Source organism: Geodermatophilus sp. SYSU D01176, assembly GCF_054050015.1.
The window spans coordinates 1-225847 of the sequence record NZ_JBJGYN010000001.1 but is presented as its reverse complement, the minus strand read 5'-3'; the positions used below and the strand labels follow the sequence as shown (position 1 = coordinate 225847).

At 75.5% G+C, this 225847-nt stretch carries 214 protein-coding genes, 2 pseudogenes and 2 riboswitches (1 of these 218 cut by a window edge); of the genes and pseudogenes, 93 read left to right on the top strand and 123 right to left on the bottom strand.

Translation table 11 applies throughout. The features are described 5' to 3' along the window. A protein-coding gene (locus tag ACI78Z_RS01080; protein ID WP_457034660.1) for a molybdopterin-dependent oxidoreductase crosses the window boundary here: on the top strand, window positions 1-242 show its final stretch. Its footprint begins 361 nt before the window's first position; only the last 242 of its 603 coding nucleotides appear in the window; its start codon lies beyond the left edge, outside the window; it ends in the stop codon at window positions 240-242. Between the two features lie 47 nt (window positions 243-289). Further along, on the top strand, window positions 290-955 hold the full coding sequence (locus tag ACI78Z_RS01075; protein ID WP_457034659.1) for an FAD-binding oxidoreductase: 666 nt from the start codon (window positions 290-292) through the stop codon (window positions 953-955). A gap of 70 nt (window positions 956-1025) precedes the next feature. On the opposite strand, the gene ACI78Z_RS01070 is transcribed toward ACI78Z_RS01075, so the two are convergent. The 3 genes from ACI78Z_RS01070 to ACI78Z_RS01060 all read right to left on the bottom strand — a co-directional run bounded on the left by ACI78Z_RS01070 (window position 1026) and on the right by ACI78Z_RS01060 (window position 4093). Continuing rightward, window positions 1026-1442: a hypothetical protein gene (locus tag ACI78Z_RS01070; protein WP_457034658.1), complete on the bottom strand. Its 417-nt coding sequence runs from the start codon at window positions 1440-1442 to the stop codon at window positions 1026-1028. Window positions 1443-1527: 85 nt separating this feature from the next. Further along, entirely contained in the window at window positions 1528-2577 is a 1050-nt protein-coding gene (locus tag ACI78Z_RS01065) for a PD-(D/E)XK nuclease family protein (protein WP_457034657.1), read from the bottom strand. A 64-nt stretch (window positions 2578-2641) separates the two neighbouring features. Next, on the bottom strand, window positions 2642-4093 hold the full coding sequence (locus ACI78Z_RS01060) for a hypothetical protein (RefSeq protein WP_457034656.1): 1452 nt from the start codon (window positions 4091-4093) through the stop codon (window positions 2642-2644). A gap of 393 nt (window positions 4094-4486) precedes the next feature. Here ACI78Z_RS01060 and ACI78Z_RS01055 point away from each other — a divergent pair, with 393 nt between their 5' ends. Beyond that, on the top strand, window positions 4487-5050 hold the full coding sequence (locus ACI78Z_RS01055) for a hypothetical protein (RefSeq protein WP_457034655.1): 564 nt from the start codon (window positions 4487-4489) through the stop codon (window positions 5048-5050). A 73-nt stretch (window positions 5051-5123) separates the two neighbouring features. On the opposite strand, the gene recD2 is transcribed toward ACI78Z_RS01055, so the two are convergent. After that, window positions 5124-7364: an SF1B family DNA helicase RecD2 gene (recD2, locus tag ACI78Z_RS01050; protein WP_457034654.1), complete on the bottom strand. Its 2241-nt coding sequence runs from the start codon at window positions 7362-7364 to the stop codon at window positions 5124-5126. A 180-nt stretch (window positions 7365-7544) separates the two neighbouring features. Between recD2 and ACI78Z_RS01045 the strand changes: the two genes are divergently transcribed. Together ACI78Z_RS01045 and ACI78Z_RS01040 are read left to right on the top strand one after the other, a co-directional pair. Then, entirely contained in the window at window positions 7545-8045 is a 501-nt protein-coding gene (locus ACI78Z_RS01045) for a single-stranded DNA-binding protein (protein ID WP_457034653.1), read from the top strand. Between the two features lie 119 nt (window positions 8046-8164). Next, window positions 8165-8425: a DUF1876 domain-containing protein gene (locus ACI78Z_RS01040; protein ID WP_457034652.1), complete on the top strand. Its 261-nt coding sequence runs from the start codon at window positions 8165-8167 to the stop codon at window positions 8423-8425. 72 nt (window positions 8426-8497) lie between these two features. Here the strand turns inward: ACI78Z_RS01040 and ACI78Z_RS01035 are convergent, their stop codons facing one another. The 3 genes from ACI78Z_RS01035 to ACI78Z_RS01025 form a co-directional block, all read right to left on the bottom strand. Further along, window positions 8498-9472 carry an anti-sigma factor RsbA family regulatory protein gene (locus ACI78Z_RS01035; RefSeq protein WP_457034651.1) on the bottom strand — a complete coding sequence of 325 codons (975 nt, stop codon included), beginning with the start codon at window positions 9470-9472 and terminating at the stop codon, window positions 8498-8500. Between the two features lie 121 nt (window positions 9473-9593). Further along, window positions 9594-10319: an ANTAR domain-containing protein gene (locus ACI78Z_RS01030; RefSeq protein ID WP_457034650.1), complete on the bottom strand. Its 726-nt coding sequence runs from the start codon at window positions 10317-10319 to the stop codon at window positions 9594-9596. A gap of 208 nt (window positions 10320-10527) precedes the next feature. Then, window positions 10528-10794 carry a hypothetical protein gene (locus tag ACI78Z_RS01025; RefSeq protein WP_457034649.1) on the bottom strand — a complete coding sequence of 89 codons (267 nt, stop codon included), beginning with the start codon at window positions 10792-10794 and terminating at the stop codon, window positions 10528-10530. 222 nt (window positions 10795-11016) lie between these two features. On the opposite strand from ACI78Z_RS01025, the gene ACI78Z_RS01020 reads away from it, so the two are divergent. Beyond that, a complete protein-coding gene (locus ACI78Z_RS01020) occupies window positions 11017-11961 on the top strand; it encodes a hypothetical protein (protein WP_457034648.1) in 945 nt (314 codons plus the stop codon). A gap of 49 nt (window positions 11962-12010) precedes the next feature. Here ACI78Z_RS01020 and serA read toward each other — a convergent pair whose 3' ends face one another. Next, window positions 12011-13219, bottom strand: a complete 1209-nt coding sequence (gene serA / locus ACI78Z_RS01015) for a phosphoglycerate dehydrogenase (RefSeq protein WP_457034647.1) — start codon at window positions 13217-13219, stop codon at window positions 12011-12013. A 207-nt stretch (window positions 13220-13426) separates the two neighbouring features. Beyond that, the gene (locus tag ACI78Z_RS01010) at window positions 13427-13765 is read right to left on the bottom strand and encodes a hypothetical protein (protein WP_457034646.1); all 339 of its coding nucleotides are present in this window, start codon (window positions 13763-13765) and stop codon (window positions 13427-13429) included. Window positions 13766-13950: 185 nt separating this feature from the next. On the opposite strand from ACI78Z_RS01010, the gene ACI78Z_RS01005 reads away from it, so the two are divergent. Beyond that, window positions 13951-14523, top strand: coding sequence for an RNA polymerase sigma factor (locus ACI78Z_RS01005; RefSeq protein WP_457034645.1), 573 nt, complete (start codon window positions 13951-13953; stop codon window positions 14521-14523). Window positions 14524-14533: 10 nt separating this feature from the next. On the opposite strand, the gene ACI78Z_RS01000 is transcribed toward ACI78Z_RS01005, so the two are convergent. Further along, the gene (locus tag ACI78Z_RS01000) at window positions 14534-14986 is read right to left on the bottom strand and encodes a hypothetical protein (protein WP_457034644.1); all 453 of its coding nucleotides are present in this window, start codon (window positions 14984-14986) and stop codon (window positions 14534-14536) included. Between the two features lie 167 nt (window positions 14987-15153). Next, a complete protein-coding gene (locus ACI78Z_RS00995; RefSeq protein WP_457034643.1) occupies window positions 15154-17781 on the bottom strand; it encodes a CHAT domain-containing protein in 2628 nt (875 codons plus the stop codon). Window positions 17782-17828: 47 nt separating this feature from the next. Between ACI78Z_RS00995 and ACI78Z_RS00990 the strand changes: the two genes are divergently transcribed. After that, the gene (locus ACI78Z_RS00990; protein ID WP_457034642.1) at window positions 17829-19244 is read left to right on the top strand and encodes a S8 family peptidase; all 1416 of its coding nucleotides are present in this window, start codon (window positions 17829-17831) and stop codon (window positions 19242-19244) included. A 161-nt stretch (window positions 19245-19405) separates the two neighbouring features. On the opposite strand, the gene ACI78Z_RS00985 is transcribed toward ACI78Z_RS00990, so the two are convergent. The 6 genes from ACI78Z_RS00985 to ACI78Z_RS00960 all read right to left on the bottom strand — a co-directional run bounded on the left by ACI78Z_RS00985 (window position 19406) and on the right by ACI78Z_RS00960 (window position 23979). After that, a complete protein-coding gene (locus tag ACI78Z_RS00985; protein WP_457034641.1) occupies window positions 19406-19852 on the bottom strand; it encodes a hypothetical protein in 447 nt (148 codons plus the stop codon). Between the two features lie 419 nt (window positions 19853-20271). Then, window positions 20272-20700, bottom strand: coding sequence for a hypothetical protein (locus ACI78Z_RS00980; RefSeq protein ID WP_457034640.1), 429 nt, complete (start codon window positions 20698-20700; stop codon window positions 20272-20274). A 273-nt stretch (window positions 20701-20973) separates the two neighbouring features. Beyond that, window positions 20974-21750 (bottom strand): AfsR/SARP family transcriptional regulator, encoded by a 777-nt coding sequence (locus ACI78Z_RS00975; protein ID WP_457034639.1) that lies wholly within the window; start codon window positions 21748-21750, stop codon window positions 20974-20976. A gap of 105 nt (window positions 21751-21855) precedes the next feature. Next, window positions 21856-22593 carry an AfsR/SARP family transcriptional regulator gene (locus ACI78Z_RS00970; protein WP_457034638.1) on the bottom strand — a complete coding sequence of 246 codons (738 nt, stop codon included), beginning with the start codon at window positions 22591-22593 and terminating at the stop codon, window positions 21856-21858. Between the two features lie 120 nt (window positions 22594-22713). Then, window positions 22714-22935, bottom strand: coding sequence for a hypothetical protein (locus tag ACI78Z_RS00965; RefSeq protein ID WP_457034637.1), 222 nt, complete (start codon window positions 22933-22935; stop codon window positions 22714-22716). A 216-nt stretch (window positions 22936-23151) separates the two neighbouring features. Further along, the gene (locus tag ACI78Z_RS00960; RefSeq protein WP_457034636.1) at window positions 23152-23979 is read right to left on the bottom strand and encodes an AfsR/SARP family transcriptional regulator; all 828 of its coding nucleotides are present in this window, start codon (window positions 23977-23979) and stop codon (window positions 23152-23154) included. A gap of 242 nt (window positions 23980-24221) precedes the next feature. On the opposite strand from ACI78Z_RS00960, the gene ACI78Z_RS00955 reads away from it, so the two are divergent. After that, window positions 24222-25103, top strand: coding sequence for a response regulator transcription factor (locus ACI78Z_RS00955; RefSeq protein WP_457034635.1), 882 nt, complete (start codon window positions 24222-24224; stop codon window positions 25101-25103). A gap of 172 nt (window positions 25104-25275) precedes the next feature. Here the strand turns inward: ACI78Z_RS00955 and ACI78Z_RS00950 are convergent, their stop codons facing one another. After that, a complete protein-coding gene (locus ACI78Z_RS00950) occupies window positions 25276-26097 on the bottom strand; it encodes an alpha/beta hydrolase (RefSeq protein WP_457034634.1) in 822 nt (273 codons plus the stop codon). A 61-nt stretch (window positions 26098-26158) separates the two neighbouring features. On the opposite strand from ACI78Z_RS00950, the gene ACI78Z_RS00945 reads away from it, so the two are divergent. The 3 genes from ACI78Z_RS00945 to ACI78Z_RS00935 are packed head-to-tail and all read left to right on the top strand — an operon-like array spanning window position 26159 to window position 28016. Continuing rightward, a complete protein-coding gene (locus tag ACI78Z_RS00945) occupies window positions 26159-27445 on the top strand; it encodes a glycerophosphodiester phosphodiesterase (protein ID WP_457034633.1) in 1287 nt (428 codons plus the stop codon). Continuing rightward, window positions 27442-27660, top strand: coding sequence for a hypothetical protein (locus ACI78Z_RS00940; protein WP_457034632.1), 219 nt, complete (start codon window positions 27442-27444; stop codon window positions 27658-27660). Before ACI78Z_RS00945 ends, ACI78Z_RS00940 begins: the two co-directional genes overlap by 4 nt. Beyond that, entirely contained in the window at window positions 27657-28016 is a 360-nt protein-coding gene (locus ACI78Z_RS00935; RefSeq protein ID WP_457034631.1) for a carboxymuconolactone decarboxylase family protein, read from the top strand. Before ACI78Z_RS00940 ends, ACI78Z_RS00935 begins: the two co-directional genes overlap by 4 nt. Window positions 28017-28026: 10 nt before the next feature. Here the strand turns inward: ACI78Z_RS00935 and ACI78Z_RS00930 are convergent, their stop codons facing one another. Then, window positions 28027-28269 (bottom strand): hypothetical protein, encoded by a 243-nt coding sequence (locus ACI78Z_RS00930; protein ID WP_457034630.1) that lies wholly within the window; start codon window positions 28267-28269, stop codon window positions 28027-28029. A gap of 86 nt (window positions 28270-28355) precedes the next feature. After that, window positions 28356-29090, bottom strand: a complete 735-nt coding sequence (locus tag ACI78Z_RS00925; protein ID WP_457034629.1) for an HpcH/HpaI aldolase family protein — start codon at window positions 29088-29090, stop codon at window positions 28356-28358. A gap of 390 nt (window positions 29091-29480) precedes the next feature. Here ACI78Z_RS00925 and ACI78Z_RS00920 point away from each other — a divergent pair, with 390 nt between their 5' ends. After that, window positions 29481-30101, top strand: a complete 621-nt coding sequence (locus ACI78Z_RS00920; protein WP_457034628.1) for an antibiotic biosynthesis monooxygenase — start codon at window positions 29481-29483, stop codon at window positions 30099-30101. A gap of 78 nt (window positions 30102-30179) precedes the next feature. Here the strand turns inward: ACI78Z_RS00920 and ACI78Z_RS00915 are convergent, their stop codons facing one another. From ACI78Z_RS00915 to ACI78Z_RS00905, 3 genes are all read right to left on the bottom strand, one after another. Continuing rightward, entirely contained in the window at window positions 30180-30998 is an 819-nt protein-coding gene (locus ACI78Z_RS00915) for a MetQ/NlpA family ABC transporter substrate-binding protein (RefSeq protein WP_457034627.1), read from the bottom strand. Between the two features lie 62 nt (window positions 30999-31060). Continuing rightward, complete coding sequence (locus ACI78Z_RS00910) at window positions 31061-31720, bottom strand: methionine ABC transporter permease (RefSeq protein ID WP_457034626.1); 660 nt, start codon at window positions 31718-31720, stop codon at window positions 31061-31063. Continuing rightward, window positions 31717-32745: a methionine ABC transporter ATP-binding protein gene (locus ACI78Z_RS00905; protein WP_457034625.1), complete on the bottom strand. Its 1029-nt coding sequence runs from the start codon at window positions 32743-32745 to the stop codon at window positions 31717-31719. The genes ACI78Z_RS00910 and ACI78Z_RS00905 overlap by 4 nt, the downstream gene beginning before the upstream one ends. Before the next feature lie 247 nt (window positions 32746-32992). Next, window positions 32993-33087: riboswitch (SAM riboswitch) on the bottom strand. Between the two features lie 152 nt (window positions 33088-33239). Here ACI78Z_RS00905 and ACI78Z_RS00900 point away from each other — a divergent pair. After that, entirely contained in the window at window positions 33240-33431 is a 192-nt protein-coding gene (locus ACI78Z_RS00900) for a hypothetical protein (RefSeq protein ID WP_457034624.1), read from the top strand. A 168-nt stretch (window positions 33432-33599) separates the two neighbouring features. Here ACI78Z_RS00900 and ACI78Z_RS00895 read toward each other — a convergent pair whose 3' ends face one another. Further along, a complete protein-coding gene (locus tag ACI78Z_RS00895) occupies window positions 33600-33851 on the bottom strand; it encodes a hypothetical protein (RefSeq protein ID WP_457034623.1) in 252 nt (83 codons plus the stop codon). Window positions 33852-34107: 256 nt separating this feature from the next. Here ACI78Z_RS00895 and ACI78Z_RS00890 point away from each other — a divergent pair, with 256 nt between their 5' ends. Together ACI78Z_RS00890 and ACI78Z_RS00885 are read left to right on the top strand one after the other, a co-directional pair. After that, the gene (locus ACI78Z_RS00890; protein WP_457034622.1) at window positions 34108-35379 is read left to right on the top strand and encodes a 3-deoxy-7-phosphoheptulonate synthase; all 1272 of its coding nucleotides are present in this window, start codon (window positions 34108-34110) and stop codon (window positions 35377-35379) included. Window positions 35380-35457: 78 nt separating this feature from the next. Continuing rightward, window positions 35458-36885, top strand: coding sequence for a DUF2252 domain-containing protein (locus tag ACI78Z_RS00885; protein ID WP_457034621.1), 1428 nt, complete (start codon window positions 35458-35460; stop codon window positions 36883-36885). 12 nt (window positions 36886-36897) lie between these two features. Here ACI78Z_RS00885 and ACI78Z_RS00880 read toward each other — a convergent pair whose 3' ends face one another. After that, window positions 36898-37896, bottom strand: coding sequence for a site-specific integrase (locus ACI78Z_RS00880; RefSeq protein ID WP_457034620.1), 999 nt, complete (start codon window positions 37894-37896; stop codon window positions 36898-36900). 142 nt (window positions 37897-38038) lie between these two features. Between ACI78Z_RS00880 and ACI78Z_RS00875 the strand changes: the two genes are divergently transcribed. The 6 genes from ACI78Z_RS00875 (at window position 38039) to ACI78Z_RS00850 (ending at window position 43578) form a co-directional block, all read left to right on the top strand. Then, complete coding sequence (locus tag ACI78Z_RS00875) at window positions 38039-39214, top strand: hypothetical protein (RefSeq protein WP_457034619.1); 1176 nt, start codon at window positions 38039-38041, stop codon at window positions 39212-39214. A 214-nt stretch (window positions 39215-39428) separates the two neighbouring features. Beyond that, window positions 39429-39554 (top strand): hypothetical protein, encoded by a 126-nt coding sequence (locus ACI78Z_RS00870; RefSeq protein ID WP_457034618.1) that lies wholly within the window; start codon window positions 39429-39431, stop codon window positions 39552-39554. A 132-nt stretch (window positions 39555-39686) separates the two neighbouring features. Then, window positions 39687-40772, top strand: coding sequence for a DUF222 domain-containing protein (locus ACI78Z_RS00865; protein ID WP_457034617.1), 1086 nt, complete (start codon window positions 39687-39689; stop codon window positions 40770-40772). 76 nt (window positions 40773-40848) lie between these two features. Further along, window positions 40849-42531: an AIPR family protein gene (locus ACI78Z_RS00860; protein WP_457034616.1), complete on the top strand. Its 1683-nt coding sequence runs from the start codon at window positions 40849-40851 to the stop codon at window positions 42529-42531. Between the two features lie 459 nt (window positions 42532-42990). Continuing rightward, window positions 42991-43161, top strand: coding sequence for a hypothetical protein (locus tag ACI78Z_RS00855; protein WP_448610868.1), 171 nt, complete (start codon window positions 42991-42993; stop codon window positions 43159-43161). A 255-nt stretch (window positions 43162-43416) separates the two neighbouring features. After that, window positions 43417-43578 (top strand): hypothetical protein, encoded by a 162-nt coding sequence (locus ACI78Z_RS00850; protein WP_457034615.1) that lies wholly within the window; start codon window positions 43417-43419, stop codon window positions 43576-43578. 20 nt (window positions 43579-43598) lie between these two features. On the opposite strand, the gene ACI78Z_RS00845 is transcribed toward ACI78Z_RS00850, so the two are convergent. Beyond that, window positions 43599-44996, bottom strand: coding sequence for a recombinase family protein (locus tag ACI78Z_RS00845; RefSeq protein WP_457034614.1), 1398 nt, complete (start codon window positions 44994-44996; stop codon window positions 43599-43601). A gap of 27 nt (window positions 44997-45023) precedes the next feature. Between ACI78Z_RS00845 and ACI78Z_RS00840 the strand changes: the two are divergent. Then, window positions 45024-45185 (top strand): annotated as a pseudogene (locus tag ACI78Z_RS00840) (endonuclease); the annotation flags it as partial. 278 nt (window positions 45186-45463) lie between these two features. Here the strand turns inward: ACI78Z_RS00840 and mscL are convergent. From mscL to ACI78Z_RS00825, 3 genes are read right to left on the bottom strand one after another with little or no spacing between them, the layout of a single operon-like run. Beyond that, window positions 45464-45874, bottom strand: a complete 411-nt coding sequence (gene mscL / locus ACI78Z_RS00835) for a large conductance mechanosensitive channel protein MscL (RefSeq protein WP_457034613.1) — start codon at window positions 45872-45874, stop codon at window positions 45464-45466. 30 nt (window positions 45875-45904) lie between these two features. Further along, the gene (locus ACI78Z_RS00830) at window positions 45905-46903 is read right to left on the bottom strand and encodes an NAD-dependent epimerase/dehydratase family protein (protein ID WP_457034612.1); all 999 of its coding nucleotides are present in this window, start codon (window positions 46901-46903) and stop codon (window positions 45905-45907) included. After that, window positions 46900-48288, bottom strand: coding sequence for a pyridoxal phosphate-dependent decarboxylase family protein (locus ACI78Z_RS00825; protein WP_457034611.1), 1389 nt, complete (start codon window positions 48286-48288; stop codon window positions 46900-46902). Before ACI78Z_RS00825 ends, ACI78Z_RS00830 begins: the two co-directional genes overlap by 4 nt. A 244-nt stretch (window positions 48289-48532) precedes the next feature. On the opposite strand from ACI78Z_RS00825, the gene ACI78Z_RS00820 reads away from it, so the two are divergent. Next, window positions 48533-48970 (top strand): CBS domain-containing protein, encoded by a 438-nt coding sequence (locus ACI78Z_RS00820; RefSeq protein WP_457034610.1) that lies wholly within the window; start codon window positions 48533-48535, stop codon window positions 48968-48970. A 177-nt stretch (window positions 48971-49147) separates the two neighbouring features. Then, window positions 49148-52402 (top strand): ATP-binding protein, encoded by a 3255-nt coding sequence (locus ACI78Z_RS00815; protein WP_457034609.1) that lies wholly within the window; start codon window positions 49148-49150, stop codon window positions 52400-52402. Window positions 52403-52409: 7 nt separating this feature from the next. Here ACI78Z_RS00815 and ACI78Z_RS00810 read toward each other — a convergent pair whose 3' ends face one another. Next, window positions 52410-53756, bottom strand: a complete 1347-nt coding sequence (locus ACI78Z_RS00810; protein ID WP_457034608.1) for a sensor histidine kinase — start codon at window positions 53754-53756, stop codon at window positions 52410-52412. Further along, entirely contained in the window at window positions 53753-55393 is a 1641-nt protein-coding gene (locus tag ACI78Z_RS00805) for an FAD-dependent oxidoreductase (protein WP_457034607.1), read from the bottom strand. The genes ACI78Z_RS00810 and ACI78Z_RS00805 overlap by 4 nt, the downstream gene beginning before the upstream one ends. Window positions 55394-55737: 344 nt before the next feature. Between ACI78Z_RS00805 and ACI78Z_RS00800 the strand changes: the two genes are divergently transcribed. Together ACI78Z_RS00800 and ACI78Z_RS00795 are read left to right on the top strand one after the other, a co-directional pair. After that, the gene (locus ACI78Z_RS00800; protein ID WP_457034606.1) at window positions 55738-56076 is read left to right on the top strand and encodes a GYD domain-containing protein; all 339 of its coding nucleotides are present in this window, start codon (window positions 55738-55740) and stop codon (window positions 56074-56076) included. Between the two features lie 181 nt (window positions 56077-56257). After that, on the top strand, window positions 56258-57085 hold the full coding sequence (locus ACI78Z_RS00795) for an NAD(P)H-binding protein (protein WP_457034605.1): 828 nt from the start codon (window positions 56258-56260) through the stop codon (window positions 57083-57085). A gap of 17 nt (window positions 57086-57102) precedes the next feature. Here the strand turns inward: ACI78Z_RS00795 and ACI78Z_RS00790 are convergent, their stop codons facing one another. Continuing rightward, window positions 57103-60009: an ATP-binding protein gene (locus tag ACI78Z_RS00790; protein ID WP_457034604.1), complete on the bottom strand. Its 2907-nt coding sequence runs from the start codon at window positions 60007-60009 to the stop codon at window positions 57103-57105. Window positions 60010-60229: 220 nt separating this feature from the next. On the opposite strand from ACI78Z_RS00790, the gene ACI78Z_RS00785 reads away from it, so the two are divergent. Together ACI78Z_RS00785 and ACI78Z_RS00780 are read left to right on the top strand one after the other, a co-directional pair. Then, complete coding sequence (locus ACI78Z_RS00785; protein ID WP_457034603.1) at window positions 60230-61411, top strand: PP2C family protein-serine/threonine phosphatase; 1182 nt, start codon at window positions 60230-60232, stop codon at window positions 61409-61411. Window positions 61412-61456: 45 nt separating this feature from the next. Further along, a complete protein-coding gene (locus ACI78Z_RS00780) occupies window positions 61457-61966 on the top strand; it encodes a phosphohydrolase (protein ID WP_457034602.1) in 510 nt (169 codons plus the stop codon). Between the two features lie 90 nt (window positions 61967-62056). On the opposite strand, the gene ACI78Z_RS00775 is transcribed toward ACI78Z_RS00780, so the two are convergent. Together ACI78Z_RS00775 and ACI78Z_RS00770 are read right to left on the bottom strand one after the other, a co-directional pair. Continuing rightward, a complete protein-coding gene (locus tag ACI78Z_RS00775) occupies window positions 62057-62995 on the bottom strand; it encodes an anti-sigma factor RsbA family regulatory protein (protein ID WP_457034601.1) in 939 nt (312 codons plus the stop codon). After that, on the bottom strand, window positions 62992-63837 hold the full coding sequence (locus ACI78Z_RS00770; RefSeq protein WP_457034600.1) for an MEDS domain-containing protein: 846 nt from the start codon (window positions 63835-63837) through the stop codon (window positions 62992-62994). Before ACI78Z_RS00770 ends, ACI78Z_RS00775 begins: the two co-directional genes overlap by 4 nt. Before the next feature lie 131 nt (window positions 63838-63968). Here ACI78Z_RS00770 and ACI78Z_RS00765 point away from each other — a divergent pair, with 131 nt between their 5' ends. Continuing rightward, window positions 63969-65711, top strand: coding sequence for a PHA/PHB synthase family protein (locus tag ACI78Z_RS00765; protein ID WP_457034599.1), 1743 nt, complete (start codon window positions 63969-63971; stop codon window positions 65709-65711). Window positions 65712-65736: 25 nt separating this feature from the next. Here ACI78Z_RS00765 and ACI78Z_RS00760 read toward each other — a convergent pair whose 3' ends face one another. The 4 genes from ACI78Z_RS00760 to ACI78Z_RS00745 all read right to left on the bottom strand — a co-directional run bounded on the left by ACI78Z_RS00760 (window position 65737) and on the right by ACI78Z_RS00745 (window position 74945). Further along, window positions 65737-66534, bottom strand: a complete 798-nt coding sequence (locus ACI78Z_RS00760) for an alpha/beta fold hydrolase (RefSeq protein WP_457034598.1) — start codon at window positions 66532-66534, stop codon at window positions 65737-65739. 71 nt (window positions 66535-66605) lie between these two features. Continuing rightward, window positions 66606-68564: a 3-oxoacyl-ACP synthase III family protein gene (locus ACI78Z_RS00755; protein ID WP_457034597.1), complete on the bottom strand. Its 1959-nt coding sequence runs from the start codon at window positions 68562-68564 to the stop codon at window positions 66606-66608. A gap of 23 nt (window positions 68565-68587) precedes the next feature. Continuing rightward, the gene (locus ACI78Z_RS00750; protein ID WP_457034596.1) at window positions 68588-74083 is read right to left on the bottom strand and encodes an ATP-binding protein; all 5496 of its coding nucleotides are present in this window, start codon (window positions 74081-74083) and stop codon (window positions 68588-68590) included. A gap of 46 nt (window positions 74084-74129) precedes the next feature. Then, window positions 74130-74945, bottom strand: coding sequence for a beta-ketoacyl-ACP reductase (locus ACI78Z_RS00745; protein ID WP_457034595.1), 816 nt, complete (start codon window positions 74943-74945; stop codon window positions 74130-74132). A 306-nt stretch (window positions 74946-75251) separates the two neighbouring features. On the opposite strand from ACI78Z_RS00745, the gene ACI78Z_RS00740 reads away from it, so the two are divergent. Together ACI78Z_RS00740 and ACI78Z_RS00735 are read left to right on the top strand one after the other, a co-directional pair. Next, entirely contained in the window at window positions 75252-76307 is a 1056-nt protein-coding gene (locus tag ACI78Z_RS00740) for an App1 family protein (protein ID WP_457034594.1), read from the top strand. A gap of 182 nt (window positions 76308-76489) precedes the next feature. Continuing rightward, a complete protein-coding gene (locus ACI78Z_RS00735; protein ID WP_457034593.1) occupies window positions 76490-77491 on the top strand; it encodes an endonuclease/exonuclease/phosphatase family protein in 1002 nt (333 codons plus the stop codon). Between the two features lie 50 nt (window positions 77492-77541). Here the strand turns inward: ACI78Z_RS00735 and ACI78Z_RS00730 are convergent, their stop codons facing one another. Both ACI78Z_RS00730 and ACI78Z_RS00725 read right to left on the bottom strand, forming a co-directional pair. Then, window positions 77542-78729, bottom strand: a complete 1188-nt coding sequence (locus ACI78Z_RS00730) for a cytochrome P450 (protein WP_457034592.1) — start codon at window positions 78727-78729, stop codon at window positions 77542-77544. After that, window positions 78701-79249, bottom strand: coding sequence for a hypothetical protein (locus tag ACI78Z_RS00725; RefSeq protein WP_457034591.1), 549 nt, complete (start codon window positions 79247-79249; stop codon window positions 78701-78703). The genes ACI78Z_RS00730 and ACI78Z_RS00725 overlap by 29 nt, the downstream gene beginning before the upstream one ends. A 310-nt stretch (window positions 79250-79559) precedes the next feature. Here ACI78Z_RS00725 and ACI78Z_RS00720 point away from each other — a divergent pair, with 310 nt between their 5' ends. Further along, entirely contained in the window at window positions 79560-79904 is a 345-nt protein-coding gene (locus ACI78Z_RS00720) for a WhiB family transcriptional regulator (RefSeq protein ID WP_457034590.1), read from the top strand. 531 nt (window positions 79905-80435) lie between these two features. Here the strand turns inward: ACI78Z_RS00720 and ACI78Z_RS00715 are convergent. Together ACI78Z_RS00715 and mqo are read right to left on the bottom strand one after the other, a co-directional pair. Next, window positions 80436-81842: an FAD-binding oxidoreductase gene (locus ACI78Z_RS00715; protein ID WP_457034589.1), complete on the bottom strand. Its 1407-nt coding sequence runs from the start codon at window positions 81840-81842 to the stop codon at window positions 80436-80438. Beyond that, window positions 81839-83290 (bottom strand): malate dehydrogenase (quinone), encoded by a 1452-nt coding sequence (gene mqo, locus ACI78Z_RS00710; protein WP_457034588.1) that lies wholly within the window; start codon window positions 83288-83290, stop codon window positions 81839-81841. The genes ACI78Z_RS00715 and mqo overlap by 4 nt, the downstream gene beginning before the upstream one ends. 162 nt (window positions 83291-83452) lie before the next feature. Between mqo and ACI78Z_RS00705 the strand changes: the two genes are divergently transcribed. Beyond that, window positions 83453-84100: a maleylpyruvate isomerase family mycothiol-dependent enzyme gene (locus ACI78Z_RS00705; RefSeq protein ID WP_457034587.1), complete on the top strand. Its 648-nt coding sequence runs from the start codon at window positions 83453-83455 to the stop codon at window positions 84098-84100. 4 nt (window positions 84101-84104) lie between these two features. Here the strand turns inward: ACI78Z_RS00705 and ACI78Z_RS00700 are convergent, their stop codons facing one another. The 7 genes from ACI78Z_RS00700 to ACI78Z_RS00670 form a co-directional block, all read right to left on the bottom strand. Next, complete coding sequence (locus ACI78Z_RS00700; RefSeq protein ID WP_457034586.1) at window positions 84105-85025, bottom strand: AEC family transporter; 921 nt, start codon at window positions 85023-85025, stop codon at window positions 84105-84107. Next, window positions 85022-85888, bottom strand: a complete 867-nt coding sequence (locus tag ACI78Z_RS00695; protein ID WP_457034585.1) for an ATP-grasp domain-containing protein — start codon at window positions 85886-85888, stop codon at window positions 85022-85024. Before ACI78Z_RS00695 ends, ACI78Z_RS00700 begins: the two co-directional genes overlap by 4 nt. Next, complete coding sequence (locus tag ACI78Z_RS00690; protein WP_457034584.1) at window positions 85885-87399, bottom strand: aldehyde dehydrogenase (NADP(+)); 1515 nt, start codon at window positions 87397-87399, stop codon at window positions 85885-85887. Before ACI78Z_RS00690 ends, ACI78Z_RS00695 begins: the two co-directional genes overlap by 4 nt. A gap of 29 nt (window positions 87400-87428) precedes the next feature. Continuing rightward, window positions 87429-88598, bottom strand: a complete 1170-nt coding sequence (locus ACI78Z_RS00685) for an L-talarate/galactarate dehydratase (protein ID WP_457034583.1) — start codon at window positions 88596-88598, stop codon at window positions 87429-87431. Between the two features lie 17 nt (window positions 88599-88615). Beyond that, window positions 88616-89947 (bottom strand): enolase C-terminal domain-like protein, encoded by a 1332-nt coding sequence (locus ACI78Z_RS00680; RefSeq protein WP_457034582.1) that lies wholly within the window; start codon window positions 89945-89947, stop codon window positions 88616-88618. A 28-nt stretch (window positions 89948-89975) separates the two neighbouring features. Beyond that, window positions 89976-90890 (bottom strand): 5-dehydro-4-deoxyglucarate dehydratase, encoded by a 915-nt coding sequence (kdgD, locus tag ACI78Z_RS00675; protein ID WP_457034581.1) that lies wholly within the window; start codon window positions 90888-90890, stop codon window positions 89976-89978. A gap of 135 nt (window positions 90891-91025) precedes the next feature. After that, on the bottom strand, window positions 91026-91919 hold the full coding sequence (locus tag ACI78Z_RS00670; RefSeq protein ID WP_457034580.1) for a LysR substrate-binding domain-containing protein: 894 nt from the start codon (window positions 91917-91919) through the stop codon (window positions 91026-91028). 141 nt (window positions 91920-92060) lie between these two features. Between ACI78Z_RS00670 and ACI78Z_RS00665 the strand changes: the two genes are divergently transcribed. Genes ACI78Z_RS00665 through ACI78Z_RS00650 form a run of 4 tightly spaced genes read left to right on the top strand, consistent with a single transcriptional unit; the run spans window position 92061 to window position 95591 of the window. After that, on the top strand, window positions 92061-93074 hold the full coding sequence (locus tag ACI78Z_RS00665; RefSeq protein WP_457034579.1) for a tripartite tricarboxylate transporter substrate binding protein: 1014 nt from the start codon (window positions 92061-92063) through the stop codon (window positions 93072-93074). Beyond that, window positions 93071-93682, top strand: coding sequence for a tripartite tricarboxylate transporter TctB family protein (locus tag ACI78Z_RS00660; protein ID WP_457034578.1), 612 nt, complete (start codon window positions 93071-93073; stop codon window positions 93680-93682). Before ACI78Z_RS00665 ends, ACI78Z_RS00660 begins: the two co-directional genes overlap by 4 nt. A gap of 8 nt (window positions 93683-93690) precedes the next feature. Next, the gene (locus ACI78Z_RS00655) at window positions 93691-95205 is read left to right on the top strand and encodes a tripartite tricarboxylate transporter permease (protein ID WP_457034577.1); all 1515 of its coding nucleotides are present in this window, start codon (window positions 93691-93693) and stop codon (window positions 95203-95205) included. Then, window positions 95202-95591: a universal stress protein gene (locus ACI78Z_RS00650; RefSeq protein WP_457034576.1), complete on the top strand. Its 390-nt coding sequence runs from the start codon at window positions 95202-95204 to the stop codon at window positions 95589-95591. The genes ACI78Z_RS00655 and ACI78Z_RS00650 overlap by 4 nt, the downstream gene beginning before the upstream one ends. A gap of 39 nt (window positions 95592-95630) precedes the next feature. On the opposite strand, the pseudogene ACI78Z_RS00645 reads toward ACI78Z_RS00650, so the two are convergent. Together ACI78Z_RS00645 and ACI78Z_RS00640 are read right to left on the bottom strand one after the other, a co-directional pair. Beyond that, a pseudogene (locus ACI78Z_RS00645) lies at window positions 95631-96158 on the bottom strand (UGSC family (seleno)protein). Next, window positions 96155-97546: a thioredoxin family protein gene (locus tag ACI78Z_RS00640; RefSeq protein ID WP_457034575.1), complete on the bottom strand. Its 1392-nt coding sequence runs from the start codon at window positions 97544-97546 to the stop codon at window positions 96155-96157. The pseudogene ACI78Z_RS00645 and the gene ACI78Z_RS00640 overlap by 4 nt, the downstream one beginning before the upstream one ends. 121 nt (window positions 97547-97667) lie before the next feature. Here ACI78Z_RS00640 and ACI78Z_RS00635 point away from each other — a divergent pair, with 121 nt between their 5' ends. Continuing rightward, the gene (locus tag ACI78Z_RS00635) at window positions 97668-98906 is read left to right on the top strand and encodes an FAD-dependent oxidoreductase (protein ID WP_457034574.1); all 1239 of its coding nucleotides are present in this window, start codon (window positions 97668-97670) and stop codon (window positions 98904-98906) included. Between the two features lie 55 nt (window positions 98907-98961). After that, window positions 98962-100176 (top strand): cytochrome P450 family protein, encoded by a 1215-nt coding sequence (locus ACI78Z_RS00630; RefSeq protein ID WP_457034573.1) that lies wholly within the window; start codon window positions 98962-98964, stop codon window positions 100174-100176. Window positions 100177-100212: 36 nt separating this feature from the next. On the opposite strand, the gene ACI78Z_RS00625 is transcribed toward ACI78Z_RS00630, so the two are convergent. Next, window positions 100213-100524 (bottom strand): hypothetical protein, encoded by a 312-nt coding sequence (locus tag ACI78Z_RS00625; protein ID WP_457034572.1) that lies wholly within the window; start codon window positions 100522-100524, stop codon window positions 100213-100215. A 394-nt stretch (window positions 100525-100918) separates the two neighbouring features. On the opposite strand from ACI78Z_RS00625, the gene ACI78Z_RS00620 reads away from it, so the two are divergent. Continuing rightward, entirely contained in the window at window positions 100919-101914 is a 996-nt protein-coding gene (locus tag ACI78Z_RS00620; RefSeq protein WP_457034571.1) for a GNAT family N-acetyltransferase, read from the top strand. On the opposite strand, the gene ACI78Z_RS00615 is transcribed toward ACI78Z_RS00620, so the two are convergent. The 19 genes from ACI78Z_RS00615 to ACI78Z_RS00525 form a co-directional block, all read right to left on the bottom strand. Beyond that, entirely contained in the window at window positions 101853-102695 is an 843-nt protein-coding gene (locus tag ACI78Z_RS00615; protein ID WP_457034570.1) for an alpha/beta fold hydrolase, read from the bottom strand. The genes ACI78Z_RS00620 and ACI78Z_RS00615 overlap by 62 nt on opposite strands. A gap of 35 nt (window positions 102696-102730) precedes the next feature. After that, the gene (locus tag ACI78Z_RS00610) at window positions 102731-103954 is read right to left on the bottom strand and encodes an acyl-CoA dehydrogenase family protein (RefSeq protein WP_457034569.1); all 1224 of its coding nucleotides are present in this window, start codon (window positions 103952-103954) and stop codon (window positions 102731-102733) included. Next, window positions 103951-105645, bottom strand: coding sequence for a PHA/PHB synthase family protein (locus ACI78Z_RS00605; protein ID WP_457034568.1), 1695 nt, complete (start codon window positions 105643-105645; stop codon window positions 103951-103953). The genes ACI78Z_RS00610 and ACI78Z_RS00605 overlap by 4 nt, the downstream gene beginning before the upstream one ends. 308 nt (window positions 105646-105953) lie before the next feature. Next, on the bottom strand, window positions 105954-106586 hold the full coding sequence (locus tag ACI78Z_RS00600; RefSeq protein WP_457034567.1) for a superoxide dismutase family protein: 633 nt from the start codon (window positions 106584-106586) through the stop codon (window positions 105954-105956). A gap of 15 nt (window positions 106587-106601) precedes the next feature. Further along, window positions 106602-107210 carry an ester cyclase gene (locus ACI78Z_RS00595; protein ID WP_457034566.1) on the bottom strand — a complete coding sequence of 203 codons (609 nt, stop codon included), beginning with the start codon at window positions 107208-107210 and terminating at the stop codon, window positions 106602-106604. After that, window positions 107198-108820, bottom strand: coding sequence for a phytoene desaturase family protein (locus tag ACI78Z_RS00590; protein ID WP_457034565.1), 1623 nt, complete (start codon window positions 108818-108820; stop codon window positions 107198-107200). Before ACI78Z_RS00590 ends, ACI78Z_RS00595 begins: the two co-directional genes overlap by 13 nt. A 36-nt stretch (window positions 108821-108856) precedes the next feature. Beyond that, on the bottom strand, window positions 108857-109522 hold the full coding sequence (locus ACI78Z_RS00585) for an RNA polymerase sigma factor (protein ID WP_457034564.1): 666 nt from the start codon (window positions 109520-109522) through the stop codon (window positions 108857-108859). 132 nt (window positions 109523-109654) lie between these two features. Then, window positions 109655-111997, bottom strand: coding sequence for an MMPL family transporter (locus ACI78Z_RS00580; protein ID WP_457034563.1), 2343 nt, complete (start codon window positions 111995-111997; stop codon window positions 109655-109657). Next, a complete protein-coding gene (locus ACI78Z_RS00575; protein ID WP_457034562.1) occupies window positions 111994-112884 on the bottom strand; it encodes a HesA/MoeB/ThiF family protein in 891 nt (296 codons plus the stop codon). Before ACI78Z_RS00575 ends, ACI78Z_RS00580 begins: the two co-directional genes overlap by 4 nt. A gap of 22 nt (window positions 112885-112906) precedes the next feature. Continuing rightward, window positions 112907-113524: a DivIVA domain-containing protein gene (locus ACI78Z_RS00570; RefSeq protein ID WP_457034561.1), complete on the bottom strand. Its 618-nt coding sequence runs from the start codon at window positions 113522-113524 to the stop codon at window positions 112907-112909. Window positions 113525-113589: 65 nt separating this feature from the next. Next, window positions 113590-114501 carry a hypothetical protein gene (locus ACI78Z_RS00565; protein ID WP_457034560.1) on the bottom strand — a complete coding sequence of 304 codons (912 nt, stop codon included), beginning with the start codon at window positions 114499-114501 and terminating at the stop codon, window positions 113590-113592. Between the two features lie 26 nt (window positions 114502-114527). Beyond that, on the bottom strand, window positions 114528-115751 hold the full coding sequence (locus ACI78Z_RS00560; protein WP_457034559.1) for an acyl-CoA dehydrogenase family protein: 1224 nt from the start codon (window positions 115749-115751) through the stop codon (window positions 114528-114530). A gap of 62 nt (window positions 115752-115813) precedes the next feature. Further along, window positions 115814-116209: a hypothetical protein gene (locus ACI78Z_RS00555; RefSeq protein ID WP_457034558.1), complete on the bottom strand. Its 396-nt coding sequence runs from the start codon at window positions 116207-116209 to the stop codon at window positions 115814-115816. A 43-nt stretch (window positions 116210-116252) separates the two neighbouring features. Further along, window positions 116253-117008 (bottom strand): esterase/lipase family protein, encoded by a 756-nt coding sequence (locus ACI78Z_RS00550; RefSeq protein WP_457034557.1) that lies wholly within the window; start codon window positions 117006-117008, stop codon window positions 116253-116255. 43 nt (window positions 117009-117051) lie between these two features. Beyond that, window positions 117052-117288: a hypothetical protein gene (locus ACI78Z_RS00545; protein WP_457034556.1), complete on the bottom strand. Its 237-nt coding sequence runs from the start codon at window positions 117286-117288 to the stop codon at window positions 117052-117054. Between the two features lie 180 nt (window positions 117289-117468). Continuing rightward, window positions 117469-119667, bottom strand: coding sequence for a sensor histidine kinase (locus ACI78Z_RS00540; protein ID WP_457034555.1), 2199 nt, complete (start codon window positions 119665-119667; stop codon window positions 117469-117471). Beyond that, a complete protein-coding gene (locus tag ACI78Z_RS00535; protein WP_457034554.1) occupies window positions 119664-121016 on the bottom strand; it encodes a hypothetical protein in 1353 nt (450 codons plus the stop codon). The genes ACI78Z_RS00540 and ACI78Z_RS00535 overlap by 4 nt, the downstream gene beginning before the upstream one ends. A gap of 64 nt (window positions 121017-121080) precedes the next feature. Next, the gene (locus tag ACI78Z_RS00530) at window positions 121081-121746 is read right to left on the bottom strand and encodes a response regulator transcription factor (protein WP_457034553.1); all 666 of its coding nucleotides are present in this window, start codon (window positions 121744-121746) and stop codon (window positions 121081-121083) included. Next, window positions 121737-122381 carry a sensor histidine kinase gene (locus ACI78Z_RS00525; RefSeq protein WP_457034552.1) on the bottom strand — a complete coding sequence of 215 codons (645 nt, stop codon included), beginning with the start codon at window positions 122379-122381 and terminating at the stop codon, window positions 121737-121739. The genes ACI78Z_RS00530 and ACI78Z_RS00525 overlap by 10 nt, the downstream gene beginning before the upstream one ends. A gap of 187 nt (window positions 122382-122568) precedes the next feature. Here ACI78Z_RS00525 and ACI78Z_RS00520 point away from each other — a divergent pair, with 187 nt between their 5' ends. After that, the gene (locus ACI78Z_RS00520) at window positions 122569-125097 is read left to right on the top strand and encodes an Hsp70 family protein (RefSeq protein WP_457034551.1); all 2529 of its coding nucleotides are present in this window, start codon (window positions 122569-122571) and stop codon (window positions 125095-125097) included. On the opposite strand, the gene ACI78Z_RS00515 is transcribed toward ACI78Z_RS00520, so the two are convergent. From ACI78Z_RS00515 to ACI78Z_RS00500, 4 genes are all read right to left on the bottom strand, one after another. Then, window positions 125087-125311, bottom strand: coding sequence for a hypothetical protein (locus tag ACI78Z_RS00515; protein ID WP_457034550.1), 225 nt, complete (start codon window positions 125309-125311; stop codon window positions 125087-125089). The genes ACI78Z_RS00520 and ACI78Z_RS00515 overlap by 11 nt on opposite strands. 173 nt (window positions 125312-125484) lie before the next feature. Beyond that, a complete protein-coding gene (gene gdhA, locus ACI78Z_RS00510; RefSeq protein ID WP_457034549.1) occupies window positions 125485-126834 on the bottom strand; it encodes an NADP-specific glutamate dehydrogenase in 1350 nt (449 codons plus the stop codon). A gap of 97 nt (window positions 126835-126931) precedes the next feature. Continuing rightward, window positions 126932-128071 carry an acyl-CoA dehydrogenase family protein gene (locus ACI78Z_RS00505; RefSeq protein ID WP_457034548.1) on the bottom strand — a complete coding sequence of 380 codons (1140 nt, stop codon included), beginning with the start codon at window positions 128069-128071 and terminating at the stop codon, window positions 126932-126934. 32 nt (window positions 128072-128103) lie between these two features. Further along, entirely contained in the window at window positions 128104-129807 is a 1704-nt protein-coding gene (locus ACI78Z_RS00500; protein ID WP_457034547.1) for an AMP-binding protein, read from the bottom strand. Between the two features lie 140 nt (window positions 129808-129947). Here ACI78Z_RS00500 and ACI78Z_RS00495 point away from each other — a divergent pair, with 140 nt between their 5' ends. Beyond that, window positions 129948-131552 carry an acyl-CoA synthetase gene (locus ACI78Z_RS00495; protein ID WP_457034546.1) on the top strand — a complete coding sequence of 535 codons (1605 nt, stop codon included), beginning with the start codon at window positions 129948-129950 and terminating at the stop codon, window positions 131550-131552. 100 nt (window positions 131553-131652) lie between these two features. Then, the gene (gene phaZ, locus ACI78Z_RS00490; protein ID WP_457034545.1) at window positions 131653-132897 is read left to right on the top strand and encodes a polyhydroxyalkanoate depolymerase; all 1245 of its coding nucleotides are present in this window, start codon (window positions 131653-131655) and stop codon (window positions 132895-132897) included. A 96-nt stretch (window positions 132898-132993) separates the two neighbouring features. Here phaZ and ACI78Z_RS00485 read toward each other — a convergent pair whose 3' ends face one another. The 7 genes from ACI78Z_RS00485 to ACI78Z_RS00455 all read right to left on the bottom strand — a co-directional run bounded on the left by ACI78Z_RS00485 (window position 132994) and on the right by ACI78Z_RS00455 (window position 139676). Then, the gene (locus ACI78Z_RS00485; RefSeq protein ID WP_457034544.1) at window positions 132994-133626 is read right to left on the bottom strand and encodes a class I SAM-dependent methyltransferase; all 633 of its coding nucleotides are present in this window, start codon (window positions 133624-133626) and stop codon (window positions 132994-132996) included. Window positions 133627-133670: 44 nt separating this feature from the next. After that, entirely contained in the window at window positions 133671-134519 is an 849-nt protein-coding gene (locus ACI78Z_RS00480) for a hypothetical protein (protein ID WP_457034543.1), read from the bottom strand. Between the two features lie 282 nt (window positions 134520-134801). After that, window positions 134802-134954: riboswitch (cyclic di-AMP (ydaO/yuaA leader) on the bottom strand. 142 nt (window positions 134955-135096) lie between these two features. After that, window positions 135097-136251, bottom strand: coding sequence for an MFS transporter (locus ACI78Z_RS00475; RefSeq protein ID WP_457034542.1), 1155 nt, complete (start codon window positions 136249-136251; stop codon window positions 135097-135099). A gap of 55 nt (window positions 136252-136306) precedes the next feature. Further along, entirely contained in the window at window positions 136307-137554 is a 1248-nt protein-coding gene (gene fmdA / locus ACI78Z_RS00470) for a formamidase (protein WP_457034541.1), read from the bottom strand. Between the two features lie 14 nt (window positions 137555-137568). Then, window positions 137569-138210 carry an AmiS/UreI family transporter gene (locus ACI78Z_RS00465; RefSeq protein WP_457034540.1) on the bottom strand — a complete coding sequence of 214 codons (642 nt, stop codon included), beginning with the start codon at window positions 138208-138210 and terminating at the stop codon, window positions 137569-137571. A gap of 3 nt (window positions 138211-138213) precedes the next feature. Beyond that, window positions 138214-138543, bottom strand: coding sequence for a zinc ribbon domain-containing protein (locus tag ACI78Z_RS00460; protein ID WP_457034539.1), 330 nt, complete (start codon window positions 138541-138543; stop codon window positions 138214-138216). A 74-nt stretch (window positions 138544-138617) separates the two neighbouring features. After that, the gene (locus ACI78Z_RS00455; RefSeq protein WP_457034538.1) at window positions 138618-139676 is read right to left on the bottom strand and encodes a substrate-binding domain-containing protein; all 1059 of its coding nucleotides are present in this window, start codon (window positions 139674-139676) and stop codon (window positions 138618-138620) included. A gap of 132 nt (window positions 139677-139808) precedes the next feature. On the opposite strand from ACI78Z_RS00455, the gene ACI78Z_RS00450 reads away from it, so the two are divergent. The 3 genes from ACI78Z_RS00450 (at window position 139809) to ACI78Z_RS00440 (ending at window position 141704) form a co-directional block, all read left to right on the top strand. Then, window positions 139809-140237 carry a MarR family winged helix-turn-helix transcriptional regulator gene (locus ACI78Z_RS00450; RefSeq protein ID WP_457034537.1) on the top strand — a complete coding sequence of 143 codons (429 nt, stop codon included), beginning with the start codon at window positions 139809-139811 and terminating at the stop codon, window positions 140235-140237. 77 nt (window positions 140238-140314) lie between these two features. Continuing rightward, window positions 140315-141352 (top strand): alpha/beta fold hydrolase, encoded by a 1038-nt coding sequence (locus ACI78Z_RS00445; protein WP_457034536.1) that lies wholly within the window; start codon window positions 140315-140317, stop codon window positions 141350-141352. Between the two features lie 199 nt (window positions 141353-141551). Continuing rightward, window positions 141552-141704, top strand: coding sequence for a hypothetical protein (locus tag ACI78Z_RS00440; protein ID WP_457034535.1), 153 nt, complete (start codon window positions 141552-141554; stop codon window positions 141702-141704). A gap of 64 nt (window positions 141705-141768) precedes the next feature. On the opposite strand, the gene ACI78Z_RS00435 is transcribed toward ACI78Z_RS00440, so the two are convergent. Together ACI78Z_RS00435 and ACI78Z_RS00430 are read right to left on the bottom strand one after the other, a co-directional pair. After that, a complete protein-coding gene (locus ACI78Z_RS00435) occupies window positions 141769-142608 on the bottom strand; it encodes a LysM peptidoglycan-binding domain-containing protein (RefSeq protein ID WP_457034534.1) in 840 nt (279 codons plus the stop codon). Between the two features lie 391 nt (window positions 142609-142999). Beyond that, window positions 143000-143842: an alpha/beta hydrolase gene (locus ACI78Z_RS00430; RefSeq protein WP_457034533.1), complete on the bottom strand. Its 843-nt coding sequence runs from the start codon at window positions 143840-143842 to the stop codon at window positions 143000-143002. Window positions 143843-143930: 88 nt separating this feature from the next. Between ACI78Z_RS00430 and ACI78Z_RS00425 the strand changes: the two genes are divergently transcribed. From ACI78Z_RS00425 to ACI78Z_RS00410, 4 genes are all read left to right on the top strand, one after another. After that, a complete protein-coding gene (locus tag ACI78Z_RS00425; RefSeq protein ID WP_457034532.1) occupies window positions 143931-144470 on the top strand; it encodes a DNA-directed RNA polymerase subunit alpha C-terminal domain-containing protein in 540 nt (179 codons plus the stop codon). A 31-nt stretch (window positions 144471-144501) separates the two neighbouring features. Beyond that, on the top strand, window positions 144502-144669 hold the full coding sequence (locus tag ACI78Z_RS00420) for a hypothetical protein (RefSeq protein ID WP_457034531.1): 168 nt from the start codon (window positions 144502-144504) through the stop codon (window positions 144667-144669). Between the two features lie 82 nt (window positions 144670-144751). Continuing rightward, window positions 144752-145717, top strand: a complete 966-nt coding sequence (locus ACI78Z_RS00415; protein WP_457034530.1) for an NADPH:quinone oxidoreductase family protein — start codon at window positions 144752-144754, stop codon at window positions 145715-145717. Between the two features lie 252 nt (window positions 145718-145969). Further along, window positions 145970-146395 carry a hypothetical protein gene (locus ACI78Z_RS00410; protein ID WP_457034529.1) on the top strand — a complete coding sequence of 142 codons (426 nt, stop codon included), beginning with the start codon at window positions 145970-145972 and terminating at the stop codon, window positions 146393-146395. 19 nt (window positions 146396-146414) lie between these two features. Here ACI78Z_RS00410 and ACI78Z_RS00405 read toward each other — a convergent pair whose 3' ends face one another. Next, the gene (locus ACI78Z_RS00405; RefSeq protein WP_457034528.1) at window positions 146415-147653 is read right to left on the bottom strand and encodes a PucR family transcriptional regulator; all 1239 of its coding nucleotides are present in this window, start codon (window positions 147651-147653) and stop codon (window positions 146415-146417) included. 64 nt (window positions 147654-147717) lie between these two features. Here ACI78Z_RS00405 and ACI78Z_RS00400 point away from each other — a divergent pair, with 64 nt between their 5' ends. Both ACI78Z_RS00400 and ACI78Z_RS00395 read left to right on the top strand, forming a co-directional pair. Continuing rightward, window positions 147718-149214, top strand: a complete 1497-nt coding sequence (locus ACI78Z_RS00400; RefSeq protein ID WP_457034527.1) for a flavin-containing monooxygenase — start codon at window positions 147718-147720, stop codon at window positions 149212-149214. A gap of 91 nt (window positions 149215-149305) precedes the next feature. After that, entirely contained in the window at window positions 149306-150148 is an 843-nt protein-coding gene (locus ACI78Z_RS00395; RefSeq protein ID WP_457034526.1) for an SDR family NAD(P)-dependent oxidoreductase, read from the top strand. A gap of 32 nt (window positions 150149-150180) precedes the next feature. Here ACI78Z_RS00395 and ACI78Z_RS00390 read toward each other — a convergent pair whose 3' ends face one another. Together ACI78Z_RS00390 and ACI78Z_RS00385 are read right to left on the bottom strand one after the other, a co-directional pair. Further along, a complete protein-coding gene (locus ACI78Z_RS00390) occupies window positions 150181-150492 on the bottom strand; it encodes a CBS domain-containing protein (RefSeq protein ID WP_457034525.1) in 312 nt (103 codons plus the stop codon). After that, on the bottom strand, window positions 150489-151370 hold the full coding sequence (locus ACI78Z_RS00385; protein WP_457034524.1) for a site-2 protease family protein: 882 nt from the start codon (window positions 151368-151370) through the stop codon (window positions 150489-150491). The genes ACI78Z_RS00390 and ACI78Z_RS00385 overlap by 4 nt, the downstream gene beginning before the upstream one ends. A 145-nt stretch (window positions 151371-151515) precedes the next feature. Here ACI78Z_RS00385 and ACI78Z_RS00380 point away from each other — a divergent pair, with 145 nt between their 5' ends. From ACI78Z_RS00380 to dhaM, 5 genes are all read left to right on the top strand, one after another. Next, the gene (locus ACI78Z_RS00380; RefSeq protein ID WP_457034523.1) at window positions 151516-152295 is read left to right on the top strand and encodes a sporulation protein; all 780 of its coding nucleotides are present in this window, start codon (window positions 151516-151518) and stop codon (window positions 152293-152295) included. Between the two features lie 246 nt (window positions 152296-152541). Further along, complete coding sequence (locus tag ACI78Z_RS00375; RefSeq protein ID WP_457034522.1) at window positions 152542-153120, top strand: hypothetical protein; 579 nt, start codon at window positions 152542-152544, stop codon at window positions 153118-153120. Between the two features lie 264 nt (window positions 153121-153384). Continuing rightward, entirely contained in the window at window positions 153385-154386 is a 1002-nt protein-coding gene (gene dhaK, locus ACI78Z_RS00370) for a dihydroxyacetone kinase subunit DhaK (RefSeq protein WP_457034521.1), read from the top strand. Further along, on the top strand, window positions 154383-155030 hold the full coding sequence (dhaL, locus tag ACI78Z_RS00365) for a dihydroxyacetone kinase subunit DhaL (protein WP_457034520.1): 648 nt from the start codon (window positions 154383-154385) through the stop codon (window positions 155028-155030). The genes dhaK and dhaL overlap by 4 nt, the downstream gene beginning before the upstream one ends. A gap of 3 nt (window positions 155031-155033) precedes the next feature. Next, entirely contained in the window at window positions 155034-155447 is a 414-nt protein-coding gene (gene dhaM / locus ACI78Z_RS00360) for a dihydroxyacetone kinase phosphoryl donor subunit DhaM (RefSeq protein ID WP_457034519.1), read from the top strand. Between the two features lie 27 nt (window positions 155448-155474). Here dhaM and ACI78Z_RS00355 read toward each other — a convergent pair whose 3' ends face one another. Then, entirely contained in the window at window positions 155475-156509 is a 1035-nt protein-coding gene (locus tag ACI78Z_RS00355) for a Kelch repeat-containing protein (protein WP_457034518.1), read from the bottom strand. 135 nt (window positions 156510-156644) lie between these two features. On the opposite strand from ACI78Z_RS00355, the gene ACI78Z_RS00350 reads away from it, so the two are divergent. Next, entirely contained in the window at window positions 156645-158177 is a 1533-nt protein-coding gene (locus ACI78Z_RS00350; protein WP_457034517.1) for an ATP-dependent DNA ligase, read from the top strand. 6 nt (window positions 158178-158183) lie between these two features. Here the strand turns inward: ACI78Z_RS00350 and ACI78Z_RS00345 are convergent, their stop codons facing one another. The 3 genes from ACI78Z_RS00345 to ACI78Z_RS00335 all read right to left on the bottom strand — a co-directional run bounded on the left by ACI78Z_RS00345 (window position 158184) and on the right by ACI78Z_RS00335 (window position 161033). Beyond that, entirely contained in the window at window positions 158184-159362 is a 1179-nt protein-coding gene (locus tag ACI78Z_RS00345; RefSeq protein WP_457034516.1) for an FAD-dependent oxidoreductase, read from the bottom strand. Between the two features lie 203 nt (window positions 159363-159565). Further along, window positions 159566-159886 (bottom strand): putative quinol monooxygenase, encoded by a 321-nt coding sequence (locus tag ACI78Z_RS00340; RefSeq protein ID WP_457034515.1) that lies wholly within the window; start codon window positions 159884-159886, stop codon window positions 159566-159568. A gap of 118 nt (window positions 159887-160004) precedes the next feature. Continuing rightward, the gene (locus ACI78Z_RS00335) at window positions 160005-161033 is read right to left on the bottom strand and encodes an Atu2307/SP_0267 family LLM class monooxygenase (RefSeq protein ID WP_457034514.1); all 1029 of its coding nucleotides are present in this window, start codon (window positions 161031-161033) and stop codon (window positions 160005-160007) included. A 383-nt stretch (window positions 161034-161416) separates the two neighbouring features. Here ACI78Z_RS00335 and ACI78Z_RS00330 point away from each other — a divergent pair, with 383 nt between their 5' ends. Both ACI78Z_RS00330 and ACI78Z_RS00325 read left to right on the top strand, forming a co-directional pair. Next, window positions 161417-164041 carry an MDR family MFS transporter gene (locus tag ACI78Z_RS00330; protein WP_457034513.1) on the top strand — a complete coding sequence of 875 codons (2625 nt, stop codon included), beginning with the start codon at window positions 161417-161419 and terminating at the stop codon, window positions 164039-164041. A 203-nt stretch (window positions 164042-164244) separates the two neighbouring features. Next, window positions 164245-164424 carry a hypothetical protein gene (locus ACI78Z_RS00325; RefSeq protein ID WP_457034512.1) on the top strand — a complete coding sequence of 60 codons (180 nt, stop codon included), beginning with the start codon at window positions 164245-164247 and terminating at the stop codon, window positions 164422-164424. 61 nt (window positions 164425-164485) lie between these two features. Here the strand turns inward: ACI78Z_RS00325 and ACI78Z_RS00320 are convergent, their stop codons facing one another. Together ACI78Z_RS00320 and ACI78Z_RS00315 are read right to left on the bottom strand one after the other, a co-directional pair. Continuing rightward, complete coding sequence (locus tag ACI78Z_RS00320) at window positions 164486-164911, bottom strand: dihydrofolate reductase family protein (RefSeq protein WP_457034511.1); 426 nt, start codon at window positions 164909-164911, stop codon at window positions 164486-164488. Window positions 164912-165081: 170 nt separating this feature from the next. Continuing rightward, window positions 165082-165477 carry a DUF6221 family protein gene (locus ACI78Z_RS00315; RefSeq protein WP_457034510.1) on the bottom strand — a complete coding sequence of 132 codons (396 nt, stop codon included), beginning with the start codon at window positions 165475-165477 and terminating at the stop codon, window positions 165082-165084. 262 nt (window positions 165478-165739) lie between these two features. Here ACI78Z_RS00315 and ACI78Z_RS00310 point away from each other — a divergent pair, with 262 nt between their 5' ends. Genes ACI78Z_RS00310 through nthA form a run of 3 tightly spaced genes read left to right on the top strand, consistent with a single transcriptional unit; the run spans window position 165740 to window position 166915 of the window. Further along, the gene (locus ACI78Z_RS00310) at window positions 165740-166042 is read left to right on the top strand and encodes a hypothetical protein (RefSeq protein WP_457034509.1); all 303 of its coding nucleotides are present in this window, start codon (window positions 165740-165742) and stop codon (window positions 166040-166042) included. Further along, window positions 166035-166325 carry an SH3-like domain-containing protein gene (locus ACI78Z_RS00305; protein ID WP_457034508.1) on the top strand — a complete coding sequence of 97 codons (291 nt, stop codon included), beginning with the start codon at window positions 166035-166037 and terminating at the stop codon, window positions 166323-166325. The genes ACI78Z_RS00310 and ACI78Z_RS00305 overlap by 8 nt, the downstream gene beginning before the upstream one ends. Further along, window positions 166322-166915 (top strand): nitrile hydratase subunit alpha, encoded by a 594-nt coding sequence (gene nthA, locus ACI78Z_RS00300; RefSeq protein ID WP_457034507.1) that lies wholly within the window; start codon window positions 166322-166324, stop codon window positions 166913-166915. Before ACI78Z_RS00305 ends, nthA begins: the two co-directional genes overlap by 4 nt. A gap of 12 nt (window positions 166916-166927) precedes the next feature. On the opposite strand, the gene ACI78Z_RS00295 is transcribed toward nthA, so the two are convergent. Continuing rightward, window positions 166928-168481 (bottom strand): acyl--CoA ligase family protein, encoded by a 1554-nt coding sequence (locus ACI78Z_RS00295; RefSeq protein ID WP_457034506.1) that lies wholly within the window; start codon window positions 168479-168481, stop codon window positions 166928-166930. A gap of 377 nt (window positions 168482-168858) precedes the next feature. On the opposite strand from ACI78Z_RS00295, the gene ACI78Z_RS00290 reads away from it, so the two are divergent. The 5 genes from ACI78Z_RS00290 (at window position 168859) to ACI78Z_RS00270 (ending at window position 173499) form a co-directional block, all read left to right on the top strand. Then, window positions 168859-169821 (top strand): asparaginase, encoded by a 963-nt coding sequence (locus ACI78Z_RS00290; protein ID WP_457034505.1) that lies wholly within the window; start codon window positions 168859-168861, stop codon window positions 169819-169821. Window positions 169822-169853: 32 nt separating this feature from the next. Next, window positions 169854-170735 carry a polysaccharide deacetylase family protein gene (locus ACI78Z_RS00285; RefSeq protein ID WP_457034504.1) on the top strand — a complete coding sequence of 294 codons (882 nt, stop codon included), beginning with the start codon at window positions 169854-169856 and terminating at the stop codon, window positions 170733-170735. 4 nt (window positions 170736-170739) lie between these two features. Beyond that, window positions 170740-171258, top strand: a complete 519-nt coding sequence (locus ACI78Z_RS00280) for a hypothetical protein (protein WP_457034503.1) — start codon at window positions 170740-170742, stop codon at window positions 171256-171258. Between the two features lie 423 nt (window positions 171259-171681). Then, complete coding sequence (locus ACI78Z_RS00275; RefSeq protein WP_457034502.1) at window positions 171682-172125, top strand: hypothetical protein; 444 nt, start codon at window positions 171682-171684, stop codon at window positions 172123-172125. A gap of 12 nt (window positions 172126-172137) precedes the next feature. Further along, complete coding sequence (locus ACI78Z_RS00270; RefSeq protein ID WP_457034501.1) at window positions 172138-173499, top strand: Dyp-type peroxidase; 1362 nt, start codon at window positions 172138-172140, stop codon at window positions 173497-173499. A 120-nt stretch (window positions 173500-173619) separates the two neighbouring features. Here ACI78Z_RS00270 and ACI78Z_RS00265 read toward each other — a convergent pair whose 3' ends face one another. Further along, window positions 173620-175107, bottom strand: coding sequence for a pentapeptide repeat-containing protein (locus tag ACI78Z_RS00265; RefSeq protein ID WP_457034500.1), 1488 nt, complete (start codon window positions 175105-175107; stop codon window positions 173620-173622). A 378-nt stretch (window positions 175108-175485) separates the two neighbouring features. On the opposite strand from ACI78Z_RS00265, the gene ACI78Z_RS00260 reads away from it, so the two are divergent. Then, a complete protein-coding gene (locus ACI78Z_RS00260; RefSeq protein ID WP_457034499.1) occupies window positions 175486-175611 on the top strand; it encodes a hypothetical protein in 126 nt (41 codons plus the stop codon). A 149-nt stretch (window positions 175612-175760) separates the two neighbouring features. Beyond that, window positions 175761-176132 carry a sigma factor gene (locus tag ACI78Z_RS00255; RefSeq protein WP_457034761.1) on the top strand — a complete coding sequence of 124 codons (372 nt, stop codon included), beginning with the start codon at window positions 175761-175763 and terminating at the stop codon, window positions 176130-176132. 34 nt (window positions 176133-176166) lie between these two features. Here ACI78Z_RS00255 and ACI78Z_RS00250 read toward each other — a convergent pair whose 3' ends face one another. Continuing rightward, complete coding sequence (locus tag ACI78Z_RS00250) at window positions 176167-176790, bottom strand: hypothetical protein (protein WP_457034498.1); 624 nt, start codon at window positions 176788-176790, stop codon at window positions 176167-176169. A gap of 171 nt (window positions 176791-176961) precedes the next feature. Further along, complete coding sequence (locus ACI78Z_RS00245) at window positions 176962-177426, bottom strand: copper chaperone PCu(A)C (protein WP_457034497.1); 465 nt, start codon at window positions 177424-177426, stop codon at window positions 176962-176964. 195 nt (window positions 177427-177621) lie between these two features. On the opposite strand from ACI78Z_RS00245, the gene lysS reads away from it, so the two are divergent. After that, a complete protein-coding gene (lysS, locus tag ACI78Z_RS00240) occupies window positions 177622-181020 on the top strand; it encodes a lysine--tRNA ligase (protein WP_457034496.1) in 3399 nt (1132 codons plus the stop codon). Window positions 181021-181182: 162 nt separating this feature from the next. Further along, on the top strand, window positions 181183-182079 hold the full coding sequence (locus ACI78Z_RS00235) for a DMT family transporter (protein ID WP_457034495.1): 897 nt from the start codon (window positions 181183-181185) through the stop codon (window positions 182077-182079). On the opposite strand, the gene ACI78Z_RS00230 is transcribed toward ACI78Z_RS00235, so the two are convergent. The 4 genes from ACI78Z_RS00230 to ACI78Z_RS00215 all read right to left on the bottom strand — a co-directional run bounded on the left by ACI78Z_RS00230 (window position 182030) and on the right by ACI78Z_RS00215 (window position 187363). Beyond that, complete coding sequence (locus tag ACI78Z_RS00230) at window positions 182030-183328, bottom strand: class I SAM-dependent methyltransferase (RefSeq protein ID WP_457034494.1); 1299 nt, start codon at window positions 183326-183328, stop codon at window positions 182030-182032. The two genes, ACI78Z_RS00235 and ACI78Z_RS00230, sit on opposite strands and share 50 nt — an antisense overlap. A gap of 507 nt (window positions 183329-183835) precedes the next feature. Further along, window positions 183836-184657: a DMT family transporter gene (locus tag ACI78Z_RS00225; RefSeq protein WP_457034493.1), complete on the bottom strand. Its 822-nt coding sequence runs from the start codon at window positions 184655-184657 to the stop codon at window positions 183836-183838. Between the two features lie 32 nt (window positions 184658-184689). Next, entirely contained in the window at window positions 184690-186549 is a 1860-nt protein-coding gene (locus tag ACI78Z_RS00220) for a hypothetical protein (protein ID WP_457034492.1), read from the bottom strand. 127 nt (window positions 186550-186676) lie between these two features. After that, entirely contained in the window at window positions 186677-187363 is a 687-nt protein-coding gene (locus tag ACI78Z_RS00215) for a CPBP family intramembrane glutamic endopeptidase (RefSeq protein ID WP_457034491.1), read from the bottom strand. A 32-nt stretch (window positions 187364-187395) separates the two neighbouring features. On the opposite strand from ACI78Z_RS00215, the gene ACI78Z_RS00210 reads away from it, so the two are divergent. Beyond that, on the top strand, window positions 187396-187782 hold the full coding sequence (locus tag ACI78Z_RS00210; RefSeq protein ID WP_457034490.1) for a hypothetical protein: 387 nt from the start codon (window positions 187396-187398) through the stop codon (window positions 187780-187782). Next, window positions 187779-187964: a DUF6186 family protein gene (locus tag ACI78Z_RS00205; RefSeq protein WP_457034489.1), complete on the top strand. Its 186-nt coding sequence runs from the start codon at window positions 187779-187781 to the stop codon at window positions 187962-187964. The genes ACI78Z_RS00210 and ACI78Z_RS00205 overlap by 4 nt, the downstream gene beginning before the upstream one ends. Before the next feature lie 4 nt (window positions 187965-187968). On the opposite strand, the gene ACI78Z_RS00200 is transcribed toward ACI78Z_RS00205, so the two are convergent. Both ACI78Z_RS00200 and ACI78Z_RS00195 read right to left on the bottom strand, forming a co-directional pair. Further along, window positions 187969-188823: a class I SAM-dependent methyltransferase gene (locus tag ACI78Z_RS00200; RefSeq protein WP_457034488.1), complete on the bottom strand. Its 855-nt coding sequence runs from the start codon at window positions 188821-188823 to the stop codon at window positions 187969-187971. 87 nt (window positions 188824-188910) lie between these two features. Beyond that, a complete protein-coding gene (locus ACI78Z_RS00195) occupies window positions 188911-189666 on the bottom strand; it encodes a response regulator transcription factor (protein WP_457034487.1) in 756 nt (251 codons plus the stop codon). A gap of 136 nt (window positions 189667-189802) precedes the next feature. Between ACI78Z_RS00195 and ACI78Z_RS00190 the strand changes: the two genes are divergently transcribed. After that, the gene (locus tag ACI78Z_RS00190; protein ID WP_457034486.1) at window positions 189803-190558 is read left to right on the top strand and encodes a hypothetical protein; all 756 of its coding nucleotides are present in this window, start codon (window positions 189803-189805) and stop codon (window positions 190556-190558) included. 1 nt (window position 190559) lies between these two features. On the opposite strand, the gene ACI78Z_RS00185 is transcribed toward ACI78Z_RS00190, so the two are convergent. After that, the gene (locus tag ACI78Z_RS00185) at window positions 190560-191000 is read right to left on the bottom strand and encodes a flavodoxin family protein (RefSeq protein WP_457034485.1); all 441 of its coding nucleotides are present in this window, start codon (window positions 190998-191000) and stop codon (window positions 190560-190562) included. Window positions 191001-191022: 22 nt separating this feature from the next. Beyond that, complete coding sequence (locus ACI78Z_RS00180) at window positions 191023-191913, bottom strand: alpha/beta fold hydrolase (protein WP_457034484.1); 891 nt, start codon at window positions 191911-191913, stop codon at window positions 191023-191025. Window positions 191914-192150: 237 nt separating this feature from the next. Between ACI78Z_RS00180 and ACI78Z_RS00175 the strand changes: the two genes are divergently transcribed. Continuing rightward, window positions 192151-192753: a TMEM175 family protein gene (locus ACI78Z_RS00175; RefSeq protein WP_457034483.1), complete on the top strand. Its 603-nt coding sequence runs from the start codon at window positions 192151-192153 to the stop codon at window positions 192751-192753. A gap of 72 nt (window positions 192754-192825) precedes the next feature. Here ACI78Z_RS00175 and ACI78Z_RS00170 read toward each other — a convergent pair whose 3' ends face one another. The 6 genes from ACI78Z_RS00170 to ACI78Z_RS00145 all read right to left on the bottom strand — a co-directional run bounded on the left by ACI78Z_RS00170 (window position 192826) and on the right by ACI78Z_RS00145 (window position 198340). Further along, window positions 192826-194037 (bottom strand): low temperature requirement protein A, encoded by a 1212-nt coding sequence (locus ACI78Z_RS00170; RefSeq protein ID WP_457034482.1) that lies wholly within the window; start codon window positions 194035-194037, stop codon window positions 192826-192828. A gap of 61 nt (window positions 194038-194098) precedes the next feature. Continuing rightward, complete coding sequence (locus tag ACI78Z_RS00165; RefSeq protein WP_457034481.1) at window positions 194099-194272, bottom strand: hypothetical protein; 174 nt, start codon at window positions 194270-194272, stop codon at window positions 194099-194101. A gap of 98 nt (window positions 194273-194370) precedes the next feature. Continuing rightward, window positions 194371-195270: a tryptophan 2,3-dioxygenase gene (locus tag ACI78Z_RS00160; protein WP_457034480.1), complete on the bottom strand. Its 900-nt coding sequence runs from the start codon at window positions 195268-195270 to the stop codon at window positions 194371-194373. A gap of 17 nt (window positions 195271-195287) precedes the next feature. Continuing rightward, window positions 195288-196121 carry an ABC transporter permease gene (locus ACI78Z_RS00155; RefSeq protein WP_457034479.1) on the bottom strand — a complete coding sequence of 278 codons (834 nt, stop codon included), beginning with the start codon at window positions 196119-196121 and terminating at the stop codon, window positions 195288-195290. Continuing rightward, window positions 196118-197101, bottom strand: a complete 984-nt coding sequence (locus ACI78Z_RS00150) for an ATP-binding cassette domain-containing protein (RefSeq protein ID WP_457034478.1) — start codon at window positions 197099-197101, stop codon at window positions 196118-196120. The genes ACI78Z_RS00155 and ACI78Z_RS00150 overlap by 4 nt, the downstream gene beginning before the upstream one ends. A gap of 252 nt (window positions 197102-197353) precedes the next feature. Continuing rightward, window positions 197354-198340, bottom strand: coding sequence for a YihY/virulence factor BrkB family protein (locus ACI78Z_RS00145; protein ID WP_457034477.1), 987 nt, complete (start codon window positions 198338-198340; stop codon window positions 197354-197356). Window positions 198341-198416: 76 nt separating this feature from the next. On the opposite strand from ACI78Z_RS00145, the gene ACI78Z_RS00140 reads away from it, so the two are divergent. Both ACI78Z_RS00140 and ACI78Z_RS00135 read left to right on the top strand, forming a co-directional pair. Beyond that, window positions 198417-198887, top strand: a complete 471-nt coding sequence (locus tag ACI78Z_RS00140) for a heme-degrading domain-containing protein (RefSeq protein WP_457034476.1) — start codon at window positions 198417-198419, stop codon at window positions 198885-198887. After that, window positions 198884-199987: an FUSC family protein gene (locus ACI78Z_RS00135; protein WP_457034475.1), complete on the top strand. Its 1104-nt coding sequence runs from the start codon at window positions 198884-198886 to the stop codon at window positions 199985-199987. Before ACI78Z_RS00140 ends, ACI78Z_RS00135 begins: the two co-directional genes overlap by 4 nt. Here ACI78Z_RS00135 and ACI78Z_RS00130 read toward each other — a convergent pair. From ACI78Z_RS00130 to ACI78Z_RS00120, 3 genes are all read right to left on the bottom strand, one after another. After that, window positions 199975-204531: an HAD-IC family P-type ATPase gene (locus ACI78Z_RS00130; protein ID WP_457034474.1), complete on the bottom strand. Its 4557-nt coding sequence runs from the start codon at window positions 204529-204531 to the stop codon at window positions 199975-199977. The two genes, ACI78Z_RS00135 and ACI78Z_RS00130, sit on opposite strands and share 13 nt — an antisense overlap. A gap of 88 nt (window positions 204532-204619) precedes the next feature. Then, window positions 204620-205408, bottom strand: a complete 789-nt coding sequence (locus tag ACI78Z_RS00125; protein WP_457034473.1) for an alpha/beta hydrolase — start codon at window positions 205406-205408, stop codon at window positions 204620-204622. Between the two features lie 2 nt (window positions 205409-205410). Continuing rightward, window positions 205411-206130, bottom strand: a complete 720-nt coding sequence (locus ACI78Z_RS00120) for a GDSL-type esterase/lipase family protein (RefSeq protein ID WP_457034472.1) — start codon at window positions 206128-206130, stop codon at window positions 205411-205413. Window positions 206131-206260: 130 nt separating this feature from the next. Between ACI78Z_RS00120 and ACI78Z_RS00115 the strand changes: the two genes are divergently transcribed. Both ACI78Z_RS00115 and ACI78Z_RS00110 read left to right on the top strand, forming a co-directional pair. Continuing rightward, the gene (locus ACI78Z_RS00115; protein ID WP_457034471.1) at window positions 206261-207235 is read left to right on the top strand and encodes an anti-sigma factor RsbA family regulatory protein; all 975 of its coding nucleotides are present in this window, start codon (window positions 206261-206263) and stop codon (window positions 207233-207235) included. A 23-nt stretch (window positions 207236-207258) separates the two neighbouring features. Then, on the top strand, window positions 207259-207528 hold the full coding sequence (locus ACI78Z_RS00110; RefSeq protein WP_457034470.1) for a YciI-like protein: 270 nt from the start codon (window positions 207259-207261) through the stop codon (window positions 207526-207528). A 3-nt stretch (window positions 207529-207531) separates the two neighbouring features. On the opposite strand, the gene ACI78Z_RS00105 is transcribed toward ACI78Z_RS00110, so the two are convergent. Both ACI78Z_RS00105 and ACI78Z_RS00100 read right to left on the bottom strand, forming a co-directional pair. Further along, the gene (locus ACI78Z_RS00105) at window positions 207532-208587 is read right to left on the bottom strand and encodes a 2,3-butanediol dehydrogenase (protein WP_457034469.1); all 1056 of its coding nucleotides are present in this window, start codon (window positions 208585-208587) and stop codon (window positions 207532-207534) included. Between the two features lie 104 nt (window positions 208588-208691). Further along, window positions 208692-209279: a hypothetical protein gene (locus ACI78Z_RS00100; protein WP_457034468.1), complete on the bottom strand. Its 588-nt coding sequence runs from the start codon at window positions 209277-209279 to the stop codon at window positions 208692-208694. A gap of 185 nt (window positions 209280-209464) precedes the next feature. Between ACI78Z_RS00100 and ACI78Z_RS00095 the strand changes: the two genes are divergently transcribed. Both ACI78Z_RS00095 and ACI78Z_RS00090 read left to right on the top strand, forming a co-directional pair. Further along, the gene (locus ACI78Z_RS00095; RefSeq protein ID WP_457034467.1) at window positions 209465-209680 is read left to right on the top strand and encodes a hypothetical protein; all 216 of its coding nucleotides are present in this window, start codon (window positions 209465-209467) and stop codon (window positions 209678-209680) included. Window positions 209681-209824: 144 nt separating this feature from the next. After that, window positions 209825-210742, top strand: a complete 918-nt coding sequence (locus ACI78Z_RS00090) for a cold-shock protein (protein ID WP_457034466.1) — start codon at window positions 209825-209827, stop codon at window positions 210740-210742. Window positions 210743-210872: 130 nt separating this feature from the next. On the opposite strand, the gene ACI78Z_RS00085 is transcribed toward ACI78Z_RS00090, so the two are convergent. Continuing rightward, window positions 210873-212249, bottom strand: coding sequence for an FAD-dependent oxidoreductase (locus tag ACI78Z_RS00085; protein WP_457034465.1), 1377 nt, complete (start codon window positions 212247-212249; stop codon window positions 210873-210875). 350 nt (window positions 212250-212599) lie between these two features. On the opposite strand from ACI78Z_RS00085, the gene ACI78Z_RS00080 reads away from it, so the two are divergent. The 3 genes from ACI78Z_RS00080 to ACI78Z_RS00070 all read left to right on the top strand — a co-directional run bounded on the left by ACI78Z_RS00080 (window position 212600) and on the right by ACI78Z_RS00070 (window position 215088). Beyond that, the gene (locus ACI78Z_RS00080; RefSeq protein ID WP_457034464.1) at window positions 212600-212878 is read left to right on the top strand and encodes a hypothetical protein; all 279 of its coding nucleotides are present in this window, start codon (window positions 212600-212602) and stop codon (window positions 212876-212878) included. A 16-nt stretch (window positions 212879-212894) separates the two neighbouring features. Next, on the top strand, window positions 212895-213476 hold the full coding sequence (locus tag ACI78Z_RS00075; protein ID WP_457034463.1) for a DUF222 domain-containing protein: 582 nt from the start codon (window positions 212895-212897) through the stop codon (window positions 213474-213476). 988 nt (window positions 213477-214464) lie between these two features. Continuing rightward, window positions 214465-215088, top strand: a complete 624-nt coding sequence (locus ACI78Z_RS00070; RefSeq protein ID WP_457034462.1) for an MBL fold metallo-hydrolase — start codon at window positions 214465-214467, stop codon at window positions 215086-215088. A 344-nt stretch (window positions 215089-215432) separates the two neighbouring features. Here ACI78Z_RS00070 and ACI78Z_RS00065 read toward each other — a convergent pair whose 3' ends face one another. Next, complete coding sequence (locus tag ACI78Z_RS00065) at window positions 215433-215594, bottom strand: hypothetical protein (RefSeq protein ID WP_457034461.1); 162 nt, start codon at window positions 215592-215594, stop codon at window positions 215433-215435. Between the two features lie 219 nt (window positions 215595-215813). Beyond that, window positions 215814-216266, bottom strand: coding sequence for an SRPBCC family protein (locus ACI78Z_RS00060; protein ID WP_457034460.1), 453 nt, complete (start codon window positions 216264-216266; stop codon window positions 215814-215816). Between the two features lie 529 nt (window positions 216267-216795). On the opposite strand from ACI78Z_RS00060, the gene ACI78Z_RS00055 reads away from it, so the two are divergent. Further along, a complete protein-coding gene (locus ACI78Z_RS00055) occupies window positions 216796-217476 on the top strand; it encodes a hypothetical protein (RefSeq protein WP_457034459.1) in 681 nt (226 codons plus the stop codon). A gap of 748 nt (window positions 217477-218224) precedes the next feature. Here the strand turns inward: ACI78Z_RS00055 and ACI78Z_RS00050 are convergent. Both ACI78Z_RS00050 and ACI78Z_RS00045 read right to left on the bottom strand, forming a co-directional pair. Further along, a complete protein-coding gene (locus ACI78Z_RS00050) occupies window positions 218225-218629 on the bottom strand; it encodes a hypothetical protein (RefSeq protein ID WP_457034458.1) in 405 nt (134 codons plus the stop codon). Window positions 218630-219500: 871 nt separating this feature from the next. Next, entirely contained in the window at window positions 219501-219959 is a 459-nt protein-coding gene (locus ACI78Z_RS00045) for a winged helix-turn-helix transcriptional regulator (protein WP_457034457.1), read from the bottom strand. Between the two features lie 83 nt (window positions 219960-220042). Here ACI78Z_RS00045 and ACI78Z_RS00040 point away from each other — a divergent pair, with 83 nt between their 5' ends. Both ACI78Z_RS00040 and ACI78Z_RS00035 read left to right on the top strand, forming a co-directional pair. Then, complete coding sequence (locus ACI78Z_RS00040) at window positions 220043-220537, top strand: N-acetyltransferase family protein (RefSeq protein WP_457034456.1); 495 nt, start codon at window positions 220043-220045, stop codon at window positions 220535-220537. A gap of 16 nt (window positions 220538-220553) precedes the next feature. Continuing rightward, entirely contained in the window at window positions 220554-220697 is a 144-nt protein-coding gene (locus ACI78Z_RS00035) for a hypothetical protein (protein ID WP_457034455.1), read from the top strand. 9 nt (window positions 220698-220706) lie between these two features. Here ACI78Z_RS00035 and mug read toward each other — a convergent pair whose 3' ends face one another. Further along, complete coding sequence (gene mug / locus ACI78Z_RS00030; RefSeq protein ID WP_457034454.1) at window positions 220707-221216, bottom strand: G/U mismatch-specific DNA glycosylase; 510 nt, start codon at window positions 221214-221216, stop codon at window positions 220707-220709. Window positions 221217-221254: 38 nt separating this feature from the next. Between mug and ACI78Z_RS00025 the strand changes: the two genes are divergently transcribed. Beyond that, window positions 221255-222859, top strand: coding sequence for a hypothetical protein (locus ACI78Z_RS00025; RefSeq protein ID WP_457034453.1), 1605 nt, complete (start codon window positions 221255-221257; stop codon window positions 222857-222859). Here ACI78Z_RS00025 and ACI78Z_RS00020 read toward each other — a convergent pair. Next, complete coding sequence (locus ACI78Z_RS00020; protein ID WP_457034452.1) at window positions 222856-223770, bottom strand: ribonuclease Z; 915 nt, start codon at window positions 223768-223770, stop codon at window positions 222856-222858. The genes ACI78Z_RS00025 and ACI78Z_RS00020 overlap by 4 nt on opposite strands. Before the next feature lie 93 nt (window positions 223771-223863). Here ACI78Z_RS00020 and ACI78Z_RS00015 point away from each other — a divergent pair, with 93 nt between their 5' ends. The 3 genes from ACI78Z_RS00015 (at window position 223864) to ACI78Z_RS00005 (ending at window position 225697) form a co-directional block, all read left to right on the top strand. Beyond that, the gene (locus ACI78Z_RS00015) at window positions 223864-225039 is read left to right on the top strand and encodes an LLM class flavin-dependent oxidoreductase (RefSeq protein WP_457034451.1); all 1176 of its coding nucleotides are present in this window, start codon (window positions 223864-223866) and stop codon (window positions 225037-225039) included. Between the two features lie 113 nt (window positions 225040-225152). Beyond that, window positions 225153-225536 (top strand): nuclear transport factor 2 family protein, encoded by a 384-nt coding sequence (locus ACI78Z_RS00010; protein ID WP_457034450.1) that lies wholly within the window; start codon window positions 225153-225155, stop codon window positions 225534-225536. A gap of 17 nt (window positions 225537-225553) precedes the next feature. Continuing rightward, window positions 225554-225697, top strand: a complete 144-nt coding sequence (locus tag ACI78Z_RS00005) for a hypothetical protein (protein ID WP_457034449.1) — start codon at window positions 225554-225556, stop codon at window positions 225695-225697. Window positions 225698-225847 lie beyond the last annotated feature (150 nt).

The following is a 225847-nucleotide window of genomic DNA, read 5'->3' as shown; positions in this document are numbered from 1 at the left end:
TGGCCCTCTCCGACGTCACCGGAGGCCGGGCCTGGGTGGTCGACACCTACGACGGGCAGCCACTGCCTCCCGAGCACGGTGGGCCGGCGCGGCTGCTGGTCCCGCACCTCTACTTCTGGAAGAGCGCCAAGTGGCTCCGCGGATTCGCACTGACCCGGTTCAACGAGCCGGGGTTCTGGGAGACGTTCGGCTACCACGACCGCGGGGACCCGTGGCAGGAACAGCGGTACAGCGGCGACTGACCTGGTTGCCCGCGACGCTCCGGGAGAACCGACCCGAGACCGCTCGCGTGCACCGGCTCCTCTTCGACGTCCCGGACTGGCCCGGTCACCTGCCGGGCCAGCACGTCGACGTGCGGCTGACCGCCGAGGACGGGTACACGGCCCAGCGCAGTTACTCGGTGGCCTCCGCCCCCGAGGAGCCCGGGCTGCACCTGCTGGTGGAGCGGGCCGAGGGTGGGGAGGTCTCGCCGTACCTCACCGACGACCTCCGCCCGGGTGACCTGCTGGAGCTGCGTGGCCCCATCGGGGGGTACTTCGTCTGGTCGTCCGCCGCGGACCGGGACCGAGGGCAGGCCGACGGGCTCCGCCCCGTCCAGCTCGTAGGGGGCGGCGCCGGGGTCGCCCCGTTCCTCGCCATGCTTGACCACCACCGCCGCGCGGGCGGTGCCACGCCGGTGCGGCTCCTGTACTCGGCACGCAGCCAGCACGACGTCCTCGCCCGCGACGTCCTGGGGCCGGAGACCACCGTCACCCTGACCCGGGAGGCTCCGCCCGGCTGGCGCGGTCCGACCGGCAGGATCGACCGCCGCATGCTGGAGGAGCACACCTTCGCGCCCGCCACGCGGCCGCGGGTCTTCGCGTGCGGGCCGACCGCCTTCGTGGAGGCCGTCGCCACGGCGCTCGTCGACCTCGACCACGACCCGTCGTCCATCCGACTCGAGCGCTTCGGCTGACCACCGCGGCGAGCTGGTGGGTGCCGTGCCCGCCGTCGTCCTCACGCACGGTCGCGCGCGGCAGCCCGGGTCACGCCGGCACGCGGTCGGGCCCGTGCGCCTCCCCGTCCGGCCCGGCGACGATCCACGCCGTCCGCCCGTGCAGCGGCGGGGTCTTGGTGCCGTCGGTGAACCACACGACGACTCCCCCGTGCGCCCTGCAGTGCGAGCGCACCACCCGGACCCGGCTGCCCTCCCTGGTGCGGGTGGGCCGGACCAGGGGGAGGCCGAAGTCGGTGCCGATGACGTCGGTGGTCAGGACCGGTTCGCCGTCGGGCAGGTGGGACGTCGGCACGGTCACCGTCGTCCCCGCGGCCGGCGCCGGAGGCCGGACCGGGTCCGCCCCGCCCCGGTGCACGGCGGCACTCCTGCTCCGACCGCACGCGCAGCGCCAGGCAGCGCCGGCGCCCCGGCGGAACGGGTGGGCGGACGTGGCGACGGTCGTCATGGGAGCCTCCTCGGCAAGTCAGGGCCACAGTCATTCGAACACGTGTTCGACGGTGCGGCAAGGTGCCGCCACCCACGGCCGGCGCTCAGTCCGGCCGGGTGCCGTTCCGGGTCACGCGGATCGTCTGCGGGCTGCGGGCCGTCCGGGTGGGCAGGACCTCGCCGAGCTCGACCAGCCGCTCGACCGCGGCCTCCTTGTCCACCTGCGTGCGCAGGCCCCCACCGGACCACTCGCAGTGCAGGTCACCCGCCGGCCCGGACCGGCCCCGCAGCCGTTCCCGCGCGTACTCCTTGTGCCGCTTGGCCTCGGTCTCGGCCGCCCGCCAGGCGTCGTAGTCGTGGACGGCCGCGACGTAGTCCTCGTCGGTGACCGTCAGGCGGGACTGGCGGGAGACCTCGCCCTCGGTCCCCGGGTCCACCGGCGGCCCCCAGCACAGGTCGAGGAACGGGCACCAGTCGCACATGGTGTCCACCCCGGGCCCGAACCCGTCGCGGGGGACGGCGTCGACGCCCTCGTCCTCGACCGTGGCGTAGACGTCGGTGAGCCACATGATCGCCTCGGCGGTCAGCGATGGGTCGTGGTCGGCCTCGAAGACGACGTCCTCACCCGAGTCGCGCGACAGGTACCGGATGCGCAGCCCGTCGACGTCCTCCCCCGTGCCGGCCGGCAGCCGGCGGTCGGCGGTCTGCCCGGTCCGCAGCAGCCAGGCGTAGACGGCGACCTGGAACCAGTGCCGGACCGGGACCCCGCGGGTCAGCACCCGCTCGAACCCGAACCGGGACGTCGTCTTGAGGTCCTCCACGACCGGGGCGTGCCACCAGTCGCAGCGCCCCTTGACCTGCTCGCCCTTGAGGCCGACCTCGGTCAGACCGCCGTACTGGCGGCGGAGCGCCCGCAGCACCCCGCGGTGCAGCTCGGTGCCCATGAAGGCCTGCAGTCCGGTGCGGGCGTTGGTCGGACGGCGGCGGGCGATCCGGTAGGCCGCCCGGCGGCGGCACTCGCCGAGTTCGGAGGCGCCGATCATCCGTTGGCGGGAGCGGGCCCGGCGGCTGTCGAGGTCCCGGACCGCGGCGGCCAGGCTCGGGGCGGCCCGTCGCTCGGCCGAGGTGGGCCGGGCGGGCAGGACGGCGGTCATCGCGTCTCCCTCGTCGGTCGGGTGGAGCGGGGCCGGGGGGCCGGCCCCGCTCCAGCGGCGGAGCTCAGGCGACGTCGGGGCGACCGTCGGCGGCGGCCCGCTGCGTGGCGATCACGTCGCGCACCAGTGCGGTGAGCCGCTTGGTCGCCACCTGCTCGGCGGGCCGGCCGAAGCGGGCGGCGATCTGCTCCTCGGTCACGCCCAGGGCCTCCAGGCTGGCGAGCACGCCCCGGCGGGCGGCGTTGAGCCGGCGCTCCCGCGGGTCGTCCGGGGTCGGCGAGGCCTCCAGCAGGGGGTTCACCGGCGGAGCCTCCGGGGCGGTGGACGGGCGGGCGGCCGCGGCCGCGGCCCGGGCGGCCTCGACCACCGCAGCCGGCGTCTGCGGAGCGGCCGGCACGGCCGGGGCGGCCTGGGACCGGCGCCGTCCGGCCGGGTGCCCCGCCATCGACGCCTCGACGAACTCCTCGTGCCGGGCCTGGATCAGCTCGCCGACGGTGTACGAGCCGCCGGGGGTCGGCACGTCGACCTGGAGCAGCCCGGCGCGGTTGGCGTCGGCCCAGACCTCGCGCAGGTCGTCGTCGTCCGCGGCGTCGCCGATCCGCGCGACCAGGTCGGCGACGTCGGGCTGGTCCTGCCGGCTCGGGCGACCGGTCCGGGTCTCCTCGGTCCGCTCGTGGTCGAGCAGCCCGCCGCCGTGGAAGGAGACGAGGTCCCGGACGTGCGCGGTGCCCGGGTCGCACTTGAGGGCGTCGAAGACCAGCCACTCCAGCAGGCGGCCGGCGGCGGCCGGGTCGGTGACCTCCTTGGCCGGGTCGTCGTTGGGCTTGATGCCCACGTGCACGCTGCGCGCGCCGACGATGAGCGGCCGCTGCCCGCGGCGCAGCCGCATCCACACGCTGGCCGCGTACGGGAACTCCCGGTGGGTCTGCACCGACCAGGTCTTGCGCCCCTCGATCGGCCGGCCGTTGGCGTCGACCTCGGTGACCTCCTTGCCGCGGGCGGTCACCACGACGATGCCGGGGAAGGTGAGCAGCTCGGTCTGCAGCTTGCGCCAGCGGGCGCCGGCGTCGTTCCACAGGTTCTGGCTGATCGTGATCTCGGCGTTGGGGTCGCGCTTCAGCAGCTCGCGGTTGCGGGCGGACTTCGCGGCGCGGTCGCTGGCCCAGTCCTTCAGGCCGTCCCAGATGGCCGAGCCGGTGTCGATGCCGAGCACCACGGGCGGCTCGCCGGCGTCGGCGGCGCGGCGGGCCAGGGCCTTGACCGCCTGGACCGCGGCCAGCACCGAGGCGTACGAGCCGTCGTGCTCGATGATCTGGTAGTTCGCGCCGGGGATGGCGCCGTACTCGTCGCCGGCGCCCTCGTTCAGGTCGATCCAGTAGAGCGCCCCGATCTTGTCGCTGCTGCTGAACTGGGCCAGTGACCACGACTTTCCCGACTTCTCCTCGCCCTCGAGGAGGATGCACGGCCACGGCACGCGGCCGGTGGGCTTGCGGGTCTTGAGGCCAGAGACGGCCATGGTGAACTCCTTGCCGACATGGGGAAGATGTCGACCCCGAAGCTAGGGACGGGGTCTGACACATCCGCCGGGGGCGCGCAAGCTCATCGCGAGGCCACCGACGAAACCGCAGGTCCCGACCCCGTCCGGCGTGTCGGCTGTTCGCTGTCGGCGTAACCGACCCGCCACGGCTGCATCGGACCCGTCCTCGCCGGGCGACCGGACCGACGAGGAGGGGTGGGGGTCGGCGACCCCCCCGGTTCCTCCGGCCGGCGCCCGTCGCTCGATCCGACGGGACGTCGCCGCGCCACCCGGGCGTGCGGCCCGACGGATGCCGCACCCGGGACCGGGGTCCTGTGGAGACGCGGCGCGGCTCGCGGAACCCGTGAGCAGGCGGTACTAGCGTGCGGCGGCGTGAGCGGCTCCTCCCACGACGGTCCGGGCGGCGACGCGGTGGACGCCGTCTCACTGCACGGGGCGACGCCCTACGAGCTGTGGCAGTGGAGCCAGGAGACGTCGCAGCGCCTCGGGGAGGTGTACGAGCGGATCCTCGACGCCGGCACCCCGGAGGCGTGCCGGGTCGACGCAGCCGAGTTCCTGCGGCTGACCCGCCGGTTCCTCGCGCTGCGGCTGACCGCGGTCGCCGCCGGCCGCCGGGTGGCGTTCGAGCAGCGGGTGCCGCCGGCCGGCGGGGTCGCGGTGGCCGCGCTGTGGGCGGAGGTGTTCTGGGCGGCGCGAGCCGACTCGCCGGACGACGACTCCGGTGTGCTGGAGGAGGCCGACGCGTCCATCCGTGGCCTGCTGGCCCTGTCCGCGGTCGACCTGGCCGAGCTCGACGCCGTGACGGCCTGGTGGGGACGGCTGCAGCAGGTGGAGCGGACCGTCGATGGCCTGGAGATGGCAGCTCAGGTGGCCCTCGAGGCTCGGCGGGAGAGGTACGAACACGCACTCGAGATGCGTCGGCCGGGCATGCCCTGACGCCCTCCCCCATCCGGCCGGCCGTGCGCGTCGACGGTCCCATCGGGACGGATGAGTGGCCGAGCGGACCTCGTCACGCCGTCGGTGCGGAGCCGGTGGCGGGCGGCCGACCGCGGAGGCGGGAGGCCAGGGCGGTGTGCCGGCGTCCGGAGCCGGTGGCGCGCACGGCCTGGCCGAGCGCGCGGGGTGAGCCGACGAGGACGACGAGCTGCTTGGCCCGCGTGACGGCGGTGTAGAGCAGGTTGCGCTGCAGCATCATCCAGGCGCTGGTGGTCAGCGGGACGACGACGCAGGGGTACTCGCTGCCCTGGGAGCGGTGGACGGTGACGGCGTAGGCGTGCACCAGCTCGTCGAGCTCGCCGAACTCGTACGCGATCGTCTCGCCCTCGTCGGTGACGACGGTGAGGGTCTGCTCGACGCCGTCGACGGCGGTGACGACGCCCTGGGTGCCGTTGAAGACCCCGTTCGCGCCCTTGTCGTAGTCGTTGCGGATCTGGCTGACCTTGTCCCCGACGCGGAACACCCGTCCGCCGAAGCGCTTCTCGGGCCGGTCGGAGCGAGCGGGCGTGAGCGCCTCCTGCAGCAGCTCGTTCAGCGCGGCGGCGCCGGCCGGCCCGCGGTGCACCGGCGTGAGCACCTGGACGTCGCGGCGCGGGTCGAGGCCGAACCGGGCCGGGATGCGGCGGGTGACCACGTCGACGGTGAGCCGCGCGGCCTCCTCGGCGTCGTCGGCGCTGAACAGGAAGAAGTCGTCGAGGCCCCGGACCTGCGGGGGGCGGCCGGCGTTGATCCGGTGGGCGTTGGTCACCACCCCCGACCGGCTGGCCTGCCGGAAGACCTGGGTCAGCCGCACGTGCGGGACCGGGGTGCCGTCGCGGAGCAGGTCGCGCAGCACCTCGCCGGCGCCGACCGAGGGCAGCTGGTCGACGTCGCCGACCAGGAGCAGGTGCGCACCCGGCGGGACGGCCCGCACCAGCTTGTTGGCCAGCAGCAGGTCCAGCATCGACGACTCGTCGACCACGACCAGGTCGGCCTGCAGCGGCCGCTCCCGGTCGTAGGCGGCGTCCCCGCCGGGGCGCAGCTCGAGCAGCCGGTGCACGGTGACCGCCTCCACGCCGGTCAGCTCGGTGAGCCGCTTGGCCGCCCGGCCGGTGGGCGCCGCGAGCACGATCCGCGCGCCCTTGGCCGCCGCGAGGGTCACGATCGAGCGCACGGTGAAGCTCTTGCCGCAGCCGGGGCCACCGGTGAGGACGGCGACCTTCTCGGTCAGCGCGAGGCGCACCGCCTCCTGCTGACCGGGCGCCAGGTCCACACCGGTCCGCCGGTGCAGCCAGGCGAGCGCGGCGTCCCAGTCCACGGTGGCGAAGGCCGGCATCCGGTCGTCGCCGGCGGCCGACAGCCGCTTCAGCCCCGCGGCCAGGGAGACCTCCGCCCGGTGGAAGGGGACGAGGTAGTAGGCCACCGTGTCCGGCTCGCCGTCGGCTCGGGGCAGCTCCTCACGGACCAGCCCCTGGTCGGCGACCAGCAGGACCAGGCAGTGGCGCACCAGGTCGGCGGGGACCTGCAGCACGTCGATCGCCCGGGCCGTCAGCTCGGGCTCGGGCAGGAAGCAGTGCCCCTGCCCGGTCGCCTCGGAGAGCACGAACTGCAGCCCCGCCTCGACCCGCTGCGTGCTGTCGTGCGGGATCCCCACCGCGGCGGCGATCGTGTCGGCCGTCTTGAACCCGATGCCCCACACCTCGGCGGCCAGCCGGTAGGGCTCGGCGCGGACCACGCCGATCGAGGCGCCGCCGTACTGCTTGTAGATCCGCACGGCCAGCGACGTGGACACGCCCACCCCCTGCAGGAAGACCATCACCTCCTTGATGGCCCGCTGCTCCTCCCAGGCCGCGGTGATCAGCCGGGTGCGCTTGGGGCCCAGGTTCGGCACCTCGGTCAACCGCGCCGGCTGCTCCTCGATCACCCGCAGCGCGTCGGTGCCGAAGTGGTCGACGATCTGCGCGGCCAGCCGCGGGCCGATCCCCTTGACCAGCCCCGAGCCCAGGTAGCGGCGGATGCCCTGCACGGTGGCCGGCAGGACCGTGGTGTAGTCCTCCACCTGGAACTGCCGGCCGTACTGGGGGTGCGCCCCCCAGCGGCCCCGCAGCCGCAGGGTCTCCCCCGGTTGCGCGCCCAGCAGCGACCCCACGACGGTGACCAGGTCACCGCCCCGCCCGGTGTCCACCCGGGCCACCGTGTAGCCGGTCTGGGCGTTGGCGAACGTGATCCGCTCCAGCGTCGCCTCCAGGACCGCCCCGCTCCGCGCCTCCCCCACCTGCCATCCCCTCGCTGCCCCGCACTCCGCCCGCTCGATCGTCACACCTCCTGGGGACATCCCGGCGGGCTCGCGGGCGCGGCCCGGTCCGCCGGGCGGCGAGCAGGGAACTGTCGGTGGGGGCTCGTAGCCTCCGGACGCTCACCTGAGCGATGCACTGACACCACGGAGGACCGGATCATGGCCGGCGACACTGTCATCACCATCATCGGCAACCTGACCAGCGACCCCGAGCTGCGCTTCACGCCCTCGGGAGCGGCGGTCGCCGACTTCACCATCGCGTCCACCCCGCGCACCCTGGACCGCCAGACCCAGGAGTGGAAGGACGGCGACGCGCTCTTCCTGCGCTGCAGCTGCTGGCGGCAGATGGCCGAGCACGTCGCGGGCTCGCTCACCCGCGGCTCGCGGGTCATGGCCCAGGGACGCCTCAAGCAGCGGTCCTTCGAGACCAAGGAGGGCGAGAAGCGCACCGTCGTCGAGCTGGAGGTCGACGAGATCGGCCCGTCCCTGCGCTACGCGACGGCGTCGGTCACCAAGGTCGCCCGGTCGGGGGCCGGTCCGGCCGGCGGCCCGGGCGGCGGGGCCGGGGCGGTCGACGGCCGTGCCGGGACGGGGCGGAGCGGCTCACCCGACCCGTGGGCGGCCCCGGTCGACGGCCTGACCGAGGAGCCGCCCTTCTGAGAGCGGTCCCCCTGCTGCCGCAGGGGGACGCCGCTCCCGCGGATGGAGACGTCCTCGGGACCCCCCTGCGGCAGCACAATGGAGGAGCACACCCGATCGATGGGAACGTCATGGCCGCCGTGAAGACATGGCATGTCGAGGTCGACATCGACGAACACGAGGGCCGCACCCGTGCGGTCGCCCGTCTGCGCACGGACGGGACCCAGTCCCTCGCCGGCACCGGGCTCGCGCGGCTCAACCCCGCCGACCGTGACGTCCCGGAGATCGGGGACGAGCTGGCGGTCGCCCGGGCGCTGTCGGAGCTGAGTCACCGCCTGCTCGACGTGGCCGCCGAGGACATCGAGCAGAGCAGCGGCGAGCCGGCCCACCCCGTGCTGTGAGGCCGGGTCCCCTGCGGGTGCACGGGACCCGCGGGGGATCCGGCGCCGGTCCGATGACGGCCGGTCGGTGTCTCAGCGCAGGTGCGTCGTCAGTCGCACGGTGACGCCGTCGGCGTGGTGGCTGATGTCGAGGTGGTCGCAGAGCTGGCGGGCGAGCCACAGGCCCATGCCGCCGCGGGACAGGTCGTCGCCGTGTGCCGGGCCGTAGCCGGCGAGCGGGTCGTCCCACCGGCGTCCCCGGTCGCTCACGGTGGCCACCAGCCGGTCGGCCGAGGTCCACAGCATGACGTCGACCGGCGGGGACCCGTGCCGGACGGCGTTGGCGGTCAGCTCGTGGACCGCGAGCAGGAAGTCCTCGCGGACCTCGCGGGGAGCGCCGACGGTGGCGAGTACGGCCGCGACCGCGTGCCGGAGGCCGACGGTGTCCGAGACGTCCCGTGCCGCCAGCCGCGGTGGCGTCTCCTCCAGCGGCTCGGCCGGCACCGGGAGCGAGCGCGCGTACCGCACCGGGTCGCCGAACAGCGGATTGGGTGCGCGGCCCTCCGGGGTGGCCAGGTTCGGGTGCGTGCGCAACGTGGAGGTGAGGACCTGCTCGGGCAGGCGCCGGGTGTCGAAGACGCACAGACCCCACAGGGGCCAGGGTGCGAGGGCGACGTTCACCGCGGCCTCGTAGCGCTGCCACTCCAGCCAGCTGCGCTCGGTGGGCCCGACGTCGAACTCCCCGATCACCCGGACCCGGCCGATCCCCTCCGCCGAGCAGCGCTCCACCAGCCGGCGGAAGGCCGTGACCACCGTGGGCGTCCGCGTGCGGTACACCTCGGAGCGGTCGAGTACGTGGACCCGCGGGTCCCCGTCGAGGGCCTCCGTCAGGACGCCGGCCGTACGGGGTCCGGCGGCGATGACGGCGGCCTCTCCGCCGGCGAGGCCCTCGAGGAGGAACGGCACGGCCGCGCCGGCCAGTTCGTCGGGCGAGTCGTAGAGCAGCGCGTCGTGGATGTAGCCACCGGCCGACCCGCGCGCCGGCTCGTCGGTCCTGCTTCCGCTCACCAGGCGCTCCCTGGGTCGAGGTCATGGGTTGCGGGGAGTCCCCGGTCCGCGACGGGGGTCGAGGCGATCCGGTCCTGCCGCGCCGGACCCGGGAGACGGGGCCCTCCGCCGGCGCGGATGTCTATCGGCAGCGGAGTTCTCCCGTGTGGACGAGGTGCTCGGCGAGGCGGCGCACGGTGATGTGGGTGTGCACCGACGCCCGGGCGAGGATGCGGAACGCGCCGTCGGCGGTCACGTCGTGGCGCTCCATGAGGATGCCCTTGGCCTGCTCGATGACCGCCCGCGACGCCACTGCCGCCTCCAGGGTCTCCATCCGCTTCAGGGCGCGTCGGTACAGGGACAGGTTCCCGGCGGCGACCGCGGCGTAGGGCGCGCACCGGCTGGCCACCGACCGGCTGTCCTCGTCGAAGGCGTTCGGTGGCCTGGCGTAGACGTTGAGCGCTCCGGACACCTGGGGGTCGTCGATGACCAACGGCACCGACAGGGAGCTGAGGGTGCCGCGCTCGGCGGCGCGCCGTGCGTGTTCCGGCCAGCGCGTGTCGCTGCGGGTGTCGGGGATCTCGGTGATCTGCCGCGTCGCGGCGGCGTGCAGGCAGGGGCCGTGACCGCGCTCGTACTGGCCCTCGTCCAGGTCCAGGGCGACCTGTCCGGTGGCCGCGACGGTGGACGGGGACTGCCCGACCAGCAGGGTGATCGACGCCTCGGGGCCGCCGGGCATCACGGTCTTGACCAGGTCGGTGACGCGCTGCAGCACACCCTCCATCGGTCGCTCGTCGGGCGAGGACCGGCCCAGGTACTCCAGGACCGCACCGACGCTGAACGGCTGTGGTCGCTGTTCGGAGGACATCGGCGTCCATCTCCGGCTCGCCGGACCACCGGGCTGGGCTCGGCCCCGGAGCCCGCACCCAGGGATCCGCCATCGATCGCTCCTGGCCGGCCGCGCCGGGCGTGGCGGGGACGTCCCGACGCGGGGCCCACGCTACTCGCCGCCGCCGCCCTCCGGGAGCGGACCAGCGAGGAGCCGGTGTCCCGTTCCGCAGCCCGTGGGGCCGCGGTCAGCCCGGCCCGGGCCCGACCGGCTCGACGGACCGGTGGTGCGCGTCCGGCGGGCCCGTCGCCGCGTCCCGGCGCCTGCTCGACCGGGCGTCCAGCTCCGCCTGCCACTCCGAGCGCCCCCTCACGTGCGCCGTCGACGCCGCGACCACGAGGGAGGCCACGGTCAGGGCGATCAGGAGCAGCAGCACGGTCAGGAGGTCCTCCCACCCGGACAGCGGCGGCACGGTCATGCTGCCCGGAGGCGGTGGTGTCGTGTCGGGCGTCATGGGAGGAGGGTGCGCGCCGTCACCGGCCCCGACACGCCGGGCGCCCGTTGCTCACCCGTCCCAGCGACGTCACGCACCGGCACGGCCGCCGCACCACGGCGCCCGGTCGCGCGAGCCGACGTCGCCCCTCCGGGTGGTCGGCGGACGACGACGGCCGCTCTGCCGGTCGGGGCGCCGTAGCGTCCCCCACTCGACCGGCGGCTGCGTGGGGAGGCAGGTGGGATGAGCGCCGAGCTGCATGCCGACGACAGGACCGCCCGCCCGGCGTGCGGGCCCGCGGACCGTCGGCGGCCGACGGTCTCCGGGGACCTGCCCTCCGTCCTCGAGGCCGCGCCGATGTTCCGTCGGGCCGTGGCCGGCTACGACCGCTTCCAGGTCGACACCTACGTCCGGTGGGCGGAGGACGAGCTCGCCACCGCCGACCGCGAACGCGAGCACCTGGTCGCCCGCCACCTCTCCACGCTGGCCGCCCTCGAGGAGGCCCGGGAGCTGCTGGCCCACTCGTCGGGCGGCGGGGAGTTCCTCCGGGTGTCCCGTCGCATCGGGGCGGTGCTCGCCGCCGCGGCCGACGAGGCCGACGCGATGAGGGCCGACGCCGAGGCCGACCGGACGGCCGCCTCCGCGCAGGCCGACCGGGTGGTCGCGCTGGCCGATCAGGTGCTCGCCGACGCGAGAGCCGAGGCGGAGCGGGTGGTCGCCGCGGCCGTCGCCGCGGCCGGGCAGATGAGGGCGGAGGCCGCCCGGCTCGTCGAGCGGGGGCGGCAGACGGACACCGCGGCCCGCGCGGACGCCGAGGCCCGGCTCGAGGAGTTGCGGGCGACCGAGCGGCGCGCCGTCCAGCACGCGGAGCGGATCCGGCAGGTGGCGCGCGACGAGGCCTCGGCCGCCCGGTTGCAGGCGCAGGGCGAGGTCGTCGGGATGCTGGTCACCGCACGCGAGGAGCGGCGCCGGGCGGACGCCGAGGCGGCCGCGAGCCGGGACCGCCTGGACGGGGACGCCCTCGCCCGCCGCGCATCCCTCCTGTCCGAGGTCGAGGACCTCGAACGCCGGCGGGCCCTCCTGCGCACCGGGGTCGAGCGGACGACCGGACCGGATCTCCCGGCCCTCCGGCGGCACCGCCGGGGACCGCTCCGGTGGGTCCGCGGGAGCGTCTCGAGCCGCGGCTGACGGCCCGGCACGGCCCCGGGGCCGCCGGACCGGTTGACCGGCGCGCCGGTCAGCCGGTCCGGCGCTCGAAGGTGGTCAGCCGGACGGTCTCCGGCAGCGCCCGGAGCGAGGCCAGCAGGTCCGGGGGCAGGTCCGCGCTGACGTCGGTGACCGCATAGCCCAGCTCCCCGCGGGTGGCCAGCACCTGGCCGTCCACGTTGATGCCGTGCTCCCCGACCAGCGCGTCGACGCGCGCCAGAACACCGGGCAGGTTGCGGTGCAGCAGCGCGAACCGGGCGGCGGCGGAGCCGTGCAGGGCCACGGCGGGCAGGTTGACGCTCAGCGTCGTCGTCCCGGAGCCGGTGTAGTCGACGAGCTTGCCGGCGACGAACCGCCCGATGTCGCGCTGCGCCTCCTGGGTCGACCCGCCGACGTGCGGGGTGAGGATGACGTTGGGCAGCCCGCGCAGCACGGAGGTGAACGCGTCGCCCTGCTCGCGCGGCTCGTCGGGGAACACGTCGACCGCGGCCCCGGCGATGTGGCCGCTGAGGATGTGCTCGCGCAGCGCCTCGTGGTCGACGACGAACCCGCGGGAGAGGTTGAGGAACAGGCTGCGCCGGCGCATCCGGGCGAACTGCTCGGCGCCGAACAGCCCCGCGTTGCCCGCCCGCCCGTCGACGTGCAGCGTCACGGTCTCGGCGCGCTCGAGCAGCTCCTCCAGGCTGCCGCAGGCCTGCGCGTTGCCCAGCGCGAGCTTGTCCTCCAGGTCGTAGAACAGCACCCGCATGCCCAGGGCCTCGGCCAGCACCGACAGCTGGCTGCCGATGTTGCCGTAGCCGACGATGCCCAGCGTCCGCCCGCGGATCTCGTGGCTGCCCGAGGCGGACTTGTCCCAGGTGCCGGCGTGCAGCGCGCGGTCCCGGTCGACCAGCCGCCGGGCCAGGCTGATGATCTCCGCGATCGCCAGTTCGACGACGCTGCGGGTGTTGGAGTACGGCGCGTTGAACACCGCCACCCCCGCGGCCGCCGCCGCGGCCAGGTCGATCTGGTTGGTGCCGATGCAGAACGCGCCCACCGCGGCCAGGCCGGGACGGCGGTGCAGGACCTCCGCGGTCACCTGGGTCTTCGACCGGATGCCGAGCACGTCGACGCCGTCGAGCGCGGCGACCAGGTCGGCCTCGTCCAGCGCTCCCCGCAGCGACTCGACCTCGTAGCCGGTCGAGTGGAGGAGGTCGACCGCCACCGGGTCGATGTTCTCCAGCAGCAGGGCTCTCGGCACGACCAGGGACCTCCTCGACCGCGGACCACCGCGGACCCCGGTGCGACGAGTATCCCGTCGCCGTGGACCGGCGGTGACCACCGGGTGGTCACCGCCGGTGGCCGCAGGCCCGCGGCGGATCGGACGGACCGGACGGACCGGACGGGGGCACGCCGGCGAGCGCGGGCCCCGGCACACCCCGCGGGGGGGCGCGGTCGGCGCCGCGGCTCACCAGCGCCAGCGCACCTCGACGTGGGTCCACGAGACCTGGAGCGTCGGAGGCGGCGCAGGCGCCGTCGGGGCACGGCCGATGACCTCCGGCCGGACCGGGGCCCGGCTCCACCCGGCCACGCGGGCGGCGATCTCCACCGCCTTGGCCGCCGCCACGGCCGTGACCGTGAGCGCCGAGGCCGACAGGAGCGGGCCGCTGGCGAGGGCCCGGATCCCCGAGGCGACGATGCCGCGGCCCCGCGTCGACCCGGCCACCGCCCGGCGGCCCGAGGGGACGACGGGACGCGCACCCCGGGCGAGGATGGCGTCGGGCTCGACGGGCTCGAGGTCGGTCACGCGTCCTCCCTGTGGCACCACCTGCCATGCCGTCCGTCCCATGATGGATCCCCCGGCGGAGCACGTCCATCGGCAGCCGGACGGCGCCGGGGCCCCGTCCGGGCGCTGCGACCGGGAAAGGCGGTCACGCCATCGTGGTCCCGTCGCTACGCTGACGCGGGTACCGGAACGAAGGGGGACGGTCCATGGACCCCGACGCGGACGAGGACGCGGTCTCCGAGCTGGTTGCCCGGGCTCTCGACGGCGACTCGGCCTCCTGGGACCGCCTCGTCGAGCGGTTCATGCCCCTCATGGTGTCGATCGTGCGCCGGCACCGCCTGCAGGACGCGGAGGCCGAGGACGTCGCCCAGACGGTGTGGCTCCGCCTCATCGAGCACCTCGGCGCCATCCGGGAACCGAGGGCACTGCCCGGCTGGATCGTCACCACCACCCGGAACGAGTGCCTGCACGTGATCCGGGGCCGCCGCGTCGTCTCTTCCGCCGACCTCGACACGCGGAGCCGACCGGACGACGACGCCCCCGGCCTGGACAGCGACCTGCTCGAGAGCGAGCGGCACGAGGCCCTGCTCAGCGCCCTCGCCGAGCTGCCCGAGCGCCAGCGCGCCCTCCTCCTGCTCCTCATCGAGGACCCACCCCTGCCCTACGAGGAGATAGCCCGGCGCCTCGCGATGCCGATCGGGAGCATCGGCCCGACGCGGGCCCGCGCGCTCACGCGGATCCGGGCCCACCAGGCGGTGCAGGCACTGCTGGAGGTGTGAGGCGCGCGCCTCAGAGGCGCACCCAGTCGGTGACCAGGACGCCCGACGGCGTGGCACAGCGCAGTCGCGTCGGGCCGGACACCGGCCGCTCGAACCGGAACCGGCCCCACTCGTCGACGTCGGTCCGGTCCACCTCGCCGTCGGGGCGGAGCAGGGTCACCTCCCCCGGGGTGGCCGGCACCAGCTGACCGACGAGACACTCCTCGTCCCGTTCCAGCTCCACGGACAGCTCCCGGCCCTCGAAGACCAGGTCACGGGGGCCGGAGGACGCACCGCGCACGCCCACCGGCTCGTCCACGAGCGAGTCGTGCGTCAGGGCGGCGAGCTCGGCGTCGACCGTCCGCCACGAGAAGGCGGCGCGGGCCGCGGCGGCCATCGCCGCGGTGGGCGTGCCGGCGGCGCGCACCGCCGCGCGCAGCTCGTCGAGCAGGTCGTCGTCCTCGTGCCGGCCCGGTCCCGTCATCTCCCGCCACCTCCCCTCGCAGCCCGCAGTGGCATGGTGCCCCGCGGCGCCGCGGGTTGCCAGGACGGGGGCGAGACCCGCTGCCGACGTCCCCCTCGGACCGGCCCCTGCTGCGCCTGTCCCCCATCAGAGTCCGTGGACGCGTTCCTGATACCCGCGCCGACGGTTCAGCCCGCCCCGTAGGCGCCGACGGCGCACCAGTGGACGAACTGACGCGGGTCCGCGGTGTCCAGCCGGGCGCGGGCGGCGTGCAGCGCGTCCGCCATGGTGCGGCCCGCCGCCAGCCCGCGGTGCAGCTGCGCCATGAGGTCCACGGACTCCGCGTCGGGGAGGGCGACCGTGCTCGCGACGACGCCCGTCGTCCCCCGGGCCAGCAGGGCGCTGACGAACCCGAGCAGCTCGTCGCCGGCGACGGTGACGTCGGCGGCGGAGTCACAGGCGGCCAGGACCACCCGCTGCGGGGCGATGCCCCGACGGTCCAGCTCGTGCACGGTCAGCTGGCCGTCGGCCAGCTCGAGCGCGGAGAAGGACGGGTTGTCCGACCGGAGCCGGCCGTGGCAGGCCAGGTGCGCCAGCCGGGCGCCGGCCAGTGCCTCCGTCGTCGCACCGACCGTCGCCGCGTCCGCGGTCAGGACGACGGGCTGCTCGTACGACCGGCGCACGGCCTGGACCTCGGCGGCGGCGCCGGGCAGCCGCGGACCAGCGACGAGCACCACCCGGCCCGCGGACGGGGGGCCGGCGGCGCGGGTGCGTGCCCACAGCGCGGCGGACGGCGTCGTGCACACGGGGGCGTCGTGCAGCGCCGGCCAGGGCACGCGGTGGGTCGACCGGTCGGGGACGACGACCAGCGGCACGTCCGCGGGCAGCTCGAGCGGGTGCAGCAGCAGGCTGGTGAGCCGCCGCAGCGCGTGGTCGGCGCTGCTCCGCGCGGCGGCGGTCGCGGCCGCCCGGCCGGGGCGGCCGAGACGCCGCAGCGCGAAGAGCAGGTTGTCGCACTCGAACCGCACGGGCTGCACGGGACCGAGCCGGACCAGGCGGCTCCTGCCGCCGTGCAGCACGACCGCGACGAGCTCTCCCCCGACCGTGGCGAACGACGCCAGGGCGCGGCCGTCGAGCCGGCTGCGGAGTCCACCGGGCGTGCAGACGGGCGCGGGGCCCGCCCCCGACCCGGACCGCCGCCAGGTGCTGCGCCGGATGCGGGCCTCCACGGCGGTCTGGCGGGCACGCAGCTCGGCCGGCTCCTCACCGGTCTCACGGAGCGCCTGCGCCAGCTCGGCGTGCACCAGGCGCAGTTCGGCCAGCTCGTCCTGGAGCTCGTCGGGAGCCGGTGGCTCCACGTTGAGCAGCGCCGCGGCGCGGGTCTGCTCCATCCACCCCAGCACCCGCAGCGGGGAACCGCCGTGCAGCAACGTCTCCAGCCCGAGGCGGCCGAGCTCCACGCCGTGGCCGGAGGCGAGCGCCCGCAGCTCGGTCGAGCCCAGCGCGGCGCGGTGCCGGGCCAGGTCGGCCAGCCCGGCGCGGCAGTGCCGCAGGACCGCGTCGTCCCGGCCGGCCAGCCGCTCGGCGTGGGCGGCGGCCAGGTGTCCGCGCAGGCGCAGCAGCACCGGACCCCGCCGGCTCCGGTCCCGCGCGACCTCCAGACAGCGCCGCGCGACGCGCGGGCGGCCCAGTCGCTCGGCCAGCCGGCCCGCGGCCAGGTGGGCGGCCGCGGCGGCCACCGGCATGCCCGACCGGTCGAGGAACCCGGCGGCCCTCGACGCGCGCCGGACCAGATCCCCGTCGGCGGTCCCGTCGAGGAGCGCGGCCTCGGCCGCGAGCACCGTCGCCCGGGCGGCCCAGGCCGTCCGGCGCTGCCGGCGGAACAGCTGCTCGGCCTCGCCGGCGACCGCCCTCGCCGCTGCGGCGTCCCCGGCCAGCAGCGCGGTCTGCGCCACGGTCAACCGGGCCTCCGCGGCGAGGAGCAGGACGCCCTGGCCGTCGAGGTCGGCAGCGGCCCGCCCGGCCAGGTCGCGTGCCTCCGGCAGCAGCCGCAGCTCCGCCAGGACGTCGGCGTGCTCCATGTAGTACTCGCCGAGCGGCACGCCGGTCGGCGCGAACAGCTCCGTCGCGCGGTCCAGCTGGGCCAGTCCATCGGCGAGCCGTCCGCTCTGGGCCAGGACCAGCCCGCGGTTGTGCGCCACGAACGCGTACATGGACGGTCCGATGCCGGCGGCGAGCTCCTCCGCGTGGTCGAGGTGGCGCAGGCTCTCGTCGAACCGTCCGCGGGCGGCGGCCACGAGGGCGAGGTTGTTGGCAGCGCTCCCCCGGTTGTCCAGGGTGGCCGCCGGGTGGGCGATCACCCGGCGGTAGGCGGCGGCCGCCGGCTCCAGCCGCCCGAGGTTGTGCAGCAGCACGGCGCGCATGAACTCGACCTCGGGGGGCGGTCCGCCGTTGCCGAGCACGGCCTGGTCGAGGTCGCGGGCGGCCGCGGCGACCTGGCCCAGCTCGAGGACGACCGCCGCCCGGGTGACGAGCAGCTCCGCGAGCCGCTGGGTCATCCCGGCACGTCGGGCGAGCCGGACCGCCTCGTCGAGCACCCGCAGGGCCCGGCGGTTCTCCCGCTGCGCGCGGGCCGCCCAGGCCACGGCCCGCAGGCCGACGACCAGCGCCTCGGTGTCGGTGGCGCGGCGGGCCTCCTCGACGACGTCGGCCGCGAGCTGGGCGAAGCGCCGCGGGTCCCCGACGACCCCGTCGTAGGCCTCCTGGGCGCGTATCAGGAGGGAACCGGTCGGCTCTTCCAGGGTGACGCCGGTCACCGGGAGGATTGTGCCCGGATCCCGGCGCATCGAGGAGGAGATGCGACATGGCAGACGTCTACCGGTTCCCCCAGGCCCCACCGGACCGGCGTTCCGACGAGCAGATCGACGCCCAGCGCGCTGCCGTCCGGGCGCAGATCGCCGCCTGGCTCGCCGAGACGGACACCCCGGACGCGCGCCGGGCCGACCGAGTGCGGGCGCTGACCGACCTGCAGGAACGGCGCAGCGGCCTCGGGCCGGCGCGCATCCAGCTCGACGACGACGACGGGATCGCCGTCACCCCGAACCGGCTGGTCGTGCGCCGGGCGGACGCCGAGGACGTCGTCGCGGAGCTGCAGTCGCGGTACTACGCGCCGCAGGTGGTGTCGATCCCCGGGCTGGACGGGCTCTGCGTGCTCGCGACCGTCGGTGCGGGTGCGCGCAGCCTGCGCGCGTCCGGGACCGTGGCCCGTGCGGTGGCCGGGGACCGGGCGGCGCCCAGTCACGTCTCCCTGCTGGGGGCGATCCGGAAGGCCGCGGGCGGTCCGGAGCCCTCCGGCCCGGGCGCGGGTGGGCTGTGGGAGTTCCCCGCGCCCGAGGCGGCACAGGCCGGCCCGTGCGTCGTGGTCATCGACAACGGCGTGAGCGCGGAGCAGCGCGCCGACGGCTGGCTGGCCGGTCTCGCGTGCACCGACAACCTGGACCTGCTCGACGTCGTCCCGGCGGACGACTTCCTCGACCGCGCGGCCGGGCACGGCACCTTCGCCACCGGCATCGTGCAGCAGGTCGCGCCCGGGGCCGAGGTGGTCGTGCGGCGTGCGCTGAACACCGAGGGGGACGGCGACGAGGTGGAGGTGGCGCGGGAGATCGTCCGCGCGGCGGAGCAGGGCGCGGAGGTGGTCAACCTGTCGCTCGGCTTCCTCACCGCGGGCGACCGGCCCCCGCTGGCGATGGAGGAGGCGCTCCGCACCGCCATCGGCACCGCTCGCGCGCAGGGCCGTCACCTGCTGGTCATCTGCGCCGCCGGGAACTACGGCGACGTCCGCCGGTGCTGGCCCGCGGCCTTCTCCGACGACCCGGAGTTCCGGGACCACGTCGTCTCCGTGGCCGCGCTGCGCCTGGACGACGACCACGAGGGGCAGGTCGTGGGCGCGGAGTGGTCCACGCACGGCGACTGGGTGACCTGCTCCACCCTCGGCCAGGGCGTGGTCTCCACCTACGTCGTCGGCAGGGAGGCGCCGGCATCGGACGAGCTCGACCCCGACACCTTCGGGCCGAACTCGTGGGCCACCTGGAGCGGGACCTCCTTCGCCGCGCCCCAGGTGGCGGGCGCGGTGGTCCGCATGGTGCGGGACGGCGAGCACGCGACGGCCAAGGAGGCGCTCGACGCGCTGCTCGCCGGGGCGAGGGAGTACTCCGAGAAGGCGAACGGGGCGGAGGAGCTCGACGGGTACGGCGTCCCCCTGCGGATCCTCCCGGTCTGACCACGCACGGGGCCGGCCTCCCGGGACGACCGTCCCGGGAGGCCGGCCCTCGGCATGCGCGCCGCGGGGTGCCCGCCCTCGTCGTCCCGGGGGAGCCGAGTCGCGCCCCAGCCCTCCGGGCACCGGTCGGTGCACGCCGGTGCCTCGCGCGGGGACGGCGGTCACGGCTGCCGCGGGGCCGGGATGCGGTCCCGGCGGTCCTGGCCCGCCTCCCCCTCCACCGTCGGGCGGTCCCCCGGTCGAGGTCGGTCGCCGCACGGCCGGGGTGGTCCCGCACGGCCGGGCTCGTCGGTGCCCGTTCCCACGCCCTCGCGCGGACGCGGCACGCCGGCCAGCTGGTCCCGGGCGCCGGCGAGGGCCTCGCGGAAGCCCTGCGCGTACCAGAGCGGGGCGTTGAGCACGACCCCGGCGGGTGCCGGCCCCGCTGCGGCGTCCCAGACGAGGTCGGCGAGCTCGTCGGGGGCGAGCCCGTGGCACCACGAGCCCATCGGGACCGGCTCCCCCACCGGCTCGATGCCGACGGCGAGGCGCCCGTCGGCACGGCCCAGGTCGGCCGCCCTCCCGAGGGCGCGCAGCAACGGCGACGACGGTTGCTCACTCGTGGGCACGACCCACCTCCAGCACCTCTCGCGGACTCCCCGGCGGACCGGGTGCTGCGAAGGAGAGGCACCGGCAGGGTCCGGTGATACCTGCCGGGGCGCGGCCGACGCCGCGTCGGTACCAGCGGCTCCCGCGCTCCGTCACCGTCCGCGGCGGCGAGTACTCCAGTCATCCCCCGCATCGCCGCGCCGCGCTTCCCGCGCGGCACGGACCCGCCCTGACAGCGGTTCTCGGGTCGGTCGGGGGCAGGTCGACGGGCGAGACCGCCGATCTCGCACGCGTCGAGGCCGGGAGCCGTGCGAGACCGCCGATCTCGCCGCTGCGGCGGCACGGAACTGGCCTGAGGCCGGCCGACCGTCCGACGAACGCGCAGCGTCCTCGACGACGTCCCGGCGGCCGGAGGGTGGGACCCCGCTCCCGCCAGGTCCTACCTGACCAGCGAGAGCCTGACGCCGGAACGGGACGCCGAGAGCGGCGTCGTCCGGCTCCGCCGGCCGACCGGGGTCGGCCGACCCGCGGGACCGGGCAGGCCGACGAGGGCCGGCTGCCGGCGGCGCTCGAGCACGTCGGTCGGCACCCGGATCCCCGCGATGGTGATCGCCTCCGGCACCGGGGTCGTCCCCAGCGCGGCGAGGGTCTCGGGCTCGGCCTCCTTCTCCTCGACGATGAACTGCACCGACAGCACCGGGGTGCGGCGGCCGTCGACCACCTTGTGACCGATGCCGACGGAGCAGACGTTCGGGTCGTCCAGGTGGCGCTGACCCTCGGTGCGGAGGTACCGGCGGAGGCCCGTGAGCAGGTCTCCGTACGGCACCTCGCCGGGCCGGGAGTCGACGCCAGGTGGCTGACCGGACATGGAGGGGCCTCCCCGGGTGCTCGGGCGCGGTCGGCGCGGCCACGGAGGCCGGCCACCCCCCCGATCGTGGCCGGACCCCGCGCCTGCTCCGGACAGAGGGAGCCGCCGGGTCGCCTGATACACCGCTGTCACAGCGGTGTGCCGGTTGGTTGACGGGTCGTGCTGGCGCGGCAGCGGGATCGCGTGATCTCGCACGGCTGAACGCCTCGAAGCGTGCGACATCACGCGATCTCGTCTGTCGACCACCTCTGTCAGCCAACCCGAGAACCGCTCTCAGGAGGCGGCCCGGTGCGCTCCGCCCAGGTGCTGGACCAGCCGGGTGAACCGGTCGGTCGGGTCGAGGCCGAGCTCGTCGCGCAGCATCGTCCGGAAGTGCTGGTAGGTGCGGACGGCGGCGGCCACGTCGCCCTCGGCCAGGTGCACCCGGACCAGGAGGCGGTGGGCGCTCTCCCGCAGTGGCTCGCTGCGGACGGCGAAGTGCGCGGCCTCGACCGCCTCCGCCGGCCGGCCCGCCGCGGCCAGCCGGGCGCCGAGGGTCTCCAGCGCGTACAGCCGCAGCTGCCGCAGCCGCTCCCGCTCGATGAGCACCCAGTCGTCGTGCCAGCGGGGCAGCAGGTCGCCCTGCAGGTCCGGGGGCAGGAGGGTCAGGTCGTCGAGGGGGGTCCGCGGGTCCCGGACGGCCGCCGCCCACGCGATCAGCTCCCGGACGTCGACGTGCACCCCGGGGGCGAGGGCCAGGGCGCCGCCCGCGGTGTCGAGGAGCCCCGGGGCCACGCGGCCCAGCCGCCACAGCGCCGAGCGCAGGCTCGCCTGCGCCTGGTCCTCGGGGACGTCGCCCCAGAGCTGGCCGGCGACCGCCGAGCGGCCCGGCCGCCCGGCGAAGCAGACGAAGGCGACCACCCGCTGCACGCCCGGGGGGACGTCGTCCCGACCGGCCCGCGACCCCCGGCCCGCCGACTCGAGGGAGAAACCGTCCAGCAGGCCGACCCGGGGCGCCGGACGTCGGTCCGGGGCCGGCCACGCCGCTGTCGTCCGCGTCCGCGCGTCCATGGAGATCCCCTCTGCAGCGGTGGACGACCGGCAGAGGCGGACGGCGGCCGACGTGATACACGCGACCCCGCTACCCGCGGGGACCGGAGCGCCCCCGCGCGGGCGTCAGCGCGCGACCGGCTGCAGCGGGCGGATCCCCCGCACCAGCTGCGTCATGTGCTCGCTGGGCCGAGCACCGATCTCGTCGGCCAGGAGCGCGCGGAACCGCTCGTAGACCCGCAACGCGTCGGCGACGTTGCCCTCCGTCAGGTGGACCCGGACCACCGTCCGGTGCGCGCTCTCCCGCAGCGGCTCGGCGCGCACCGCCGCGTAGGCGGCCTGGAGCGCGTCCCCGTACCGCCGGGCCGCCGCCAGCCGGGCCGCGACCTGCTCGAGGGCGTGCATGCGCACCTGCCGCACCCGCTCGCGCTCGAGCATGACCCAGTCGTCGTACCACCCGGGGAGCAGCTCACCGAGGAGGCCGGCGTCGGGCAGCTCGACGTCGTCGATCGAGGACCGTGGGTCCCGCACCCGCCGCACCCAGTCGTCGAGCTCCCGCACGTCCACCCCGACACCGTCGGCCAGCGAGAGGCGACCGGCGGACACGGCCACCAGGCCGGGCGCCGCCTTCTGCAGCCGCCACAGGGCCGAGCGGAGGCTGCCGTGGGCGTGGTCCTCGGGGACCTCCGGCCACAGCACACCGGCGACCGTCGACCGGGGTGGCCGCCCGGCCAGACAGAGGTGGGCGACGAGACGCTGCACGCCGTGCGGGAGCTCCCCCACCCCCGGCCGACCGTTCCCGGCGCCGAACTGGACCCCGAACCCGTCGAGGAGCGTCACCCGGGCACGCGCATCGACCCCCACGTCGACCATCCCCTCCCGTCGACGGTGCGACGACACGGAAGATAGGCAGGGCGCGGACGGATGGTCAGGGTCCAACTGCCCGCTGTCGCCCCTCGGTGGCGCGGAGACCCCGGGCGGAACTCAGCCGTTCGCGTCGTCCGGGTCGACGGCGTCCCGGACGAAGCCGTCGAGCCAGGCGCGGACGGCGGCGAGCACGTCGTCCGGGGACGACGCCACGGCGACCGTCGCGTCCTCCGCGGGCGTCTCGGCGGTGGCCTGCACGGTCAGGAGCCGCGCCCTGAGCTCGCCGGGGCCTTCGAGCCACACGCGGATGAGCAGTGCCGCACTCGGGTCGTCGACCACGTCTCTCTCCCACGGGGTACTACGCAGCGTTGCAGAGTCCGCTGTCCGATGCCCGCGTACCGCGGTCAACGTGCGAAGACCCATGCTGGGTGGTCACGCTGCGTGGCGCAGTCCCCCGTACGGATGATGCGCCGACACCACGGGCACCCCCGTGCCCGTGGTGCGCCGGCGCCCCGTCCCGCCCGGCCCTCCGGTGCGGCGGCGGGGCTCGTCCCCCTACGCCCGCGTCAGGCCGGTCGTCGCCCTCGACTGCGACGGGATGGCCGCCCCGGAGCGGACGTGGACTCCCCCGGCAGGGAGGTGCGGCGCGGCCGGCACCCGGCGCAGCCGCGGGATGTGCTGCACCAGCCGGGTCATCTGCTCGGTCGGGGACACGTCCAGTTCGTCCCGCAGCATGGTCCGGAAGAGCCCGTAGGCCCGGATCGCCTCCGCCACGTTGCCCTCGGCCAGGTGCACCCGGACCACCGTCCGGTGCGCGCTCTCCCGCAGCGGCTCGGCGCGGACCGCCGCGTACGCGACCTCCAGGGCCTCGCCGTGGCGACCGAGGAGGGCGAGCCTCGCGGCCACCGCCTCCAGGGCCTGCATGCGCAGTTGGCGCAGCCGCTCCCGTTCGAGGAGGACCCAGTCGTCGTACCACCCGGGCAGGAGGTCACCGAGCAGCGCCGCGTCGGGCACCGCGACGTCGTCGGCCCCTGCGGGCGGGGCGATCGCCCGCCGCGCCCAGTTCCCGAGGTCCCGCACGTCGACCCGGACGTCCGCCGCCAGACGGAGCGCGCTGCCCGACGCCTCGATCAGGCCGGGCGCCGCCTTGTTGAGCCGCCACAGCGCCGACCGCAGACTGCCGTGGGCGTGTGCCTCGCGGACGTCGGGCCACAGGTGTCCGGCCGTCGCCGTCCGGGTCGGCCGGCAGGACAGGCAGAGGTGGGCCACCAGCCGTTGCACGCCCCGGGGCAGGTCGTCGGTGGCCGCCCGGTGCTCCCGGCCGGGGACCTCGAGGTGGAATCCGTCGAGCAGGGTGACGCGGGTGGCTGGTGGGCGGTCCACGGAGGTCGTCCTTCCTGTGGGATCGAACAGCCGTCCAGGAGGAGCACCGGAGAGACGACGGTATCCCCCGGCCGCGTGCCCGTGAGCGGCGACGGGAACGCTATTCACGTCCGCGCGCCGGGACCGTACGCAGTTGTGCGTACGCACCGGCCGGTCACGGCGGGACCACACCCGCCTCCCGGACCGGCCACCGGGGCGCGACGACCTCCACGATCCGGTGCGGACGGATTACGCTCTGCTGCGTGCCGGGCACCACGACGTGTCACGCCGCGTGGCTGGAGCTGGTCGGCGACATCCTGCAGGGGCGGCCCGGGGCACGGGAGTTCCCCCACGCGCGGGTGGCGGACCTGCTCCTCACGTCCTTCGGTGCGGCCTGCTGCTCGCGCAACGTCGTGGACGGCGCGTGGGTGGACCACGTCGTCGGTGGCTGGCCCGACGGCTTCCTGCCGACGACGCCGCCGTCCGGTCTGCTCCCCGACGCCACCACCCAGCCGCTGATCCGCTGGTACGCCGTCACGCGCAGCTCCGCACCGCAGATCCTGGGCCGGGTGCCCCACGCGGTGGCCGGTCCGGGGATGCGCGCGGAGTGGTCGGCGTTCGCCCGCCCCCTCGGCATAACCCACCAGCTCGCCCTGCCGCTCCGCGTGGGCGAGGGGATCGAGGCCTACGTGGTGAGCCGCCCCGACGACGACTACGGCGACGCCGATGCCGCGCTGGCCGCCCTGGTGCTCCCGGTGCTGACCGCGATCGTCGGACAGCACCGGGTGCTGCGGGACGTGCCGGAGGAGCGGTACGACCGCGCCGTGGGCACCCGGCTGACCGACCGCGAGTTCGCCGTCCTCACCCTCCTCGGGGCGGGCCTCACCGCCCAGGCGATCGCCCGCCGCCTGGACACCTCGCCCCGGACGGTGCACAAGCACCTCGAGCACCTGTACCGCAAGCTCGGTGTGCGCGACCGGCTGATGGCGGTCCAGCGGGCTCGGGACGCCGGCCTGCTGCCCCCGCCTCCCGAGCCCGGGAGACGGCGCGGAGCCCCCCATGCCCCGGTGCGCATCCCCTCCCCCCGGAGCGGCGGGCAGCTCCTCGCCGGCGTGCCCGCCGGGCGGAGCACCCCCGGGCTCTGACGTCCCCTGCCGCTGCCGGCGGTCAGGTCGCCGGGTGCCCGACCCGCCAGACCTGCGCGACCTCCCGTGTCCGGGTGGTGTCGGCCTCCGGGTCGCCACGGACCAGCACGAGGTCGGCGCGCATCCCCGGGACGAGCGCTCCCCGGTCCGGCAGGTCGAGCGCGGCGGCCGGCTACCCCGTGGTCAGCGCGGCCAGCTCCGCGACGGCGTCCACGAGCAGCTCGCCGTCGAGCAGGACGCGGTCGTTGTGGTCGGCGCCGGGCACCTCCACGCGGCGGTGCAGCTGCGCGGCGGCGTCGGCGACCCGCCGGCTCTGGGCCGGGGGCACGATCGCGTCCCGGCCGCCGTAGACGACCGTCGTCGGCACCCGCAGCCCGGCGACCCGCTCGGCGACCGGGTACCGGTCGCGCAGCAGCAGCCGGACCGGGAGGAACGGGTAGTGCTCGCTCCCGACTGCGGCCAGGTCGACGAACGGCGACCGCAGCAGGAGCCCGGCCGGCGGGTGCTCGACGGCCAGCTCGGTCACCACGCCGCAGCCCAGGCTCTCGCCGTAGTAGAGGAGCCGGTCCCCGGGGACGCCGGCCTCCTCGACCAGGTAGCTGCGTGCGGCCCGCACGTCGAGGGCCAGCCCCTGCTCGCTGGGGCTGCCCGGGTTGCCCCCGTACCCGCGGTAGTCGAACAGCAGCACCGCCAGTCCGGCCGACGACAGTGCCCGTGCCAGCGGCGCCCGCAGACCCCGGTGCCCGCCGTTGCCGTTGGCCACGAGGACGGCGGGGGCGTCGGCGGTCGGGCCGGGGACGAACCAGGCACCCAGGCTCAGGCCGTCGGCGGTGGTCAGCCGGACGTCCCGGCCGCCCGGGACGACGTCGGCGGCCGCGGGCACGGGGCCGCCGTGCGGGAGGTACACCAGGCGCCGCTGCACCGCCCACAACAGACCCACCAGCACAGCCAACACGACCGCGACGACCAGCGCCGCCCGCAGCACGGAGCGCACGGCCCATGGTCGGGGGCCGGCGGCCGCACCGCACACCCCCGCCGCGCGTCAGGATCCCCCCGTGGAGTTCGCCGACCTGCGCCGGCCGTTCGTCATCGCCCACCGCGGTGGGGCCATGCAGGTCCCGGAGCACACGATGGAGGGGTACCGGGTGGCGGTCGGCCAGGGCCTGCCGGTCATCGAGCAGGACGTGTCGACGCTGGCCGACGGCGGCCTCGGTGTCATGCACGACGGCACCGTGGACCGCATGACCACCTCCAGCGGCAACGTCGCCGACCACACCGCGGTGTCCTGGAAACAGCTCGACATCGACGCCGCGGACATCCTCGGCGGGGGCTGGCCGAACGGGCTGCGCCCTCCGCTGTTCGAGGAGGTGCTCACCGAGTTCGGCAACCGCGTCCTGCTCTGCTGCGAGGCCAAGAGCCGCGACGCGATGCGGCCGATGATCGACGCGCTGGTCCGGCGCGGGATCAGCCCGGCGTCCGTCCTGCTCCAGTCCTTCGCGCTGGCCGACTGCCGGCTGGCGCGCTCGCGGGGGTGGGGGGTCATCTGGCTGGGGAGCACCGACGTCGACCGGGCCGCCGCGGAGGGCATCAACTGGATCGGACCGGAGGCGGGCTCGGTCACCCCGGGGCTGTGCGCCCGAGCGCACGCCGCGGGGATCGAGGTGGCCTGCCACACCGTGAACCGCCGGCACTCCCGCGACGTCCTCGTCGCCGACGGGGTGGACGCGCTCTTCTCCGACGACCCCGTCTACATCGCGGGGGACGCGGCGCGGCGCACCGCGGACCTGTTCGCCCGTCAGGTCTGGCTGCCCGGGATGCTGGCGGACACCGACCGGGGCCGGTTCCACGCGGACGACGGTTCCTGGGGCGTCGACGTCTCCGCCACCGCGAGCTCCACGCTCATGGGGTTCCTGGCGCCGCCGGACCCGGCCGCGTTCACGCTGCGCCTGGCCCTCCGAGTGGACGAGACCTGCGCCGACGGCCGCACGAGCGGCGGGTGGGTCCTCCTGAGCACCGACGACCACCCGTACCGGCCGTCGTCCGCCGCGTCGGCCGGCGTCAACGGCTACCGGTTCTGCCTGCGGGCGGACGGCGGCCTGGACGTCCACCGGGTCGTCGAGGGGGTCGCCACCGCGCTGGCGTCCTCGACGGGGGCGCCGCTGCGGATGGGCACCTACGTGCCGCTCCGGATCACCGTCACCGGCTCGGACCTCCTGTTCACCCGCGCCGGCGACGTCGCCGAGACCGTGACCGTCGCCGACGCCACCCACCGCCCCGTGCCCGTCGTCCACCTCGGCGGCGCGCTCGCCGGGGTGCGCTTCAAGGACGTGGAGTTCGCATGACCGACCCGTGGGAACGCCCGGGCCACGGCCCCTCCGACCCGGAGGGCTACCTCATCGAGCAGACGCGCGAGGGCTACCGGTGGACCTGCCGGGCCGACGGCCGCTCGGGAGGCCCGTTCGCCAGCCGGGAGGAGGCCGTCCTCGCCGCCGAGGCCGACCACCACACCGGGTGCACCGAGCCCGGCGGGACGACGGCTGACACCATGCCGCCATGAGCCACGGCCACGCCGTCCAGGACGAGCTCCGCGAACCGGCCCGCGCGCTGCGTCGCGCGATCCCCGAGGTCTACGCCGGCTACCGCCAGCTGCACGCCGCCGCGTACGCCGCGGGTGCACTGGACGAGAAGGCGAAGGAGCTCATCGCGCTCGCCATCGCGGTCAGCAAGGAGTGCGACGGGTGCATCGCCTCGCACGCCCGCGGCGCCGCCCGCACCGGCGCCACCGAGGAGGAGGTCGCCGAGGCCCTCGGCGTCGCGATCGCCATGAACGGCGGACCGGGCACCGTGTACGGCCCGCGCGCGTTCGCCGCCTTCCGGGAGTTCGCCGACGATACCGATCCCGAGCAGGGCTGACCGGCGGCCGTCACGCCGGTCGCTGCGGGGGCGGCGCGGACGGCGTCCGGGTGGGCCGGGTGCGGGTGAACCGCCACCCCGCCCGCTCCAGCAGGGCGATGCTCTGGTCGACCACGGCCTCGAGGTCGTACTCCTGCGGCACCTCCGGGGGCATGGCCAGATCGAGTGCATTGGCCAGCGCCACGTGGAAGTCGCTCCGTGCCATCGCCGCGCCTCCGTCCCCCGTTCCCGGGCTGCGAACGTCCTCGGCCACGCCGGTGGTGCTCCTCGGCGGCACCCTGATGATGTCCCCGGCTCCGCCTGCTCGTCGACGCCGTCCGGGGCCGACCGCGCGGACGGTCAGGCCGGGTGGCCGCGGGCGACGCCGAGGTGGTGCCGCCCCGCCTCGGTCAGGGAGACGGTGTCGACGGCGACCGTGACGATCGTGGCGCCCTCGGCGGCGTAGCCGGCGGCCTCCTCGCCGCTGGAGGCGTGGACCCCGACGGGCACGCCCGCGGCGGCGGACCGGGCGATGATCGAGGACAGCACGCCGCGCAGCTCCTCCCGGCGCTCGTCGCCGGTCAGCCCCAGGGACAGGGACAGGTCGCCCGGACCGACGTAGACGCCGTCCAGCCCCGCGACGGCGAGGACGGCGTCGAGGTCGTCGAGCGCGGTCGCGGTCTCGACCATCACGACGGCCAGGGGCCGGTCGGCCCCGCCGGAGAGGCGTCCGATCGACCGTCCCCCGGCCGGGGCGTACCGGCAGGCCGCGACGACCTCGCGGGCGTGGTCGGCGTCGCGCACGTTGGGCACGACGACGCCGCGGGCGCCCAGGTCGAGCGGGCGTCCGACGTCGGCGAAGCCGGGGCTGCGGGTCCGGACCAGCGGCACCGCGCCCGCCCCGGCGATCGCCGCGGCGACACCCGGCAGCTCGGCCTCGGCGGTGGCGCCGTGCTGCAGGTCGACCACGACGTAGTCCGCTCCGGTCCGCGCCAGCACCTCGCCGGTCACCACGCCGGGCAGCAGGCTCCACAGGCCGTGGCACGCCTGCCCGGCGGACCACCGCCGCCGCAGGTCGACCTCGCTGACCGCCATCCCGGGCCTCCCCCTCCCCGGCTCGGGACTCCGGCGGCGGCGCCGGACGGCGCACCCGGGACCGGGCCGGGGACGATCCTGCTCGGCGGCCCCGGCGCGCGCGACCGGGCCGACCGCCTACCTGGTCACCGCCCGCACCATGGACCGGACGAGCGAGCCGACGGCGGCGACCGCGGCGGCCGCGACCACGGAACGGAGCAGGGGGTGCCTGGGGGTCATCGTCGTCTCCCGGGGGTCTCGAGGAGCGCCCAGCGTCCACCCGGTGGGCGGCGCGCAGGAGTCGCCGCACCCGGTGCGGGATGCCCGTTGCCCGGACCCGGGCGGAGGAGCACAGTGTGTCGCGCGGCGGTGCCGCAGGGGCGTCGCCGCCACCAGGAAGGAGTGGTGGCCATGTACGCCCGATCCACCACCATCCGAGTCCGGCCGGAGGTCGTCGACGACCTCACCACCGCCATCCGCGACGACGTCATGCCGATGGTCACGCGGCTGGAGGGCTGCGTCGGTCTCTCGCTCCTGACCGACCGCGACACCGGTCGGTGCATCGCCACCAGCGCCTGGGAGACCGAGGACGCGATGCACGCCAGCGCCGAGCAGATCCGCGCGTCACGGGAGCGGGTGGCCGAGCGGTTCCGGGCCACGACCGAGGTGCAGGAGTGGGAGATCGCCGTCCTGCACCGGGCGCACCGGGCAGGGGACGGCGCCTGCGCGCGGGTCACGTGGGCCCGGACCGGCCCCGCGAACCTGGACCGGGTCACCACCGCCTACCGGGAGAGCCTGATGCCCTGGTGGGAGCAGACCCCCGGGTTCTGCAGCAACAGCCTCATGGTCGACCGCCGGGACGGCCGGTGCGTCTCGGCGGTCGTGTTCGACAGCCGCGAGGCGATGACGCACACCCGCGACCAGTTCACGACCCTGCGCGAGGAGTTCTCGAACCGGATGGGCATGGAGATCCTCGAGGTCACCGAGTTCGACCTCGCCCTGGCCCACCTGCGGGTGCCCGAGACCGTCTGACCGGCCGGCCGCGGCCGCGGGGTGCCCGTGGTGGCGCGCGGGGGCCGGACGTGCGGCCGGGCCCCCGCGCGTCGACCGTCAGAAGGCGGGGATGACCGCGCCCTCGTAGGTCTGCTCGATGAACCGGCGGACCTCGTCGGAGTGCAGCAGCTGCTCCAGCTGCTGGATCCGCTCGTCGTCCTCGTCACCGGTCCGCACGACCACCAGGTTGGCGTTGGGGTTGCCCTCGGCCTCCTCCAGCGCCAGGGCGTCCTCCGCCGGGACCAGGTCGGCCTCGATGGCGTAGTTGCCGTTGATCACCGCGATGTCGACGTCGGCCAGCGACCGGGGCACCTGGGCGGCCTCCACCTCGGAGATCTGCAGGTCCTTCGGGTTGTCCTGGACGTCCAGCGACGTCGGCGCGGCGTCGCCGGTGTCGGCCAGGGTGATCAGCCCGTTGGCCTCGAGCAGCCGCAGCGCGCGGGCGGCGTTGGTCGGGTCGTTCGGGATCGCCACGGTCGCGCCGTCGGGGAGTGCGGCGAGGTCGGTCAGCGACTCGGAGTAGATGCCCAGCGGCTCGATGTGCACCGGCTCCAGCGGGGTGAAGTCGTACCCGGCGCTGGCCTCCTGCTCCTCCAGGTACGGGATGGTCTGGAAGTAGTTGGCGTCCAGCGACCCGTCGTCCAGCGCCACGTTCGGCTGCACGTAGTCGGTGAACTCGACGACCTCCAGGTCCAGGCCGGCGCCGGCGGCGAGCTCCTCGTCGACGTACCGCAGGATCTCGGCGTGCGGCACCGGGGAGGCCCCGACCCGCAGCGGCTCGTCGGCCGCGGACAGCTCGGCCTCACCGCCGCCGCACGCGGCGAGCAGGGCGGTCGCCGCGGACGCGGCCAGGAGCGAGGTCAGACGGGAGCGCATGGTGGGGGTTCTCCTCAGGGGGTGATCGGTGGCCGGGCGGCCACCGGAGGTGGGGAGGGCGGTCAGGCGTGGGCCAGCCGGCGCGCCCAGTGGTCGCCGGCCCACTGCAGGGCCTGCACGATGAGCAGCAGCAGGACGACGGTCAGCAGGGTGATGTCGGTCCGGAACTGCTGGTAGCCGAAGCGGATGGCGAAGTCCCCGAGCCCGCCGCCGCCGACGGCCCCGGCCATCGCCGAGTAGCTGATCAGCGCGACGACGGTGACGGTGACCCCGGCGATCAGCGAGGGCCGCGCCTCGGGCAGCAGCACGGTGCGGACGACGTCCCGGCGGCGCGCGCCCATGGACATCGCCGCCTCGACCTTCCCGGGGGCGACCTCGCGGAGGCTGGTCTCCACGAGCCGGGCGAGGAAGGGGACGGCGCCGATCGTCAGCGGCACGATGGCTGCCGTCGAGCCGATCGTCGTCCCGACGAGACCGCGGGTGACGGGGGCGACGAGGAACAGCAGGATGATGAAGGGCAGCGACCGGCCGAGGTTGACCACCAGCCCCAGCAGCCGGTGCAGCAGCGGCCGCGGGGCGAGCGCCCCCGGGGCGGTGACCGTCAGCAGGATCCCGAGGGGGACGCCGAACACCACCGTGAGCAGCGCGGAGACCCCGACCATGTACAGCGTCTCGCCGGTCGCCTCGACCAGCTGCGGGTAGATGCGGGCCCAGTCGCTCACCGGTCCACCCCCGCCGCCGGAACCGTGTCCGCGTGCACCGGTTCGATCAGGACGCCGTCGTCGCGCAGCCGGCGGACGGCGCCGTCCAGCCGCCCCAGGTCGCCCGTGGCGCGCAGCAGCAGCCGGCCGTACCGCCCGCCGGCGACCGTCTCCACCGAGCCGCCGGCGACCTCGACCGCGAGCCCGAGCTCCCCGACCAGGGTCCGCAGGACGACGGTCTCGGGCGTGCGGTCGGTGACGGTCACCCGCAGCAGGACCCCGCTGTGGCCGGCGCCGGCGTCGGCGACCGGGGCGGGCAGCAGCGCGTCCCCGAGCGGCGAGTGCTCGCGGGTCAGGACCTCCGACAGCCGGCCGCTGTCCACGACCCGGCCCCGCTCCAGCAGGACGGCGCTGTCACACACGGCCTTGACCACCGCCATCTCGTGGGTGATGAGCAGGACGGTGAGCCCGAGCTCCGACCGCACCCGGCGCAGCAGGTCCAGCACGCCGGCCGTGCTGGCCTGGTCCAGGGCGGAGGTCGCCTCGTCGCAGAGCAGCACCGTGGGGCGGCCGGCCAGGGCCCGGGCGATGGCCACCCGCTGCTTCTGCCCGCCGGACAGCTGCCCCGGGTGCGCGTCGGCCCGCTCCCCCAGCCCGACGAGGTCCAGCAGGTCGGTGGCCCGGCGACGGCGCTCGGCCCGGCCGACCCCGGCCAGCTCGAGCGGGTGCTCGACGTTGCCTGCCGCGGTCCGCGAGTCGAGGAGCTCGAAGTGCTGGAACACCATCCCGATGGAGCGGCGCGCGCGCCGCACCTCGTCGTCCGGCAGCTCGGTGAGCACCCGGCCGTCCACGGTCACCGATCCCGACGTGGGCCGCTCCAGCAGGTTCACCAGGCGCACCAGCGTGCTCTTGCCCGACCCGCTGGGGCCCACCACGCCGGCGAACTCGCCGGCCGCCACCCGCAGGTTCACCCCGTCGACGGCGACGACCTCGCCGGAGCGCCTCCGGGCGGGGAAGACCTTGCGGACGTCCTTCAGTTCGATCACGGGCGGGCAGTCCTCGGGGTGAGCAGGCAGGGACGGGGGTCGAGCGGCGCCGGCGGCGGACGCACGCGGGGGTACCCCGCGGACGGCCGGAGGCGTCACGGGCGGGAGACGGCGACGGCTGATCTGCCCGGTGTGACCGGGCGGCTACCGCGACGGGGGTCGGGCGGTCAGCGACACAGGGCCGCGGCGGTGCGGCTCAGGTCGACGTGCCGGCGGGCCCACGTGGGCGCTGGGCCTGTCATCGAGTCCTCCATCGGTCCTGGCAGTAGCACCCTCGTCCGCGGAGGCGGGGGGTTGCTGCGGCGTCGTCGAGCCAGGTCTCTCAGCCGCTCCGGATGGTCTTCTGGATCGACTCTACCCAGTGGCGAGGAGGGACCGGCGCCCCTGGCCTGCGACGTCACCCACAGCCGACCGCGACGAGCGCGCCCGACGGACCGCCGAGCCGCGCTACTCGCCGCCTTCGAGCACGTCCGGCGCCGGGCGAGGAGGCGGGTGTGCAGCTCTGGGGCAACCCGGACGGCGTCCCCTTCGGCCGGCACCCCTTCGGTGTGCCCATCGAGGCCGAGGCGACCTCCGGCGGGGTGATCTTCGGCCCGGAGCTGCGCGCGGGCTGGTGGTGGGGCACCGACCGCCAGGCCGACGGCGAGCTCTTCCGGGCCCGGATCACCGACGTCACCTTCCGCTGACCCGGCGTTCCCACACCCTCCCGGCCGGAGGATGAGGTCGCCGCGACCCGGTCCTCGAACGCGTCACCCGACGGCACCGACGGGACCGCGCCCCGGCGCGCGGACCGACTCGCCGGCGCCGCGTCCCCGCCTCGACGTCGGGAGCCCGTGCCGCACGAGCGGTCGGGCCTAGTGTGCGGCACTCGAGTGGAGCGCCGCTCCGCCGACCTCCCGAAGCTCGGAGACCGCCAGCACCCGGCTCGTGGGGTACAGCTCGACGTCGGCGTCGTCGCTCAGCCGGTCCGTGACGGTGAGCCAACCGGGTGGGCCGAATCGCACGATCCGCCGGGGCAGCTCGACCGCATCCGCCGGGTTCGCCGGATCCCGGAGGACGACCCGGCCCTCGTACAGGTGGCGGTCGTTGACGGTGGTGACGTCCATGGGCACAGCTTCCTCGGTGCGACCCGCTCCGGAGGTCGGCGCGAGCCGGTGCCCGAGGCGGACGACGTCCGACCCCGTCGGACCGGGCACGGAGAGGGGCCACGTCGTCGGCGGTGGCCCCTTCCCCGGCCGGTGCACGGCCCGGGCCGAGCCCCCGCGACGCCTGCGACGATGGCGGCAGGTGCCGCTCGGCCGGTCGGCCCCGTCCGCGCGTGGGATCGCGGTTCCCCCGGCCCATCCAGGAGGCGTTCGCACGATGGCACAGCACGAGGACCTGCCGGCCGACCGGATGCTCGACGTCTCCGCGCGCATCGCCGATGCCCTGCTCGAGGTGCAGCGTGCGGTGAACCGGCAGATCGACGCCACGCAGGCCGACCTGCTGCCCGGCGTCCAGCAGCGACTCGGCCTCCAGGATGCGGCCGCGGCCGATCTCTCCGGCCTGGTGAACACCCGGATCGCGGCCCTGACCATCGTCGTGACCCCGGAGGCGGTGGCGAGCGTCCTGCCGCTGTCCGCTGCCTCCGTCGCCACCACGCGGGCCGGACGCCGCGCCGTGGCCGACATCGTCAGCGGCGCCGACAGCCGGCTGGTCGTCATCGCCGGCCCGTGCTCGATCCACGATCCGGCCGCCGCCCTGGAGTACGCCGGCTTCGTCCGTCGGATGCGCGCCAGGCACGGTGACGACCTGGAGATCGTGATGCGCACGTACACCGAGAAGCCGAGGACGGAGGTCGACTGGAAGGGGTTCGCCTACGACCCCTACCTCGACGGATCCAACCGCATCAGCGTCGGCCTGATCGCGACCCGGATGCTCATGTGCCGGATCACCGCGATGGGCGTCCCGGTCGCGGCCGAACCGCTGAACGCCCTGACACCGCAGTACGTGAACGGCCTGGTCACCTACAACGGCGTCGGCGCCCGCAACGTGACCGACCAGACCGCCCGCGAGCGGGTGTCCGGGTTCTCGTCGGTCATCGGCTTCAAGAACTCGCCGGAGGGGAGCATCGAGGCCGCCGTCCAGGCCGTCATCGCGGCCCGGGCGCCGCACGAGTTCCTGGGCGTCGACCGCCACGGGATGACCGCCCAGCTGGCCACGACCGGCAACGAGACGGGCCACGTGATCCTCCGTGGCGACAAGCACGGCCCCAACTACTCCGCGGCCCACATCGCTGCGACGAAGGCCGCGCTGCGGGAGCGCGGCCTGCCGGAGGTGGTGGTGGTCGACGCCTCCCACGGCAACAGCCAGAAGAACCACCTGCGCCAGATCGACGTCGTGCACGACCTGGCCGGCCAGATCGTCGCCGGCGAGGCGGCGATCCGCGGCGTGATGGTGGAGAGCAACCTGGTCGCCGGCCGGCAGGACCTGGACCAGCAGCGTCCTGGTGACCTGACGTACGGCGTGAGCGTCACGGACGCCTGCGTCGACCCGGACACCACCGCGGCCCTGCTGGACGAGCTGGCCGGCGCCGTGCGGGCACGGCGCGGCCGCGCCGCGGCGGACGGGAACGGCGTCCGGCAGGCGGGCTGAGACCGCCCTGGGGGATCGCCCGGGCCGGACGCCGACCGCTCACTGGCACCCGGACGGGACCGCTGCCAGGCTCCCACCGTGACCGGCATCGAGGCTGAGCCGCGGGCGCACACGGTCCTCGCGTCGGCCGACGCCCGCGGGTTCTCGTCGTTGCGGCACAGCGGCCCGCCGCGCGCGGAGCGGTACGCACTCGGCCGTCGGCTGCGCCGGAGCGCCCCGCGCTCGGCGCTCGGGGACTGGTCTCCGCCGCCCGACCGTGCCGACGTCGTCGAGCAGGTGGTCCGGTCGCACGAGGGCCGGCTGGACTGGCTGGTCCCCGTGCGCGTCGGGCGCATGATCGCCTCCCCCTACGCCTTCCTCCGGGGAGCGGCGAACGTGCACGCCGCGGACTTCGCCGGCCTGCCCGCCACCGGGATCACGCCGGTCGTGTGCGGTGACGCGCACCTCGGCAACTTCGGGTTCTACGCCTCCCCGGAGCGCGACCTCGTGTTCGACCTCAACGACTTCGACGAGGCCCACCCGGGTGCCTGGGAGTGGGACCTGCGCCGGCTCACCACGAGCGTCTGGGTGGCGGGCCGGGAGAACGGTGCGTCCGAGGCGGCCTGCGGCGACGCGGTCGCGCGGTGCGTGGAGGAGTACCGGCTGCAGATCGCGGCCCTCGCCGAGCAGCCGCTGCTCGCCCGCTCCTACGAGCACCTGGACGTCGACCGGCTGCTGCGGACGGCGCCCGGCACGGCCCTGCGGTCCGAGATCGAGACGTCGGCCCGCCGGGCCCGCAAGCGCACGAGTGACCGGGCGCTGCCCCGGATCACCGCGGAGCGCGACGGTGCGCGGCAGATCCTGGACGAACCCCCGCTGATCACCCACCCGCGGCCGGAGGAGGCGGACCGGCTGGCCGAGGCTCTGGACGCCTACCTGACCACGCTGCCGCCGCACTGGGCCCGGGTGGTGGGCGGCTACCGCCTGGTCGACGTCGCGCACAAGGTGGTCGGCGTCGGCTCGGTCGGGCTCCGCGCGTGGGTGGCCCTGTGCGAGGGCAGCAGCGCCGACGACGTGCTGTTCCTCCAGCTCAAGCAGGCCCGGCGCTCGGTGATCGCGCCGTTCGTGCACGGCGAGTCGGCGTGGCACGCCCACCAGGGACAGCGGGTGGTGGAGTACCAGCAGGCGGTGCAGACGGTGAGCGACCCCCTCCTCGGCTGGACGAGCGTGGGCGAGGTCCAGTACTACGTCCGCCAGTTCCGGGACATGAAGGGCGCGATCACCCTCGTCGGCATCGACGCCGCCGCCCTCACCTCCTACGCGGGCATCTGCGGGTACCTGCTGGCCAAGGGGCACGCGCGCACCAGCGGGGCGTCGATGATCGCCGGTTACCTCGGCAGCGGCGCCAAGGTGCGCACCGCCCTCTGCCGGTTCGCCCGGGCGTACGCCGACCAGACCGAGCGCGACCACGCCGATCTGGTGGGCGCCGTCCAGCGGGGTGTCCTGCCGGCCGAGACCGGCATCTGAGCGCGCCGGCGGTCAGAGCCCCAGGGAGCCCGAGGCGGGGTCGGCCCAGCGGCCGGATGCGTCGTAGGACCGGACGACCAGCGAGCGCCACCGGCCGGTGCGGCTGATCTCCTTCTCGCTCACGCCCTGGGCGTAGGCGGTGGTGGCGAAGCCGCGGCGCAGCGAGTGCGGGGACAGCCCCTCGGCGGAGACGCCGGCCCGCGCCGCGGCACGCTCCAGGACCAGGCCGACGCTGCGCGTGGTGAGCGGGGTCGTGCCCAGCCGCTGGCTCCGCCCCTTGCCGACGGACCGGAACAGGGGACCCGAGCGGACGTCCCGCGCGGCGAGGACGCCGACCCAGGCACGGACGGCCCGGACCGGGCAGGTGGCCGCGCGGACGCCCTCCGCCAGCGCGAGGGTCTCCCCCGCGCCGTCCTGATCGGTCTTGGAGAAGCGCAGCAGGACGTCGAGACCGCCGTGCCCCGCGGGCGTCAGGTCCTCGATCCGCAGCCACACCAGGTCCGACGCCCGCAGGCCGAGCGCGTAGCCCAGGAGGATCAGCGCCCGGTCGCGGAGCCCGGCCGGGGTGTCGGGCAGGTCCTCGACGAGGGCCCGGACCGTCGCGGTGTCCAGCGCGCGGGCCCGGCGGGGGCGGTAGCCGGTGCGGGCCGCCGTCCGGCGGATCCCGGCGAGGGTGCGGCGCACACCGGGGTGGTCCCCGGGCGGGACGTGGCCGCTCCCGCGGTGCGCGTCGTTGAGCGCGGACAACCGCCGGGCCACGTAGGGCGGGCTGTGCCCGGCGTCGGCCATCGCGGCCAGCCACGCGGCCACCTGCAGCGGGTCGGCGGGCAGCTGCGGCGGCAGGCCGCGCGCGGTGCACCAGGTGGTCCAGGCGGCCCGGTCCCGGCGGTAGGCCTCGCTCGTGGAACCGGCCCGGGCGGCGGCCACGTAGGCCCCGACCGACGCCAGGTCCCCGGGCAGCAGCGCAGCACCCGGGTCCGGGTCCGGGTCCCCCGGGGTGTCTCCGGCCATCCGGGGTCCTCCTCCGCGGTCGCAGATCGCTTCCGAGAAGAGGTGATTCCCGGAAGCAAGCGAGTCTCGCCGACCGCGTGACCGTTCGCCAAACGCGGATGGAATGGATGCGCGGAACCGGCCGTCCATCTATCGTCCGGCTATGGGCCCTGTAGCGACCTCGAGCGACGACCGGTGCGCCTATCCCGGCTGCACCGCCCAGCGCCGGCCGCGCGTGGCGGGGCGCAGCGGCCCCCCGCCGAAGTTCTGCGCCGATCCCCGGCACACCCCGGAGGCTGCGCGGCAGGCGCGCGCCCGGGCCGCCGGCGACCGGGCGGCACGGGCTGCGGCGAGCGCGGCCGCGCTGGCGGAGGGCCTGCCTCCCGAGGGCCGGGTCCGGCAGCTGGTGGGCCAGTGGGCCGCCGCGGCCCGCGACGCGGTCGTCGCGGCCGAGGCGCAGGCCGTCCTCCTCGCCGCCGCGGCCGACGCGCTCGACCGGTACCAGGACGAGGCCGCCGTGGAGGCCCGGCTCACCGAGGCGAGCGCGGCGATCGACGCCGCCCATGCCGCGCGGTTGCGCGCCGAGGAGCAGACCCGGCTCGCCGAGCAGCGGGCCACGGCCGCCGAGGACGCGGCCGGCCGCGCCGACCGCGCCGCGCACGAGGCACGGGCCGCGGCGGAGCAGCAGGTCACCGACGCGGAACGCGCCGTCGGGAACGCCACGGCGGCACAGCAGGCGGCCGAGGCGGCACGGGACCGGGCCGAGGAGGGGCGCCGCGCCGCCGCGCAGGCCGCCCAGGACGCGGAGCAGGAGCAGCGGGCCGCCCGGCGGACGGCGGACGAGGCCCGTGAGGCCCTGCAGCGCGCACGGGCCGAGGCCGCCCGCGACCACGACGCCCTCGTCCGGGCCCGCGCCGAGTGGAGCGTCACCGAGCGGACCCTGACGGGGACCCTGCAGACCCTGACGCGCGAACGCGACGAGGCCCGCAGGTCCGCGGACGAGGCACGGACGGCGGCGGCGACGGCCCGGCAGCAGGTCCGCGACGCCGAGCGGGAGCAGGCCGCCGCTCGGCTCGCCGAGCGCGAGGCCCGGGACGCGGCGCGGGAGGCGGCCGGCCGGGCGGCCGCGGCCGAGCAGGGCCGTCAGGACGCCGTCACGGATGCGGCGCGGTCCGCGCAACGGGCCGAGGACGCCGACCGGCGGGCCGCCGAGGCGGGGGCGGAGGCCCGGACCGCCGCCGAGCGGGTCGGCGCGCTGACCGCCGAGGTCGACGTCCTCCGCGCCCGGGTGGCGGAGCTGACCGCCGGGCCGGACCGACGTCGGGACGCCGACAGGTGAGCCGCGCCGGCGCGACGCGATGACCTCCGTCGCCGCGCACGGTCGGCCCCGGCGACCCACCCGCGCGGGAGGACGCCGATGCCACGCACAGGTCCTCGGGTGCCTCACCGACGACACCACCTGAACCGCGTCGTCGGCGTCCTCTCCCTGGAGGGCAAGGCGGCCTACGACGCCGCCGTCGAGGCCGGGGGTCGCCGGCGACCCGGACCTGGAGGTGGTGCGCACGGCCGAGGAGGGCGACACGGTCATGGCCGAGATCGTCGGCCGGGTGAGCCAGCGGGACGCGTCGGTCCGGCAGCTCTCCATGGCGGAGGTCCTCGTCAGCGGCAGTCACCACTGACGGCGTTTCCGTCGCCGGCTGTCAAGAGAGTCCGCACATCTGTGGACAAGCCTCTGACCTGGGGATTTGAGTGACTGCGCGCTCCCGGATCGGCTAGACTTCGAACGCCTGATCGAACCGGTGGGAGGTGTCGTGGACCAGCTGCTCGCCGCCCTGGACGCGCTCGCCGTCGAGGACCTGGCCCCGCTGTTCGGCCCCGCGCTGCTGGACCGGCTGCGCCCGCTGCTGGCCGCGCAGAACCGGCTGGCCGCCGAGATCGCCCGCACCGTGCGCGAGGCCGAGGTGCCCGGCGCCGCCGAGGGCGACGGGCTCAAGACGATGGGCTCCTGGCTGCGCGGGCACGGGCACCTGTCGGAGGCCGAGGCCGCCCGGGTGGTGCGCGCCGGCCGAGCCCTGGCGCACCTGCCGGCGATGGCCGCCGCCTTCGCCGCCGGCGACATCACCGGCGAGCAGGCCGCGGTGCTCGGCCGGATCGCCGACCCGCAGCGCGTGGCGGCCGCCGCGGAGCAGGACGTGGACCTGGCCGCGGTGGACGCGGTGCTCACCGGCGTCGCCCGGCAGCGGCCGCACGCCGACACCGCCAAGGCGGTGGCGCACTACCTGGACCGCCTCGACGACGACGGTCCCGAGCCCGACCCCACCGAGATCCGCCGGCTCGTGCTCGCCAAGCACGCCGACGGCAGCATCACCGGCCGGTTCGATCTGGACGCCGTGGGCGGGGAGAAGCTGCAGGCCGCGCTGGAGGCGCTGGTGCAGGCCGGCCGCGCCGCCGGCGACGAGCGCACCCGGGCGCAGCAACAGGCCGACGCGCTGGTCCAACTGTGCGACAACCAGCTGGCGGCGGGCTCGCTGCCGATCCTGCGCGGGCACAAGCCGCAGGTGATCGTCAAGATCGACCTGGAGGACCTGGCCGACCCCAGTGTGGGGGTCGGCGCCGGCGAGATGGGGTTCGGCGCCACGATCTCCGCCGCGCGGGCCCGCTGGCTGGCCTGCGACGGGCAGGTCACCCGCATCGTCATGGGCCCCGACGGGATGCCGCTGGACTATGGCCGCACACTCCGCCTCGTCCCACCCCACGTCCGCCGGGCCGCCGAGGTCCGCGACGGGGGATGCGTGTTCGCCGGCTGCGCCGCCCCGACCTGGTGGTGCGACGTGCACCACCTGATGGAGTGGATTAACGGCGGCCCCACCGACCTGGCCAACATCGCCCGTCCTTAAGCCCACCCCTCGGATCGTCGGTGGATGCGGCGAACCGCCTCGTAGGATTCGGGGCGACCCCGAGGGATTGTGATCAATGAGCCTCCTGCACGTCCGTCAGATCGAGACCTTCCTGCGCAGTGCTTACACAGCAGAGCTGTGGCAGGACACTCTTGACGACTCTCACAACCTCTCCCGCCTGCTTGCTCGCTACGCCATCGACCTGTCCATGGGCGAACGGGCCCGGGATGGCTCGGCACTGGTTGAGATCACGGACTCCGGGGGTGACCGTGGGATCGACGCGATCGCCGTCGACCCGACGACGTCTCTCGTGGTCGTGGTGCAGTCCAAGTGGCGCGGAGACGGCTCTGGCTCCGTGGACCTGGGCTCAGTGCTGAAGTTCCTCGACGGGGTCAGAGCTCTCTTGGACATCGGTGCCACGGGACCGTCGGGGTGTTCCGAGACAGCACGGGAAGCCGTGCGGCAGGCCATGCAGACTCCCGGTGGCCGTCTGCGCATGATTGTCGCCACTACTGCGAGCAATGACCTGTCGGATGAGGTTAAGCGCCCAGTTCTGGACCTGCTCGAAATCCTCAACGACGTGTCGGAGGATCACCCCATAGCGGACTTCTCCTGTCTGACACAGTCGGCCTTCTTTGAATCCCTTGCCCGACCAGCCAGGACAGCAATCGACCTTGACATTCCCGTACTGGACTGGGGGCGGACCACGGATCCCGCAGTCGCGTACTACGGGCGAGTCAGTGCCTTGACTGTAGCTGAATGGTTCCAGCGGCACGGATCCGACCTTTTTGCGGAGAACATCCGCGTCGTCCTGCCACGCTCGGAGATCAACGAGGGAATCCTGCGAACCGTACGCGAGGATCCTGAGCGCTTCTGGTACTACAACAACGGCATCACCATCCTGGCAACCAGGATCGAGAGAAGTCTTGCTGGTTCAGCCAATAGGGATGCCGGCTTCTTCAAAGCCGTTGACGCTAGCGTGGTCAACGGAGCGCAGACGGTAAGCACCCTAGGCAGGGCCCTCTCCGGAGGTGAGGACGAGGCCCTTGGGCGCGCCTATGTGTCGGTGCGCTGCATCGAGGTAGCCGAGGATAGCCCCGAGTTGGCCCGTCGGATCACGCGATTCGCCAACACGCAGAACGTCGTGTCCTCGCAAGACTTCGTCTTCCTGGACGAGGAACAGCATCGACTGGTCAAGGAGCTTCGACTGCTCGGTTTTGAATACCTGCTGAGGTCAGGCGAGGTTCCTACCCTGCGCGATCGCAGCAAGGTGATCGATGTACGCATGGCCGCCGTGGCTCTAGCGTGCGCGTCACCGTCTATGGGGCATGCCGTTACTGCGAAGCGGGAAGTTTCCCGCCTCTTCGACCGTGAATCGGGTCCTTATAGCGCGCTGTTCAATCCCAGCGTCAACGGATTGCTCGTCCATCGATCCGTTGAGGTCGTTCGGAGGGTTGACACAATTCTCGATCAAGAGAGTCGCGCTGGCGAGGGTGTCCGCAGCGGAGTGGCCGTGCACGGCAACCGTGTCATTGCGCACGTGTTGCTCAAGCGTCTGGGTCGCGCCAGGCTTCTTGATCCGAGCTTTGACTTCGCGACTGCCAGCGGAACCATCGAGGAAGGTGCCGTCGCCCTACTGGCGAAGCTGGCGGACGTGTTCCCTCCAAACAGCTATCCGGGAAACGTCTTCAAGAACCAGAGCCGCTCGGCCGAGCTTGTGGCCGCCGCAGAGTCGCAGCCGGAGAGCGCGGCGAGTTGACGAGGTAGTCCGGCATCGGAGTAAGGACCGCTTGGCTGATGGGGGTCCGGGGGCGTTTTTCCCCCCGGACCCGCAGCTGCCTGCTGCGGTCGTTCCACTTTGCTGACCGCAGCCCGGCGGCGGTCAAGGGTGCCGGAGGCACCGCGTAGCGGCGCGGAGCGCCCTTGACGGGCGCGTGCCTGAGTCGGGGACGGGGTAGGGCGCCGGAGGCGCCCCTTGGGAAGCCTGCGAATAGGTACCCCACCGCAGGTCAGAGCCACGTTGGACGACAATCCAGGTTCATGCCCGCAGCAAGGTACGTTCACGGCTGTGAACCGCTCTCAGAGGCGCGCCGCCGAGCGGCGCGCGGCCAAGCACCGCCCGAGGCCGAGCCTGCGGGTCGAATCGCCGCCACCGGCGGCGCAGCCGCCGAGTGGGGCGAGAGTTGAGCCTGCGCCGGTCGCTCCGGCAGTCAGCGAGGTGGACGTGCTGGTGCGGCTGCGTCGGGCGGCCCAGCGGCGCGCCGCCGCCGAGCGGGAACTGGTGGATGCGATGCGGCAGGCCCGAGAGGCGGGGCTGTCGTTCGCGCGGATCGGCGGCGCGGTGGAGGTGTCGGCGCAGGCGGTGCGCCAGCGGCTGCTGCGCGCCTGATCCGGGTTTGTCGGACCCCTCGGGCAGACTGGGCGGCGGCGCGGAACAGTCGTCGGGTCACCCACTCGGGCCCGGCGGCGGGTAGGACCCCAATCCCCGCGTGCTGGGCCTCTTCAGAGTCGAGTGGGCGGCACCCTGCTGATGCCGGAGCAGGAAACGAGCCGAGGGCGTAGGCGCCGGGGTCGATCCCTACTGGATCGACGCCCGGGAGTGCGCCGTGTACCGCTGTTGTGTCCCCTCGCCTGGTCGGTCGCCGTGGCGACGCTGAGCCGCGAACAGGTCGCCGCCTGGCTGGCCGCGTCCTGTGCCGAGCAGGGCGTGCCGGTACGGGTCACCGATCCGCAGGTGCTGGGCAAGGTGGCGGCGCTGCTGGCGCCCGGCGGTGGCGGACCCCGACCCCGCGCGAAGCGCGGGTAGGGGCCCGCCCCGGCGGCACCTCAGATCCGCCAGACCGCCCGCACCCGGCTCGGGTCCAGGCTGCGGGCGCCGGGCTGGCCGGGGGCGATGACGGCGTGGTCGAGCACCGCTGCGACGATCGCCGCCTGCCGGGTCAGGCTCAGCTCCGGCCACCGCTGCCGCAGCTCGCCGCCGTGGCCGGGCAACCCCGCGAGGGCATCGGTGCCGGTGGCGGCGGTGAGCTGCCGCTGGCGCTCACGCATCCGAGCCTCGATCGGCTGGCGGGCGGCGCGCCACTCCCGGGCGCTGATCTCCTGCTTGCCGAACATCACCGCCAGCTCGTCGAGCTGCTCGGAGTCGGCGGCCAGGCCCTCGCTGAGCTCGGCGGCCAGCGCGTCGCCGCCCCGGCCGGTGAGCACCTCGGCCAGCTCGGGGCTGTCCAGCCGTTGCATGACGGCCTCGGTTAGCAGCTGCTCGAGCGGCTCGGCGACCACGGTCAGCCGCCCGCAGCCGCCGTGGTCAGGTCCGGACAGGCACACGTAGCGGCGGCTGTTCTCGCGCGGGGAGGCGTAGAGCTTGCCGCCGCAGCGGCCGCAGCGCAGCAGCCCGGACAGCACGTAGCGGCGCGGCGTTCGGCGGCCGGTGAGGGTCTGCTCGGCCATTCGGGCCAGCACGCGGTCCCGCTCGGCCGGGGGTATGACCGGCTCCCAGGCGGCCGGGCCGATCACCTCGCCGCGGTGCTCGCGCAGCCCGGCGATCCGCCCGGAGCGCAGCAGGCCGCGCAGCGTGGGGCTGCGCCACTCGCCGCCGTTGACGGTGCGGATGCCCTCGGCGTCCAGCCAGGTGCACAGCGAGCGCAGGCTCTCCCCGGCCACGTACCGGGCGACCAGCTGGCGGATCACCGCCGCCTCGTCCGGGCGGACGGTCACCTTGTCCGGCTCGTAACCGAACGGGCGCTGCGCGCCGCCGTGCGGCCGGCCCTCGGCGGCCAGCTGGTCGAGCTTGCGGCGCACCCGCCGGCTCTTGGCCGCTGACTCGTTCGCCGCCACCGCCGCCATGATCCTCCCGATCAGCAGGCCGTCCCCGGTGCCCAGGTCCATGTCCCCGGCCACGAACCGCACCTGCCGCACCCCGGCGGCGTCCACCGTGGCCACGAAGGTCTCCAGCTCCACCGGGCGGCGGGTCAGCCGATCCACGTGATAGCAGATCACCGCGTCCCGCAGGCCGTCGACGACGTCGGCCAGCAGCTGCTCGTAGGCCGGACGGCGCTTGCCGGAGTAGGCCGACAGGTCGTTGTCCACGTACTCCTGCGCTACCGGCCAGCCCAGTTGGTCGGCCAGGCGGCGGCAGTCCTCTAGCTGGCGCGCCACGCCCAGCGCCCGGCCCTCGGTGTCGCTGCTGATCCGGGCGTACACCGCCGCTGCCCTCACCGTCGTCACAAGGGGGCAGACTAGCGATGCGTGGTGGACGCCGCGCTGCTGTGCGAGCGGCACCACACGAAGGTGCACCACGGCTTCCGGATCCAGCGGCAACCCGACGGCCGCTGGCGCACCTGGCGCCCCGACGGCACCGAGATCCTCACCGGACCCGGCCGCACCGGACCGCCACTAATCACCGCCGCGGCCTGATCCGACCGACGACGCATGCCGAGGCCGCACCACCTCAGGTCGTGCGGCTCGGCATGCGTGCACGCAGCGATGAGCGCCCGAGCGCTTCACTGCGTGGCCCACTCCTGGTGCGGTCCACGGTGGACGGCCGCGTGGATCTGGTCGCCCAGGTGGTTGGCGCACTGGTCGGTCGAGGTCCCCGAGAACGGACATCCTTCACGACACAGCAGCACGTCGTCCTGCAGGCCCGCGTCGTGCAGGGGTGGCGCCGTCCGCTGCCGCCGGCAGGGCGCGCAGGGTCAGGGGACGATCGGCTCGACGTCCCGCGTGCAGAACATGCAGACCGTGGCGTCCACCGGGATGAAGCTCTTGCAGTGGTCGCACTCCCGGCTGCCCTGGGCGCCGGCGGTCTCCCGGCCGGTCGCGCGGCGGACGGCCTGCACCAGGAACATGATCGTCAGCGCCAGCAGCAGGAAGGACACCAGCGCGGTGAGGAACGAGCCGTAGCGGATCTCCGCGCCGTTCACCGTCAGCACCAGGGCGTCGAAGTTCGGCTCCCCGAAGATCGCCGCGACCAGCGGCAGGATGACGTCGCCGACCAACGACTCGACGACGGTCGCGAAGGCCGCCCCGATCGCCAGGCCCACGGCCAGGTCGATGAGGCTGCCGGAGAAGGCGAAGTTGCGGAAGTTGGTGAGCAACGTGCGCACGGGTCCTCCTGGCGGGCCGACGGCCGCAGCCTAGGACCGGCGGACGACGGGTGCAGCCCGCGCAGGACCCCGCAGCGCGGCCAGGGTCCGGCGCACGCCCTCCTCGTACGGGGTCGGGGTCAGCCCGAATGCCCGGGCCGCCCGGCTGCCGTCGACCACGAACGGCTGCTGGAACTGGTACACCATCTCGGCGCCCTCGCGGGCCAGCGGGACGACGTGGCCGAGCGCGCGCACCCGGGCGCTCCCGTGCCGCACGAGCCGCAGCCGGGTGCCCGCCTGCCGGCACGCCTCGGCCGCCAGCGCCCGGCCGGTGGTCACCCCCGGGTGGGGCACGTGCCACACCGCCGCGTCGGAGGTGTCCTGCGTCCCGGCGGCGGCCAGGGTCGCGGCGAAGTCGTCGACGAACGTGGGCGTCAGCGGCAGGTCGGGGTCCCCCAGCCACTGGACCGGCCATCCCCGCAGAGCCGGGCGGAACACGTTGCCGGCGACCAGCGACCGGACGCCGGGCCCGTAGAGCTCGCCCGCGCGGACGACGCCGACCGGCAGCCGCCCGGCCGCGCCGGCGCGGAGGATGCGCTCGGCGATCCAGGCGCGCAGGACGCCCTTGCCGCTGACCGGCCGCCACGGGGTGTCCTCGGTCATCGGTCCGTCGACCCGCCCGTACATCCACGTGTCGTCGGCGTACACCAGGCGTGCCCCGACGCGGGACGCGGCCTCGAGCAGGGCGTCGGTGACCACGGGGAACCCGCTCGTCCACCGGGCGAGCACCGGCATGACGCAGTGGTAGACCGCGGCGGCGTCCCGGCAGGCCACCGTCAGGCCGCCGACGTCGGTCGCGTCCGCCGCCGCCGTCTCCACACCGGGCGTGCCGACGTCCCGGCCGTCGCGGGTGACCGCGCGGACGCGGTGCCCCGCCGCGTGCAGGTGGGCCACGAGCCGCCGGCCGGTCGCTCCCCCGGCTCCCACCACGGCGTGGACGTCCGCGGAACCAGCACCCCTGACCACCGCGGCCGGGGTGGGTCCGCTCACCGCGCGCCCCGCCAGGCGGCCGCGACCGCCCGCGCGGCCCGGTCGACGTCCGCCTCCGTCGTGGACCAGTTCGACACCGAGACGCGCATGAGCCGCATCCCGTGCCAGGTGGTGGCGCCCATCCAGCACTCACCGGAGCGCTGCACCGCGGCCACCACCGCGTCGGTCGTCGCGTCGTCGTCCCCGAACCGGACGAGCACCTGGTTGAGGACGACGTCGTTGACCACGGCCGCGCCCTCGACGGCCGCCAGGTGCGCGGCGAACCGGCGGGCCAGCGCGCAGCACCGCGCCACGAGATCGGCGACGCCGCTGCGCCCGAGCTGCCGGAGGGCGGCCCAGGTCGCGAAGCCGCGCGCCCGGCGGGAGGACTCCGGGACGTGGTCCCCGGGTGCGCGCAGGTCCTCCTGCCCCTGACCGGCCACGTACGCCGCCGTGTACGCCATCGCCGCCCGGTGCGCCTCCGGGTCGGCGCAGAACGCGTACCCGCTGTCGTACGGGACGTTCAGCCACTTGTGCCCGTCGGTGGTCCACGAGTCCGCGGCGGCCAGCCCCTCGACCAGGTGCCGGGTCGCCGGCGAGGCCGCCGCCCACAGCCCGAAGGCACCGTCCACGTGGGTCCAGGCCCCGTAGCGGTGCGCGAGGTCGACGGCACCGGCGAGGTCGTCGCAGGCGCCGGTGTTCACGTTGCCCGCCTGCAGGCAGACGATCGCCGGTCCCGGCGGGCCCTCCGCCAGCGCCCCGGCGAGCGCGGCGACGTCGATCCGCCCCTGCCCGTCGGTGGCGACGGGACGCAGGGCGCCCGCGCCGAGGCCGAGCAACCGCAGCGACCGGTCGATGGTCGCGTGCCGCTCCCCCGTCGCCACCACCCGGATCGCCGGCGCGCCGCCGAGTCCGTCGCGCTCCACGTCCCAGCCGGCCTCGGCGAGCACGCGGTGCCGTGCCGCCGCGAGCCCCACGGTGTTGGCGGCCTGCGCGCCGGTCACGAACCCGAACGACGCCGTCCCGGGCAACCCGAGCAGCTGTGCCAGCCACGCCCCGGTCACCTCCTCCACGACCGCTGCCGCCGGTGACATCACGGCGCTGAACGCCGGCTGGTCCCACGCCACGGCGAGCATGTCCGCCGCCGTGGCCGCGTCCAGGGCGCCGCCGACCACGAAGCCGAAGTACCGCGGCCCCGTCGTGGCCACCAGCCCCGGCTCCACGGCCGCGACCAGTTCCGCCACGGCCACGGCCGGGTCGGTGCCCTCGTCGCGCAGCGCGCCCAGCCCGGCGCGGACCGCGCCGGCCGGCTCGCCGGGTGGGAAGACCGCGACGTCCCCGACACCGGCGCGGTAGTCGGCGGCCCGCGCCGCCACGTCGCCGAGGAGGGTGCGCAGGTCGGTCACCGCCGGATCGTGTCCGGCCACCGACCCGGCGGGGACCCGTCGCGCTCCCCCGTCCTCCGTCGCCCCGGGCGCACGGGCTCGCCGTGACGCTGCGTGCGCGGTCGTCCCCGACGTCCGGTGTGGCCGGCCGCCGCGCCGACTGCCCCGGCCGGACGACCGGTGCCCGCGAGCGGCCGCTCACCCAGACTGGGCCGTGCGCGCCGGGCCGCGACGCGTCCCGCGCGGCGCGCGAGGAGGAGGGGACATGTCGACCAGCGGACCTCGCGGTGTGCTGCCCGACGCCGACACCGGCCACCGCACGAGGGTCGGGCAGCTCATGCGGCCCCCGGCCACGACCGTGGAACCCCGCGCGCACCTGGCCGCGGCCGCCTACCTCATGAAGCGGTCGGGCGACAGCGCCCTCGTCGTCACCACGGACGACGGCACGCGGACGCCGCTGGGGGTCATCACCGACGCGGACATCGCCCAGGCGGTCGCGGACGGGCGCGATCTCGAACAGGTGCGGATCAGCGACCTGCTCGCCCGCGGGACGGTCGGCGTCGCCCCCGGCACGCCGGTCGGGGACGCGACCCGGCTGATGCTCGAGAAGGGACTGCACCACCTGCCCGTGGTGGACGACGGAGGGCTGGTCGGCATCGTCGACATGGCGGACATGTGCCGGGCGCTGATGGCATCGGCGTAGCCCGGCGCCGGGTGCCCGGCCGCGGCTGGGGACCTTGGCCTCTACGTGGGACCGGCCCGTCATGGGGAATGCTCGACAGGCAGTGCTCCACCCGTTCCGGCGGCTCGGCCGGCGCTCGGACGAGGTCAGGAGGAGCTCCGTCGACCGGCCGGTGGACGTGCAGGGAAGCAGGATCCCATGACCGGGCTCACGCTCTCGGCGGAGACGAGGCTCGCCCGCCTGCTGGAACGGCTGCTGAACGCCGCCGAGGCGTCCCTGGCGGTGGGGGACCTCGAGCCGGCCCGGGCCACCGCCGAGGAGGTCCGCGCCGTCGATCCGGACAACCGGCGCGCCGCCCTCATCCTGCAGCGGGTGGCGGCCCGCCAGATCGGCCCGTCGGGGGAACGGGCCCTGATGACCCTGCTCTTCTCCGACCTGGTCGGCTCCACGCTGCTGTCCGAACAGCTGGAACCGGAGCAGATGCGGGACCTGTTCGCCGCCTACCGCGCGGCGGCCCGGGAGGCCGTCGGCCGGTACGGCGGCACCCTGTTGCACTACTCGGGGGACGGCATCCTCGCCGGCTTCGGGTACCCGGCCTCCCACGAGGACGATGCCCGGCGGGCGGTGCTCGCCGGCCTCGACCTCGTCGTGGCGCTGCACGACGCCCGGGGGCAGCTGGCAAACCGGTTCGGGGTGACACCCGAGGTCCGGATCGGGATCCACACCGGCCGCGTGGTGGTCACCGACCTGAGCGACGACGGCTCCGTCGCCGAGCGGGACTCGATCGTCGGCCTGGTGCCCAACCTCGCCGCCCGGATCCAGCAGGCGGCCGAGCCGGGCATGGTGGTGATCAGCGACGTCACCCAGCAGCTGGTCGACGCCGACTTCTTCCTGCGCTCCCTCGGCGAGCGCCGGCTGAAGGGGATCAGCCGCCCGGTCGAGGTCTTCGGCGTGGAGCGCCCCCGGTACGCCGCCGCCCGCTTCCAGGCCGAGCGGTACCGGAAGGCGGGGCTCGTCGGCCGGGACGAGCCCCGTGCCCGGCTGCTCGCCGCGTGGGACGCCGTCCGGCGGGGCGGGCCGGCCGCCTCCGCCGCCTTCCTGGTCGTCGGCGAGCCGGGCATCGGCAAGTCCCGGCTGGTGGCGGAGGTCCTCGACCGGGTGGAGGCCAGCGGCGGCGGGGTGCTCGGTGCGGCCTGCCTGCCCTACCACGCCAACGTCTCGCTGTGGCCGATCGCCCGGCTGTTCGAGCGGGCGTTGAGCAGTGTCGGCGAGGGCACCGACCGGCTCCCCGGGCTCGCCGACCACCTCGGCTCGCTCGGGCTGGACCCGGCGGGCGCGATCCCCCTGCTCGGCCCCCTGGCCGGGCTGGCCCCGACCCCCGAGTACCCGGTGCCCGACCTGGACCCGAGCGCCCTGCTCGACGAGACCCTCACCCTGCTCGCGGACTGGGTGACCGCCCTCGCCCGGCGTCGGCCGCATCTCGTCGTGGTCGAGGACGTGCACTGGGCCGACCCCTCCACCGTCGAGCTGCTGGGCCGGATCGCCGAGCGGCGGCCCGCCGGCGTCCTCCTGGTCGCCACCAGCCGCGACGACGCCCCCGTCCCCTGGCGGGACGCCGTCAGCACCGTGGCGCTCGGCCGGCTCGACGGCCCGGCCGCCGACCACCTGGTCGACAACCTCACGGCCGGCCGGCGGCTGGACGACGCGGCACGCGCCGCGATCATCGAGCACGGCGAGGGGATCCCGCTCTTCATCGAGGAGCTGACCCGCTCCGGCATCGACACGCAGCGGACCGAACCGATCCCGCTGCGGCTGCAGGAGCTGCTCACCTGGCGGCTCAAGGCGCCGGGGGTCGACCTGCGCGTGGTCCAGACCGCCGCGACCGTCGGGCCGACCTTCGACCCGGCCGTCGTCGCGACGGCGGTCGGCGACGCCGACGCCGTGGCCGACCAGCTGCGGGTGCTGGCCGGCGTGGGCGTCATCGAGCCGGTGGGGCTCACCGCGGGCACCTACCGCTTCCGCCACGCGCTGATGCGCGATGCCGCCTACGAGACGCAGGTGCTCGACGTGCGCCGCCGGACGCACGCCGCCGTGGCCGAGGCCCTGGCCGGGCGCGGCGCCGAACCGGCGCTCGTCGCCCAGCACCTGGACCTGGCCGGAGCGGCCCAGCCCGCCGCCGGTCGCTACCTGGAGGCGGCGCAGGCCGAGCAGGCACGCGGCGCGCACGCCGAGGCCACGCGGCTCCTCTCGCGGGCCCTCGAGTTGATGGGGACCCTGCCCCCGTCGGACGACCGCGACCTGGGGGAGCTCACCGCCCGCATGCTGCGCGGCCTGTCCGTCAGCGCGATGCGCGGCTACGCCTCCCCCGACGTCGAGGCGGACTACCGGCGGGCCCAGGAACTCGCCGCCCGGCTCGGGCGCCCGGAGGTCCTCCCCGCGCTGATCGCGATCTGGGCCTACTGGTACGCCTGCGCCCGGCTGACCACGGCCCGCGGCGTGCTCGACCAGCTGACCGCGATGGCCCGGGAGCCCGCCTTCGCCGCCTTCGGGCCGGAGGTGGCGGCGGTGACCGGCATCCACGAGATGGCCCGTGGCCACCTCCGGTCGGCACAGGAGCACCTGGCACGGGCGGAGGCCGGCTTCGCCGCCCGGCCCGCCGAGCAGCGGGTCACGCCGCTGTGGCCGCTGCCCGACGACCCGCTCGCGGGCGTGCTCGCCGCGCTCGCCCTCGTGTGCACCACCCGCGGCGAGCTCGACGAGGCCGGGCGGCGGGAACGGGAGGCCCTGCGCCGGGCCGAGGAGGTCGGCTCCCCCCGCGGCCCGGCCAGCCTCGCCTTCGCCGACGTCTACGTGGCCTGGATCCGGTACTTCCTGGGGGACGACGCCGCGGCTGCCCGCGCGGGAGCGGCGGCCGCCGCCATCGGCGAGGAGCACGGCCTCGACCTGTGGTCGGCCTACGGCGCCGCCTATGCCGCCACGGGCACGCCCGGGGGCGCGCCGGACCGGGAGTTCCTCGAGCGGGCCCTCGCGGCCCTGGAGCTCATGGGGTTCCAGTCCTTCCTCGCCTTCCACCTGGCCCACCTGGCCCGGCTGGACGCGGCGGCCGGTGACGTGGCCAGGGCCGACGAGCACCTGGCCGAGGCGTTCGCCGCCGTGCGGCGGAGCGGCGAGGAGATCCACCTGCCCGAGCTGCTGCGCCAGCGCGCCGGAGCCACGCTGGCCCGCGGCGGGGACGCCGACCGGGCGGCGGCCGACCTGACCGAGGCGGTGCGGATCGCGACCGGGCAGGGCGCCCGGCTGTCCCGGCTGCGCGCCGCCGTGGACCTCGCCCGCCTGCCCGCGGCCTCCCGGCCGGAGCACTGGCGGACCCTGCTCGCGGAGGCGCGGGCGGACCTGCCCGCCGCGACGGCGACCGCCGAGACGGCCGCGGCCGACGAGCTGCTGCGCGGGTGACCGCCGCTCAGCGGTGCCGGGGCAGGACGACCCGGGCCCGCGTGACGCCGTCCGTCGAGGTGAGCGTGAGCCGGCCGCGGTGCTTCTGGGCCACCACGGCCAGCGACGTCGCGAGCCCCAGCCCGGTGCCCTGACCGACCGGCTTGGTGGTGAAGAAGGGGTCGAAGGCCTTCGCGAGGACCTCCGGCGGCACGGGCGGTCCGGTGTTCTCGACGTCGACCACCACGGCCTCGTCCTCGCCCCGGGTGCGCACCGTGACGGTGCCCGGCCGGTCGACGGCGGCCAGCGCGTTGTCGAGGAGGTTGGTCCAGACCAGGGCGAGGTCGGCGGGCCAGCCCTGGACGACCTGGGGCTGCGGGTCGAGGTCGCGCTGCACCGTCACGTCGGTGGGCACCTTGTGGTTGAGCAGGACGAGTGCCTGCTCGAGGCCGGCGTGGACGTCCACGTCGGTCAGCGACTGGTCCGAGGAGTAGGCCAGCGGGCGCACCCCGGAGACGATCCGGGAGAGCGCTTCGGCGCCGACCGAGATCTCCTCGAGCAGCGCGGCGACCTCCGCCGAGCGCGCGAGGTCGTGCACCGCCCGGCCGCGCGCGTCCGCGGGCAGGTCGGCCAGCGCCTCCGCCAGGAGCGCCGGGTCGACGCCGAGCCGCACCAGCTCCGGAGCGGCCGCCCACCCCCGGTCGACGCCGGCCGCGGCGAGGACGTCGGCGAGCGCCCGCTCCGCGTCGCCCCGCTCCAGCGGGTCCTCCGGCACGGGCACGGCGCCGACGAGCCGCCGGAGCGGGTCCCCGGGCCCGGCGTTCCCCGCCAGCAGGGTCCGCAGCCTCGCGACCCCGCGCTGGACGGCGCTGGCCGGGTTGTTCAGCTCGTGCAGCAGCCCGGCCGACAGCGCGCCCAGCGCGGCCATCCGCTCGTGCTGGCGGACCAGCCCCTCCTCGCGGTCCAGGCGCCGGGTGGCCGCCAGCAGCATGGCCCGGGCCGACTGCGGGTGCGTGAACAGCCGGTCCAGCGCGTCGGCCCCGATCCGCTGGACGCGGCTGGCGGTCCGGGCCCGCACGGTCGCCGAGCGCGGCCGGCCGTGGGCGATGCCCATCTCCCCGACGAGGTCGCCGGCGGCGCAGACGTTGAGCAGCACCGGGGAGCCACCGACGTCCCGGCTGACCTCGAGCTCGCCGCAGAGGACGACGTACATGGCCTCCGGCGGCGCGCCCTCGGCCATGAGCACCTCGCCGGCGGCGAGCTCGACGGTGCGGCTGGTCACGGCCAGCTCCGCGAGGTCGGCCTCCGGCAGGTGCCCGAAGAGGCGGGAGCCGCGCAGCGCCGCCGCCACGTCCCGGTCCGCGACCCCGGTCACCGGGCGGCCAGCCGCTGGTGCACGAACCGGACCGCCATCGCGCCCTCCCCCACGGCGGCGGCGATCCGGTTGCCCGCCCCGTGCCGGACGTCGCCGGCGGCGAACACCCCGGGCACGGAGGTCTCCAGGGGCAGGGGCGGGGCCGACAGCGGCCACTCCGGCGGCCACGAGCCGACGTCCATGCCGGTGAGCACGAACCCCCGCTCGTCCCGGCGGACGACGCCGTCGAGCCAGCCGGTGCGCGGCTCCTGGCCGATGAACACGAACACGGCGTCCGCAGGCTCCTCGCGCTCGCCGGCGTCCGACCGCAGGCGCAGCCCCTCCAGCCGCCGGGTGCCCAGCACGCCGGTCACCTGCGTGCGGTACTCCACGGAGACGTTCTCCCGCGACGCCAGCCGGTCGACCAGGTAGTGCGACATCGTGGCGGCGAGGTCGCCGCCCCGCAGCAGCAGCGTGACCGAGGCGGCGAAGCGGGAGAGGAAGACCGCCGCCTGCCCAGCCGAGTTGCCGCCCCCGACGACGAACACCCGGCCGCCCCGGTGGTCGGCGCCCTCGGCCTGACCGGCGCCGTAGTAGACGCCGAGCCCGGTGAGCTCGGCGGCCCCGGGCACGTCGAGCGTCCGGTACTCCACACCCGTGGCGATGATCAGCGTGGCGGCGCTGATCTCGCCCCCGTGCGCGGGCCGGACGACGGTGTAGGGGCCCTCCCGGCGCACGCCCACCACCTCGGCCGGCACCAGGATCTCGGCGCCGAAGCGGACCGCCTGCTCGCGGGCGCGCAGGGTCAGGTCGGCGCCGGACAGGCCGACCGGGAACCCCAGGTAGTTCTCGATCCGGCTGGTGGTGCCCGCCTGCCCGCCGGGGGCGTTGCACTCCAGGACCAGCGTCGACAGCCCCTCGGAGGCGCCGTACACCGCGGCGGCCAGGCCGGCCGGCCCGGCGCCCACCACGACGAGGTCGTAGGCCGCGCGCTGCGCCTGCGCCCGCAGCCCGATCCGCGTGGCGACCTCGTGCAGGTCGGGCTGGACGAGGACCTCCCCGTCGTCCAGCACGAGGGCCGGCAGCGAGCCGGCGTCGATCGCCGCCACGTCGAGCAGCTCCCGCGCCTGCGGCTCCGACTCGACGTCGAGCCAGCGGTAGGGCACCAGGTTGCGGGCCAGGAACTCGCGCAGCAGGTGGCTCGACCGCGACCAGCGGTCGCCGATCAGCCGGAGGTTCGCCAGCGGGGGCGCCGGGCGCCAGGTCTGGAACAGGTCGTCGAGCACCGGGTAGAGCCGCTCCTCCGGCGGGTCCCACGGTTTGAGCAGGTAGTGCTGGACGTCGGCGTCGTTGATCGCCTTGATGGCGGCGTCGGTGTCGGCGTAGGCGGTCAGGAGCACGCGCCGGGCGTCGGGGTACATCCGCCGGCTCGCCGCCAGCAGCTCCACGCCGCTCATCCCCGGCATCCGCTGGTCGACCAGCAGGAGGGCCACCGGGTCCTCGCGCAGCCGCAGCCGGCGCAGCAGGTCCAGCGCCTGCTCGCCGGAAGAGGCCGTGTAGACCTGGTAGTGCTCGCCGTACCGCTCCCTCAGGTCGCGCTCGACCGCGGACAGCACCGGACCGTCGTCGTCGACGGCCAGCAGGACCGGCTTGCCCATCTGGCCTCCTCCGGGATCGGTGGCCCTGTGCGCGGTCCGCCCCCTGGCGGCCGCGCCACCGGCCACCGGCGCGGCGTGCCCACGACCCCACGGGACGGCGGGCGCCGGAGAGGACGGGACGGCGTCCTGGACGGCTGCCGCTGCTCAGCCAGCCGTACCCCGGTCGAGGCCCCGGGCGCGGAGTCTAGGAGGACTGCCGAGAGCCGGAAAGCCGTGACGCCGCGCCGCACCGGCCCGGACGTGCCCGTCGACCTCCGCGCCGCGCCCGGCGGCCCCCTCGGGAGTCGTCCCGGCACTACCGTCGGCGTTCCTCGGGGACCTCGTGGACGGACGGGAGGCCGACGATGCCGCTCTACCTGACCAGGTTCAGGTACACGCCGGAGACGTGGGCCCGGCTGATCGACGCCCCGGAGGACCGCCGCGAGGCCGCGCGGACCTACATCGAGTCGGTGGGCGGCCAGCTGCACGGGTTCTGGTACGCGTTCGGACCCCATGACGGCTACACGCTCTGGGAGGCCCCGGACAACGTCTCCATGGCCGCGGTCGCGCTGGCGATCGGCGCCGGGGGTGCGCTCGACCCGATCGAGACGACGGTGTTGATGACCGTGGACGAGACCATGGAGGCGATGCGCCGGGCGCAGCAGGTCCGCTACCGCCCACCCGGCGCGCAGCCCTCCCGGTAGCCACCAGGTCGCACCGCGGTGGTGCGGCCGCCGGCCGGTGCACGAGGTGAGTAGTTCGGCGGATGTCGGCGGCGCGTCCGCGCGGCAGGGTGGGCCCGTCCCCGGCGCGGTGCCGCGGTCCGGCGGGGAACCCCCTCCGAGCCGGGCACCGGCCGACGCCCCTGCCCCTCCGGGAGTCGTCATGATCATCGTGTCCGCAGCCACGGGCCGGTACGGCCGGCTCGTCGTCGACCGCCTGCTGGAGCGCGTGCCCGCGACGGAGGTCGCGGTCGCGGTCCGCAACCCGGCCCGCGCCGCGGACCTCGCCGAGCGCGGCGTCGAGGTCCGCCACGGGGACTACGACCGGCCGGAGACCCTCCGGCCGGCGTTCGAGGGCGCGGACCGGCTGCTGTACGTCTCCGGGCCGGACCTGGGCGGCCGCATCCCGCAGCACCGCAACGTCGTCGCCGCCGCGCTGGACGCGGGCGTCGGCGGCATCGCCTACACCAGCGGCCTCGGCGCCGACGTGGTCGAGGACGGCCCCCTCGGCGAGCACCACGCCGGCGAGCAGGCCGTCCTGCGCAGCGGACTGCCCGCCACCGTGCTGCGGCACCCCATCTACTCGGACTTCTTCCTCGGCCCCGACCTCGCCGCCGCGATCGAGACCGGTGAGCTGGCGAGCAGCACGCGCGGTCGGGGGATGAACACGGCGACCCGCGCCGACCTGGCCGAGGCAGCGGCCGTCGTCCTCACCGACGGGGACCGCTTCGGGCGGGCCTACGACTTCACCGGCCGGCTCTGGACGTACCCCCAGCTGGCCGCCGTGCTGAGCGAGCTGGGCGGCCGCCCGGTGGTCCACCGCGACGTCGACGAGGACGCGGGCGTCATCGGCCTGCTCGGGATCGGCCCGTTCATCCGTGCCAGCGGGTTCGAGCGGCAGACAGGGGACCTCGAGGCGGTCCTCGGTCGTCCGGCCACCGGCCTGGAGGACGCCGTCGCGTCGGCGCTCGCCGCCCGCGCGCCGGCGTAGCCGCCGCGGACGCCGGGCTACCCGTCGCCGCGCATCGTCCCGCGCACGGTGCGGACGGCCAGCTGGCTCCGGTTGGCCAGGTCCAGCTTGGTGAGGATGTGCTGGACGTGGTTCTGCGCGGTGCGCTCCGAGAGGTGCAGCCGGGCGGCGATCTGCCGGTTCGTCAGGCCCTCCGCCACGAGAGCGGCGACCTCGCGCTCCCTGGCGGTGAGCGGGTCGGGCCGCCCGCCGTCGAGCCGGCGCACCAGGTCCCCGGCCCGGTCGGCCCACGGGCGCATGCCGAGCGTGGTGGCCCGTTCCGTCGCGTCGGCAGCCAGCTTCCGGGCCCGGGGGACGTCGCCGGGCCGGCCGCGGCGGGCCAGGACGGCCGCCAGCTCGTACGCGGACTGGACGGCGAACCCGGCAGCGCCATCGGCAACGCAGGCCCGGACGGCCGCCTCGAGGTCGCCGGCGGCCTCGTCGAGCTGCCCGAGGGAGCCGGCGGCGATCCCGAGGTACAGCTCGACCGGGCCGTCGTAGGCGATGGCGCCGGCGCCGCTGACGACGTGCTGGCCGCGGAAGGGGGCCATCCGCGCCCGCAGGACCGCGACGTCGTCCCGCAGGCCCAGGGCGATCGCGGTCTCGATCCCGAAGGCGTAGCAGACCGTCGTGGTGTGCGGGATCGGCCGCCAGCCGGCGGGGGGACCCAGCCGGCGGTGGACGGCGGCGGCGTCCGAGAGCCGGCCGGCGGCGACGAGGAGGCGGGCCGCCGCCGCGGAGAAGACCACGTCCTCGGTCGGGAAGTCCAGCTCGCCCCCGCCGACCTCCGGACGTCCCGGCGGCCGCAGGGCGGTCAGGTCCACGCCGTCACCGGTGTGCAGCGCGATCGCCGACAGCACGGCGGTCCGGTTGATGACCGCCGATCCGTGGCCGGTCGCCGACCGCGGGAGCGCGGCCAGCGCCTCGTCGGCCAGTCGGCGCGCGTCGGCGAACCGGGCCTGCGCCTGGGCCAGCACGGCGCGGCACTGCAGGACGTGCCACCGGGCCACCGGGCTGCGCTCCTCCTGGGCGCACCGGGCCAGCGGTCCGAGTTCCCCCTGGACGGCCACGAGGTCCCCGCGCTGGAAGGCCACGTCGATCCGCCACAGGTGCGCCCACATCGACGTCCGGGGGTCGCGGGTCTCCCGACCGAGGGCGGCCATGCGCTCGGCGAGGTCGGCCCGCTCGTCGAGGCCGTCCGGGCCGGTGGCCGCCAGCTGCCGTGCGCGCAGCGCCGCGGCGCGGGCGGACGGGTCGTCGGACGCCTCCGCCACGTCGAGCGCCTGCCCGCCGGCGGCGCGCGCGGCGTCGACGTCCCCGAGGTACATGCAGGCGTCGGAGAGGGTCGCCAGCACCCTGGCCCGGAGCGCCGAGGGGCGCGGGTCCATGGTGGCCAGCGCCTCCTCGCACCACCGGCGGAGGGTCACCTCCGACGCCACGTCGGGCAGCCCGCCCTCGAGCACCACGGCGGCCTGCGCCAGCAGGTCGGCCCGTCCGAGCCGGCGCGCGAGGGCGGCGGCCCGGCGGGTGACCGTCAGCCGGTCGGCGAGGTCCCCGGCCAGGCGCAGCGCCGTCCCGGCGTCGATCAGGAGGCGGCACCGCAGGGCGTCGTCCAGGTCGCCCGCGCCGACGGTGACCGCGAGGCGGAAGAGCCGGGCGGCCTCCTCGTAGGCCAGCCGGTGCCCGGCCTCCTCGGCCGCCCGCCGGATCCACCCCGCGGCGCGGGCGCGCTCCCCCGCCACGGCGGCGACCGCCCAGTGCCGGGCGAGGTCGGCGAGCCGGCCGTCTGCCGTGCCGTCGCCCGCGGTCTCGATCGCCTCGGCCGCGCGGCGGTGCAGTCGCACCCGGTCGGCGGTGCCGAGGTCCGCCTCGACCGCGTCGCGGACCAGGTCGTGCGCGAACCGGTACCGCCCCGGCACCGCGGCGCCCTCGACCAGCCCGGCCGCGGCCGCCTCGTCCAGCCCGGCCAGGCACGTCAGCACCGGGACGTCGAGCACCCGGGCCACCGCGGGGACGGCGAACTCCCGGCCGACGACCGATGCCGCCCGCAGCGCCCGCGCCGCGTCGGCCGACAGCCGCCCGAGGCGCGCCGCGATCGCCGCCCGCACGCCCTCCGGCACCGGCTCGTCGGCGCTCCGGATCCGCGGGTCGCCCAGCACCCGGGCGACCTCGCGGACGAAGAACGGGTTCCCCCCGGTCCGGGCGTGCACCCGCCGGACCTCGCCGTCGCCGGGGCGCTCCCCGAGCAGCGCGGTCAGCTGCGCGCCGACGTCCGGGACGGCGAGACCGCGGAGCTCCAGCACCTCGGTGACCGGCTCCCGGTGCAGCTCGCCCACGAGCGGGGCGACCGGCTCGGTGTCCCGGTGGGTGACGAGGACCAGCAGCCGGGAGCCGGCCATCGTCCGTGCGACGTGCTGCAGCAGCAGCAGCGAGGCCGGATCGGCGCGGTGCAGGTCGTCGAGGACGACGAGCACCGGTCTCGCGCGGGTCACCTCGCGCAGGAGCCGGGTGACGGCGTCGAAGGAGCGGAAGCGCGCCACGTCGGACGGCGGGACCTCGGTGCGGTCCCGCGGGTGGGGGAAGACGTCGGGTGCCAGGCTGCCGAGGTCCTCCTCCAGCCCGTGCGCGGCGGCGACGGCCCGGAGGTCGACGGGCTCGCCCAGCGCCCGCAGGACCTGGCGCCACGGCCAGTACGGCGGTGCCCCCGTCGCCTCGGCCGCCGGCCCCCAGGCGACGGCGACGTCCCGGGCGGCCGCGAGCGCGCTCAGCTCCTCGGCGAGCCGGGTCTTGCCGATGCCGGGCTCGCCGCGGCAGAGCACGAGGCGTCCGCGGCCGGCCACGGCCAGGTCGAGGCAGTCGACGAGGACGGCGAGCTCGTGTCGCCGTCCCACGAGTCCGGTCCGCATCGCCCCGCCTCCAGGGCTCCGAGGGACAGGTGCCGTTCCGTGGCCTGCGGGTCGGGGACCCCGCAGCGCCCGAGGGCGCATTGTCCCGGCCGGGGTGCGCCGGCGGGTGGTGTTCCGGACCCGCGACCACCGGCCTCGGCCCCACCGCGGACCGGCCCACCACCGCCGGGGTGGGTACCGTCCCGCGGGACGTGTCGAGCCGAGCGGGAGGACGGTCGCGGTGACCGATGGGCTGAGGTCGCTGCTGCACGCGTGCCACCTGCTGCCGCCCGACCAGCTGGCCGCCACCGTGGCCGCCGAGGCCGCGCGGCTGGGTGTCCGGGAGACGGTCCTCTACCTGGCCGACTACGAGCAGGTCACCCTGCTCCCGGTACCCGGCGCCGGCGTGCCCGAGCGCCAGGAGCTGTCGATCGAGGGCACGCTGGCCGGGCGGGCGTTCCGGCGCGTGGCGATCGTCGACAGCGCCGGGGAGCACGGGTACCGGCTGTGGATGCCGCTGCTGGACGGCGTGGAGCGGCTGGGGGTCGTCGAGCTGGTCCTGCCCGAGGAGCCCACCGCCGACCGTCGGGACGCGCTGTGGGCGCTGGTGACCCTCACCGCCGAGCTCGTCGTGGTGCGGGACGCCTACAGCGACGTGTTCGCCCGGCTGCGGCGGCGCAGGTCGCTGAGCCTGGCCGCGGAGATGCAGTGGGAGCTGCTGCCCCCGTTGTCGTTCGGGACCGACCGGGTGGTCATCACCGGCGGGCTGGAACCCGCCTACGACATCGGCGGGGACTCCTTCGACTACGCGGTCAACGGGGACACCGCCGAGCTGCTGGTCATCGACTCGGTCGGGCACGGCCTGCCGGCCGCCGTCCTGGCCAGCGTGGCGATCAGCGCCTACCGCCACGCCCGCCGCAACTCCCTCGACCTGCCCGGCATCGCCGCCGCGGTCGACGCGGCCATCGCCGCGCAGCTCGGCGCCAGCCAGTTCGCCACCGCGGTGCTCGCCCGCCTCGACATCGACACCGGCCGGCTGCGGTGGATCAACGCCGGCCACCCCGCACCGCTCATCCTGCGCGGTTCCTCGCTGGTGCAGCCGCCGGACTGCCCGCCGTCCCGGCCGCTGGGCCTGCAGGGGGGCGAGCCGGCGTGCTGCGAGACCCGGCTGGAGCCCGGCGACCGCCTGCTGCTCTACACCGACGGCATCACCGAGGCCCGCTCCCCGGAGGGCGAGTTCTTCGGCGAGCAGCGGCTGGCCGACTTCATCAGCGCGGCCGTCGCCGCCGGCGAGCCCGCCCCCGAGATGGTCCGCCGCCTGATGCGGCAGGTGCTCACCCACCAGGCCGACCGGCTGCAGGACGACGCCAGCATCATCGTCCTCGAGTGGCTGACCGGCGGCGGGCACCGGACGCTGCCGTAGCCGGCGCAGTGCTCGCCCGGCCGGCGCAGCGCCTAGCCTCGGGGCGTGGGGTTCACCGTTCCCGACGCGCACCTGCTCGCGCTGCACGCACACGAGGGCCAGGTGGACCAGCAGGGCCGGGACCACTACCTCGCCCACCTGCGGCCGATCGCCGAGGCGCTGCGCCCCTACGGCCCCCACGCGGAGATGGCCGGCGCCCTCCACGACATCGTCGAGGACACCCGCGACCACCCCGACCCGGCCCGCCGCTACGACCTGGACCGGTTGCGCGCCCTGGGCGTGCCGGAGGTCGTCGTCGAGGCGGTCGACGCGGTCACCCGGCGCCCCGGAGAGCCCTACATCTCCGGCCTGATCCGCCGCTCGGCCGCCCACCCCCTCGGCCGCCTGGTCAAGCTGGCCGACAACGCCCACAGCCTGGCCGCCAGCGCCGCCCTGGCCGAGGTCGACCCGGAGAAGGCGCGCCGGCTCCGCGAGGGCCGCTACCGCCCGGCCCGCCGGATCCTGCTCGCGGCCGAGGCCGCCGACCGCGGGCACGGCGGCCGGATCCTCGTCTGACCCGCGCCGCCAGGCCCCGCCCCGGGTCCCGCAGGCCCCCTGCAGGGTCCCGCCGCGACCCTGCGAGTGGCGGGGGCAGGGCGTCCGTTGTCAGCGGCGGAAGTACAGCCGGACGGTGGTGCCCGTGGGACGGGAGTCCACCGCCGCGTCGTCGGCCAGGCTCCACGCCAGCCACATCCCCCGGGCGCCCTCGGGTCCGTCGGGCGGGGGGACGTAGCCGAGGGTCTCGTCGGGCAGACCCGGCCCGGCGTCGGCGACCTCGACGACGAGGGCGTCCCCGTCGGTCCAGCACGACACCTCCGCGAACGCCGCCACGCGCAGCGCGTTGACGACCAGCTCGTGGGCGGCCGGGACGACGTCCCCGACCCGCGCCGGCCACCAGTCCAGCGCTGCCGCCGACACGACGCGGCGGGCCTCCCGCGACGTCGTCACGGCCACGGCGGGGGCCCACGCCGGCCGCTGGACCCACGCCGGGTGCACCGACCGGAGGAACCGCTCCGGGTCCTCGTAGGCCGGCTCCGGGACCGGTGCGGAGCCACCCCAGGTGAGCGGGTGCGTGCGGGCCACCGCGTCCAGGACCGGTGCCGGCAGCCGCTGCCGGTCGTGCAGGCACAGGCTGTAGTACGGCAGGGCGGCGTAGCAGCGGTTGGCGACGGCCTCGAAGCGGCTCCACTCGCGTCCGTCGTCGCGGGCCAGCCACGTCGGCTCCGCGGCCAGCCGCCAGGTCGGCGCGACGGCCTGCAACGCGCGCAGGTCCCGGTCGTAGGCGTGCAGGGTGCGGTGCCCGCCCTGCCACCAGGTCTCCGCGGCGGCGAACGTCGTGAGCCGGTCCACGTCCGGGCCCAGCTCCTCGGCGAGGAGCGTCCGGACCCGCTCACCGGCGACGACGAGCACCGGCTCCCCGCGGGACAGCCCCTCCACGGCGAACGGGACCACCCGGTCGACGAGCTCGCGGTCGGTGCCGAACACGAAGGCCTCGTGGGCGAAGGTCGTACCGTCCCAGTCGCCGGTCGGTCGGAGTCCGCTCACGCCGGCACCGTGCCCTCGCCGCCGAGGCCGAACAGCTCCAGACAGCGGGTGGCCACCCGCGGGGCGCGCACCAGCCGCAGCTGCACGCCGGCGGCGCGGAGCACCTGGGTGGCCCGGGCCAGCGCGCGGGCGCCCGCGACGTCGAGGAACCCGACGTCGGCGAGGTCGAGCACGACCTCCCCGGGGCCGTCGCAGGCGACGTCGACGAGGGCGCGGAACAACGCGTCGGCCTGGGTCACGTCGACCTCCCCGTGCAGGGACAGCGACGGCCCGCGCCCCGACAGGTGGGCCAGCGCCTCCTGGTCGCCGGAGTGCCGGCCGGGGTGCAGCAGGATGACCGGGCCCAGGACGTCGGCGTCCAGGGACGCCTGGTACAGGCAGAGGGCGGTCATGGGGACGCCGGCCATCATCGCGTCGGCCAACTGCTCGTAGACGTGCAGCCGCCGGCGCGCGTCGGGCCCGCGACGGACCAGGGGGGTGACGTCGGCGGCGACCCGGAGGCCGGTGCGGCCCCGGGCGAGGGCCGCGTCGACCAGCCTCCGGTAGGCCGCCACCTGCCCGGCCGGCGACAGCTCCCCGCCGGAGGCGTAGAGCTCGGCGGTGCTGTGCACCTCCAGCTGCCCGCCGGCGAGCAGCTCGTCCCGCCCCGGCAGCGGCGCCAGGGTCCGCAACAGCTCCGGTCGCGACGACCCGATGAGCAGCAGGTGCTCGCCGAGCCGACGTCCCTCGTCGAGGAACGGCAGGACGGCGGCCGCGAAGTCCGCGTCGTCGGCGTACGTCCAGCAGACGTGGTCGCCGGCTCGCAGCCCCGTCGGGGCCTCGAGCCTCCGCAGGACCGTCACCCCCGCGACGCTACCTCCGCACCCGCCCGTGCGGGAGGTCCGGGCCGGCTGCGCGCCCGCGGAGGTACCGGGCAGCCGGGATGGCGGGATACGGTGCCGAAGCGTGTGACCCAGCTCACAACGGAGGCACCGTGACGACGACCCAGCCCCGCCCGCGCTCATCCGTCCGGCCCCGCCCGGCGGCCGAGGACCGGCCCGCGCCCGAGGACCCCGGTACGCCGGCTCCGGTCGAGGGCGGCGAGCCCGTCGGCATCCCCTCCCCCCGGGGCATGGCCCGCGGACTGATCGCGACGTTCACCCAGGCCGGACCGATGGCGCGGGAGGCCGTCCGGCTCGGGCGCGACACCGCCCGCATCCTCCGGGGCACCGACGAGATCGCGCCCTCCCCCAAGGACAAGCGGTTCGCCGACCCGGCCTGGACGCTGCACCCCGGGTACCGCCGGCTCGTCCAGTCCTACGTCGCGGCGGCGGCGTCCCTGGACCGCCTGGTCGCCGACTTCGAGGCCGACGGCGCCGACTGGCGCGAGGTCGAGCAGGTGCGCTTCGTCCTGAACGCGCTGACCAGCGCCATGGCGCCCACGAACACCCTGCTGGGCAACCCGGCGGCCTTGAAGCGGGCCTTCGACACCGCCGGGGTCAGCGTCGTCCGCGGGCTGCGGAACGCACTCCACGACCTCGTCCGCAACGGCGGGCTGCCCCGCCAGGTGGACCGCAGCGCCTTCACCGTGGGCGAGGACCTCGGCGTCACCCCGGGCGCCGTCGTCCACCGCGACGAGGTCATCGAGGTCATCCAGTACGCCCCGTCGACGCCGACGGTGCGCTCGCGCCCGCTGGTGATCGTCCCGCCGCCCATCGGGCGCTTCTACTTCCTCGACCTGCGCCCGGGCCGCAGCCTCGTCGAGTACGCGGTCAGCCGGGGCCTGCAGGTCTTCATGATCAGCTGGCGCAACCCGACGCGGGAGCAGTCCGAGTGGGGCCTCGACGAGTACGCGCAGGGCGTCGTCACCGCCGTCGACGTGGCCCGCGAGGTCACCGGCTCGCCCGACGTCACCACGCTCGGCCTGTGCGCCGGCGGCCAGATCATGACGACGGCGCTGAACCACCTGGCCGCCAACGGCGACGACCGGGTGCACGCCGCCGGCTACGCGGTGACCCTGCTCGACTTCTCCAGCCGTGCCCCGCTCGGCGCCTTCTCCGGGCCGCGGATGCTGGAGGTCGCCCGGCGCAACTCGCGCCGGCGGGGGGTCATCACGGCCCGGCAGATGGGGTCGATGTTCACCTGGATGCGCCCGGACGACCTGATCTTCAACTACCTGGTGCAGCAGTGGCTCATGGGTGAGGACCCGCCCGCGTTCGACATCCTCGCCTGGAACGCGGACGGGACGAACCTGCCCGCCCGGCTGCACGAGCAGTTCCTCGACATCTTCGGCAACAACGCGCTGGTCAAGCCCGGGGCGCTGCGGGTGCTGGGCACGCCGGTGCACCTGAGCCGGATCACCCTCCCCACGTTCGTCACCGGTGCGCTCACCGACCACATCACCCCGTGGCACGGCTGTTACCGGACCACCCAGCTGCTGTCCGGGCCGAGCACCTTCGTGCTCAGCCACAGCGGCCACATCCAGAGCCTGGTCAACCCGCCCGGCAACCCCAGGGCCAGGTACTGGACCGGCGGCGAGCCCGGGCCGGACCCGCACGCCTGGCGCGCGGCGGCCGAGGAGCACACCGGCAGCTGGTGGGAGCCGTGGTCGGAGTGGGCGCTCGAGCGCTCCGGCGACGAGGTGCCGGCGCCCGAGACGCTGGGCAGCACCGGCCACCCGGTCCTGGAGCCGGCGCCCGGCTCCTACGTCCGCGACCGCGTCCCCGCCGGGGCGTAGGGACGACCGCCCCGGGAGCCCGGGCCTACGGGCGGCCGGGCTCCCGGGCCACCAGCCCCCGCAGCTCCTCGAGCATCACCTCGGGGTACTGCAGCGGGACGAAGTGGGTGCCGGCGAGCGTGCGGAGCCGGGCGCCGGGCACCCTCCCGGCCGCCGCCCGGACGTCGGCGAGGTCGACGAGGGTGTCGTAGCGGCCGGCCACGAAGGTGACCGGGCAGCGCACCGGCGCGACGTCCAGCGGCTCGTGCTCCGCGACGGCCAGCGCCAGGTGCCGGTACCAGCGCCAGTCGTGCCGCGAGAACTCGTGCAGCACGTGGTACAGCGCGGCCGGGTGGGCGGCCTCCCGCGCGGGGCCCGCGACCCCCGCCGGGTGCAGCAGCTCGTGCCACGGCGGCAGGCTGGCCACGACCACCGGCAGCAGCGGCCCGAACACCGGCAGCAGCCGGCTGCTCAGCCGGCCGGCCGGGGCCCGCAGCCGCCGCGGCACGCCGAGCGGGGCGAACATCGCCGAGAAGGTCCCGCCCGGCACACCGGCGACGGCGAGCAGCGAGCGCACCCGCGAGGGCTGCTCGAGCGCGAGCTCGAACGCCACGTTGACCCCCAGCGACCAGCCGATGACCGTCGCCGACGGCATGTCGTGCGCGTCGAGGACGGCGCGCGCGTCATCGGCGTGGTCCTCGACGCGCACCCGGCTGCGGTCGGCGGGCCGCTCGGAGCCGCCCAGACCGCGGTGCGCCCAGGTGACCACCCGGAAGCCGCTGTCCCGGCCCACGATCCCCGGCCAGGCCGCGGCCGGCGCCCCGAGCCCGTTGCACAGCAGCACCGGGGCGCCGTCCCCGTCGTTGCACCAGGTCCGCAGCCGTGTCCCGTCCGCGCCGCGGACCGTGCGGGTGCTCAGCCGAAGGCCTCGCGCATGTCCTCCGAGGCCGGCGTCGGCTCGCCCGGCGCCGGGGCGGGCATCTCCGCCTCGGTCTCGTGCGGCACGGACGCCGTCTGGACCGCGACCACCGCCGGGTCGACCCGCATCACCGCGTACCCGGCCACGGCGCCCGCACCGAACCCGGGCGCGAAGACCCGCACCGGCTGGGTGATGACGCCGTCGCGCACCGCGTCGTGGATGGCCAGCGGGATGCTGGCCGACGATGTGTTGCCGACCTGCTCGATGTTGAAGTAGAGCTGGTCGGCGGTCAGCCCGGCCCGCTCGGCCAACCCGATCACCATCGTCTTGTTCGCCTGGTGCGGCACGATCAGGTCGACGGCGTCCATGAGCGACCCGTCCCGGCCGTCCGGTGCCGGCAGCTTGCTGAGCTCGTCGATCATCTGCGACAGGTAGCGGCCGGCCAGCGCCTTCACCTGCGGCCCGAACACGGTGATGTTGTTGTCGAACTCCGGGTTGGGCCAGAGGATCGAGTTCACCTCGCTGGCCGGGCCGCTGGCGTAGGTCTTCATGTAGTCGATGTCGCCGTCGGTGCCCTCGGGCGCCGGGCCCACCACGAGCGCCGCCGCCCCGTCGCCGAAGATCATCCGCGAGGTGCGGACGTTGCCGATCTTGTCGGAGAACTTCTCCACGCAGACGACGAGGACCGGCCGCTCGACCTCCTGCAGCATCCGGACGGCGTCGGCGACGCCGTAGGGCATGCCGGCGCAGGCCGCGATGATGTCGTAGGCGGCGTACACCTGGTGCATCCCGAGCTGCCCGCACAGGTAGGTCGCCAGCGACGGGATCAGCCGGGAGCTGGTGCAGGTGCAGACCAGCACGCCCCCGATCTCCTCCGGCTGCCGCCCGGCCTTGTCGAGCGCCGCCTCGGCGGCCTGCAGGGCGAGCTCCTCCAGCGGCAGCGAGCTGTACTCGCGCTGCTCGATGCCGGTCTTGGAGGAGATCTCGTCGGCGCTCATCGGCGACCAGTTGTAGGCGGTGTTGCGGATCAGGTCGTCGTTGCTGCAGATCTGGTCACCGTGCACCGCGGCCAGCGCCTCGATCCGCGGCTGCACCGAGAAGCGCTGCCGAACGTCCAGCTCGGGGTAGGGCCGCACCGGGGGCCGGGACTCCCGGGCCGCCGCGGCGTGCCGCGGCTGGGCACCGGCCCGCAGGCGGCGCAGGAAGGCGCGCACCTCCTTGTCGCGCGGGTGGAAGGCCACCACCCAGTCCTCGTCCTTGAGCTGGTCGACCGAGGCCAGCTCCACCTGCGACCGCTCCCACGGGTACTGGTTGTGCAGCACCATCGCCCAGCGGTGCAGGGCCTCGAGCTCGGGGACGTCCTCGGAGACGTCGAGGATGTCGGTGTAGTCGTAGACCGGGTAGTCGGGGTCGTAGTGCGGCAGCCGGAAGGTCAGGTTGCCCGGCTGCTCCAGGAACTCCGCGACCGTGGGCTTGACCGCCGGCAGCGTGGACGCGTGGTGCCGCCGGTTGGCGAAGACGTCGAACAGGATCTCGAAGATGCGGTCCTCGCAGCCCTGGTTCCACTTCGACGGCAGGTGCGGATAGGCCTCCTGGACCCCGGAGACCTTGGCCTCGCCGTCCTCCCAGGGCTCCAGGACGGGCAGGAAGACGTCGGACCGGGTCCGCGGGAGGTCGGCCCAGCGGGTCGGCCGCTTGTCGTACATGGTGATCGAGAAGCGGTTGGCCCAGAAGAGGTTCAGGGCGAGGTCCCGCATCAGGTCGTACCGGGTGCCGTAGGCGCCGGTGCGGACCCGCTCCAGGATGTCGGTGCCGCTGGGGGCCTTGGTCTCGAAGTCACGGCGGATGACGCTGTCGAGCTGCTCCAGCGTCTCCATGGTGGAGAAGTCCAGCTCGGGCATGATGTTCGACGGGAACACCATGCGGCCGTGCCGGTTCAGGACGAACGCGTTCACGAGGGTCCTCTCTGTTGGACGGTTCAGCTCCGGGCGGCGCGTTCCATCCCGCGTTCGACCGCGGCGATGAGACGCGGGCGCAGTTCCGCGGCGGGGATGATGGCGTGCACCGAGCCCATCCGGCGGGCGCGCTCGATGTCGTGGACGGCCTCGAACTCCGCGGCGACCTCACCGAGCTTCTCCGAGCGGACGGCGCTGCGGACGGTCGCCAGCTGCGCGCGCAGGTGCGCCTGCTCGACGGCGTCGGCCGCGGCGATCGCGGCCTCCAGCTCCTGCAGCCGCGGGTCGGCGGCGGTGCGCTTGTCGACCTCGCGGGAGAAGACGACCGCCGCGGCCGGTGCGCCGCCGATCACCGAGGCGTAGGAGCCCTCGACGGCCAGCACCTCCATGCCCTCGTTGAGGACGCCGGAGAAGACGACGAAGGCGCCGCCGTGGTAGCGGGAGACGACGCAGAAGACGATCGGGCCGTCGAAGTTGGTGATCGCCCGCCCGATCTCCGCCCCGTACTCCAGCTGCATCTCCCGCAGCGACTCCGGTGAGCCGTCGAAGCCCGACAGGTTGGCCAGCACGACCAGCGGGCGGTTGCCGCTGGCGGCGTTGATGGCCCGCGCGGTCTTCTTCGACGAGCGGGGGAACAGCGTGCCGGCCGTCCACTGGTCGGGGCCGTCGGCCGGGTGGCTGCCCCGCCGCGGGATCGGCCGCGACTCGATGCCGAGCACGGCCACCGGGTACCCGCCGAGGTGGGCGTCGAGGACGACGGAGGTGTCGGCGTCGGCCATGCCGGCCCAGCGCTCGAGGACCGGGTGGTCCTGGTCGGTCACCGCCCGCATGACCGTCCGGATGTCGAAGGCCTTCTTGCGCTCGGGGTTCTTCTCGGCCGAGAAGACGTCGCCGACCCGGGTGAACTCGCTCGACGGGTGCTCGTGCGGGTAGTCGCGGACGTCCCGGTCGCGCGGGTCGGTGGTCTCGGCCCGCCGCGGCCACCGCTCCCCCGGCGCCCGGTAGGTGTGGTCGTAGTGCCGGAAGAGCACGTCGAGCGCGGCGGTGAGGTCGGGCGCCCAGTACTGGGCCTGCCCGTTGGGCCCCATCACCCGGTCGTAGCCGCCGATGCCGAAGTTGTCCTCGGCCGACACGCCGCCGGAGTAGTCGAGGGAGTGCTTGCCGGTGAGCACCATCGCGCTGTCCGGCGTCATCACCAGGATGCCCTTGGTGTGCATGAGCATCGTGGCCTCGGCGTTCCAGTACGACTGGGCGCCGACGTTGATGCCGGTGACGACGACGTTGATCTCCCCGCCGGCCTGGGTGTACTCGATGATCCGGCGCAGCGCCCGGGAGACCCAGTCCATGTTCTCGGTGCCGCTGTCCATGGAGATGCGCGCGCCGGAGGAGAGCGCGAACCACTCCACCGGGATGCCGCGCTCCTCGGCCAGGTTGAGCGCCGCGACGACGCGGGCGCACTCGGGCTCGGCGACCGTGCCCAGGGCCTTGGTCGGGTCGCCGAACAGCGCCACCCGGGTCATGCCCTCGGGGTACCGCTGGGTCGCCGTGGTCACCAGGCCGACGACGATGCCCGCCTTGTTCTGGCCGCGCGGGCGGTCGACCGGGACGAGCCGGCCGTCGGCGTCCAGGTCGTGCTCGACCCACGAGCCCTGCGGTCCGGCCAGGATCGGCGCCAGCTCGTACGGGTAGGGCGCGCCCCGGGCCCGGGAGCTGAGCACCTTGGCGGTGTAGTCGTCCAGCGGGCGGATCGGCTCGGTGGGCCGGTCGGTCACCTCCATGCGCACCCCGGTGCCGGGCCGGAAGGAGAAGCGCAGCGCCACGTCGCGCGGCGGGCGGTCGTCCTCCTGGAGCCGGGCGAACAGCACGATCTGGTCCAGACCGGCGCCGATGGTCAGCGGCGCCGAGGTGCGGGCGAAGGTCGCCACCTCCTCCAGCGGCACCTCGATCGAGGGCCAGGCGTAGAGGTAGACGCGGTTGTGCTCCAGCGGCCGCCGGGACCGGCGCAGGGACTGGGCCCGGCGCAGGCTGTCCAGGCAGGAGGTCAGCTGCCGCTCGACCGTGGGGAAGCCGACGATCTCGCCGGCGTCGTCGCGCAGCGGCGTGAGGTCGCGGACCTCGGCCATCGCGATGAACCGCTCGTCGTTCGGGTTCTCCTTGCCCGTGATGTGGAACAGGTAGGTGTCCTCCGCCGACGGCACCCGTTCCCCGTCGAAGTTCTTCAGCCGCCACAGGTTGAGCCGCTGCGCGGTGAGCGGGTGCAGCCCGCGGACGACCCGCTCCTCGGCGAGCCGGCCGTCCTCCCCCGGTCGGAAGGTGACCGTCTCGACCTCGCCGTCCGGGGTGGAGACCGTGACGGTGACCCGGCGGCCGGTCCGCAGCGCCGGGACGTCGTCGAGCACGCCGCGCAGGTGCTCGGCGAGCGCGTCGGCGTCGGCCGGGCGGTCGGGCCAGTTGACGTAGAGGTCCACGACGACCTGGGCCGGGTCGGCGACGTCGGCCAGCGCGCCGGCCACCGACCGCAGCGCCTCGGGCAGCCGGGCCGCCTGGGTCATCAGCGCCAGCAGGTGCAGCCGGACGCCGTTCAGGTCGAACTCGGCGGTGACGCAGGTGTTCCCGTCGAGCAGCGTGGACCGCACGTCCTCGAGGCTGCGGCTCCGGTAGTAGCGGCGGGTGAGCACCTCGAGGACCGGGTCGGGGACGGACGTCCCGCGGTCGAAGCGCTGCGCCAGCAGCCGGACCAGCGGCTCGGGGCTCGCGACCAGCGCCTCCATCCGCCGGATGCTCTCGGCGGTGTCCCCGCGGGCGCCGGCCTCGTCGAGCTCGTCGAGCAGCCGCGCGGCCCGGTCGAGGACCTCCTGCCGGGCCGCCCGGACGACCGGCTCCTCGAAGTGCCGGTAGCGGACCGCGCGCGCGAGGTCGCCCACCGACGGGTAGCGCAGCTGGGTGGCGACGACCAGCCGGTCGAGCACCTCCCCCACCTCGCCGCGCGCCGGCCCCTCGGGCAGCCGGTCGGCGGTCAGCCAGCGGTCCAGCAGCGCGGAGACCGCGGGCAGCTGCTCGCCGACGCGCTGCTGGGCGAGGAAGACCCGGTGCACCGCGTCGGTCAGCGCCGCACTGGGCTCGAGGTCCTCGACGCCGTAGTGGGCCAGTGCCCGCCGCAGCCGGGCCCGGAACGCCTCCGGCAGCCCCTCCCGCTCGGCGTCGAGGGAGCGCAGGTAGCCGTGGAAGTACTCCCGCGGGCTGTGGACCTGGGTGTCGGCCTCCTCCTCCGCGCTGGCCGGCCGGTTGCGGGACAGTTCGGAGATGTCGGCGAAGGTGACCAGGACGTCGAGCTCGGCGTGCAGCAGCTGTGCGTCGTCGGCCGGCAGCTCGTCGCGGGCGGCGGCGTACTCGGCGACCAGCCGCTTCGCGTGCCGGCCGCTGACGTCGTAGCCGGTGACCAGCGCCCGCAGCGCCGCCAGCCGGGCCAGCGCCCGCGTCCGCGGGTCGCCGTCGGGCGTCTCGTCCGCGCCGGGCAGGGCCACCCGCTCGCCGGCGGTCTCCTCGGCCTCCTCGGCGACCCGCTCGAGGACGAGCAGCGGCGCGCCGGCGTCGACCTGGCTGTTGACCGCGGCCCGGATCTCGCGGACCCGGCCGGCGAACGGCGCCCGTACCGCCGTCTCCATCTTCATGCTCTCGAGGACGGCGACCGGTTGGCCGGCCTCGACCTCGTCGCCCACCTCGGCGCGGACGGCGACGACCACCGCCGGGGCGGGGGCGCGGACCACGCCGCCCACGTCGCGGCTCACCCGGTGCGTCTCGCCGTCGACCTCCACCAGGGAGGATCCGGGCGCCTGCGCGGCGACCACGGACCAGCGCCGTCCGCCGGTGGTGAGGAGGCTCTCCAGCGGGCCGACCCGGTCGACCTCGACGTCGACGAACCGGCCGTCGAGCCCGACCTGGTACCGGTCCCGGTCCACGGTGACGACGGTCAGCCGGTACACCTGCCCCCGCATGCCGAGCTCGATGGTGCGACCGACCTCGTGCGGCGCCCGCGGCCGGCCGCCGCGGGCCGACGCCAGGAAGGCCAGCCGCTCCTGCTCCTCCTCGGCCTCGGCCAGGTCGACGGCCACCTGCACGAGCGCCACCCACGCCGAACCGTCCGGCCGGGCGGTGCCGGCCGCGCCGGTCCGGTCCAGCCACCCGGTGTCGGCGGTGCCGGACACGACCTCCGGGCGGTCGAGGAGGTCGAGCAGGAAGGACTTGGTGGTGGTGCCGCCGCCGAGGACGACGGTGGTCTCCTGCAGGGCGCAGCGCAGCCGGGCCAGCGCCTCGGTGCGGTCCCGGCCCCAGGCGATGATCTTGGCGATCATCGAGTCGTACTCCGGCGGGACGACGTCGCCGACGCTGAGGCCGGTGTCCACGCGGATGCCCGGCCCGGTCGGCATCCGCAGCAGCTCGACGCGGCCGGGGGCCGGGGCGAAGCCCTGCTCGGCGTCCTCGGCGGTGAGCCGCGCCTCGACGGCGTGCCCGCCGGCCGCGGGCGGGTCGCCCTCGAGCCGGCCGCCCTGGGCCACGTGCAGCTGCAGCTTGACCAGGTCCAGGCCGGTGGTCGCCTCGGTCACCGGGTGCTCCACCTGGAGCCGGGTGTTGACCTCGAGGAACGTGGTGAGCTGTTCCTCCGGCTGGTAGAGGAACTCGACGGTGCCCGCGCCGACGTAGCCCGCGGCGCGCACGAGCGCGACGGCGGACTCGCGCAGCGCGGCGTCCTGCTCGGGGCTGAGCGCCGGCGAGCTGGACTCCTCGATGATCTTCTGGTTGCGCCGCTGCACCGAGCAGTCGCGCACGCCGGGCGCCCAGACCGTGCCGTGCCGGTCGGCGATGACCTGGACCTCGACGTGGCGGCCGCCCTCGACCAGCCGCTCCATGAACACGACCGGGTCGCCGAAGCTCTTCTCAGCCTCCGACCGGGTGCGGGTCAGCGCCTCGTCGAGCTCGGCCTCGGAGCGGACGACCCGGATCCCGCGCCCACCGCCGCCGCTGCGCGCCTTGACGATGAGCGGGTAGCCGATGCGGTCGGCGTGCTGCCGGCTGTCGTCCGGCCCCTCGACCGGGCCGTGGCTCCACGGCGCGACGGGGACGCCGACCTTCTCGGCGAGCACCTTGGCCTCGATCTTGGCGCCGAGCAGCCGCATCGCCTCCGGCGGCGGCCCGACGAAGGTCACACCGAGGTCGGCGCACAGCTCGGCGAAGGCGGGGTCCTCGGCGACGAAGCCCCAGCCGACCCAGGCCGCGTCGGCACCGCTCACCCGCAGCGCGCGGGCGAGCTCGGCGTGGTCGAGGTAGGGGGACCCGGCCCCCGTGTCGTCCAGCAGCACCGCCTCGTCGGCGGCGCGCACGAACGTCGCCCGGCGCTCGGCCTCCGTGTGCAGCGCGACGACGCGGGTCCGTGTGCCGTGCTCGGCGTTGAGCTCACGCACCGCACGGATCAGCCGGAGCGCCGGCTCCCCTCGGTTGACGACGGCGATGCGGTCGAACACCCGGACACCTCTTCCTCTCGCTGGATCTGTGGACGTCGTTCGGGAGCTACATGTCGAGACCGCCGTTGACGCCCCAGACCTGCCCGGTGATGTAGCCGGAGGCGTCCGCGGCGAGGAAGTGCACGACGCGGGCGACCTCCTCCGGCTCGCCCAGCCGGCCGATCGGTGTCTTGGCCCTGAGCTGGTCGAGGACCTTCTCCGGCACCGTGCCGAGCATCTCGGTGGCGGTGTAGCCGGGCGTGACGGCGTTGACGGTGATGCCCAGGCCGTCGGCCTTGCCCGAGCGCTGCACCTGGTGCGCGGCCTCGCGGGCCAGCGTCTTGGTCAGGCCCAGCAGCCCGGCCTTGGCCGAGGCGTAGTTCGACTGGCCGATGCCGCCCATCTCGCCGATGACCGAGGAGATCATCACGATCCGCCCGGTGCCGCGCTCGAGCATGTGCCTGAGCGCGGCCTGGGACAGGTAGAAGGCGCCCGACAGGTTGACGTCGATGACCCGGCGCCAGTCGTCGTCGGTCATCTTCAGCACGGTGCGGTCGGCGGTGATGCCGGCGTTGTTGACCAGGATGTCGAGCCGACCGTGCTCCTCGATGACCTCGGCGACGGTGCGCCGGCAGTCGTCGGGGTTGGCGATGTCGCCCTTGTGCACGGAGAAACCCTGGTCGGGGAAGTCGTCGCAGAACTGCTTGCGGAAGCGCTCGGCGGCCTCGTCGTTGCCGCTGTAGCCGGCGGCGACGTCCGCGCCCTGGGCGGCCATGCTGCGGCAGATCGCCGCGCCGATCCCCCGGGTGCCGCCGGTCACGAACGCCACGCGTCCGGAGAGCTTGTCGCCCGTCCTGCTGGTGCGTTCCTGGGTCGCTGTCACCGGCTCCTCCTCGAGACCTCGGCGCGCACGCCTCGTCCATGGACCGGAGCCGGTCTGCGGACGACACGGCTCCGGATCGGGATACGGGGCAGCATCCTGCTGACCGGGCAGTACGGCAAGGGCGGGGACGCGGTCGCGCCCGGAGACCGCGTGACATCCACCACGCGGTCGGGCGTGTCGAGGACGGCGTGTCGCCGGCGCGGGAGCTCCCCCGCGGGCGCCGGAGGACCGCGCCCCGGTACCCGGCCGACCTGCGGGGTCTCCGCTCGGTCAGTACGGTCGCCTCACCCGTCCCCGGAGGTACCCGTGCCCGACCGGCCCGCCGACCCCGCGAGCTGGTCGCTGCGGGCGGTCGCCGCCGCGTACCGGGCCAAGACCCGCCTCGGCGAGGTGCTCTCCGCGCGCGCCCGTCGCCGCGGGTGGACGACGGCGGCCCTCGGCTACCCCGGGTACGCCGCGCAGGGCCGGGCGCGGGTGCGCGGCCGCCTGCTGCTGGCGCCCGCGGGCACCGACCCGAACGCCCGTCGGGACATCCCGGGCTGGCGGCGGCTGCTGACCCTGGAGCAGCCGCACGGCGAGGTCGACGTGACCGTCGGCGGTGCCCGGGTGCGTGCGCGGGCCGACGAGGCCGGCCTCGTCGACCTCACCGTCCCCGCCGACCTGCCGCCCGGACGCGCAGTGGCGCTGCTGCACCCGGAGGGTCGCCCGCCGGTGCCGGCACCGCTGCACGTCGCCTCGCCGGACGCGCGCCGCGGCGTCGTCTGCGACATCGACGACACGGTCTGGATCACCGGCATCCGCCACCCCCTGCGGGCGGCGTGGCGCACCTTCGCCGGCAACGGCTCGACCCGCCGTCCGGTGGCCGGCATGGCCGCGCTGCTGACCCGGCTGGTCGAGGGCACCCCGCACGCGCCGGTGGTCTACGTGAGCAACGGGCCGTGGAACCTGGCCGGCCCGATCACCGACTTCCTGGACCGGCACGGCTTCCCGGACGGCGCGCTCCTGCTCACCGACTGGGGCATCACCCCGCGCGCCTGGTTCCGCAGCGGCCGGGCGCACAAGCGGGGCGCCCTGGAGCGGCTGGCCGCGGACCTGCCCGGGGTGCGGTGGGTCCTGGTCGGCGACGACGGCGAGCACGACCCGGAGATCTACCGCGACTTCGCCCGGTCGCACCCCGACCGGGTCGCCGCGATCGCGCTGCGCACGGTCGCCCCGATCGGCACCCACCCGCCGGCGACCGAGGAGCGGGCCGGCGCCGTCCCCGTCGTCCGCGCCGGTGACGGCCGGGCGCTGGCCGGGCTGCTGGACCGGCTCGACCTCGCCGAACCGCTGCGGACCCCCGGGTGGCAGCCGGCGGGGTGACGCCCCGGTGACGTCGCCGTGACGGGTGCCCCCGGAACCTGGCCCGGCCGGGCACGGTCCTGCTCCGCGCCCGGCCGCCGGGGGCCGCGGTCGCCGACGCCGTCCCGGGGCCCGTTCGGTCCGGCCGGCCCCCGCCGCGTCGTCCTCCGCGTCGAGCCGTGACCGACACCCAGGAGGCGAGCGTGACCGTCAAGGTGGGCACCTTCAACCTGCGCAACCTCGCCCGCGCCGGGGAGCCCTTCTACCCGGACGAGCGGCCGTACTCGGCGGCCGAGTACGAGCGGAAGGCGACGTGGACGGCCGAGCAGCTCCGCCGGATGGACGCGGACCTGGTCGGCTTCCAGGAGGTGTTCCACGAGGAGGCCCTGCGCGACGTCTGCGGCCGGTCGGGCCGCTTCGAGGACGCCACCGTCACGGCGCCGGGAGTGGACGGTGCCAGCGGTCCGCGGCTCGGCCTGGTCACCGCGCTGCCCCTGGCCGAGCCGGTCACCGCGATCGCCGACTTCCCTCCCGGCCTCGACGCGGAGGTCGACGGTCTGGCGCTGCCGGTGGGGACGTTCGGCCGCCCGGTCCTCCGCGCCCCCGTGGTCCTCGACCCGGCAGCGGGCACGACGGCGACGGTGTTCGTCGCCCACCTGAAGTCCAAGCGGCCGATCCGGGACCCGCAGACCGCCGAGCACGACCCCCGGGAGGAGGCCCTGGGCAAGGCCCGGGCCCTCATCCGTCGCGCCGCGGAGGCGGCCGCCCTGCGCTTCCTCGTCCTCGAGGAGGCCGTCGGCAACGCCCGGCCGGTGATCGTGCTCGGCGATCTCAACGACGCCGCGCGGGCGGTCTCCACCGACATCGTCCTGGGCGACGCGCCCTCCCGGTTCTGGCCGCGGGACCCCGACGACAGGAGGGCCTACTGGGACCGGCTGCTGTACTCCACGTACGAGATCAACGCCCGGCAGGTCGGCCGCGACGTGAGCTACACGCACATCTTCAACGGGCGCTACGACACCCTCGACCACATCCTGGTCAGCCAGGAGTTCTACGACCGCAACCCGGCGCGCATCGGCGAGGTCAGCACCCTCCGGTACTTCAACGACCACCTGGTCGACAGCCAGCTCAGCGACGACCGCGCCGGTCGTGACGTCTCCGACCACGGACAGCTCGTCGCGGAGATCAGCCTGCGCGACAACTAGGCTCCGTGCCCCCGGGACCCGCGGCCAGGCACGCCGCGCACGCCGGACGGTCAGGCGCGGCGGACCACCAGCGGCAGCCGGCTGACGGCCACCATCGTCCACGGGTTGCGGTGCTCGACCGGCTCGTCGGCGGCCGGCTCGATGTCCCGGTAGCGCTGGAACAGCGACCCGAGCGCGACCCGGGCCTCCAGCCGGGCCAGCGGCGCGCCCAGGCAGAAGTGGACGCCGTGCCCGAAGGTCAGGTGCGGGTTGGGGCGGCGGTGGAGGTCGAACCGGTGCGGGTCGGTGAACACCCGCCCGTCCCGGTTGGCCGCGGCCAGCCACGGCAGCACGAGCTGCCCGGCCGGGATGCGCACGCCGCCCACCTCGGCGTCGACGGTGGTGTACCGGGCCAGCCGCGGGAACGGCGTCCGCAGCCGGAGCACCTCCTCGATGGCCTGCGGGAGGAGCCGCGGGTCGGCCCGCACCTCGGCGGCGGCGTCCGGGGCCTCGGTGAAGGCGACCACGCTGTTGCCCAGCGTCGCGGTGGTGGTGATGTGCCCGGCGACCAGCAGCAGCCCGGCGAAGCCGACGATCTCCTCGTAGGCCAGCCGCTGCCCGTCCACCTCGGCCTGGACCAGCCGGCTGGTCAGGTCGTCCGCGGGGTGGATCCGCCGGGCCCTGATGTGGTCGAGGAAGTAGGCGTTCATCTCCCTCACGGTGGGCGCCACGGCCCCCACCATCCGCTCGCCGGCGTCCACGAGCGCCTGGTCGGGGTCGACGTCCTGGCCGAGCAGCACGTCGGCCCACCGGCGGAACAGCCCCCGGTCGGAGGCCGGGACGCCGAGCAGGTCGGCGATGACGATGACCGGCAGCGGGTGGGCCAGCGCCTCGACGAGGTCGAACCGCTCCCCTGCCTGGTCCAGCAGCTCGGTGGTCAGGTCGGCGATCCGCGGTTCGAGGCCGGCCACGACCCGGGGCGTGAAGGCCTGGTTGACCAGGGAGCGCAGCGTCCGGTGCCACGGCGGGTCCATCCGGACCAGGTTGCCGCGCGAGAAGAGCGCGAGGTCGTCCTGCTCGGGCTGCAGCGCGGTGAGGTCCGAGGAGAACACCACCGGGTCGGACAGGACGGCGCCGGCCTCCGGGTGGCCCAGCACGTGCCAGCACTGCTGCCTGTCGTCGTGGTGGACCTGCCCCTCCTGCCGGCTGCCCTCGAGCCAGGCGAGGAGGTCATCGAACGTCGGTCGGGTGGTCGTCACGCGAGCTCGCTCCCCTCCGACTGGGCGGCCGCGTCCCCGGACCGGCCGGAGTCGCGGCCCGGGTCCGGCCGACGGGCCCGGCCGGGCCGGGTGCGGAGCGCGGGCGCCCGTCGGCCGGCAGCCGGAACGCCAGCACGGTCAGCAGCACCGCGGCGACCGACACCAGGCTCAGGGTCAGCGTCTGCAGGACCTCGTCGCTGGTCGTCTCGAGCAGGTGCAGGGTCAGCTGGTGGTACAGCTGGTGCGGGAGGAAGGCCACGACAGCGGCGAGGCCCGTCGCGCGGGCGAGCCATACCCCGCCGGTCAGCAGCGCGAGCAGCGCCACGACCCCGAGGGCGAGGTTGCCCTGCCCCACGTCACGCAGCAGGTGCTCGTTGTAGGGGCCGTCGACGCTCACCCAGTGCCGGCCGGCACCCGGGAAGTCCTCGTAGAAGGACGCCGGTGCCAGCGTCTGCCAGCCGCCGACGCCCAGGCCGAACAGCACGAAGAAGCCGAGCAGGCCGGAGACGGCACGTCGCACGGGAGCCTCCCCCCGGGTGCCCGGCCGGCGGCGGCTCCCGCTCCAGTGGGGCTGCTCCCCCGTCGCCGGGCCCGAGGACGCGATGGTCCTGCCGCTGTCCGGGTGCCGCAAGGGACGACAGGCACTGGTGGGGCAGGGCGACGCGCCGGGCGGTGCGGGAGCCGACAGACAGTGCCAGAACCGGACGCCGCGCTCTTCCGAGTTCTGCCAGTGCCGGGCGGGCCGGCCATTCCGTAACGTCACATACAGCAACGAGGCCGTACCGGTCCGTCACTCCTGATCACGCCTCCCCCTTCCCCGAGGAGCCCCTGTGTCCGCCTTCGCCCGCCCGCACCTGACCCTGCTCACCGACGACGCCCACGCGCCGGCCGCGGCGCCCGCGTACGACGCCTCCCCGTGGACGGACCCGTCCCCCGTGGACGACGCCTCGTGGCGGCTCGAGGCGCTCTGCGCGGAGACCGACCCGGAGGCGTTCTTCCCGGAGAAGGGCGGCTCGACCCGGGACGCCAAGCGGGTCTGCACCGGCTGCACCGTGCGCGCGCAGTGCCTGGAGTTCGCGCTGGCCAACGACGAGCGCTTCGGCATCTGGGGCGGCCTGTCCGAGCGCGAGCGCCGCCGGATCCGCCTGCGGCAGCGCACCGACCTCAGCGCCTGACCCGCCTGCCCGACGGGCCGGCCCCGCGCCGCGGGAACCGGCAGGCACCGGCCGTGTGGATGACCCGCGGAGCCCGGGAGGCGGCCGACCGCACCCGGCCGACCCCACGCGGACGTCGTCCCACCGCGGCACGCCGGTCGTCCTGGCCGGCGGCGACGGGATGGTCCTGCGGGTCGGCCACCGTCGCCGACCGGAGGTCCCGTGTCCGGCGCGGCCCCGCCGCAGCGGAGGGCAACGGAGTAGCGTCGTCCCTCGGACCGAGGAGGCCCCATCGCCGGACACCGTGGACGCTGCGCCGACGCCCATCTCGGCTGCCCCTGCCGGGGCGACCAGTCGATCCACGAGGAACGTTCCCGCGACATCGTCGAGGCCCGCAGCCGGTCGGCCGAGCCCGTCGAGTGCCCGGAGTGCGGCTCGCCGACGACACCGCTGGCCCTCGTCGCGTGGGGCAACTGCCGGGCCTGCCGCACGGCGCAGTCCCGGGTGACCGACCCCCTCCGGTGGTGACCGGCCGGCGCCCGGCCCCGGATCTCAGCCGGGGAGCACCTTGCCGGGGTTCATCAGCCCGGCCGGGTCGACCAGCTGCTTGACCCCGCGCATCAACTCCAGCTCCAGGGCGCTCTTGTAGTCGCCGATGACGTCCCGCTTGCCCTGGCCGAGCCCGTGCTCGGCGCTGATGCTGCCGTCGAAGGCGGCGGTGGAGTCGTACACGATGCGGCTGAGGACGTCGGCCCGCGACCGGAACTCCCCGGCGTCGCCGCCCACCGGCCCGCTCAGGTTGTAGTGCAGGTTGCCGTCGCCGACGTGGCCGTAGGTCACCGTGCGGACGCCGGGCAGCGCCTGCTGCAGCGCCCGGTCGGTGGCCGCCACGAAGGGCGGGATCGCGCTGACCGGCACGGTGACGTCGTGCTTGAGGCTCGGGCCCTCGTGGTTCTGCGCCTCCGAGATGCCCTCGCGCAGCGCCCACAGGGCGGCGACCTGCGCCGAGCCCGAGGCGATCACCGCGTCGGCCACCACGCCGCGCTCGACGGCGTCGGCCAGCACCGCCTCGACCACCGCGCCGAGGCCGGCGTCGGGCAGCGTGTCGCTCAGCTCGACCAGCGCGTACCAGGGGTGTGCCCCGCCGAACGGGTCGCGCGCGCCGACCGCGTGCCGCAGCACGAACTCCACGCTCTGCCGCGACATGAGCTCGAAGGCGGTCAGCCGGTCGCCGGCCAGCTCCCGGACGACGCCGATCAGGTCGACGGCGGCCTGCGGGTCCGGCAGCGCGACCCACGCCGTCGCCCGGCTGCGGACGGCGGGGAACAGCCTGAGCACCGCGGCGGTGATCACGCCGAGCGTCCCCTCGGCGCCGATGAACAGCTGCTTGAGGTCGTAGCCGGTGTTGTCCTTGCGCAGGGCGCGCAGCCCGTCCCACACCCGGCCGTCGGGCAGCACGACCTCCAGCCCCAGGGTCAGGTCGCGCATCGAGCCGTACCGCAGCACGCCGGTGCCGCCGGCGTTGGTGGCCAGGTTGCCGCCGATCGTGCAGCTGCCCTCGGCGCCCAGGGACAGCGGGAACAGCCGGCCGGCGGCCGCGGCGGCGTCCTGCAGCTCCCGCAGCACGACCCCGGCCTCCACGGTCACGGTCTGGTTGGCCGCGTCGAGGTCCCGGATCCGCCGCATCCGGGTCAGCGAGAGCACCACCTGCCGGCCGGAGGCGTCCGGCACCGCGCCGCCGCACAGCCCGGTGTTGCCGCCCTGCGGGACGACGGCGACGCCGGCCTCCCGGCACAGCGCGACGACGGCGGCGACCTCCTCGGTGCTCCCGGGGCGGACGACGGCCGCGGCGCTGCCCGAGTACGCGCCCCGCCAGTCGGTGGTGAACCCGGCCGGGTCGTCGACGATCCCGGCGGGGCCGACGACGTCGCGCAGCCGGGCGGCGAGGTCGGCGGTCACGGCGCGACCGCCGGGCGCACCGGTGCCAGCCCCAGCACCCGGCGGGCGCGCGCCAGCTCCTCCGGCGTCCCCGGGGGCACGAGCCCGCCGAGTCGCGCGGCCGAGCCGGGGAAGCACGTCTCGAGCACCTCGAGCATCGTCGCGACGGCGGTCGACGCCCCCGGCGAGGCACCGAGCAGGGCGGCCAGCGACCCGCCCGCGGAGGTGACGACCTCCGTGCCGAAGCCGACCAGCGTGCCGCGCCCCTCGGTCTCCTTGAGCACCTGCACCCGCTGGCCGGCGGTCACCAGGGTCCAGTCCTCGTCGCGCGCCGTCGGGACGAACCGGCGCAGCGCCGCCATCCGGGACGCGGGGCGGGCGGTGACCTGGCCGACGAGGTGGGCGATCAGGGACCGGTTGTCCCGCGCCGAGGCCAGCAGCACGGGCAGGTTCCCGGGCCGGACCGACCTCGCCAGGTCGCCGAGCCGGCCGCGGGTGAGGAAGCGGGGCGAGAACGCCGCGAACGGGCCGAACAGCAGCGACTCGCGCCCGTCGACGACCCGCAGGTCCAGGTGCGGGACGGAGATCGGCGGGGCCCCGGGCTCGGCGTGGCCGTAGACCTTGGCGCGGTGCGCGGCCACCAGCTGGGGGCGGTCGGTGCGCAGGAAGCGGCCGCTGATCGGGAACGCGCCGTACCGGCGGACCTCCGGCACGCGGGCCGACTGCAGCAGCGGCAGCGTCCCGCCGCCGGCGCCGACGAAGACCCACCGCGCGCGCACCCGCCGGCGCTCCCCCGTCGCCCGGTCCCGCACCGCCAGCTCCCAGCGCCCACCCCGCCGCCGGAGGGAGGTGACCTCGGCGCGCAGCCGCACCTCGCCGCCGCGCTCGCGCAGCGCCGCCAGCAGCTGCCGGGTGAGGACGCCGAAGTCGACGTCGGTGCCCTGCGCGGCCCGGGTGGCCGCGATGGGCTCGTCGCCGGTCCGGCCGTCGAACACCAGCGGCAGCCAGGAGGCGAGGACGCCGGGGTCGTCGCTGTACTCCAGGTCGGCGAACAACGGGTGCCCGCGCAGCGCCTCGAACCGGGCCCGCAGGTACGCCACGCCGTCCGCGCCGCGCCCCAGGCCGAGGTGCGGCACCGGGCGGACGAACGCCCCGGGCGGGCCGAGCACGCCCCGCTCGACGAGCCGCGCCCAGAACACCAGCGAGGCGGCGAACTGCTCGGCGATGCGGACCGCGCCGGTCGCGTCGACGGTGCCGTCGGGTCGCCGCGGGGTGTAGTTGAACTCGCAGAGCCCGGCGTGGCCCGTCCCGGCGTTGTTCCAGGCGGCCGAGCTCTCGCACCCCGCCTCGTCGAGCCGCTCGAGGACGGCGATCCGCCGGTCCGGCTGCGCCTCCGCGAGCAGCACGCCCAGCGTCGCGCTCATCACGCCGCCGCCCACGAGGACGGCGTCCCACTCCTCGACCGGCACGGCGCCCACGCTAGGAACGGCGCCGATGCCTGTCCAAGACCGCTGCGGCATGACGCGATGCTCCACGAGCATGGGCGCGCCGATGAGTCCGCCGGGCGCCGGACGTCACTGCTCGGACGGAAGGGCGTCCGCAGCGGGCGGGCCGACGAGAGGGGCATCCGGATGACGAGGACCGGCGACGACGTGGAGCGGCGGGTCAGCCGCGAGCGGGACCGGCTGCTCGCCGTGCTGGAGGGGCTCGACGACGCCGGGTGGCGGACACCCAGCCTGTGCGCCGGCTGGACGGTGCGCGACCTCGTCGTCCACCTGCTCATGCCCTACGAGCTCTCGGTGCCCCGGTTCCTCGTCCTGATGGCGCGCTCCGGGTTCCGCTTCGACCGGGCCGCGGACCGCTGGGCCCGGCGCGACCGCCGCTCCCCCGCGGAGGTCGTGGCGGCGCTGCGCGACACCGAGCACCGCACCTTCGAGGCCGGGCCCGGGGCGCCGGTGGAGGCCCCGCTGAGCCACCTGGTGATCCACGCCCAGGACGTCTACCGGCCGCTCGGCGTCCCGTCGCCGACCGATCCGGACGACGCCGGGATCGCGCTCGGCTCGCTGACCGGCCGTCGCGCCCTCGCCGCCGCCCTGCTGGACGGGCTCGCCTTCACGGCCACCGACACCGACTGGCGGTACGGCAGCGGCGCGGCGGTCTCCGGACCGGCCACCGCCCTGCTCTCCACGCTGGCCGGCCGCCCGGCGGCGCTGGACGACCTCACGGGTGACGGGGTGCCCGAGGTCCGCGCGCGTCTCGAGCCCGCCGCCTCGGCGTGAGCGATCAGCCGAGCAGCAGGGCGATCCCGACCAGCACCGGGACCGAGAGCACGGTGCTCAGCAGGACGACGTCCCGGGCGAGCAGCGTGCCGCGGTCGTAGGTGGAGGCGTACACGAAGACGTTCTGCGCCGTCGGCAGCGCGGAGGTGACCGTGACCGCGAGCAGCGCGACCCCGTCGAGGCCGGCTCCCCAGCGGCCGAGGGCGTAGGCCAGCGCGGGCTGCGCGAGCGTCTTGAGCGCCACCGCCAGCCCCACCGGGCCCGCGCCCTCGCCCGACGCCGGCCGCGGCGCACCGTGCAGGCTCATCCCGTAGGCCAGCAGGGCGGCGGGCACGGCCAGCCCGGCGGTGAGCTCGACCGGCTCGAGCACGATCGACGGGAGCTGCACGCCGGTCGCCGCGATGAGCACGCCCAGGCCGCAGCCGAGGACGACCGGCGTGGTCAGCGGCTGGGTGAGCACCCGCCAGCGGGACCGCGGCTGCGTGCGGGAGCCGGCCAGCACGGCCAGGCCCAGCGGCGCCAGCACCAGCACCTGGAACAGCAGGACGGGGGCCACGAAGGAGGCGTCGCCGAGCACGTACACCGAGATGGGGACGCCGAGGTTGCCGGCGTTGACGTAGGACGACGCCAGCCCGCCGGCGGTCAGCTCGGCCGGCCGCAGCCGCCACCGCCAGCGCGCCAGCCCGGCGAAGAGCAGCGCGCACAGCACCGCGCTGCCGGCGGTGGCGACGAGCGCGGGCGACACCAGCACCCCGGGGTCGGCGTCGGCGAGGGTGAGCAGCAGCAGCGCCGGCGTCGCCACGACGTAGGACAGCTTCGACAGCACGGCCGCGGCGTCCCGGCCGAGGGTGCCGGTGCGGGCGACCAGCCAGCCGACGGCGATGACCGCGGTGAGGGCGGCGAAGCCACCCACCACCCCGTTCACGCGGCGATCGCGTCCCCGACCGCGCGGACCAGCCGGGGCAGCGCCTCCGGCGGGGCCTGCGGGAGGAACAGGTTCGGCTCGGTGAGCTCGACCTCCAGCACCACCGGCCGGCCGGCGGCGTCGGCGACCAGGTCGATCCGTGCGTAGAGCAGCGGGGCGGAGCCTGGCACGAGCGCGGGGACGGCGTCGACCACCGCCTGCGCGACCGCCAGCTCCTCCGGCGTCGCGAGAGCCGGCCGCACCCCGCTGCGACCGTCGCGGTCCTGGCGCACGCCCTCGCCGCGGCCCAGCATCGGGGGCTTGCGCGCGGCGTGCGAGAACTCCCCGCCGAGGAAGAGCAGCGCCGTCTCCCCGGCATCGTCCACGCTGGCCTGGTAGGGCTGCACCATCGCCGTCCGGCCGGCGGCGGTCAGCTGCGCGACGTGCGCCGTCACGTCGGCGGGGTCGGTCCAGCGCGCGGTGTCCCGGGAGCCGGCCGACACCGACGGCTTGACCACCCACTCCCCTGCGTCCGGCAGCTCGGCGGCGCCCGCCGGGTCCCACACGGTGGGGACGACGGGCAGGCCGGCGCGCTCGACGTCGCGCAGGTGCGCCTTGTCGGTGTTCCAGCGCAGCACCGCGGCGTCGTTGCGCAGCCGCGGGACGGCGCCGGCCCACGCCAGGAACTCCTCCCGCCGCTCGGCGTAGTCCCAGCAGGAGCGGACGACGGCCAGGTCGAAGCCCGCCCAGTCCACCGCCGGGTCGTCCCAGCGGACGCAGTCGACGGCGACCCCGGCCGCCCGCAGCGCCGGCGCGGCGAGCGGGAGGTCGGGGTCGACGCGCAGGCCCCGCTCGGAGCTGACCAGGGCGACCCGGGTCGTCACCGGGGCAGCTCCAGGACCCCGTCGATCCGGCGCGGGATGCCGCGGTGGTCGTCGGTGAGCTCGGCCGGGAGCACCTCCTGCGGGGCGCCCTGCCAGGTGACCGGGCGCAGGAAACGGCGGATCGCCGTGGTGCCGACCGAGGTGTGCTGGGAGTTCGTCGACGGCCACGGGCCACCGTGGTGCTGGGCCCAGGAGACGGCCACGCCCGTGGGGTAGGCGTCGTAGACCAGCCGGCCGGCCCGCGTGCGCAGCTCCTGGGAGACCGCCAGCGGCAGCTCGGTCTCCCCGGCGCCGCGCAGCACGGTGGCGGTCAGCGACGACGGCATCCGGTCCAGCGCGGCGAACAGCTCGGCCTCGCCGTCGTAGCGGGCGACCACCGACACCGGCCCGAAGCACTCCTCGGTCACCTGCTCCGGCAGGTCGCCGGCGGTCGTCTGCAGCAGCCGCGGCACGGCCTGGAAGCCCCGGCCCGAGGGGTCCCCGCCGCGGGCGACCTCCTCGACGCCGGGCGCCCCGGCCAGGCCGTCGGAGATGCGACCGTAGGAGGCGGCGATGCCCTCGTTCAGGAGCACCGGGGCGGCGGTGCCGCGCACGGCCTCGGCCATGGCGTCGACGACGGCGTCCCCCTCGGGTCCCGCCGGCACGAACGCCAGGCCCGGCTTGGTGCAGAACTGGCCGCCGCCCAGGGTGAAGGAGCCCACCAGCTCGGTGCCGATCGTCGTCCCGCGCTCGGCGGCGGCCGTCGGGGTGACGACCACCGGGTTGAGGCTGGACAGCTCGCCGAAGAACGGCACCGGGTCCGGACGCCGCTCGATGATCTCCAGCAGGGCGCGGCCGCCGTTCACCGAGCCGGTGAAGCCGACGGCGCGGATCGCCGGGTGGGCCACGAGGTCGGCGCCGCCCTGCAGGCCGTGCACGATGCCCAGCGTGCCGTCGGGCGCGCCGGCCTTGCGGGCGGCGGCGTCCAGGACGTCGAACACCAGCTGCGAGGTCGCCGGGTGCGACCCGTGCGCCTTGACGACGACGGGGCAGCCGGCCGCGAGCGCCGAGGCGGTGTCGCCGCCGGGCACGGAGAAGGCGAGGGGGAAGTTGCTGGCGCCGAAGACCGCGACCGGGCCGATCGGGACCAGCATCCGGCGCAGGTCCGGGCGCGGGCCCATCGGGGTGTCGCCGGCGTGGTCGATCGCCGCCTCGAGGTAGCTGCCCTCGTCGAGCACCTCGGCGAACAGCCGCAGCTGGTAGCAGGTGCGGGTGAGCTCGCCGTTCAGCCGGGTCGGGCCGAGGGCGGTCTCCCGGTCGGCGACGGCGACCACGTCGTCCCGCCGGGCCTCCAGGGCGTCGGCGAGGACGCGCAGCAGCGCCGCCCGCCCGGCCCGGCCGAGGGCGTCCAGGCCGGGGGCCGCGGCGAGCGCGGCCGTGCAGAGCCGGTCCACCTCCGCGGGAGTCGTCTCCTGGGCGACGACCTCGACGGCCTCGCCGGTGCGGGGGTCGGTGCTCACGACGTCGGACACGGGTGCCTCCAGTGCTGTGGTGCGGGTGGTCAGCGGATCGCGCCGACGGTGACGCGGTCGACCGTCCAGGCGCGGGCCTGGTCGCTGAGGGTGATGCCCAGCCCCGGCCGGTCGGAGATGTACATGCGCCCGTCGCGGGTCTCCAGGCGCTCGTTGAACAGCGGGTGCAGCCAGTCGAAGTGCTCCACCCACGGCTCGCGAGGGTAGGCCGCCGCCAGGTGGGCGTGGATCTCCATCGCGAAGTGCGGGGCCAGCTGCAGGTTCGCGACGTCGGCGAGGGTGGCGAGCTTGAGGAACTGGGTGATGCCGCCGATGCGCGGGGCGTCGGGCTGGATGATGTCCACCGCGCCGTGCCGGATCAGCTCGGCGTGCTCGGCGACGCTGGTCAGCATCTCCCCGGTGGCGACGGCGGTGTCCAGCGAGCGGGCGAGCTGGGCGTGGCCCTCGGCGTCGTAGGCGTCGAGCGGCTCCTCGATCCAGACCAGGTCGAGCTCCTCCAGCCGCCGGCTCACCCGCATGGCGGTCGGGCGGTCCCACTGCTGGTTGGCGTCGACCATGAGCGGCACGGCGTCGCCGATGTGCTCGCGGACGGCGCGCACCCGGCGCAGGTCCTCGGCCGAGTCGGGCAGCCCGACCTTGATCTTGATGCCGCCGATGCCCTGCTCGAGCGTGCGGGTGGCGTTGTCCTGGACCTGCTCGATCGACTCGTGCAGGAAGCCGCCGGAGGTGTTGTAGCAGCGCACCGAGTCGCGGTGGGCGCCCAGCAGCTTGGCCAGGGGCAGGCCGGCGCGCTTGGCCTTGAGGTCCCACAGCGCGACGTCGATCGCGGCGATGGCCTGGGTGGAGGCGCCGCTGCGGCCCACCGAGGCGCCGGCCCAGACCAGCTTGGTCCACAGCCGGCCGATGTCGCTGGGGTCCTCGCCGATGAGGTCGGGCGCGACCTCGGCCGCGTGGGCGAACTGGGCCGGGCCGCCGGCCCGCTTCGAGTAGCTGAACCCGACGCCCTCGTGCCCGTCCTCGGTGGTGACCTCGGCGAACAGGAAGGCGACCTCGGTCATCGGGCGCTGGCGTCCGGTGAAGACCTTGGCGTCGCTGATCGGGGTGGGCAGCGGCAGGGTGACCGAGGACAGGGTCACCGACTCGATCCGGTCGAGGATGGCGGGCGCGGCGGCCGGGGGCGCAGCGGGCAGGGTCGTCATGGGAGCTCCGATCGGGGTCAGCGGACGAGGCAGGGGCGCTTGGGGTCGAACGCCCAGCCGGGGACGAGGTACTGCATCGCGACGGCGTCGTCCCGCGCACCGAGGCCGTGCTCCCGGTACAGCTCGTGCGCCGCGGCGAGGGCGTCCGGGTCCAGCTCGACGCCCAGGCCGGGGGTGGGCGGGACGGCGATCGCGCCGTCCCGGATCTGCAGCGGCTCGCGGGTCAGCGCCTGCCCGTCCTGCCAGATCCAGTGCGTGTCCAGCGCGGTGATCTCGCCCGGCGCCGCGGCGCCGACGTGGGTGAACATCGCCAGCGACACGTCGAAGTGGTTGTTCGAGTGCGAGCCCCAGGTCAGCCCGAAGTCGGCGCACAGCTGGGCGACGCGGACCGAACCGCGCATGGTCCAGAAGTGCGGGTCGGCCAGCGGGATGTCGACGGCGTTCGAGCGGACGGCGTGCGCCATCTGCCGCCAGTCGGTGGCGACCATGTTGGTCGCGGTGGGCAGGCCGGTGGCCCGGCGGAACTCGGCCATGACCTCGCGGCCTGAGTAGCCGCCCTCGGCACCGACCGGGTCCTCGGCGTAGGCGAGCACGCCGTGCAGGTCGCGGCAGAGCTCGATCGCCTCGGCCAGCAGCCAGCCGCCGTTGGGGTCGAGGGTGACGCGGGCGTCGGGGAACCGCTGCGCCAGCGCGCGGACGGCGGCGACCTCCTCCTCGCCGGCCAGCACGCCGCCCTTGAGCTTGAAGTCGGTGAACCCGTAGCGGGCCTGCGCGGCCTCGGCCAGCGCGACGACCGCCTCGGGGGTCAGCGCCGGCTCGCGGCGCAGCCGCTCCCAGTCGTCGGCCGGGTCGGCCTCGGCCCGGTAGGGCAGGTCGGTGGCCGACCGGTCGCCGACGTAGAACAGGTAGCCGAGCATCGGCACGCTGTCGCGCTGCTGGCCCTCGCCCAGCAGCTCGGCCACGGGCACGCCGAGGTGCTGGCCCAGCAGGTCCAGCAGCGCGGACTCCAGCGCGGTGACCGCGTGGATCGTCGTCCGCAGGTCGAAGGTCTGCAGGCCGCGGCCGCCGGCGTCCCGGTCGGCGAAGGCAGCCGCCACCTGCCGCAGCAGCCGGCCGTACTGCGCGACCGGCTGGCCGGTGAGCAGGTCGCCGGCGTCGGCGATGGTGCGGCGGATGGCCTCGCCGCCGGGGACCTCACCGACGCCCTGCCGACCCTCGCTGTCGGTGACGATCGCGATGTTGCGGGTGAAGAAGGGACCGTGGGCGCCGCTGAGGTTGAGCAGCATGCTGTCGTGTCCGGCGACGGGCACCACCTCGACGCGGGCCACGGTGGGGGTGCGGGCGGTCATGGCGTCCTCTCGGGTCCGGGGGCGAGGCTCAGGCGACCTTGTCCACCAGGGCGGTGAGCTCGGCGAGCTCGGCGTCGGTCAGGTCCGACAGCGGGGGGCGGACGCGGCCGCCGTCACGCCCGACCGCCGTCAGGCCGGCCTTGACGATGGAGACCGCGTAGCCGCGGGCCCGGTCGCGGATGTCCAGGTACGGGATCACGAAGTCGTTGAGCATCTGGTAGACGGCGGTGCGGTCCTGGGCGCGCACGGCGGCGTAGAAGCGCAGCGCGAACTCGGGCAGGAAGTTGTAGAGCGCCGAGGAGTACGTGGTCACGCCGAGCTGCAGCAGGGGCAGGGCGAAGGTCTCCGCGGTGGGCAGCCCGCCGACGTAGATCAGCCGGTCGCCGACCCGGGCGTAGGTGCGGGTCATCTGCTCGATGTCGCCCACCCCGTCCTTGAGGCCGATCAGGTTCGGGTTGCGGTCGGCGACCTCGGCCACGGTCGCGTCGGTGAGCACCGCGTTGGCGCGGCTGTAGACGATGACGCCGAGGTCGGTGGACCGGCAGACGGCGCTGATGTGCTCGGCGAGGCCCTTCTGGCTGGCCTCGGTGAGGTACGGCGGGAACAGCAGCAGGCCCGACGCGCCAGCGGCCTGCGCGGCCTGCGCCTGGGCGATGGAGACGGCCGTGCCACCGGTGGCCGGCGCGAGGACCGGGACCCGCCCGGCCACCTCGTCGACGGCGACGCGGACGACGCGGTCGATCTCCTCCGGGGTCAGCGAGAAGCCCTCGCCGGTGCCGCCCGCGGCGAACAGGCCGGCCACGTCGAACCCCGCCTGCCAGGCCAGGTGCTCGCGGTACCGGGCCTCGTCGAACTGCAGGTCGGCGTCGAAGTGGGTCACCGGGAAGGAGAGCAGGCCGGACTTCAGCCGGTCAGCGAGGGCGTCCGGGGGCAACAGCGTCACGGGTATCGCGTCCTTGGGTCCGACGGGTCCGCGCCGGGGTCGAGAAGGGGCGCGGGCTGTGGTCGCGGCCACCGTAGGAAGACCGGTCGATGCACGTCCAATCGTCTTTGCGCATCGCGCGATGCTCGACGGGTATCAGGTCCGGCCGACCCGCCGCTCCAGCACCGCGAGCGCCCGCCACAGCGCCGGGTTCTTCGAGTCCTTGGCCCACAGCAGGTGCAGCTCGACCGGCTCGGGCACCGCCGTCTCCAGGCGGACGAACCCCACGCCCTCGATCGGCAGCCGCGCCGCGGACCCGGGCACGAAGGCCACGCCGCGGCCGGCCGCCACCAGCCACAGCATGGTGAGCACCTGGCTCACGGTGTGCACCGTGTTCTCCGCGGCGATCGGCGCGACCCCGGCGACCAGGTCGTAGAAGTACTTCGCCTTGGTGGGCGAGTGCATGACGACCGGCGTGGACGCCAGGTCCGCGGCCCGCACCGGCCGGCCCAGCTCCAGCAGCCGGTGCCCCACGGGGGCGGCGACGAGCAGCGCCTCGCGGTGCAGCAGCCGGTGCCCGAAGGCCTCCTCGTCGAAGGGCGGACGCCCCAGCCCCAGGTCGACCTCCTCGTTGAGCAGCCCGGCGACCTGCTCGCGGGTCACCATCTCGGCGAGGTCGACGTCGACGTTGGGCAGCTCCTGAGCCAGGTCGTTGAGCAGCTCCCCGAGGATCCCGTAGGTCGAGGCGGCGGTGAAACCGATCCGGACCACGCCGCTGGCCCCAGACGACACCCGGCGGGCGAGCTCGGGGGCGGAGTCGGCCAGGCCGAGCAGGCGCCGCGCCTCCACGAGGAAGACCTGCCCCGCGGCGGTCAGCGTCACCCGGCGGTTGTCCCGCTCGAGCAACTGGGCGCCGACGACACGCTCCAGCTTCTGGATCTGCCGGCTCAGCGGCGGTTGGGTCATCCTCAGCCGGGCGGCCGCCCGGCCGAAGTGCAGCTCGTCGGCGACGGCGACGAACCCGCGGAGCTGCTCCAGCGTGAAGGCCATGCCCCCAAGGTATCAATCGATGCCTCAATGGATTTGGACAGGCATGAGCCGGGCTTCCTAGGCTCGCCGACGACCAGGCGTCCGTGACGCCACTCACACCGCTCGCGGCCCGGCCACGGCTGCTCTCCGAGGAGAACTCTCATGACCACGAACAACCGCGCGCGCCGGTGGACGACGGCCGGTGCCGGCCTCGCCCTGGCCCTGTCGCTCGCCGCCTGCGGCGGCAACGTCGGCGGGGGCAGCGCCGCCGAGGAGGGCGGGTTCCCGGGCGACGAGCCGATCACCGTCCTCGTCGGCCAGGACCCCGGTGGCAGCACGGACCTCATCGCCCGCGCGCTGGCCGACGAGGTCTCCGACGACCTCGGCGTCCCGGTGACCGTGGAGAACCGGCCCGGCGCCAACGGCGCGCTCGCCGCCCAGGAGCTGGCCAGCGCCGAGCCCGACGGCCACACCCTGATGGTCTACAACGGCAGCCTGGCCTACATCACGCCGCTGGCCGTCGCCGAGGGCGAGGCGCCCGACATCGCCGACTACGAGATCGTCACCGGCATCAGCCAGGACGACTACGTGCTGGTGACCGCGCCGTCCTCCGGCTTCACGACGGTGGAGGACCTCGCCAACGCCGGCCGCCCGGTCACGTTCGGGACGACGGGTGTCGGCACGGGCAGCCAGCTGTCCCAGGAGCTGCTCTTCGCGCAGGCCGGCATCGAGGCCACCGCGGTGCCCTTCGACGGCGGCTCCCCCACCCTGACCGCGGTCCTCGGCGGCCAGGTCGACGTCGCCTCCATCCAGCTGGGCGAGGCCATCGAGCAGATCGAGGCCGGCGAGCTGACCCCGATCGTCACCTTCGCCGAGGAGCGGGTGAGCTACCTGCCCGACACCCCGACCGCCGTCGAGGCCGGTTACGACGTCCCGGTGCAGCAGTCCCGCGCCGTCTTCGCGCCGAAGGGCACGCCCGAGGACGTCATCGAGACCCTGCAGGCGTCGTTCCAGACCGCCTTCGAGTCCGAGGCCTACCAGCAGTTCAACCAGGACAACCAGCTCACCCCGAACGAGGTCGACGGCGAGGAGGTCCGCGAGACCTGGACGTCGAACCTCGAGGACTACCGCAGCGTCGTCGAGGAGTACTCGATCGACCTCGGTTCGGAGCAGTGACCTCGCCCTCAGGCGGGACGCACGTCCCCGAGCGCCCCGGCGGCCACACGGCCGCCGGGGCCTCCCCGGAGAGCGCACCGCCGCCCCCGGCCGGGTCCGCCGACCACGGGTTCGACCTCGAGGAGGCCATCCACCAGGTGGAGGCCGAGGAGCACGAGGGCCGCCCGCCGGCCGCCGGGACCCTGGGCAACGTCGTCGTCGCCGCCGTCGTCGTCGCCCTCGGCGCCGCGGCCGTCCTCGGCTCGCTCCCCCTCGACGTCGGCAGCGCCGCCGCCCCGGAGGCCGGCACCTGGCCGCTCCTGATCAGCGTGGTCATCGTCGTGCTCGGCCTGGGGCTGCTGGCCGTCGTCCGGCGGACCACCGACGCCGAGCGCTTCGGCCGCACCAGCCTGCTGGTGCTCGCGGGCCTGGCGACGATGGTCGTCTTCGTCGCCGTCCTCCCGGTCATCGGCTTCGAGATCCCCGCGGCGCTGCTGGCCTTCGTCTGGCTCCGCTTCCTCGGGCACGAGGGCTGGCGCACCTCGATCATCACGAGCCTCGCCGTGGTGGTCGCCTTCTACCTCATCTTCGTGGCGGCCCTGTCGGTCCCCATCCCGCACCTGTTCTAGGAGACGCCGTGGACTTCGCCCCGGTGCTCGACGGCTTCGGCGTCGTGCTCGAGCCGACCAACCTGCTCTACTGCCTCATCGGCGTCGTCGTCGGCATGCTGGTCGGCGTGCTGCCCGGCCTGGGCCCGGCGGCGACCATCGCGATCCTGCTGCCCATCACCATCGGCATCGAGCCGGTGACGGCGATCATCATGCTCGCCGGCATCTTCTACGGCGCCCAGTACGGCGGCACGATCACCTCGGTGCTGCTGCGGCTGCCCGGCGAGGCGTCCTCGGTCGTCACCGTCTTCGACGGCCACGCCCTCGCCCGCAACGGCCGCGCCGGCACGGCGCTGGGCATCGCCGCGGTGGGCTCGTTCATCGGCGGCACCGTGTCGATCGTCGCGCTGTCGTTCGTCGCCCCGCTGGTGGCCGGTTTCGCCCTGGACTTCGGCCCGCCCGAGTACACGGCCCTGGCGCTGCTGGGCATCCTCCTGGTCGCCACCGTCAGCAGCGGCGACCGGCTCAAGGCGGTGATCGCCGCCTGCCTCGGCCTGCTGCTCGCCACGGTCGGCCGCGACGGGTTCACCGGCGCCGAGCGGTTCACCTTCGACAACCTCTCGCTCGCCGACGGCCTGGACTTCGTGCCGATCGCGATGGGCCTCTTCGGCCTGGGCGAGATCCTCTACAACCTGGAGGAGCGGCACCGGACGGTGCACGCCCCGGCGACGGTGGCCAACGTCTGGCCGTCCGGGAAGGACCTCAAGCAGTCCTCCGGCGCCATCGGCCGCGGCTCCGTGCTCGGCTTCTTCCTCGGGATCCTGCCCGGTGGCGGTGCGACCCTGGCCTCGCTGGCGTCCTACGCGCTGGAGAAGCGCCGGTCCAAGACCCCGGAGCGCTTCGGCAGGGGCGCCGTCGAGGGCGTGGCCGCCCCCGAGTCGGCGAACAACGCCGCGGCGACGTCGTCCTTCATCCCGCTGCTGACCCTCGGCATCCCGGCCAACGCCACGATGGCGGTCATCTTCGGCGCGCTGCTGATCCAGGGCGTGAGCCCGGGCCCGCAGCTGGTCGACCAGGAGCCCGAGCTGTTCTGGGGCGTGGTCAACTCGATGTACATCGGCAACATCCTGTTGCTGATCATGAGCATCCCGCTGGTGGGTCTGTTCGTGAAGATCCTGCGGGTGCGCGCCACGATCCTGGCGCCGATCACCGTGCTGATCACGCTCATCGGCGTCTACACGGTCAACAACGACGTCTTCGACATCGGCCTGGTGATCGTCTTCGGCGCCCTGGGCTACCTGATGAAGAAGCTCGGTTTCGACCCCGGCCCGCTGGTGCTCGCCTTCGTCCTCGGCTCGCTGCTCGAGGACTCCCTGCGCCGCTCGCTGCTGCTCTTCGGCGGCGACCCGACCGGCTTCCTCACCCGTCCCATCTCCGGGACGCTGCTCGTCCTCTTCCTCGTCGTGGCCCTGCTCCCGGCGATCCAGGCCCTCACCCGCCGCCGGCGGAGCACCGACCGCCACACCCCCAAGGAGCTCGTGTGACCGTCCTCGTCGCCTACGTCCCCACGCCCGAGGGGGACGCCGCCTTCGCCGCGGCCGTCGAGGAGGCCGGGCGCCGGCACTCCCGGCTGGTCCTGCTCAACACCCCGCGCGAGGGCGCGCCGGTCAGCGCCGCCATGGCCGGCGAGGACGCCGTCCGGGACCTCGTCGCCCGGGCGTCGGCCGCCGGCGTCGACGTCGAGGTGCACCAGGAGGCGCACGCCGGCGACGTCGCCGGCGAGGTGGTGCGCGTCGCCGGCGCGGTCGACGCCGCGGTGATCGTCATCGGCCTGCGCAAGCGCTCGCCGGTCGGCAAGCTGCTCATGGGCAGCACCGCCCAGCGGATCCTGCTCGACGCCGACCGACCGGTGCTCGCCGTCAAGCCCTGACGCGTCGGGGTCCTCGGCCCGGCACCGGGCGCCCCGGTGTCAGGCCGACGGGCCGGGACCGGTGAGTGCGGCCAGCACCGCCGGGTAGACCTCCTCGGCGACCGTCCGCAGTTCGGCGTCCGTGCGGTCCTGCACCGGGTGCGGCACCAGCACGTGCGGCGCCGGGAAGCCCAGCGCCGCCCCCTGCACCCGCGCGGCGTCGGCGAAGGCGGCACTGGCGAGGAAGACCCCCACCACGCCCCGGCGCTCCAGGTCGGCGATGTCGTGCACACTGCACGACGTGCACGAGCCCTAGTCGGCCAGCGCCTCGATCACCACCTCGCACTGCTCGGTGATCTCGTGCCGCAGGTCCACGGGTGCGGGTCGGGCGAACGTGGGCTTGCGGTAGCGGCGCACCGTCACGCCGTCCTCCTGCAGCAGCTCCGCCAGGCGGTCCAGGACGACGTCCCCGCGGGCCTTGCTGATGTCGAGCAGGCCCACCGTGCGGCCCCGCAGCGACGCCGGGCGCGGCAGCGGCGCCCGGGTCGGCGCCCGCCGCTCACCCGTCGGATCGAGGACCGTCCTCACGCCCGCACCTCCCGTGTCACCGGAGCACTCCCCGTCTCGCCGGCGACCCAGCCCCCGACGATCGCGCTGAACAGACCGGCCTCGCCGCCGGCGTGGACCACCAGCAGGCCACCGGGCCGGAACTTCGGCACCTCGGCGGCGGTCCCGGGCGGCAGGCCCTCGGCCATGCCGCCGGCCCCCCGCAGCAGCTCGCCGGCCGGCAGCCGCAGCAGCCCGTCGAGCTCGGCCAGCAGGCGGGCGCGGTCCCAGCCCGCCTCGCGGAAGACGCGGCCGTGCTCCGGGGAGACGACGAGCAGCGCGTCGAAGGCCAGCGGCAGCTTCGGGTGCGCGTTGACCCGCAGGCAGGCCGCGAAGCTGCGGGCGAGCGACTCCGGATCCCGGCTGAGCTGGTCGACCACGGGCTGCACGCCGGACCCGGCGACGACGGTGACCGCGTCCCCGGGCACCCCGCGGTCGGCCGCCAGCGGCGCGAACGGGCTGTCCTGCTCGCGCTCGGCGAAGCAGAAGGTGTACTTGCCCGGGTTGCCGAGGGTGGCCCGGTCCACCTCACCGGGACGGCCACCACCGACGTTGCGCACGACCAGCTGCAGCGCCCGGCCGATCGTGGCGTTCGCGCGGTTGCCCTGCCCGAGGGCGTTGACCCCGCTGTTCATCCCGATCCGTCCGGCGACCGGCCCGTTGACGACCACCACCGGGCCGGCGAAGTAGGTGGTCGCCAGCAGCCCGTGCAGCGCGAACTCCTCCGCGGACGCCGCCTCCAGGGCCGCCAGGACGACCGGCAGGTGCTCGGGCAGGCAGCCGGCCATCACCGCGTTGACGGCGACCTTCTCGACGGTGCACGGCACGAGGTCCGGCGGGACGACGGCGACGACCTCGCCGGGGTCCCGGGTCGTGCCGCGCAGCATGCGCAGCACCCGCTCCGGCGTCGGCGGGACGACGGGCAGCCCGTCGGTCCAGCCACGGTCGAACAGCGCCTCGTGCTCGTCCTCCAGGTCGGCCAGCTCCACCCGGCGGCTGGCCAGCCCGTCGCCGTACCGCGCCTCGAGCGCGTCGACCCGCGACGGGTCGACCGACAGCGACCCGCAGCCCGGCCGGTGCTCGGGCAGCCCCTCCCCCAGGCCGGCGACGCCGGTGAGGAGCTCCCACTGCTCGCGGCTCCAGCCGACCGCCCGCGCCGTCTCCGCGCCACCCTCCACCCGCAGCAGGGTCGGGACGGTCTCGATCCCGAGGCGGTAGGAGAACCCCAGCTCGGTGTCGTCGTGGTCGAACCAGGCGGGGTCGTCCTGGCACCACACCGCGGCCCCGAGCCCGCGCAGCACCGGTTCCACCAGCACGCAGGTCGGGCAGTCCCGCTTGACGACGGCGACCAGGCCGTCGGGCAGCTGCACGGGGCGACCCTAGCCCGGCGCGCACCCGGGCACCCGGTGGCGCGCGCCCACCCGTGGTGCCGCACCCCGGCGCGGCAGGACACTGGGCCGGCACGGGGACCGCCTGCGAGGGAGGCCGGCGATGGCCGAGCGCACCACGTGTCTGGTCGTCGGCGGCGGCCCCGCCGGCATGGTGCTGGGCCTGCTCCTGGCCCGGGCCGGCATCGAGGTGACGGTGCTGGAGAAGCACGCCGACTTCCTCCGCGACTTCCGCGGCGACACCGTGCACCCCTCGACGCTGCAGCTGCTCGACGAGCTGGGCCTGGCCGAGGAGTTCGACCGGCTGCCGCACACGAAGGTCGAGCGGGTCGTCATCCCCACGGCCGACGGGGACACGGTCACCCTCGGGGACTTCCGCCGGCTGCACGTCCCCTACCCCTACATCGCCATGACGCCGCAGTGGGACCTGCTGGACCTGCTCGCCGACGCCGGCCGGCGCGAGCCGACGTCCACGCTGCGGATGTCGACCGAGATGACCGGCCTCCTGCGCGAGGGCGACCGGGTCGCCGGGGTGCGCTACCGCACCGCGGACGGCGCGACCGGCGAGATCCGCGCCGACCTGACCGTGGCCTGCGACGGCCGGCACTCGCTCGCGCGGCGGCAGGCGGGGTTGCGGCCGAAGGAGTTCCCCGTCCCCATCGACGCCTGGTGGTTCCGGGTCCCCCGCCTGCCGGACGACCGCCCCTCCGCCCTGGCCCCGCACGCGGCGCCCGGCCGGTTCGCCGTGGTCATCCCGCGCGAGACGTTCCTGCAGGTCGCCTACATCGGCCGCAAGGGCACCGACGCGCAGCTGCGGGCCCGCGGCATCGAGGCGTTCCGCGCCGACGTCGCCGACCTCATCCCGGAGTTCCGGGACCGGGTGGACGCGCTGCGATCGATGGACGACGTCAAGCACCTCGACGTGCGGGTCGACCGGCTGGTGCAGTGGCACGTCGACGGCCTGCTCTGCATCGGCGACGCCGCGCACGCGATGTCGCCGGTCGGCGGTGTCGGCATCAACCTCGCCGTCCAGGACGCCGTGGCCGCCGCGACCCTGCTGGCCGAGCCGCTCCGGGCGGGCACCGTGAGCCCCGCGGACCTGGCCGCCGTGCGCGCCCGCCGGATCCTGCCGACCGTGGCCGTGCAGACCCTCCAGCGGGCGCTGCACCGCGGCTTCGTGGGGCCACTCGTCGAGGGACGGCGGGCCGGCCCACCCAAGCCGGTGCTCGCGCTCGTGCAGCGGTTCCCCCAGCTGTCCGTCGTCCCGGCCTACCTGATCGGCGTGGGGCTGCGGCCGGAGCACGCGCCGGCGTTCGCCCGCCGGACCCCGGCGCCGTCCTGACACCCCGGGACCTCCGCACCTGGCGCCCCCCGCGCACCCCCGACAGCCTCGGACGATGGACCTCGCTGCCCGGGTCGTCCCGCTCGACGCGGCCTTCTTCGCCGATCCGCACGCCCTCTACTCCCGGCTGCGCGTCGAGGAGCCCGTCGCGCGGGCGGTGACCCCGGTCGGACTCCCGGTCTGGCTGGTGACCCGCTACGACGACGTCCGGCAGGCGCTGACCGACCCGCGGCTGGCCAAGGACGCCGACGGGTTCGCCCGGACGCTGGAGACCAAGCCGCTGCCGCCGGGGGCCCGGGCGGTCTTCGCCCAGGAGCTCAACCGGCACATGCTCAGCACCGACCCGCCCGACCACACCCGGCTGCGCAAGCTGGTCAGCCGGGCCTTCACGGTGCGCGCCATCGCCGCCCTGCGCCCCCAGGTGGAGGCGATCGCCGGGCGGCTCGCCGACCGGATGGCCGCCGGCCCGGCGGAGGTCGACCTGCTCGACGCCTTCGCCTTCCCGCTGCCGATGGGCGTCATCTGCGAGCTGCTGGGCGTGCCCGAGGGCGAGCGGACGTCGTTCCGCCGCTGGTCGAACACGCTGCTCACCTCCGACGGCGCGGTCGAGGAGCGCACCGCGGCCGGGATGTCGATGGCCGTGTACCTGACCGACCTCGTGGCGCAGAAGCGGGCCCGCCCGGCCGAGGACGTGCTGTCGGCGATCGTCGCCGCCTCCGAGGACGCCGACCGGCTCTCGCCCGACGAGACGGTGTCGATGGCCTTCCTGCTGCTGGTGGCCGGCCACGAGACGACGGTGAACCTCATCGGCAACGGCGTGCTGGCGCTGCTGCGCCGACCCGACCGGCTCGCCGAGCTGCGCGCCGACCCCGGCCTGGTGCCCGCCGCGGTCGAGGAGTTCCTGCGCCTGGACGGCCCGGTCAACCTGGCCACGTTCCGGCACACCACCGCGCCGGTCGAGGTCGGCGGCACCACAATCCCGGCCGGCGAGGTCGTGCTGGTGTCCCTGGCGTCGGCCAACCGCGACCCGGAGCACTACGCGCACCCCGACGAGCTGGACCTGCACCGCGACACCGGCCACCTGGCCTTCGGGCACGGCATCCACCACTGCCTCGGCGCCCCGCTGGCCCGGCTGGAGGGCGAGGTCGCGTTCCGCACGCTGCTCGGCCGCTTCCCCGACCTGGCCCTCGCCGTCGACCCCGCCGAGCTGACCTGGCGGCAGAGCATCCTCATGCGCGGCCTGACCCGCCTCCCGGTCCGGCTGCGCTGACCACCGCTGCTGCCGCGGTCCGCCGTCCGGTCGCCGTCACGCTCCGGTGGGCTGTCCTCCCTGCACACCGGCGAGCGCCTTCTGCATGTCGGCCATGTCCATCACGGGGAGGAACTCCACGATGGCGCCGAGCTCCTGGTACAGGGGCTCGGCGATGGCGGGCATCGAGACCGGATCATCGAGGTCGAAGATGATGGATGCGCCGCGCATGCCGTTCTGCGGGTGGAAGTAGGCGGCCTCCGGCCGCAGGCGCTCCATGAGGTCCCCCATGATCTGACCGATCCGGCCGCTGCGCATGGCCTCGCTCCCGGCCTCGACCGGCACCTGAAGCCTCAACATCATCCGCATGTCCCTCGCTCCTCCCGGGCGTCGGAGGGCGCCACGGTCGCTCGTCCGGTCCCGGCGGTCCAGAGGCGATGGGCCCCGGCCGGGTCCGGGAGACGCCACGAGGTGGCAGCCTCGTCGTCGGGTGCGGTCGTCACGGGTCGTGCCTCGCTGAGCCCTGGGTGCCGAAATCTCGACGATCACGTCGACGTCCACGGACCAGCCCTCCTCGGCGGTCAGACCCGGAACCGGGGGAAGAGCGGTGCCCTCCGCGGGCCGGGCCGTCAGACCGGGCGACCCTGACCCGGCGCCCGTCGCGCGTCGACCCGGTTGCGGGCGACCCTGGCGGGCCGGTCCTCGGGTGATCGGGCGAGGACATCGGCCGGAAATGCGTTGCGCCGCCCGTTAGAACGGGGAGGTGCAGATCCTGCGGACCGGCCCGGACGACGAGCTCTTCGCCGCCTGGTGCGAGGTGTGGGCCGCGAGCCAGCGCGCCGACCGTCCCGACGAGCCGCCCCGGCCGGCGCGTGACCACGTCGCCGTGGCGTGCCGACTGGTCACCCCCGGCGGCTCGATGGCCGGCACCCACCGGGCGGCGGTGGACGACGGCACCGTCGTCGGCGCGCTGCGGCTGCTCCTGCCGGTGCGGGACAACGTGGCCGTCGCCCACGTCGGCCTGGCGGTGCACCCCGACCACCGCCGCCGGGGCATCGGCAGCGCGCTGCTCGACGAGGGCGTGCGGCTCGCCGCGGCGGCCGGGCGCTCGGCGCTGATCGGCGAGGTCGACGAGCCCCGACCGGACACGGCCGGCCGGGCGTTCGCGTTGCGCCACGGGTGGAGCGGCGACCTGCTGGAGACCCGCCGTGACCTGCTGCTGCCCGTGGACGACGCCCGGCTGGCGACCCTGGAGGCGCGGGCCGGGGCCGCCGGCGCCGGCTACGAGGTGCTCACCTGGCGGGACCGGACGCCCGACGCTCTCCTCGACGACCGCGCCCTGCTCGGCCGCCGGATGTCGACCGACGCCCCGAGCGGGGACGTCCCGGTCGAGGAGGAGCACTGGGACGCCGCCCGGGTGCGCGAGGACGAGGCCGCCACCGCCGCCCGGGGCCGGACGGTGCTCACCGGCGCCGCCGTGCGCGACGGCCGGCTGGTCGCCTTCACCGAGCTGCACGTGCCGCTGGAGCAGCCGGAGCGGGCGCACCAGGGCGCCACGCTCGTCCTGCGCGAGCACCGCGGCCACCGCCTGGGCGCCCGCATCAAGGTCGCCGTGCTCCGCGAGGTCGCCGCGACCCTGCCGGCGGTCCGGCGGATCAGCACCTACAACTCCGACGCCAACCGGCCGATGGTGGCGGTCAACGAGGCACTGGGCTTCCGCCGCGCGGGCGGTCTGTCCACCTGGTCTCGCCGCTGGTGACCGTCGTCCCGACCGGCTCGCCGTCGAGGAACCCGGTGACCATCGCGGCGACCTCGTCCGGGCGCTCGAGGATGAACAGGTGTCCCCCGCCGCGGATGACGTGCAGCGTCGCGTCCGGGATGCGCCAGGCGAGGATCCGCCCGTTGACCAGCGGGATGATCGGGTCGTCGTCCCCGGCGAGGACCAGCGTGGGCTGCCGCAGGGTGTGCAGCCACGGCATGCTGCTCCAGCCCGTGATGGCGTAGAGCTGGCCGGCGTACCCCACCAACGACGGGGGCTGCACGCGGCCGATGACCGAGTGCAGCAGCCGGCGCGGGTCGGTGCGGGCCATCCCGCCGTAGATCCGGCCGGCGATCTGCAGGTAGTGCTCGGGATCGCGGTACCGGCGCGGTGTCGTCAGCGCCAGCAGGGCCGACGGCGCCCCCGGCATGCCGCCCAGCCCCGGCGCCGTGGCCGCGAGCACCAGGCCGCGGACCCGGTGCGGGACCTGGCGGGCGAGCTGCTGGGCCACCACGCCGCCGAGGGAGACGCCGAAGACGTCGACCTCGTCGTACCCGAGCGCGTCGAGCATCCCGCTGATCGTCCGCACCAGGCCCGGCATCCGCCGCGGGCTCCGGTAGGGCGTCGAGCCGCCGATGCCGGGCGCGTCGAAGCTGATGACCTGCCGGCCGCGGGCGGCCAGCTCCCGCTCGAACGGCTCGGCCAGGTCCAGGCTGGCGCCCAGACCGGTCACCAGCAGCAGCGGGCGGCCCGTGCCGCGGACCGACGTCCGCAGCCGCACCTCCCCCACCTGGACGGTGCGGACCCTTGCGCCCCTCACGCGAACGCCGAGGCGCCGGTGATGTCCCGGCCGACGATGAGGGTCTGGATGGTCTCGGTCCCCTCGAAGGTGTGGATCGACTCGATGTCGGCCATGTGCCGGATGACGTGGAAGTCCAGCAGGATGCCGTTGCCGCCGAGCAGGTCGCGGGCCTCGGCCAGCACCGCCCGGGCGGTGCTGGTGTTGTGCGCCTTGGCCAGCCCGGCCAGCGTGGGCTCGATGCGGCCGGCCAGGGCGAGGTCGGCCAGGCGGCGGCAGTACAGCTGCATCGAGGTGACCTTGGCCAGCATCCCGACCAGCCGCTCCTGGATGAGCTGGAACTCCACCAACCGCTTGCCGAACTGCCTCCGGCGTCCGGCGTAGGTCAGCGCCGCCTCGTACCCGGCGACGGCGTGGCCCAGGGCCATCCAGGCGCAGGAGCCCCGCGTGGTGGCCAGCACCGCGCCGGTGTCCTTGAACGACCGGCCCCCCGGCAGCAGGTTCTCCGCCGGGACCCGCACGTCCTCCAGCTCGATCTCGGCCTGCCACACCGCGCGCAGCGAGCCCTTGCCCTCGATCCGGCGCGCCCGGTAGCCCGGCGTCCCCTTCTCGACCAGGAAGCCCTTGACCTGCCCGTCGTCGGTGTCGCGGGCCCAGACCACGACGACGTCGGCGACGGTGCCGTTGCCGATCCACTTCTTGGACCCGTTGATGACGTACGACCCGCCGTCCCGGCGGGCGGAGGTCTCCAGGGCGATGGAGTCCGACCCGTGCTCGGGCTCGGTGAGCGCGAAGGCGCCCAGCGCCTCGCAGCGCGCCATCGGCGGCAGCCAGCGCTGCTTCTGCTCCTCCGAGCCGAGCATGGCGATCGACTTCATCGCCAGCCCGGCCTGGACGCCGAGGAAGGTGCCCAGGCTGCCGTCGCCGCGGTTGAGCTCCATGTGCACCAGGCCGGCGGAGAGCGCGTCCATCGGCGGGCAGCCGTAGCCCTCGATGCCGTCGCCCACCAGCCCCGCCGCGCCCAGCTTCTCGGCCAGCTCGCGCGGGAACTCCGCGCGCTCCCAGTAGCCGTTGATGACCGGCAGCACCTCGTCCTCGACGAAGGCCCGGGTCCGCAGCAGGGTGTCCCGCTGCTCGGACGTGAACTCCTCGCGGAGCAGGAAGTAGTCGGTGGACAGCGCCTTGCCGATGTCCTCGGCCAGTTCCACGTCGATCTCCCCTGTCCCGGTGCCGGCGGTCACGAGTCCCGGACGTAGCTGCCCGGCGCGTCCTCCCGGACGCGGAACCGGGCGCTGCCGAGCTGCTCGGGCGCCGGCTTGTCCGGCCCGGACCGTTCCCCGAGCCACGCGGAGTAGTCGGGCCACCAGGAGCCCTTCTCGGTGCGGGCGGTGTCGCCCCACTCCTCGACGGCGGACGAGTTGTCGTCGGTGACCCGGTAGCTGGACTTCGGGTTGCCCGGCGGGTTGACCAGCGCCGCGATGTGGCCGTTGGTGGACAGCACGAAGCGCATCTTGCCGCCGAGCAGCTGGCTGCTGCGGTAGCACGCCTGCCACGGGCAGATGTGGTCCGCGGAGCCGGCGAGCACGTAGGAGTCGACGGTGACCTGGCTGAGGTCGACCTCGGTGCCGAGCAGGGTCACGCTGCCCGGGTGGGTCAGCTTGTTGCCCAGGGTCATGTCGACGAAGTCGGCGTGCAGCTGCGCGGTCATCCGGGTCGTGTCGGAGTTCCACGACAGGATGTCGAACTTCGGCGGCTGCTTGCCCTGCAGGTAGTTGTTGACCCAGTAGTTCCAGATCAGGTCGTTGGGCCGCAGCCAGGCGAACACCTCGGCGAGCTTCCGGCCGTCGAGGTAGCCGGCGCGCCGGGAGGCCTCGACGGACCGCGCGGCGGTGTCCGGGTCCATCATCGCGCCGGTGAGGCCGGCCCGCGTGTGGTCCAGCACGGTGACCAGCAGGCTGAGGCTGGCCAGCCGCTCCTGCCGTCCCGTCGCCGCCAGGACGGCGGCGGTCATGCTGGCCAGGATGCCGCCGGAGCAGGTGCCCATGAGGTGGGTGGCCTCGACCCCGCAGATCTCCTCGACCGCGTCGAGGGCGTCGATGATCGCCGTGGCGTAGGTGTCGAAGCCCCAATCGCGGTGCCGGGCGTCGGGGTTGCGCCAGGAGACCATGAAGACCTGCTGGCCCTGGCCGACGAGGTGCTCGACCAGGCTGCGCCCGGGCGCGAGGTCGAGCACGTAGTACTTGTTGATCGTCGGCGGCACGATCAGCACCGGCACCGACCGGACCGTCTCGGTCGTCGGCCGGTACTGGATCAGCTCGAACACCGGCGTCCGCAGCACCACCGAGCCGGGGGTGACGGCGAGGTCCCTGCCCACCTCGTAGGCGTTCGGGTCGACCATCGTCGGCACCCGCGGCGGGCTGGCCAGGTCGCGCACCAGGTTCCGCGGGCCCCGGACGATGTTGGCCCCGGCGGTGTCGATGACCGCCTTCCACGCGACCGGGCTGACCAGCGGGTTGTTGCTCGGCGCGAGCGCGTCGACGATGTTGGTGCCGGCGAAGCGCACCCGCTCGGCGTCCCGCCACTCCAGCGGGACGTCGTGCAGCAGGCCCAGTGCGGTCTCGCCCGTCACCAGGTAGGCCTGGACCAGCCGCCGCAGCAGCGGGTTCTCCGTCCACGCGGGGTCGGCGAAGCGCCGGTCCCGCTTGGAGGGGGCCACGTCGCAGGTGCCGACGGCGATCTGCGCCAGCTGGCCGGCCAGCGTCCGGGCCCGCGCGGCGACCTTGTCCGGACGCCGGGCCAGCCCGCCCAGGAACTTGAGCCCCGGCTTCCCCGGGGACAGCCGCCGCAGCGTCCCCTGGGCCGCCTGGGTCAGCAGCAGGTCGAGCGGTCCGGCCGCACCGGCCACCTCGCGCGAGTCGTCGACCGATGTCATGTCAGCTCCTCCGGGACGGCGATCCCCATCCGGGGAATTCCGACCCTCATGGCTCGGGGGCACGGGACGCTCCTCGCATCATGCCCGCAGACGCCGAGCACGCCCATTCGGGGACGCCAGCCACCCCCATTCGGGGCGGTTCCGGTGGCGCGGTCCCGTCCGGGGGCGAGGGCGGCGGGCCCGCTCGCCGGACCAGCCCGAGGGGCGTGCACTGCCTCCTCGACCTGCGAGAAGCCCACCACGCCGGTTCCGGGCAGAGGTCCCCGCTGCCCGGCCGGCGGGTGGGGCAGGGCACGGCCCGGGGCGGATCACCCCTCGACCGGACCGCAGGCGATGCGCCCTCCGGCGTCGCCGGTGCTCCGCGTCGTCTGGTCGGGGCCGCCGGGGGCGTAGCGCTCGGGGACGTGCGCGTAGTTGTCCCGGTCGGCGTGCACCATGACCGCGCTGCCGTCCTCGTCGGTGAGCTGGTCGAGGGTCAGCGCGTCGGTGACGGCCGTGAGCGCCCCGGTACCCGCCTCGGTGACGTACAGCAGCGGCAGGTCACCGGCGTGCTCCCCGTGATCGGCCTCCTCGGCACCGATGTGCCCGCCGGCCGACAGGAAGTCCCCCGTCATCGCCGGGTCGGTCGGGCTGGGGCTGTCCGGCTCGCAGCGGCCGACGGCGTGCAGGTGGAACCCGTGGAAGCCCGGCGGCAGGCCGGTGATCCGTACGTCGACCTGCGTGCCCCCCTCGACCTCGGCGAGGGTCGCGACGCCCACCTCTCCGCCCTCGGGGTCGACCAGCCGCGCCGTGAGCTCCCGCGACCCGGACGACGCGGAGTCCGCGGCCGCGGCGCCCCCGTCGGTGGACGCGGCGGGAGCCTCGTCCGTGCCCGCACAGCCGCTCACGACGACGGTGAGCGCGCACGCGGACAGGACCGAGGTGGCGACGGGTCGGCGCATCGGGTCCTCCGGGGATCAGGCGGGCGGCCGGGGTCCGTCAGCGTCCTCCCGCCCGGCGCTCCCTGGCCAGGCGCTTCGTCGCCGGCCGCCGGGCCGGGCCCGGCGTGTCGTCAGGGCGCGCCGGGGCGAGCGCAGCAGGACGGCGACCCGCAGGCCGGCGCGCCCCAGCCGGGTGTCGGCCAGGTCCAGCGGGGGGAACAGCCCCATCTGCCCGAGGACGCCGGCGAGGTCGACGTAGAAGGTGTCCTCGGCGAGCCGGCCGTCCCGCATCCGGACGACGCTGACCGCCCGGATGCGCAGCGGCCGGCCGGTCGCCGGGATGCCGAACAGCGGCCCGAGATGGGTACCGGTGATCGTGTACTCCTCGGCGACGAGGTCCCCGTGCGGCAGCCGCGTGGTGAGGTCCAGCCGCAGGTCCGGCAGGGCGGTGAACAGCGCCGCCAGGTAGGCGCCGACCTCCTGCTTCCCCCGGTGGGTGCGGCCCCGGGCCACGTCGTGCCAGGTGATCTGCTCGTCGTAGTGCGCCAGGATCCCGGCGACGTCGTGGCGGTTCCACCGCGGGACGACCGCCGCCATCGTGTCGAGGTTGCGCCGCTCGGTCGCGGTGAGCGTCAGTGCGTCCATCGCGGGTGCCCTCCGGCGTCGGCGAGCACCATGCCCGCGGTGTTGTAGCCCGACAGGACCACCCAGGGCAGTCCGGCGCTGGGCGTCGTCCAGTGCCCAGCCAGGTACAGCCCCGGCAGTGGGGAGCGCTGCTGCGGGCGGGCGCGGGTGAGGGTCTCGGGCACGAAGGCCCACCCGGCGAAGGCGCCGTCGGCGTTGCGGGTACGCCGGACCATGTCCTGCGGCGTGTACACCCGGCGGACGACGACGTGCTTCCGCAGGTCCGGGATGAGCTCCTCGGCACGCCGGACGAAGACGTCGGCGACCGCCTCCTTGTCGCGGTCCCAGTCGATGCCGGTGCTGTCCAGCCGGGTCGGGCACTCCAGCTTGACCGAGTGCATCCCCCGCGGGGCGAGCTCCGGCTGGTGGAACGTGGCGACGTACAGGTAATAGGCCGCCTCCTCGACGTTGCCCAGCGGGAAGTTCGCCATCGCCTTGTCGACGTCGCGGGACGGGTAGACGAAGTTCAGCCGCTTGAGGTCCAGCTCCGGCCGGGTCAGGTCGAGGTCGACCCCGAGCTGGACCTGGAAGAACGCCGGTGTGGTGGGCATGGTCCGAACCCGGTGGCGCAGCCCCGGCGGGACGACGTGCGCGGGCAACTGCTCGGTGTAGAGCCTGCGGGCGTCGGAGGCGCAGACCACCGCGTCCGCGGTGTACCCCCGGCCGTCGGTGGTCAGCACGCCCCGCGCCCGGCCCTGCGACACGAGCACCCGCTGCACCTCGGCGTCGGTCACGACCGTGCCGCCGGCGTCCAGGAACATCTCCCGGAGGACCTCGGCCAGCCGGCCGAAGCCGCCCGTCGGCATCCACATCGGCCGCAGCGCGTGCACCAGGAACACCGCCGCGATGACCGCGGACAGCTCGGAGGGCGCGGTGCCGATCCCGACGCAGAGCATGGAGAGGGTCGCCTTGAGATCCGCGTCGCGCAGGTGCTCGTCGAGCACCTGCTGCAGCGTCCGGTTCTGGTACGTGAGCAGGGTGTGCCCGGGAATCCGCAGCCGGCGGGCCAGCGGCGCGACGGCGTCCCCGAGCCAGGGGCGCTGGAACTGCTCCAGCACCCGGTCGAGCGGCCGGCGCTGCCCGGGCGCGTCGGCGATCCGGAAGGACGGCACCACGGTCTCGAGGTCGGCGACCATCCGCTCCATGTCCAGCAGCAGCCGGGTGATCCCGGCCCGCTCGGCCGGGTACTGCCGGGACAGCTGCTCGGCAGCCATCGTCAGGTCCGCCGGGATCTCCGTGCGGGCGTCCGGGAAGACGCACTGGAAGGTCTGCAGGTCGGGGACCATCTCGATCCGCCGGTCGATCCCGAGCCGCTGGAACACCGAACGGGCCGCCGACCCCAGCCGGTAGGCCAGCAGGATGTGGCCGCCGTGGTCCCAGGAGAAGCCCTGCTCCCCGTCGCCGGAGGCGTACCCGCCCACGACGGGGTTCTTCTCCAGCAGCACCGTCCGCGCGCCCTGCTGGGCGAGCGTGAGCGCGGCGGTGAGCCCACCGGCGCCGCCGCCGATGACGATGGCGTCGGAGTGCCTCGCCGGCTCCGGACGGCGGGGGGCGGACGGTCGTCCTGGCACGGTTTCCTCCTCGGGGTGCGGGGATGGTGGTGCGGGTCAGGCGGCGTCGCGGAGGTCGGCGTCCGCGAGGGCGGTGCGCAACCGGGCCAGCAGCCGGGCCCTGGTCGGGCCGATGCTGCCGACCGGCATCCCGAGCCGGGAGCCGATCTCCTGGTAGCTCAGCGGCGGCGAGGCGACGAGCAGGCCGAGCAGCTGCTGGGAGTGCTCGGGCAGGTCCTGCACGGCGGCGCGGACCAGGTCCGCCCGCTCCCGGCGCAGCACGATCGCCTCGGGGTCGGCGTCGGCCCGGTCCGCGGGGAGCTCGACGGCGGGCTGCAGGGAGTGCGGGTCCGACGGACGCTCGCGGCCGGCACGGCGGATCGTCGCCAGGCACTCGCGGCGCACGGTGGTCCGCAGCCAGCCGGCCAGCCGCTCGGGCTCCCGGATCGCGTCGGCGTTCTCCACGAGCTGCAACCAGGTGGCCTGCACGGCGTCGGCCGCCTGGGAGTCCGACAACCGATAGGTGCGGACGACCGACCGCAGCAGGCCGCCGTACCGCTCGACGACGGCGCGCCACGCTCCCTGGTCCCCGTCGGCGACCCGCCGGACCAGGTCGGCGAGGGCCGGGTCGCCGGACCCGCCGGGACGCAGGGCCGTGACCGACGCCTCGCCGGAGGCGGCCGGACGCCGGCGGGGGGTGGACTCTCGTGGGCCGGGAGCCATCTCGTACCTCGTCTCGTCGGGCGCCGCGGGTGCGGCGGACTGGCGGTTCGCGTGGGTACGAGCCTGCTGGCGACGCGCCCCGGAGACGATGGAGCAGTCCCCCGTTCCGCAGGTGGGGAAGGCCCCTGGGCGTCAGGCGACCGGGACGGCGCCGGGGAGGGAGCGCTGCAGGGCGGCCGGGGCGGCGCCGGCGCGGGACGCCCGCGACCGTCCCCGCGCCACGGCCCGCCGCGCCGGCGCCCGGCGGCCCGGCATCCACCAGTTCCACGCACCCATCAGCCGCATCGAGGCCGGGACCACGACGAGCCGGATGATGGTGGCGTCGAGCGCGATCGCGACCGCCATGCCCAGCCCGAGCTGCTTCATCGGCAGGATGCCGGCGAAGGAGAAGGCGCCGAACACCACGACCATGAGCAACGCCGCCCCCGAGATCAGCGGGGCCGTGCGCGCCAGCCCGCGGGCGACGCTGCCGACGCCGTCGCCGGTCCGCCGGTGGTCCTCGCGGACCCGGCTGAGCAGGAAGACCTCGTAGTCGGTGCTCAGGCTGAACAGCAGGGTCAGCAGCAGCACCGGCACGAAGTTCTGGACGTAGCCGGTGCGCTCGAACCCGAGCAGGTCGGCGCCGATGCCGTGCTGGAAGACCAGGACCAGGACGCCGTAGGTGGCGGCCACCGACAGCAGGTTGATCAGGATGGCCTTCAGCGGCAGGAAGACCGACCGGAAGGTCACCAGCAGGAACAGGTAGATGATCCCCAGCATCGCCGCCACGACGGCCGGCATCGTCCGGGTGATGGCGTCGTTGCTGTCCACCCCCTGCGCCGTCTCACCGCCGACCTCGACCGTCAGCCCGGCGCCGTCGGTGCGGGCGGCCTCCGCGCGGACGTCGTCCAGCAGGTCCTGGGTGCCGGCCGCCGCCGCCGGTCCGTCGGGGAGGACGCTCAGCAGCAGTCGCCGTCCGTCGGCGGAGACGAAGTGGTCGACCGTCTGGCGCGCGTCCGGGGGCAGCGCCTCGAGGGCCGGCCCGGCCAGGGCGCCCAGCGGGTCCTCGGGGGCCACCCGGGCCAGGGCGTCGAGCGCCGAGTCGACCCGGACCACCGAGGGCAGCTCCTGCAGCCGCTGCCGCAGGTCGGTGACGGCCGGGCCGTCGTCGGAGCCGAGCGGGTCCGGCGAGCTCACCAGGACCTGCAGCGGCGCGGTGGACCCGACGCCGAACTGCTCCTCCATCAACGTGTACCCGGCGCGCACCGGCTCCTCCGCCGGGATGATCCGGGCGTCGGGCGTGAAGGTGCGCAGGCCCAGCGAGGGGGCGGCGAGCAGCAACAGCCCCGCGACGCTGACCGTCAGGAAGAGCACCGGCCGGCGCATCACCCGTTGGGCGAAGCCCGCCCACCGCGCCGCGGCCGGACGGCGGTGCATGCCCTTGCGGACCACGACCACCCACCGGTCGATGCGCGGGCCCAGCAGGTGCAGCAGCACGGGCAGCAGGACCACGCTGGTCAGCACCGAGAAGGCGACGACGACGACCGCGCCCAGGGCGATCGAGCCGATCACGCCCAGCGGCACCAGGAACAGCGTGCACATCGCCGCGATGACCGTGACACCGGAGGAGACCACGGTCTCCCCGGAGGTGCGCAGCGTCGTGGCGATCGCGCTCTCGACGTCCCGGCCGGCCGCCAGCTCCTCCTTGAACCGGGCGATGACGAACAGCGAGTAGTCGACCCCCACGCCCAGGCCCAGCATGGTCGCGGTGTTCTGCACGAACAGCGACAACTCGTACTGGCCGGCGAGCACGGTGAGCACGGCCAGCGTCAGCACGATCGAGGTCACCCCGACCACGAGGGCCACCAGCGCCGCCACGACGCCGCCGAAGATCAGCACCACCACGAGGACGATGAGCGGCAGCGTGATCAGCTCGGCGCGGACCAGCCCCTCCTCGCTGAGCTCGTTGACCTCGCCCCAGAAGGACGGCGGGCCGACGAGCGAGACGTCCAGGCCGTCGTCCGCGAACCGCTCCTGCAGGCGCTCCTGCGCCGCCGGCAGCTCCTGGCGGGCGTGGCCGTCCTCGACGCCGAGGCCCACCACGTCGATGACCGTGCGCCGGTCCCCGCCGAGGAAGGGCGCCCGCGCCTCGGGGCCGAGGGTCGACCAGCCGTAGCTGCTCCCCACCTCCAGCGCCGGGTCCTCGGCCACCGCGGCCACCACCTCGCGGACCCGACCCTCGAAGGGCTCCTCGTCCGCGGTGTGCTCCCGGTCGTGGACGACGACGGTCAGGGTGCTCTCGCCGCGGCCGGCGAAGCCCTCCTGCAGCGCCTGCTCGACGGCGGCGGACTGCGAGCCTCCGACGTCCCAGCCACCGCCGCTGAGCCGGTCCGGCAGGCCGGTGGCGACGACCCCCGCGCCGGCGACGAGCAGCACCCAGACGACGGCGATCGGCCAGCGCGCGCGGCGGGTGAACGCCGAGAACCGCTCGATCACCGACGGCTGCCCGCCGCGCGCTCCAGGACCGCCAGATCCCGGAGGGCCAGCGCGAGCACCCACGGCTTGCGCAGCCGGGCGCGCAGGGAGGCCACCGCGGGCCGGACCGCGGCGTGCGCGTCGACCACCGTGTGGCGGCGCACCGGCCGGCCGTCGAGGACGTCGACCACCATCCGCGAGGCCAGGGCCCCGAACAGCATCGAGGTGTACACCAGCTGCGACACGCTCTGCTCGCCGGTGGCCACCGCGGCGCGGGCGCTCTCCAGCATCTCGACCGGGACGACGCGCAGCGGGACGACCTGCCGCAGCAGCCGCCAGGGAGAGCCGGACACGACCTGTGCGGCGGTGACCGCGCCGTCGAAGGGGGCGCCGCCCTGGCGGTAGTCGTGGAAGCGCACGTACTGGGTCCCGGCCATGTCGTAGCCGGAGATGACCGGCCGGCCCAGCGCGGCGGCCGCCTCGTGCAGTGCGTACTTGGCCCGCCAGCCGGCCGGCTCGGTGACGTCGACGCCGTCGATGACCACGTCGCACGCGGCCACCATCGCCGCGACGGTGCCGGGCGCGATGCCAGCGGTCGCGACGCGGGTGAAGGCGTGCGGGTTGATCTCCGCGACGCGGCGGGCGCAGACCGCGGCCTTGTTCCGCCCGATGTCCTCCTGCGTCGCGCTCTGCCGGTTGAGGTTGTTCAGCTCGTAGGTCCCGTTGTCGGCGAGCAGGAAGGACTGCACGCCCAACCGGGTCAGCGGCTCGACCACGGCGCCGCCGGTCGACCCGCAGCCGGCGACCAGCACGATCGCGGTGCGCAGCCGCTGCTGGGACTCCGGCGGCACGAAGCCGCGGTTGCGGGAGGTCAGCTCGTCGTAGCGGTCCGGGGTGGTCGCGGTCATGGAAGTGCCTCTCGGGTCGGGGTCAGCGGGCGGCGGCGATCGGCAGGGTGGTGACCACCCGCCGGACCGTGGTGCCGGGGTCCCGCCGATGGGGCTCGGCGGCGGGGACGGCTCCCGGGACGTCGGCGGGGACGGCCTGGCCACCGGCCGACAGCGGGCGCTGCTCGGGCAGCCGGCCGAAGGCGCCGAGCAGGCCCTCCAGCTGCTCACGGCACCGGCGCTCGGACTCGGCCAGGCGGTCGAGCTCGGCCCGCAGCCGCCGCCCGCGGCCCACGAGCTCGTCGCCGTCCGGGGAGGACCGCCGGTGCACCGCCGCCGTGACGTGCGCGGCCTCGGCCCAGGCGTCCGCGACGATCTGCCGTGCCTCGGCGTGCGCCTGCTCCCGGATGGCGGCGGCGTCGGCGCCGGCCTCGGCGACCAGCTGCTCGGCCACCCGCTCGGCGTGCGCCAGCGCGCGCACCGCCTGGGCAGAGGCCCCGCCGGGCGCCGGCCCGGCGGGTGCGGTACCGGGCGGGACCGGTGCCGGGGCGGTCAGCTCCTGCTCGATCCAGTCGAGGAAGGTGTCGACCTCCTCGACGTCGTAGCCGCGGAAGACGACCCGGAACTCCTGGGCGCGGACGGCGGCGGGGTCGATGGGCACGGCGGGGGCTCCTCGTGGCGGAGGTCGAACGGGGTCGGGCCGGGGACGGGCGCCGCCGCCCCGGGTCAGGCGGCGATCCGCCGGGCAGATCCGCGGACGGCGCCGGAGAACGCGTCGGTGGCCTCGAAGAGGTCCCCGGCCGCGAGGGTGGCCTCCAGCAGCGCCGTCCGGCCCGCCAGCTCGGCGCGGTCGGGCACGTGGGCGACGAAGGGCTTCACCTCGCCCCGGCGCGTGTAGGCCGGGTGCAGCAGGTCGTCGTCCGGCAGCCGGGGCCGGGTGTCCTCGATGAGGTGCACGTCCAGGCCGGCGAGCAGCAGGTGCCGGAGGGCGACCTGCTCCTCGACGTCCCCGACGAGGACGCGGACGGCGGGCTCGAGCGCTTCCAGCGTCCGTCCCGCCCCGAGCAGCAGCTCGAGGGTGACCCGCAGCCGCTGCGCCTTGTCGGTGAGCGTCCGGGAGTGCACGAACCGCTTGAGCTCGCGCACCTGGTCGCTGCGGACGCCGTCCGGGGCCGGCACCGACGCGAAGACGTCGACCCGGTGCGCCGTCTCGACGGGGAACCGCGCGCGGTCCGGGTCGTGCAGGTCGCGCGGCTCGCCGTCCCCGGAGGTGGTGAGGCCCAGGTAGCCGAGGATGCGCCCGCTCCGGCTGCTGTACGTGACGACGTGGACGTCGTCAGGGTGCAGGGACTGCAGCGGCTCGCAGAACCCGGCGCTGCGGTGCAGCGCCTCCTCGCAGGCCCAGCCCAGCTGCAGGTACTGGGCCAGCCGGAACCCTTGCAGGCCGAGGAGGTAGCGGTGCGGCAGGTGCTCGGTGGCCGCGGCGACGGTCACCAGCCCGTCGCCGCGGGCGGCCCGGTGCACGAGATCCGCGCCCGGCAGGGAGTCGAGCAGGTGGCGGTAGCTCAGCCGGTCGTGCAGGGCGACGATGTCGGCGGCGTAGCGGCGGGTGGCGCCGCGGCTCGGTGTGCTGCACACGGGGGTCCTCCTGGGGATCGCGCGGGTCAGAAGTAGTCGTCCTCGGCGTACATCGACTCGGTGATCGCCAGGGCGAGCACCTCGGGCGTGCCCTCGTAGATGCGGGCGCCGAGCGCCTCCCGCAGGTACTTCTCCATCCCCCAGTCGCGCACGTAGCCGCGGGCGCCCATGAGGGACATGGCCTCCTCGGCCACCTCCACGGCGATCCGGTCGGCGAAGAGCTTGGCCACGGCCGGCTCGTAGGCCGGGGCGGGGATCTCGGTGTCGGCCAGGTGCGCGGCCCGCAGGTACAGCAGGCGGGCGGCGTCGACCTTGGTCGACATCTCCGCCAGCTTGCGGGCGGTGAACTGGTGGCGGTACAGCGGGACGCCGCCCTGGATCCGCTCGCCGCACCACTGCCGGGCCAGGTCGAGGGCGCCGCGGGCGACGCCGGTGGAGATCGCGGCCACGGCGGCCCGGGCCATGTTCATCTGCTGGACGTTGATGACCACGCCGCCGCCCTCGCCGCCGATCACGTTCTCGGCGGGCACGCGGACGCCGCGAAAGGTCATCTCGGTGCCCAGGCAGGTGCGGTAGCCCATCTTGTCCGCCACCGCGCCGAGCTCGACCCCCGGTGAGTCGAGGGGAACGACGAAGCAGGTCAGCGCACTGGCGCCGGGGTGGCCCTCGATGTTGGCGAAGACGGTGGCGTAGGAGGCGACCTTGCCGTTGGTGATGAACTTCTTGGCCCCGTCCAGGACGTAGTGGTCCCCGTCGCGGCGGGCCCGCATGACGTCTCGGGCGTACCGGGCGTTCTCCGGGATGAGCAGGTCGCAGCCGGCCAGCTCCTCGGTGATGGCGTTGCAGGCGAGCACCGGCTCGTCGCCGGAGAACAGCGGGAGGAAGCGAGCCTGCAGCGCCGGGTCGCCGGACAGGAGCAGCGGGGCCTGGCCGAGCATGGTGGCGCCGAAGACCAGCGCGAACCCCGCGTCGACGGCGGCGAGCTCCTCCAGGGCCACCGCCACGCCGAGCTCGCCGTAGCCCAGGCCGCCGTGCTGCCGCGAGATGACCAGCCGGGTGAGGCCGAGCCGGTGCCCCTCGGCGACCAGCTGCCAGTCGAAGTCGGCGGCGTCCGCCCGGTCCAGGCGCTGCACCTCGGGGCGCAGCCGCTCCTGGGCGAAGGCCCGGACGCGGTCGCGCAGGGCCTCCACGTGGGGCGGCAGCGAGGTGGACGGCGGGCCGGCGACCTCGGCGGGGAACGTGTCGAGCATGGCGGGGGTGCTCCTTCGGGGTGTGCGGGCAGGCGGGGACGGCGGGTGCGTCGGTGAGCCGGTCAGGCGGCGGTGGGCACGCCGGCGGCGGCGGCCAGGGCGGGGTAGCGGTCGAACGCCGGGCGCAGCAGCGGCACGAACTCGATGACCCTGGCCACGCTGCCCTTGATCCGGATCTTCCCGGTGGCCACCGCGATGGGCATGAGCAGCCGGCCCGACCAGAGCGCGTCGGCGGTGTCGCAGGACATCCGGATCGCCAGGGTGGTCGATGCGGGCGGCCCGTCGACCCGGACGCCACCGGCGTCGACGTACAGCTCGAAGTCGGGCCCGGTGTGCACGAAGCGCACGGACAGCGCCTCGTCGCGGACGATCGCTCGGAAGGCGTCGTCCTCGAGCATGATCTCGAACAGCTGAGAGAAGACCGAGACGGCCTGCTCCCGGGACGTGTACGCGGGCATGGCGGGACCTCCGGGGTGTACGGGACGGGACGACGGGCGCGGGTCAGGCGGCGGGGACGACGGGGGTCTCCACCGGGTGCGGGGTGTCGCGGGACAGCAGGGCGACGACCGAGCTCAGGAAGCGCGGGGACCGGACGATCCCCAGGTGCCCGGCCCCGGGTACCAGGACGTTGGTCGCGCCGAGGCCGGGCTCGTCGAGGCGCGAGGACGGGGGGCGGACGACGAGGTCCGCGTCGGAGTAGTAGGAGACCCACCGGACGTCGCTCGGGCGTGCCCGCCGGCGCAGCTCCTCCAGCAGCGGCGAGCCCGGCCGCAGGGAGGCGACGAGGGTCCCCCTCCCCAGCAGGGCGGCGCGCGTCCCGCGGTGCGGCGCGGCGACGGTGACGGCGGTCCGGACGTGCGGCTCCAGCCCCAGCTCCTGCACCGCGTAGCGGACGACGACGCCACCGAGGCTGTGCCCGACGAGGGAGATCCGGTCGGTCCCCGCGGAGTCCATCGCGTCGTGGCACTCGCGGACCAGCGCCCGCGCGATCGTGGCCACGCAGGGCGCGAGGGGGGTGTAGGTGATGGCGTGCAGGCTGGTGCAGCCCGCGGCGGAGAGCCGGCGCTGCAGGGGCGACCAGGTCGACCGGGTGCCGCCGTAGCCGTGGACGAGCACGACGGGGATGGCGGGGCGGGCGCCGTGCGGCCGGAGCGACACAGGCGCGGCGGCGGGGCGGGACAGCCGGGCCGTGACCATCCCGCGGACGGCGAGCGTGGCGTCCAGTGTCAGGGCGCTCAGTGCGGAGCCGGGGCGCATGGCTTCCTCCTCACCGGGTGGGACGGGCGTGGACCGGGGCGGGTCAGGCGGCAGGGCGAATGGCGGCGGCCGGGCGGCGGCCGGGCGGGGGAACCAGCGTCAGGACCGGGGCGGTCCGGGTGCGGGCGGCCTCGCGGGCGGCGATCTGGTGGCCGAGGTGCCAGGCGGTGCAGTCGGCGCAGGACGCCATCCACCGGTGGGCCGTGTGCTTGTAGCAGGGCCGGGGGCCGGTGCGGACGGGGTGGGCGGTGAAGGCGACAGGTGCGGTGGAGGCGGACACTTCCTTCTCCTCTTCTCGAGCCGGGGAGGTGGTCCCGGTGGCTTTCTCGATGGGAGAAGGGTGTCGGCGCGGAGGACGCCCGACGATCGAGCAGACCCCCCGAACCCGCGCGCGCATCCCCCGTCCTCGGGGTGGGGTCCTCCCCCGCCTCGCCGGGGGCCGGGTCCCCTCCGGCCCAGGTCAGCGCGGCGTGGCGCCCACCAGCAGCCGCTCGCAGGTCTGCACGAGGGCGCCGGCGAGGCGCCGCGAGGCCGCTGGCGAGGCCGGGTGTGCGGCGACCCGCTGCCAGTGGGCCAGCTGCTCCGCCGCCGCCCGCTGCAGGTCGCCGGGTCCGGCGGAGGGGTCGCACCCCAGCCGCGCCTCCGCCGCCACCCCGTCCGCGCCGAGGAGGACCTCGGCGGCCCGGCGGTGGTCATCGGGGACGCACAGCTCCCCGGTGACCAGCGCGTCGAGCAGATCCAGCTCGGCGACCTCCTGCGCGGCGGAGCGGATCTCGTCGAGCTGGTAGCGCAGCGGCCGGGTCTCGCCCCGGGGTGGCGGGACCCGGAGGGCCGCCTCCAGCACGGCGAGGGCACCCCGGGTCCGGAGGGCCTGGGCGCGCGGGAGCAGGCGGGCGTCCACCAGCCGCTGCACCCGGGCCGTCCCCACGGCCGGGTCCTCGCCCGGGCGGAGGGTCGCCACCGCCGAGCACCGGCGGGCCACCGCCGGGTCCGGGTCGCCGCCGAGGAGCACGCCGACCACCGAGCTCGGGCGCACCCCGGCCGGGAGACCGTCGGGCGGGCCGCCGTCCCCCCGCCCCGTGCCGTCGACGACGAGGACCCAGGCGTCGGCCTGCTCCTGCGCCGCGGCGCCGGCAGGGTCCGGGGCCGGGTCCACGCGGCGGACGGCGCAGGAAGGGGTGCCGGCCGCCAGCCCGTCGGCCAGCGCGGCCACCGCCGGGACGGGCGGGCCGACGACGGCGATCCGGAACGGCCCGTCGAGGGACCGGGCCAGCGCCTGCAGACCCTCGGCCTCCGGGCTGCCGTGGTAGAGGTCGCGGGCCGACCGCACCACCGTCCGCACCCGGTCGAACAGCCCGGGGCCCACCGGCGGGGCGGCCGCCGGCGTCCGGCCGGGAGCGGGATCGGGTGCGGGCACCGGCACCCAGCCCTCCACCGTGGTGCCGCGGCCCGGGGCCGACCGGACGTCGACCCGCCCGCCGACCGCGGCGACCCGGGCCGCCACGTTGTGCATCCCCCGCCCCGGGTTCCCGTCCGCGCCGGTGAAGCCCGGGCCGTCGTCCCACACCGCGAAGTGCAGCCGGGCGCCGTCCGCGGCCACGCGCACGCCGACCCGGGCGCCGGGAGCATGCTTGCGGCTGTTGTTGACGGCCTCCAGGCAGACGAAGTAGACGGCCTCCTCGACCTCGGCCGGGAACCGCGCCCCGGCCGGCGCGTCCACGGCGACGGGCGGGTCGTCGTGCGCCAGCTCCTGCCGGAGGGCGGCGGCCAGGCCGCTGCGGGCCAGCACCGGTGAGGTGACGCCGGCGGTCGTCCGCGCCAGCAGGTCCGTGACCGCGTCCAGCTGCGCGGAGACCGAGTCCAGGCCGCTGCGGGCCCGGTCGAGCCGGTCACTGCTGAGCTCGTGCTCCACCAGGCCGAGGACCAGGCTCAGCGAGACGAGCTGGTGCTGGGCCCCGTCGTGAAGGTCGCGCTCGATGCGGCGGCGCTCGCTGTCGGACTCCGCGACGGCGCGGCGGCGCGCGACCGCGATCTCGGTGGCGTGCGCCAGCGCCGCCCGCAGCTGCCGCTCGAGCTCGACGCCCGCCCGGTCGGCCTGCAGCACCACAGCGAGACTGCTGGCGACGTCCTCGAGCACCTGGCGGCGCTGCGCCTGCGTCCCCGGGACCGTGACCCGGTCGACGGCCAGGGTGCCGACGTCCTGCCCGCCGTGCCGCACGGCGACCGCCCAGCGCGCTCCGGCCGGGTCCAGTCCGTCCGGCGACCACGTGGCCACCCGGTCGCGCAGCCCCGGCCGGCGCACGGTCAGCGTGCACACCCGGGCGCCGAGCCCCTGGCCGACCGCCGCGACGACGTCGGCGAGGTCGGGCACCCCGCGGGCGGCGGGCCGGGGCAGGGCGGCCAGCTCGGCGAGCACGCGGGCGCCCGTCGGAGGTCCGCCGCCGTCCCGCCGCGCGGTCAGCCGCCGGGCCCACCGGTACGCCGGCAGCGCCGTCGCGGCGGCCACGACGGGCGCCGCAGCGGCAGCGGCCGTCGTCCCCCCGAACCCACCGACGACGGCGTCGACGATCAGGTGGACGCCCCCGACCACCACGGTGACCAGCGCGGTGGTCAGCAGGCCGGCCGGTACGGCCTGCCCGCGTGGGGGTCCCGTGCTCACGTGACCGCGACCTCGGTCCCGGCGGTCTCCACGACGACCGGCTCCACCCGGTCGGGCAGCCAGGCACGCAGGACGAGCACGCCTGGTGCGGGTGCCTCCAGGGCCATCCCGCCGCCGAGTGCGGCGAGCCGGTCGACGTCGTCGGCCAGGAGGGCGCCCAGGCCCTCGGCGGCCACCGGTGGGGCCGGGTCCTCGACCAGCAGCTCGATCCGGCCGGCCGTGTGTTCCAGCCGCACCACCAGGGCGGCGTCGGCGGGCCGGCCGGCCAGCGTGCGGACCGCCGAGGCCGCGACGTAGTAGATGCCCGACTCCAGCTCCCAGGGCAGCCGCGCGGCCGGTCGTCCGCTGGTGCGCACCGGCCGGGGCAGGTCGGCCACCACCTCGTCCAGCGCCGCGGCCGGCCCCTGGTCGCGCAGCACGGCCGGGTACACCCCCCGGGCGACGGTGCGGAACCGGTCGAGCAGCTCCTCGAGCCGCTCCCGGGCGCGCCCGAGCGCGGCGGACGCCGCCGCGGGGCCGGCCCGCTCGTCGTCCAGGGCGACCCGCGCCGCCGCGACCTCCGCGCGCAGGTCCTCCAGCCGGTCCCCGGTCGCGTATCCCAGCTCGGTGACCAGCCGGCGCCGCTCGGCCTCCCGGGCCGAGGCCAGGCGGGACCGGGACGCGTGCAGCTCCTCCGCGAGGGCAGCGGCCCGCTGCACCCGCTCGGCGAGCTCGGCGTTGAGGGCGGCGACGCGCAGTACCAGGGCGGCTCCCGAGGCGACGTCCTGCATGAGCTGCCGGTCCACGGAGGTGACCGCCGACGGCTTGCGGACGGCGAGCACGGCGCGCAGCACCGTCCCGTCGAGGACCGGGACGACCGAGTCGGTGTCCGGGCGGGCCAGGAGGGCGGCGAGGTCGGCCACGGTCTCCGGAGCGGCCTGCGGCAGGGCCGGGTGCGCCGCGACCGCGACGAGGCGGGACCCCACGGCGAGCCAGACGACGGCGCGGTCCGCGCCGGTGCCCTCGGCCACGACCCGCGCCAGGCCCGGCAGGGCCTGATCCAGCGAACCGGACTGGCCGCGCCGGGCCGCCTCGGCGAGCGCGGCGTAGCGGGCGGCCCCGACACGGGCGGCCGGATCGGGCAGGAACCGGGGCACCAGCAGCTGCAGGCCGGCGGCCGCGACCGCGGCGGCGACGAAGGGCAGGACCGCTGCCGGCACCGGCTCCCCGACTGCCCGGCCGCCCTGCACCACGGCGACGAGCACCGCGGCCACCCCGGCGACGACCAGCAGGGTGCGGGCGGCGCCGGTCGCGGTCGCCCGTGGCATGCGCACCACCGACCTCTCGGCCGCGGGGCCGGACGGTCCCACCCGGGTCACGCTAGGCGGGCCGCGGGGACGGGCCAAGGCCGCTGGGCACGGGACGGCGCGCGGGTCAGCGCCGGTCCTGCTGGGACCGCAGGTAGGTGAGGACGGCGAGCACCCGGCGGTGGTGCTCGGTGCCGTCGTCCTGCAGGCCCAGCTTGCTGAAGATGTTGGCGATGTGCTTCTCGACCGCCTTGGGGGTCACGAACAGCTGCGCGGCGATGCCGTTGTTGGAGCGCCCCTCGGCCATCGACCGGAGCACGTCGAGCTCCCGCGGCGAGAGGGTGTCGACGGCCTCCCTGCGGTCCCCGCGCGGGCGCTCGACCAGCCGCTTGGCCAGTACCGGCTCGATGACGATCTCTCCCGCGGCGATCCGCTCGAGGGTGTCGGTGAGGACCTCGACGCTGCCCACCTTCTCCTTCAGCCGGTACCCGATCGCCTCGGTGCCGATCTCGAGGATGCGCATGAGGTAGTGGGACTCGGCGTAGTGGGACAGGAACAGCAGTCCCATGTCCGGGTGCAGCGCCCGCAGCCGCTCCGCGGTGACCAGTCCCCCGTCGGGTTCCGGTGGCATCCGGATGTCGAGGATCGCCACGTCCGCGCCCTCCCCGGACAACAGCTCGACCAGCGAGTCGCCGTCGGCGACGCTGCCGACGACCTCGTGCCCGGCCGCCTGCAGCAGCATGAGCAGCCCCTCGCGGAACAGGGCGCCGTCCTCGGCCAGTGCTACCCGCACGGGATCCTCGCCTCGATCGTCCCCACGGTGCGGTCCCCCGCCGTGGCCACCCGGCCGCCGAGGCCGCAGACGTGCTCGCGGACGGCCTGGGCCAGACGCGGCGGCACGCCGGACAGGACCAGCAGCAGCACGTCGCCCTGGCGCCGGGCGCGCACCTCCACCGGTCCCGCACCGGCGGGCAGGGCGGCGAGGCACTCGGTGACCGCGAAGTAGGCGGCCCCCTCGACGGCCGGGCCGAGGCGTTCCGGCGGGACGTCGACGTGGACCGGGACGGCGAGGTGCGCGGCGTGCTCGCGCAGCGCCGCACCCAGGCCCGCCTCGTCGAGCACCGGCGGGTAGATGGCGCGGGCGATCTCGCGCAGCTCCTGGAGCACCGCGTGCAGCTCGTCCTGCAGACCCTCGATGGACGCGTCGAGGTCCGGCCGCGCCTGGGGGACCCGGGTGCGCACGACACCGAGCTGCGGGACGAGGGCGGAGATGCGCAGGGAGGCGCCGTCGTGCAGCTGCCGCTGCAGCCGCAGCCGCCGGTACCACTGGTCGCGTTCGGCGCGGCAGGAGAGGGGATCGAGGTCGGCCTGCCCGGGCGCGGCCGCGGACGGCGGGTCGCCCGCGGACGAGGCCGGCTCGGACGTCATGCGGCGATGGTCCGTCCGGCGGACCGCACCGGAAAGGGTGCCGCCCCTACCGAGGGGTGGGGTTGTCCCCCGGTCCGTGTTGGACGCGCCGGAGTGGCGCAGCAGGTCGTTGCCCTCCGGCTGCGGTGGGTGCCTACTTCCCCCGTCGGGCCGAGCCGCGCGACGTGGGGTCCGTCCGGGAGGCGCCGTGAGCTACTGCCTCGGGGTGGATCTGGGCACCACCTTCGTCGCGGCCGCTACCGTCCGCGACACCAGCCTGGAGATGGCCGCACTGGGCGACCGGTCGACGGTCATGCCGGCCGCGGTCTACCTGCGCGAGGACGGCGTGCTCGTCACCGGTGACGCCGCCGCCCGGCGCGCCGTGAGCCACCCCGACCGGGTCGCCACGGAGATCAAACGCAGGCTGGGTGACCCGACACCCCTGCTGCTGGGCGGCACCTCGCACGCGGTGACCGACCTGCTCGGCGCCCTGCTGCAGGAGGTGCTCGCCCGCGTCAGCGCGGAGCGGGGCGGACCGCCCGAGGAGGTCGTGCTCACCCACCCGGCGAACTGGGGCCCGTACCGCCGGGAGCTGTTCGAGGAGGTGCCCCGGTTCGCCGGGCTGTCCACGGCCCTCACCGTGACCGAGCCCGAGGCCGCCGCGGCGTACTACGCGGCCACCCGCCGGCTCGCCGAGGGCGACGTCATCGCGGTCTACGACCTCGGGGGCGGGACCTTCGACGCCACGGTCCTGCAGCGCACCGCCGACGGCATCGAGATCCTCGGCTCCCCGGAGGGCATCGAGCGGCTGGGCGGCGCGGACTTCGACGAGGCCGTGCTCGCCCACGTGAACCACGCCACCGGCGGCGCTCTGTCGGAGCTCGACCTCGGCGACACGCAGACCGTCGTGGCCCTGGCCCGGCTGCGCCAGGACTGCGTGCTGGCCAAGGAGGCCCTCTCCCTCGACACCGAGGCCACCATCCCGGTCTTCCTCCCCGGCCGGCACCTGGACGTGCCGATCACCCGGGCCGAGTTCGAGGGCATGATCCGTGCGCCGGTCGAGTCGACGATCGGCACGCTGACCCGTGCGCTGCGGACGGCGGACGTGACACCGGACCGGTTGTCGGCCGTGCTCCTCGTCGGCGGTTCCTCCCGCATCCCCCTGGTCCGCGACATGATCTCGCGGGAGCTCGAGCGGCCCACCGTGGTCGACGCCCACCCGAAGCACTCCGTCGCCCTGGGGGCGGCGCTCCTCGCCCAGGTCCACACCGGGCTCGGAGCGGCGCCCGCGGGGTCCACCCCACCGGCCGACGGTCACGTGCCGCCGCAGGGCGACACCGTCGCCGCTCCGGTGCCGCCGCCGCGCACGGCCGCCACGGCCTCGGAGGCCCGGGCCGGGATCACCGTCGGGGCCCCGCCCCGGCGCGCCGCCGGTCCGGGGACGCCGGTGGGCGTCGGAGGCGCGCCGCTGCCGCCGTCCACCGGGGACCGCGACACGGCGCCTCCGGGCGGGAGCGGAGCACCCCCCGGCCCCGGGCACGGCTGGCCTCCGGGCCCCGGCGGACCGGGAGGGGCCGCCCCGGCGGGCCCGGTGGCCGGTGCGGTGCCCGATCCGGAACCGGACAGGTCCCGGCGCCGGACGTCGCTGGCCGGGGCCGCGGCGCTGCTCGTGGTCGTCCTGGGCGTGGTGCTCGCCGGGTGGCTGCTGCGTGACGACGCGCCGCCGGCGGCGCAGGAGACCGGCGGCGGGACGACCGCAGCGCCCGAGCACGACCGCGACCCGGGACCCGCTCCGTCCGCGCCCCCGAGTCCACCGCCCTCGACCGCGGTGCCGATCCCCTCCATCGGGGAGGCGATCGAGGTCGGCGAGACCCCGGGCTTCGCCGCCGTCTCGCCCAACGGCCGGCAGGTCTACGTCGCCAACCGGACCGCGGGCGTGGTGACCGTGGTCGACTCCGCCGTCGACGCGGTGACCGCCACGATCCCCATCTCCACCGGACCGCCGCAGTTCCTGACCTTCGCACCCGACGGCAGCCGGCTCTACGTCAGCGTCTACAACGACGAGCGCACGATCGCCGCCGTCGCCGTGATCGACACGGTCGACAACCAGGTGATCGCGACCATCCCGGTGCGCACCCGGCCCTACCTCGGCGCGTTGACCCGGGACGGGTCGCGGCTGTTCGTGCCCAACCACGACTCGGGCTCCATCTCGGTGATCGACACGGCGACCAACACCGTGGTCGAGGAGGTGCAGGTCCCCCCGAACCCGCACTGGATCGAGTTCACCCCCGACGGGTCGCGGGCCTACGTGGCCAACCACGAGTCGAACGTCGTCACCCAGGTGGACCCCGGGACCCTCGAGGTGGTCGCCGAGGTCGCGGTGGAGACCGCCCCGCACAGCGTGGCGGTGCACCCGACCCGGCCACTGGTCGCCAACGTCAACTACGAGTCTGGCTCGGTGACGATGATCGACACCGACAGCAACACGGTCGTCGCCAGCATCCCGGTCGGCCAGAACCCGCAGGACGTCACCTGGTCGGCCGACGGCCGGTTCGCCTACGTCGCCACCGTCACCGCGGACGCCGTGGCGGTGATCAGCGCCGACTCCTTCACCGTGACCGCGCGGCTGCCGGTCGGTGACGGCCCCACCTCCGTCGCGGTGCTTCCGGACGGCAGCCGGGCCTACGTGAGCGTCCTCAACGCCGGGGTGCTCGTGCCCCTCGACCTCACAGGCTGAGCGGGTGGTTCCGCTCAGGCGACGGGCGGACGTCGAGGTACATGTCCAGGACGGCGTCGATCCGGTCGGTCCACTCGGCGACCGCGGCACGGTGCGCCGGTGTGTCCTTCCGCTGCTGCTGGGAGCGGGCCTCGGACCACTCGCCGCTCGCGAGCACGAAGTCGTGCTCGAGCACGCTGCGCAGGCCGGCGGTGGGGGTGGCGGTCATGGTCATGGTCGGCTCCTCGGGGTGTCGGGGGTCCTGCTCTCTCTCGTGAGAGCCTGTCGCCCTCGCGGTTCCCGGACCATCGAGGCAACCCCCGTCCTCGGCAGCCGGATCCCCCGTTCTCCGGGTGGGGCTGGCCCCGCCGGGAGACCCGTGCGGCCCCCGGCGATCGGCACCGGCCGTCAGACCAGCCCGAGGGCGTGCACCGCCTCCGCGACCTCGAGGAACCCCGCGACGTTGGCCCCCAGCACGAGGTCGCCCGGCGAGCCGTACTCCTCCGCCGTCTCGTGGCAGCGGGTGTGGATGTCCCGCATGATCTCCTCGAGCCGGGCCTCGGTGTGCTCGAAGGTCCAGCGGTCCCGCGAGGCGTTCTGCTGCATCTCCAGCGCGGAGGTGGCGACCCCGCCGGCGTTGGCGGCCTTGCCCGGCGCGAAGGCGATCCCGGCCTCGCGGAAGACCCGCACGGCGTCGGGGGTCGAGGGCATGTTCGCGCCCTCGACGACGTACCGGCACCCGTTGCGGGCGAGGGTCGCGGCGGCGTCGCCGTCCAGCTCGTTCTGCGTGGCACTGGGGACGGCGATGTCGCACGGGACGTCCCAGATGCTGCCGCCGTCGACGAAGGTCGCCGAGGCCACCCGCTCGGCGTAGTCGCCGACCCGCCCGCGCTCGACCTCCTTGACCTGCTTGAGGACGTCGAGGTCGATGCCCTTCTCGTCGACGACGTAGCCGCTGGAGTCCGAACAGGCCACCGCCGTGCCGCCGAGCTGGTGGACCTTCTCGATGCCGTAGACGGCGACGTTGCCCGACCCGGAGATGACCACCCGCCGCCCCTCGAGGGACTCACCGCGCACGGTGAGCATCTCGGAGGCGAAGAAGGCCGCGCCGTAGCCGGTCGCCTCGGTCCGCACGAGCGAGCCGCCCCAGCCGAGGCCCTTGCCGGTGAGCACGCCGGACTCGTAGCGGTTGGTGATCCGCTTGTACTGGCCGAACAGGTAGCCGATCTCGCGGCTGCCGACGCCGACGTCACCGGCCGGCACGTCGGTGTACTCCCCGAGGTGCCGGTAGAGCTCGGTCATGAAGGACTGGCAGAAGCGCATGATCTCGGCGTCCGACCGGCCCTTGGGGTCGAAGTCCGAGCCGCCCTTGCCGCCGCCGATCGGCATCCCGGTGAGCGCGTTCTTGAAGATCTGCTCGAAGCCCAGGAACTTGACGATGCTCAGGTTCACCGAGGGGTGGAACCGCAGGCCGCCCTTGTAGGGGCCCAGCGCGGAGTTGAACTCGACCCGGAAGCCGCGGTTGATGTGCACCTCGCCGCGGTCGTCCTGCCAGGGCACGCGGAAGATGATCTGCCGCTCGGGCTCGCAGATCCGCTCGACGGTCTTCATCTCGGTGTACTCGCGGTGCCGCCTGAGGACGACGGCGAGGGACTCGAGCACCTCGCGGACGGCCTGGTGGAACTCGATCTCCCCCGGGTTGCGGCGGAGGACGTCCTCGTAGATCCGCTCCACGACCGCCGGCACGTCTGCGTTCACGCCTCTCCCATCCTCGCCCGCCCGGCGTCCGCCGCGCGTCCGGGAGCGACGGTACGAGCCTCTCGGAACGGGACCGTCCGCGGGGTTGCCGACACGGTCACCGGGCGAGCTGGCGGCTGATCACCAGGCGCTGGATCTGGTTGGTGCCCTCGAAGATCTGCATGACCTTGGCCTCGCGCATGTACCGCTCGACCGGGAAGTCGCGGGTGTAGCCGTACCCGCCCAGCACCTGGACGGCGTCGGTGGTGACCTTCATCGCCGCGTCGGTGGCGACCAGCTTGGCCACGCTGGCCTGCCGGCTGTACGGGCGGCCGGCGTCGCGGCGGCGGGCGGCGTCCAGGTAGGTGGCCCGCGCGGTGTCCACGGCGGCGGCCATGTCGGCCAGCAGGAAGCCCAGCCCCTGGTGGTCGATGATCCGCCGGCCGAACGTGGACCGCTCGTGTGCGTAGTCGACCGCGGTGTCCAGCGCCGCCTGCGCCAGCCCGGTGGCGACCGCGGCGATGCCGAGGCGCCCGGAGTCCAGCGCGGAGAACGCGATCGGCAGCCCCTGCCCCTCGGTGCCGATCAGCCGGTCGGCCTCGAGCAGCGCGCCGTCCCAGTTGGCCATCGTGGTGGGGACGGCGTGCAGGCCCATCTTCTGCTCGGGCCGGCCGAAGGACAGGCCCTCGGCCTGCCCGGGGGCGAGGAAGCAGGAGATGCCGCGGGCGCCCTCGCCGGTGCGGGCGAACAGCGCGTAGAAGTCGGCGATCCCGCCGTGGGTGATCCACGCCTTGGTGCCGGTCACCCGGTACCCGCCCTCGGTCCGCTCCGCCCGGCAGGTCAGCGCGCCGGCGTCGGACCCGGCCTGCGGCTCGGACAGCGAGTAGCCGCCGATCAGCTCCCCGGCCAGCATCGCCGGCAGCCAGCGCTCCTGCTGCTCCGGCGTGCCGTACGTGGCCAGCGGGTGGCAGGCCAGCCCGTGCACCGACACCGCGACCGCGACCGCCGCCCAGCGGGTGCCGAACTCCTCCAGCACCTGCAGGTACACCTCGTAGGGCTGCCCGCCCCCGCCCAGCCCCTCGGGGTAGGGCAGGCCGAGCAGCCCGAGCCCGCCCAGGGTCGCGAACAGCCCCTCGGGGTAGGTCTCGGCCCGCTCGTGCTCCTCCACGCGGGTGGCCAGCTCCTTGTCCGCGACGTCGCGGACGAGGGCGAGCAGGTCCTGCGCCTCCTCGCCGGGCAGCAGGCGGTCGACGGTCACAGCGGTTCCCCTCGGGAGTGCACGGGCGCAGGTCAGTTCTTGAGCTCGGGGAACTGGTCGTCCCGCCACTCGACACCGGAGCGCGTGTCGGCGGTGGCGAGCTCCTCCTCGCGCGCACGGAGCTCCACCCGTCGGATCTTCCCCGAGATGGTCTTGGGGAGCTCGGCGAACTCGATCCGCCTCACCCTCTGGTAGGGGTTGAGCCGCTCGCGGGCGTACCGGAGCACCGACAGCGCGGTCTCCTCCGTCGGCTCGTGGCCCGGGGCCAGTGCGATGTAGGCCTTGGGCACGGCCAGCCGGAGGGCGTCCGGCGCGGGGACGACGGCGGCCTCGGCCACCGCCGGGTGCTCGATGAGGACCGACTCCAGCTCGAACGGGCTGATCTTGTAGTCGCTGGCCTTGAAGACGTCGTCGGTGCGGCCGATGTAGGTGATGTAGCCGTCGGCGTCGACGCTCGCGACGTCCCCCGTGTGGTAGTACCCGCCGGCCTTGGCCTCGCCGTCGCGCTCGGGGTCGCCCTGGTAGCCGGTCATCAGCGGGAGCGGGTGCGCCGACAGGTCCAGGCAGATCTCGCCCTCGCCGGGGCCGTGCACCGCCTGGCCGGTGACCGGGTCGACCAGCACGACCGGCACCCCCGGCAGCGGACGACCCATCGACCCGGGCCGGACCTCCGACCCCGGCGTGTTGCCCACCTGCGCCGTGGTCTCGGTCTGGCCGTAGCCGTCGCGGATGGTCAGGCCCCAGGCCCGGCGCACCTGCTCGATGACCTCCGGGTTGAGCGGCTCCCCGGCCGCGATCACCTCGCGCAGCGCCCCCGGTCCGCCGGACAGGTCGGCGTTGATGAGCATCCGCCACACCGTGGGCGGCGCGCAGAACGTGGTGACCCCGCGCTCGCGGAGCAGGGTGAGCAGCCCATCGGCGTCGAACCGGCGGTAGTTGTGCACGAGGACGGTCGCCTCGGCGATCCACGGGGCGAAGAAGCAGGACCAGGCGTGCTTGGCCCAGCCCGGCGAGGAGATGTTGAGGTGCACGTCGCCGGGCTGCAGGCCCAGCCAGTACACCGTCGACAGGTGGCCGACCGGGTAGGAGACCTGGGTGTGCTCCACGAGCTTGGGGCGGGATGTCGTCCCGGAGGTGAAGTACAGCAGCAGCGGGTCGCCGGGTGCGGTCCCCGGGTGCTCGACCGGGAGGGGCTCGAGGTCGGCGGCGGCGCGCACGTCGGCCCAGCCCTCGGCCGGGCCCACGCTGATCCGGGTGTAGTCGCCGGGGACCTCGTCGAACTTCCCGACGTCGGCGGCGTTGCAGACGACGTGCCGGGCGCCTCCGCGGGTGATCCGGTCGACCAGGTCGGCCGGGCCGACCGCGGTGGTGGTCGGCATGATCACCGCCCCGAGCTTCATCACCGCCAGCATCGACTCCCACAGCTCGACCTGGTTGCCGAGCATCAGCAGCACCGGGTGCCCCTTCCGCACGCCGCGCCCGGCGAGCCAGGCCGCCAGCTGGTCGGAGCGCCGCGACATCTCGGCGAAGGTGCGCTCGGTCGACGTCCCGTCCTCCTCCACCAGCACCAGGGCGGGCCGGTCGTTGCCCCGGGCGACGGCGTCGAACCAGTCGACCGCCCAGTTGAACCGCTCCCCCAGCTCCGGCCAGCGGAACTCCGCGACCGCCGCCTCGTGCCGCTCGCGCAGCTCCAGCAGCCGGTCGCGGGTCGCCCGGTAGGTGTCGGGAACGTCCATCGGGGGTCCTCCCTGTGCCTCGTCGCGCGCCGGCCCGCACCGGTCGCCGGCGGCTACCGGATGGTCGGACGTCCGAATAGTTTGTGGCCGGGCTCACTGTAGGGCCCTCCCGCGAGACGGCCGAGCCCGAGGAGACGAGCGTGTTCGACGAGACGCTGACCAGCACCATCACCCGGGCCCGCCGGCACGCGCTCGGTGACCTGCTGCGGCGCTCCGCGGCGCGGGTGCCGGGGAAGACGGCCCTGCGCTACCGCGACCGCTCGTACACCTACGCCGAGCTCGACACCGTGGTCGACCGCACCGCCAACGCGCTCACCGCCCGCGGCGTGGCGCGGGGCGACCGGGTGGCGCTGCTGTCCCACAACGACGACGGGTACGTGGTGCTCACCTTCGCCCTCGCGCGGCTGGGGGCGATCGCCGTCCCGGTGAACTTCATGCTCCAGGCCGGCGAGGTGGCCTACATCCTCGAGCACTCCGGGGCGACCGGCGTCGTCGCCGAGTCCGCACTCCTGCCCGTGGCGCAGGCGGCGATCGAGCAGGCCGGGCGCTCGTCCGCCATCCGCGTCCGCGGCGTCCTGGGCGCCACCGCCTCCCAGCCCTCCCCGCGCCTGCCCGCCGGCTGGGAGGCGTTCGAGACCTGGGCCGCGCACGACGACGCCACCCCGCCGCAGGTGGACGTCGCCGACGACGACGTGCTGCAGCTGATGTACACGAGCGGGACCGAGTCGCGACCCAAGGGCACGATGATGACCAGCCGCAGCCTGATCGCCCAGTACGTCAGCTGCATCGTCGACGGCCGCTACACCGCCCGGGACGTCGCCCTGCACGCGCTGCCGCTGTTCCACGTCGCGGCCCAGCACTGCTTCCTCGTGCCGAACCTGTACCTGGGCGGGACGAACGTGGTCCTCGGCGGGCCGGACCCGTCGACGGTCCTCGAGACCGTCGAGCGGGAGCGGGTGACCAGCCTGTTCTGCCCGCCGACGGTGTGGATCGCACTGCTGCGCCACCCCGACTTCGACCGCCGGGACCTGTCCTCGCTGGCCACCGGCTACTACGGCGCGTCGATCATGCCGGTGGCCGTCGTCGAGGAGCTCCGCCGACGGCTGCCCGACATGGCGTTGTTCAACTTCTACGGGCAGACCGAGATGTCCGCGGTCGCCCTCGTGCTGTCGCCGGAGGACCAGCTGCGCAAGCCCGGGTCGGCCGGCACCGCCGTCGTCAACAGCGAGACCCGGATCGTCGACGACGCCGACCGGCCGGTGGGCCCCGGCGTCGAGGGCGAGATCGTGCACCGCAGCCCGCACGCCACCGCCGGCTACTGGAACGACCCGGAGAAGACCGCCGAGGCCTTCCGCAACGGCTGGTTCCACAGCGGCGACCTCGGCGTGATGGACGAGGACGGCTACATCACCGTGGTCGACCGCAAGAAGGACGTGATCAAGACCGGCGGGGAGAACGTCGCCAGCCGCGAGGTCGAGGAGGTGCTCTACCAGCACCCCGCCGTCGCGGAGACCGCCGTCTTCGGCATCCCGCACCCGACCTGGATCGAGGCCGTCGCCGCGGTCGTCGTCCCCCGGGAGGGACGGGCGGTCGACCCCGACGAGCTCGTCCGCTTCTGCCGGGAGCGGCTGGCCGGCTACAAGACCCCGCGGTACGTGACCGTCGCCGACGCCCTGCCGAAGAACGCCAGCGGCAAGATCCTCAAGCGCGAGCTGCGGACGACCTACGCGGACCTGGCCGGCTGACCGGGCCCGGCGCGTCCCGCCGGGCCCCTCCCGGAGGCGTCCGTTACCGTCGGGTACGTGTGGCGCGGACCACACACCCACGCATCCCGAGGGGCGACCTGTGCTCTACACCGCTTACCAGTGGCAGCAGCGGCTGACCGCTCCGGCCCGCACCACGTCGGCGATCACCGCGCGGGCCCTGGAGGCCCTCCCGGCACCGCTGGCGGCCCTGCCCGGTGCCCGCCGGGTGCGGGCCGCCTGCCGGATCGTCGCCGACGCCCGGCCCACGCACGTCCGCCCCGAGTGGGGCATCGACTCCGTGGACGTCGACGGGCGGGCGGCCGAGGTGGCCGTGGAGCCGGTGCTGTCCACGCCCTTCGCCGACGTGCTGCACTTCGTCAAGCCCGACGTCGCCGGCCAACCGCAGGTGCTGGTGGTGGGCCCGATCTCCGGGCACTTCGCCACGCTGCTCCGGCCCACGGTCCGCACGCTGCTGGCCGACCACGACGTGTACGTCGTCGACTGGCACAACGCCCGGGACGTCCCGGTGGCGGCGGGCCGGTTCGGGCTGGACGAGTACATCGACCACGTCCTGCAGGCGCTGCGGCACCTCGGCCCGGACACCCACGTGCTGGCCGTGTGCCAGCCGTCGCCGCTGGTGCTCGCGGCCGTCGCCGTGCTCGCGGCCGCCGGCGACCCCGCCCAGCCCCGCAGCGTCACGCTGATGGCCGGGCCCGTCGACACCCGGGTCAACCCCAACCGGGTCAACGACAACGCCGGTCGCCACCCGCTCGCGCTGTTCGAGCGGCTGCTGACCACCCCCGTCCCGGCGCAGTACGCCGGGGCCGGCCGGCGGGTCTACCCCGGGGTCGCCCAGCTGACGGCGTTCATGTCGATGAACCCGCGGCGGCACCTGAACGCCCACCTGGCGATGTACCGGGCCATGGTCGCCGGCGACGAGGTGACGGCGGCCGACAAGCGGGCCTTCTACGACGAGTACGGCGCGGTCATGGACGTGCCCGCGGAGTTCTACCTGGAGACGCTGCAGCACGTCTTCATGGAGCACGCCCTGCCCCGCGGGACCTTCACCTGGCGCGGGCAGCGGGTCGACCTGTCCGCCATCGAGCGGACCGCGCTGCTCACCGTCGAGGGTGCCCAGGACGACATGTGCTCCCCCGGCCAGACCGAGGCGGCGCACGCGCTGTGCACCGGGCTCCCGGAGGAGCGCAGGCGCCACCACCTGCAGCAGGGCGTGGGCCACTACGGCGTCTTCGCCGGCTCCCGCTGGGAGGCCGAGATCTACCCGGTGGTCCGGTCCTTCATCGCCGAGCAGGAGGACGCGCACACCCCCGTCCCGGCCGGCTGACCAGCCGCTCCTGAGCCGGGCCGCCACCGGGGAGGTCGGCCCGGCTCAGGGCGTGGCGCCGTCAGCGGCGGTGCAGGCGGCGCGGGGGGCGCCGGCTCACGGGCGGGTCGCGACGAGCGCCGTCCAGCAGCCGGCGAGGCGCGTCTCCTGGCCGACGACGGTCAGCCCCGCCGCCCGGCAGGCGGCGGCGACGCCGTCCGCGGTCGGGCGGTCGCCGTCGGCGGGGTGCCGGGAGACCGCCCGCAGCGGCCGGCTGTCGACGAAACGCGCCGTCATCTCGCACGAGTAGAACCGCCCGCCGGGGCGCAGCACCCGGGCCGCCTCGCCGACGACGTCCCGCCAGGCGTCGGCGTGGTGCAGCACGTGGTAGCCGAAGACCGCGTCGTAGGAGCCGTCCGGCGCGGCCAGCGCCGTCGCGTCGCCGCGTTGCACGTCGACCCGGCCGGCCAGGTCGCGCACCGCCTCCCGGCACGCCGCGACGCTCGCGTCGTGGCGCTCGACGCCGTCGGCGTGCGCGGCTCCGAAGACCCCGAGCGCCAGGCGCAGCCCGGTGCCCCGGCGCCCGGTGCCGAGCTCGAGCACCCGGCCGCCGGGCACCCGGCCACCCAGCCGCAGCAGGACGGGCGCCTCGACGCGGCGCTGCACCAGCGCGCGGACGCGCGAGTCCACCCACAGCCGGTTGGCGTCGACGTAGGTCGGGGGGACGGAGCGGGGGGACCTGGTCGGCATCGTGCGGTCGTGCCCGGGCGGCACCGTGCCGAACCGTGCCGGGGTCAGCCCAGGTAGTTCACGTGCGGGTGGTCCATGTGGTTGGCCGTCGCGCTGCCCCGGTCCGCCATCGCCTTCCAGGCGCCCCCGGGCGAGGACAGCATCCGCTGCTGCCAGATGATGTAGTCCACGCCGAGCTCGTCCCAGTGGGCGATGTGGTACTCGACGATCGCGTCGCCGAGCGCGGAGTCCGACATGACCATGTAGTCCAGTGCCAGGCCCGACGGGTGACCGCCCGGGTCGGCGGCGCTGGGCCGGGTGCCGCCCAGGGTGATCGAGTCGGCGCCCGGCACGTTGCTGACGACGGCGTTGGCCGCGGCCTGCACCACCGCCGCGACGGCGCCCGCGGAGTTCGTGATTCGCGCGACCGTGCCGGCCGCGGCGGCGACCCCGGGGGCGGCCGCCGCAGGAGCGGCCTCCCCGGCCTGCGCGGCCGCGGTCTCCGCGGCGGCGGCCACGGCCTCGGCCTCGGCGGCGGCCCGCGCGGCGGCCTCGGCCTCCGCCTTCGCCTTCGCCTCGGCCTCGGCCTTCTGCCGGTCGAGCACCGCCTGGTCGGCGGCGGCCTGGGCCTGCTGGGCGGCGGCTGCGGCGGCCTCGCGGCTGCTGCGGCTGGCGGCGAGGTCCTGCAGCGGCTGCAGCTCGGCGGTCACGTCGACGGGGCCGGACCGGGCGGTCAGCCCGAGCTCCTGGGCGACGCCGACCGTCCCCGCCGGCGCGGCCTCGGCCTGCGCGGCCGGCTCGGGGCCGACGACGACGGCGGCCAGGACGGCGCCGGTCGTGGCCATCCCCAGGTACAGGGCGGGACGACGGCGGGAGCGGGCGGGACGGCCCGAGGTGGTGGTGCGGCGGTCCATGGGGTTCGCGTTCTCCGGGGGTGCGGGCGCAGCGGCGCTCGAGGGCGCGCGGGTCTGCGGCGGTCTGCGGGCAGCGGGGCTGCGGCCGTGCGGCGGCGAGGCCTGTGCGGGCGCACCGGGGAAGCGGCGAGGGGCCGGTCGAGCGGAGGTGCTCGGAGCTCGGTGGACCCGCGGGCGGCGTCGCTGCGGACGGTCGCGTGCGATCAGGTGCGCGGGCGCTCCGGGATCCGGGGCCGGCGGGGCGGTGCGTCAGGGCGCGGGCACGCCATCCGGCGGCTCTCCACTTCTTCCGTGAGCCGCCTACCGAGTTAGCTGACGGGTTCGGGCGGGAAGCAGCCCTACCTGCCCCCGGACGTGCGTCCAGGAGCGGGATTCACCCCAGTACTGCGATGGGTCCCCGGCTCGCCCCTGAGGGCGACTCGGCGGCGCCCGCTCGGGCACCCCTGTGGGGGCGTGACGACCGACCGGACTCCTCGACGGTAGCTGGCGTTATGCAGCTGTGACAATCCGCGGCCGCGGATTCGTCAGGTGACACGCGTCGCCCACCCCCCGGATCGCAGGCCGGAGGGTGTAGGGGTCACCTGCGACCGACGGCGGTCAGCGCGGCCGCGGCGAGGACGAGCGGGACGGTGAGCCAGAGCAGTCCGGGCTGGGGACCCGCGTCGTCGGTCACCCCGCCGCCGAGGAGGGGTGCCAGCAGACCGGCACACCCCCACGAGGTGAAGACCCGGCCGTAGGCCGCCGGGAAGGCCCGGGGGCCCACCCGGTCGGCCGTCAGGGCCGGGACCAGCGCGGAGACCGCCCCGTAGGCCAGCCCGACGACGAGGAGAGCGGTCAGGACGACGACGGGCGCGACCTCCACGGCGAGCCCGGCGAGGGCGACCGCGGTGGTGGCGAGCGCGGTCGCCAGGGCGGGGACGCGCCCGACCCGGTCCGACCACCAGCCCGCGCCGAGGCGGCCGGCCAGGTTGCCCAGGCCCAGCAGGGAGACCGCCGCGCCCGCGGCCCCGGCACCCAGGCCCGAGGCGGAGGCGAGCGGTGCGGCGACGGCGAACACCACCAGGCCGGGCGCGGCACCCCCGGCGAAGAGGACCCACAGGGCGCCCACCGTCGTCCTCGGCACCGGCTCCCCCGGGGGACCGGGGTGCCGGTCCATCCCCGCTCCGCCCGGGACGAGGGCGGCGGCGAGGGCGAGCAACCCGGCGACGACCACGGCCAGGACGGCGAGGCAGGTCCGCCAGCCGACCGCCGGGAGGACGTGCGGGGACAGCAGGCCGAGCAGCACCGGCCCGGCCGCGTACGCGCCGACCACCAGGCCGCTGGCCGTGCCACGGCGGGCAGCGGGCACGCGGGAGGCGAGGGCGACCGCGACGCCGTAGGCCAGCCCGTTGGCCGCACCGAACAGCAGGCCCACCCCCAGCCACGGGGCGCCGCGCCACGGCACCGCGGCGGTCACCCCCAACCCCGCTCCCGCGGAGAGGGCCGCCGCGGCGAGCAGCCGGCGTGGTCCCACCCGCGCCAGCAGGCGGCCCACGCCGAGCAGGACCAGGGTGAACACGCCGAGGGCGAGCGCGAACACGGCCGGGCCGCTGCCCCGCGGCGCCCCGACGGCGGCCACCACCGGGGACGCCACGAGGCTCCAGGCGAACAGCGTCCCGACCGCGAGGTTGGCCAGCACGCCGGAGGCGACCAGGCGGACCGTCCCCGGCCCGCCTGCGGGGTCCCGGGTCACCGCGACGGGGCGCGGGCGGACCGGCGTCCGCCCGCGCCCGCCGGCGGCTGCCCGGTCAGGAGGTGACGCAGACCTGCCCTCGGTCCCGGCGCTGGGGACCCCGGCCGCCGGGCCGGATGTCCTCGTCGAAGATCTCCGTCGGCAGGAAGACCGAGCAGCAGGCGTTGGGGATGTCCACCACCCCGCCGATCCTGCCCTCGATCGGCGAGGTGCCGAGGATCAGGTAGGCCTGCTCCCCCGTGTAGCCCCACTTCTCCAGGTAGCGGATGGCGTTGAGGCAGGCGTTGCGGTAGGCCAGCGTCGCGTCCATGTAGACGTTGGTGTCGTCGCGGTGGTCGACCGAGACGCCGATGAACGTGAGGAACTCCGAGTAGCGCGGCTCCACCCGGCCCGGCATGAAGATGGGGTTGGTGGTGACGCCGTAGGTCTCCATGCCGCCCTTGATGAGGTCGACGTGGAAGTCGATGAAGCCGCCCATCTCGATGGCGCCGCAGAAGTTGATCTCGCCGTCCCCCTGGCTGAAGTGCAGGTCCCCTCCGGACAGCAGCGCGCCGTCGACGTACACCGGGTAGAAGACCCGGCTGCCGCGGGTGAAGTTCTTGATGTCGTGGTTGCCACCGTTCTCCCGCGCCGGGACGGTGCGGGCGCCGTCCCGGCCGATCGCCGCGAGCAGGTCGCCGCCGGCCGTGCCGCCCAGGACGTTGTCCGGCAGCGGCGGCAGCCCCAGGGGCGGCACCCGGTCGGGCTCGGTCGCGATCAGCGCCCGCTCGCGGGCGTTCCAGCGCGCCAGCAGGTCCGCCGACGGCGCCGTGCCGAACAGCCCGGGGTGCGTGATGCCCGTGTACTCGACGCCGGGGACGTGGCGGGAGGTGCACTTCTGGCCCCGGAAGTCCCAGATGGCCTTGTACGCGTCCGGGTAGTAGTCGGTGAGGAACCCGCCGCCGTTGACCTTCGCGAAGATGCCCGAGTAGCCCCAGCCCTCCCCGCAGTTGGGGCCCTGGACCTGCGGCACCGGACCGAGGTCGAGGATGTCGACGACCAGCAGGTCGCCCGGCTCGGCCCCCTCCACGGCGATGGGCCCGGAGAGCATGTGCGCGTGGGACAGGTCGACGTCCCGGACGTCGTTGGCCGAGTCGTTGTTGCCGATCTGGCCGTCGGTCCACTCCCTGCACTCCACCCGGATGTCCTGCCCCGGCCGGACGGTGACCGCCGGCGGGATGTCCGGGTGCCAGCGGTTGTGGCCGGGGACGGCCTGGTCCCGCATGGACTTGTTCTGGTCGACGCTGAACACGACATCGGGCATGGCGCGGTTTCCTCTCACTGGGCGCCCGGTGCGGCACCGGGCCGGGCGGGGGTGGGACGAGCGGGGGCGGACAGGGTCCGGCCGAGCGGGGCGCTGGCGGCGAGCAGGAGCACCCCGAGGACGGCGACGACGAGGGCCGTGGCGAGCGAGTCGCTCCACCAGCCGGTGATGATCAGGAAGGCCGGGACGGCGGCCGTGAGCAGTCCCTCGCCCAGGGCCAGGACGCCGACCGCGCCGGTGAGGTGGTCCTTGCGCCGGGCCAGCAGCAGGAAGAAGCCGAACCACAGGACCGCCCACAGCAGCCAGATGACGCCGAAGGTCCGGTCACCGACCGCCGTCCAGGAGTGGACGGCGAACCCCACGGCGGCCGCGGCCACGACCAGGGAGAACCAGCCGAGCCCCTCGCCCGGCCAGCCGGTGATGCCGTTGATCCCCACCCACAGGTAGGTGAAGCCGAAGTAGTAGAGCCCGGCGGCGAGCGCGATCTGCGCCGGGTCGCCGTCCGCGGCGATGATGAGGTAGGTCGGCGTGACCACCTGGAGCGCGCCGACGAAGAGGTTCAGCGGTGCTGCGCCGGCCGGGCTCACGTGCCCCAGCAGCATGACGCCGTTGACCACCAGCACGGCACCGACGTAGAGCAGTCCGACGGCGCCCACGGGTCACCAGCGCGGCAGCGAGGGGTGCGGGCCCGCGGGGCGGTGCGCCGCGTTCACGGGGGTGGCGCCGGTCGTGGGACTCCACCGGCGGCTCCGCGGCCGGGGCTTCCCGGCGGGGATGGAGCGGACCACCTGCGGCGCCTCGGCGCTCGCCTCGGCGGTCGCCATCGCGCGGTGCAGCGCGGCGGGTGTCGACGCCAGGGCGGGTGCGGTCCACACCCGGCCGGCCTCGCCCGCGCACGTCGGGCAGGGGTGCGTCGGGCGGACCGCGGACATCGGCACCACCACCTCGAACACCGCGCAGGTGGGGCACCGGAACACGTACGTGGCCATGACTCCTCCATTCCTTTCAGGTAGAACTTATTCACCTGAAAGGAACTGTCAAGAGGAGCTGAGCTGGGCCGCCGCTACAGCGTGGCGAGGACGTCGAAGTCGTAGCCGTCGGCCACGGCCAGGTGGACCCGCTGCTGGAGGTGGTTGCCGGTGAAGGACACCGGACCGCGCGGCCCGTCGTAGCCCAGCCCGTCGGCGACGGCGAGCATCCGGCGGACGTCGAGGCTGCCGGCGCGCTCCGCGAGCGAGGTGAGGGTCATCAGGCCCTCGTAGCAGGACTCCGCCATGTTGTTCAGCGGCGGCGCGTCGGGACCGTGCTGCTCGGCGTAGGCGCCGCAGAGCTCCAGCGCCGAAGCAGTGGCCAGGGACCGGAAGTAGGAGGCGCAGACGAAGAGGTTCCGCGTCGCGTCGTCCCCGCTGGCCAGGAGCATGTTCTCCTCCATGAGCGGGGTGAAGCGGATCAACCCCTCCTGCAGTCCGTGCTCGGCGAACACCCGGTTGAACTGGACGGCGTCCTGCCCCACGAGGTACAGCAGCACCCCCTGGGCGTCGCTGGCCCGGATGCGCTCGACCACCCCCCGGAAGTCGTCGGTCCCCAGTGGCACGTAGGCCGTGCCGACCAGTTGCAGGTCCAGTCGCCGGGCGAACTCCCGGGTGACCTCGACCGACGCACGGGGCCAGACGTAGTCGTCGCCCACCACGAACCACCGCCGCACGCCGCACACGTCCCGCAGCCAGCGCAGCGCCGGTGCGATCTGCCGGGCGGGCGTCTCCCCGGAGCAGAAGACGCCCGGCCGTGACTCCCCGCCCTCGTACAGCGACGTGTAGACGTAGGGGATCCTCCCCGCGGTCACGGGCGCGACGGCGTGCCGGACCGCCGAGATGTGCCAGCCGGTCACCGCGTCGATCCGCCCGGCGTCGATCAACCGGCCCACGGCGGCCCCCACCTGCCCCGGTGGCGCGCCGCCGTCGATGACCTCGACGGCCAGCTCCCGGCCGAGGACCCCCGAGGCGTTGATGGTCCGCACCGCCGTCGCCGCGACGGCCTCGCAGGACGGGCCGAAGAGGCCGGCCGGGCCCTGCAGGGGCACCACCAGCCCGACCCGCGCGACCTCCGCGGACCGACGGCGCATCGACCCCCCAGGCGTGGACGGCGCGGCAGAGCAGCGGGACGTCCCGGACCTCTGCGAGAATCGGCCCGAGTAGGGGATCACTATGCTGACCTGCCCTGGCCATGGGAAGGGTCCCGGCCGAGGAGAGCGGACATGCGGCAGGAGACGTCGGAGGGCTCGCTGCCCCACGTCGACCTGCTCCAGCAGGTCGCCTCCGGGCTGACCTCACGCGTCGAGGAGATCCTCGCCGACACCGACCTCACCCTGGACCAGTGGCGGGTGCTGCACACCCTGGCCGAGCGCGGACCGCTGTCCATGACGGATCTGAGCGGCCGCACCCGGGTTTCCGGGCCCACCCTGACCCGGATCGTGGACCGCCTGGTCGAGCGCTCGCTGCTCTACCGCAACGTCGACGCGAGCGACCGCCGCCGCGTCGTCGTGCACTCCGCCGACCGCGGCCGGGCGCTGTGCCGGTCGCTGGGCCCGCGGATCGCCGAGGCCGAACGCGACGGACTCGCCGCCCTGTCCGACGGGGAGACACGCACCCTCCGCCGGCTGCTGGAGCGACTGGCCACTCCCTGACCGGGACGCGCCAGGTTGCGCTCCCCGCGGAGGTGCGGGCAGGCTGACGGGAAACTTCCACGTGGAAGGAATCTCTCGTGCCGGCTCCGACGGACTCCCAGCTGTTCGACCTCGGTGACCTGCCGCTGCAGAGCGGCGGGACGCTGCGGGGCGCGCAGCTCGCCTACAAGACGTACGGGACCCTGGCTGCCGACCGGTCCAACGTGATCGTGCACCCGACCTGGTTCAGCGCCTGGCACGACGCCAACGAGTGGTCGATCGGCCCGGGGCTGGCCTGCGACCCGGAGCGGTACTTCATCGTCGTCCCGAACCAGCTCAACAACGGCCTGTCGACCTCGCCGAGCACCACGCCACCGCCGTTCGACGGGCCGCACTTCCCGCCGATCACCTTCTACGACCAGGTCGAGGCCCAGCACCGGCTGCTGACGGAGCAGTGGGGCATCGAGTCGATCGAGCTGGTGCTCGGGTCCTCCATGGGCGCCGGCCAGACCTACCAGTGGGCGGTCAGCCACCCGGAGATGGTCAAGCGTGCCGCGCCCATCGTCGGCTCGAGCCGCACGAGCGAGCACAACCAGGTGTTCCTGAAGAGCCTGCGGGCCACGCTCTCGCTCGACCCGGCGTTCCGGGGCGGTCAGTACACCGCCGACGCACGACCCACGGCCGGCATGCGCGCGTTCGCGCGGATCTACGCCGGGTGGGGGTTGTCCCAGGCCTTCTACTGGCAGCGGGGCTACCGCGAGACGGGGTACTCCTCGCTCGAGGACTTCCTGGTCGGTTTCTGGGAGGGGTTCTGGCTCGACCGGGACCGGGACCCCAACAACCTGCTCGCGATGCTGTGGACCTGGGAGCACGGCGACGTCGGCCGGACGCCGGGCTTCGACGGGGACACCGAGGCGGCGCTGCGCTCCATCCGCTGCCCCCTCGTGGCCATGCCCGCGCGGACCGACCTGTACTTCCCGCCGGAGGACGAGCAGTGGGCCTCCCAGTTCATCGCCCAGGGCGAGGTCCGGGTCATCGACACCATCTGGGGGCACTTCGCCGGACTCGGGATGAACGCCGCCGACAACGCCTTCATCGACCGGACGCTGGCGGAGCTCCTCGACCGTCCCGCCTGAGCGCCCGCCGCACCGTCGCCTCCTGCGGACGACCGGCGCACGCCCCTGCCGAAGCTGGCGGGCGGAGCTCGCCCAGGACGCTCCCGGGGCTCCGCCCGAGGAAGAGCATGCGGGCGACGGATCCGTTCCGCAACAGATGTCTAGGACGTCTCGATGCCGGCCGACGGTTCTGCCGGGCCCGGCGGGGCACCCACCCCCCATGAGCGAGATGGACCCGCAGGACCCGAGCACCCTGTACTCGGAGGGGCCGGTCGCAGCCGAGCCCCCCGAGGAGGACCTGCCCGAGACCTCTCCGCTGCGCGACTCCGGCGGCACGGGGCCGGGCCCGGACGACCTCGACCGGCTGCTCTGACCCCGGGACGCCGAGCGGCCCCCCACCCGCAGGGGTGGAGGGCCGCTCGGCGCGCGGGCCGGACTCAGCCGAGGTAGTTCACGTGGGGGTGGTCCATGTGGTTCGCCGTGGCGCTGCCGCGGTCGGCCATGGCCTTCCACGCGCCGGTCGGCGAGGTCAGGATCCGCTGCTGCCAGATGACGTACTCGACGCCCAGCTCGTCCCAGTGGGCGATGTGGAACGCCACGATGGCGTCGCCGAGGGCGGAGTCGGAGCCGACCATGTAGTCCAGCGCCAGGCCGGACGGGTGGCCGTTCGGGTCGGCCGCGCTGGCGCGGGTGCCGCCGATGGTGATCGAGTCGGCGCCCGGCACCTCGCTGACCACCCGGTTCGCCGCGGCCTGCACCTGCGGGGCCACGTCGCCGGCGCTGTTGCTGATGCTCGCGGTGGCGCTGGTGGCAGCGGGGGCGGCAGCCGGAGCGGCCACGGCGAGCGGGGTCACCGGGGCGGCGGGCACGGAGGCGCCCACCGAGCCCGTGGCGGGGGCCGCGGCGGCCGGTGCGGTGGCCTCCGGGCCGGGCACGACGAGGACCTGACCGGGGAAGATCCGGTTCGGGTCCGCGCCGATGACGTCGGCGTTGCGCTGGTACAGGTCCCGCCACGCCTGCCCGTGGGCGGCGGCGATCTTCGCGATCGTCTCTCCGCGCTCGACGGTGTGGCCCGCCTCGGCGGCGACGGTACCGGCGGCGGGCGTCGCGGCGGGGAGCTCGACGGCGTGCGTCGGGAGGGGACCGGTCGTCCCGGCGAGGGCCTGGGAGGGAGCGCTCAGGACGCCGAACCCGACGACGGTGGCGCCGGCGGCGACGGGCGCCTTGGCGATGACCTTCCTGGTCCGGACATAGCGGGGTGCACGGTGCTTGGCCATGGTGATCTCCGATCACCGCCGGCGAGGTGAGCTGTCGGGTTCGGGCGATCGGTGCCCGGCCGCGGTCCGCGGCTTCACCCCGAGGCGGCCTGTGCCCGAGCTGTGCGCTCGAGGCCCGGCGCGCCGTGGTCGTGGGTCCCCCACCCCTGCCCTGGGATCGGATGGCGTCCGGTGGGCAGGGTTTGGCGGACCGGCGCCGCGCTCTCTCGTTTGCGGAGCGCACACAAAACGTTACGTGTGGTCATGTGAACTGTCGTCGTGACGCCGCTCACATCTGCGTTCACGGGCGGCGAGTCGCAGGTCAGCGCGGCGTGTCACGCCGGTGTACCGGTCGTCACTCCCCCGCCCCGCGGCGCGCCCACTGGCGGCCGCCACGGCGGGAACGCCGAGGTCAGGACGCCGTGCGGTGGGCGTCGAGCCAGGCGACGACGTCGGCCAGCACGTGCTCCTTCTCCGGCTCGTTGTGCGGCTCGTGGAAGAGCCCCTCGTAGACCGTGACCGTGAGGTCGGCGGAGCCGGCGTGGGCGCGCACGACCTCGCTCGCGGCCGGCGGCACGAGCCGGTCTGCGGTGCCGTGCAGCACGAGCAGCGGCATGGTCAGCGAGGGCAGCCGCCGGGGCATGGCCAGTGCGGTGGCCATCAGCTCGGCGCCGGTGCGGGCGACCATCCTCCCGGTGTGGTTGAGCGGGTCGGTGCGGTAGTCGCGGACCACCTCGGGGTCCCGGCTGACCGCCTCCGCGTCCAGCTGCAGGACGCCGAGGTCGGGCAGGACGCGGGAGAGCAGCGGCGCCACGGTCCGCTGGACGACGTTCGCGGCGCTGGTGTCCAGGGCCGCCGCGGAGATGACCGCGCCGGCGACCCTGGCGTCCGGCGTCCCGGTGAGGTACTGCAGGGCGATCAGCCCGCCCAGGCTGTGCCCGTAGACGAACAGCGGGACGCCGGGGTGCTCCGCTGCGGCCAGGCGCACCAGCTCGGCGACCCCGTCGACGGCGGCGGCCATGCTGCCGATGTTGCCGCGCCGGCCCGGGGAGCGGCCGTGGCCGGGGTGGTCGACGGCGTGCACCGCGTAGCCCGCGGCGGCCAGCGTCCCGGCCACGTGCCGGTACCGGCCGCCGTGCTCGTGCGCCCCGTGCACCAGGACGACGGCGCCGACCGGGTCCGCGACGGTCCAGGCCTGGCGGTACTGCCCCGAGGGCAGAGTGCCCTCGACGTGCACGGGCCGGGCAGCGGTCATCGGGGCCTCCTACGCGGTGCGGACTGCCTGCGCATCCTGCAGGAGACCTGGGCCGGTGCCACGCACCGGCCGGCCCTAGGTTGGACCCATGCCGACCACGTCGCCGGGGAGCGCGCCCGGGGGGACCGTCCGCGACCTGGGCCTGCCCGCGCGGGCGGTGACCGCGCTGACCCGGGCCGGGATCACCACCACCGCGCAGCTCGCCGCGCTGACCCGCGCCGAGCTCCAGGCGGTGGACGGGCTGGGTCCGGGCAGCATCGCCGCGATCCGCCGCGTCGTCCCCGAGCCGCCCGGCCGGCTGCCCGCCACCGGGCGGTCGCAGCCGGACCCCGCCCCGCTGTCCTTCCCCGAGTCCGCTGCCGACGACGAGGAGTCGCCCGACGCACCGCGGATCCCGTCGTTCGAGTCGCTGCGCAGCACCCGCCGCCGGACGACGGTCGACCTGATCGTGCCCGCCACGCCACCCCCGGCCGACCCGACACCGACCGCGCCCCGGCCGCCCGACTACGCCGACCTGTACCGCCTCGGTGTGAAGGTGGGCTCGGCCGTCGTGACGCTGCCGGTGCGGCTGGCGCTGCGCGTGGTCCGGGCCCCGGCCCGCCGGCTGCGGCAGCTGATCGGCAGGTAGGGCCGGCCGCCGGCCGGGGTATCCACCGGCCATGAACCCCGAGCGCACCCCCGACGGGCCGCAGGAGAACGCTCCCCCGCTGCCCGAGGACCCCCGCGTCCCCCGGCCCGAGGACGCCGAGCCGACCCGCAGCACGGAGCTCGGCGGCGCGGCTCCCGCCGTCGGGCCCGAGCGGACGGAGCAGCCGGAGACCGACTGAGCGCCGCCACCCGCGGTGCGCCGCCGGTTCCCTCCTCTGACAAGCTCGCGCGGTCGGAGGACCCCACCGTGCAGGAGGACCCGTGCGCGCCGCCCAGATCACCACCCTCGACGGCCCCTCGGCCATCTCGGTCGTCGACCTCCCCGAGCCCGACGCGGACGGGAAGGTGCTGATCGACGTGCACGTCGCCGGGGTGACCTTCCCCGAGGTGCTGCTCAGCCGCGGGCAGTACCAGCTCAAGCCGCCGCTGCCCTTCGTCCCCGGCAGCGAGGTCGCCGGGACGGTGCGCAGCACGCCCGAGGGCAGCGGTCTGCGGCCCGGGCAGCGGGTGGCGGCCTTCCCCGGCTTCGGCGGGTTCGCCGAGGTCGCGGCCGTCGACCCCGGCTTCGTCTTCCCCCTGCCCGACGGCGTGACCTTCGAGCAGGGCGCGGCGCTGCCGATGAACTACCTGACCATGCATTTCGCCCTCGCCCGCCGGGGCCGGCTGCGCGAGGGCGAGACGGTCCTGGTGCACGGCGCCGCGGGCGGCCTGGGGACGGCGGGCATCCAGCTGGCCAAGGCCTACGGCGCACGGGTGCTCGCGGTGGTGTCGAGCGACGCCAAGGGCGAGACCGCACGGGCCGCCGGGGCCGACGAGGTGGTGCTCGCCGACGGGTTCCGCGATCGGGTCACGGAGCTCACCGGCGGGCGCGGCGTCGACGTCGTCGCCGACCCGGTCGGCGGCGACCGCTTCACCGACTCGCTGCGCAGCCTGGCCCGTGAGGGGCGGCTGCTGGTCCTCGGCTTCACCGGCGGGGAGATCCCCACGGTCAAGGTCAACCGGCTGCTGCTGAACAACGTCTCGGTCGTCGGGGTCGGCTGGGGCGCCTTCTGGACGGGCGAACCCGGCTACGTGCAGGAGCAGTGGCGCGACCTGCAGCCGCTGCTCGAGCGCGGCGCCCTCGACCCGGTGCTCGGCTCGGTGCACGACCTGGCCGACGCCGCCGCGGCGGTCACCGAGCTCGACGAGCGCCGCGCCACCGGCAAGGTGCTGCTCCGGGTCCGCTGACGGAGCGCACCCGGTCCTCTGGAGGATCCCGCCGCCGGCCTCGTCCCGGGTCCCGCCCCGAGTCCGCGGAGCGCGGGGAGGACGAGGCCCTTCCACGGCGGCGGGGGGCAGCCGTCCGGCCTGGCGGTGCGGGCGTAGGGCAGCGGCGTCGTCCTCGGCTCGCGACCGGGGGTCAGGCGCTGCGGGTCACAGCAGTGTGACGGATCCGGCGTCCGCGGAGAGGATCCCGGCCGCCGTCCCTACCGTCGGTACATGGACGCGAGGACGATCCAACGCCGCCGGCTCACCCCCGGCGTGCTCGCCGGGGTCCTGCTGCTGGTTCCGCTGGCCGCCTGCAGCGGGGACACCACCACCTCCGGGACCGCCACCACGGACACCGCGGCGCCCGCCGAGGACACCGCCGCGCCGGAGGACACCGGCACCGACAGCGGCGCGAACACCGCCGTCACCTGCACGGGCACCTCCTGCTCGGTCACCCTCTCCGGCGACGGAGCCGAGGCGCAGGTCCTGGGGACGTCGATCGTGCTGGGCGCCGTCGAGAACGGCCGGGCCAGCATCCGGGTCGGGGACCAGGACGTGGCCTGCAGTGAGGGCGAGGGCGTCTCCGCCGGGCCGCTGACGGTCGAGTGCACGACCGTCGCCGAGGACTCCGTCACCATGACGGCATCGCTGGGCTGAGGACGGACCCGGTCCCGGCTCAGCTCGCGTTCCCGCGCCAGCGGAGCACCTCCAGCGCCGCCGCGACGCTGACCACGTTCTCGGCCAGCGGGCGCGGCAGGAGCTCGTCCGCGCGGGCCAGCCGGCGCAGCACCGTGTTGCGGTGGGTGTACAGCCGCTCGGCGGTGCGGGTGGTGCTGCCCAGCTCCCGGACATAGGTCAGCACCGCCTGCTGCGTGTCGGCGTCGGCGTGCAGCAGGTCGCCGAGGGTGTCGGCGAGGAACTGGCCGGCCTGCGTCGGCTCGCCGGTGAGCAGCGCGACCAGTTGCACGTCCTCGTAGCGGGCCACCTGCTGCGGGGAGGTGAGCCGGGCCACCATCCGCTGGGTGGTCGCGGCGTCGAGGTGGCTGCGGCGGAAGCCGTCGACGTCCCGGCCGGGGCGGCCCACGGCCACCCGGACGTCGGGGTGCGCGGCCAGCGAGGCGGCGAGCTGCCCGGCGTGCGGCGCCGTCGCCACCGGCAGCCACACCCACAGCGCGGCGGCGCTGGCGACGACGGTCAGCCGGTGCGCGGCCCCGCTGGCCCGGACGACGGCCTCGGCGGCGGTCTCCAGCTGCTCCGAGGGCGCCCCCGACCCGCTCCAGACGACGACGGCGGTGTGCGGGCCGGTCAGCCCGTAGCCCAGCTGCGCCTCGGCGCGGGCCCGGCCGATCGGGGCGCCCTCCAGCAGCAGGGTGACCGTGGCCCGGCGCTCGGCGGGCGCGCCGCGGGTGAGCTCGTCGCGCTCGGCGCGCATCCGCTCCGACGTCGCCGCGACCGTGTCGTCGATGAAGGTGGCGATCGACAGCGCCGAGACGTCGAGCAGTTCGCGCAGCTCGGCCGGGTCGGAGGTCAGCTCGAAGCAGATCTCCATCCACCGCCGCCAGGCGACGCCCTGGGCGGCGCGGTAGGCGTCCAGCGCCGACTCGTCCAGGCCCCGCCGCACCAGGTCGCGCGCCGTCTCCAGCGCCTCGGCACTGGTGTTGGCCGGCACCCGGCGTCCGGGGTGCTGCACGTTGGCCGCCGCCCAGTGCAGCAGGTTGGCCAGGTTCACCCGGCGGGTCGCCGCGGCGAGCACCGGGTCCTCGGCGACCGGGCGCATCCGCGGCCCGCCGAGGGCGGCGGTGTGCAGCTCCTCGATCCAGTCGTCCCTCGGGTCGAGCGCCACCTCCGCGCCCCGCCGGAACAGCTCGCGCACCCGAGGGGAGACATCGGGCCAGCGCGCAGCACTCCGCACCACGGGCCGAGCATCCTGGTGCGCCGTGCACTGGCGCAAGCGGCGGGCAGCACGGAGAGTCGGACGGGTGACCAGCACGCAGACGCCGGTCGAGCACCTGGACGTGCTCGTCGTCGGGGCCGGGATCTCCGGCATCGGTGCCGGGCGCTACCTGAGGACCGAGCTCCCCGCCACGAGCTTCGCCATCCTGGAGGCCCGCGCGGCCTCCGGCGGCACCTGGGACCTGTTCCGCTACCCCGGCATCCGGTCGGACTCCGACCTGCACACCTTCGGCTACGAGTTCAAGCCCTGGCGGGACGAGCAGTCGATCGCCGACGCGCCGCGGATCCTCGAGTACCTGCGCGAGACGATCACCGAGAACGGCCTCGAGGCCCACATCCGCCACCACCACCGGGTGCTGGCGGCGTCGTGGTCCACCGCCGAGGCGCGCTGGCTGGTCGACGTCGAGCGCACCGACACCGGGGAGCGGCTGCAGCTCTCGGCCGGCTGGCTGTTCTGCGCCGGCGGCTACTACCGCTACGACGAGGGCCACACCCCGCACTTCGAGGGCCGCGAGCGGTTCCGGGGCCCGATCGTCCACCCGCAGCACTGGCCCGAGGACCTCGACTACGCCGGCAAGCGCGTGCTGGTCATCGGCAGCGGCGCCACCGCGGTCACCCTGGTGCCGGCGATGGCCGGGACCGCCGCGACGGTGACCATGCTGCAGCGGACGCCCAGCTACGTGATGCCCGTGCCGCGCCACGACGCGCTGGCCAACCGGCTGCGGTCACTGCTCGGCGAGGAGCGCGCGTACGCGCTGACCCGGCGCAAGAACATCGCCCGCGGCATCGGCATCTGGCGGTTCTGCCAGACGTACCCCAGGGCGGCGCGGAAGCTGATCCGCTGGGTCAACGCCAAGCAGCTGCCGGAGGGCTATCCGGTGGACGTGCACTTCAACCCGCCGTACGACCCGTGGGACCAGCGGCTGTGCGCCGTGCCGGACGGCGACCTGTTCCGCGCCATCCGGAACGGGACGGCGGACGTCGTCACCGACCGGATCGAGACCTTCACCGAGACCGGGGTGCGGCTGGCGTCCGGCCGGGAGCTCGAGGCCGACGTCATCGTCACCGCCACCGGGCTGACCGTGCAGGCCATCGGCGGCATCCGGCTGACCGTGGACGGCGAGCCGGTCCACCTGCCCGACACGATCGCCTACAAGGGGATGATGCTGTCCGGCGTCCCCAACTTCGTGATCGCCATCGGCTACACCAACTCGTCCTGGACGCTGAAGATCGGCCTGCTCTGCGAGCACTTCTGCCGGCTGCTCGCGCACATGGACGCGCACGGCTTCGACGTCGCGCGGCCCCAGCCGAGCGACGCCGACATGCCGACCCGGCCCTTCCTCGACTTCGCCGCCGGCTACATCCGGCGCGCGGTCGACCAGCTCCCCCGCCAGGGCGACCGCCCGCCGTGGCTGACCTCGATGAGCTACGCGACCGACGTCAAGCTGCTGCGCGCCGACAGCGTCACCGACCCCGAGCTGCGGCTGTTCCGCGCCGCCGACCGCGCGGCGGTGACCGCGTGACGGCGACGCAGCAGGTGACCGGGGACCGCCTGGGCCGCGCCTCGTGGCCGCAGCGGACGGTCGATGCCCGGACCTCCGCAGGAGGAACCCGATGAGCAGCGTGCGCGGGAAGGTCGCCGTCGTCACCGGCGCCGCCTCCGGCATCGGCCGGCAGCTGGCCCTCGACCTGGCCGAGCGCGGCGCGCGCCTGGCGCTGTCCGACGTCGACGAGGGGGGCCTCGGCGAGACCGCCGACCGGGCCGCGGCGCTGGGCGGCGCCGTGCACACCGCCCGGCTGGACGTCAGCGACCGCGCGGCCGTCGAGGCGTACGCGACCGCGGTGGCGGAGCACTTCGGCGTCGTCCACCAGGTCTACGACAACGCCGGCGTGGCCGGCGGCGGCACGGTGCTCGACAGCGAGTGGGCCGACTACGAGCGGATCCTGTCGATCAACCTGTTCGGCGTCATCCACGGCACCAAGGCGTTCCTGCCGCACCTGGTCGCCTCCGGCGACGGGCACGTCGTCAACGTGTCCAGCCTCAACGGCCTCATGGGCCAGGGCCGGATGACGGCGTACTGCGCCAGCAAGTTCGGCGTCCGCGGGTTCACCGAGAGCCTGCGCGCCGAGCTGCTCGCCGCCGGACAGCCGGTGCAGGTCACCGTCGTCCACCCCGGCGGGGTGCGGACGAACATCGCCAGGGCGGCGTTCGAGCACTCCCGGGCCCGCGGCGCCGCCGTCACCCCGGCCGACGAGGCCCGCCGTCGGGTCTACGAGGAGAAGCTGCTCAGGATGCCGCCGGAGCAGGCCGCGCGGATCATCGTCGACGGCGTCGAGGCCGGGAAGCCGCGCGTGCTCGTCGGCAACGACGCCCGGGCCGTGGACCTGCTGGTCCGGCTGGCGCCGCGGCTCTACCCGGTGCTGGCCGCCCGCGCCGAACGCCGCTTCGCCTCCTGACCCGCGCGCCCGGTCCGCGCCGGCCGGAGGGGTCAGGGACCGCCGGCGTCCGGCACGCGGGCGACGTCGGCCCCGCCCCCCGCCGACGGATACCGGTCGAACGCGGCGAGGTCGGCCAGCTGGAGGGTGCGCGCGACGTCGCTCGGCGAGACGACGCCGACGACGCGGCCGCCGTCGAGGACGACCGCGCGACCGTCGCTGCACCCCTCAATGCGCGGCAACAGCTCGGTGAGCGGCTCCCCGGGCCGGGCGACCGGGATCTCCGGCGGCGGGCAGGCGACGTCCCGCAGGCGCGTCGTGGCCCGGGCCGCGGGCGGTACCGCGCGCAGCCGGTTCAGGGTCACGAGACCGACCAGGTGACCCGAGGGGTCGACGAGGGGTAGGTGCTGAAGCGCCGGACCAGGGCCACCTCGTGCAGGAACCGTTCCACGGTCAGGTCGGGGTCGGCGACCAGCGCGGGGCTGGTCATGACCGTGCCGACGGCCAGCCCGCCCAAGCGGCCGGACACCCGCGCGTGCTGCTCCTCGGCCGTGGCGGCGTTCACCACGAACAGCCCGACGAGTGCGAGCCACAGCCCACCGAACCCCCGGCCGGTGACGAGCTGCAGGAAGCCCAGGGCGATCAGCGCGAAGCCGAAGACCCGGCCTGCCCTCGCAGCGGTCACGGCCGAGGACCACGCGTCGCCCCGGAGGCGCCACAGGAACGCCCGCAGCAGCCGCCCGCCGTCGAGCGGGGCGGCCGGGACGAGGTTGAAGACGGCGAGCGCCACGTTGATGCCGGCGAGGTACTCGAGGACGGCCACCGGCAGCCCGTCGGCCCCGGCGACCCGCGCCAGCACAGCCAAGGCCATGAGGAGGGCGCCGAGGACGAGGCTGGTGAGGGGGCCGACGCCGGCGATGCGGAACTCCGCTCCGGGCGTTCGGGCCCCGCCCCTCAGCCGCGCCACACCCCCGAGCAGCCACAGGGTGATGCCCTCCACCTCGACCCCGTTGCGTCGGGCCACCAGGGCGTGGGCCATCTCGTGGGCCAGCAGCGAGGCGAGGAAGGCCACCGCGGCCGCCACCCCGGCGGCGACGTACGCGGCGGCGCCGCGGCCGGGCAGCACGAGCGGGAACCGGCCGAAGGCCAGTCCTCCGGCGATGATCAGGACGATCACCAGGACGCTGGCGTTCACACCGACGCGGATGCCGGCGATCCGGCCCAGGCCGAAGGTCTCGCTCACGTTCCCCTCCTCGGTGACGGTGCCGGTGGGAGGTCCCTGCGGACCCGGTGCCCCCGGCAGGAGGCGGTGACACGCGGAGGAGCCCGTGACAGGCTCCGGCCGACGTGATCCCGACCGCGCACCACCCTGACGATCAGGAGGATCGATGGCCTTCCGCGGCATGATGGCGCGCCTGGGCTCCGGCGGCGCCGGTGTCGAGACCGTGCTCGACCGGCCGGAGACGACGCCGGGCGGTGCCGTCACCGGCACCGTGCACGTGACCGGGGGCTCGGTCGCCCAGGACGTCACCGAGGTGCGCGTCGCGCTGCAGGCGACGGTGGAGGTCGAGAGCGGTGACTCCTCCTGGCGCGAGGAGGTCACGTTCGGCACCGCGGCGATCGCCGGCGCCGCGCGGATCGAGCCGGGTGAGCGGCGCAGCGTGCCGTTCAGCCTGCCGGTGCCCTGGCAGTGCCCGATCACCGCGATCGACGGCTGGCACCTGCGCGGCATGCGCGTCGGGCTGCGCACCCGGCTCGACATCGCGGGTGCGGTCGACCCCGGCGACCTCGACCCGGTCACCGTGCTGCCGTTGCCGGTACAGCGCACCGTGCTGCACGCGCTCGACGGCCTGGGCTTCGCCTTCCGCGGCGCCGACGTGGAGAAGGGCCGCATCTGGGGCAGCGAGCTGCCCTTCTACCAGGAGGTCGAGTTCTCCCCACCGCCCGGCCTGCGCGGGCGGGTCAACGAGCTGGAGGTCACCTTCCTGGCCGATCCGCAGGGCGTGGACGTCGTCCTGGAGGTCGACCGGCGCGGGGGGCTGCTCAGCGAGGGCCGGGACGTGGGCGGCCGGCTGCGGCTGGCGCACACCGACACCGACGTCCGCGCGGTGGCCGCGCACCTCGACGCCGCCGTCCGGCAGCTGGGCGCCCGCCGCGGCTGGTTCTGAGCCTCCGGGGTCGGACGACGCGGTGCCGACAGTCCACCGGTCGCCGCGCCTCCGGGACGCCGGCCAGCCCTCCGCGGCGCCGGTCGCCGCGTCAGCCCGGGACATGACGATCTCGTGACGGAACCGGGGTGAGGGTGGGGCCCCCGCGGCGTGCTGGGCAGGGGACCGGTGTCCCCGCACACCGCACGACCGGAGGCCTCCTCGATGCCCGCCAGATCCGCCCTGCCGTCCGCCCGGAGCCGCCTGGTGGCGACCGCCGCCGGCGCGCTGCTCGCGCTGGCCGGGTGCGGCGGCGCCGAGCCGGACCTCGCGCTCTCGGACGATCCGGCCGAGGTCGAGGGCGGGGCCGTCGGGCCGGACGTGCGGCTCGGCGAGGACGTGGGGCTGCAGCAGGTGCAGGTGCAGCTGGAGTGGCCGCTGGACGGGGTGTACGAGCCCGGCGAGGACGCGCGGTTGTTCATGGCGGTCACCAACACCGGCGGCGAGCCGGTGACGCTGACCGACATCAGCGGGCCGGACTTCGGCGGGGTCCGGGTCGAGACCGCCGAGGGTCAGGGACTGCCGCTGACCGTGGACGCGGAGGACAACCTGTACGTCGGCGCCGAGGGGCCGCCCGAGGTGGTGCTGCTCGACCTGGGGCGGGAGCTGCGCTCGTCGCAGTCGATCCCGGTCACCTTCACGTTCGGCGAGGCGGGCGAGGTGACCGTCGACGTGCCGGTGTCCGCGGAGGGGCAGACGCCGACGCCGCCGTTCGACTTCCCGGACGACGACCCCGACCAGGACCCGACCGAGGACGGCACGACCGGTCCGGCCCCCACGACCTGAGCCGGCCCGGCCTCTCGACGGGACCGGGTCGGGTCGGCGCTGCGGGCGCCCATCCCCCGGGACCTCGCCGCGCCTGCCGGCGCTGCCGCTCGGCGTCGCGGGGCCAGCCCGGTGCCGGGTGCCAGCACGAGACGAAGGCGCAGCTCAGCGGCGCACCCGCTCAACCGCCGGCAGACGGCCCGGGCGCTTGTGCCTGTCGGCGCACCCTCCTAGCCTCCTGCCCACGTGCCCCCTCACGGAGCACGCCGAGGTCAGGAGGCTGCGATGAAGAAGCTGATCAACGACCCCGCGGACGTCGTCCCGGAGGCGCTGCGCGGCCTGGCCGCAGCCCACCCCGAGCTGCGGGTCGACCACGAGAACCGCGTCGTCTTCCGCGGCGACGCCCCCCGGCAGGGCAAGGTCGGCCTGGTCTCCGGCGGCGGTTCGGGTCACGAGCCGATGCACGCCGGCTTCGTGGGCGTCGGGATGCTCGACGCCGCGTGCGCCGGTGAGGTGTTCACCTCGCCGGTCCCCGACCAGATGGTGGCGGCGACCCGCGGCGTCGACGGCGGGGCCGGGGTGCTGCACATCGTGAAGAACTACACCGGCGACGTCATGAACTTCGAGATGGCCGCGGAGCTGGTCCAGGCCGAGTCCGACACCGAGGTGGTCGCGGTGGTCACCGACGACGACGTCGCCGTCCAGGACAGCCTCTACACGGCGGGACGGCGGGGGGTCGGCGTCACCGTCCTCGTCGAGAAGCTGGCCGGCGCCGCCGCCGAGGAGGGCCGGTCGCTGGCCCAGGTCGCCGACATCGCCAAGCGGGTCAACGCCAACGGCCGGAGCATGGGCATGGCGCTCACCTCCTGCACGGTCCCCGCGGCCGGCCGGCCGACGTTCGACCTGCCGGACGACGAGATGGAGATCGGCATCGGCATCCACGGGGAGCCGGGCCGCCGCCGCGTTCCGCTGGCGCCGGCGCGGGAGGTGGCCGAGATGCTGCTCGAGCCGGTCCTCTCCGACCTGGACATGACCGGCGGCGACGGCGTGATCGCGTTCGTCAACGGCATGGGCGGCACACCGCTGCTCGAGCTCTACCTGATGTACGCCGAGGTGGTCGCCGTCCTGGAGAAGGCCGGGGTGGGCGTCGCCCGCAACCTCGTCGGCTCGTACATGACCAGCCTGGACATGGCCGGCTGCTCGGTCACCCTGCTCCGGGCGGACGACGAGCTGCTGCGGCTGTGGGACGCGCCGGTGCGCACCCCGTCCCTGCGCTGGGGCGCATGAGCGCCGTCGACGCCGCCGCGCTCACCGCCTGGGTCGGGGAGTTCGCCCGGCTGGTGCACGAGCAGCGCGACCGGCTCACCCAGCTCGACGCGGCCATCGGGGACGCCGACCACGGCGCCAACCTCGACCGCGGGATGACGGCGACCGTCGCCGCCCTCGAGGCCCAGCCCGCGGACGACGCCGCCGCGGTCCTCAAGACGGTGGCGACGACGTTGATCAAGACGGTCGGCGGCGCCAGCGGCCCGCTCTACGGCACCTTCTTCCTCCGCGCGGCTGGTGCGCTCGACGGTGTCACCGACCCGGCCCACCCCGGCGCCGCGCTCGCGAAGGCGGTCCGCGCCGGGTACGACGGCGTCGTCGCGCGGGGCAAGGCCGAACGGGGGGACAAGACGATGCTCGACGCGCTCGGCCCGGCGTGCGACGCGCTCGACGAGGCGGTGGCCGCCGGCAAGCCGCTGGACGAGGCCCTGCGCGCGGCCGCGGAGGCGGCCGCCCGCGGGCGGGACGCCACCGAGCCGCTGGTCGCCCGCAAGGGCCGGGCGAGCTACCTCGGCGAGCGCAGCGCCGGCCACATCGACCCCGGCGCGGCCTCGGCGACGCTGCTGGTGGAGGCCGCCGCGACCGCGCTGGCCGGCCGGGGCTGACCCGTGCCGGTCGGACTGGTCGTCGTGTCGCACAGCCGCGCCCTCGCCGACGCCGCGGTCGAGCTGGCCCGCGGCATGCTGCCCGGTCGGGAGCTCGCCGTCGAGACAGCGGCCGGTGACGTCGACGGCGGTCTCGGCACCGACGCCACCGCGATCGCCGACGCGGTCACCGCGGCCGACAGCGGGGACGGCGTCGTGGTGCTGATGGACCTGGGCAGCGCCGTCCTCTCCGCCGAGACCGCCCTGGAGCTGCTCGACGACGGCCTCCGCGAACGGGTGGTCCTCTCCCCCGCGCCGCTCGTCGAGGGTCTCGTCGGCGCGGCGGTCACCGCCGCCGCGGGCGCCGACCGGGACCGGGTCGCGGCCGAGGCCCTGCGGGGACTCGCGCCCAAGCAGGCCCACCTGTCCGGCGGCTGAGCGCTCCGGGCATCCGCCCGGCCCGGGTCACCCGAACCGCTCGCAGCTCCCGTCCTGGGCCCCGTCGACGACGAGCACCCCGGAGCCGGCCAGGGGCACGGCGAGGTGGCCCTGGCGTGGGCGGGACAGCCCGTCGGCACCGCTCCAGGTGTGGCCGGCGAGATCGAGGGTGTGGCAGTCCGAGCGCGTGCCGGCGGGCCCCTCCCCGCCGGCCACCAGGACCGAGCCGTCCGGGAGCAGCGTCGTGGTGTGCGCGTCCCGGGGTTCGGTCAGCGGCGGCTCGAGGGACCACGCCCCCGCGGCGCCCGACCAGCGCTCCACCACGTCGGTGTAGCCGTCCCCGCCCGGCTCGCTGCCGCAGACCATGAGCGCGCCGCCGTCCGGGAGTGCGACCAGGCTCTGACCGGCCCGGTCCAGGGACATGTGCGGCACGGAGAGGCCGCCGACCGCCTGCCACGCTCCGGTGGCCGGGTCGTACACCTCGCACTCCCGGGTCAGGTACTCGACCGGCTCGCCGTCGCCGCCGATCCCCGCGCACGCCCCTCCGGCCAGGAGGATGCGCCCGTCCGACAGGCGGCACTCGTACGTGTGCAGTCGTGCGGTGATCGGTGACGGCACCGTGTCGACCTGGCCGCCGTCGAGGTCGATCGAGCGGAACTCCATGTCGTCGAGCAGCGACTCCGGTGCGGACAGGACCAGCAGCCGGCCGCCGTCCACCCAGGCTCCGCTCACCCGGCTCATGAAGGGTGGCACGACCGTCGCCGTCCACTGCCCGGTGGACGCGCTCCACCGCTCCAGGACGGTGTCGACCGCGCCCTCGTCGCCGCCGACCAGGACGGCGCCCCCGGCCACGGCGAGCAGCACCCCGCGGTCGTGTGCCTGGACCAGTGGTCCGGTCGGGGTCCACGTGCCGGACTGCGGGTCGTACACCTCCGCCGTCGTGAGGAGGGCGCCCTGGGCGTCGCGGCCTCCTGCGACGAGGACCCGGCCGTCGGCGAGCACCGCCGCAGACCGCAGGCTCCTGCTGACGCTCATGCTGCCGGTCGGGGTGAAGCCGGGCATGGGGACCTCCGCACCGACGTCGCGCGACCCGCCCAGGCTGGGCGGACGGCGTCACGCCGACGTCACCGGCGGCACCCGACGGCCACGGGACGTCGGCGCCACGGCGGTGTCGGACCCGGCTGCCACCATGGCGCGGTGCTGTTCGCCGACGTCGTCGCCGCCTCCGCCGCGGTGGCGGCCACCCGCTCGCGCACCGCCAAGGCCACGGCCATCGCCGACCTGCTGCGCCGCGCGGACGGCGAGGAGGTGCGACCGGTCACCGCCTGGCTGGCCGGCGATCCGCTGCAGGGCCGGCTCGGGGTCGGCTGGCGCACGCTCACCCGCCTCGCCCACGACCCGGCCGACTCCCCGCGGCTGACCGTGCCCGACGTCGACCGGGACCTCACCGGGCTGGCCGGCACCTCGGGCGCGGGGTCCGCGGCCCGGCGGGAGGCGGTCCTCGAGCGCCTGTTCACCGGTGCGACGGCCGAGGAGCAGCGCTTCCTGGTCCGCCTGCTCACCGGGGAGCTCCGGCAGGGCGCGCTGGAGGGCGTCGTCCTCGACGCGATCGCCACCGCGGCCGGCGTCCCAGCGCCGACCGTCCGACGGGCGTTCATGCTCTCCGGCAGCCTGCCCGGGACCGCGGCCACCGCCCTCGACGGCGGGACGACCGCGCTGGAGGCCGTGCACCTGCAGGTCGGCCGCCCGGTGCGGCCGATGCTGGCCAGCCCCGGCTCCTCGCTGGACGCGGCGCTGGAGGACCTCGGCGACGACGTCACCGTCGAGCACAAGCTGGACGGCGCCCGCATCCAGGTGCACCGCGACGGCGACGTCGTCCGGGTCTGGACCCGCACGCTGCGCGAGGTGACCGACGGCGTGCCCGAGCTGGTGGAGCAGGTCCGGGCGCTGCCGTGCCGCGCCGCCGTCCTCGACGGGGAGACCCTCGCTCTGGACGACGACGGCCGGCCGCGCGCCTTCCAGGACACGATGAGCCGCTTCGGCAGCGACGCCCCCGACCCCGCCGTCGTCCTCAGCCCGTTCTTCTTCGACCTGCTGCACCTCGACGGCCGCGACCTGCTCGACGAGCCGCTGGCCCTCCGCCTCGACGCGCTGGCGCAGCTGCTCGCGGGCGAGGAGCACGCGGCGCTGCGGATGCCCGGCGTCCGCCGGCCCACTCCCGAGCAGGCGGCCGAGGTGCTCGACGGCGCGCTGACCGCGGGGCACGAGGGCGTGGTGGTCAAGGCGCTCGACGCGCCCTACGCCGCCGGCCGGCGGGGCAGGGCGTGGCAGAAGGTCAAGCCGGTGCACAGCCTCGACCTGGTGGTGATCGGCGCGGAGTGGGGGTACGGCCGCCGCTCCGGGAAGCTCTCCAACATCCACCTCGGCGCGCGGGACCCCGACGGGGGCGAGCCGGTGATGGTCGGCAAGACCTTCAAGGGGATGACCGACGAGCTGCTGGACTGGCAGACGGCCACGTTCCCCGGGCTCGCTCGCGAGCGGACCGAGTGGGGCGTGCTGCTGAGACCGGAGCTGGTCGTCGAGGTCGCCCTGGACGGCGCCCAGCGCAGCCCCCGCTACCCCGGCGGCGTCGCGCTGCGCTTCGCCCGGGTGCTGCGCTACCGGCCGGACCGGTCACCGGCCGACGCCGACACGCTCGACGCCGTGCGGGCGCTGCTCGCGGGGGGCTGAGGGGCCTCAGGCGGGGACGGCGGGGGCGTCCCAGTCGACGGAGTGGGCCCGCATCCAGGCCGTCGGGTCCCGGCGCCGCAGCACGAGGGGCATGAGCAGGTCGCGGGCGACGCGGCCGACGGCAGGCGGTGACTTGGTGCTGCTGGTGCGGAAGCCCTGGGCGACCACCCGCTCCACCCGATCCCGGCGCAGTCCCTCGAACACCTCGAGCGCCGCGGGGAGGGGCAGGTCGCGCAGGCAGCGGGCCAGCACGACGGCGTCCTCGACGGCGAGCGAGGAGCCCTGGCCGGCCGCCGGCGACGTGGCGTGCGCGGCGTCCCCGATCAGCACGATGCGCCCGGCGGACCACCGGCGCACGGTCGGGACGTCGTACGTCGCCCACCCGCGCAGCGGCCCCGGCGTGGCCTCGACGAGAGCCATCACCGGCGACCGGTCACCGCCGTACAGGTCGGCCAGCAGGGCCCGCCACTCCGCGTCCGAGGTCTCCGCCACCTCGCCGGGCGCCGGCTCGCGGGCCAGCGGCGGGTTCGCGAACCACCAGGTCCCCCCGGTCGGCGCCACGAGGTAGCCGGCGAACGCGCGCCGGCCGAACACCATCGTGAGCCGGCCGACCTCGGCGCCGGCCGGCACGTGTCCGGAGTAGCCGGCGGTGTTGAGCACCGGCACGAAGCGGGGCGCCGCGCCGCCGGGGTCGACCAGCGCCCGGACGGTGGAGCGGACGCCGTCGGCGCCGATGAGGAGGTCCGCGGACTCGGTGCGGCCGTCGGCGAAGGACGCCGTCACCGCCGAGGCGGTGCAGCACGCGTCGACCAGGCGGGAGCCGTAGCGCACCTGCACGCCGCGGCGCAGGGCCTCGGCGTGCAGCGCCCGGTAGAGGTCGGAGCGCCGCATCGAGAGGCCGACGCGCCCGCCGGGGCCCGACGTGGGGACCGCCCCCAGCACCTTGCCGGTCCAGCTGCGGAACTCGATGACCGGCGTCTCGAAGCCCGCGCCGGCGACCGCCCGCTCCGCGCCGATCGCCCGCAGCGCGTCCAGCCCGTTGGACTGCAGGCCCAGCCACGCGCCGACGTCGCCCGCGGGGCCGGTGTGCGCCTCGTGCACGGTGGCCTCGATGCCGGCTCGCTGCAGGGCCATCGCCGCGACGGGTCCGGCGACCCCGCCGCCGACGACGATCGCTCGGGTCATGCCGGCACCTCCCCCGCGTCGTCCCGTCCCCGGGAGGGCATCTCCCCACAGCCCGGCGCCGGATGCCACCCCTCCGGGCGCGCGGGAAGCGAGGCGCGCCGGCCGGCCGGCATCCCGCCCGCCGCACGGCACGGCGGACGGGATGCCGACGCCGGCGTCAGTGCGCGTGCGGCCGGGCGTGCGGGTGGCCGGTCACCGCCGCCTCACGCGATGCGGCGCAGCCGGGTGATGGTCAGCCCCTGCTCGTCGAGCAGGTTCCCCATCGCGTCGGCGAACTCCACGAGGTGCGGGGTCTGCAGGTGCGCATCGAGGTGCGCGGCCGACTCCCAGTTCTCGTAGAAGAAGAACAGGCCGGGGTCCTCGACCGACTCGTGCAGGTCGTAGTTGACGTACCCCGCCTCCTTGCTGGTCGGCTCGACGAGGGCCTCGAGCGCCTTCCGCAACTGGCCCTCCTTGCCCGGCTTGGCACGCATGTGGGCGATCACGGTGAGCAGGTCGGGTCGCTCGTCGGTCGGTGTGGGCATCCGCGTCTCCTCTCGGCGGGGAGCGGCCGTCGGGCCACGACGACCGCCTCGGAGGCGGAACCTGTACCACCGCAACGGGAAGTGGCCGCAACCGCGTGGCCCCGTCCGCGGGCCCCGGTCAGACCCCGGCGACCCGCGGCGCGACCTCGGTGCCCAGCAGTTCGATGCCACGCAGCAGGTCGGCGTGGGCCAGGCGCGGGTTGGTCATCTGGATCGAGACGCGGTCGACCCCGCCCAGCTGCGCGGAGACCCGCTGCAGCTTGTCGGCGATGGTGTCGGGGTCGCCCATGAAGAAGGCACCGTCGGGCCCGCTGGTCGCGTCGAACTGCGCCCGCGTCGGCTGGGCGAAACCGCGCTCGCGGGAGACCTTCGTGAACATCTCGTGCCAGCCGGGGTAGATCGTGTCGGCGGCGGCTTGCGTGCTCTGGGCGACGTAGCCGAAGACGTGCAGCCCGACCTGCAGCCGCTCCGGGGCGTGGCCGGCCTGCGCCCCGGCCCGCCGGTACAGGTCGACCAGCGGCGCGAACTGGCGCGGCTCCCCGCCGATGATCGCCACCATCAGGGGGAGACCGAGCAGCCCCGCGCGGACGAAGGACTCCGGCGTCCCGCCGACGCCGACCCAGATCGGCAGCGGGTCCTGCAGCGGCCGCGGGTAGACACCCTGCCCGGTGAGCGCGGGGCGGTGCCGGCCCGACCAGGTCACCTCCTCCGAGTCCCGCAGCCGGAGCAGCAGGTCCAGCTTCTCCTCGAACAGCTCGTCGTAGTCCGACAGCGACAGCCCGAACAGCGGGAACGCCTCGATGAACGAGCCGCGGCCCACCACCAGGTCCACCCGGCCGCGCGAGAGGAGGTCCAGCGTGGCGAACTGCTGGAAGACGCGGACCGGGTCGGCGGCGCTGAGCACGGTGACCGCGCTGCCCAGCCGGATCCGGGCGGTGCGCGCGGCCGCGGCGCCCAGGATCACCGGCGGCGCCGAGTCGTAGTACTCCGGGCGGTGGTGTTCACCGATGCCGAAGGAGTACAACCCCACCTCGTCGGCGAGGGCGATCTCCTCGAGCAGGTGCGCCATCCGCTCCTCGGGACCGATCCGGCGCTCGGTCGAGGGGTCGGTCACCGCTGCGACGAAGCTGTCGACGCCGACGTGCACGGCAGTCCTCCTCGGGGGTCGGGGCCGCCACCGACGACGGTCCAGTGTTCAACCAGTCAACCAGGCGGGGGTCCTGGCCCCGCGGTCACCGGCGTCCCCTCCCACCGGCGCGCCGTCCACCCCCGCCGTCGTGTCGCGGCTGAAGCGGTTGACCGCCTCTCCCGCCGCTCACCATGCTGGCGCGGTCCGGCACGACCCGCCCCCGACCAGCGTCCCGACCCGCACGCCGCGAGCGCGCACCCGGGGAGTGCGGGGCCGGACACCGGCGGGGGCGGACGCGGCCCGGGCCCGCCTCCCCGGGACGGCGTCGCCCTCGATCGACCGGTCGCTGCCCGGTGACGTGCGCACGTCCGTGCCCCCTGCCCCGTCCCGGGAGTGACCGCATGCACCCCAGCCGCCCCGTCCCAGCCGCGACCGGTGCGGACGGCGCCTTCACCCACCGGCAGGTGCTGACCGTCCTGGCCGGCCTGATGACGGCGATGTTCCTGGCCGCGCTGGACCAGACGGTCGTGGCGACCGCCGTCCGCACCGTCGCCGACGACCTGCGGGGCTACGACGTGCAGGCCTGGGCCACGACGGCCTTCCTGGTCACCTCGACCATCTCCACCCCGCTCTACGGCAAGCTCTCCGATCTCTACGGACGGCGGCCCTTCTACCTGTTCGCCATCTCGGTGTTCGTCCTCGGCTCGGTGCTCTGCGCCCTCGCCGGGTCGATGTACCAGTTGGCGGCCGCCCGGGCGGTGCAGGGGATGGGCGCCGGCGGGTTGCTGTCGCTGGCCATGGCGATCATCGGCGACCTGGTGTCGCCACGCGAACGACCGCGCTACCAGGGCTACATCATGGCCGTCTGGGGCAGCGCGAGCGTGCTCGGCCCGGTCGTCGGCGGCTTCCTCGCCGGCCAGGCGTCCCTGCTGGGCATCGACGGGTGGCGGTGGATCTTCCTCGTCAACGTCCCGCTGGGCGCGCTGGCCTTCGCCATCGTCTCCCGGGTGCTGCACCTGCCGCACGAGCGACGCGAGCACCGCATCGACTGGCCCGGGGCGCTGGCCCTGAGCACCTGCGTCGTGCCGCTGCTCGTCGTCGCCGAACAGGCCCGCAGCTGGGGCTGGACCTCCCCGGCGACGCTGGCCTGCTGCGCGCTCGGCGCCGTCGGGCTCGTCCTCTTCGTGGTGGCCGAACGCGCGTACGGGGACGACGCGCTGCTGCCGCTGCGGCTCTTCGGCAACCGCAGCTTCACCGTCACCGCCCTGGGCAGCGTCGTGCTGGGCGCGGGGATGCTGGGCGGTCTGCTGCTGGTCCCCCAGTACCTGCAGATCGTGCACGGCTCGAGCGCGACCGCCGCAGGCCTCCAGATGCTCCCGCTGGTCCTGGGGATCATGGTCGGGGCCAGGAGCTCGGGCGTCGTCATCTCCCGGACGGGCCGCTACCGGCACTTCCCGCTGCTCGGCGTGGCGCTGATGGCCGCGGCCCTCGCCGGTCTCTCCCGGGCCGCCGGGGCCGACACGCCCTACTGGCTGCTCGTGCCGTTCCTGGCGGTGTTCGGCGTGGGGGTCGGCTTCACGTTCCAGCCGGTCGTCGTGGCGGTGCAGAGCTCCGTGCCCCCGTGGGAGATCGGGGTGGCGACCTCCTCGGTGACCTTCTTCCGCCAGATGGGCGCCACCGTGGGTACCGCGGCGTTCCTCGCGCTGCTGTTCGCCCGGCTGCCCGGTGCGGTCGACGGCGCGGTGCAGGAGGCCGTCCGCGCCGACCCGGGACTGGCACCCCGCCTGCAGCCGCTGGAGGGGGTCGGCCAGGACCTGTCCGACAGCTCCTTCGTCCAGCAGCTCCCCGACGCGGTCGCCCAGCCGTTCCGGACCGGCTTCGCCGACACGGTGGGGCTGGTGCTGCTCGTCGTCGCCGGGGTGGTCGCCCTGGGCACGGTCGTCTTCCGGTTCCTGCCCGCGCTGACGCTGTCCACCGAGTCGGGCATCGAGGCGCGACGGAACGCCGCCCGGGCCGGCGGGCCGCCGGCCGCTGCGGGGGCCGCCGCGGCGCCCGCCGTGCGGGCGGCGGCCACGCCCCGTCGGCGGCTCGACGTCAGGGAACGCCTCGTGGCCGCCACCGCCACGCTCGGGGTCCTCCTGGGGCTCGGTGGGGTGGCGTTGGGTTCCGCGGCTCCCACGGCCGACGGGGACACCGCGGTCGCGGCCGGGCCGGCCGGTGACGCGCCCCCGGCGCCAGCTCCGCCCGGCCCGGCTCCCGGGACCGGCTCGGCCGGGGCGGGCGAGTCGGTCCCGGACGGCGGAGGGGCCGGTGAGCCGCAGTCGAGGTCGCAGCGGTCCACCGAGGTGGACGACGGCGAGACGTCGAGCCCGCCGCGACGCCCCGCATCGCGGACGACGGCGGCCCTGCCGCCTGCGCCCCAGATGACGGCGCCCGGGACACCCGGCGGGACAGGCACCGGCACGAGCACCGGCGCCACGGGTGCCGGGACCGGCAGCCCCCCGGCGAGCGGGTCCACCAGCACCCCGGCCGGGACGTCGGCCGCAGTGCCGAGCCCGACGCCCAGCCGGACACCCACACCCACACCGACGCCGGCGGTCACGCCGACGCCGAGCCCCACGCCGACGCCGAGCCCCACGCCGACGCCGAGCCCCACGCCATCGCCGACACCGACACCCACCCCCACGCCCACCCCCACGCCCACCCCCACGCCGTCGCCCACCCCGACGCCATCGCCCCCTGCCACGCCCACGCCGACACCGACACCCACCCCGACGTCGACGCCCACGCCCACCTCGACGCCGACCCCGACGCCATCGCCCCCTGCCACGCCCACGCCGACACCGACACCCACCCCGACGTCGACGCCCACGCCCACCTCGACGCCGACCCCCACGGCCACGCCATCGCCCACGCCGACACCGACGCCCACCTCCACTCCGACACCCACCCCCACGCCCACCGACACCGCGGGACCGACGGAGACGGAGACGCCCGCGACCGGCACGAGCACGGCCACCCCCTGACCGGCTGCTCGTCGCCACGGGTCGCGGCCGTCCACCTCGGAGGCACGGCGAGTTCCCGCGGACGGTTCCTCGCGCCGGCGTCCCGCTCGGCGCGCGGCCGGCGCAGCGCGGTCCCCTCTCAGGCGGCACAGGCGGGCACAGGCGGCCGCCCTGTGCTCGGCGCCGCCGACCCAGCCGTGCACGCGAGCGGTGCGGACACCCGAGTGCCGGAACGGAGACGGCCGTCGCCAGGTTGCCGTGACCCAGCGCACGCCCGGCCCGCCGTCGTCCGCCGCTACGACGGGCTGATCCACGGCTTCTTCGCCATGGGCGCCCTGTCACCGGCCGCGCAGGCCGCCGTAGACGAGAGCTGTGCCCGCTTCGGGGAGTTGCTGCGCGACTGAGCCGCGCGCCCGCCCGCGCGGGCGGCGGCGGGGGGTCACCCCCGGGCGTAGCGCGAGTACGTCACGCCGTTGCGGAAGCCCAGGTGCTCGACCAGCCGGAGCCGGCCCTCCGCGGTGCCGTCGGGGAACAGCCGGCGGCCGCGGCCCTGGACGACGGGATGGGTGAACAGCCGGTACTCGTCGACCAGCCCGGCGCGATCAGCGTGTGGCAGAGGGTGATGCTGCCGGTGACCACGATGTCGGTGCCCCCGCTGCTCCTCGAGGCGCGCACCCGCCCGACCGGGTCGCCGGTCAGCACGGCGGTGTGCTGCCAGCCGGGCTCGGTGAGGGTCGAGGAGACGACGTGGTTCTGCACCCGGTCCAGGTAGGCGCTGCAGCCGGTCAGGTCGTCGGTCCGCCCCGGCCAGTGGCCGCGGAAGTCCTCGGACGTCCGCCGGCCCACGAGCAGGGCGTCGGCGCGCTCGTCCTGGCGGTGGACCTCCTCCAACAGGTCCGAGTCGTCCGCGTCGTCCTGCCCCTGCGGGCGAACCCGGTCGCGAGCAGCTCGACCGCGCCGTCGACGGTGGTGTTCTGGGTGATCGCGAGCGTGCGCACGGTGCCTTCCGGGGAGCGGCGTCCTCGTGATACCGACCCGGCGGGGCCGTGGACCCATCGGCGTCAGGGGCGCCAGGCCGGCCGGTAGTCGGGGTGCCCCGAGTACGGCAGCGCCAGCAGTGCCAGGGCGAGCGCGGCCAGCTGGTGCTGGTCGGTCGGCGGGAGCGGGAAGTCCAACCCCTCCGGACGGGCGCCGAGCAGCCGCAGGTCCGGCCGGGTGTCGCGGCAGGCCAGCACCAGCCGCCGCTTGGCCGCGCACTCCACGAGCACCCGCACCGGATCGTGGTGCGCGACATGGCCAGTGGCACCCTCCGGCGCGGTCACACCGCCGTCCCACGACCCCCCGCCGGTGGCCTGCGCGGCCTCCGACGCCAGCCGCTGGTCCTCCGCGATGCGGGCCAGGAGGAAGCCGTCGAGGTCGGGTTCGAGGTCCGGTTCGAGGCCGGGCTCGGCGTCCATGGCGCCATCCTGCGCCGCAGGCGGGCGCGCCGGTACCGGCTGCGGCTCCCCGCGGTCCTACGGTGGCCAGCCGGGTCGGCGCCACCCCGGTACGGGGCGTGGGCGTCGGCGTCGCCGGCAGCCCGCCGCCGCTCGTCGCCGTCCAGGCGGCCTGGTCGCTGCTGCTGGCGGCCGCGGCCCCTCGTGCGGCTCGGCCGGCGGCGCGCGACCCGGACGTGAGGCCGCGCTGGACCAGGCCGCCGCGACGGGACAGGATCGGCGGGTGAGCCGCATCAACGACGTCGGTGGCATGATCGGGTTCCCCGCGATCGTCGAGGAGCCCGACGAGCCGGCCTTCCACGCCGACTGGGAGGCGCACGTGCTCGCCCTCAACGCCGCGCTGATCCGGCGCGGCGTCTACAACCTCGACGAGTTCCGCGACGCCATCGAGCGGATGGAGCCCGCGGCCTACCTGTCGAGCTCGTACTACGAGAAGTGGTTCACGGCCATCACCACGCTGCTGGTCGAGAAGGGTGTGGCGACGCCGGAGGAGCTCGCCGTCCGCGGGGGCGACCACGATGCCTGACCGCTTCGCCCCCGGCGACGCGGTGCGCACCAGCACCGCCGACCCTTCGTGGCACACCCGGCTGCCCCGGTACGCCCGTGGCGCCGTCGGCCGGGTGGTCGAGCTCGCCGGGCACCACCCGCTCGCCGACGACCGGGCCCGCGGGCGGCCGGGGACGGCGCAGGCGGTCTACCACGTGCGGTTTCCCGCCGCGGACCTGTTCGGCGACGGCGACCACGCCGTCACCGTGGAGCTCTGGGAGGACTACCTGGAGCCGGCCGACGACCAGAGGAGGACACCGTGAGCGGCGACCACCACGGCAGCTCGGCGATCTCCGAGCGGGTCCGGCACGTCGAGGCCCTCCTGGAGGCGCGCGGCCTGGTCGACGAGGGCGAGATCGACCGGCGCATCGACGAGTTCCTCGCCGGGGGCTCGCCGGCCAACGGCGCCCGGGTCACCGCGCGCGCCTGGGTGGACCCCGGCTTCCGGGACCGGCTGCTGACCGACGCCAACGCGGCGATCCGGGAGCTCGGGCTGTCGATGGCCGGCGGCCTGCAGGAGCAGCGGCTCAAGGTCGTCGCCAACAGCGCTGACGAGCACAACGTCGTGGTCTGCACGCTGTGCTCCTGCTACCCGATCGCGCTGCTCGGCCCGTCCCCGTCCTGGTACAAGAGCGAGGCCTACCGCTCCCGGGTCGTGCGGGACCCGCGCGGGGTGCTGGCGGAGTTCGGCCTCGAGCTGCCGGCCGGGACCCGCATCAGCGTGTGGGACGCCAGCGCGGAGTCCCGGTACATGGTGGTCCCCCGCCGGCCCGAGGGCACCGATGGGATGTCGGAGGAGGAGCTCGCCGCGCTGGTCACCCGCAAGGGCCTGATCGGGACCGCCGCCGTCTGACAGCCCCGCGGGTCAGCCGGAGCCCTCGCGCAGGAGGTTCTTCTGCACCTTGCCGGTGGAGGTCTTCGGCAGGTCCCCGTAGACGAACCGCTTGGGCACCTTGAACCCCGCCAGCCGCGACCGCACGAAGGCCGCGAGCTCCTCGTCGGTGACCTCGCTCCCGGGCCGCAGCGTCACGTGCGCGACCGGGACCTCGCCCCACTTGTCGTGGGGCTCGGCGACCACGGCGGACTCCAGCACGGCGGGGTGGGCGTCCAGGACCCGCTCGACCTCCACCGAGGAGATGTTCTCGCCGCCGGAGATGATGATGTCCTTGCTGCGGTCCCGGATCTCCAGGTAGCCGTCGGGGTGGACGACGGCGAGGTCGCCGGTGCGAAACCAGCCGGGTCCGCCGTCCGGCCCGGGCAGCGTCGCCTTCGCCGTCGCCTCCTCGTCCTGGTAGTAGCCGAGCATGACGTCGTTCCCGCGGGCGACGATCTCCCCGATCGTCTCCCCGTCGCGGGGGACGTCGGCGCCGTCCTCCCCCACCACCCGGAGCGGCTCGGCGACCACGTTCGCGACCCCCTGCCGGGCCTTGAGCTCGGCCTGCCGCTCGTCCGGGAGGTCGTCCCACTCGGGGTGCCACTGGTTGACCGCCACCGGCCCGTAGGTCTCGGTGAGCCCGTAGAGGTGGGTGACGTCCATGTTGAGCGCGGCCATCCGGGCCAGCAGGGTCGGGGTGGGCGGCGCACCGCCGGTCTGCACCGCGACCCGCGGGGAGACCGGGCCGGCCTCCGCCTCCTCGGCGTTGGCGATCATGGTGAGCACGGTCGGCGCCGCGCTGAAGTGGGTGATGCCCTCGCTGCGCAGCAGCTGCCAGATGCGGGCGGGCTCCACGCGGGGCAGGCACACGTGGGTGGCGCCGCCGGCGGACACCGCCCAGGGGAAGCACCAGCCGTCGCAGTGGAACATCGGCAGCGTCCACAGGTACTGGCTGGTGGGGCCCAGCCCGGTGTGCAGGGCCATCGCCAGTGCCTGCAGGTAGGCGCCGCGGTGGCTGTACATGACGCCCTTGGGCCGGCCGGTCGTGCCGGAGGTGTAGTTGAGCGCCAGCAGGCCCCACTCGTCCGCGCACGGGCGCGCCAGGGGCTCGGCCGGGGCCAGGAGCTGCTCGTACTCGTCGCCGGCCAGCACGACCGGGACCCCCACCGCGGTGGCGACCTCGGTGGCGGTCGTCGCGAACACGGCGTCCGCGACGAGGACCGCGGCGCCGGAGTGCCGCAGGATGTACTCCAGCTCGCCGGTCGTCAGCCGGGTGTTGAGCGGGACCAGCACCGCCCCGGCCCACGGGACGCCGTTGTGCAGTTCGAGCATCGTCGAGCTGTTGGTGCACAGCGCGGCCACCCGGTCCCCGGGCGCGACGCCGCGGGCGGCCAGGGCCCCGGCGAGTCGACGGGAGCGGTCGGCGAACTCGCGGTAGGTGAACCGCCGGTCGCCGTCGACCACCGCGGTGCGCTCGGGGAACACCCGCGCCGAGCGCTCGAGGAAGGCGGTCGGGGTCAGCTGGGCGGAACTGAAGGTCGCCACCTGGTCTCCTCAGGGCGCGGTGCGGGACGGTCCTGCGTGGCTGGATTCTCCGCACGCTCGCGCGCTCCCGCTCGCCGGGCGTCGGCCCGTCGCGTCGAGCGGGGCCGTCCGCGGTGCACCGTCCCGCCGCCCCACGCGTGGCCCCGTGGCCCTCGCGGTGGGCGACCCCCCGTGACGGGCGGTGTCCAGTTCCGGACTCTAGGTGAATGCGATGGGCGCCCGTCAAGCGCGACACGGGTCCGTCCGGCGAGTGGGCAGGTCAGCGCCGGGGGTGTGTTCGCTCACAGGCCATGTCCGCGCCGCGAGGTGCGTGATCGGGAGCGCCGTGGTCACCTGGGGCGGCGCGAGCGACGGCGGCACGAGGAACGGGAGGTGCCGTGGGACGGGTCCACCTGCTGGCCACCGGGGGCACGATCGCCAGCCGGCGCACGGACGGCGGGCTGTCGGCCACCACGCCGGCCGCCGAACTGCTCGCCGCGGCCGGGCCGCTGCCGGGCCTGGAGGTCACGGTCAGCGACCTGACGACGGTGCCGAGCTTCGCGCTCACCGGCGCCGACGTGCGCGGCCTGCTCCGCGAGGTGCGCCGGCAGCTGGTCGACGGCGTCGACGGCGTCGTCGTCACCCACGGCACGGACACCATGGAGGAGTCGGCGTTCCTGGCCGACCTGGTGCACGGCGACCCGCGCCCGGTCGTCTTCACCGGCGCGCAGCGGCCGTTCGACGCGCCGGCCCCCGACGGCCCGGCGAACCTCGCCGACGCGCTCCGGGTGGCCGCCGCCCCCGCCGCCCGGGACCTCGGCGCGCTGCTCGCCTTCGACGGCCTGGTCTTCGCCGCCCGCGGGGTCCGCAAGGTGGAGACCCTGCGCGGCGCGGCCTTCGGCGCCCCCGGCCGCGGACCGGTGCTGCGGGTGACCGGCGGCACCGTCGTCCCCCTCGGCCGGCCGCCGCGGCTGCCCGCGCTGCCGCTGGACCTGGACGCCGACCTGCCGCGCGTCGACGTCGTCGCCTGCGCCCAGGGGTCGGACGACGCCCTGCTGCGCGCCGCGGTCGCGGCCGGAGCCGCGGGGGTCGTGCTGGAGGCGTTCGGGGCGGGCAACGTCCCGCCGCCGGTGGCCGCGGCAGCGGCCGACCTGGTGGCGGACGGAGTGCCGGTGCTGGTCTGCTCGCGGGTGCCGTCGGGTCCGGTCGCGCCGCTGTACGCCGGGGGCGGGGCGAGCCTGGCGCGCGACGGCGCCCTGCTCGGCGGCGATCTGAGCCCGTGGCAGGGACGGCTGCTGCTGGCCGCTGCCCTGGCACTGGAGCCACGCGACCCGGGGCGGGTCCTCGCCGATCGGCTCTGACGCACCGACCACATCGAGAGGGGAAACGCAGCATGGCCAAGGAGATCTTCGTGTCGTTCGGCGTCGACATCGACGCCGTCGCCGGGTGGCTGGGGTCCTACGGCGGGGAGGACTCCCCCGACGACATCTCGCGCGGCCTGTTCGCCGGCGAGGTGGGGGTGCCGCGCATCCTCGAGCTGTTCCGCCGCGAGGGGCTGACCCAGACGTTCTTCTGGCCGGGGCACTCGATCGAGACGTTCCCGGAGCAGTTCGACGCCTGCGTGGCGGCAGGGCACGAGATCGGCCTGCACGGCTACAGCCACGAGAACCCGATCGCGATGACCCGCGAGCAGGAGTCGGCGGTGCTGGACCGCTGCATCGAGCTCATCGAGAAGCGGGCCGGACGGCGGCCCACCGGGTACGTCGCGCCGTGGTGGGAGTTCTCCCCCGTCACCAACGAGCTGCTGCTCGAGCGCGGCATCACCTACGACCACTCGCTCATGCACCGGGACTTCGAGCCGTACTACGTCCGGGTCGGCGACAGCTGGACGAAGATCGACTACTCGCAGCCGGCCGAGACGTGGATGCAGCCGCTGGTCCGCGGGCGGGAGACCGACCTGGTGGAGATCCCCGCGAACTGGTACCTCGACGACCTCCCGCCGATGATGTTCGTCAAGACCAGCCCGAACAGCCACGGGTTCGTCAACCCGCGCGACATCGAGCAGATGTGGACCGACCAGTTCGACTGGGTCTACCGCGAGCAGGACTATGCGGCGTTCACGATGACCATCCACCCGGACGTCGCCGGGCGGCCGCAGGTGCTGATGGCGCTGGAGCGGGTCATCGCGCACATCAAGGGGCACGACGGCGTCCGGTGGGCGACGTTCGACGAGATCGCGCAGGACTTCCTGCGCCGCTCGCCCCGCCCGGCCTGACCTGGTGTGCGGCGCCTGCGGCACCGGCCGGGCGGCCGCGCCGTGGGAGGACGTGCTGGCCGGGGCGGGACCCGCGCACCGGGCCGCCCGGGCCGCGGCCGCCGGCCGGCTGCTGACCGGCCGGCGGTTGCGCGTGACGCCGTGGCGCGGCGGCTACCTGCTGACGACCGCCACCGGAGCAGCCCGCCCGGTCGCCTCGCTCGACGAGCTCTGGACGGCCGCGCCGCGGCCCGCTACCGGGGAGCCGCGCTGGGCCCGCGCGCCCGCGCCGCCCGGTTGGGACCTGCAGGCGGCCGTCGTCTGGGTGTCGGCGGCGGCCCGGGCCGGCACGCTCACCGCCGCGGCGCTGCCCGGCGGCCGCGTGGTGGAGTTCCGGGACGGCCGCGCGGCACACGTCGCCCCCTCCTCCGGGACGGCGGAGGTCGGCGTCCGCGGGCGGGAGCCGGAGGCCGCGCTCGCCCACCTCGTCGCCTTCGCCGGCCACCGGGGAGGTGGAACGACCGGACCACGCCGGGATCGGTGAGCCAGCGCGGCGGGCGGCCCTCACCGGCGTCGGAGCCGGTCGGCGCGCGGACGCACGCCGGCCCTGGCCGGCCGGTGCACCGATTTCCCTCTGCCCTCGGCGACCTGCCCGGCGCGCGTGCCGCCCTTCCCCGTGGCGGCGGAGCCGGCGTACCTGCGCTCGACGACGCGACGCCGGAGGTGCCGCTCCCGGACGGCGGCGCGGTGCTGGTGCCCCGTCCCAGGGATCGCGCAGCCGGCCGAGGGGGCGCACGCCGCGCGGCTGCCCGCCCTGGCCGTCGCGGACGTCGCAGCGGGGACACCGACGTGACAGGGGTGGCACCCGCACCAGAGAATCCCCCGGGAGCGGGAGGCCAAGCCTGCGGCGACGACCGCCAGACCCGGGGGGGCCACCGTGGGACGAGGACTGCCGGAGCCGACGGGGATGCGCACGACCGGGACGCCCGTGCAGAACCCCCTGACGCTCGTGATGCCGATCAAGTCTCCCGAGGACCGTGAGGGCCTTCAGGTCGCGATCGAGAGGCTGCAGTCGCTGCCCCGCGAGGAGAACCCGATCATCCAGGCCTTCGAGGCGCTTCGCACCGTCCACTTCGCCCGCCTCGTGTTCCTGGACGACACCCGGCTCGCCCTGATCACCACGTACGATGGCGACTTCGACCGGTACATCAACGACTTCGTCGACCACATCGGACCGGTCTTCGACCTGCTCCTCCAGTTCATGGCCGACCCGCCGCCCATTCCAGTGCAGAGTCACCCCCACGAGTTCCTGGACTACGTCCACCGGCACGACCTGGGGTGCCTGCCTCCGTTCTACAGCGCCTACCCCGACCGGACGGTGCTGGACATCCGCGCCGACGAACTCGGTTGACCCGTGGGGACGATGGAGAAAGTCCCCACGGTCGACCTGTCCGACATCCAGGGCCTGGTGGTCCGCGGCTACGGCATGCCCACGGCGTGCCACCTGCTCGTGCGGGTCGACTCCGCTCCCGATGCCCGCGCCCTGCTCGGACAACTGGTCGACGGCACCCCTGGGCGGCCGCAGGTCACCACGGCGACCTCGTGGCGGGACAAGCCCGAGTCCTGCCTCAACGTGTCGGTCACCGCCGCGGGGCTGGACGCACTGGGCGTGTCCCCGCAGCAGGCCGGTTTCCCGGAGGACTTCACCCAGGGCGCTGCAGCCCGCGCAGACCTCGCAGGGGACGTCGGACCGAACGACCCCGCTCACTGGCGGCCGGTGTTCACCGACCCCGGATTGCACCTGGTGTTCTCGTTGTCCGGGCAGTCGCGGCAGGCCCTCGAACGGGCCGAAGGCGACCTGTTGGCCGGGACGGCACCCGGGCTCGCCGTGCTGGACCGCCTGGTCTGCGACCGGCTGCCCGGCCGGGTCGACCACTTCGGCTACACCCAGGGGATCTCCCAGCCGACCATCGACGAGGCGCCACCGAGCGGTGCGCCGGACCACATGCCCGAGGCGCCGACCGGCGCCTTCCTCCTCGGCCACCCCGGCCCGCACACCCGGTACAGCTACCCGGTGCCACAGCCGGAGGCGCTCGGCCACAACGGAACCTATGCGGCCTTGCGTGTGCTCGCGCAGGACGTCGGCGCCTTCCGGGAGATGTTGTCCGAGCAGTGCGAGCGCACCGGCATGTCCGAGGAGCTCATCGCCGCGAAGCTGTGCGGACGGTGGCGCAACGGGACACCGCTGGCCCTCTCCCCCGACTCCCCGAGGCCACTCCCCCGCCAGCAGCAGAACGACTTCGACTACGCCGGCGACGTGCGCGGCGACCGTTGCCCGGTCGGGGCACACGTCCGGCGCATGTACCCGCGGAATTCGCAGGTCGCGGGAGGCCGGCCGCACCAGCGCCGCATCATCCGCCGGGGCCTGACCTACGGGCCGCCGTACGACCCCGACCGACCGGACGACGGATACGAACGCGGCATCGTGGGCCTGTTCATCGGGGCCAGCCTGACGGATCAGTTCGAGTTCCTCGTGGGCGAGTGGGGTCGGAACGGTCTGTTCGCGCCGGGCCTGGGCCGGACGCAGGACGCATTCCTCGGCTCCGGCCGACCCGACGCGGCGACCGCCCCGGCGGAGACGGACGGCGCAGCCGGCACCTTCCTGCTGCGCCGTGCCGGCGTGGGCACCAAACTCACCGACCTCCCCCGCCTGGTTACGACCCGAGGTGGTGCCTATTGCTTCATGCCGAGCCTCACGGCCATCCGGTACCTCGCCACCCGCTGAGCGGGCCGCTGACGGCTCCGGGTCAGCGATCGTCACGTGCCCGAGGCATCGCCCGCGTGCAGTCCACCAGCATCTGGACCAAGCAGCCGACGCCGCCGGGCCTGCAGATCCCGGTCGGGTCTACTGGTCCCGCTCCTGGCCGGGGACCTGTTCAGCGACGGCACGCTGCTGACCATGCGGTTGTTCGCCATCACGCAAGACCAGAGCGCCGCACGTCGGCTCGTACGTATCCCTGTGGACCGTCCAACCATCGGGCCACACTCGGCGCGCGTACGTGCCGCTCCGGTTCATCTCCTCGTCGTCGAGGTGGAGGACGCGCACCGCGTCGAGTGAAGCACCGTTCAAGAACCTCACGTCCGTGAACCGGGCGTCTGCGGAGAAGGTCGCCCGCCCGAACTGGGCGTGGCCGTCGAACCTGGCCCGGTCGAACACGATGCTCCCGCAGAACTCCGTGTCGGTGAACGAGGCGCCGCCGCGGAAGGTCGCCCCGGTGAACCACGCGTCGCCAGCGAACACCGCGCCGCCGAACCAGGCGCCACCGGAGAAGGTCGCCCCACCGAGTCCGGCGTTCCCCGAGAACGTCGCGCTGTCGAACCCGGCATCACCGGCGAACTCCGCATCGTCGAACCCTGCATCGCCGACAACGGTCGCCCCGTCGAACCCGGCATCGCCGGAGAACGTCGCTTGGACGAACCAGGCGCGGCCGGAGAACTCCGCCTGGTTGAACCTGGCGCGGCCGGAGAAGGTCGCCCCCTCGAACTCGGCGTCATCGGCGAAGGTCGCACCCTCGAACGAGGCATCCCCGGAGAAGGCCGCCCGACTGAACTCGGCCCGGCCGAAGAAGGTCGCCCCGCTGAACTCCCCCTGGACGACCGATGCGTCCGAGAACGACGACTCGTGCAGGGTGGCGCCGGTGAGGTCCAGGTCGATGCCCGGCCAGAACCGCGCTCCGGGGGATGCCTCGAGGGTCTGGGCCTCCTCGCCGGACATGCCGGCGGGGCGGTGCAGGTGCTCAGCGAGGAGACGTTGGGCGGCCCGGCGGACCTGCAGTTCCTGGGCCGCATTCCGCGCGTCGGTGCGGGATGCCGGGCTGGCGCTGACCGTGGCGCCCGACCCGTCCTGCTCCGCTGGTGTGTGCGGCATCCGCAGGTAGGCGCAGAGCACGTCGACGACGGTCTGGCGTCGCTCGGGGTTGTCCTGAGCGAGGCTCTCCAGGGAGTACAGCGCGCCCAACCGGACCGGGGCTTGTTCGTGGCCGAGCTGCGCGACCGCCTTGGTGTAGGTGTCGGTGACCTGAGCGGCCAGGTTGAGCGCGTAGGTCCGGTCCTGTTCCCTCCCCCGCTCCTTCTGTTCGCGCTGGCTCTGCTGGAAGGTGCGGTAGCTGACGATCAGGCCGCCGGCTACAGCGAGGCCGCCGACGGCCTGCACGAGCGTGGCGCGGACGTCGCTCTTCGCCTTCAACTCCTGCTCCGCGGTGACGCCGCTGTTCGGGTGCCGGGTCAGGAGCCACGGGCCGCCCCAGAGGACGATCAGGACGAGAACGCCGGCGGCGATGGTGGCCAGTAGCCCCCGCCAGCGTCTCGGTATCCGCTGCCACCACGTCGCCACGGGTCCCCCTGGAGTCGGCCGGGCTCCGAGCAGTATCGCGATGCCCACCCGTAGCGGTCGACAGGTGCGAGGACGGCCGGCGCCACCCCGTCGGACACGTCACCGGGCACCCGCTGAGGAGGCATCGAGTGCACCGGACCGACCGGGGAGCCACCCCATGCCCGTCCCCGGGACCCGGCTGGAGCAGCTCGGCGCGTCCCGCAGGGCCTCGTCGTCATCCCGACCGACAGCGCCACCCCGGAGCAGCGCGCGGTACGCCGCCTACGTCGAGGCCGTACCCCGCGGACGACGGCGCCGCAGGAGCCCTCGCGACGGCTCTTCGCCCGCGACCTGCTCGGCAGCTCCGAGATCGCCGAGGCCCGCCACGCCCACGCCGGCGTGCGCGAGGTCCCCGAGGTCGTCTTCGCGCTGCCGTTCGACTTCGCGGCCGAGGACTACGTGCAGATCCTCACCGACACGGCGACCCGGCCCGGTCCGGCACTCGGCCGGCGCCCGGCCGGCTGACCGCGCCCGGGCGGCGGAGGAGCACGCGGACACCCGGGCGGGTGGAACCGGTATGGGTGATCGGATGGTGCGCCATCCAGCAGGGGTGACCGTCGCCGGCGCACCGGGCGGCCCCGTGCAGGAGTTCCCCGCGGGAGTTCCTCGCCGACCTGCTCGACCGGTACTCCGGGCGGGCGTTCGCCCTGGCCGGCCGGATCGTCCGGGACGACGCGCTCGCCGAGGACGTCGTCCAGGAGGCCCTGCTCGCCTACTGGCGCACGCCGTCCTCCTACGTCCCGACGCGCGGCGCCTTCGGGCCGTGGCTGCTGGCGCTGGTGCACCACGAGGCCGTGGACGCCGTGCGCCGCGAGTCGCCCCAGCAGCGGCTCGCCGCGGCGGTCGGGCACCTGGCGCTCACGCAGCCGGCCACCGCCCTCGACGTGGCCGACCTGGCCGCCGTCCGGTCCACCGCCGGGTCGGTGCGGGCGGCGGTCACGGCCCGGGCCGCCGCCGTCCCCACGCCCCGGAAACCCGCGGGCTGACCGGCCGGCGCGCCGGGCGCGCCGGCCGGGTGCCTCACGCCATCTCGGGGACGCGCAGGTGCGCCACGGCCAGATCGAACTCGGCCACCTCGGTGATCGTGGAGCCCATCGCCCGGCTGAACTCCTCCCGCAGCGCGGCGCCCTGCTCGCGGGCCCGTTCCATGGCGGTCCGGTCCTCGTAGGTCACGGCTGCCACGCCACGCAGGCTGCCCCGGTCGACCAGCAGGCTGACGCTGCAGAAGCCGGGCAGGTCGTCGAGCCTGGGCAGCAGGCTCATCCGGAAGGCGTCGACCATCCCGTCGACCCGGCCGGGCAGGACGTCGCTCCAGATCACCCGGACGCAGGCCGCCTCGCCCGGCGGCCGGGAGCGGTGGAAGACGGCGATCTCCCACTCGGCGATGTCCACGGCGTCGGCGCGCAGCACCTCGGCCAGCTGCCGCCGCAGCTCCGTGACGTCGTCCGCGCCGGCCCGCATCGCGTCCTCGGTGGCCCAGGCGGTGGTGACGATGCACCGCCCCGCCGCGCGGTCGGCCAGCATCGACATCCCGACGCAGCCGTCCATCCGCTCCAGCCGGGGCCAGACGTCGCTGCGGGCGAAGGCGATCCCGTCGTCCACCGCGCGCGGGTCGCCGCGGACGGTGGTGGTCCTGGCGTACATGCCGGTCCTCCTCCCCGGCGGTACCGGGCGGCACCGCCACGGAGGGGAATGTCCTCGCTCGCGCCGGGGTCGGCGGGAACCGCGGGGTCCTGGGCCCGGCGTACCGGGACCGGGCGCGGCGCGTGCGGACCGTGCGCATGCCGCCGGGCACGCATCGGGCGGTTCGTCGTCCTAGTCGACGGGACCCGGCCCCGGGACGACCGGGACGTCGAGCCGCACCTCACCGGCCGTCGCGAAGGTGAAGGTGACCGGGACGGTGTCGGTGGTCGCGATCGGCGCGGTGAGGTCCTCGAGCTGCATCCGCACGGTGTCGGTGACGGCCTCCACCTGGCCGCCGGCCGGCAGCTCGATGCCGTCGGCGCTCGGCGCGCCGGACTCGTCGAACAGCTGGACCGACCCCGCCGCCGGGGTGCTGACGCCGACCAGCCGGTCGGCCTGCTCGGCGTCGTTGGTCAGCACACCCCGCAGCGGGACCGACGCCCCTGCCTCGACGGTGTCCTCGGCGTCGAGGAAGACGTCGTCCAGCGAGACCTCGCCGACCGTGCCGTCGACGCCCGCGACGTCCGGGGTCTCCTGGGCGGTCTCGGCCTCCTGCCCGGCGTCGCAGCCGCCGAGGACCAGCAGGCCGACGGTCACCCACGCAGCGAGAGGAGTCCGTCGCACGGGAGCGGACGATCCCGCGCCGAGCGGCCCGGCACCAGGGGCGGGGGTCCCTGCCCGGACGCACGCGCAGCGATGACCGCCCGCCCCGAGCGCAGCGACCCACCGGAGCTCGGCAGCAGCGGTTGCCGAGCGGACCGCACCGGCCGGGGCCCTCCCCATCATGGCCCGGTGGTCAGCGAGACCGACGTCGCCGGGCGGAGCGCCGGACAGCGCGCGCACCGGCTGGCCAAGCTGCAGGCCCTGCGTGACCGCGGCACCGCCGCCTACCCCTACCGCTGGCCCCCGGACGCCACCGCCGCCGGCATCCGCGCGGCCCACCCGGACCTGGCCCCCGACGTGCGGACGACGGACCGCGTGCGGGTCGCCGGGCGCCTCGAGCTGGTCCGCCGGCAGGGCTGGCTGACCTTCGCCACGCTGCGCGACCGCACCGGCGCCATCCAGCTCTACGTCGACAGCTCCGTCCTCGGCGCGGACCGGCACGCCGAGTTCGACGACGTCGACCGCGGCGACTGGCTCGGCGCCGAGGGCACCGTGATGACCACCCGGACCGGCGAGCTGTCGGTGTGCGTCGAGGACTTCGCCGTCCTCGGCAAGGCGCTGCGCGCGCCGCCGCCCGAGCACGCCGGGCTGACCGACGTCGAGACCCGCTACCGGCAGCGCTACGTGGACCTGGAGGTCAACGAGCGCACCCGGCAGGTCTTCCGCATCCGGCACGCCGCGGTGCGGGCCATCCGGCGGCACCTGGAGGACCTCGACTTCACCGAGGTCGAGGGGCCGGTGCTGCAGACCATCCAGGGCGGGGCCAGCGCGCGCCCGTTCGTCACCCACTCCAACGCCCTCGACCTGGACCTCTACCTGCGGATCGCCCTCGAGCTGCACCTCAAGCGGCTGATCGTCGGCGGCCTGGAGCGGGTCTTCGAGATCGGCCGGGTCTTCCGCAACGAGGGCGTCGACACCCGGCACAACCCCGAGTTCACGCTGCTCGAGGCCTACCAGGCCTTCGGCGACCTCACCGACATGATGGAGCTCACCGAGGGGCTCATCACCGCCGCGGCGCGGGCGGCCCTCGGCGACGACCTCACGGTCCACTCCGCCGGTCACAGCATCGACCTGGCCGCGACGCCGTGGCCGCGCAGGCGCTTCGCCGACATGATCGCCGACGCCACCGGCGCGCAGATGCACCCGGGCATGCCGATCGACGACGCCCGCGCGGTGCTCGACCGGCTGGGCATCCCGTACGAGGCCTCGTGGGGCGCCGGCCGGCTGATGAAGGAGGTCTACGACGAGAAGGTGCAGCACTCCGTCATCGGCCCGGTGTTCTGCGTCGACTACCCGCGCGAGGTCTCCCCGCTGGCCCGGGTGCACCGCGACGACCCCGCCTACGTCGAGCGCTTCGAGCTGATCGTCGCCGGCTTCGAGCTGTGCAACGCCTACTCCGAGCAGAACGACCCGGTCGAGCAGCTCGCCGCGTTCGAGGCCGAGGCCCGCGCCAAGTCGCACGGCGACCCGGAGGCCGGGGACGTCGACCTGGACTACGTCCGCGCGCTGGAGTGCGGCATGCCGTGCACCGGCGGGCTGGGCATCGGCATCGACCGGCTGGTGATGCTGCTGGCCGGCGTGGACTCCATCCGCGAGGTCATCCTCTTCCCCACCCTGCGGCCCGAGGTCCCGGGCACCGGCCCGGACGGCGCGGTGCGCCCGCTGGTCGCGCCCACCCCGATCCCGGCCGGCGGTGGAGCCGGCTCCGACGGCGCGGGGACGGCGGAGGGCTCGGTCGTCGCGCTGCCGCCGATGGCGCCCTCCTCCGGCCCCATCCCGCCGGCGCCGCCGACGGCCGCCCCGCACCCGCTGGCGGTGCGGGTGCTGGCCGCGGGAACCGCGCTGTCCGGCGTCCTGCAGCTGCTCACCGCCCTGCCCGTCGTCCACGAGCGGCTGGTCGGCCGGGGCGCGGCGTTCGGCCCGCTGTGGCTGCCGGTCAGCGGTTCCGTCGCCTCGGTGCTCATCGGGCTGCTGCTCCTGCTGCTCGCCGACCAGCTGGCCCACCGCAAGGCGCTGGCCTGGCAGATGGCGGCGGCCCTGTCCGCCGTCGGGGTCGTGGCCCACGTGGTCAAGGGCCCGCACCCGGTCGCCGTGGCGCTGTGCCTGGCGCTGCTGACCGCGCTGGTCAGCTACCGGACGGCGTTCCGCGCCCCGGCCGACCCGCCGTCGCTGCTGCGGGTGCTGCGGTTCGTCCCGCTGTACCTGGCCGGGGTGCTGCTGTTCGGCCTGGCCGCGCTGTGGGCCGAGCGGGCGCGGATCGACCCGCCCCTCACCCCCCGCGGGGCGCTGCAGACGGTGTTCACCGGGCTGGTCGGGATCGACGGCCCCTACACCTACGGTTCGCGGTTCTTCGCGGCGTTCTACCCCGCGGCCCTGCTCGCGCTCGGCGTCACCGGGCTGGTCGTGCTGGCGGTGCTGCTGTTCCGGCCGCTGGCCGCCGCCCGCCGTCCGCACACCGAGGACGACTGGGCGCACGCCGAGCGGCTGGTGCACACGTACGGGTGGGACACCCTCGCCTACTTCGCCCTGCGCGACGACAAGACGTTCTTCTTCTCGGAGGACGGCGAGGCCTTCCTCGCCTACACCTACCTCGGCGGCTACGCCCTGGTCTCCGGCGACCCGATCGGCTCCCGCGAGTCCGTCCCCCGCGTGCTCGACGAGTTCCTCGCGATGTGCGACGAGCGGGCCTGGACGCCGGCCCTGCTGGCCGCACGGGAAGCGAGCATGCCGCTGTACGCCTCGCGCGGGTTCAGCGCGTTCTACCTCGGCGACGAGGCCGTCATCGACTGCCGCCGCTTCACCCTCGAGGGCCCCGGGCGGAAGGGGCTGCGCGGCGCCGTCCGGCGGGTCGGGCGGACCCACCGCTTCCGGCTGGTCGCCGAGACCGACGCCCCGCCGGCGCTGGTCGACCAGCTCAACGCGATCAGCGCCCGCTGGCGCGGCAAGCACCCCGAGCGCGGCTTCACGATGTCGCTGTCGCAGGACGTCCGCGGCGCCGGCGCGGACCCCGGGTTCCTGCTGTGCGTCGCGGAGGACGCCGACGGGAGACCCGGTGGCTTCCTGCGGCTGGTGCCCGCCTACGGGCCGTCGTTCGGCTACACGCTGGACCTGATGCGCCACGACCCGGACGCGCCGAACGGGATGACCGAGTTCCTCATCGCCTCCACCGCGACCGCGCTGGGCGCCCGCGGCGTGACCCGGCTGTCGATGAACTTCGCGATGTGGGGGCGGCTGTTCGCGGACGACGTCCCGTTCACCCCCGCCCAGCGCGCGGCCCGCTGGGCGGTCGGCGCGCTCAACCCGTTCTTCCAGATCAGGTCGCTGCACGACTTCAACGCCCGGTTCGACCCGGAGTGGCTGCCCCGCGTCCTGGCCTACCGGCACCGCGCCGACCTGCCGCGGGTGGGGCTGCGCTACGCCGGCGCGGAGGGCTTCCTCGCGCTGCCCGGGCTCGGTGAGCTGCTGGTGCCCAAGGCCGTCGGCGGCGTGCCCTCGCCGTCGGCGCCGGAGCGGCGGTCGGCGGCGTGACCCGGCCGGGCGCTCCGGCCCGCCTGGGCGTCCTGTCGCCGGCCACGGTGGTGGTCTCCCTGCCACCGTTCGTCTTGGCCCTGCTGGAGCGCCGCCGCGCCGCCGTCCCCGGGTGAGCCGGCACGGCGGCGGTCACCACGTCGGCGTCGGCAGACTGAGCCCATGACGGCGACGACCTCACGGGTCCAGACACTGGGTGGGCCGGCGCTGTTCGTCCTGCTGTGGAGCACCGGGTTCGTAGGGGCCAAGTACGGGCTGCCCTACGCCGAGCCCTTCACCTTCCTGAGCCTGCGCCTGGGCGTGGCCGCCGTCCTGCTCGGCGTCCTCGCCGTCGCGCTGCGCTCGGCTGCCATGGCCGCCCGCCCGCAGTACGCCCGCGCCTCGGTCGCCGGGCTGCTGCTGCACGGCGGATACCTGGGCGGCGTCTTCTACGGCATCTCGCTGGGCGTGCCCGCCGGGGTGTCGGCGGTGGTCGTCAGCCTGCAACCGGTGCTCACCGCCGTCCTCGCCGCCAGCGTGCTCGGCGAGCGGCCGACGGCACGCCAGTGGCTCGGGCTGGCGCTGGGCGTCGCCGGCGTCGCGCTGGTCGTCGGCCCCGGCATCGCGGACGCCGGCGCCGGGCGGCTCCCGGTGGCCGGTGTCCTCGCCTGCCTCGTCGCACTCGCCTCGGGGACGCTCGGCACCGTCTACCAGAAGCGGCACGGCGACCGCATCCCGCTGGTCTGGGGGACGACGGTGCAGTACGCCGCGGCCGCGGCCGTGCTGCTGGCGATCGCCGTGGCGACCGAGGACCTGTCGATCCGGTGGACCGGGGAGTTCACCGCCGCGTTCGTCTGGCTGGTGCTGGTCCTGTCGATCGGCGCCGTCCTGCTGCTGCTCCTGCTGCTCCGTCGAGGCACCGCCGCGGGGGTCTCCAGCCTCTACTACCTGGTTCCGGTGGCCACCGCCGTCGAGGCGTACCTGCTGTTCGGCGAGCGGGTCGGCGGGCTGTCGCTGGTGGGGATCGGGGTCACCGCTCTCGGGGTCGCGCTGGTGGTGGCGCCACCGCGGAAGCGGTGAGGAGCCGGTCCTGACCGGGCCCTCCGGGCTTCACCGCGAGGACCTGGTTGACGCCGACCCGGTGCCGCTCGAACGCGAGCGCCGATCCCGCCAGGTAGAGCCGCCACACCCGGGCCCGGCCCGGTGAGGACAGCCGGACCGCCTCGTCCCACCGGCGCTCGAGGTTGCCCACCCAGGCCCGGCAGGTCAGCGCGTAGTGCCGGCGCAGCGCCTCGACGTGGCAGACCTCGAAGCCGGCCTCCTCGAGGACCCGCACGTGGGTGGCGAGGGGCTGCAGCTCGCCGTCGGGGAAGACGTACCGGGTGAGGAACGACCGGCGGTCGGGCCGCTCGGGACCGGCCGCCGGGCCGCGCGCGATCGCCTGGTTGAGGAGCCGGCCCCCGGGGGGCAGCAGCGCGGCCAGCCTGGCGGCGTAGCGCGGCAGCTGGGCCAGGCCCACGTGCTCGGCCATCCCGATGGAGGCGATCGCGTCGAAGGGGCCGTCGGCGACCTCGCGGTAGTCCTGCAACCGGACCTCGACGCAGTCGGCGAGCCCGGCCTCGGCGACGCGCCGGCGGGCCAGCTCGGCCTGAGCCGTCGAGATGGTCACCGCGGTCACCGACACGCCGTACCCGGCCGCCGCGTGCAGGGCCAGCGACCCCCAGCCGCACCCCACGTCGAGCAGCCGCATCCCCGGCTGCAGCCCGAGCTTGCGGCAGACCAGGTCGAGCTTGGCCTCCTGGGCCTGCTCCAACGTCGCCGTCGGCTCGGGGAACCAGGCGCAGCTGTAGACCAGCGAGGGGCCCAGGAGCAGGCGGTAGAAGTCGTTGCCGACGTCGTAGTGGTGGCTGACGGCGTTCCGGTCCCGACGGAGCGAGTGCCGGCTCCCGCGCAACCGGGCCTCCTCGGGCGGCGGCGCCGGGGGGAGCCCGAGCACCCCGAGCCGCAGCAGGGGGCCGGCCAGCCGCGCCAGGGCCCGCCGGTCCAGCTGCAGGTCCGGGCGGGACGGCAGCTCGTCCGCGACGCCCAGCGCCGCGTAGAGGTCCCCCTCGACGTCGAGGTCCCCGCTGACGTAGGCGCGGGCGAGCCCCAGCTCCCCGGGCGCGTGGACCAGGCGGCGGACGGCCCGCGGGGAGCGCACGACCAGCGTGGGAGCACCCTCGACGACGGTCTCGGAGTCGTCCCAGCACCGCACCGACAGAGGCAGCGGCGCTCCCAGCAGGAGCCGACCGAGTTCGTCCACCACCTCGGCGGCCCGGCGGCGAGTCACGGCTCGACCCTGGCACAGCGATCCCGCAGCGCGGGCGTCACCGCCGCGCCGTCCTCCGCTCCTCGTGCAGAACACGGGCGAACCGGAACAAGTCGTCCGTAAGTCATCCGTTTCCCGCCCGCGCCTGGGGCTAAGAGACGTCCCGTTCCGGGGGGTTCCGGCTCGAACAGCGTGGCCGGGCCCCTCCCACCCGGCCGCTGGCCGGGATCGGGAGGCACCACGATGGAATCGAGTGAGCGGGTCACCTGGGAGGACTGCCCGAACTGTCGACGGGCAGCGGCCGTCGGCTGGGTCGAGGGGCGGCTGGTCGAGTTCGACTGTCCGGGTGGCTGCCGCCTCAGCGCGGAACAGGTCCAGGCCTTCGCTGCCCGGCGCGGTCGCCCGCCGGCCGCCTGGTTGACGCGCGCCTCCTGACGCCGGCCAACGGCGTTCCCGCCAGGAGCCACCGACGGGAGCCGGGCTGCTGCCTGGCGTACCGGCCGCACTCCACCGCCGCGTCCACCGTCGTCAGGCGGGCACGACGGCGGCCATGACGACGACGAGGACGGCGATGAGCGCCCACTCCGCGCCGTCGGCCCGCAGCCGCTCCCCCAGCACGCCGATGCCCAGCGCGACGGCGACCACCGGCTCGCCCACGGTCACCGCCGGCAGCGACGCCTCCAGCGCCCCGGCCTGGTACGCCGCCTGCTGCAGGTACGTGCCGCCCACCATGGCGACGGCCAGGAGCCACGTCTCCCAGCTGGTCAACAGCGCGACCGGCCCGTCGTCCAGCAGGCTCACCACGCCCTTGGTGAGCGCCGCACCGACCCCGTAGGACACGCCGGCGGCGACGGCGAACAGGACCGCCCGTGCCGTCCCACGACGGACCGCCGCGCCGGCCAGGCAGCCGCCGACGAGCAGGCCGAGCACGATCCACGCCGGCAACCACGGCCGCCAGCCGGCCCGGTCCACGCCCGCCGTCGGCTCCCCCACCACGGCGAACACCGCCAGCGCCAGGACCAGCAGCCCCGCCCAGACCCAGTCCGAGCGGCGCAGCCGCCGGCCGCTCCAGCGGGCGCCCAGCGGCAGCGCGACCAGCAGGGTGGTGACCAGCAGCGGCTGCACCAGCAGCAGCGAGCCCAGGCCGAGCGCCGCCGCCTGTGCGGCGAACCCGGCGGTGTCGCCGAGCGTCCCGGCCCACCACCGCGGGGTGCGGGCCAGGGCCAGCAGCAGCCGGGCGCCGCGGGCCTCGGCGTCGGGGACGTCGGAGGCCGACCGCTGCTGCACCGCCGAGGCGACGGCGAACAGGACGGCGGCGACGAGCGCGAGCGCCGCGGCCAGGCCGTCCACCGCGCCATGCTCCCGGGCCGCGACCGCCCCGGCTACCCCTCGCGGACCTCCTCGACCGGGCTGCCGACCGCGTCGGGCACCCAGCCGCCGCCGTCGGTGCGTGCCCAGGCCTGGCCGGGCCGGAGCAGCTCCACCCGCGCCCCGCCGTCCACGGTGCGGTGGGCGATCCGCCGCTCCCAGCGATCGCCCGGGCCGTCGTCCCCCGGCGGGCGCGCCGCCATGCCGACGGCCAGCACGCCGTCGCCGTCGAGCACCACCGCCCCCGGGCCGGCGGCCGCGCCGGGGGCGGCGACGGTCCAGGTGACCTCGCCGGACGGGTCCAGCGGCTGCTCGTGGGTGCGGTCCCCCACCCGCAGGTAGGCGACGGCGCCCGGACGGACGGTCGACCTGACCCTGAGGGTGACCCGCTCCCCGGCGTCCACCCGCAGCGGCTCCACGACCGGCGGGACCTCGTCGTCCTCCGACAGCCGGTGCAGCGAGCGGCCGGCGAAGCGCCCGACCAGCGCGAGGTCCGCCGCGCCGCGCTGCTCGGCGTAGAGCACCGGCTGCCGCAGCGCCGGGTCGTTGTGCAGGAACGGGGTGTCGCTGTCGAAGCCCAGGTCCCCCCGCCGCGGCAGGAACAGCAGCGCGTCGTCCAGGCCTGCGTCCGTCACCGCCTGCTGCACCGCCCGGTACTCCGCGGTCACCTCCCGGTTGCCGGTCACCGGGCCCGGCACGGCCAGCGCGGTGAGCCCGACCATGGCCGCGACGGCGGCGGCTGCCAGGGACCGCCGCCGCCTCGCCACCCGAGCCAGGCCCGCGGCGCCGAACACGACCAGCGGGACGACGACCGGCAGCCAGTAGAAGGGCCCGAACAGCGCCAGGCCCTGCCACTGCGTGCCCATCGCCCACGGCCCCCAGAACGGCAGGTAGCCCAGCGGGACGACGACCGCCAGCGCCGCGACCGCCCAGCGCGCGGCGCCGCGCGTCCGGACCAGGCCGAGGACGGCGAGCGCCACGAGCACCAGCCCACCCGCGACCCAGCCCGGCGTCCCGCGCAGGTTGGCCAGCACGCCGGCCACGCCGTCGGCGGCCGTGAAGCGCACCGTGTACCGCGGGAAGACGCCGCGGTCGCCGAAGCCGAAGGTGTCCTGCGGGCCGGTGACGGTGAACGGCAGCCGGAACGGGCCGCCGACGACGACCGCGTTGTAGACCAGCGTCAGCGCCAGGACCGGCAGCGCCCCGGCCGCGACCCGGAGGACGACGCCGACCCGGGACAGCCCGCCGCGCTCCCGCGCCAGCAGGACGGCGACCCCGAACGGCGCCACGGTGAGCAGCGCGTCGAAGGGCCGGGCGAAGGCCGCCACCCCCGCCACCACCCCGGCCGTGACCAGCCGGGGCGTCGAGCCCAGCCGCGTCCCCGACAGCAGCAGCACGGCGGCACCCAGGCCCAGCGCCAGGGAGGGCAGATAGGGCAGGTAGGTGCCGCTCTGCACGACGACGACCGGGGACAGCGCGAACAGCGCGCCGGCGGTCAGGGCGACGGCCCGGTCGCGGAGCACCTCGGCGGTCAACAGCGCGACGAGGACCGCAGCCGCCGCGGCGCTGACCGCGAGGGCCGCCCGCGGCGAGCCGGTCAGCAGCTCGCCGGCCGCGATCACGGCCGGCCAGGGCGGGCTGTACTTCAGCACCACCCGGTCGCCGACCACCGCCGAGGCCCAGGGGCGGAAGGGGTCGGCGTCGGCGGGGAGGGTGACCGCGCCGGTCTCGATCAGCCGGGCCATCGCGACGTAGACGGAGTCGTCGCGGTTGAGGGAGTACAGCGGGAAGAGCGCCAGGTTGGTGCACACCGCCGCCGCGCCGGCGACCAGGGCGAGGACGGCGAGCGCCGCCCGCCACCTCACCGTCGTCATCGGAGGCGAGTCTAGAGAGGACCCCGTCCTCCTCACCGTGGGAGGACCCCGTCCTCCCCACCCTTCGCAAGCTCAGGGCGGGACCCTGGACGGGGCCGGCAGGAGCCTGCACGGCGGCCGACCTGCGTCAGCCGAGCCGTCCCGCGACGGCGCCGGCCAGCACGCCCAGCGAGTTCGTGGCCAGGTGCAGCAGGGCCGGGGCGAGCAGGCTGCCGCTGCGCAGCCGCAGCTCCGCGAAGAGGACACCGGCGGCCGCGGTGCCCAGGCAGGCCACCAGCACCGCGCCGGTGCGCGCCAGCGGCCCACCGGCCAGGTCGTTGACCACCAGCGCCCCGAGCGTGGGCCGGACGTGCCACAGGCCGAACAGCGCCGCGGAGACCCCGACCGCGCCCCGCCGGGAGAGCAGCCGGCCCAGCGCGGCCAGCAGGACCCCGCGAAAGGCGACCTCCTCCCACAGGACGGTCCCGAACGGGATCCGCACGAGCACCTGCCCGGCGAGCTCCCCGCCGTCGAGGCCGGCCACCCGGGCGTCGACCAGCAGCGGCCGGAGGGCGGGGACCCCCAGCGCCGTGCCGTAGCCGGCCGCCACGACCGCGGCCCACGCCCCGCCCCACCGCGCGCCCGCCGCGAGACGGCGGCGGTCCAGGCCGAGCTCGGCCCACGACAGCCCGACGGCACGGGCGGCCGCGAGCAGCACGGCCGCCGCCGCGACGTTGGCCACCACGTAGGACCCGGGCCGGCCCGGGAGCCGGTGCACGACCAGGTTGTTCCACGCGCCGAGCACCGGGACCAGCGTCGCGGCGAGGACCAGCACCCTCCTGCGGTCGGCTGCGCCAGCATGCACGGATGCGGTGTTCCCGCTCCGCGCGCCGGCTCACCTGCGCCACGGCGGCCGTGGCGTGCGCGGCCGCCGTCGCCGTCACCGGCGAGCTGTCCACCGGCGCCCTGCTCGCCGTGGCCGCCGCCGCGGCCGTCGTCACCGCGGCGGGGCTGAGCCGGCGCGCGGGCGCGGCGGCGGCGCCGGTCGGCCGGCGGGGGCTGCCGTGGCTCGGCTGGCTGGCCGCGGCCGCCGCCTGGGAGCTGGTCACCCTGGCCGACGACGACCTGCCCACGCTCAGCGACCTGGCCGACCCGGTCCTCGCCGCCCCGCTGCTGCGCGGCACCGCCGTCCTCGGCTGGCTGGCCGCCGGCGCCTGGCTGGCCACCCGCCCCGGCCCCCGGCGGCCGGGGTGACCGGCGCCGCCGGGTTCGCCGTCCTGCTGGTCGCCGCCCTCGCGCTGGAGGTCGCCGCGCGCCGCGGCGCGGCGCCGGCGACCGTGGGCGAGGCGGTCGCCGCCGCCATGCGGACCACCCCGGGGCGGATCGCGGTGCTGCTCGCCTGGGTGTGGCTCGGGGTGCACTTCCTGGCCCGGTGAGGCCTCACGCGGGGCGGCGCGCGGTGACCAGCCAGGCGGCGGAGGCGAACCGCACGCCGTCGGGCTGCTCGTGGGCGGTCAGGGTGTCCCGGAGGGCCGCGAGCGCCGCCGCCCGCCCGGCCTCGTCGAGGTCGTCGAGCAGCCAGCCGAGCAGTTCGAGGACGAGGTCCTCCGCGGCCGCCGCGTCCGGGCCGAACCACTCCGGCTGCTCGTGACCCGCGACCGCCACCTCCGCGAGGCCGGCCGCGGTCAGCACCTCCCGCACCCGCGCGGGGTCGGCGAACGCGAAGGGACCGGGTGCTCCGGGCGGCGGCGCCGGCGGCTCCCGGCCGGCCGCGAGCGCCGTCGTCAGCGCGCGGAACCACTCGTTGCGGTCGGCGCCCTGCCACACCAGCAGGGCCAGCCGGCCACCGGGGCGCAGCGCCCGCGCGAGGTTGGTGAAGGCCGCGACCGGGTCGGCGAAGAACATCGCGCCGGCCCGACTGACGACGACGTCGACCGACGCCTCGGGGAACGGGTGGACCTGCGCGTCGGCCTGCAGGAAGGACACGTTGGTCAGCCCCTCGGCCGCCGCCCGGCGGCGGGCCACCTCGAGCATCGGGCCGGAGAGGTCGACCCCGAGGACCGTCCCGGCGCCGGCCTGCCGGGCGGCGGCCCGGGTCGTGCTGCCCGTGCCGCAGCCGACGTCGAGCACCCGGTCGGTGGGGGTCAGGGCGGCGGCGTCCCAGAGGGCGGCGTCGTACCCGGCGGTCGACCGCTCGAGGACGTCGGCGTGCGTGGCCCACCGGCGGCCCTCGTCGCCGTCCCACGCGCGCAGCTGGGCGGCGTTGCCGGGGTGGACCGTGGGGGTGGTGTCCATCGGGCGGCCTCCTCGTGCCGTCCCCCGCGAGCGGGACCGTAGTACTCCCTCCGGCCGGCCGTGTCCACGCCGGTCCGCGGGACGGGGTCAGAGGAGGCCGAGCTGCCGCGCCCCCTGGACGGCCATCAGCCGATCCCCCACACCGAGCTTCCGGTAGAGGTGCTCCAGGTGCTTGCGCACCGTCCGGGGCGAGCAGCCGAGGCGGCGGGCGATCGACGCGGCGGTGAGGCCGTCGGCGAGGAGCCGGAGGACGGCGGTCTCGCGCCCGGTCAGCCCGACGTCCGTCGCACCCTCCGGCGGCGGGGTCGCCCGCCCCGCCAGCAGCCGGTGCTGCCGGTAGAGGGCACCGAGCGCCGACTGCACCACGGTGGCCAGCGCGGTGTCGGCGTCCCGGAAGTCGCCGTCCGGACGGCTGAGCAGGTAGGTCTCGACCCCGCCGTCCCCGAGCAGGGGCAGCGCGAGCTGGTGGGTGATCCCGAGCGGGCGGGCGAACGCCGCCCACCGGCCCCTGAGGGACCGGTCGGCGATCGTCGTCGGCACCGCGCCCAGGGTCTGCGGCCCGGTGCTGCGCGTGGTGGCGTACCAGCGCATCAGCGGGTGCCACGTCGCGTCCGGCGGCCGCTCCAGCGACGGGATCGACGGCAGGTAGCCGGCCGGCCAGCACCCGGCGACGCTGTCGACCCAGGTCCCGTCCACCACGTGCAGGGAGCAGCAGGCGGCGTCGAAGGAGTCCTGCAGCAGCTCCGCCACCTCCCGGTGCGGGAACCCCTCCCCGGCCGGCCGGTGCAGGACGTCGCCCACGAGCTCCAGCCAGCGGGCGAGGGATCCGGCCGCCGGTGGCACGCGCGGAGCGTAGCGAGGAACCCGGCCCGGCGAGGCGGTCCCGCTGCGTCCGGCCGGCGGCTGACCCGCTTGTCGGCGGACGCACGCCGGCACCACCATCGGCGACGGCCGGGGTCCGCGAGCGCGGAGGTGGCGGGTGGACGTCGATCTCGAGATCCTGCCCGGCCTGGCCGAGCGCCGAGCCGTCGTCGGCTGGATGGTGCTGGCGTTCCTGCTGACGTTCCTGGCCACCCGGCTGATCACGCGGGCGATCCGCACCGGCCGCGGGCCGTTCCGCGACGCGAGCGTCGGCGGCGTCCACGTGCACCACGAGGTGTACGGGATCTTCCTGCTGCTGGGCACGGGCACCCTGGAGTTCACCTACCAGCCCGAACCGCCCTGGGTGCAGGTGCTCGCGGTGCTGTTCGGCGCCGGCGCGGCCCTCACCCTCGACGAGTTCGCGCTGTGGCTGCACCTGGAGGACGTCTACTGGAGCCGGCAGGGCCGCAGCTCGATCGACGCCGTCCTCGTGGCGCTGGTCGTCGGGAGCCTGCTGCTCGTCGGTGCGAACCCCTTCGACGCCGACCCGGCCGGTGGCGCGACCGTGCTGTGGGTGACGGTGGTGGTCAACCTGCTGTTCGCCCTCGCCGCGATCCTCAAGGGCCGGGTGGTGCTGGGCGTCGTGGGCGTCTTCGTCCCGCTGGTCGCCCTGGTCGGGGCGGTACGGCTGGCCCGCCCCGGCTCGTTCTGGGCCCACCGGCGCTACCGGCCCGGCTCCCGGCGGCGGGCCCGCTCGGAGGCCCGCTTCCCGGCCGGCCGGCGCACCCGCTGGGACGCCCTGGTCGACCTGTTCACCGAGGTGCCGCCGCGGCACGCGCCCCCGACCGCGGCGCCGCCGACGCGGCCCGGGTGAGCTACAGCTGCACCGCCACGGTCGCGGCCAGCTCGCGGGCGGCCTCGAGGTCGGCCGGGCCGGGTGCGCCGGTGAGGCTCAGCGGCGCGGCGACCTGCTTCCACCGCAGCGCACCGGTGACGGTCTCGATGCTGCGCAGCGCGCCGGCGGTGTCGTCGTTGCCGTGCACGTACACCCCGTAGGGCAGCCCGGCGGTGGCGTCCAGGCACGGGTAGTAGACGGTGTCGAAGAAGTGCTTGAGCGCCCCGGACATGTAGCCGATGTTGGCCGGCGTCCCGAGCAGGACGCCGTCGGCGGCGAGCAGGTCGGCGGCACCGGCCGACAGGGCCGGCCGCACGTCCAGCTCGACCTCCTCGACCATCGCCACGCCCTCGCGCACCGCCTCCAGCACGGCCTGCAGCGACGGGGAGGGCGTGTGGTGGACGACGAGCAGCCGGGGCACGCCGGCATCCTCCCCCGCCAGGTCAGGGCCGCAGTGCCCCGTGGACCTCCGCGGCGTGGTCGAAGACGGCGAAGTGCCCCTCGCCGGGCAGCCAGTGCGCCGTGCAGCGGGGCAGCATCGCGGCCAGCACCCGGCCGAGCCCCACGGGCACCTGCCAGTCCTGCGTGCCGTGCCAGAGGTGCACGTGCTGCTGCACCGACGACAGCGGGAACCCCCACGGCCGGAACAGCAGCGCGCGGTCCTCGGCCAGCGGGGCCGCGCCGTTGCGCAGCCCCTCGGTGAAGGTCTCGGCCAGGACGTGCCGCACCTCCGGGCGCCCGAGCACGCGCCGGTCGGCCGGGCTGAGCCGGGCCTGCAGGTAGCGCGGGATCGCCGCCGGGCGCAGCGTCAGCGGGGCGAACAGCGGCCGCAGCAGCGCCGCCGCCGGCGAGGGCCGGTGCGCGGCCGCCCGCAGCCGGCGCGGCACCCACGGCGGCCAGGGCCACGGGACGTCGGGCGGTGGCGCCCCGCCGAGCACGCCGACCGCCCGCACCCGCGGTCCGAACGCGGCGGCGCAGGCCAGCGCGTAGGCCGCGCCGCCGGAGAGGCTGAGGACGGCGAACTCGCCGATCCCGAGGGCGTCCAGCAACCGCGCGACGTCGTCGGGCCAGTCGGTCACCCGCCGTCCGGGCTGCGGGTCGGACCGGCCGAAGCCCGGCCGGTCGGGGACGACGAACCGCACGCCCCAGCGCCGGTAGTCCTCGGGGTCCTCGACGTGGCGCTCCAGCCGCGAGCTCGGCGAGCCGTGGCAGCCGAGCACCACCCGGCCCGCCGGGTCGCCGTACTCGGCGTAGGCCAGCGCCCGCCCGTCCGGCAGCCGGATGCGGTCCTCCCGGGGTCCGGACCGCTCGCCGTGGCCTGGTCGCTCCCGCATGCCGGGCCCCTACCCTGCCGAGGGGCGCCCCGACCGCCCCGCCCCGCAGCGCGCGCCCTCAGGACGTGTCCGACGGACCTCCAGCCTCGGGAACGCCGCCCAGGCGGCGCTCCGCTGCGTTCGACGGAGTGTCGGAGACAAACCCGGTATCCGACACTCCGTCGGCCTTGCGGAGCATCACCCTGACCAGCGCTCCCGTCGGCATGGGTCCGTCGGACACGCCCTAGCCTGCGGCGGGTGCGCACCGACCGGGGCCTCGACCGGCTGATCACCTTCCTCGACGCGGTCGTGGCGATCGCCATCACCCTGCTGGTGCTCCCGCTGGTCGACGTCATCCCGGAGGAGGGCGCGACCGTCGACCTCGGGGACCTGCTCGCCGACGAGGCCGGCCGGTTCGGCGCCTTCGCGCTGAGCTTCGCGGTCATCGCGCAGCTCTGGCTGGTGCACCACCGGATCGTCGAGCGGGTCGGCTCCTACGACATGCCGTTCGTGCTGGTCAACCTGGTCTGGACGCTGACGATCGTGCTGCTGCCCTTCGCCACCGAGGTGGCGGCGGTGTACGGCAACGCCCGGCTCGCGATCGGGATCTACATCGGGACCATGACGCTGAGCTCGGCCTGCCTGACCCTGCTCACCCACTCCCTCGTCCGCCGCCCGTACCTGCGCCGCGCCGGCGCCGACCCGGCGGAGGACGACCTGCCGGGGGCGCTCCTGGTCACCGGCACCTTCGTGCTGGCCCTCGTCGTCGGCGTCGCCGTCCCCGCGGTCGGCTACCTCGCGCTGCTCCTCCTCTTCCTCCCCGACCGGGTGCGCCGGCTGCTCGCCCGCCGGGCGCGCTGAACCCGGGGCACCGCCGGCCCCGTCCCGGGTCCCGCCTGGGCCTGCGGAGGACGGGGAGGACGGGGTCCTCCCTCAGACCTCCTCGACCCCCATCCGTCCGGTGGCCCGCTCCGCCAGCCCCACGACCACCACGGCGACGACGACCGCGGCCAGCGCGCCCACCACGATGGAGGCCGGCAGCTCCAGCGCGACGTCCACGGCGGCGACGGCGGCCGCCGCGGCCGGCCACCACCACCCGCGCCGCGCCCCCCGCTTGGACATCCCCACTTCGGTGACGGTGACCGACAGCAGGTAGACGACCACCCCACCGGCCAGCACCAGCCGCGTGCCGGTCGGCACCTCGCCCTCGCCGCTCTGGACGACGGCCAGCTCCAGCCCCGCGCCGACGGTGGCCAGCGCGAGGGTGAGCGGCAGCTGCCCGAAGACGTACACGTCGTGCGAGTGGTCGCTGCGCTCGCCGCCCACCTCGCTGAGCAACTGCTTGGCGCGGGCCCCGGCCAGGTCGAAGTAGCTCCACCACAGCCCCGCGGCCAGGACGAAGCCGAGCGCCGCGACCAGCAGCCCGGAGCCGGTCCAGTGGGCGTCGTGCAGCCCGTGGGCGATGCCGGCCACCGACTCGCCGAGCACCAGGATGACGAAGAGCGCGAACCGCTCGGGCAGGTGCTCGACGTGCAGCGGGACGTCGGCCGACGACCGGGTGGCCAGCAGCGGCACCAGGACCTCGACCAGGACGGCGGCGGCCCACAGGGCGAACCCGATCGGCCGCGGCACCGCGAGGGACACCGCCCACAGCAGCGCCCCGATGGCGGTGCCGACCATGTAGAGGCGGGCGATCGGCCGGGCACCGGGCACGTGCCAGTACGCGCGGGAGTACTGCAGGAACAGCGTCGCCCGCAGCACCAGCTGGCAGCCGACGAAGACGCCGAAGTAGGTGCCGGTCGCCTCGGTGGCGGTGGCAGCCATCCCGACGACGGCGGCCATGGAGCCCAGCTTGAGCAGCCGGTAGACGACGTCGTCGTGGTCGAAGCGGTTGGCGTAGAGGGTGGCGCTCACCCACGCCCACCACACGGTCGTGAACAGCCCGGCGAACACCAGCTCGCCGTGCCAGGTGACGTCGGCCCGGAAGTCGATGGCCAGCTCCGCGACGACGAGGACGAAGGCCAGGTCGAAGAAGAGCTCCAGGCGGGAGGCCGAACGGTCGTCGTCGGTGCGCAGCTCCGGCGCGCGGACGAGGCCGTCCTTCAGGGCACCGAGGACGGATCGGGGTGAGCTGCGGTCGGCCACGACGCTCCCGGGGACGAGGGTCCCCGCTCCCTACCCCGGTCCGGCGTGGCCACGCCCGGCGTCAGCGGCGGAAGTCGTGCGCCTCGTCGTAGCCGTAGTCCCCGGCCGCGTCGTCGCGGCCGCTGGCCGCAGGGCTCCGCGGGGTCTCGCCCTGGGACTGGGGCCGGGCGCCGGTCACCTCGTGCGCCATGTCGTAGGAGAGGTCGCCGGTCGGTTCGCTGGGGTCGGGCTCCATGTCGGCTCCTCCTCGCCGGGTGCGCCAGGGGCCCATGCTCACCCGCCGGCCGGGGAGGGCACAAGGGGAGCCGGGTGGTCCGCCGCCGCGGCCCGGCGTCAGCCCGGTCCTCCCGCCGCACCCTCCGCACCGGTGCCGATGACGGTGCGGACGGCGTACAGCTCCGGGAAGAAGGTGAGGTCGAGGGCCCGGCGCAGGAAGCCCACCCCGGAGGAGCCGCCGGTCCCGGTCTTGGCGCCGATGGTCCGCTGCACCGTGCGCAGGTGGCGGAACCGCCACAGCTGCCAGTTGTCCTCGACGTCGACCAGGCTCTCGCAGGCCTCGTAGACCCCCCACGGCGCGTCCGGGGACTCGTAGACCCCGCGGAAGACCGGGACGAGGTCCGGCTGGTACGCCCACGGCTGCCGCACGTCCCGCTGCAGCACGCTGCGCGGGACGGCGAGGCCCAGGCGGGCCAGCAGCCGGAGGAACTCGTCGTAGAGCGTCGGCGTCCCGAGCAGCTCGGCGAGCAGGGCCCGTGCGGCGGGCTCCCGGTCGAACACCGCCAGCATCCCGGGGTGCTTGTTGCCGAGGACGAACTCGACCGCGCGGTACTGGTGCGACTGGAAGCCGGACGCGTTGCCGAGCGCGCCGCGGAACTGGGCGTACTCCCGCGGGGTCAGCGTGGCCAGGACCGACCACTGCTCGATGAGGGTCCGCTCCACGTTCTTGACCCGGGCCAGGCACTTGAGCGCCGGCGCCAGCTCGTCGCCGGCCAGGTGGCGGCAGGCGGCCCGCAGCTCGTGCAGCACCAGCTTCAGCCACAGCTCGCTGGTCTGGTGCTGCACGATGAACAGCAGCTCGTCGTGGTGCTCGGGAACGCTGCGCGGGTGCTGGGCGGCCAGCAGGTGGTCCAGGTCGAGGTAGTCGGCGTAGGTCATGGCGCCGCGGAGGTCGGTGCGGATCGACTCCTCGAGCGGCCGCACCGATCCCGACGGCTCCGGGTCCGACGGCACCACGGCCGTCACGGTAGCCCTCAGCGGCTGCGGTAGAGGCGGGTCGTGACGGGGAGGAACACGGCGGTCAGGGCGGCGGCCACGGCCAGGGAGACGGCGATCGCGGTGCCGTCCGGGGTGCCGGCCATGAGCGAGCGGGACGCGGTGGCCAGCACCGAGATCGGGTTGACGTCGACGAACGCCTGCAGCGGCCCGGGCAGGGTGGACGGGTCGACGAACACGTTGGACAGGAACGTCAGCGGGAAGAGCACCATGAACCCGCCGTTCAGGACGGCGCTCGGCGAGCGCAGCACCAGGCCGAGCGCGGAGTACACCCACGACAGCCCGAAGGAGAAGACGACGACCAGCCCGAGCGCCAGCAGCGCCCCGGCCACCCCGCCCTCCGGCCGGTACCCGAGGACGACGCCCAGCACGAGGATCACCGTGCCGGCGACGACGTACCGGACGCTGTCCCCGAGCAGGGCGCCCAGCAGCGGCGCCGGCCGCCAGATCGGCAGCGACCGGAACCGGTCGACGACGCCCTTGGTGAGGTCGGTGTTCAGCGCGACGCCGGAGTAGACGGTGGTGAAGACGACCGACATGACGAGGATGCCGGGCAGCACGTACTGCAGGTAGGCGCTGGTCGAGCCGGCGAGGGCACCACCGAACAGGTAGGTGAACATCAGCACGAACAGCACCGGCGTGATGGTGACGTCCATCAGCTGCTCGGGGACGTGCTTGATCTTCAGCATCCCGCGCCAGCCGAAGGTCAGCGCGGTCGACAGCGGGCCCGGCCGGGGCGGCCGCGCGGTGGAGGCGATCGCCCGGCGGACCGCGGCGGTGTCGGTGGTGCCCGGGGTGGTCGTGGCGGTCATGACGCCTGCTCCTCGAGGGTCGCGGTGGGCGGCTCCTCGGCCGCGTGGCCGGTGAGGCCCAGGAACACCTCGTCCAGGCTGGGCTGGCCGAGGGAGAACTCGGCGATGCCGAGACCGGCGCGGCCCAGCTCGCCCATGCCGAGCGCGGCGAGCCGGGCGTCGGGGCAGACCGCCGAGAGCGCGGCCGGGTCGGGCTCCAGCACCACGCTGCCGACCGTGGCCTCGAGGACCCGGGCGGCCTCGCCGCGCTGCGCCGGGTCGAGCAGCCGCACGTGCAGCGAGCCGGTGCCCACCGAGGCCTTGAGCTGGCCCGGGGTGCCCTCGGCGATCACCCGGCCGTGGTCGATGACCACGATCCCGTCGGCCAGCTGGTCGGCCTCCTCCAGGTACTGGGTGCAGAGCAGGACCGTCGTCCCCTCGGCCACCAGTGCCCGGACGATCTCCCAGACCTGACCGCGCGAGCGCGGGTCCAGCCCCGTCGTGGGTTCGTCGAGGAAGGCCAGCTGCGGGGTGACGACGATGCTCGCGGCGATGTCCAGCCGCCGGCGCATGCCGCCGGAGTAGTGCTTGACCAGCTTGCCGGCGGCGGAGGCGATGCCGAAGGCCTCGAGGAGCTCGTCGGCCCGGGCGCGGGCGGCGGCCCGGCGGTGGCCCAGCAGGCGGCCGATGAGGACGAGGTTCTCCCGGCCGGTGAGCTCCTCGTCGACCGAGGCCAGCTGCCCGGTGAGGCTGACCAGGCCGCGCACGGCGTCGGCCTCGGTGACCACGTCGTGGCCGAGGACCCGGGCGCTGCCGGCGTCGGGCGGGACGATCGTGGCCAGCATCCGGATCGTCGTGGTCTTGCCGGCGCCGTTGGGCCCGAGGACGCCGTAGATGGCGCCGGCCGGGACGGCGAGGTCGATGCCGGCCACGGCCCGGGTGTCCCCGAACGACTTGGCCAGGCCGGTCGCCTCGATGGCGAGTGTGCTCCCTGCGGTCATCCCGACTCCCTTGAGCGGTGTGTGCGTCGCAGCGTCCTCTGTCCCTCCGACGGAATGTGCGCGCCGGAGTCATCGGCCCGCCACCGATTTCCCGTGCCGCGAGCGTCGGACCTCGAGTGCACTCGAGGTCAAGCCCCCCGTGCCCGGGTCCACGACCGGCGAGTTCACGCGATCTCGCACCGTTCTGGCCGCCCGGCCGTGCGAGATCGCGTGGTCTCGACGGGAGGACGAGCGGCCACCGCCTCCCGCCGGTCAGGCCGCCCCGTCGTCCCCGGACTCGAATCGGACGTCGACCTCCTGGTGCCGCACCGCCCGCTGGGCCCGCGCCGCGTCCGAGTAGACCCGCTCGTCGCCCTCGGTCAGGTCCTGGTGGTCGACGAACGGCGTGAGCAGCGCCCGCGGGTAGAGGTGGTCGACCCGGACGACGTCGATCTCCACGCACAGCATCAGCACGACCGCCGCGAGGTAGATGAACGCGATCAGCCCGAGGACGAGGGCGAAGACCGCGTCGACGGCGCTGGCGTTGGCGACCACCCGGGCGACGTAGACGCCGCCGAACGACTGCAGCAGCTGCCACAGCACCGCGGCGGTGACCGCGCCGGGCAGCACCTGCCGGGTGGTGAGCCGGCGCGCGGTGGTGATGCGGAACCCGAGCACGAAGACCGCGGCGTTGGCCAGCACCGAGGCGAGCGTCAGCAGCACGTGCAGCCACCCGCTGAACCCGCCGCCGTAGGCCGCCGCGCCGCTGCCGAGGGCGGAGAGGACGGTGCTGGCGAGCACCAGCAGGCCCAGGGTGCACAGCAGGAGCAGGCTGCGCCCGCGGGAGGTGATCGGGTCCGGCCGGCTGTGCCGTGGCACCGCCCACACCGTGTTCATCGCGTGCTGGATGGCCTGCCCCATGCCCAGGGCCCCGTAGAGCGCGACCAGCCCGCCGACGACGAGGCCGGTGAACCCGCCGCCGAGCCCCTCCGGCCGCGCCATCTGCGGCCCGATCACCGGGAACTCCCCCAGCGCCGAGTCCAGCAGCCGCTGCTGCAGCGCCGGGTCGCCGGCGAGCAGCAGGCCCAGCACGGTGGCGAGCAGGAGCAGCGTCGGGAACAGCGACAGGAAGCCGTAGTAGGTGACGAGGGCGGCCAGGAAGTGACCGTCGTCGTCCATGAACTTGTAGAGCACCGCGATCGGGAACCCCGCCGCCGGGTGCCGCCGCTGGAACCGGTCGACCCGCTCGGTCCACCTCATGGCCCACCTCGTCCGCCCCGGGCGCCGCCCGTGGCACCCCCGCTCCAGCTTGCCGCGCCGGACGGTAGGAAGGGGCATGGCCGACTCCTCCCCCTCCCTCGCCGAGCTCGCCGCCGAGGAGGCCGAGCTGCAGTTCGCCGGCTTCACCAACGACGACGCCTGGGACCTCGGGGCGGCGCTGGTCGCGGCCGCCCGGCGCGCCGGCGCGCCGGTGGCGGTCGACGTCAGCCGGCACGGCCACCAGCTCTTCCACGCCTCGCTGCCCGGCACCAGCCCGGACAACGACTCCTGGATCCAGCGCAAGACCCGCGTCGTGCAGCGGTTCGGGCACAGCAGCCTCTACGTCCGGCAGGCCTCGATCGAGCGGGGGACGACGTTCGAGGCGGAGTTCGGCCTGGACCCCGCCCTGTACGCGGCCCACGGCGGCGCGTTCCCGGTCACCGTCCGCTCGGTCGGCCCGGTCGGCGCCGTCGTCGTCTCCGGGCTGCCGCAGCTGGACGACCACCGGATGGTGGTCGCCGCGATCCGGGCGCACCTGGGCCGGTGACCGCCGTCCCCGGGCGGTGGGCCGGGTGGCCGGGGCGGGTGCGGCGGACCTGGGCGCGCCACCCGCGGCTGGGGCTGGCCGTCAAGGCGGCGCTGGCCGCGGCGCTGGCCTGGCACGTGGCGGGCGTGCTCCCCCTCGACCCGGCTCAGGAGTACCCGTACTACGCACCGCTGGGCGCGGTGATCGCCACCTCGACGACGCTGTCCGGCTCGGTCCGGGACTCGGTCCAGTCGGTCGCCGCGATCGCCCTCGGCGCCGCCCTCGCCCTGGGGATGTCGGCCGTGCTCGGGGACGGCCTCGGCGCCCTCGCCCTGGTGGTGGCCGTCAGCGTGCTGCTGGCCGGCTGGCGGCGGCTGGGCAGCTCCGGCAGCTGGACGGCGACCTCGGCGCTGTTCGTGCTGGTCCTCGGCACCCAGGACAGCGGTTTCGTGCTGGCCTACACCGGCCTCACCGCCGTGGGCGCGGCGATCGGTCTCGCGGTCACCGCCGCGTTCCCGCCGCTGCCGCTGGCCCCGGCGCAGGAGCGGCTGGCGGCACTGCGCGACACCCTGGCAGGCCAGCTCGAGGACCTCGCCGACGGGCTGCAGCAGGACCACCCGCCCACCGAGGACGAGTGGCGGCGGCGCACCCACCGGATCGACCCGGTGCTGGCCCAGATGCGCGCGGCGGTGCAGCAGGCCGCCGAGGCCCGGAAGGGCAACCGCCGGGCCCGCCGCTACCGCGACGCCGCCGAGGCGCAGTACCGGCAGGCCCGCGCGCTGGAGCGGCTGAGCCTGCTGGTCGAGCAGCTGACCCAGGTGGTCGCCGAGACCGAGCGGGCCGAGTTCGAGCGGGTGGCGCTCGGCCCGGCGCTGCGCCCGCCGGCGTCCCGCACGCTGGCCGCGCTGGCCGCCGCGCTGCGCTCGGTGGAGGACGCCGCCGCCGACCCCGGGGCCCTCGCCCGGGCACGGGCCTGCCTGGACGAGTTCACCCAGGCCGTCCGCCGGGCCCGGGCCACCTCCACCGACGACCTGTTCGTGGCCGGGGACGTCGTCCAGGCCGTGCGCCGCTCGCTCGACGCCCTGCCCGCGCGGGAGCCCGCCGGGCGCTACTCGGGCTGATCCCCCTCCGCGGCGATCCCCGCGGGGATCGCCGCGGGGTCCCCGCGCAGCCGCGCCACCAGCGCCGGCACGACCTCGGCCCCCGCCGTGCCCGCCGCCGCGCAGCCGAGCACGACCAGCCAGGCCAGCGGGTCCAGCGGCGTGCAGCCGAAGAACCGGCTGAGGCCCGGGGTCTGGACGACGGCGGCCAGCACGGCGAGCGAGCCCGCGGCGGTGACGAGCACCAGCGGGCTGCGCCGCCCCGCCCACGCGGTCTGCCCCAGCTGGGTGGTGATCAGCGCGGCCAGCCCCATCGTCCCGGCCCGCCCGCGGAACCCGGTGAGCCGCCCCGTGGCCCAGGCCCCGGTCGCGCCGGCGGTGGTGGCCGCCCCGCGGACCAGCACCATCCGCCGCACCTCCCGCGCGAAGCCCCGCCGCGGCCCGGCCTCGAGCACGGCGGCCAGCGGGTGCCCGGCCAGCGGGCCGTCGTCCCCGCCGGAGGCGGGGTGGGCGGGACCACGACGCGGCGCGGCCACGGCGACGGCCAGCGCCGGGAACATGTCGGTGAGCAGGTTGACCAGCAGCAGCTGCCGGGTGTTCAGCGGCGCCCGCCCGCCGAAGGCGGTGCCGAGCACGGTGAACGCCACCTCGCCGGCGTTGCCGCCGACGAGGACCGAGACGGCGTCCTGCACCCGCGCCCACATCGCCCGGCCCTCGGCGATGGCGTCGACCAGCCGGGTGAGATCCAGGTCGGTGAGCACCAGGTCGGCGGCGGCGCGGGCGGCCGGTGACTCGGCGCCGGAGACCCCCACGCCGACGTCGGCCAGCCGGATCGCCGCGGCGTCGTTCACCCCGTCGCCGGTCATCGCCAGCGTCGCCCCGGCCCGGCGCAGCGCGGCCACCAGCGACACCTTCTGCTCCGGTGACAGCCGCGCGAACACCGCGGTCTCGCGCACCATGCGGGCCCGCTCGGCGTCCGAGGCGCGGGCGAACTCCCCGCCGGTCACCACCCGGTCGGCCCCCGGGACACCGGCCTGCGCGGCGATCGCCCGGGCGGTCCCCGGGTGGTCGCCGGTGGCCACGACCACCCGGACGCCGGCGGCCCGCAGCTGCTGCACCGCCGCGACCGACGACTCCCGCACCGTGTCGGCCAGCCCGACCAGCCCGCGCAGGCTGAGATCGCGGGCCCCGTCCTCCAGGTCACCGCCGTCCCACTCCCGCTCGGCGACGGCCAGCACCCGCAACCCCTCGGCGGCGAGCTCCTGCACCCGCCCGGTGAGGTCCCCGGCGTCCCGGCACCGGGCGGCGACCACCTCGGGCGCGCCCTTGACCACCAGCCGGCCGTCGCGCACGGCCGCGGAGAAGCCCCGCCCCGCGGCGAACGGCAGGCTCTCCCCCGCGTCGCCGTCGGGGCACACGCCGCGCTCCCCGGCCGCCTCCACGACCGCCCGGTCGGTCTCGTGCGCCCGGTCGTCGCCGTTGCCGACACCGGCCGCGACCAGCTCCAGCAGCCCCTCCTCGTCGAGCCCGCCGTCCAGCGGCAGGAGGCGGGCGACCCGCAGCCGGTTCTCCGTCAGCGTCCCGGTCTTGTCGAAGCAGACGGTGTCCACCCGGCCGAGCGCCTCGAGCACCCGCGCGCTGCGGACGACGGCACCCCGCCGCGACAGCCGCCGCGCCGCGGCCTGCTGCGCCACGGTCGCCACCAGCGGCAGCCCCTCGGGCACCGCCGCGACGGCGACCGCCACGCCGTCCCGGACGGCGTCCCGCAGGGGGCGCCGCCAGAGCACCCCGAGGGCGGCGACCACGGCGCCCCCGGCCAGCGTCATGGGGAGCACCTGGCGGGTCAGCTCGCCGAGCCGGGCCTGCACGCCGGCCGGGGGCGCCGCACCGCCGGCCGCCCGCGCCGCGCGCCCGGCCTGGGTGGCCTCCCCCACCGCCACGACGACGGCGCGCCCGTGCCCGGCGACCACCGTCGTGCCGTCGAAGAGCATGCAGCCGCGGTCGGCGACCTCGGCCCCCGGTGTGGCGGGCACCGCCTTGCCCACCGACAGCGACTCCCCGGTCAGGTTCGACTCGTCGACCTCCAGGTCGACCGCCTCCAGCAGCCGGGCGTCGCAGGCCAGCACGTCGCCGGGCTCGACCTGCACGACGTCGCCGATGCGCAGCGCGCTGCCGGGCACCTCCTCCCGGCCGCCGTCGGTCTCCCGGTGGACGACGACGTCCTGCTCCAGCAGCAGCGACTCCAGCGCCGTCTCCGCGCGCAGCCGCTGCAGGCCGCTGACCAGCGAGTTGGCGACGGTCACGCTGCCGACGAGGACGGCGTCGGTGGCCTCCCCGAGCATCGCCGTGGCCGCGGCGCCGGTGCCGAGGACCGGGGTGAGCGGGTCGGCCAGCTCGGCGGCGACGGTGCGGACGAACCGCGCGGGCCCGCGCACCAGCGGGTACGCGCGGAGCCGGCGGAACCGCACCGGCCGGGCGTCCTCGGCGGCCGGGAGCTCGGCCAGCCGGCGCTGCACCTCGTCGGGGTCCAGCGCGTGCCACGGGGTGTGCACCGTGGGCGGCGGCACCGGGCGGCCGGCGGCCCGGACGGCGGCCCAGGTGCCGCCCACCATCGCGACGGTCGTGGCCGTCTTGCCCGGCGAGGTCGCCTTCTGCTGCCCGTACCGCTCGCTGCCGACGGCGGCCAGCAGCGCGCCGAGGACGTTGCCGGTGAGCGCGGCCTGCACCGAGCGCCGGCTGACCGTGCGGGCCGCGGCCGTGGCCGCGACCACCCGGCAGGCGTCGGTCAGTCCCGGGGGGGTCACCAGGTCCGCGCCCCACGCGGGTGAGCAGCCGGGCCGGACGGGCGCGACGCCCACGTCGGCGGCGAGCAGCGCGGGGCCGTCGGTGTCGCTGAGCAGGAGGACGCCGCGCCCGTCGTCCTGCAGCCGCCGCACCGTCTCCACCAGCGGCTCGTCCGCGGGGGCCACCTCGTCGGCGGCCGCGGCCACCTCCCGGGTGCCGGCGTGCGCGGTCAGCACCAGCCGGGTGCCGGCCGCGGCGGCCGCGGCGAGCAGCGCCTCGGCGTGCGGGTCGAGCTCGCGGGCGACGGTCACCGTGCCCACCCGGCGGCGGCCCTGGTACACCGCACGGACCTCGGCGCCGGGCGCGTCGTCGGTGCAGGTGACCGGCCCGAGCCGCAGGCCGTGCTCCGGCTCGTCGCCCTCCAGGGCGCCGACCAGCCGCGCGGCGGCCGACCAGACGCGGGCGTCGTCCCACTCCTCGGCCTGCGCGGTGGCCTCCAGCACCACCGGCGGGCCGGTGCACAGCGCCCCGCCGTCGACCACCACGGTGTCCACCCGGTCCAGCCGCTTGTAGGCCGAGCCGTCCATCGGCAGCACGTCGCGGCGGCACAGCAGCAGGTCCAGCGTCGTGGCGAACGCCGCCCGCCCGTGGAAGGCGGCCTTCGGGTTCAGCGCCTTGAGCAGGTCGGCCGAGCGGCCGGGGCGGCCGGTGAGCGCCAGCAGGCCGAGCGCGGCGGCGAGCTCGGTCGGGGCCAGCCGCTCGGTGTAGGACTCGACCGGGCCGGGCGGCAGGGGGCGCGGCCGCGGCCCGGGTGGGGTCAGGGGCTCGCGCTCGCCGTCGTCCGGCTCCGGGCGGCACAGCTCCCACTCGCGGCGCCGCCACACCTGCCGGTGGGCGCGCATCTCCAGGACCTCCTGGAACGCGGCGGCGGCGTTGAGCGCGGGCACCGTGGGGCTCTGGGTGAGCGCGTGCAGCAGGGCGCTGACGCCGGAGAAGGCGAGTTCGGTGCCGTGCGGGCCCACGCGCCGGTACAGCACCCGCTTGAGCCACGTCTGGGACTCCAGCAGCGCGACGGCGAGGGTCGCGTGGCGGGTGAGCGCCGGGATCGGCGACAGCTTGGCCGCGTAGGCGACACCGACGGCCGCGAGGTCGATCCCGGCGGCGGCGAGCGCCGACAGCAGCGGCTCCAGGTCGGCCGGGTGGTCCTCCCGTGCCGGGAACAGGCCCTGCCCGCCGCGGGCCTTCTCGATGGCGGTCACCGTGCCGACGAGGTCCTCGACGGTGACCCGCCGCTCGTCGAAGGCGACCAGGACCCGGCCGACGACGTCGTTGACGGTCGCCCACTCCACGCCCTCGAGCCGCTCGAGGTGCCGGCGCAGCGCGGAGCGGACCTCCGGGGCCTCCTGCGCGTCCGGCGCCACCAGCTCGACCTGGACCCGGCCGCGGTCGGCCCAGACCCGGCGGGTGTGCCGTGCGGGCGGCGGCTCGACCATCCCGCGCGCGGCGTCCACCAGGTCGTGCAGCCGCCCGTCGGGCAGCGGGTCGGCGCCGGTGACCAGGGTGCCGACGGCGCGGGTGCCGGTGACCGCGGCGGCGTGGGCCAGGGACAGCGAGGCGCGGGCGCCCCGGCGGGCGACGGACGCGGTCTCCCCCACCAGGCCGGCGGTGCCGCCCACGAGCCCGGCGGTGACGCCGGCCCCGGCCACGGCTCCGGCAGCAGCCAGCCCGGCGGCCGCGCCGAGCGCGCTGCGGGCCGCACCGAACCGGCGCAGAAGGGCCATCGGCTCCCCCGGAACTCGATCCCCCGGAAGCTGGGTGGTTGCGGACGCTACGCCCGTTGGGGCGCGCGCGCTCCCCGCGCCGTCGCCGTCACCCCGCGAGCCAGCTCACGGCCTCCCGTACCACCTCGGGCGGGACGGCGTGCCCGCCAGGGAACTCGCGGTAGGTGACGTCGTAGCCCTCGTCGCGCAGCGCCGGCACGATCCGCCGGCTGGTCCGCTCGACGGGCAGGACGTCGTCGGCGTCGCCGTGCGACACGAACACCGCCGGCCGCCCCTCCCGCGCCGCCCCGGTCACGAAGCCCGGCGAGAAGGCGACCACCCGGCCGAACAGGTCGCCGTTGGCCAGGCCGAGGCCCAGCGCGTACGAGGCGCCGTCGGAGAACCCGGCCACCGCGACGCGCGCCGGGTCGACCGGCACGGCCGCGAACACCCGGGTCAGGGCCCGGTCCAGCAGGGCGGCGTCCGCGCCGGAGCCGCCGGTGACCGCGTCCCACGTCGACCCGCGGGAGGCCGGTGCCAGGACCAGCAGGCCGTGCTCGTCGGCCGGGCCGCCGAGGACCCCGAGGCCCGCCTCGGCGTCCCCTCCGGCACCGTGCAGCGCCACCACGAGCGGCGCCGCGCGGCCCGCCGCGAGACCGGGGGGCACGTGCAGCAGCGGCGGCCGCTCGACCCCGAGGTCCACCGGCTGCGTACCCGCCGCGGGCGGGGCGACGGCACCGGGCTGCCGCTGTGGGCGGGCGGTCAGGCGGGCCGCGTCCGTGCTGCCCGGCGCCGCCGGCAGCGGCATCCCGCACCCGGCCAGGACACCCACGCCGGCGAGCGCCCCGGCAGCGGCGAGCACCCGCCGGCGGGTCCAGCTCGCGCCCGCGGCGTCCACCGTCAGCCGCCGCCGTGCAGGGCCGCCCAGAACGCCGCGCGGACGCCGCCGGCACCCCAGGCGTTGGGCTCGATGAGGGAGCAGAACCACAGGTCGCGCTGCTCCGGCCGCGCCTCGGCGCGCCGGGGGTCACCGGCCGTCAGCCCGTGGCCGCGGAAGTGCTCGGCGATCTCGGCCACCGCGGCGCCGTGCCCGGCCGCGACCCGGCGCAGGGCGTCGTTGAGCTCGGCGATGAGCGCGACGGCGTCCGGCCAGGGCGGCAGGCCCAGCTGCTCCGCGTCGCCGGTGCCGTCGCTGGGGTCGTACACCGTGCCGACGACGACCCGGCCGCCAGGGGCCAGGCCCGCGCTGATCGCGGCCAGCGCCCGGTCGAGCGCGGCGGAGACGCGGGCGACGACCGCACGCGCGGCCGCGGTGTGCCCGTAGGCGCCGAGCAGGTCGTTCCCGCCGATGGTGACCGTGACGAGCGCGGGCGGCGTCGGGAGTGCCGCGAACCGGGGCAGCTGGCGGTCCAGGAGCGTGCCGGTCGTCGCGCCGTCGGTCGCCAGGAGGGTGAACGTCGTCCCGGGTGCGGTGCTGCGCAGGTCGCGCCCGCGCCATTCCGGGAAGTCGTCGTCGCGGTTGGCGAACAGCAGGCTGGCGCCGCCGCGGCCCGGGCCGCCGGAGTAGTCGTCGATGGAGATGGAGTCGCCGAGCGCGACGTACCCCCCGCAGCCGGTCACCCGGCCATCCTGCCCCCGCGCGCAGGCCCGGCGTGGGCGACACCGCTCCAGCTCGGCGGGCGGCTGCGCCGCTGCCCTGGCTACCGTGGTACGGCGATCGGGGGCCCGGACACGAGGGGACGACGGACAGGTGGACACGGTGCTGCAGCACGGGGTCGCCCGTGTCCCCGGCCCGCGCCACCTGCACGACGCGCTGTTCTTCTCGTCCTCCGACGAGCTGGCCGCCGCGACGGTCCCCTTCGTGCGGGAGGGCCTGGCCGCCGGTGAGGCGGTCGTCGTCGCCGCCTCCCCCGCCACCACCGACGTCGTCCTGGCCGCCGTGGACGGCGGCGAGCGGGTCCACGTGGTCGAGCGGGACGCGGCCTACGCCGGCCGCACCCCCGCGGCGGTGACCCTGTTCCGGCGGCTGGCCGACGAGCTGACCGCCGGCGGCGCGCGGCGCATCCGGGTGATCGGCGAGACCGACTTCGGGCGCACCGAGCGCGAGTGGCTGGAGTGGCAGCGCTACGAGGCGGTGCTCAACGACGCGCTCGCCGCCTGGCCGCTGTGGGGGCTGTGCGTCTTCGACACCGCGCGCCTGCCCGAGTCGGTGCTGGAGTCCGTGGCCCGCACCCACCCGACCGTCGTCACGGGCCGCTCGCGCACGGCCAACCCGCGCTTCGTCGACCCCGCCGAGTACCTCCGCGGGCTCCCGGTACCGCCGGAGCCGCTGCAGGACTCCGCTCCGCGGCTGGCCGTGGACGAGGTCACCGACCCGATCGCGCTGCGGCACGCCCTCGCCGCCGAGCTCGCCGCCGTCGGCGGCCCGCGCGACGTCGTCGAGGACTTCCTGCTCGCCGTCGACGAGACGACGTCCAACGCCCTCCGGCACGGCGCGCCCCCCGTGGGCCTGCGGCTGTGGACGTCGGCCGACCGGGTCGTGTGCACCGTGACCGACCACGGGCCGGGCCTGGACGACCCGTTCGCCGGGTACGGCCCGGCCCACGGCGACGACCTCTCCCGCGGCGGCATGGGCGTGTGGCTGGCCCGCCAGCTGTGCGACCACGTCGACATCGGCTCCGGCCCGGACGGGCTCACGGTGCGGCTGACGACCGCGCTGCGCTGATCCCCTCCTGGGAGACTGCCGGCGTGCACCTGCTCCTGGAGTACACGCTGGCCGAGGACTACCTGCAGCGCCGGGCCGCCCTGCGGGAGGAACACCTGGCCCTCGCGCGGGCGGCCCACGAGCGCGGCGAGCTGCTCATGGCCGGCGCGCTGCCCGACCCCTACGACCGGGCGCTGCTGGTGTGGACCGCGCCGCGCGAGGTGGTCGAGCGGTTCGCCGAGTCCGACCCGTACGTCGTCCACGGCCTGGTCACCGGCTGGACGGTCCGGCCCTGGGACGTCGTGGTCGGCTGACCCTCACGGCTGCACGAGGACCTTGACGTTCTGCTCCTTGTTCTCGATCAGCTCGCGGAAGCCCTGCTCGACGATGTCGTCGAGCCGGATCCGCCCGGTGATGAACTGGAACGGGTCGACCCGGCCGCTCGCGACCATCTCGATCGTCGCCGGGTGGTCGTGGGCGTAGGCGAGGCTGCCCAGCACGCTGACCTCGCGGAAGACCAGGTCGTTCATCGCGACCTGCGCGTCGTGGCCCCAGATGGCGACGTTGACGCACGTGCCCCCGACGCGGGTGGAGCGGATCGCGGTCGCGAGGACCTGGTCGACGCCGGCGCACTCGAAGGTGACGTCCGCGCCGCGGCCCTCCGTCAGCTCGTCGACCGCCTCGACGACGTCGACCTCGCGCGGGTCGAGCACGGCGGACGCGCCGGCGACGGCCGCCTTCTGCTTGCGCGCCGCGGCCGGCTCCACCGCGACGACCTCCTCCACCCCGGCGGCGCGCAGGGCGGCCGTCGTCACCAGCCCGATGGGGCCGGCGCCGAAGACGACCGCCGAGTGCCCCGGCCGCGCGCCGGAGAGCCGGACGGCGTGGTAGGCGACGGCCAGCGGCTCGATCAGGGCGCCGACGTCGGTGCCGAGGTCGCCCAGTGGGTGGACCCACCGCCGCTCGGCCACGACGTAGCGGGAGAAGCCGCCGCCACCGCCGGAGAGGCCGACGAACCCCAGCGTCCGGCAGACGTTGTAGCGGCCCTGCCGGCAGGCGTCGCAGCGGCCGCAGACGACGTAGGGCTCCACCACCACGCGGTCGCCCACCCGGACGTCGTCCACCCCCGCGCCGACCTCCGCCACCACGCCGGCGAACTCGTGCCCGAGGGTCACCGGCGCGCCCTCGCCCGTGAGGGGGTGCGGCGCCTCGGCGGTGGGCACGAAGATCGGGCCCTCGAGGTACTCGTGCAGGTCGGTGCCGCAGATGCCGCACCACTCCACCTGGACCAGGACCGTGCCGGGGCGCACCCGGGGCTCGGGCACCTCCTCCACCCGGATGTCGCCGCGTCCGTGGAACCGGGCTGCCTTCATGGCGTCGTCTCCGTCCGTCGTCCCCCTCCTCGGTGAGGGGCTGACGGCAGCTCACCGCGGCGCGGCCCGGGGCCGGGAGCGTTGCAGCCGGTTGCAGCCGCCGTTCAGTCGGGCAGCAGCCGCCGCAGGACGCCCTTCGCCGTCGCCCCGGCCCGGTAGGACTGCACCAGCCAGGAGTTGCACACGATGTTCGCGCCGGCCAGCGCGGGGACGAGGAACTGCGTCACCCGCTGCCGGCTCTGCCACTTCGCGACCTCCGCCGGGGTGCCGCTGGTCGGCAGCGTCGCGTCCTTGACCTCCACCTGCTGCCCCTGGCGCGCGGCCTCCTCGGCGGCCTTGCCGATGCGGTTGCCGCTGTAGGCCGCGTACGCGGTCGCGCCGGCACCGGCCACGGCCAGGCCGGCCTTGAGCGCGCCCACCGTCCCGAAGCCCTTCTGCAGCGCGATCCGCCGTCGCCCCACCTGGGTGAGCCGGAGCCCGGCGAGCAGCGTGGCCGCGATGCCGCCGAACTGCGCGGGCTGGAAGCGGCTCCACGCCGAGCCGGCCACCCGGATGCGGTCGAGGCCCTGGGACAGGTCCTGGCCCGACTTGTTGACGCCGGCGATGCCCATCACCGCCCCGCCGAACCACAGGGCCGAGCCGAGGTCGTGCACCGCCTGGGCGACGAAGTGGTTGTCGGTGTCGGTGGTCATCTGGTCCTCCGTCGGTGGTGTGCCCGTCTGGAGTGCCGACCCCTACCCGGGTGGCCGCACCGGTAACGGGACACGCCCGGGGAGATCGCGGCCAGGGCGGGTGGGAACGCCCGTCGGTGGGTATGTCCACCCGGCGACCGGAGTTCGGACAGTCGGCCCGGTCCGAGTCCCCCGCGGAGATCCCCATGACGTCCGCCGTCGTCCCCGTGTCCGAGATCGACCGACGCATCACCGAGGCCCACCGCGACCTCGGCGCGGCGAGGTCGGCGTTCGCGCAGTCCCCGAGCGCCGCGGCGGTCGCCGCGTGCGAGGCCGCCGAGGCCCGTCTCGACGACCTGCTCGACGACCGCCTCGACCGCATGGCCGCCGCCCGCCGGCCGCACGCGGACCCCGCGACGTGACCGGCGTCCCGCCGGGTGCCCGCTCGGGCGTGCGGCGGGTGAGGGAGGCTTGAGGGCACGGCCGCGCCTCCGTCCGGGAGAGCGTGGCCGGAGGACGGCCGGTGGGACGGGCCCGCCGGTCACGAGCAGTGCAGGAGCAGCTGGATGCCGCAGGGCACGGTGAAGTGGTTCAACGCCGAGAAGGGCTTCGGGTTCATCGCACCCGACGACGGAGGGCGTGACGTCTTCGTCCACTTCTCCGCGATCGCCGACGAGGGTGGGTTCCGGACCCTCGACGAGGGCCAGCAGGTGGAGTACGAGGCGAGTGAGGGGCAGCGCGGGCCGCAGGCGGACACGGTGCGGCCGGTCGGCGGCGCCCCGCGGCGCCAGGACGCCGGATACGGCCGGGACCGGGACCGCGGGGGCGACCGCGACCGCGGAGGCGATCGCGATCGGGGCCGCGGGCGGGACGGCGACCGCGGCCGGCCGTCGCGCGGGGGGCGGAGCACCGGCACCGTCACCTGGTTCGACGACGACAAGGGCTTCGGGTTCATCCAGCCCGACGACGAGGGCCCCGACGTGTTCGTGCACTTCTCGGCGATCGCCGACAGCGGGGGCTACCGCAGCCTGGAGGAGGGCCAGCGGGTCGAGTTCGACGTCACCCAGGGCCAGCGCGGCCCGCAGGCCGAGGACGTGCGGTCCGCCGAGCGGGGCGGCGGGGGTGGCGGCTACCGTGACGCCGGCCCGCGTGGCGGTGGCTACCGCGACCGCGACTCCGGGGGGTACCGGGACCGCGACTCCGGCGGGTACCGCGACGGTGGCCGGGACGCCGGCCGCGGCGGCGCCGGCGCGGGCCGTCGTCCGTCGGGCGGCGGCCGGGCCACCGGCACGGTGAAGTGGTTCAACGCGGAGAAGGGCTTCGGGTTCATCGAGGCCGACGACGGCGGCCCCGACGTCTTCGTGCACTACTCGGCGATCGCCGACCGCGGCGGCTACCGCAGCCTCGACGAGGGGCAGCGGGTCGAGTTCGAGGCCAGCGAGGGGCAGCGCGGCCGGCAGGCCGACCGCGTCGACCCGGCCTGAGAGGACCACCCCCCCACGCCTCGGAGAAGGACCCCGTCCTCCCCACGCCTCGCACGCTCGGAGCGGTGCTCTGGACGGGGCCTGCTCGCCGGCGCCGCGCCCCCTCGGGTGCGGCGCCGGCGGGCGCGCGTCAGAGCAGCCGGACGTCGGCCTCGACGGCCTCGAAGGCCTTGCGCGCGGCGATGAGCACCGGGTCCCACACCGGCGAGAACGGTGGGGCATAGGAGAGGTCGAGGGACAGGATCTCGTCGACGCCCATCTCGTTCCAGATGCAGATGGCGAGGGCGTCGACGCGCTTGGCCGCCGCCTCCTTGCCGACGATCTGGGCACCCAGCAGCCGCCCGCTGCGCCGTTCGGCGATCATCTTGACCCGGATCGGCTGGGCGCCGGGGAAGTACCCGGCCTTGGTGGTCGAGTCGACGACGGCGGTGACGAACTGGTACCCGGCCGCCTCCGCCTCCGCAGTGGACAACCCGGTGCGGGCCGCCTCCAGATCGCAGATCCGGGTGATCGCGGTGCCGATGACCCCGGGGAAGGTGGCGTAACCGCCGCCGATGTTGATCCCGGCCACCCGGCCCTGCTTGTTCGCGTGCGTGCCCAGCGCCACCACCACCCGCTGCCCGGAGAGCCGGTGCACGGACTCGACACAGTCGCCGGCCGCCCAGACGCCCTCGACGCAGGTGCGCATCCGCGCGTCGACCTCGACTCCCCCCGTGGTGCCCAGCGGGATCCCGGCCTCCTCCGCCAGCCGCACCGCCGGCCGGACGCCCAGGCCGAGAACCACCAGGTCAGCGGGCAGCTCGCGGCCGCTGGCGGTGACCACCGCCCGCGCCCGGCCGCGGGCGTCGACCTCGATGGCCGCGACCGGGTCGGAGAGCACCAGGTCGATCCCCTCCTTGCGGACGGCGTCGGCGATGAACTCGCCGACGTCGGGGTCGAACGTGCCCACCGGCGTGGCCGACCGGTCCACGACGGTGACCTCCAGCCCACGGATCCGGCAGGCCTCGGCGATCTCCAGGCCGATGTAGCCGCCGCCGACCACGACCACCCGGCGGAGGTCGCCCCGCTCGAGTTCCGCGCGCAGCGCCACCCCGTCGTCGAGTGTCTGGACCCCGTAGACACCGTCGACGTCGATCCCCGGCACCGGCGGCCGCATGGGCACGCTGCCGGTGGCGTACACCAGCTGGTCGAAGGGCTCGACGCCGGTGCCGCCGCCTTCGAGGTCCCGCCAGTGGACGACCCGCCGGTCCAGGTCGATGCCGACGACCTCGGTCCGCATCCGGACGTCGACGCCCATCGCGCGGTGCTGCTCGGGCGTCCGGGCGATCAGGTCGGCCTCGGACTCCACGGCACCGCTGATCCAGTACGGGATGCCGCAGGCCGAGTACGACGTCGCCCGGCCCCGCTCGAACACGACGACGTCCAGGTCCGGACGCCGCTTCTTCGCCTGCGCCGCGGCGCTCCCGCCCGCGGCGTCCCCACCGATCACGACCACGCGTCCGCTCACGCCCCGGACGCTAGGGCGTCGCGCGGACCGCCGCCGGTCAGCTGCCCCGTGGCGCGGCGCGGGACTAGCGTCGGTCCATGACCGTGCCTCCCCCACCCGGACCGCAGCCACCCTCGCCCACACCGTCCCCCGTGGACCCCGTACCGCCGCCCGAACCGGCTCCCTTCCCCGTGCCCGGCCCGACCGACCCGTCGGCTCCCCCGCCGTCCGGACCGCAGCCCGTCTGACGCACCCGCAGCGGCAGACCTGATCCACCCAGGCCCATCTGCTCCGCAGGCCCTCCGCTGTTCCACGGCGTATCCGCAGCTCAGACGCCGAAGAGTGTCAGACCCCCGGCCTAGCGTGGGGGCGTGTTCGGGAGCGGGTACGGCGTCGGCCTGACGGTGGCCGACCTCGCGCCGTGCCCGCCGGAGTTCGGCCCACCGCCCACCTCCTCCCCGCCGCTGGGTGAGCTGCCGGTATGGGCGCGCACGCCGGAGGAGAAGGCCGCCGAGCTGCAGCGGGTGCAGCGGGCCAGGGCCGAGCTCGCGGCCTACGAGCTGGAGCTGGTCGCCGCATTCGCCGCCGACCGGCCGGCGTCGGCCGACCGGCGGCCCGGTGGGCCGGGGGGCGGCGGATGCCGGGGATGACTCGGCGCCGGAGGGCATGAGTGCGTTCTTTCCCGACGAGCTGGCGCTCACGCTGCACTGCTCCCGGGCGTCGACGACCACGCTGACCGAGCACGCGCTGACGCTGACCGGGCCGCTGCCGGCCACCCTGGCCGCGCTGGCGGCCGGGGCGCTGGACTGGCCGCGGGCCCGCACCCTCGCCGAGGCACTGGGCTGGCAGGTGCGCGGCACCGACCCGGCGGTGCTCGCCGCGGTCGAGGCGGTGGTGCTGCCGCAGGCCGCGGACCTGTCGATCCGCCGGGTCAAGGCGCGGCTGCGGGCGGAGCTGACCGCCCGCGACGCCGACCGGCGGCGGGACCGGGCGCACCGCGCGGTGACCGTGCGCCGCCGCCCGGTCGGCGACGGGTCAGCGAGTTGGTCGCCGGCCTGCCCGACGAGCTGGCCGCGGCCTGCCAGGCGGCCATCGACGAGCTCGCCCGGCGGGCCAGGAAGGCCGGGGACGACCGGCCGCTCGGCCTGCTCCGCTCGGGCGTCCTCGCCGATCTGGTGCTGCGCCCGTGGCGGGTGCCCGACCCGGTGGCCGCGCACCTCGAGGTGCCGGTGCCGCCGGGGGCGCTGACCCTCGACCGGTTCCTGGCGTCGGGCGCGCCGGTGCCGGGCGCGTTCACCCCGCCGGGAGCGGTGGCCGGGCCGGCCGGGGCGGTGGCCGGCACCCCGGTCACCGCCGCCCACGGGCGCGACCTGCTCGCCCGGCTCGACGCGATCGGCCTCCAGGCACCACCGAACGGGTCGGTCGGTTTCGCCTGCACCGACGGCACCGGCGCCCCGCAGGCGGTCGCCACGCTGCGGGAGCTGCGGCAGGCGGCCCGCCGCGGCTGCCCCACCCCTCCGGCCGGGGCCTGCGGCTGCCCGCTCATCGGCCGCCCGGAGCCGACCGACGCGTACCAGTCCAGCGCCGCGCAGCGCCGGTTCCTGCACACCCGGGACCGCACCTGCCGGCATCCCGGCTGCGACAACCGGACCGGCTGGGCCGACGCCGACCACGTCCTCCCGCCCGCGGCGGGGCCACCGACTGCGCCACCCTGTGCTGCCGGTGCCGCCGGCACCACCGGCCCAAGACCCTCGCCCCCCGGCTGGACCGACGCCACGACCCCCGACGGGATCTTCACGGTGCGGGCACCCAGCGGGGTGACCCGCACCAGCCGGCCACCGGACCCGCAGCTGACCGGGCCCCGCGTCCGCACCCGACCCCCGAACAGCCGCCCGAACAGCCACCGCCAGACGACCCCCCGCCCTTCTGACGTCTGCCTGCAGATCCTCGTGCCCCACCCGCGTCTCCAAGGGCGGCTTCAGGGACACCCGCGCCCGTCAACGGAGTCCGCTGAGGCCCATCTCCGGGACCGAGAACGGTGGTCATCCTTCTTCGAGGCGCCGATCGCAGCGATGAGTCGTGACAGCTCGCACCGTCTACGCATGAGCGTGACCTCGCTCAGCAGCCATCTGCCGGTCGACCACGGACTGTTCGAGCAGGTCGCGCCAGCCACAAGCACGCTGAAGGAGCCCTCCATGACGCTCGCCCCAACCACCACCCCGCCGGTCGGTACACGGTGAACGCGCCCGCTTCCACCACGATCACGCCGGTCCAGGTTGCCGACCTGCTCGCCGGGGGCGAGCTGATGCCGGTCTACGTACACGTCATCGACCATCCCGATGGGCGGGTGCTGGTCGACACCGGCATGACGGAGTTGCACCCGCTGGTCGCCGACATGGATCCCCGCCTCCGCCCATGGAGCGAGCAGGACATCGATCCCGCCGGCATCGACATGGTCGTCAACACACACCTGCACTTCGACCACTGCGGCGGCAACCACCTCTTCGCCGGCAAGCCGGTCTACGTCCAGCGTCGGGAACTCGACGACGCGCGCAGCCAGGACGACTACACCATCCGCGAGTGGGTCAAGGCGCCCGGAGTGCGGTACGTGCCGGCCGACGGCGAGCTCGAGCTGCTTCCCGGGCTACGACTCCTCCCGGCACCCGGCCACACACCCGGCACGCAGGTGGTGGTCGTCGAGACCGGCGGGCGTCCGGCCGTCGTCGCCGGCGACGCAGCGGTGTGGTTCGGCGAGCTCGACGAGCCGCAGACCGAAGGCCAGCTGGCGATACGCGGGCTCGACCCGGAGATGGTCTGGCTCGCGCACGCGCACGAGCCATGGCGACCCCGCGCCCACTAGGGCATCGCGCAGGTGTCCCCGAGTGGGCCGTTCAGAGACCGAGGGCGGCTTCAGGGCCACGTTCCAGCCGCTTGCACCGCCCGCGCCAAGGGGCGTCACTGGAGGTCTTCGCGGGTTGCTGGGGAATCCTTCGCACAGGTCACGGTCCGCCCGGACCGGAAGGTCAGAGGCGGTTGGTTGTCGGCGGGATCAGTCCGCCGGACGTCGCCGGGTCGAGGAGGACACGCGACGCTCGGCTTCGCACGCCGGACCGGTCGGCGAAGTCGCATCCGGCGGTGAGGCGGTCTCGGCGTCAGAGGTCGTGTCAGAAGCCACTGACGCCTCCACTACGACCGCCGAGAACGTCACCCGGGGAAGACCCACGGCGCCTTCCCGAACGGGGCGCCCGTGCGCTTCCCGCACCGCTGGCAGATCTTGTCGTCCGGACCCAAGGGCCGCTCGCCGTCCGGGTGTCGCTGGACGTAGGAGTGGAACCCGAACCGGCACCGCAGTGGCTTCCGATTCATGGGCCTACGCTAGGAGTCGCCGATCCCGCCGGGAAGGGGAGTACCGCCTGGCGCGCCAGCACTTCCTCCCCCAATCGCCCAGCGTGGGCCGCTTGGGGGCACCACTGCCGGCTCGGCCGAAGGGAGGCTTCAGCGACAGACGACGGTGGAACGTCCACGGAACACCCCTCTCTGAGTCACCGGGGACGTCATTGCCGGAGTGTGCCCATCCCGTGCTCCTCACCGGGTGCCCTTTCCCACCAATGAGTCGATGCTCGCCAAGCTGCGCGTCATGGTGCGCTGAAAGCGTCCGCGGAGAAGTGGAAGGAGGAACCTGATCGGCCCCTTGGCGCGGGTCTCGATGGACAGCCGCAGACGAGTAGCGGCGCCTCCCTGCTCGGGCAGCAGGTCGACTGCCTGGTGCAGGGCGAAGGCCCCGAATCGCACATCCCAAGCCGCCCGCCGACATGGCTCGTAGTCCGTCACGGTGGCGGTGCCCTCTACCCGTCGGCGACCTTGACGACGGATGACGTGGGCTGCCGTGCCGGGCGCGACCGGTCCTGAAGATGTTTGTCTCATCTCCAGCAGGTCCGGATCCCATCGTGGGTGGTTCTCGAAGTGCCGGGTGGCCACAAAGTCGAACACCACGTCTGGCGGGCGGTGCAGGATGCGTTCCGCGCTGACGACCGTCATGGCGCCCCCACCATCCAGGAAGTGAGCACGAGACCCGCCGGGCGACAGCCCCAGGGTGACGCCGCGGCAGGAGCCGCTGGTCCGAAGTGCGCTCCTACCAGCGGCCGGCGGTCTCCGGGCATCCATCGTGGCAGCACTGCGGACACCTCGAGGCAGCCGGGGACGTGCGGTGTCCCAGAGCGGGCCGCTTGGAGGCATCGTTGAGTCATCACTGCGTGCCAGGCGTAGTGAGCACACCTACCTGGCTGGGGTGATCGTCCACTGATGGCTCCAGGGGCCGGCCCCGTCCGAGCGCCTGCCCTGGGGAGGGACACCCGCCCACGAAGTCGCCGTCCACCACCATCCGGTGCAGGATCGCCGCGCTCGCCGTCCTCGTTCCCGGACCTCGAGGGTGAGCCCGGCGCCAGACCGTCGCGACGTGCCGTCGGATCCCGCACGGACCGCGCCGAACCGGTTCCCCCGGACCGCTGCGCGGGCCTAGCGTCGGCCTTCCCACGGGGGCGACGACGACGGCGGCGGGAGGCTCGCCATGTTCGCTCAGCTGATCCAAGGCAGGACGTCGGACGCCGAGGCGGTGCGGACGGCGCTGGACACGTGGATGCGGGAGTTGCAGCCCGGCTCGATCGGCTGGCTGGGCAGCACGGTCGGAGTCGCCGACGATGGCCGGTTCGTCGCGGTGGCCCGCTTCGAGTCGGCCGAGGCTGCGGCCCGCAACTCGGCGCGGCCGGAGCAGTCCCGGTGGTGGGAGGAGACGCAGCGGCTCTTCGACGGCGAAGTGACCTTCGCCGACAGCGAGGACGTCGAGGTCGACCTGACCGGAGACCCGGACCGGGCCGGGTTCGTGCAGGTGATGCAGGGCCGGGTGACCGACCGGGCACGGGCCAGGGAGCTCTTCGCCCAGCTGCCCACCGAGGCCATGGCGCGCTTCCGTCCCGAGGTCTTGGGCAGCGTGATGATCAACCACGGGCCGGATCGGTGGGCCCAGGTCATCTACTTCACCTCCGAGGCGGAGGCCCGCGAGGGCGAGCGCAAGGAGGTGCCGCCGGAGCTGCAGGCGGTCATGGAGCAGCTGGTGGCCCTCAGCCCGGAGCCGTTCGACTTCATCGACCTGCGGCAGCCCCTCCTGTACTCGCCGCCGTCAGCCGGGGCCGGACTGCCGGGGCCGCGCGAGGCGGCGGAAGGAGCAGAGGAGGTCGAGCGGTCGACGTGAGACGCAGCTCGACCCGCGCCGACCGGCCGAGGGTCCGCTGGGTCGTCCGCACCCGCGCCGGCTGGGGCGAGGCGGGCCGCGGCTCCTGACCGCTCACGCCCCTGTCTCGGACCCCCCACATCGGTGTCCTCGAGTGGGCCATCACGGGACACCCGGTCCCGCTCGCCGTGAGGGCGGCACACGTGACCCGGGGCGGGGAATCCGCAGGACCCCCCGCCCCGGGTCAGATGGTCCGGAACTCCGGCTGTGGTGGGCGCTCTATGCCGTGCGCACCAGGATCGTCACCAGGACTGTCATCGTGATCCCGCCGAGGGGAGAGGGTTGCGGCCCCTCACCGCCCGTCACGATGTTGATCCGCGTACTGGCTCAACAATCCCCCGATGCCTCCACCTGACTGGGCTAACACGAGGATGAAAACCAAGGGAGCGCACGGTCGGGGTGTCCTCCTCGAAGCCTGACAGTGCACGAAGCGGGATCATGATCACGAGCCAGCCCGGACAAGAGGAAGACCACATACCAGAGCTTGGAGCGCAACACTCGGCTGTCCGCCGCCTGCGCTGTGCCCATCCCCTGGATGCCGCCGAGGATGAACACGACCACGACCGTCGTGGCCACGGCGTGGAAGTCAGGGTGCTGCATGGCGGAGAGCCTCCCCGGGTGGCCCGCCCGCGCAGGTGGCCTCTCATCCCGAGTCCACCTGGGGATGCGCTGGAGCGGTGAGCGTTCAACGTCTGCGACGGCGCAGGTCCTACTGGTCCGCGGGGACAGCTCCGTCCGGCAGTTTGTCGAGCCCCACAGTCTTGTCCCCCCTCTGCCGATACTCCTCCAAACCAGCCTGCCCAGATGCGTTGGCGACCACGGGATGGAGACGCATGAATTCCGGATTTGGCACTTGGCCAGCACCAATGATCGCGGTATACGCATTGAGACCGTCATCCCAGAAGGCCTGACTCATGGGATACCAGTCGCCCGCCCGATCCTGGCCTGCGACCCAGACGGTGTAGCCGTCCGGTGCCCGGTCACCCCTTATCTCAGCAGCAGCGTCCTCCGTCGCAACCAGTTCAGGGGCAGCAACGGCGAGGTCGGCTTCGCGCAAGTAGTCGTTGTAAGGCCACTTGTGCTGATCGGCACGGAAGCTCAGGAACTGAATCACCAGACCGATAAGCGCCACAAGAAGCGCGACGTGCTCGACCCATCTCGGCCATCGCCGCGGCGATGCCCCGGAGCCTCCTCCACCTCCCGCCGGGAAAGGCGATGGAACGGGCACAGGGGGGCTCGTCGAGGCAGACATGCACGAAGTGTCGCTACATGTTCGGAGTGTCACGGATGTCAGAACTTCATGACCGACACGGCCCACACTCGTCACACCCTTGATCCCATCGCCGTCAAGCTCCGCAGGCACACTGAGAAGGGGTACGCGTAACAACCGCGACGCCGACGGTGACCATCCGCATCGTGACGGACCAGGTCAGCAGGGCGGCCACCGACCACGGCAGCCGCTGCCACCCGGACGCCCGGAGGGCGGCGGCCGTGAGCAGGACCGCGGCGCCGGTGAGCGCCCCGAGGGCCGGGTACATGCCACGGAGCGACTGTCGGTCGTCCGCGTCGACGTGAGCACCGGACTCCCAGGCCCACCGGACCGCACGGGTGGGACCACGGGCTCCGCACCAGAACGGCCTCGCTGACCGGGTGCCCCGTCGGCCGGTCCCGGCGGCCAGGACCCAGGACATCCCGGCCGGACCGCGCGGCGACTGCTCGCCGTGCGCGAGGAAGGCATCGCGGACTCGGGACTCGATCGTCGCGGCGTCCGGACGGTCGGGCAGGCCGATGTCAGCGACGATCGCGGCCCTCCGACGTCGTTGCGCAGACCTCCCTAACGTGCGGGCAGGCGTCGTGATCGTCTCGAGCGCACCACGGCGATGGCTGCGGCACCCCACCGGACATGCGCCCTCCCTCCAGAGGCCCTCAGAAGGCCCCGCAGCGATGACCCATGGCCGCCGGTGGAGCAGGGGGACGGGGTCGGGTCACTCGCCGGGCACCCGTGGCACCGGCCGGACGTCCCGGGCTCCCGAGAGCTGGTGGCCGGCGTCGCAGACAAGGGCCAGGTGCACCGGCTCGCCGCAGTCACGGTGGCGCAGCTCGAGGGGGACGTGCCCGTCCTCGGCCAGGTACTTGTCACCCCATGCCATGAGGGCGACCAGGGTCGGGTGGAGGTCGATGCCCTTCTGCGTCAGCCGGTACTCGTACCGCTGCCGCTCCCCCTGCGCCTGGTACGGGACCCGCCGCAGGATGCCCTGCTCCACCAGCGTGTTCAGCCGGTCGGTGAGCACGGCCCGGGGCGCGCCGAGCACCCGCTGGAAGTCGGCGAACCGGCGCACGCCGAGGAACGCCTCGCGCAGCACCAGCAGGCTCCACTTCTCGCCGACCACGGCCAGTGTGCCCGCGACCGAGCACCGCGACCGGTCCCACTGCGCCTCGCTCATGCCCACCAGCATAGCGAGCTGAGTTCGCTTGACGAACTCACTTGGGAGGAGCAGAGTTCATCTCACGAACTCAGGAGGTCGGGATGGACATCACCGTGGACACCAGACCGGTGCGACCGGACGACGGCCCGCTGTTCTGCCGGCTGTGGGACCGCCTCTCCCCGGAGACCGTCTACCGGCGCTTCCACGCACCGCTGCGCCGGCCGCCTGCCGATGCGCACCGGCTCGTCGAGGTCGACCACGACCTGCGCGAGGCGCTCGTCGCGGTCGTCGGCGGTGAGGTGGTCGGGGTGGCCCGCTACGACCGCTCCCCGGGCGACCCGGCCACGGCCGACGTCGCCGTGGTCGTCGAGGACGGCTGGCAGGGCGTCGGCATCGGCCGCCAGCTGCTCACCGAGCTGACCGACCTGGCCGCGCGACGCGGCGTCCGCCGCCTCACCGCCGACGTCCAGGTCGACAACGACCGCATGGTCGGGCTGCTCCGGCGACTGCTCCCGGGCGCCGTCCTCACCCCCGACCACGGCGTCTACGCCGTGCAGAGCCCCCTGACCGGCGCGCCGGCACCCGCCGCCGCCTGACCCGAGAGGAACCGCCATGTCGCGCCTGCGCACCGCCATCGCCGAGCGCCGCCGGACCCGCGCCCGCCTGCGCGAGGAGCGCGCCTTCGAGCGGCTGCTCGCCCGCGCCCCGACCGTCGAGTCCGCCCACGAGCTGCGCGCCCTCTCGACCCGCCGCTGACCGGGGGTCTCACCCGGCGGGCGGCCGCAGCTGCCCGTAGATGCGGGCGAGGTCGGGCAGCTGGTGGTGGGCGTTCAGCCCGCTGGGGTTGGGCACCACCCAGGTCGCCGCGCCGCCGACCCGCTCCGGCTGCAGACCGGCCACCGCCCGCGGCCGGTCGAAGCCCACCCGCCAGGCCGTGATGCCCAGGACGGCGAGCACCCGCGGCCGGTACCGCGCCACCAGCTCGGCCAGGGCCGCGGCACCGACCCGCAGCTCGTCGGCGGAGAGCTCCGCGGCGGTGCGGGTCGGGCGGTCGACCACGTTGGTCACGCCGAGGCCGTAGCGCAGCAGCTCGGCGTCCTCCTCGGGCGGCAGCTGCCGCGGCGTCAGGCCGGCCCGGTGGAGCGCAGGCCAGAAGCGGTTCCCCGGCCGGGCGAAGTGGTGCCCACGGGCGGCCGAGGTGAGCGACGGGTTGATCCCGCAGAACAGGACGTCGAGGCCGGGGGCGATGACGTCGCGCAGCGGCTTGCCCGGCACGCGGCGAGGTTAGCCGCGGGCGGCGCACACTGGCCGGCATGACCCAGGGCGCCGACGCGGCCTTCCGCCGCTTCGTCGCCGCCGAGCGCGACGCCCTCCTCGCCGAGGCGCTGCGGCTGACCGGGGACCCGGCCCGGGCCGAGGACGCCGTCCAGCGCGCCCTGGCCCGCACCCGGCTGCGCTGGGGACGGCGCGGCGCGGACCCCGCGACGACCGCCGCCGACGCCCTGCACGACGCCGCCACGCGGGACGACGGCGGGCAGGTCCTGGAGTCGCTCGACGACGACTGGCCCCCGCTGCCCCCGCCCGCGCGCTGGCGGCTGGACGCCGACGCGGCCGCGACCGATGCCCTCGCCCGGGCCCGTCGACAGCGGCGGCTCCGCCGCGGAGGGCTCGCGGTCGCGGTCGCCGCCACCGCAACCGCCGCCGCACTGCTGGTCCCGCAGGCCGGGGAGCCGGAGGGCGCCCGGCAGCCCGGAGCCCGGGAGCAGGCCGCCGACGTCCCCGTGCTGACCGAGCCCACCCGCGGCTCGCTCGCCGGGGACGCCGCCTTCGTCGAGGCGGCCCGCCGCGCGGACTGGGGCCCGCTGACCCCGCCGGCGGTCGGGGAACGGCGCGTCGTCCTGGCCACCGACACCCCCGACGGCCGCGTCGTCCTGCTGGCCGGCACGGTCGACGAGGACGTCCGCGGTGTGTGGCTCACCGGCCCCGTGGGCGCCCCGCCCGAGGGGCTGACCCGCTACGTCCCGCAGGACCTCGGCCCGTTCCGGCCGGCGTCGCTGCTGGTCGGCGGCCCGGGACCGGCCACCCTCGTCGTCGTCACCGCCCCCGGTGACGAGGTCGAGGTCTCCCCCCGGCTGCAGGTCGGCCCGCGCGGCACGGTGGCGCGCACCTACGAGCCGGTGCCGGCCGACGGCGGGCTCGCCGTGACCACGGTCCCCACCACGGCCGCCGGCGCGGGCACCAGCGTCCGCGTCCTGCGCGACGGGCAGCCGGTCTACCGGGCCGGGGTTCCCGCGCCCGCCCTCCCGGCTGGCCCCGCCGAGATCCCGCCGCTCGAGCCACTGCGCCCGGCCGCCGCCCGCCCCGCCGACCGGCTGGTCGCCCAGGCGCTCACCGGGATCGCCGTCCCGCTGGGTGCCGAGCCCGCCGACCTGCAGCCGCAGCTGCTGTGGTCGGGCACCCTGCCGATGCCCGAGGTCCCGGGCAGCGCCGTCGTCGTCGTGGGCCGCAGCCCCGGTGGCGGGCTGGTCGTCACCACGTGGGCCGGCCAGCTCGGCAGCACCGGCGCCGGCCGCACCGTGCCCTGCGGCGTGCACACCCCGCCGGGGTCGACGGACGTCGCCGGGCTCGTCGTGGCCCGGGTCTGCGACCTCTCCTCCCCCGAGACCGAGCCGTCCGAGGAGGGCCGCTGGCTGGTGGTCACCGCGCCGGCCCCGGCCACGGCCGCCGCCGTCCTCGACGAGCGCGGCGGCGTGCTGGCCACGGTTCCGCTGTCCGACGGCGGAGGCACCGCCCTCCTGCCGCCGGGCGCGCGGGACGTGCGCACCCTCGACGCGGCCGGCCGCGCGCTCGCCGAGGTGGCGATCAGCGCCGTCGCCACCGAGCCGTTCGGGGACCACGGCTCCGGCGAGGTGCGCTAGGCGCGGCGCGGCACCGGGACGGTCATCAGGTCGGCGGCCACGACCAGGTCGCCGGAGAACACCGCCGCCGCCTCGTCCCGGAACCGCGCGGGGTCGGGGTAGCGCTGCGAGAAGTGGGTGAGCACCAGCCGGCGCACCCCGCACTCGGCCGCCACCGTCGCCGCCTGCCGAGCGGTGAGGTGCCCGTACTCGCGGGCCAGCGCGGCGTCCTCCTCGAGGAAGGTCGACTCGACCACCAGCAGGTCCGCCCCGTCGGCCAGCGCCGGGACCGCGTCGCACAGCCGGGTGTCCATGACGACGGCGACCCGCTGGCCGGGCCGCGGCACGCTCACCTCGTCCAGCCGCACGGTGCGCCCGTCGACCTCCAGCGACCCGGAGCGCTGCAGCCGGCCGACGTCCGGCCCGGCCACGCCGGCACGGGCCAGCGCCTCGGGCAGCATCCGGCGCCCGTCGGGCTCCACCAGCCGGTAGCCGAACGTCTCGATCAGGTGATCCAGTCGGCGGACCTCCAGCGTCCACGACGGCCCCGAGGCGACCGGCCCGTCGGCGGCGAGCGGCTCCTCGCGCAGGTCGAGGACGTCGTGGAACACCGACGCGGCGCGCAGCCGGCCGAAGTACTCCCGCCCGGACGCCGGGAAGTGCGCGGTCACCGGGTGCGCGACCCGGTCCAGCGACATCCGCTGCACCACGCCCGGCACGCCCAGGCAGTGGTCGCCGTGGAAGTGGGTCAGGCAGATCCGGGTGACCGCGCTGCTCGGGACGCCGGCCAGCAGCAGTTGCCGCTGCGTCCCCTCGCCCGGGTCGAACAGCAGCCCCTCGCCGTCCCAGCGCAGCAGGTAGCCGTTGTGGTTGCGGGTGCGCGTGGGCGCCTGGCTGGCGGTGCCGAGGACGACGAGCTCGCGGACCGTCACCGCGCGAGCGTAGGAGGGGGTGGGACCAGGTCCTCACGTCGGGTGTGACGCACGTTACGTTCGGCATCCGTCGCCCGACCTCCTGGAGGACCCATGGACCGGCTCCGCTTCGGCACCTTCCTCGCCCCCTTCCACCCCGCCGGCGAGAACCCCACGCTGGCCCTGCAACGGGACCTGGAACTGGTCGAACACCTGGACCGGCTCGGGTACGACGAGGCCTGGATCGGCGAACACCACTCCGCCGGCACGGAGATCATCGCCTCGCCGGAGATCTTCATCGCCGCGGCGGCGGAGCGCACCAGGCACATCAAGCTCGGCACCGGCGTCACCTCGATCGCCTACCACAACCCGCTGTGGGTGGCCGAGCGGATGGTGCTGCTGGACCACCTGACCCGCGGCCGGGCGATGCTCGGCTGTGGCCCCGGCTCGCTGCCCACCGACTCGATGATGCTGGGGCTCACCCCCACCGACACCCGCGAGCTGCTCGAGGTGGACCTCGACATCATCATGCGGCTGCTCCGCGGCGAGACCGTCACCGAGCAGACCAAGACCCACAACCTCGTCGACGCCCGGCTGCACCTGCGGCCCTACACCCAGCCGCGCTTCGAGGTCGCCGTCGCCGCGGTGGCCTCCCCGACCGGTCCGCGGATGGCCGGCCGGCACGGCGTCGGGCTGCTCTCCATCGGCGCCACGCTCAGCCAGGACGGCTTCGACGCCCTCGCCCACCACTGGAACGTCGTGCAGGAGCAGGCGGAGCACTTCGGCCAGACGGTGTCCCGCCGCGACTGGCGGCTGGTCGGGCTCATGCACGTCGCCGAGACCCGCGAGCAGGCGTACGCCGACGTCCAGTACGGGATCGAGACCTGGTTCCGGTACTTCCAGAAGACGGCGGCCTTCCCGCAGATGGCGGTCGAGGGCGGTGACGCCAAGGAGATGATCGACTTCATCAACGAGGCCGGCATCGGGGCGATCGGCACGGTCGAGGACGCCCGCGCCCAGGTGCAGCGGCTGTGGGAGCAGTCCGGCGGCTTCGGCTGCATGCTGCTGCTCGGCCACGAGTGGGCCAACCCGCAGGCCACCCGGCGCTCCTGGGAGCTCATCGCCCAGCACGTGGTGCCGCACTTCCAGGGCGGCGAGATCTCGCACGCGCAGGCGACGCTGAACGCCAAGGAGCACGCCATGGGCAAGCGGGAGGACTACGCCGCCCAGCAGCTCCAGGCGGTCGCCACGATGACCGAGCGGTACGAGAAGGAGAAGGCCGGGAGCTGAGCCGCGCACCCGGCTGCCGCCCCGGCGACCGGGGCGGCAGCCGGGTGTCGTCAGCCCGACCCACCGGCGGACCCGCGGTGCGTCCCGGTGCGCGGACCGGTCACGATGACGCCGTGGCGGAGATCGCGGACGACGTGCAGGCGGTGCTCGCGGCGGAGGACCACCGCTACCGGGCGATGGTGGACGGCGACCTGGACGCGCTCGAGGAGCTGCTCGCCGACGGGCTCTGCTACACCCACTCCAGCGGCACCCGCGACACCAAGGACGAGTGGCTGGGCAAGCTCCGGTCGCGGCACTACGTGTACCGCCGGGCCGAGCACCCGGTCGACCGGGTCGAGGTCTCCGGCGACACCGCGGTCGTCGTCGGCCGGCTGACCGCGGAGGTCGACGTCGCCGGCGTCCCGAAGACGATCGACAACCTGGCCCTCGCCGTCTGGACCCGCGCCGGCGGGTCCTGGCAGCTGCTGGCGTACGCCCCCACCGCACCGCCGCGGTGACGGACGAGCACGCCGGCATGGTCGTCCGAGGCGAGGCGGTGGAGTCCGAGGAGGAACTCGCGGCGCTGCTGCGGTCGGGCGCGCAGGCCGCCGTCCCCGCGCCGGAGCCGACCCCGCGGCCGGACAGCGACGACCGCGACGACGACGCGCTGCGGGTCTGATCCCGCGTACGTCCCCTGCCCCTGGGGGGGGGGGGGGGGGGGGGGGGGGGGGGGGGGGGGGGGGGGGGGGGGGGGGGGGGGGGGGGGGGGGGGGGGGGGCGGGGGTGGGGGGGGCCGGGTCGGACGGGCCGCGGCCGTAGCGCCTGGGTG

Coding starts and splice junctions, on each gene's coding strand:
- ACI78Z_RS00040 (WP_457034456.1), top strand. CDS start 220,043: ATGGACATCACCGTGGACACCAGACCGGTGCGACCGGACGACGGCCCG.
- ACI78Z_RS00275 (WP_457034502.1), top strand. CDS start 171,682: ATGCGCACGACCGGGACGCCCGTGCAGAACCCCCTGACGCTCGTGATG.
- ACI78Z_RS00820 (WP_457034610.1), top strand. CDS start 48,533: ATGTCGACCAGCGGACCTCGCGGTGTGCTGCCCGACGCCGACACCGGC.
- ACI78Z_RS00460 (WP_457034539.1), bottom strand. CDS start 138,543: ATGGCCACGTACGTGTTCCGGTGCCCCACCTGCGCGGTGTTCGAGGTG.
- ACI78Z_RS00150 (WP_457034478.1), bottom strand. CDS start 197,101: ATGACCGCAGGGAGCACACTCGCCATCGAGGCGACCGGCCTGGCCAAG.
- ACI78Z_RS00575 (WP_457034562.1), bottom strand. CDS start 112,884: ATGACCGCGACCACCCCGGACCGCTACGACGAGCTGACCTCCCGCAAC.
- ACI78Z_RS01045 (WP_457034653.1), top strand. CDS start 7,545: ATGGCCGGCGACACTGTCATCACCATCATCGGCAACCTGACCAGCGAC.
- ACI78Z_RS00430 (WP_457034533.1), bottom strand. CDS start 143,842: ATGACCGCTGCCCGGCCCGTGCACGTCGAGGGCACTCTGCCCTCGGGG.
- ACI78Z_RS00075 (WP_457034463.1), top strand. CDS start 212,895: ATGAGTGCGTTCTTTCCCGACGAGCTGGCGCTCACGCTGCACTGCTCC.
- ACI78Z_RS00815 (WP_457034609.1), top strand. CDS start 49,148: ATGACCGGGCTCACGCTCTCGGCGGAGACGAGGCTCGCCCGCCTGCTG.
- ACI78Z_RS00935 (WP_457034631.1), top strand. CDS start 27,657: ATGAGCCACGGCCACGCCGTCCAGGACGAGCTCCGCGAACCGGCCCGC.
- ACI78Z_RS00395 (WP_457034526.1), top strand. CDS start 149,306: ATGAGCAGCGTGCGCGGGAAGGTCGCCGTCGTCACCGGCGCCGCCTCC.
- ACI78Z_RS01005 (WP_457034645.1), top strand. CDS start 13,951: ATGGACCCCGACGCGGACGAGGACGCGGTCTCCGAGCTGGTTGCCCGG.
- ACI78Z_RS00600 (WP_457034567.1), bottom strand. CDS start 106,586: ATGCGCCGACCCGTCGCCACCTCGGTCCTGTCCGCGTGCGCGCTCACC.
- ACI78Z_RS00355 (WP_457034518.1), bottom strand. CDS start 156,509: ATGCCCGGCTTCACCCCGACCGGCAGCATGAGCGTCAGCAGGAGCCTG.
- ACI78Z_RS00805 (WP_457034607.1), bottom strand. CDS start 55,393: ATGGGCAAGCCGGTCCTGCTGGCCGTCGACGACGACGGTCCGGTGCTG.
- ACI78Z_RS00035 (WP_457034455.1), top strand. CDS start 220,554: ATGTCGCGCCTGCGCACCGCCATCGCCGAGCGCCGCCGGACCCGCGCC.
- ACI78Z_RS00525 (WP_457034552.1), bottom strand. CDS start 122,381: ATGACGTCCGAGCCGGCCTCGTCCGCGGGCGACCCGCCGTCCGCGGCC.
- ACI78Z_RS00890 (WP_457034622.1), top strand. CDS start 34,108: ATGGCACAGCACGAGGACCTGCCGGCCGACCGGATGCTCGACGTCTCC.
- ACI78Z_RS00345 (WP_457034516.1), bottom strand. CDS start 159,362: ATGACCCGAGCGATCGTCGTCGGCGGCGGGGTCGCCGGACCCGTCGCG.
- ACI78Z_RS00860 (WP_457034616.1), top strand. CDS start 40,849: ATGAGCCTCCTGCACGTCCGTCAGATCGAGACCTTCCTGCGCAGTGCT.
- ACI78Z_RS01060 (WP_457034656.1), bottom strand. CDS start 4,093: ATGGCCGTCTCTGGCCTCAAGACCCGCAAGCCCACCGGCCGCGTGCCG.
- ACI78Z_RS01070 (WP_457034658.1), bottom strand. CDS start 1,442: ATGACGACCGTCGCCACGTCCGCCCACCCGTTCCGCCGGGGCGCCGGC.
- dhaL (WP_457034520.1), top strand. CDS start 154,383: ATGAGCGCCGTCGACGCCGCCGCGCTCACCGCCTGGGTCGGGGAGTTC.
- ACI78Z_RS00705 (WP_457034587.1), top strand. CDS start 83,453: ATGACGAGGACCGGCGACGACGTGGAGCGGCGGGTCAGCCGCGAGCGG.
- ACI78Z_RS00630 (WP_457034573.1), top strand. CDS start 98,962: ATGGACCTCGCTGCCCGGGTCGTCCCGCTCGACGCGGCCTTCTTCGCC.
- ACI78Z_RS00145 (WP_457034477.1), bottom strand. CDS start 198,340: ATGAGGTGGACCGAGCGGGTCGACCGGTTCCAGCGGCGGCACCCGGCG.
- ACI78Z_RS00895 (WP_457034623.1), bottom strand. CDS start 33,851: ATGGACGTCACCACCGTCAACGACCGCCACCTGTACGAGGGCCGGGTC.
- ACI78Z_RS00235 (WP_457034495.1), top strand. CDS start 181,183: ATGACGGCGACGACCTCACGGGTCCAGACACTGGGTGGGCCGGCGCTG.
- ACI78Z_RS00165 (WP_457034481.1), bottom strand. CDS start 194,272: ATGGAGCCCGACCCCAGCGAACCGACCGGCGACCTCTCCTACGACATG.
- ACI78Z_RS00055 (WP_457034459.1), top strand. CDS start 216,796: ATGTTCGCTCAGCTGATCCAAGGCAGGACGTCGGACGCCGAGGCGGTG.
- ACI78Z_RS00105 (WP_457034469.1), bottom strand. CDS start 208,587: ATGAAGGCAGCCCGGTTCCACGGACGCGGCGACATCCGGGTGGAGGAG.
- ACI78Z_RS00560 (WP_457034559.1), bottom strand. CDS start 115,751: ATGCTCGACACGTTCCCCGCCGAGGTCGCCGGCCCGCCGTCCACCTCG.
- ACI78Z_RS00410 (WP_457034529.1), top strand. CDS start 145,970: ATGGACGCGAGGACGATCCAACGCCGCCGGCTCACCCCCGGCGTGCTC.
- ACI78Z_RS00005 (WP_457034449.1), top strand. CDS start 225,554: ATGGTCGTCCGAGGCGAGGCGGTGGAGTCCGAGGAGGAACTCGCGGCG.
- ACI78Z_RS00595 (WP_457034566.1), bottom strand. CDS start 107,210: ATGGACGCACTGACGCTCACCGCGACCGAGCGGCGCAACCTCGACACG.
- ACI78Z_RS00090 (WP_457034466.1), top strand. CDS start 209,825: ATGCCGCAGGGCACGGTGAAGTGGTTCAACGCCGAGAAGGGCTTCGGG.
- ACI78Z_RS00420 (WP_457034531.1), top strand. CDS start 144,502: ATGAACCCCGAGCGCACCCCCGACGGGCCGCAGGAGAACGCTCCCCCG.
- ACI78Z_RS00665 (WP_457034579.1), top strand. CDS start 92,061: ATGACCACGAACAACCGCGCGCGCCGGTGGACGACGGCCGGTGCCGGC.
- ACI78Z_RS00140 (WP_457034476.1), top strand. CDS start 198,417: ATGGCCGACTCCTCCCCCTCCCTCGCCGAGCTCGCCGCCGAGGAGGCC.
- ACI78Z_RS00435 (WP_457034534.1), bottom strand. CDS start 142,608: ATGGCCAAGCACCGTGCACCCCGCTATGTCCGGACCAGGAAGGTCATC.
- ACI78Z_RS00060 (WP_457034460.1), bottom strand. CDS start 216,266: ATGACGGTCGTCAGCGCGGAACGCATCCTGCACCGCCCGCCAGACGTG.
- fmdA (WP_457034541.1), bottom strand. CDS start 137,554: ATGCCCGATGTCGTGTTCAGCGTCGACCAGAACAAGTCCATGCGGGAC.
- ACI78Z_RS00025 (WP_457034453.1), top strand. CDS start 221,255: ATGACCCAGGGCGCCGACGCGGCCTTCCGCCGCTTCGTCGCCGCCGAG.
- ACI78Z_RS00920 (WP_457034628.1), top strand. CDS start 29,481: ATGTACGCCCGATCCACCACCATCCGAGTCCGGCCGGAGGTCGTCGAC.
- ACI78Z_RS00250 (WP_457034498.1), bottom strand. CDS start 176,790: ATGTACGCCAGGACCACCACCGTCCGCGGCGACCCGCGCGCGGTGGAC.
- ACI78Z_RS00790 (WP_457034604.1), bottom strand. CDS start 60,009: ATGCGGACCGGACTCGTGGGACGGCGACACGAGCTCGCCGTCCTCGTC.
- ACI78Z_RS00975 (WP_457034639.1), bottom strand. CDS start 21,750: ATGGACGCGCGGACGCGGACGACAGCGGCGTGGCCGGCCCCGGACCGA.
- ACI78Z_RS00990 (WP_457034642.1), top strand. CDS start 17,829: ATGGCAGACGTCTACCGGTTCCCCCAGGCCCCACCGGACCGGCGTTCC.
- ACI78Z_RS00380 (WP_457034523.1), top strand. CDS start 151,516: ATGGCCTTCCGCGGCATGATGGCGCGCCTGGGCTCCGGCGGCGCCGGT.
- ACI78Z_RS00800 (WP_457034606.1), top strand. CDS start 55,738: ATGCCGCTCTACCTGACCAGGTTCAGGTACACGCCGGAGACGTGGGCC.
- ACI78Z_RS00625 (WP_457034572.1), bottom strand. CDS start 100,524: ATGCGGATGATGTTGAGGCTTCAGGTGCCGGTCGAGGCCGGGAGCGAG.
- ACI78Z_RS00880 (WP_457034620.1), bottom strand. CDS start 37,896: ATGGCCGGAGACACCCCGGGGGACCCGGACCCGGACCCGGGTGCTGCG.
- ACI78Z_RS00635 (WP_457034574.1), top strand. CDS start 97,668: ATGGCCGAGCGCACCACGTGTCTGGTCGTCGGCGGCGGCCCCGCCGGC.
- ACI78Z_RS00450 (WP_457034537.1), top strand. CDS start 139,809: ATGCGGCAGGAGACGTCGGAGGGCTCGCTGCCCCACGTCGACCTGCTC.
- ACI78Z_RS01025 (WP_457034649.1), bottom strand. CDS start 10,794: ATGACGCCCGACACGACACCACCGCCTCCGGGCAGCATGACCGTGCCG.
- ACI78Z_RS00605 (WP_457034568.1), bottom strand. CDS start 105,645: ATGACATCGGTCGACGACTCGCGCGAGGTGGCCGGTGCGGCCGGACCG.
- ACI78Z_RS00915 (WP_457034627.1), bottom strand. CDS start 30,998: ATGCGCTCCCGTCTGACCTCGCTCCTGGCCGCGTCCGCGGCGACCGCC.
- ACI78Z_RS00980 (WP_457034640.1), bottom strand. CDS start 20,700: ATGTCCGGTCAGCCACCTGGCGTCGACTCCCGGCCCGGCGAGGTGCCG.
- ACI78Z_RS00485 (WP_457034544.1), bottom strand. CDS start 133,626: ATGCCGACCAGGTCCCCCCGCTCCGTCCCCCCGACCTACGTCGACGCC.
- dhaK (WP_457034521.1), top strand. CDS start 153,385: ATGAAGAAGCTGATCAACGACCCCGCGGACGTCGTCCCGGAGGCGCTG.
- ACI78Z_RS00550 (WP_457034557.1), bottom strand. CDS start 117,008: ATGCGCCCCGGCTCCGCACTGAGCGCCCTGACACTGGACGCCACGCTC.
- ACI78Z_RS00315 (WP_457034510.1), bottom strand. CDS start 165,477: ATGGACGCCGAGCCCGGCCTCGAACCGGACCTCGAACCCGACCTCGAC.
- ACI78Z_RS00210 (WP_457034490.1), top strand. CDS start 187,396: ATGCGGTGTTCCCGCTCCGCGCGCCGGCTCACCTGCGCCACGGCGGCC.
- ACI78Z_RS00500 (WP_457034547.1), bottom strand. CDS start 129,807: ATGGACGTTCCCGACACCTACCGGGCGACCCGCGACCGGCTGCTGGAG.
- ACI78Z_RS00305 (WP_457034508.1), top strand. CDS start 166,035: ATGCCTGACCGCTTCGCCCCCGGCGACGCGGTGCGCACCAGCACCGCC.
- ACI78Z_RS00095 (WP_457034467.1), top strand. CDS start 209,465: ATGACGTCCGCCGTCGTCCCCGTGTCCGAGATCGACCGACGCATCACC.
- ACI78Z_RS00680 (WP_457034582.1), bottom strand. CDS start 89,947: ATGACCGCCCGCACCCCCACCGTGGCCCGCGTCGAGGTGGTGCCCGTC.
- ACI78Z_RS00555 (WP_457034558.1), bottom strand. CDS start 116,209: ATGCCCGCGTACACGTCCCGGGAGCAGGCCGTCTCGGTCTTCTCTCAG.
- ACI78Z_RS00285 (WP_457034504.1), top strand. CDS start 169,854: ATGGCCAAGGAGATCTTCGTGTCGTTCGGCGTCGACATCGACGCCGTC.
- ACI78Z_RS00065 (WP_457034461.1), bottom strand. CDS start 215,594: ATGAATCGGAAGCCACTGCGGTGCCGGTTCGGGTTCCACTCCTACGTC.
- ACI78Z_RS00330 (WP_457034513.1), top strand. CDS start 161,417: ATGCACCCCAGCCGCCCCGTCCCAGCCGCGACCGGTGCGGACGGCGCC.
- ACI78Z_RS00515 (WP_457034550.1), bottom strand. CDS start 125,311: ATGACCATGACCGCCACCCCCACCGCCGGCCTGCGCAGCGTGCTCGAG.
- ACI78Z_RS00925 (WP_457034629.1), bottom strand. CDS start 29,090: ATGGCGGTCAGCGAGGTCGACCTGCGGCGGCGGTGGTCCGCCGGGCAG.
- ACI78Z_RS00795 (WP_457034605.1), top strand. CDS start 56,258: ATGATCATCGTGTCCGCAGCCACGGGCCGGTACGGCCGGCTCGTCGTC.
- ACI78Z_RS00155 (WP_457034479.1), bottom strand. CDS start 196,121: ATGACCGCCACGACCACCCCGGGCACCACCGACACCGCCGCGGTCCGC.
- ACI78Z_RS01000 (WP_457034644.1), bottom strand. CDS start 14,986: ATGACGGGACCGGGCCGGCACGAGGACGACGACCTGCTCGACGAGCTG.
- ACI78Z_RS00480 (WP_457034543.1), bottom strand. CDS start 134,519: ATGGACCGCCGCACCACCACCTCGGGCCGTCCCGCCCGCTCCCGCCGT.
- ACI78Z_RS00425 (WP_457034532.1), top strand. CDS start 143,931: ATGCCGACCACGTCGCCGGGGAGCGCGCCCGGGGGGACCGTCCGCGAC.
- ACI78Z_RS00685 (WP_457034583.1), bottom strand. CDS start 88,598: ATGACGACCCTGCCCGCTGCGCCCCCGGCCGCCGCGCCCGCCATCCTC.
- ACI78Z_RS00455 (WP_457034538.1), bottom strand. CDS start 139,676: ATGCGCCGTCGGTCCGCGGAGGTCGCGCGGGTCGGGCTGGTGGTGCCC.
- ACI78Z_RS01065 (WP_457034657.1), bottom strand. CDS start 2,577: ATGACCGCCGTCCTGCCCGCCCGGCCCACCTCGGCCGAGCGACGGGCC.
- ACI78Z_RS00670 (WP_457034580.1), bottom strand. CDS start 91,919: ATGGCCTTCACGCTGGAGCAGCTCCGCGGGTTCGTCGCCGTCGCCGAC.
- ACI78Z_RS00340 (WP_457034515.1), bottom strand. CDS start 159,886: ATGCCCACACCGACCGACGAGCGACCCGACCTGCTCACCGTGATCGCC.
- ACI78Z_RS00270 (WP_457034501.1), top strand. CDS start 172,138: ATGGAGAAAGTCCCCACGGTCGACCTGTCCGACATCCAGGGCCTGGTG.
- ACI78Z_RS01020 (WP_457034648.1), top strand. CDS start 11,017: ATGAGCGCCGAGCTGCATGCCGACGACAGGACCGCCCGCCCGGCGTGC.
- ACI78Z_RS00015 (WP_457034451.1), top strand. CDS start 223,864: ATGGACCGGCTCCGCTTCGGCACCTTCCTCGCCCCCTTCCACCCCGCC.
- ACI78Z_RS00875 (WP_457034619.1), top strand. CDS start 38,039: ATGGGCCCTGTAGCGACCTCGAGCGACGACCGGTGCGCCTATCCCGGC.
- ACI78Z_RS00220 (WP_457034492.1), bottom strand. CDS start 186,549: ATGACGACGGTGAGGTGGCGGGCGGCGCTCGCCGTCCTCGCCCTGGTC.
- ACI78Z_RS00045 (WP_457034457.1), bottom strand. CDS start 219,959: ATGAGCGAGGCGCAGTGGGACCGGTCGCGGTGCTCGGTCGCGGGCACA.
- ACI78Z_RS00100 (WP_457034468.1), bottom strand. CDS start 209,279: ATGACCACCGACACCGACAACCACTTCGTCGCCCAGGCGGTGCACGAC.
- ACI78Z_RS00200 (WP_457034488.1), bottom strand. CDS start 188,823: ATGGACACCACCCCCACGGTCCACCCCGGCAACGCCGCCCAGCTGCGC.
- ACI78Z_RS00440 (WP_457034535.1), top strand. CDS start 141,552: ATGAGCGAGATGGACCCGCAGGACCCGAGCACCCTGTACTCGGAGGGG.
- ACI78Z_RS00180 (WP_457034484.1), bottom strand. CDS start 191,913: ATGCGGGAGCGACCAGGCCACGGCGAGCGGTCCGGACCCCGGGAGGAC.
- ACI78Z_RS01030 (WP_457034650.1), bottom strand. CDS start 10,319: ATGTCCTCCGAACAGCGACCACAGCCGTTCAGCGTCGGTGCGGTCCTG.
- ACI78Z_RS00130 (WP_457034474.1), bottom strand. CDS start 204,531: ATGGCCCTTCTGCGCCGGTTCGGTGCGGCCCGCAGCGCGCTCGGCGCG.
- ACI78Z_RS00940 (WP_457034632.1), top strand. CDS start 27,442: ATGACCGACCCGTGGGAACGCCCGGGCCACGGCCCCTCCGACCCGGAG.
- ACI78Z_RS00585 (WP_457034564.1), bottom strand. CDS start 109,522: ATGGCTCCCGGCCCACGAGAGTCCACCCCCCGCCGGCGTCCGGCCGCC.